The following is a 199,034-nucleotide window of genomic DNA, read 5'->3' on the forward strand; positions in this document are numbered from 1 at the left end:
CTGGGTGGTGCCGGGCTGGGTGGTGCCGGGCTGGGTGGTGCCGGGCTGGGTGGTGCCGGGCTGGGTGGTGCCGGGCTGGGTGGTGCCGGGCTGGGTGGTGCCGGGCTGGGTGGTGCCGGGCTGGGTGGTGCCGGGCTGGGTGCCTAACCACGTCGTGCCTAACCGCGTTGTGCCTGACTGCGTCGTGACTAACCGTGTTGGTAGCTGCCATGTCGTGGCTGGGGCAGGAGCATGGCCGGCCTTGCCGGGGAAGGCGCACGCGGGGGTCTCCGTCGTACGCCTGCCGACGGCGGGAGTAGGTGGTCGTATCCCCCGGGACCTGCCGTGCGAAGCGGTACCGGCGGCGGGCGTGGCGCTGCACACCTGGGCGTGCCCGTCGTCGGGTGGGGGTGGGACGATGGGCGCCATGGCCCGCCTGAACTACGCCGAGCTCAACGACACCATCCGATACACCATGTGGTCGGTCTTCCGGATCGAGCCGGGGCGGTTGCCCGATGACCGGGGGCCCGCGGCCAGCGAGACCGCTGAGTACCTCGACGCCCTGGAGGGTAAGGGGGTCGTGGTGCGGGGGGTGTACGACCTGGCCGGGCTGCGGGCCGACGCGGACTACCTGATCTGGTGGCACGCCGAGGAGGTCGAGCAGTTGCAGGCCGCCTACAGCGGTTTCCGGCGCACCGCCCTCGGGCGGGTGTCGACTCCGGTGTGGAGCCAGGTCGCGCTGCACCGGCCCGCCGAGTTCAACCGGAGTCACGTGCCCGCGTTCCTCGCCGGGGAGGAGGCGCGCAAGTTCATCTGCGTCTACCCCTTCGTCCGGTCCTACGAGTGGTACCTGCTGCCCGACGACGAGCGCCGCAAGATGCTGGCCGACCACGGCAAGGAGGCGCGCGACTACCCGGACGTGCGGGCGAACACCGTGGCCTCCTTCGCGCTGGGCGACTACGAGTGGATCCTCGCCTTCGAGGCCGACGAGCTGCACCGCATCGTCGACCTGATGCGGCACCTGCGGGGGACCGAGGCGCGGCTGCACGTGCGCGAGGAGATCCCGTTCTACACCGGCACCCGGGTGCCCGCCGCCGAGTTGGTCGCGAACCTGCCGTGAGGCTGGTCGGGGACGAGCGGGTCGTCGCCGGGCCCTATCGGGTGGCGCACCTCGCCGCGTCCTGTGTCGGGATGGTGGCGGACGCTGCCGCGGAGTTGTTGCGGGACAGGGGAACCGCGCCCGAGCCGGTGGTGGTCGACGTTCGGCACGCGGTCGAGGCGTTCCGGAGCGAGCGGCACTTGACCGTCGACGAGGCGTCGCCCGGCGAGGTGTGGGGGCCGTTGTCCGGTGACTACCGCGCGGCCGACGGTTGGGTGCGGCTGCACTGCAACTACCCGCACCACGAGGCGGCCGCGGTGGCCGTGCTGGGCGAGGACGTCGCTGCGGCTGTAGCCCGCCTGCCCGCGCTCGCGGTGGTCGAGGACGTGATCGCCGCGGGCGGGGTCGCGTCGTCGTTGCGTTCGCCCGCGGAGTGGGCGGCCCACCCGCAGGGCATCGCCGTGGCCGCTGAACCCCTGGTCGCGGTGGAGCGGGTCGGCGATGGCCCGCGCAAGGTGCTGCCTGCCGCGGACCGGCCGCTGGCGGGTGTGCGGGTGCTCGACCTGACGCACGTGATCGCCGGGCCGGTGTGCGGGCGGACGCTGGCCGCCTACGGCGCGGACGTGCTGCACGTGGGTGCCGCGCACCTGCCCACGGTGCGGCCGCTGGTGATCGACACCGGCTTCGGCAAGCGCAGCGCGCACGTTGACCTGCGGACCGACGGTGGTCGCGCGACGCTGCACGATCTCCTCTCCGACGCCGACGTGATGATCCAGTCCTTCCGGCCGGACTCGTTGGCGGACAAGGGTTTTGGGGTCGCCGACCTGCCGCCGGGCGGGATCCTGGTGAGCCTGTCCGCCTATGGCCACAGTGGACCGTGGCGGGCCCGGCGCGGGTTCGACAGCCTGGTCCAGCTCGCGTCCGGCATCGCCCACCGGGACGAGGTCGACAAGCCGGTCCCGCTGCCCGCGCAGGCCCTCGACCACGGCACCGGTTGGCTCGCCGCGCTGGGTGTGCTCACCGCGCTGCGCAGGCGCGCGACCGAGGGCGGCACGTGGCACGTCCGGGTCTCGCTGGCCCGCACCGCGCACTGGCTGGACTCGCTCGGCCGCGTCGACTCGTCCGAGTCGGCCGCGCCGGTCGAGCAATTTCTATCTGAAGTGGATAGTCCCTTTGGGAGAGTGAAGCACGTGCGCTTCCCGGACACGACAACAACGTGGCGGCACGGGCCGCGAACGCAAGGCGGCGACTCGCCACAGTGGTGGTGAGCCGCCGCCCAGGTGTCAGCGCTGCTTGAGCTGGTAGGCGCGGATGATGGTCTGCTCCACGGAGTTGCCACGCCCGTCCTCGGCCGAGGCCCGCAACGACACCGACGTGGCGCGTGCCGGGTGGTTGAGCACGAGCAGGGAGTGGCCGACCAAGCGGCCCTTCTGCCACGTCTTGCCCTCGTCGTAGGACACGTCCACTGTCAGCTTCCTGGGCTGGGCAGTGGTTCCGTCCTCGAGCTGGAGGCTCACCGGCACCACGTACGCACCGGTCGGCGCCGCGTTGTCGGCGTCGAGGAACGTGTGGAAGCGGATCGCCGCCAGCCGGATGGTCTCCAGCTCCGCCGCGGTGGTCCGGAAGGTCCACGTGCCCGACACCTTGGTGCTCACCTCGAACCGGGGGTCGCGCGCGCCCTCGGTGACCAGGCGGTAGCTGCCTGGCGAGGTCGGGACGGTGAACAGGCCGCGACCGGCGACCGGTGACTCACCGAGCTTCTTGCCATCCCGGTACAGCGCGGTGTGGGCGCTGGTCGTGGCGGAGGCACCCGCGTTGCCCGCGCCGTCTGTCCACAATGGAAGGTCGACCAGCACGGTGTCCCGGAAGCGCTCGACCCACGGGAGACGCGTCTTGGGCAGACCCGGGCCGAAGGTGCCGACGTTCGCGCGCAGCCAGTAGGTCCGACCCGCCGTGGGCCGCAGCGGCTCGGTCAGCCACTGCGCCTCGAGCGCGGGCTCCCCGGTGATCACCGTGTAGCCCACCCACTCCGTGTTCGCCGCCAGCAGGTGCTCGGTGACCTGGTCGCCCGCGGGCCAGCCGATGGTGGGGCCGCCGCCGCGGCCGTCGAGGGCGATCGGGAACTGCGCCCGGACCACCTCGGTGCCCGGCGGGTGCTTCCCGACCGAGGTGTGCATCACGGCCACCTCCCGGCGCGCGACGACTCGGTCGAACCCGCGGGGGGCCGACTTCTCCCGGAAGAACGCCAGGTCGTAGTAGTTGTGCTCGTCGGTGAACGTCGTGGCCAGCGCCCAGAGGAACTCCCGCGCGGACAGCTCGGGGCCGAGGTGCCCGACCCCCAGACCGGCCAGGTTCGGGCCGAGGACGCCGAAGCTCGCCTGGAGGTCCCCGATGGCGAGGTCGAACCCGGTGCGGACGGCCTGCACGGGCACCCTCGGGTCCGGCGGGGTGACCGACACCTTCCCGGTCTGCCTGGCGTCGATCACCACCTCGGCCGACTCGGTGAGCCGGTAGGCCGGGTAGGGGAGCAGCAGCACCTCGCCTGCCGGCCCGAAGTAGGTGTTGTGCAGGATGTAGCGGCCCTTGGGCAGGCGGAACTTCAACAGGCCGCCGGTGTCCGCGGTGCCGCTGAAGGCCCCCTCGCCGTCCACCGGCACCACCAGCGTGTTCCAGTCCTGGGTGGGTTTGCCGTCCGGGTCGAGATAGCGCAGCGTCAGGTCGTAGCTCTCGACCTCCCGGTCGATGGCCACCGGGGTGCGCACGCCCTGGCCGCCGGTGGCCACGACGACGCCGGAGTAGGCACCGTCCACGCCACCGCGGCGGGTGTCGCCGGTGACCCGCACCGACGCGGTGCCGCCCGCGGGCACCGTCACGCGGTTCGCCGAGAGGCTGAACACGGTGGTGGGCTTGTCGTTCGGGTCGGCCGCCTCGACCCTCAGGTCCAGGGTGACCGGCTGGGTGCCCGCGTTGCGGTAGGTCAGGTCCTTGCTGACCAGCACGTCGTCGTCGTGCGGCCACAGCTGGGTGCCCAGGCTCAGCGAGCCGGGCGTGGTGGTGAGCGCCTGGGTCAGCGCCCTGGCCACGTCCACCCGGCCGGAGCCCTGGTCGAACACCCCGGCGCCCGCGGTGGGCTTGGCCGAGGCGGTCAGCACCGCCTTGAGCTGCGCGCCGGTCCACTCCGGGTGCTGTTGGGCCAGCAGTGCCGCGGCGCCCGCGACGTGCGGGGCGGCCATCGACGTGCCGGAGAGCCGGACGTAGCCGGGCTCGACCGGGTCGCCGATCTGGCCTTGCGCGGCCGCGGCCGCCACGATGCCCGAACCGGGCGCGGTGATGTCCGGCTTGACGCCGCCGTCGCCGATCCGGGGGCCGCGGCTGGAGAAGGGGGAGACGGTGTCGTCGCGCTCCACCGAACCCACGGTCAGCGCGGCCTCGGCGCTGCCCGGCGAGCCGATCGTGCGCGCGGCGCCGGAGTTGCCCGCCGAGACGACGAACAGCGTCCCGGTCCGCGCCGAGAGCCGGTTGACCGCCTCCTCGACCGGGTCGACCTCCGGGCCGTCGAGGCCGCCCAGGCTCAGGTTGACCACGTCGGCGCCCTGCTCGGCGGCCCACTCCATGCCCGCGATGATCCAGGACTCGCGGCCGAAGCCCCCGTCGCCGAGGACCTTGCCGTCGAGCAGCTGGACACCGTCGGCGACGCCGCGGTACTTGGCGCCGCCACCCGCGATGATCGAGGCGACGTGCGTGCCGTGGCCCTCGTGGTCGATGGCGTCGGAGTCCTCGGCGAAGGTGCGCTGCTGGGCCACCTTGCCCCGGAGGTCGGGGTGGGTGGTGTCGATGCCGGTGTCGAGCACGGCGACCTTGACGCCCTTGCCGGTCAGGCCCGCCTGCCAGGCCGCGGGGGCGCCGATCGGGGCGGTGCTGCGGTCCAGCAGTGCCGCGCGCTTGCCGTCGAGCCACAGCTTGCCGCCGCCCGCGGTGAGCGCCTTCCAGGAGCCCGCGAGGGACGCCTTGTCGACGCTGAGCGCGCGGGCGCCGACCGAGTTCAGCGCGCGCTCGGACCGCACACCCGCGGCACGGGTCGCCGGGCCGGTCTGGATGAGCGGCAGCTCGCTCGTGCGCTCGTCGTAGCCCGCCTCGGCGAGGGTGGTCACGTCGAAGAGCCGCTCGTCGAGCTTGCCCGCGCGGATCAGCGCGAGCGCGTCGAGCGGGACGATGTGGGTGTGCCCGTCGACGGTCCGGGTCTGGTAGGTGATCCCCTTCCGCTCGGCGGTCGGGAGGATGACGGGCTTGCCGCCCGCCTGGGGCAGCAGGACTCGGTCCCCGGTGATGAGCGTGATGGTGTGGCCCTGGGCGGTTGACTCGGCCCGCGGTGCCGCTTCGGCCCCGGCGTTCGGGGTGGTCGCGGAGAACACCCCCAGGATCAGTGCCGCCGTGATCGTTGCCGCGGTCGTGCGTTTGCGCATGGGACCCCCGGTCTTTGTTTCCCTTGTGGACTGACCGGGGCCGTGCCGTGTGAAATTGATGAAGTTATTCCCCCGGTGCGGGAGAAACTAGCGGTGATCTTGTCGCATCACAATCCGCCGAAGAGTTGACAAGATTGCGCGGAAATCAGACCACGACGGGTCGCTGGACATTCTTCGCCAGTTGGCCCCCACGCGGAACCGAACCGCGATCACCGCATTCGCCCACAGGGGCGATTGTCTTCCCGCACGCGCGTACGGAGATCGCTCACCCGGGCGTTCACCCGATCGACACCCGGATCGCGCCCCCGGACTGTCACCGGTCGGGGTTAGCGTTGGCGCTGCCCGCGAGCGCGGACCCCGCACCCCGGACAGCCACACCGGACATTCCACTTCGCACGGAGGATTCAGACATGGTCACCCGCAACACCTCATGGCCCGTGGGCACCCCCTGCTGGGTCGACCTGGGCACCGACGTCGAGCGGGCCACCCGCTTCTACAGCGGCCTGTTCGGCTGGCGGATCGAGGTCGGCCCACCGGAGTTCGGCGGCTACGCCAACTGCTTCGTCGGCGACGCCCACGTGGCGGGCCTCGGCCCGCTGCAGGAGGGGCAGACCTCGGCGTGGACCACCTATCTGTCCACTGAGGACGCCGGGGCGGACGCCGCCAAGATCACCGCCGCGGGCGGGCAGGTGCTGGTCGAGCCGATGGCCGTCGCCGACCTGGGCACGATGGCCGTCGCGGTGGACCCGACCGGCGGGCTCTTCGGGCTCTGGCAGTCCGGGAAGCACACCGGCACGAACCTGGCCAACGAGCCCGGTTCGCTCACCTGGAACGACCAGAAGAGCTCGGACCTGGCCGCTGCCAAGCAGTTCTACTCCTCGGTCTTCGGCTACGCCTACACCGACCTCGGCGAGGAGTACGCCACCATCCACCTGGCCGAGGGCGAGCCCGAGGTCGGCGGCATCGGCGTCGAGCAGGGCAAGCCCGGCTACTGGACGACCTACTTCCGGGTCGCCGACACCGACGCAGCGATCGAGAAGGTGCGCGACCTCGGCGGGTCGGTCGTCGATGGTCCCTACCCGACCCCGTACGGCAAGCAGGCGCTCGTGACCGACGACCAGGGCGCGCAATTCGTCGTCATCGAGCCGCCCGCGGGCGCCTGATCCACGACCCGGGTGGTGGCACCGCTCCAGGTGTCGCCGCCCGGGTGGGCGTCAGCGGCCGAACCGCCACCACCGGCGGCGGGGCGCGGCCGTCTCGCCCCGCGCGACCAGCCACTCACCGAAGGCGGCGGCGTCCTCGCGGGCGCGTGAGCCGTCTCGGCGCGGGTGCGCGCGGGCGTACTCGTCGAACAGCGGCACGAAGCGGTCCCCGAGGTCCCCGGCCGCCTCCGGGGCGATCTGGGCGACCACCCGCCTGCGCTTGGCCAGCAGGGCGGTGGCCTCGACGTCGAGGGCGCGCTGGTCGAAGCCCGCGGGCGCGGGGCCGCCCGCCAGCAGCGCGCGCAGCAGCTCGGCCTGCTTGTCCGCCAGCCGGTCGCGCGCGGTGTCGCTCACGCGCGCACCACGGCGCGGATGGCGGCCAGCTCGTCGGCCAGCACCGCGTCGGCTGGGTAGCGGTCGTCGCGTTCCAGCAGGACACCCGGCGGCTCGGTGCGCGCGCACAGCTCGGCCAGCAGGTCGAGCACCTCCCGCGGGACCGGGTGGGCGTGCGTGTCGTGGTACACGCCGTCGATCTCGACGCCGCCCGCCACGTGCACGTAGGCGACGCGCTCCAGCGGCAGGCCGTCGAGCAGGTCCACCGGGTCCTGGCCCAGGTTGCGGGCGTTGGCCCACATGTTGGCCACGTCGATGAGCAGCAGGCAGTCGGTGCGCTCGACGAGCTCGGTGAGGAACTGGGCCTCGGTGAGCTCGGCGTCCGGCCACTCCAGCAGCGCCGCGATGTTCTCCAGCGCCAGCGGCACCCCCAGCCCGGCCTGGGTGGTCCGCACGTTCGCGGTCAGCACGTCGAGGGCGTCGCGGGTGCGCGGCACCGGCATCAGGTGCCCGGAGTCGAGCCCACCCGCGCGCACGAAGCAGATGTGGTCGCTGGCCAGCGGCGCGTCGAGCAGCTGGGCCACCGCGGCCAGGTGCTCGACGCGCGCCGGGTCGACCGGGTCGGCGCCGCCGAGGGACAGGGAGACGGCATGGGGGAGGACCGGCAGACCCCGCTCGCGCAGGATCCGCAGGGACTCCGGGAGGTGGTCGTGGTGCAGGTTCTCCGCCACGACCTCCACGAAGTCCACGCCGGGCAGCCGCTCCACGGTCAGGTCGATCTCCGACCGCCAGCCGATGCCCACGCCGAGTCGCTCACCCATGCCGTCATCCTCCCCCTCGACACCCCCTGGGCGTCACCCGCCGCAGCCACCACCCCCGCCGCAGCCACTGCTGCCGCCCCCGTCCCCGCCCCCACCCGCGCACGAGCCACCGCCGGTCACGGCACCGCACCCCGCGCTCGAGCCACCGGGCCCCCCGCCCGCGGCGTAGGCCGCGGGCACCCGGTGGAACTCGAGCGCGGAGGCGATGTCCGCGTCCGGGTAGCTCGCCAGGCCACCGAGGGCCACCATCCCTGCCACGCCCCCGACCAGCGCGTAGTCGGTGATCCTCGGATCGGCGGGCGGCGCCTGGCGCGAGTGCCGCGCCGCCTGCCGTGCCTCGGCGAGCCGCCGGGTGCCCGCGTAGGTCCGCTCGGGCACCGGCGTGCGGAACACCGCGACCAGCAGCACGAGCGTGCCCAGCAGGGCCACCGACAGCCAGCCGACCGGGCGCCCCTGCGACACCCCGTTGACCCACCGCACCAGCCCCACCGCGAACAGCACCGCGATCGGTGCCGCGGACAGCCGTGCCCGGGCGGCCCGGCGGTCGACCAACAACCCCTTGGCGACCAGCGCGTCAGCGGTCGAGGTGACCGCCTGGAGCTGGACGACCCGGTCGACGACCAGGCTCACCGAGCGGTGCTTGTGCCTGCGGGTCTCCGCCAGCACCGCCCGGTCGACCGGGTCGGTGCCCGAGGCGGCCCCCTCGACCGCCTGGACCCGACCGCCCCGGCTCGGCCGCAGCTTGCCCGCGTCCAGCAGCCTGGCCACGGACAGCTCGACGACCCGTCGAGCACCCCCGGCCAGGTACGCCAGCTCCGCCACGGTGAGCTGACCGGTCCCGGTCCGATGCGCCGCGGCGCCGGTCCGGGCCATGATCCGCACGGCGCCCGCGATCAGGATCGCGAACGCCGCGCCGACCAGGTACACCCTCAGGAAATCGGGCCCTGCGATACCCCACGGTTCATTCATCCCGCCCCCTACCCGATTCGGGAGCGGGCCTCCTGAGTGAACGCCCGTTCCCTTTCACATCACCGGGTTCATCCGCTCCGGTGCGCACCATGCTCGGGCCGCTGTGACCGCGGGCACAAGCGCCCTTGAGCTAGATTTAGGGGTTCCGTGGGCAGGATTTAGGCTTCTTGACCTGGACTTGAGGTGTCCGGGACCAGGGCCAGCGAGATCGAGTTGATGCAGTAGCGCTGATCGGTCGGGGTCGGGTAGCCCTCGCCCTCGAACACGTGGCCCAGGTGGCTGTGGCAGCTCGCGCACAGCACCTCGGTGCGCACCATCCCGTGCTCGCGGTCCTCGCGCAGCACGATGCTCTCGCCCGCCAGCGGCGAGAAGAACGACGGCCAGCCGCAGTGCGACTCGAACTTGGTGTCGCTGCGGAACAGCTCCGCCCCGCACGCGCGGCACTGGTAGACCCCGACGGTCTTGGTGTCGGTGTACTCACCCACCCACGCGGGCTCGGTGCCCGCCTGCCGCAGCACCGCGTACTCGCGCGGGTCCAGCTGCGCCCGCCACTCCTGCTCGGACTTGACGACCCGCGCCGACGCTCCGACGACCGGTTTCATACCCACTCGTGCTCTCCTCGCTCCCCAGCTCAGCCGAACAGCACGCCGACGATGAACACCAACGCGTCCCACGCGGCGACCACCACGCCCAACAAGATGAGGGCCGCGAGTATGCCCGCGGTGAGCCGGTGGTGCCCGCCCAGCCGGTTGGCCGACTCGGCGAAGTCGCGGACCTGGCCCAGGTAGCCCTCGACGGTGTAGCTGGGCGCCACCTGCTCGACCCGGTCGAGGTGCTCGGCGAACGCCTTGGCCTCCGGGTCGGCCGGGTCCAGGCCGATCAGGTCGTCGGCGAAGCGGTCCTTGGGTGGCTGGGGGGCCGTCGGGCGCGCGTCGTCGTCAGAGCCCCCGTAGGTCCCAGTCGTGCCCATGACACCACGGTAGCCTGCCCGGCCCCGGAAATGGACCCGCCGGGGGCGTGGATCACGCGCGTGCGGTGGGGCCCGGCCGTAGGCTGGCGCCATGGCACCAGCGGTGGAGATCGAGGTCGGCGGCCGGACCGTGCGAGTGTCCAATCCGGACAAGCCGTACTTCGCCGACCTCGGCTTGGTCAAGCGGCAGATCGTCGAGTACTTCCTGGCCGTGGGCCCGGGCATCCTCGGCGCGCTGCGCGAGCGCCCCACCACCCTCGAGCGCTGGCCGGGCGGGGTGTTCGAGGGCGCCAAGCTCTCCACCCGCGGCGACCACACCGGTGACGCGTTCTACCAGAAGCGGGTCCCCAAGGGCGCCCCCGACTACGTCGAGACCGCGCGCATCACCTTCCCCAGCGGGCGCCCGGCCGACGAGGTGTGCCCGACCGAGCTGGCGGTGGTGGCCTGGGCGGCCAACCTGGGCACGCTCACCTTCCACCCGTGGCCGGTCACCCGAGCCGACGTCGACCACCCCGACCAGCTGCGCGTCGACCTCGACCCGCAGCCCGGCACCGACTTCGCCGACGCGGTCGCGGTGGCGCTGGAGGCCAGGGCCCTGCTCGACTCGCTGGGCATGGCCGCGTTCCCGAAGACCTCCGGCGGCCGCGGCGTGCACCTGTACGTGCCGATCGAGCCGCGCTGGACCTTCGTCGAGGCCCGCCGCGCGCTGATCGCCCTGGGCCGCGAGCTGGAGCGGCGGCTGCCGGACAAGGTGACGGTGAGCTGGTGGAAGGAGGAGCGCGGCAGCCGGATCTTCGTCGACTACAACCAGATGGCCCGCGACCGGACGATCGCCTCGGCGTACTCGGTCCGCCCCACCCCGCGCGCGCAGGTGTCGGCGCCGGTGACCTGGGACGAGCTGCCCGACGTGCGCCCGGAGGACTTCACCGTGCTCACGATGCCCGCCCGCTTCGCCGCCGTCGGCGACCTGCACGCGGGAGTGGCCGAGCGCGCGTACTCGCTGGAACCGCTGATGGAGCTCGTCGAGCGGCACGAGCGCGACGACGACCTGGGCGACCTGCCCTACCCGCCGGACTACCCGAAGATGCCCGGGGAGCCCAAGCGCGTCCAGCCGTCCAAGGCGCGCAACGACTGAGCCGGCCGATCGGCTGAGCACGTCGGTGCTGGAGCGCCACCCGACGTGGACGCTCCACTGTGCCGTGTCAACCCGCCACCGCGCCCGCTCCGGCGCGCCGGAAGCCCCGCACGATACGGGGAATGTCGCTGGTACGCACGAACGTTGCTCCGTCCGGTTGACGCGCGCGGTGGACCTGTCTCGACCCGCGAAAACGTCAGTCCGAGGATTTACACTGCCGGAACGGGAAACAGGGAAGGGGAACCAGCAATGTCGGACACATACCTCGTCCGCTACGTCGGCGGCCCCCTCGACGGCCGGGTGGACACGGTGGACGGCGTGCTCGCCGATCCGCGCTCCACAGTGACCCACGTGCACCTGCACGGTGGCCCCAAGATCGTGCACCACTACGACCTGCAGTACGCCCTCGAGTACGGCTGCGAGTACCGGCTGCGCGAGGACTAGTCGCGCTCCGGCGACGGCCCGCCGATGATCAGCACGCAGAGCGCGCACCGCGGCCCCCCGTCCTCCACACCCGCCAGGTCCGGCGGCGCCGCGTGCGTGCAGGACGCGCGGTAGTGCCGGTGGGCCAGCCGGGACCCGGCCGCCATCGGGAAGGCGTGCAGCACGCCGTCATAGCAGCTGCGCCACCACAGGTACCGAGCGCTCACGGTCGCCAAAGCTAGGTCGAGAGCCCCCGGCGGGCATCCGCAGTCGCCCGAAGGGGTGACTGTCGGTGCCACCCGGCAGACTACGGCCGATCATGATCGGGAGGAGCCACCGATGGCGAAGGCACTGACGGCAGACGACCTCGACCGGTTGCGAGCCGCCCTCGCGGCAGGCAAGCCAACACCGGTCTGGTTCACCGACGAGGCGGTCGGGGTCACCAGCGGCGGCCAGGCGAAGGTGGTCGCCTTCGACGAACCAGCCGAGGGCGACTTCATCCAGGTCCGCCCCACCGGCTCCCGGGACGTGCTGTCCTTCTCCCCGGCCGAGCTGACCGTGGCGAAGCCACCACCCAAGCCGAAGCCCGCGTACGTCCCGGAGCCGGAGCCGGAGCCTGCGGCACCGGAACCCACCGAGCCCGAGGTCGTGGTGGGCATCGAACCCGGAGCCCCGGAACGACCGAAGGCACGCCCCACCCCACGCAGGCGCGAACCGGCCGAGGTGACGGTGACCCTGCACTCGACCCCGGAGGGCGAGTGGACCGTGGATGTTTTGGTGGGCAAGAAACGCACCGTCCGCTGGACCCCAGTCCCAGCGGGCGACATCGCCCGCGCGGCCCGCTCCCTGCCACCGGCGGTCGGCGAGGCCATCGGCGCTTCCCTGGAAGCGTCCAAACAACGCCAACTGAAGCGAGTCGAACAGCTGAAGGCGGAACTGGAAGCCGCGCAACGAGCACTACGCGAACTGGGCTAGAACGAGCGCTGCGAGACCGGGCGAGAACGAGCACGACGAGAACTGGGCGAACGAGCACGAAGAGAACCGAGCTGGAAGCCAAGGCCCGCTGGGGAATCCCGCTCCCGCCACACCGCAACCGGGTCCCAAGCCGCGAAGGGACCTGGGCCCAACCCCAACCGAAGCAAACTCCCGCCCCTCGCTGGAACCGCCGACACCGCAATGGATCGGCGCTCCAACCCAACCGCAGCGGAGAGGCCACCCACGCTGATGCCGCAGCTGAAGGCCGCTGCCGCTGGTACGCAACGCCCGCCAGGAGCGGCGCGGAGTGGCTGCCGCGCTGTTACCGCAGCCGAAGGCCGCCCCGCTGATATGCAACGCCCGCTAGGAGCGGAGAGGCCGCTCCGCTGGTACCGCAGCCGGAAGCCGCCCCCGCTGGTACGCAACGGCCGCTAGGAGCGGAGAGGCTGCCTCGCTGATGCCGCAGCCGGAGGTCGCCCCCGCTGGTACGCAACGGCCGCTAGGAGCGGAGCGGAGAGCCCGCCCCCACCAGCCCGCAGCGGTGAGGCCGACCGCGCTGGTACCGCCGGCCCCGCTACGGATGCTCGATCTAGTGGACTCGCTTCGTGTGGGGGGAGAGCACCGCTAAACTTGCCGGTGGTGGGGAATGCCCTTCACCCGCCCTTTTTTCACCACCGCGGTGCTCTAGGGGCCCCGCGCGAAGTGAGTTCACTAGATCGAGCCCCCGCTCTTACCTGGGCAACGAAGACGGCAACCCCCGACGCACGTCCTCGAGCCCATACTCGCAACTCGCGCAACGAAGACGGCAGCGCTCAAGCGAGTCCTAGACGCAGCCCAGGCAAAGAAGCGGCAGGCAACTCAAGGCGGGCAGACAGTCCCGTCCCGAGGTACCTTCCCCTCCACCAAGAACCCCACCCCAGCATCCGTGGCACAAGACGAGAACCCCAACGCCCCGTGCCCAGCCCCCTGCCACGTCACCAGCGCAGCCGTGACCAACTGGCTGGCCGCGTGCTCAGTCCCGCTCAACGGCGTCACCGGATCGGTCGCGGTTCCCAGCACCACGATCGGCGGCGCCGTCGGGGCCGTGGGCGCGGGTACCGGCTGTGAGGGCACCGGCCACGGGCTGCACACCGCGAGCCACTCCGACACCAGGGCGCCGAAGATCGGGTAGCGGGTGTTCCAGCTCTTGGCCGCGCCGGTCATCGCCTCGGTGGACAGTCGGGACTTGGTGTCGTTGCAGCGGGTCACCAGGGTGACGTCGAAGGTGGCGGGCAGGCCCGCGTGCTCCTGGATGACCGGCGCCACCAGCGCCGCCAGGCCGTCCGGGGTGCCGCCGCGGGCGTCGGCCAGTGCCTTGGACAGCGCGGGCCACGCCTTGCGGTCGCCGAGTCCGGCGTAGACCGCGCGCAGCACGACGCCGGGGTTGAGTTCGATGTCGGTGGCGGTGACCAGCGGCTCAGTGGCTGCCCGGGCCAGCACCTCGGTGAGCGCCTGGCGGGCGTTGGCGCCCAGCTCGCAGGCGCGTTTCGCGCAGTCGTCGGCGAACGCGGCGTAGGTCGCGTCGGCGCCTGCCGCCACGCCTTCCAGGGCTACGGCGGCGTCCTGGTTCGGGTCGGGGAGGCCGTCGAGGACCATCCGGCCCACGGTGCTCGGGTAGCGCTCGGCGTACACCGACAGAACCCGCGAGCCCTCGCCGTGGCCGATCGCGTGCAGTCGGTCGACGCCCAGGGCGATCCGGACCGCCTCGGCGTCGCCCGCGGTGCGCCAGGTGTCGATCGCGGGCAGCCGGGTCTCCAGCGTGATCGAGCACTGCTGGCCCGCGGTGCGCGCCTGGTCGACCAGGCCCTCGACGTCCAGCTCGCGCGGGTCGGTGTCGACGATGGCCGAGCGGACCTCGTCGGGCAGGCAGCGGACCGAGTCCAGGTTGCCGGTGCCGCGCCGGTCGAGGCCGATCAGGGAGAACTTGGTCAGCAGGTCAGCGGGCAGGCTCGCGGCCAGCTGCCCGGCGTAGGCGGTCCCCGGGATCCCGTCGATGTCGTTCACGACGAGGACGGGGATCGGACCGGTACCGATCCGGACCAGCTGGATGGGCACGGTGCCGCGGCCCGGGGTGTACGGGGAGTCCAGCACGCCCCGCACCCGGCCGCAGTCGACCTTGGTGCCCGCCGGGGTGACCACGCGTTCGGCGACCTCGGGGCCGCACGGCGCCCAGCGGATCGCGGAGCTGGTCGGCTCGGTGAGCGGGGGGACCGGGGCGGCGGTGGGCTGGCCGCTGGTCGAGGGAGGCGTGCCACCGTCGTTGACGACGATGCCCGGTCGGGCGGAAGGGCCTGCGGTGCAGGCGGTGAGCAGGGCCAGCGGTACCAGCCAGGTACCGCGTCCGAACCTCACTCTTGCGCCGTCCTCTCGGTGGTTTCCTGGTGAGCTTCGCATGGGTGTTGTGATGACTCGGTGTGTTCTCTTCGTGTTTCTGGTCCCCGTGGGCCCTGTCTCATGAGTTCTCTCGCCTGGGGTCCCATGAGTTCTCTCGCCCGGGGTCCTGTATCCCCTACGCCAAGTGTGACTACGGGCTGAGGTGGTGTGTCAAGGCGGGAAAGATGCCTTGACACACCACCTCAGCCCGTGTTTTGGCTGCGTATGGGATGCAGGGGGCGGGGTGGTCTGCGGGGTGGGGTGTGGGGGGCTGTGCCGGTTGGGGAGGGGGATGGGGATGCCTGTGGAGGTTGGGCCTTGAGGTCTGGGAGGGCGGAGGCTGGGTGGGCGAGTGTGGACAGTGGCTGGGGGGCTGGGTAGGTGGGCAGGTGGGCAGTAGCGGGTGATGGGGGGCGGGGTAAGTGGTGGGGGCGGGGGTAATGCGTGGGGGGAAATCACGTGTGCCGGGTACGGTGCGGCGGTGGTCGTGGTGCGAGTGGATCGGGCGGGGCGGGCGGCTGGGGCCTGGTGGGGTGGGGTGACGGCCGGGGTTCCGCGCATGGTCGGGGCTATCCCGCCGACCGCTCAGGTGTTGATCGGGATCGTCAGCGTGCAGGTTGGGGCGGCGCTGGCGAAGCAACTGTTCTCCACCGCCGGTGCGGCTGGGACGGTGACGTTGCGGTTGGTGTTCGCCGCGCTGATCTTGGTTCTGGTGTGGCGTCCGTCGTTGCGGGTTGATCGGCGGGCGTTGCCGGTGATCCTGGGGTACGGCGTTGTGCTCGGGGTGATGAACCTGTGCTTCTACCTGGCCATCGAGCGGATTCCGCTGGGTATCGCGGTGACCGTGGAGTTCCTGGGGCCGTTGGCGGTCGCGTTGGTGGGGTCCCGCCGGTGGCTCGATGGGCTCTGGGCGTTGCTCGCCGCCGCTGGCGTGGTGTTGTTGTCGCAGTCCGGTGGGTCGGTGTCGGTGGTCGGGCTGCTGTTGGCGTTGGCCGCCGGGGTGTGTTGGGCGGGTTACATCCTGTTGAGCGCGGCCCTCGGCTCGCGGACCTCCGACGGTTCCGGGCTTGCCCTGGCGACCGTGGTGGCGGGCTTGTTGATCACGCCGTTCGGGGTGGTCGGGGCTGGGGTGGACCTGTTGCAGCCCTGGGTTTTGGCGGTGGGGGCCGGGGTGGCGTTGATGTCCTCGGTGATCCCGTACTCGCTGGAGCTCGAGGCCCTGCGGAAGATCCCGCCGAGGGTGTTCGGGGTGTTGATGAGCATGGAGCCCGCTGTTGCCGCGCTCGCGGGGTTGGTGGTGCTCCACGAGGCGTTGCGGCCGTTGCAGTGGGTGGCTATTTGCTGTGTGGTCGCCGCTTCGGCTGGGGCGACGCGGTACGCGAAGCCGCAGCCCTAGCGTGCCTTGACCTCGCCGCGCAGGACGGAGTCCAGGTCGTAGCGGGCCGGTTCCTCCAGCTGCTCGTAGGTGCACGAGGTGGGCTCGCGGTCGGGGCGCCAGCGCTGGAACTGGGCGGTGTGCCGGAATCGGCTCGGGTAGCCGCCCTCGGTGTGCTCGTAGGCGACCTCGACGACGCGTTCCAGGCGGAGGGGGACCCATGGTTGCTCGGTGGTGCGCCAGCGGCTGATGGAGCCGGGCATGCGGGCGATGTCGTGCTCCTTGCTCGCCCACGGGTGCTCGTCGGCGCCGTTGACCATCAGCTCGGCCAGTTCCTCGGCGAGCTCTCGGCGGCGGGCGACGGTGAAGGAGCCGACCACGCCGACGTGGTTGAGGGAGCCGGTGTGGTCGTAGAGGCCGAGCATGAGGGAGCCGATGGCCTCGCCGGGCACCGAGTCCTTGTGCCAGCGCAGGCCCGCGACCACGCAGTCCGCCGTGCGGGAGTGCTTGAACTTGAGCATGGTCCGCTTGTTCGGCGTGTACGGGCCGTCGGCGGGCTTGCCCATCACGCCGTCGAGGCCCGCGCCCTCGAAGATGGTGAACCACTGCCTGGCCAGGTCGGCGTCGGTGGTCGCCGGGGTCAGGTGGACCGAGTCGGTGGTGGTGAGCACGTCCTCCAGCCGCCGCCTGCGGTCGACGCCGGGGGTGTCGAGCAGCAGGTCGTCGCCGAGGGCGAGCAGGTCGAAGGTGATGAACCGGGACGGGGTCTTCTCCGCCAGCATGTTCACCCGGCTCGCGGCGGGGTGGATGCGCTCGGACAGGGCGTCGAAGTCGAGCCTGCCGTCGAGGTCGACGACCAGTTCGCCGTCCACCACCACCCGGTCGGGCAGGGCGTCGAGCAGCGCGGCGGCGGCCTCGGGGAAGTAGCGGTTGAGCGGCTTGCCCGACCGCGACTGCAGCGTCACCTCGGTGCCGTCGCGGAAGACCAGGCAGCGGAAGCCATCCCACTTGGGCTCGAACACCAGGCCGGAGCCGTCCGGGATGGACTTCGCGGGCTTGGCGAGCATCGGTTGGACCGGCGGGGTCAGCGGAAGCGCCACGGACCACATACTGCCTCTTCAGCGCCCTGCGCGCCGGCTTCCGGACGGGATCAGGCGGTCGTCCGGCGGTAGCGCAGCATCAGGTAGTCGGCCTCGGTGAGCACCGACGCCAGCGCCAACCCCACCGGCACCGCCTGGGGGCCGACCGCGATCCGGCCCGCCTTGCCACCCGCGAGCAGTGGTGCCACGGTCAGGCACAGCTGGTCGACCAGGTTCGCCGCGATCATGGCGCCGAACAGCGTCGGGCCGCCCTCGCAGCTCACCCGGCGCAGGCCGCGTTCGGACAGCGCGGCGAGCGCCACCGCCAGGTCCACCTCGGACTCGCCCGCCACGACCACGTCCGCACCCGCCGCGCGCCAGGCGTCGCGGCGGTCGGCTGGGGCGGCCTCGGTGGTGACGATGATCGGTGGCACCCGGGTGTCGGTGATCAGCGGCGCGTCCGGGGGGACCGAGCCGCGCGCGGTGACCACGGCGATCGGGGGGAGCGGCGCGCGGCCGAGGCGGGCCCGGCGGGCGGTGTCCACCTCGTCGGGTCGCACGCCCCGGTAGCCCTCGGCGTTCGCGGTGCCCCAGCCGACGAGCAGCACGTCGGCCAGGTCGCGGCCAAGCGCGAAGATCCGCTTGTCCGCCGGGCTCGACAGGCCCGCCGACACACCGCCGACGGCGGCCGCGCCATCGGCGCTGCTGACGAAGTTGACCTGCACCCACGCCCGGTCGAGGTCGTCCGGGTAGTCGTAGAGGCGTTCCAGCTCGGTGTCGTCCACCACATCGGGTGATGGTTGACCTGGGGAAACGGGGGAGGTGGACCACAGCCTGTGCACGGGTCCATCCCAGCACGCCGCTACGCTGCCGGCATGTCCGCCGCCAGGCTCGTCGACCGCGATCCGGTGATCGGCGCGGAGGAGCTGATCGCCGAGCTCGCCCCGCCGCCGCGGTTCGGCGACGTCCGGTTCGCCACCTACGTCCCCAACCCCGACGAGCCCAGCCAGGCCGCCGCGGTCGCCGCGGGTGAGGGGTTCGCCGCTCGGGTGGGGGACCGGGGCGAGAAGTCGTTCTTCCAGCGGGTATTCGGGGGCGGGAAGCCCGCGGGCAAGTCCGGGCTCTACCTCGACGGCGGGTTCGGGGTCGGCAAGACCCACCTGCTCGCCTCGATCTGGCACGCGGTGCCCGGGTCCAAGGCGTACGGCACGTTCGTCGAGCTGACCAACCTGGTCGGCGCGCTCGGCTTCCGGGAGGCGGTGGCGCGGTTGAGCGGGCACCGCCTGCTGGCCATCGACGAGTTCGAGCTCGACGACCCGGGCGACACCATGCTGGTGACCCGGCTGCTCTCGGAGTTGATCGACGCGGGGGTCTCGGTCGCGGCGACCTCGAACACGCTACCGGACAAGCTGGGCGAGGGGCGGTTCGCCGCCGAGGACTTCCTGCGCGAGATCCAGGCCCTCTCGGCGCGGTTCGACGTGGTGCGGGTGGACGGGCCGGACTACCGGCACCGCGGCCTGCCCGACGCGCCGCCGCCGATGGCCGACGGTGCGCTGGCCGCCAGCGCGGCAGCCGTCCCCGGGTCCACAGTGGACGATTTCGGCGCGCTCTGCGGCCACCTGGCCACGCTGCACCCGTCCCGGTACGGGAAGCTGGTCGACGGCGTGGCCGCGGTGCACCTACGCGGGGTGCGCGCGCTGTCCGGTCAGGACGTGGCGCTGCGCGTGGTGGCCTTCGCCGACCGGCTCTACGACCGGGCGATCCCGGTGGTGGTGTCCGGGGAGCCGGTGTCGGCGCTGTTCACCGACGAGATGCTGCGCGGGGGCTACCGCAAGAAGTACCTCAGGGCGGTCAGCAGGTTGGTGGCGCTGTCCCGGGACGCGGCTTCGCTGCCGGGTGCCCGGGCCTAGGCACCTCGGGTCAGGCCCGCCTGCGGCCGGGTTTGTCGCCGGGGACGCGGTGCTCGTCGATCAGTGCCCAGACCGAGACGCCGGTGCCGGAGTCCGGCTCGCCGCGCTGCCGGGAGCGGGGCGCCGGGTCCCCGGTGTCCGGCTTGGCGCGCAGTTCCTGGCGAATCTGGTCGTAGATGGGTGTGTCGGTCACCGCCATCCTTTCCGTTGGCGCGGGGGCTCTGCCAGGTTACGCACGGTACGCCTGCTGCGCAGTAACGCCGCACGGTGGTCCCGTCGCTACGTTGGGTGAATGGTCCGGGTGAACCGGTCACTCTGCGACAGTGGTGTGCGCGACGGCCGGTTGGCGTGCCGCGCGCGTGCGGCGGGTGCACCGGTCGATCACCGCCGCGACCGTTATCACTGCTCCGACCGCCCACGACAGGGCTCCGAGAGTGTCGCTCAGGTAGTGGTACCGGAGCTCGACGATGGCACTGGCGGCCACCGCGAACAGGACGAAGGAGACACCGGCGGTGGTCACCGTCCGGATGACCCGCCGGCCGGGCGGCGCGTTCGCGGAGATCACCAGTGTGAGCACCGCCATGATCGAGACGAAGGTCGTGGTGTGCCCGCTGGGGTAGGCGAGGTAGTCGTCGTGGGTGCGGCCGAAGAGCGGTTTGAGCAGCCAGGTGTTGACCCCGGCGGCCAGCGCGGGCCCGACCGCGGCCAGCAGCGCGACCTCGGGTCGGCCCCGCACCAGGGCCACCGCGGCGATGACCACCAGCAGGCCGATCATGACCACCGGGTTGGTGGTGAGCGACACCGGCTCGACCACACCGGGCAGCGCGCCGTAGAGCCGGTCGAGGGCGTCGAACGCGGCGGCGTCCCACGGACCCTCCGCCGTCCCGCCGGCCACCGCAACGCCCAGGGCCGCCGTCGCCGCGAAGCACAGCACCGCCACGGCGGTGGCGGGCCTGGTCAGTTCCGGGGGCAGCAGTCGTCGCACACCGCCACTATGCCCACCGGCGCGCGCTCACCGCCCGACTCCACAACCCCTGCACGGACTCTCCACGGCGCGCTCACCGCGCGCGCCGCACCCGGCTCTCGTCCCACACCGGGCGGTCCACCTCGGACACCACGCCGTCTGACCGGAACACCAGGAACCGGTCGAACGAGCGGGCGAACCACCGGTCGTGGGTCACCGCGACGACCGTTCCCTCGAAGGCGTCCAGCGCGTCCTGCAGCGCCTCGGCCGAGTGCAGGTCGAGGTTGTCGGTGGGCTCGTCGAGCAGCAGCAGCGTCGCGCCGGAGAGTTCCAGCAGCACGATCTGGAACCGCGCCTGCTGGCCGCCGGAGAGCGTCTCGAAGCGCTGGTCGCCCGCGGCGGCCAGGCCGTAGCGGCTCAGCACGGCCGCGGCGGACCCGCGGTCCATCCCCGCGCGGTCGCCGTCGCCGTGCCAGAGGATGTCGGCCAAGGAGCGGCCGACCCACTCCGGGTGCTGGTGGGTCTGGGCGAACAGGCCGGGCACCACGCGGGCACCGAGCTTGCACACCCCGGTGTGCGCGACACTGTCCACATCGGACAACAGGCGCAGGAAGTGGCTCTTGCCCGAGCCGTTGGAGCCCAGCACCGCCAGCCGGTCGCCGAAGAAGACCTCGGTGTCGAAAGGCTGCATCAGCCCGGTCAGCTCCAGGCGCTCGCAGGTGATCGCCCGGACACCGGTGCGCCCGCCGGTCAACCGGGGCTGCACGCGCTGCGGGCGCGGCGGCACCGGCGGCGGCCCGATCGCCTCGAACTTGGCCAACCGGGTCTGCGCGGCCCGGTAGCGGCTGGTCATCGCGTCGCTCATGGTGGCGGCCCGCTGCAGGGAGCGGACCAGCTCGCGCAGCTTGGCGTGCTCCTCGTCCCAGCGCCGCTGCTGCTCGGCCACCCGCTCCCAGCGCGCCTCGCGCGCCTCGTTCCAGGTCGCGAAGCCGCCGGGGTGGGTCCAGGCGGTCCCGGCCTCCACGGTGACCACCTGGGTGGCGACCGCGGACAGCAGCTCGCGGTCGTGGCTGATCAGCAGCACCGCCTTGGCCGACTCGGCCAGCCGCTGCTCCAGCCAGCGCTTGCCGGGCACGTCGAGGTAGTTGTCCGGCTCGTCGAGCAGCAGGACCTGCTCCCGCCCGCGCAGCAGCGCCTCGAGCACCAGCCGCTTCTGCTCGCCGCCGGAGAGGGTGCGCACCTCGCGGAAGCGCGCCTTGTCGTAGCCCACCCCCAGCGCGGCCACGGTGACGGTGTCCCAGAGGACCTCGGTGGTGTACCCGCCCGCCTCGTCGTAGTCGCCGAGCGCGGTGGCGTAGCGCAGCTGGGTGGCCTCGTCGTCGGTCTCCATCAGCTGCAGCTCGACCGCGTCCAGCTCGGCCGCCGCGGCCCGCAGCGGCGCGGGTGCCACCGAGAGCAGCAGGTCGCGCACGGAGCGGTCGTCGCGCACGGAGCCGACGAACTGCGGCATCACCGCGAGCCCACCGCGCACGGTGACGCCGCCGTCGGGGGCGGTCAGCTCGCCGGCGATGATCCGCAACAGGGTCGTCTTGCCCGCGCCGTTCTCACCGACCACGGCCACGACCTGCCCGGCCCCGACCTTCAGCCCGGCGTCGCGGAACAGCACCCTGCCGTCGGGCAGGGTGTACGACAGGCCGATCGCTTCGAGGTGTCCCACCCGCAGATGGTCGCGCACCGGACCCGATCGCGGCGAACGCATTCCACCGGCGGCGGCCGGGAGGGGCTGGACAGGAGAGGCTGGACAACGAGGAAACCGCCACCCGTTGGATCCGATAGAACACTGGCATGCGACCGGAAGCCGGCCAAGTCCTGCACTTCTCCGAAGATCCGACGATCACCCGGTTCACTCCGCACCGCGCGGCCACCGCGCGGGAGGCTGAGCCCTATGTCTGGGCGGTGGACGCCGAGCTCGCGCCCGATTACTGGTTCCCGCGCCAATGCCCGCGTGCGTTGGCTTGGGTGGGTGCGTCGACTTCCGCAGCTGATGCCGAGCGCCTGCTCGGGCCGGGTATTCGACCGCGTGCACGCGGTCGAATACGGCTGGCTGGCGGCAATGCGCACGGTGGAGCTCTATGCCTACCGGTTGCCTGCGGCCGCGTGTACCGCGTTCGGCCAACCGGTTCCGCACGCGTTTGTCGCTACCGAGGCCGTCGACCCGATCGGCCCGCCGGAGCGGGTTGGTGACCTGTTCGCGTTGCACGAGGAGGCGGGGATCCAGTTGCGGGTCTACGACAACCTGTGGCCGTTCTGGGACGCGGTCATCGGCAGCACACTGGGGTTCAGCGGGATCCGCCTGCGCCACGCCGCACCGCGCCGGGAGGTGTGACCCGGGCGGCCGAGGCCCTTGCACTCGGCCGCCCAGGGGCTCGGGGGTGTCCCGGTCAGCGCCCGACCACCTCGGCGATGACCTCGACGCCGCGGTCGATCTCGGCCTCGGTGATCACCAGCGGCGGGGCGACCCGCAGGGTGGTGTCGTGGGTCTCCTTGCAGAGCACGCCGCGCGCCATCATCGCCTCGGAGGCGGCGCGACCCTCCGGCCCGCCGGGGGCGATCTCCACGCCCGCCCACAGGCCGCGGCCGCGCACCTCCGCGACGCCACGACCGACCAGCTCCCCCAGCGCGCGGTGCAGGTACGCGCCGAGGGAGGCTGACCGGTCCTGGAACTCGCCGGTGGCCAGCAGCCGGACCACCGCGCGGCCGACCGCGCAGGCGAGCGGGTTGCCGCCGAAGGTGGAGCCGTGCTCCCCCGGCCGGAGCACGCCCAGCACGTCGCCCCGGCCGACCACCGCGGACACCGGCAGGATGCCGCCGCCGAGGGCCTTGCCGAGGGTGTAGAGGTCGGCGCGCACGCCGTCGTGGTCGAGGGCGAACAGCGTGCCGGTGCGGGCCAGCCCGGACTGGATCTCGTCGGCGACCAGCAGCACGTTGTGCTCGTCGCACAGCCTGCGCACCTCGCGCAGGTAACCGGCGGGCGGCACGACCACGCCCGCCTCGCCCTGCACCGGCTCCACCAGGACCGCCGCGGTGCGCGGGGTGATGGCGGACTCGAGGGCCTCGGCGTCGCCGTACTTGACCGTCACGAAGCCCGGGGTGAACGGCCCGAAGTCGGCGCGGGCGGTCTCGTCGGTGGAGAAGGAGACGATCGTGGTGGTGCGGCCGTGGAAGTTCGACCCGGCGACGATGATCTCCGCGGTGTTCTCCGGCACGCCCTTGACCCGGTAGGCCCACTTGCGGGCGACCTTGAGCGCGGACTCGACGGCCTCGGCGCCGGAGTTCATCGGCAGCACGAGGTCGGTGCCGGTCAGCTCGGCCAGCTCGCGGCAGAACAGGCCGAGCTGGTCGTGGTGGAACGCGCGGCTGGTCAGCGTGACCTTGCCGAGCTGCTCGACCGCGGCGGCCACCAGCGCGGGGTGCCGGTGGCCGAAGTTGAGCGCGGAGTAGCCGGCCAGGAAGTCCAGGTAGCGCTTGCCCGCGACGTCGGTGACCCAGGCGCCCTCCGCCTCGGCGATGACGACCGGGAGCGGGTGGTAGTTGTGCGTGCTCCACCGTTCGTCCAGGGCGATGTAGTCGGCGGCGGTGGTGGAGACGGTGGCGGTCATGTCTTCAGGCTATGTCCTGAATCACGTCGGATTCATCCGTCGAGCGTTGCTTTCGGCGCCTATTCATTGCGCCATCGGCCCGTCGCGCGGCCGATCGTTGCGTGGGGGTTTATCCTGCCCCCATGGCGAAGAAGAAGGCCGCCTCGGTGCGGGATTCCCTGAGGGTACGTCCGGGCGCGGGGATCCACCTGTCGCCGCGCGACACACCGGTCGGACCGGCGTCGAAGTCCGACGCGGCCGAGTCGCTGGCCGAGACCGGCACCCGGCTCGCGGCGGTCCAGGAGGCGCTGTGGGCCGAGGGCGTCTTCGGCGGCGGCACCCGGAGCGTGCTGCTGGTGCTGCAGGGGATGGACACCTCCGGCAAGGGCGGCACCATCGACCACGTGTGCGGCCTGGTGAACCCCCAGGGGTTGCGCATCGCCTCGTTCAAGAAGCCCACCCGCGCGGAGCTGCGGCACGACTTCCTGTGGCGGATCCGCAAGCAGGTGCCGCCCCCGGGGTACGTGGGTGTGTTCGACCGCTCCCACTACGAGGACGTGCTGGTGGTGCGGGTCGAGTCGCTCGTGCCGGAGGAGATCTGGTCCGCCCGCTACGACCAGATCAACGACTTCGAGGCCGAACTCGCGGCGGCGGGCACCACGGTGGTGAAGTGCTTCCTGCACATCTCACCGGAGGAGCAGAAGTCGCGCCTCGTCGCCCGGCTCGAAGACCCGCAGAAGCAGTGGAAGTACAACCCGGGCGACATCCAGGCCCGCTCGAAGTGGAGCGCCTACCAGCAGGCCTACGACGCGGCCCTCGCGCGCTGCTCCACGGAAGCGGCGCCGTGGTACGTGATCCCGGCGGACCGCAAGTGGTACCGCAACTGGGCGGTGGCCAACATCCTGCTGGAGACGCTGACCGAGCTGGACCCGCAACTGCCGAAGCCGGACTACGACGTGGCGGCCGAGCTGGCCCGGCTCAACGAAGCCGATCCCCTGAGCTGACACCGCGATCGCGCCCGTGGAGCCACACGAAACCTCGACTTTCTTCCAGCTCCCACCCGCACGAGCCGCACAGTCGCTGCCAACTGCTCGATGGGCTGCTTGGTTGGCGGGGGTTGCTCGATGGGCTGAAGTGGCTTTGTTCGGGGCCCCTAAGAAAAGAGGCGCCGGGGTGAAGCGGGTGGGAAAGGGATCACCCACGCCGGAGCCAGGCTAGCGCCTCTTTTCTCCCCGAACAAAGCCACTTCAGCCCATCGAGCACTTGGCTGGGTAGTGGCCGTTGGTGGGCAGTGGCTTCAGCCCTTCGAGCTAACCTGCGGTCCTTTTGTTCCTGCTTCAGCGAAACTGGGGAATGATCTTGTCGCCGTAGGCGGTCAGGGTTTCGTCCTTCTGGTCGTGCATCAGGTAGACCGCGAACTGGTCGACGCCCAGTTTCTTGAGTTCCATCAATCGATCGACGTGTGCCGATTCCGGTCCCAGTAGGCAGAAGCGGTCCACGATCTCGTCGGGGACGAACTCGGTGGATGGATTGCCCGCTCGGCCGTGGTGGGTGTAGTCGTAGCCGGCCCGGCCCTTGATGTAGTCGGTCAGCTCGTGCGGTACCGGGCCGGATTCGCCGTACCTGGCGACGAGGTCGGCCACGTGGTTGCCCACCATCCCGCCGAACCAGCGCAGTTGGTCGCGTTGGTGGGCCAGGTCGTCTCCCACGTAGGCCGGTGCCGCGACGCAGATCGTGATCGACGTCGGGTCGCGGCCCGCCGCCGTGGCCGCGGTGCGGACCGCGTCGATGGTCCACCGGGCGATGGCCGGGTCGGCCGTTTGCAGGATGAAGCCGTCGGCGTGCTCGCCCACCAATCTGAGGGCGCGGGGGCCGTAGGCGGCCATCCACACCTCCAGCGCGCCGTCGTGCACCCAGGGGATCCGCACGGGCGCGCCGCCGTAGGTGACTTCCCGCCCGCACGCGAGTTCGCGGATGACGTGCATGGATTCCCGCAGCACCGCCAAGTCCGCCGGTGGTTGCCCGATCACCCGTCGTGCGGAGTCGCCGCGGCCGATGCCGCAGACGGTGCGGTTGCCGTACATGTCGTTGAGGGTGGCGAACAGCGACGCGGTGACTGACCAGTCGCGGGTGCTCGGGTTGGTGACCATCGGGCCGACGACCAGGGTGCTGGTCTCGGCGAGGATCCGCGAGTAGATGACGAACGGCTCCTGCCAGAGCACGACCGAGTCGAACGTCCAGCCGTGGCTGAACCCGTGCCGCTCGGCCGCGACCATCAGGCGCACCACTTCGCGTGCGGGTGGGTCGGTTTGCAGCACGACTCCGAAGTCCACGGTCCGCTCCCTAGATCAGGTAGTGCGACAGCCCGCGCGGCAGGAACTCGCCGTGGCCCTCGTGGCCGTGGAACGTGCCGTCGGCGATCACCACCGAGCCCCGGGACAGCACCGTCTCGACCCGGCCGGTGATCTCCATGCCCTCGTAGGCCGAGTAGTCCACATTCATGTGGTGGGTGAGCGCCGAGATCCGCTGCCGCGCGGCCGGGTCGTAGACCACGATGTCGGCGTCGGCGCCCGCCGCGATCACGCCCTTGCGGCCCTGCAGCCCGAACATCCGGGCGGGCGTGGTGGAGCTGACCTCCACCCACCGCTCCAGGCTCAGCTCACCCGCGACGACGCCCTGGTGCAGCAGGTCCATCCGGTGCTCGACACCGGGCATGCCGTTGGGGATCTTGGAGAAGTCCTCGCGCCCCAACGCCTTCTGGTCCTTGAAGCAGAACGGGCAGTGGTCGGTGGAGACGACCGAGAGGTCGTTGGTCCGCAGGCCCCGCCACAGGTCGGCCTGGTGGTCCTTGGTCCGCAGCGGTGGCGAGGCGACGTACTTCGCGCCCTCGAAGTCCGGTTTCGCCATGTCCTCTATGGACAGGTAGAGGTACTGCGGGCAGGTCTCGGCGAACACGTTCTGCCCGGTGTCACGGGCTTGCGCGACGGCGGCGAGCGCCTGCCGGGCGGACAGGTGCACGATGTAGAGCGGCGCGCCGGTGACCCTGGCCAGTTGGATCGCCCGCGCGGTCGCCTCGCCCTCGAGCTCGGGCGGGCGGGTCAGGCCGTGGTAGATCGGGTCGGTGTGACCGGCCGCGAGCGCCTGGGAGACGAGTTCGTCGATCGCGATGCCGTTCTCGGCGTGCATCATCACCAGCGAACCGGTCTCGGTGGCCCGCTGCATGGCGCGCAGGATCTCGCCGTCGGTGGAGTAGAAGACGCCGGGGTAGGCCATGAACATCTTGAAGCTGGTCACCCCCGCGTCGACGCACTGGCGCATCTCCTTGAGCGAGCCGTCGGTCACCTCGGAGATGATCATGTGGAAGCCGTAGTCGACGGCGCAGCGGCGGTCGGCCCTGGCGTGCCACTTGTCCAGTGTGGACAGCAGTGAGGTGCCCCTGGCCTGCACGGCGAAGTCGATGATCGTCGTGGTGCCGCCCCAGGCCGCGGCGGTGGTGCCGGTGGCGAAGGTGTCGTGCGAGGACGTGCCGCCGAAGGGCATCTCCATGTGCGTGTGCGCGTCTACGCCACCGGGGATGACGTACCGGTTGTGCGCCTCGATCACCCGGTCGGCCTCGGTGACCAGCCCGGGGGTGGTGACCGCGGCGACCCGCTCGCCGTCGACGAGGACGTCGCCGAGCAGGGTGCCGGTGGCGTTGACCACCAGACCGCCGCGAATCAGGGTGCGCGTCACGGCCGCGTCAGCGCGTCGTAGGTGTCCGGGCGTCGGTCGCGGTAGAACGCCCACAGGTCGCGCACCTCGGCGAGGGAGTCCATGTCCAGCTCGCGCACCACGACCTCCTCGTCGGTGTCCGACGCGGCCGCGCCGACGAGCTGCCCGCACGGGTCGACGAAGTACGACTGGCCGTAGAAGTCGTTGTCGCCCAGCGGTTCCACGCCGACCCGGTTGATGGTGCCGACGAAGTACTCGTTCGCCACCGCCGCCGCGGGCTGCTCGAGCCGCCACAGGTACTCCGAGAGCCCCCGGCTGGTCGCCGACGGGTTGAACACGATCCGCGCCCCGGCCAGGCCCAGCGCCCGCCAGCCCTCGGGGAAGTGCCGCTCGTAGCAGATGTAGACCCCGATCCGCCCGACCGCGGTGTCGAAGACCGGGTAGCCGAGGTTGCCGGGGCGGAAGTAGAACTTCTCCCAGAAGCCCTTCACCTGCGGGATGTGGTTCTTCCGGTGCTTGCCGAGGTAGCTGCCGTCGGCGTCGATCACGGCGGCGGTGTTGAAGTAGACACCGGGCTGCTCCTGCTCGTACACCGGCACCACGAGCACCACCCCGTGCTCCCGCGCGACCTCGCACATCAACCGCGTGGTCGGGCCGTCCGGCACGGCCTCGGTGTAGGAGTAGTAGTCGGCGTCCTGGACCTGGCAGAAGTAGGGCCCGTAGAACAGCTCCTGCAGGCACACGACCTGGGCACCCTGGCCCGCGGCGGTGCCGACCGCCGCGACCGCGTTCGCGATCATCGAGTCCTTGTCGCCGGTCCAGCGCTGCTGGACCAGTCCGGCCTTCACGATCTCCGGCACGGGCGCTCCTTCCCACTGCCTGCGACTTCCCGCTGCCTGCGACTTCCCGCTGCCTGCTGCTCTCACTGCCTGCTGCTTCTCACCGCTTGCGACTTCGCACCGGCTGCCACTTCGCACTGGCCGGCTACCACCGCGTGTCGTCCTGCGCGGGTGAGCTACCCCCAACAGGTACTCCGTGCCCGGCCCGGCCGCCACCGGATCGGCCGTGCGCCATCACCCGACCGTGCCCGGCCGGATCAGGTATGGTGCTCGGGGTCGGCCCTGCCCCGCGAGGCGGGAGCCGGGGCTCGTCGTCGAGGGGGGTGACCGGCGGATGACCGTCACCATTCGACTGAATGGCCGTGGAACCAATTCGAGTAATTCACCTGAATGGTTTAGTTGGACTCGATCGCGGCTCCATCCGGGTCATTGTGGCGATTTTCGGACGCGCTCAGTAGGCGTTCACCCAACCGGGTCGGCGGAGCGTTCTGCCGCCCGTGTCCAGTATTCGGCGAGTCGGGCCCGGCCCACTGCGCCCAGCGATCCGCGGTGATGGTGGGTGTTCGAACGCATGTCCGAGTCCAGGCGCACCATGGGGGTCGTCCCAGTGTTCTCGCACGGTGACCACCTCACGCGCCACGACCTGGAGTCGATCGCCGATGACCGACACCGCTACGAACTGGTGGACGGGGTCCTCCTGATGAGCCCGTCCCCCCGACCGCTGCACCAGCGGGTGGTGGCCAGGGTCCTGGCCAGGATCACCCCGCTGTGCCCACCGGACTGCGAGGCGCTGCCCGCCCCGGTGGACGTCGTGCTGGCCGAGGACACCGTGATGATCCCGGACGTGCTGATCGGCAGGCGCCGGGACTTCACCGACCGGGCCCTGGTGGGCACCCCGGTCCTGGCGGTCGAGGTGGTCTCCCCGTCCAGCAGGCTGATCGACCGCCACCTCAAACCCGCCCGCCTGGCGGCGGCGGGCTGCCCGCACTACTGGATCATCGACCCGTCCACACCGGACATGACCTGCTTCGACCTGGTGGGGGAGGAGTACGCCCAGGTCGCCACGGCCACCGGCGAAGGCACGATCACCCTGACCGCGCCGTTCCCCATCACGTTCTCCCCGGCCGACCTCGTCTCGGACTACTGACCACGCGCGGAAGCGGCTCGCGTGAGTCCGGAACGACGACGGCCCACGTCACGCGCCCACAACAGGGGATGGCGAATTGGCCCCCTCCACCACGAGCGACGGCACCCCACCCCCGTCGGCGGGAACCGACCACACGTCGTTCACCCCGTCGGACCGCTGCAGCCCGTACCCCACGGTCTGGTCCGACAGCCACACAGCCTGGTCGTCCACGCTCGAGACCTCGGCCAGCGGCACCGAGGTCAGCGAAACGAGATCGAGCACCGAGAGCCGCCACCCCTTCTTCGGGTCCCCCTCGATCGCTGACTTGTAAGCGATCCGGGACCCGTCGGGCGACAACGAAGGGCACTCCATGTTCTCCTTCAACGTCCGCACCGTGCGAGCGGCGAGATCCCCTTCGACCAGGTAGCGCTTCCCTCCGGTGGACAGCGTCGCGTAGAACCGGTTGTCGTCAGCGGCGAACGTGACGCCCCAGTAGTTCACATCGGCGGCGCCGTGCGGCACCCCGTCGACCACGGCCGAGAACTCCTCCAACGACTCCACGACCCGCCCGGTGGACCGGTCCAGGATCCCGGTGCGGGTGGAGAACCCGGTGGTCGCGTAGGAGTGCCCATCGATGAACACGGTCCAGGACACCATCCGGCCACTGGCCGAGATCCGCAGCCGGTTCGGGAACCCGGTCAGCGGCACGGTCTTCTGCTCTTGCAGGGCGGAGTTCATCACCACCAACCGGGTGCCGGTCAACGCGTCCACCGGCACCAGGCAGGCCACCGTGTCCCGCGCCGCGTAGGCGCGGTCGCACTTCCGGTCGGTCAACGACCGGGGCCCGCGGGTGTCGTTCGCCGAGACAGTCGACAGCACCCCGTTCGTCAACACCTGCATGCGTGCCCCGGTCTGCACCGCCGACGCCGCGTCGGCGACCTCGGCCGGGGCCGAGCGGACCACGTAGACCACCGCGACGCCGCCCAGCACCAGGGCGGCGGCCAGGGCGATCAGGATTCGATTGCGCAGCGTCAGCATGGTTCCCCAGTTCGATTGACCCGCCCGAAGACCACCGCGGTGACGGCGATCGCCACGCTGACCGACCCGGCGGCGGCGACCAACGCCGTCGCCGGACTCCACAGCTGCCAGAACAGTCCGAACAGGACAGATGAGCCCAGGTAGGCCAGCGCCTGGCCGGTCTGGATCAGCGCCATCCCGGTCGTGCGCAGCCGCTCGGGCAGCACCCGCCCGGCCAACGCCATCAGCACGCCGTCGGTGGCGGCGTAGAAGACCCCGTAGAGGACCAGGACGACCACGACCAGCGGCAACCCCGCCACCGGGCTGAGCAGGGCCAGGTAGACCAGCGCCAGGGCGCAGTACCCGCCGAGCATCACCCGCGACCGCCCGACGCGGTCGGCCAGGGCGCCCAGCGGCGCGGCCAGCAGCAGGTACACCAGGCTGGTTCCGACGGCCAGCACCGGGAACCAGCCCATGGACAGCTCGCCCCGCCGCTGGAGCAGCAGGTACACGAAGCCGTCGCCCACGGTCACCAGGCCCAGCAGCGTGGCGGCGAGGAGCAGGGCCTTGACGCCGGGGACCCGCAACAACCCGACGGCCGCCCGGGGTGACACCGCCTTGGGCGTGCTGGGCGTCTGCTTGTCCCGCACGAACAGCACCAGCACGACGACGCCGAACGTCGCGATCAGCGCACTGGTGAAGAACACCGCGTCGAAGGCCTGTGACCCGGCGACCGCCAGCACGGCCAAGGCGACCAGCGGACCGGCGAACGCCCCCATGGCGTCCATCGACCGGTGCACGCCGAATGCCCGCCCGAGTTGTTCCTGTGGCGTGGAAAGGGTGATCAACGCGTCGCGCGGGGCGGTGCGCAGGCCCTTGCCCGCGCGATCGGCCGTGATCGCGAATCCCAGCGCGGCCACCGAGTTCCCCGCCGCAATCAAGCCGAGCTTGGCGACCGCGGAGATCCCATAACCCAGTCCCGCAACGGTTTTCCGCCGGTTGGTGCGGTCGGCGACGTAGCCGCCGAGCAGGCGGAGCAACGCGGTGGCGCCGGTGTAGAGGCCGTCGAGCGCGCCGTAGGCCAGCGGGGAGAGGTGCAGACCGATGACCAGGTACAGCGGCAGGACGGCGGTGACCATCTCCGCGGAGATGTCGGTGATCAGGCTGACCGAGCCGAGCGCGACGACGTTCCCCCCGACCATCCACTTGCGACGGTCGATGGCCTCGGCGGCCGGGGGCTTGCTGATGGTCGACAGGTACATCGGGCACCTCCAGGGCGGTGATCCCGTCGGGGTGGTGGTGCGGGCGGGTCCGGCTGGACCCGCCCGCCCCGGGGGAACCGCCTAGTGGCAGGCGTTGGTGCCGCTGTCGGCGTAGGTCTTGCCCGCCTCCGGCACGAACTGCCAGTCGTAGCTGTTGGCGTGCAGGGTGAACTTCAGGACGCCGTGGGTGTTGTTGTTGCGCGCCTCGGAGTTCGCCGCGATGGTGCCGAAGCTGTAGAAGCCCGCGCCGCCCATGCCCGCGACGAAGTGCCGGATGCCGCGCGCGCCGTCGGCCGCGCCGCTGGGGTTCATCGGCGCGAACCGCTCGTACTGGTGGTTGTGGCCGGTGACGATGACCTCGGCGTTGTAGTCGTAGAGCGCCTGCACCAGCGGTCCAGCGGTGGTGTCGGGTGCGTGGTTGGAGCCGGAGGTGAAGCGCGGCTTGTGCCAGTACGCCAGGGTGCACGGCTTGGTGTTGGCCGCCAGGTCGGCGCGCAGCCACTGCTCCTGCGGCGAGCCCGCGGACTTGGTGATCTCGCTGTTGAGCGAGACCACGTGCCAGTTGCCCAGGTCGTAGGAGTAGTAGCCGCGGCCGGACGGACCGGCCTGCGCGCCGAAGTAGGAGTAGTAGCCGGTGGCGCCGGAGGTGTTGTAGTCGTGGTTGCCCGGCGAGGGCTTGGTGCGCGCCTTGTGCCTGCCCCAGGTCGGGTTGTAGTAGGAGTTGAACTCCGCGGTGGTGCCGTTGGTGTAGACGTTGTCGCCGGTGGTGAACACCGTGCCGGGGATGCCGTCGAGCAGGTTGGCCGTGGCGGTGTCGCCGGAACCGGAGTCGGCGATGTCGCCCGCGCCGACCAGCACCGGGTCAGCGGTGGGCTGCGTGGTGGTCGGCGTCGTGGTCGGCTGGGTGGTCGTGGTGGGGGTGTCCGAGGTGATCACCAGCTGCGGCGCGGTGGCCGCGCCGGACTCGCGCGAGTCGTAGTCGGCGCCGTCGCTGTTGGTGGAGGTCACCGCGATGCTGACGGTGCCGTTGCCGGTCACCGCCGAGGTCACGTCCACCTCGTACCAGGCGTTGCGGCTGACCGCGCCGAGCGTGCCGAGGGTGGCGCCGTCGACGGCGGGCTGGTTGGCCCAGGTGGTGCCGGTCTCCGACCAGGTGGTGCTGCTGACGGCCTTGAGGGTGCCGCCCGCCGGGCTGTTGGAGCCGCTCACGTCGTCGGTGTGCAGCCGCAGCCTCGCCCCGGTCACCGGCGCGGTGAGACCGCTGACGGTGAACCGCAGGAAGATCCGCTTGACCGGGGAGTTGTCCACGCCGAGCTGGCCGGAGGTGCCGTAGTTGGTACCGGTGGAGCTGTTGTCGACGTAGGTGTCGGCGACGGGGGTGAACGTGTTCGTCGCGGCGGCGGCCACCGGGGCCGAGCTGACCACGGCGATCACCGTCGCCGCCGCCACGCTCAGCACGCCTGCGACGGCGCCTGCGGCCTTGGCTTTTCGACTGGGCATGTCGAAGCCTTTCCCTGGTTCGTGTGTCCGTTCGGGACCCCTCACCTTTCTTGGGCCGGTCTAACGGTCACCATGACGATCACCGACGGTGGGATGGCCACCGGGTGAACAGTCCGCCGGGTGCTCGACCGCCGGTGCTCACCCGGTCCGGGCGATGGTGATGATCTCCGGCGATCCCGCGGTCAGCGGCGAGCGGTCCCAGTCGCCGAACTGCCGCTCGACGGCGAACCCGGCCGCGGTCAGGGACTCCACCAACGCGGGGTGGTCCAGGAAGCGCAGGGTGCTGGCACTGGTGCGCCGGTCACCGGTGTCCGCGGTGTAGGTGGTGGTGAAGCGCACCAGGTCGCCGTCGGCAGTGGCGTCGTGGCCGACCCGCAACGTGGTGCTCCCGCGGGTCACCTCCCTCGACCGGTCGGGCGTCCACGACTCCCAGGCGCGGGCTCCCGGGTTGCGGGTCTCGAAGGCGAAGCGCCCCCGCGGGCGCAGGGCCCGGTGGATTCCGGCGAGCGCGGTGCGGACCTGGTCGTCGGTGACCAGTTCTTGGAAGGCGTGGCCGGTCATGACCACCAGGTCGAACTCGGCGTCCCAGGTGCTGGTGGTCAGGTCGCCGTGTACCCATTCGACCTCGATGTCGGGGCGCTCACGGGCCACCGCCAGCATCTCCGCGGCCGGGTCGAGTCCGCAAAGCCTGCCGGGGTGCCCGGCCGCCCTGGCCAGGTGGAGCAGTTCGCCGGTTCCGCAGCCGACGTCGAGCACGGCGGGCGCGGCCAGCACCAGCGGGAGGTAGAAGTCGAAGTCCCGGCGGCCCGCGCACAGCGCGTCGTACCAGCGGGCCAGGTCGGGGTCGGTGAACTGCTCGTCCATCCACCCGGCATACCACCTGGGCGTGGCGCGGACCGGGTTCGGCGACCACACTCGGGGGATGTCCGAGATCCCGCTGGTCGACCGACACCGAGCCGTCCTGCCCTCGTGGCTCGCCCTCTACTACGCCGAGCCGATCGAGATCGTCGCCGCCCGGGGCAGGCGGGTGACCGACTCGACCGGTGCCACCTACCTGGACTTCTTCGCGGGCATCCTGACCAACGCGGTCGGCTACGACATCGCCGAGATCAGCGACGCGATCCGCCGGACCGTGGCCACCGGGGTGCTGCACACCTCGACGCTCTACCTGATCCGGGCCCAGGTCGAGCTCGCCGAGAAGATCGCGCGGCTGTCCGGGATCCCGGACGCCAAGGTGTTCTTCACCAACTCCGGCACCGAGGCCAACGAGACCGCGCTGATGTTGACCACCCAGTTCCGCCGCAGCAACCAGGTCTTGGCACTGCGCAACTCCTATCACGGGCGGGCGTTCGGCACGGTCGGCATCTCGGGCAACCGCGGGTGGTCGGCGAGTTCGCTCTCCCCGGTCAAGGTGAGCTACGTGCACGGCGGTTACCGCTACCGCAGCCCGTTCCGCCATCTTGCGGACGACGAGTACATCCGTGCGTGCGCCGAAGACCTGCGTGAGGTCATCGAGACCACCACCTCCGGGGACGTCGCGTGCATGGTGGTCGAGCCGATCCAGGGCATCGGCGGGTTCTGCGTTCCGCCGGACGGGTTGTTCGGCGCGTTCGAGGAGATCCTCGACGAGTACGGCATCCTGCTGGTCTCCGACGAGGTGCAGACCGGCTGGGGCCGCACCGGCGAGCACTTCTGGGGCATCGACGCGCACGGGGTCACCGCCGACCTGCTGACCTTCGCCAAGGGGCTGGGCAACGGGATGGCCATCGGCGGTCTGGTCGGCCGCCCGGACGTGGTGGACTGCCTGACCGCCAACTCGCTCTCGACCTTCGGCGGCAACCCGGTGGCCACCGCGAGCGCCAACGCGACGCTGGACTACCTGCTGGACCACGACCTGCAGGACAACGCGGCCAAGCTCGGCGCCCGGCTCGCCGACGGCCTGCATGAGATCGCCGCGCGGTACCCGGTGGTCGGGGACGTGCGCGGGAAGGGCCTGATGATCGGCATCGAGCTCGTCCACCCCGACGGGTCGCCGAACCCGCGGGCCGCCGTGTTCGTCTTGGAGGAGACCAAGAGGAACGGCCTCCTGGTCGGGAAGGGCGGTCTGCACAACAACGTCATCCGCCTCGCCCCGCCGATGACGCTCACCGACGACGAGGTCGACGAGGCGCTCGGCGCGCTCGCCCGGTCGATCGCCAGGGCCGGGGGCGACTGAGGGCCATCACGCACTGGATCCGCGGCAGACGAGGTGCGGCGCGCGTTGGAGGCGGTCGAGTTCGCGTGCGCGCTCACCTTGCTCGAGGGCGGTTAAGGCGGACAGCCGCCCACCGGCACAAGGTGGCGTCCTATGTGGACTCCGGGACGGGGCGGACCTGGCAGTAGCCGGTCGCGCGCACCGATCGAGGGCGGGTTCTGGTTGGGGCCGAAGCTGTTCGACAATGTCACCACCGACTCGGCGCTCCACACCGACACATGAGGGTGGCCGCGCGGGCTGTCCACGGGCCCGCGCGGCCACCTCCCCCGGGGAACGCCCCGCGCTCAGCTGATCTTGGCGATCACCTGCTTCGCGGTGTCGATCGGGATGCTGAAACCGATCCCGACGCTCCCCGCGGACCCGTCCGCGCTCGACACCGGCGAGTAGATGGCGGAGTTGATGCCGATCACCCGACCGGCGGTGTCGAACAGCGGTCCGCCGGAGTTGCCCTGGTTGATAGAGGCGTCGGTCTGGATGGCCTTGTAGGACACGGTGCTGCCCGCCCCGCCCCGGACCGACCGCGAGTCCGATTCGGACGGGATGTTGACCTCGCGGTCGAGGGCGCTGACGATGCCGGTGGTCACGGTGCCCTGCAGACCGGCGGGCGAGCCCACGGCGATGACCTCGTCGCCGACCCGGACCTGGGACGAGTCGCCCAGCTCGGCGGCGGTGAGCCCGCTGACGCCCTCGGCCTGGACCACGGCGAGGTCGGCACTGGCGTCGGTGCCGACAACCTGAGCGTCGGCGGTCTTGCCGTCGGAGAAGGTGATGGAGATCGTCCGCGCGCCGTCCACGACGTGGTAGTTGGTCAGGATCCGGCCGTCGGCGCTGAGGATCACCCCGGACCCGATCCCCTGGGCGTTGGCGGTCCGCACGTTGACCTGCACGACGCTGGGCATGACCTTGGCGACGATGGCGCTGACGTCGGTCGGCGTGCTCACCGAGGCGGTCTGCGCGGACTGCGTGGTGGTGGCGCTCGCGACCGGGGTGGCGGCCCCGTCGGACCCGATGAGCGCCCCGGCGGCGCCACCGAGCAGCCCGGCGCCGAGCACACCGGCCGCGACCAGGGCGACCGCCCCGCGCCGGATGCGGTTCCTCGGGGGTTCGGAGTGCCCTGGGTAGAACACGGGCGGGACTTGGCCGGTGAACGGCGGCGGGCCCGGGTTGGCGGCGTGCGACGGGTGGGTGAGCAGCGGGAGCGGCTGCTGCGGCTGCTGCGGCTGCTGCGGCTGCTGGGGCTGGGGCTGGGGCTGCTGGGGCTGAGGTCCCGGGTAGGCGTTCATGGGACAACTGTGCGGCCCGTGGTTGAGAGGAACCTGTGTATCACCAAGGGATTGCCCAAGAACGCGGTCGGCGGTCTCCCGGCCACCAGGCAGGTGCGCGACTCCCGGCCCCGGTGGGCGCGGGGGCAGTCGGTTCGGCGCGATAGCGGTCTGCACCGAACGGGCTAACTTCGTGATCCCCTGGTCGTGGCACGCTCGGTCAGCGTCCGCACTGTGAGCCACGTCCTGCCGCGTCCACGTTCCTCCGGCTAGGTTGTCGGCCGTGACCAGTGAGACCTCCTTCCTGCGCCTACAGGCGCGGACCCAGCGCTTCACCCTCGGCTCGCCGCGTGAGTTCAAGATCGCCCCGGATGGCGGTCACCTGCTGTTCCTGCGCTCCGCCTCCGGCGAGGACCGCACCCACCTCCTCTGGCGGCAGGACCTGGCGACCGGCCAGGAGACCCGGCTCGGGGACCCGGCGGTCCTGCTCGGCTGTGCCGAGGAGCTCCCCGCCGAGGAGCGGGCGCGCCGGGAGCGCAGCCGGGAGCAGGGCGGCGGTGTCGTGGGCAACGCGACCGACGCCGCGGCGCGCGTCGCCGCGTTCGCCCTCTCGGGTCGGCTCTTCGTGGCCGACGCGCGGACCGGCGAGTCGCGTGAGCTGGCCACCGCCACCCCGATCGTCGACCCGCGCCCGGACCCGACCGGGGCGCACGTGGCCTACGTCGCCGACAACGCGCTGCGGGTCGTCGCGGTCGACGGGACCGGGGACCGGGCGATCGCGACGCCGGACGGGCCCGACCAGGCCTGGGGGCTCGCCGAGTTCGTCGCGGCCGAGGAGATGGGCCGCGCGCGCGGGTACTGGTGGTCACCGGACGGGACCCGGCTGCTGGTCGCGTTCACCGACAAGGGCGACGTCCAGCGCTGGCACATCGCCGACCCGGCGAACCCGGGCACCGAGCCGCACACCGTGGCCTACCCGGCCGCGGGCACGCCGAACGTGGTCGTCCGACTCGCGGTCATCGGCCTCGACGGCACCCGGGTCGATGTCGACTGGGACGGTGTCGACCTGCCCTACCTGGCGGCGGCGCACTGGTCGGCGGGCGGTCCGCCGCTCATCGCGGTGCAGTCGCGGGAGCAGCGCGCGGTCGAGATCCGGACCGTCGACCCGGACTCCGGGGTCACCGAGGTGCTGCACACCGAGACCGACGACCAGTGGGTCGAGATCTACCCCGGTGTCCCCGCCTGGACCCCGGACGGCCGCCTGGTCCGGATCACCGCCCGCGCCGGGGCGAACCGGCTGGTGGTCGGCGACGTCGAGGTCAGCGGCGACCTGCAGGTCCGCTCGGTGCTCGACGTCGACGACCAGGACGTGCTCTACACCGCCTCGGCCGAGGACCCCACCCAGGTGCACGTGTACGCGGGCGACCGCCGCGTGTCCACTGTGGACGGCGTGCACAGCGCCGCCCGCGCGGGGGACACCGTCGTGCTGACCTCGTGGTCGCTGGACTGGTCCGGTCCGCGCGTGCACGTCCTGCGCGCGGGCGAGGTGGTCGGCGAGGTGGCGAGCCTGGCCGTCGACCCGCCGTCGGTGCCCAACGTCCAGTTGCTCACCGTCGGCAGCCGCGACCTGCGCGTCGCCCTGCTCTACCCGAGCGGCCACGTCCCCGGCAGCGAGAAGCTCCCGGTCCTGCTCGACCCCTACGGCGGCCCGCACGCCCAGCGCGTGCTCGCCACCCGCAACGCCTTCCTCGGGCCGCAGTGGCTCGCCGACCAGGGCTTCGCCGTGCTGGTCGCCGACGGTCGCGGCACCCCGGGGCGCGGGCCGGAGTGGGAGCGCGAGATCCACCTCGACTTCGCCGGGACCACGCTCACCGACCAGGTGGACGCCCTGCGGGCGGTGGCCGCCGAGCACCCCGACCTGGACCTCGACCGGGTCGCCATCCGCGGCTGGTCCTACGGCGGCTACCTCTCGGCCCTGGCCGTGCTGCGCGCCCCCGAGGTGTTCCACGCCGCGATCGCGGGCGCGCCGGTGACCGACTGGCGGCTCTACGACACCCACTACACCGAGCGCTACCTCGGTCACCCGGACGAGCGGCCCGAGGTCTACGAGCGGAACTCGCTGATCGACGACGCCCCCAAGCTCGACCGGCCGCTGCTGATCATCCACGGCCTGGCCGACGACAACGTGGTGGTGGCCCACTCGATCCGGCTCTCCAGCGCGCTGGTGGCCGCGGGCAGGCCGCACGCGCTGCTGCCGCTGCCCGGGGTCACGCACATGACGCCGCAGGAGGACGACGTGGCGGAGAACTTCATGCTGCTGCAGGTCCGCTGGCTCAAGGACGCCCTCGCCCGCTAGGCGGCGACCAGTCCGACCGGCCCGACCCGCTCGACACGCCCGACCCGGTGCCCGCGCGCCGGGTCGGGCGCGTGACCCGCGGGTAGGGTCGCCGGGGGTCGAACCAGGGGAGGGTCGCATGGCGCGGACGGCGAGGTGGGGCATCACGCTGCCGCTGACCGGGGTGCCGCTCGGCGCGCACCGCGACCTGGTGCGCGAGCTGCCCGACCTGGGCTACACCGACGTCTGGACGGCCGAGACCGCGGGCACCGACGCGTTCACCCCGCTGGCCCTGGTCAGCCAGTGGGCGCCCGCGCTGGCGCTGGGCACCGCGATCACCCCGGTCTACACCCGGGGGCCCGCGCTGCTGGCGATGAGCGCGGCCACCATCGCCGAGCTCGCCTCGGGCCGGTTCACCCTGGGGATCGGCACGTCGTCGCCGGTGATCGTCGAGGGGTGGAACGGCGTGCCGTTCACCGAGCCCTACCGGCGCACCCGCGACACCCTGCGGTTCCTGCGCCCGGCGCTGGCCGGGGAGAAGGTCACCGCGGACTACGACACGTTCTCGGTGTCGAGGTTCCGGCTCGAGCGCCCGCCCGAGGTGCCGCCGCGGGTCATGCTCGCCGCACTGCGCCCCGGGATGCTGCGGCTGGCCGCCCGGGAGGCCGACGGCGCGATCACCAACTGGCTCGCCGCCGCCGACGTGCCCACCGTGCGCGCCGAGACCGGGCCGGACCTCGAACTCGTCGCCCGGATCTTCGTCTGCCCGACCACCGACACCGCGGCGGCGCGCGGCCTGGGCAGGCTGCTGATCAGCAGTTACCTCACCGTGCCCGCCTACGCCGAGTTCCACCGGTGGCTCGGCCGCGGCGACGCGCTGGAACCGATGTGGCGGGCCTGGGCCGCGGGCGACCGGGCCGCGGCGAACGCCGCCATCCCCGACCACGTGGTCGACGAGTTGGTGGTGCACGGGTCCCCGGAGTCCTGTCGGGAGCAAGTGCGGTCCTATGTGGACGCGGGACTGACCACCCCGGTGCTGGCCGTGCTGCCCACCGGTGCCGATCCCGCCGAAGGGGTGCGCACCCTGGCGCCGGAGCGGTAGGGCAAGCAAGATCCCTAGGTGTCACCCGGTGGTGGACGGCGGTAACCCGCTATCTTGCTAAGGGTAGGCATGCCTAAGAAGGGTGTTGGATGGCTGGATCGCGCTGGGCTGTGGACTCCTGCGGGGGTACGTCGGGGATGGTCGCCGCGCCGCGCCCCCGGCCGAGGCCGACCGATCCGCGGGTCTTAGGCCCCGCGCAAGGGATTTCGACCCTCGAGGCCCGGAACCCGGCCGCGAGCGGGTGGGTGCGATGACCGCCTCCCAGGTGCCCAGGCCGGTGCCGCTGCTGTCCTCCGACGTCGCGCTCGCCGGCGCGGAGCCGGTCGGCAAGCTGGTCGCCACCGCTCTGGCGGCGATGGCCCAGGGGATCGTGACCAGGGGCGGCCCGCTCCCGGCGGGCGGACCGGACGCCGTGCGCGCCGCGATCGCCGCGATCGAGCCGCTGCCGACCCGGGGGATCGGCGCCGAGGCCGCGATCGCCGAACTGAGCGGGGTGCTCGCGGCGGGCTCGGCCGACCCGGCCGACCCGTGGTGCGCCGCCCACCTGCACTGCCCGCCGCTGGCCGTCTCGGCCGCCGCCGACCTGGTGGCCAGCGTGCTCAACCCGTCGATGGACTCGTGGGACCAGGCGCCCGCCGCGAGCGCGCTGGAGGGCGCGTTCACCGCGCGGCTGGCCCGGCTGTGCTACCCGCGCGCCACCGCGCCGGACGCGCTGATCACCAGTGGTGGCACGGAGTCCAACCTCACCGCCCTGCTGCTCGCCAGGGAGGCGCTGGGGCCGGACGTGGTCGCGGTCTGCGGTCGCAACTCCCACCACAGCATCGCCCGCGCGGGGTGGCTGCTGGGCCTGCCGGAGCCGGTGCCGGTGGCCACCGTGGCCGACCGGATCGACCCCGCCGCGCTGGCCGAGGTGCTGCGCGGGCTGCGCCGCCCGGCTGTGGTCGTCGCCACCGCGGGCACCACGAACACCGGCGCGATCGACCCGCTGGGCGCGGTGGCCGACCTGGCCGCCGAGTCCGGCTCCTGGCTGCACGTCGACGCGGCCTACGGCGGCGCGCTGCTGTTCAGCGACCAGCGGCGCGCGCTGCTCGACGGCCTGGACCGGGCCGACACCATCGCCCTCGACCTGCACAAGCTCGGGTGGCAGCCGATCGCGGCGGGCGTGCTGGCCTGCCGCGAGGCGTCCACTGTGGACAACTTGGCCACCCGCGCGGACTACCTCAACGCCGACGACGACACCGAGGCCGGGCTGCCCGACCTGCTCGGCCGCTCGCTGCGCACCTCCCGCAGGCCCGACGCGTTCAAGATGGCGGTCACCGCCCGCGCGCTCGGTGTGCGGGGGATCGGCGAGCTGGTCGACCGGTGCTGCGAGACGGCCATGCAGGTCGCCCGGGCGGTCGACGGGCATCCCCGCCTGCGCCTGTGGGCGCACCCGACGCTGTCCACGGTCCTGTTGCGCCCCTCGATCGCCGACGAGGTGGGCGGTGCCGAGGGCGACGCGCTGGTGGCCGCGGTGCGCCGCGGCCTGCTCGACGAGGGCACCGCCGTGCTGGGCCGCGCCACGCTGGCGCCGGTCGACGGCGGCGGCGACCGGCTCTGGCTCAAGCTCACCCTGCTGCACCCGCACGCCACCCTGGCCGACTACCTGCCCCTGCTCGACCTCGTCGCGGACCGGGCGGCGCGGTGCTGCTAGACCTCGTCGGGATCGGCATCGGCCCGTTCAACCTGTCGCTGGCGGCGCTCGCCGCGCGGGTGGACGGGCTCGCCGCCCGGTTCCTGGAGCGCGAGCCTGAGTTCCGCTGGCACCCCGGCCTGCTGATCGAGGGCACCACGCTGCAGGTGCCGTTCCTGGCCGACCTGGTCACCCTGGTCGACCCCACGCACCCGCTGTCCTTCCTGGCCTACCTGCGCGACCGCGGCAGGCTCTTCCCGTTCTACTTCGCCGAGCGGTTCCACATCCCGCGCGCCGAGTACGACGACTACTGCCGTTGGGCCGCGCGGCAACTCCCCTCGTGTGTCTTCGACCAAGAGGTGCATGAGGTGCAGTGGTCAGCGGAGGACAACGCGTTTGCGGTAAGAAGCGGGACGGACACACTCTTAGCCCGCAACGTCGTCTTAGGCGTCGGCACCGAGCCGATCGTCCCGGAGCCCTTAGCCGGGTTCGCCTATCACTCAGCTGACTACCTGTCCGTGCGCGACAGGCTCGTCGACCTAGACGATGTAACCGTGGTGGGCTCCGGCCAATCCGGTGCGGAGGTCTTCCTGGACCTCTTGCGCCGGAGAGGGCGAGGACTCCGTTGGATCACCCGAACCCCCGCCTTCGCCCCCATGGAGTATTCGCGGCTCGGTCTTGAGCAGTTCACCCCGGACTACGCGCGCTACTTCCACGGCCTGCCCGAGCCGGTCCGCGACCGGTTGGTCCCCACCCAGTGGCAGCTCTACAAGGGCATCAGCGCCGAGACCATCGCCGAGATCCACGACGAGCTCTACCGGCTCACCATCGGCGGGCAGTGGCCAGAGGTCACCCTCGCCCCCGGCGTCGCCGTGGTCGGCGCCCGGGCCGACGGTGACCGTGTCGAGCTGACCGTGCGGCACGAGCAGCAGCAGGCCACCGCCACCGTGCGCACGAGCGCGGTCGTCTGCGCCACCGGTTACGCCGAGCGCGACCTGGAAGCGCTGGTCGGCCCGCTCGCCGGGCCGCGCGACGACGCCGGGCGGATCACCGTCGACGCGGACTTCCGGGTCGGGCTGCGGCCGGGGATCACCGGGTCGGTGTTCGTGCAGAACGCCGAGCGGCACACCCACGGGGTGGGCGCGCCGGACCTGGGGTTGGCCGCGTGGCGCGCGGCGACCATCCTCAACGCGGTGTGCGGGCGCGCGGTCCACCCACTGCCCGACCGCACCGCGTACACGACGTTCGGGTTGGCACGAGAGCGATGGAGGACCACGTGACGGCCGCATGGCGGGACGCGGGTGCGCTGGTAGTGCACAAGATGCTGGGTGAACTGAGCTACGAGGGACTGCTGCGGCCGACCGCCGAGGGCCCGGACGGGTGGCGGCTGGAGCTGGTCGGCGGCGCCGTCTACCGGTTCGCGGCGCGCCGGGGCGCGTTCGAGTCCTGGTCCGTGCGCCCGGGCAGCGCCACCCGCGACGGCGCCCCCGCCGACGACCCGCGCGAGCTGGTGGTCGACGCGCGCACCGAGCTGGGCCTGACCGGGCTGCGGCTGGCCGACGTGCTCGCCGAGCTCACCGCGACGGTGGCCAACGAGGCGGCCCGGCTGGCGCGCGCGCCGAGTGCCGCCGAGCTGTCCACAATGGACTACGACGAGGCCGACGGGCACCTCACCGGGCACCCCAGGCTGGTCCTGAACAAGGGCCGGGTCGGCTTCTCCGCCCACGACCGGGCCCGCTACGCCCCGGAGGCCGGTGCCGGGTTCGCGCTGCCCTGGCTGGCTGTGCACCGCGACCACGCGTCCTTCCGCTGCGTCGGGGCGCTCTCCGAGGAGCGGCTGCTCACCGCCGAGCTGGGCGCGGCCAAGCTGGCGGCGTTCCGGGCCAAGCTCGACGACCCGGGGCAGTACGTGCTGGTGCCGGTGCACCCCTGGCAGCTCGACGAGGTCGTCGGCACGCTCTACGCCAAGGAGCTGGCGACCGGCGCGGTGGTGCACGTCGGCGAGAGCGCCGACCGGTACCGTCCACACCAGACGGTCCGGACGCTGGCCAACGCCTCGCACCCCACCCGCTACGACGTCAAGACCGCCGTCTCGGTGCGCAACACGCTCGTCTACCGCGGTCTGGCCTCGGCCGCCACCCTCGCCGCGCCCGAGGTGACCACCTGGCTGCGCGCGGTCCACGACGGCGACGAGCTGCTGCGCGACACCTACCGGTTCGACCTGCTCGGCGAGATCGCCAGCGTCTCGGTGAAGCACCCGCTCTTCGGCGCCGTCGAGGAGCTGCCCTACCGGTTCCACGAGACGCTCGGCGCGTTGTGGCGCGAGCCGATCCGCACCCGGTTGGCCGATGGCGAGCGCGCGATCTCCTTCGCCGCCCTGACCTACCGCGGTCCGGACGGCGGCTCGGTGGCCGCGCACCTGGTCGCCGAGTCGGGGATGGCCGTCGAGGACTGGCTGCGCAGGCTGCTCGACATCCTGCTCACCCCGCTGCTGCACTGGCTGCTTGAGCACGGCGTCGGGTTCTGCCCGCACGGCCAGAACCTGATCCTGGTCACCGACGGGCGCGGTGCGCCCAAGCACGTGGCGATCAAGGACTTCGCCCAGGGTGTCGACCTGCTCGACGAGCCGCTGCCGGGCTACGACCTGCTCGGCCCGGCGGCGCGCGCGGACATGCTGCGCTGGCCCGCGCACCTGCTGGCGCAGTCGCTGTTCAGCTCGGTGTTCGCCGGTCAGCTGCGGTTCCTCGCCGAGGTCCTGGACGAGGAGCTCGGCTACCCTAGACCGCGGCTGTGGGCGCTGGTGCGGGAGATCGTGGGCGCCTACCGGGACGCCCACCCCGACACCGCGGCCCGGTTCGACGCGTGCGGGCTGTTCGACCCTGAGGTCGAGCGGGTCTGCCTCAACCGCGAACACCTTGCCGGGCAAGGGTTCGACAAGGTCGACCGGGACGACGAGTTCGACGTCCGCTTCGGCCGCGCGCGCAACCCGTTGGCGGCGCCGGACCCGGATGGTGCCTGGTGACCGGAATCGAATACGGCCGCCCGGTCGGGCCGCGCACCCTGGCCGCCCGCGCCCAGGCCGCGTCCGCGCTGTCCGGCGCGTTGCGCGGCGCGGTCGCCAACGGCACCGTGCGACGGGTGGTGTGCCTGGTGCCCGACCCGCACGCCCGGTTCGCCGCGGTCGAACTGGGCGCGGCGTTCTTCGTGGACACGGTGATGACCGCCGGCTACGGCCTGTGCGCGTACGTCTTCGGCTGGAACCCCGAGCGCGTCGCGGTGAACGCCCCGGCCGTCGACCAGTTCCTCGGCGGTTACGGCGACCTGCGGGTCCGCCCCGACCTGGCGACGCTGGCGCCCGCGGGCCCGGACACCTGGCACGTGGTGTGCGACGTGGAGTGGCCCGACGGCAGGCCGGTGCCGGAGGCGCCGCGCACGACGCTGCGGGACCAGCTGGTGGCCGCCGAGCGGGCCGGGCTGATCCCGTCGGTCGGCATCGAGCACGAGGTCACCTTCACCGCCCCGGACGGCACGCCGCTGACCTCGACCGGACTGGACTACGCGGTCGGCGGCCTGTCGCCGATGTCCGGCCTGCTGTCCGGCGTGAACGCCGCGGTCGACGCGCTCGGCCTGGGCGTGGAGTCGGCCCGGGGCGAGTGCCACCGGGGCCAGTACGAGATCGTGCTGCGCCACCGCGACGCCCTCGCCGCCTGCGACGACGCGATGCTGCACCAGGTCGCGATCCGCCGTGCGGCAGCGGAAAAGGGCGTCCGGGCGGGCTACCTGGCGGCGGAGTCAACGGGCGCGGGGAGTTCGTGCCACGTGCACCTGTCCCTGTCCGATCCCGCCGGCGCGTCGTTGGTCGCCGGTGACCGCCCGAATCAAGTGTCCACTGTGTTCGGTCACTTCCTGGCGGGCGTCCTGCGCGCCGCACCGGACCTGACCGCGATCTGGGCACCGACGTGGAACTCCTACGTCCGCTTGCGCACGGCCCCGTTCTCCCCGCGCACACTGCGCTGGGCCACCGACGACCGCACCGCGGCGGTCCGGCTGGCGGGCCACGGCCAGTCGCTGCGGATGGAGGCCCGGTTCGCCGGCGCGGACGCCCAGCCGCACCTGGTGGTCGCCGCGCTGATCGCCGCCGGACTGTCCGGAGTGGACGAACGACTGGCCCTGCCCGCGGCGAACAAGCTGGTGGGCGAGCTGGCCAGGACCCCGTGGGAGGCGTTGCAGCGCTTGGTCTCCTCGAAGCTGGCGGTGGCCCTGCTCGGCCAGCCGGTGGTCGACCACCGCGCCGCCATGCTCGGCGAGGAGCTCGACGCCGGGCTGGAGGCGGTCAACCCCTGGCACCGCGACCGGGGCGACCTGCGGTCCTGAGTCATCCTGTGGCGGTGCGGCAGATACCCACTACACGACCTAAGCGGGTGTAACACCCATCGCGGGTACCACGACACCTATTCTGCAACATCGTTGAGTGTTGGAGTGGTCAGATGTCGATGTTCCGCTGATTCCGGCTCGAACTCCACAGCGACGCCGCCATGGCGCTGCAGGCACTCGCACGTCCGTCTGGATCGCGTGTCGAAGGTGGTACCACTATGCAGACGCTTCGCGAACTCGCCGATACGAGCGTGCCATCCGCGAAGATTTACGGAAAAGTTGACGCGTCAGTTTCTGCACTTGACCTGTCGCCGTGCCCCCCGGTTGGATATGTGTGGCCCAATCTTCGCGATTGGCAACCTGGACAGGGCGCCCGCGTCTTGCTCGTCGAAGCCGCAGGCGCGGTCGGCAAATCTGCGGCTGCGCTCGCGCTGGCCTCACACTTGTCTTGGCCCTTGGTCAACTCCGCCCGCGCCCAGGTCGGCTCCTACTCGCTTTCCGGTCTCATCTACGATGCGCTAGGACTGGAATCGACCTTCCTGCAGGATCTGATCGCCGGTCGAACTGGCATCGTGATTGATGCACTGGACGAAGCTCATCTAAAGGCCGGAACGACGAACTTCGAGGCATTCGTCGAAAATATTCAGAAGATGTCACCGGGGGGCGACCGCGACCGGCCGAACATTATTCTCTTCTCCCGCCCGGACACCGCGGACCTGGTCAAGCTCATCTTTGAGGAAGGAGGTCAACCTCTGAGCCTCTGCGGTATCGACTTCCTTTCATATGCGCAAGCCTCACCTTTTGTTCGTGCGCACATGGAACGGCAGGCATCGGCACTCCCGAATCGGAAGGAATACAAAGTCGCGCTTGCCTTCGCGGAAGCATCCGAAAAGCTCCTCCGTCTTCGCATGCACGAAGTGGCTAATGCCCTTCTCAATGACTCGAATGTTGATGTCGAGAAGAACTGGCCGCAAATTCGATCTTTTCTGGGTTATGCGCCGGTTTTGACGGTACTTGCGGAGTATATCGCCGTGCCGAACCCACACGCTGATCACGAGCGGGTGGAATTGGCAGGTGTGGGGCATTCGCGGGAAATCCTGCTCGAGATCGTCGACCGAATCCTGAAAAGGGAGCAAGGAAAATTTCGCGACCAAGTTGTCGCGAAACTCATCGCGCACGTTCCCGCAGAGGAGGACTGGCGCTTGCGTGAGTTGGCCTACAGCCCCACTGAGCAGGCAATCCGCTTGATCAGCAAACACCTTGACGTGGACATATCCGTGCACCCACCTGCTTCCTTGCCGAATGCAATTCGTAGCGAGTACGAGCGGCATGCATCTCAATTCATGGCGGATCACCCATTTCTTGCTGGTACGAATGCCGTCAATGGCGTGTTCGCGGACTTCGTCCGGGCAAAGGCGGCGGTCGACCAAGACTGCCGAGTGTCCTTCGAGTCGGACCCCAGCAAGAAGGTGAGCGCTCCAGGATCATTCTTCTACCAGTTCGTTCACGAGTTTGCAAGGCATGACGATTCCAGGCGACCCCAAGTCCAAGAGTACCTCGTGCCGATGTTGCTGGCGTCGCACTCGCAGTCTGTGATGGGCACGGGGGACTGCAATTTTACGTACGGACAGTCAGGTGAAGACGCCTTCCTGTCGTTGGTAGATGGTATCTCTTCGGTGGTCAGCCAGAGCTCGGTCACGTTTGAGATCGTCGAATTGTCGGGACTGTTGCCGATTCATGACACGCTATCGCGCGGAATAGTATACACCGATTCGGGAATTCACATCAAAGGAAAAGACAAGTTTCTGCTCGGCCCGTGCGTGACCATGTACTGTCACGAACTAGTGGTTGATGTGGAGGGCATCTCTGTGGACGGGTCCACCCGTCCACAGGGAGACAACCTCATATTTGCCGATGAAATTGTTGTGACAAACAACGTGACGATTGATGCCCGGAAGCCGCAGGCGCTCCGCATATTTGGCGATCACAACTGGCCGACGTTGCTTGCTTATGTCGAGAAGATGCCGTCTGTCAAGGATGTGATCGGGTATCCGAACTACATGGATCTTCGGGCCATCTTGAAGTACTTTCGCCAAGGGGTTGGTGATTGGCCCAGTGTATTCAATGAGAAGCTCGACCAGCAGGTCATCAAATCCAACGCGCGGCGGATAAAGTATCGAAGCAAGTTGTTGGGTATGGGGGTCTTGCTAACCGAGAACCATCACTACTACCTGCGGACAGACAGGCTCGCAGAGCACGGGCTGAGTCTGGCCAAGGTCCTTGACGGTCAGATCGAGGGCCCGGTGCGCAGATTTCTATCCTTGCTTGAGCAGGAGAACAGTTCTTGAGCGGTGGGCCTGCGGTCCTGCGCGGCCCAGGTCAGGGACGTGGGCTCAGGGTGTGGGTTCCACGGTGGCGAGGCTGCTGGTCTCGTCGCGCACGTAGCCCAGCGCCTGCCGGATCGACACCAGCAGCTCCCCGCACGCCGCCGCCATCGGCGTGTTGGTCTCGCCGCAGCGGAACTGGTCGCCGCGGAACTCGGTGACCAGGCCGCGCAGCGAGTCGACCTCGCGGCCGAACTCGGCGTCGCCCTTGCCCAGGGCGGTCAGCGGGCCGTCGAGGTCGTGCAGGCGTCGCACGTAGTCCTTGCAGGTCCACGGATCCGCGATCGGCTCGGCCGGGCTGCCGCTGTCGATCGCCCGGGTGGCACAGGGTTGCTTGAGGAGGTCGTCGAGCGTGGTGAGCGTGTCCTGCGGGTTCGGTGGTGCGGCCGGGGCTGGGGTGTCGGTCGAGCACCCCGCGACGAGCACGGCGGCCAACCCGGCGAGCACGATCCTGCGCATGCCGCGGACCTTATCGGACCTCAGAAGGTGAGCGCCGGGTCGGTCGCCAGCGCGGTCAGCTGCGCGTCGGTGAGCGGCACGCTCGGCTGGTAGACGGGTTCGGCCACAGGCACGGGCGGTTGGTCGGGGCGCTGGTCGGGCTGGACGAACGGGTCCCAGTTGTGGGCGTAGGCGGTGACGACGGTGCCGTCCTGGCGGAAGTGGGTGACCGCGACGATCTTGTGCAGGCCGTTCGCCTCGGTCCAGCGCTCGGTGGTCAGCTCGCCGCTCGCCGCCGCGGACCGGGTGCACTGGCCGAGGCTGTTGGCGCACACCCACTCCGGGCCGGGGAGACCGACCGCGGGCCTGCCGATGGTGAACGACAGGCCGTAGTGCGCGCCGTCGAGGGTGAAGCCGAGGAACCCCAGGTAGCGCTTGGCCCGCGTGGTCAGCCGGTCCGAGCCCTCGGCCACGAACCAGCTCGGGGTCACGGTGCCCGCCAGGGGCACCACCTCGCCCACGCGGTGGCCGATCGCGCTGCTCCAGCCCCGGGCGAGCCGCTCGACCTCGGCGTAGTCGGTGGTGGCGGGGTGCGCGCCCGCCGGGAGCCACTCCTGCCCGGGTGCGGGCTTGGGCCGCGGCCTGCTCTCCGGCGGGGCGTCGGGGGAGATGTAGTACTCCTCCTCGGTCGGCGGCTCCGCCAGGGTGTGGTCGGCCCGCACGACCAGAGGCAACCCGAACACGAGCGCGCCGACCAGCAGCACGGCCGCGCCCGCTGCCACGGCGATCCGGCGGAGTTCGCTCTTGGCGCCCATGCAGGGGAATTCGCCGCACGGGGCCGGGTGTTACGCGTCCGATCGTGTCGTGTCCACTGTGGACTTCTCGCGGAAGACGATCCAGCGCATGGCGCAGTACATGTACACGCCCTCGCAGGCCCCGGCCAGCACCCGGGCGAGGTGGTAGTCGACGCCGAGGGCGGCCAAGCCGCTCCCGACGCCGAGGATCCAGGCGAGGTAGTTGACCGCCACGACCACCACGTAACGGCCCACCTGCGGGCCGACGTCGGCGTGCGAGCGGAAGTTGAACGCCCGGTTGAGCACGAAGCTGAGCCCGAACGCGCAGACGTACCCGATCGTGATGCTCACCGGCAGCGGCCAGCCCAGGCCGCCGTGCATCAGCGTGAGCAGCGCCAGGTCGACGGCGAAGGTGAACCCGTTGATCACCGCGAACCCCAGCAGGCTCGCGGGCACGATCCTGGACAACCCGAACGGCAACCGCCGCGCCACGGCGGCCATCGCCACCGCGAACCGCTCCCCGCGATCGACCCGCCGCCGCGCGCGGGCCGCACCCCTGACCGACATGCCCCCAGTCTGGCAATCCCAGGTGGACAGCCGCCAACGCGCGGGCAAACGCCTCACCCCAGCTCGCGCGCGTGCAGCAGCGACCGCACGCCCAAGTCCCGCCGCACGTCGTGCCGCTCCAACGAGTCGACCACGACCGCCATGCCCAGCCAGGTGGCACCGGCGCGCGCGACGATGGCCTGGGCGGCGAGCGCCTGGCTGCCGGTGTCGACCCAGTCGTCGACCAGCAGGACCCGGTCGGCGGGGGAGAGCCGGGAGCGGCGGACACCGAGGGTGAGGTGGCGGTCGAGGTAGTCCGGCGGAGTGGTCGCCACCAGCCAGGCATCGCTGTCACCGAGCTGCTCCGGCTCCTTGCGCACCTCGACGAACCCCACCCCGAGGGCAGCGGCGGTTAGCGCGCCGAGCAGCATGCCGCGCGATTGCAGGCCGAGCACGACCGTCGGACGGGGGACCGGGAAGGAGAAGAGGTCACCCAGCGCGGGACCGAGCGCGGCCAGCAGGGCCGGATCGCGCCACCAGCCGGTGACATCGGCCCACCCGGTGTCGTCGGTGCGGTCACCGAGCCATTGGAACGCCTGCCGCAGCTGATCGCGCACAGGATTGAGTCTGCCCTGGTGGGGAAGCGCCACCCCCGCCAACCTCCTGGTACCGCCAACCTCGCTGGTACCGCAGCTGAACCCCGCCCCCACCCCGCCAACCGCAGCGGATAGGCCGACCCCGCTGGTTCATGACAAGATCCCGACCCCGCTGGTCCGCAGCGGATAGGCCGCCCCCCACCAGACCGCAGCGGCAGGCCGACCCCGCTGGTACCGCCGGCCCCGCTACGGATGCTCGATCTAGTGGACTCGCTTCGTGTGGGGGGAGAGCACCGCTAAACTTGCCGTGTGGTGGGGATGCCCTTCACCCGCCCTTTTTTCACCACCGCGGTGCTCTAGGGGCCCCACACGAAGCGAGTTCACTAGATCGAGCCCCCGTCGTTAACTCGGGCAACCCAGAGCCGCAAAACCCACCAGACCGAGCCCACCCTCGCGACCCAAGCAACGAAGACGGCAACACCAAGACGAGCCACCCCAAAGCAGCCACCCAAAAGAGCTCACGATCCGCCGCCATGGCACCCGGAAGGATCACCGCAGACACCGGGCGGGTCTCGATCGGGTCATGCCGGTCTTGTTGATCACACGGCCGCGCCCAGGCGAGGACAATCGCGGGTATGGGTGACCGGGGGAACTTCTTCGACGGCGACGTCGCGGGCGCGGTCGTGCAAGCGCACATGATCAACACCGTGGTCCTGCCCGCGCAGCAAGGGCTGCCAGCAGACGACGTCGTCGCGCGGCGCTACCGAGAGGTGGCGGCGCGCGCGCTCGACCGGTTCGAGTTCTTCGGCGTCGACCCGCGCGGCATCGTGCGCAGGCACCGGTTCGACGCGGGCTACGTCCCGATGACGCTCACCCGCCGCGGTCCTGGCGACGGCGCGACGGTGGGCGCGGGCGCTGTCGCCGACCACGCGTTGGCCGACCACCGGTATGCCCTGGTGCGTGGCGTCGCCGGTTCGGGCAAGAGCACGCTCTTGCGCTGGTTGGGGGTGAAAGCCGCTCTTGCCGCGGACGGCACGGTGCCGTTCGTGGTCGAGCTCGCCCACGGTGGCCCACCCGACCTCACCCGCCAGGTGGGGCAGGCGATCCGCGAGGTGCTGCCCGAGGGCTGGGCCGCCCGGACCTTCCACCAGGGTCGGGTCCTGCTGCTGCTCGACGGCCTCGACGAAGTTCACCCGGATGAGCGATCCCGGGTGGAGGACTGGGTCGAGAGCCTGCTGGAGACCTACCCCGCGACCCGCTGCGTGGTCACCACCCGGCCCTCCGGCCGGGCCGAGCAGTGGTGGGTCGACCGCGGCTTCCAGCGGTTCGACCTGCTGCCGATGAGCAGGCACAACATCGAGCAGTACGTCACCGGCTGGCACGCGGCCGCCGAGTCCGACCAGCCGGACACCGAGGCGGGCCGAGAGGACCGCGAGCGGCTGCGGGTGTGCGGCCGCGCGTTGCTCACCACCTTGTCCAACCGGCCCACGCTGCGCGGCATGAGCGCGAACCCGTTGCTGTGCGGCCTGCTGTGCGCGTTGCACCTCGTGCGCGGGGAGCACCTGCCGGAGAAGCGAAAGCAGGTCTACGACGCGGCCCTCGAGTTGTTGCTGGTCCGCTGGCGGCACATGCGCCGCAGGCAGCGCGGCGACGACACCGCCGAGCCCGCGGTCGAGCCGCCGCTGGGCGACGAGGAACTGCTCAAGCTGTTGCAGCGACTCGCGTACTGGCTGGTCGGCAACCGACAACCGGTCTTCAGCCCGGAGGTCGCGGTCCGCCGCGTCGAATCCGGCATGTACGGCCTGCGCGGCGGCGGTGATCCGGCGCGGGTCTGGCACTACCTCGCCCACCACAGCGGCCTGCTGCGCGAGCTGCCCGACGGTTCGCTGGAGTTCGTGCACCGCACGTTCCTCGACCACCTCGCCGCCAAGGAGGTGGTCGAGGAGGAGAACATCACCATGCTGCTGGAGCGCGCCGAAGAGCCGCACTGGCACGACGTGGTGGTCATGGCGGGCGCGCACGCCCGCCCGGTCGAGCGCACCCGGATCCTCAGCGGCCTGATCGAACGCGGCCGCGGCCGCCCCGACCACCGCGACGCGCTGTTCCTGCTGGCCGCGGCCATCCTGGAGCAGACCACGGTGCTGCCCAGGCAGGAGGCGGGCGCGCCGGACGTCCGGGCACTGGTCGAGCACGCGATGGCCGACCTGATCCCACCCCGCACCACCGCGGCCGCCGACCAGCTCGCCGCCGCGGGCCCGTTCGTCCTGGACCTGCTCCCCGGCCCGTGCGGGCTCGACGACCGCGAGGCCGCACTGGTCGTGCGCGCCGCCGCCCGGATCGCCGCGCAGTGGAACCCGCCGGGGGTGCTGGAGAAGATCCTGCAGTTCACCGCGCGCCCCACCAGCCGGATCCTCAACGAACTGCTGGAGGTCTGGGGCAGGCTCGGCGACTACGAGGGTTACGCCCGCGACGTCCTGAGCGAGATCGACTTCCGCCGGTTCAGGGTCGGCCTCCCGAACGGCAGGCGGATCGAGCACATCGGCCACCTGCGCACGATCACCATGCTGGCACTGCGCGAGAACGCCGCACTGCACCCGATCGCCGACCTGCCCCACCTGCGAAACCTGACCCTGCGCGACAACCAGCGCACAGTGCTGGCACCACTGCGCACCGCCCCGTCGTTGCGCGTGTTGGTCCTGGACCGGTGCTCGGCCTTCCTCGGCAACGCGCCGGTCGACCTGGCGGTGCTGCCAGACCTGCGCAGACTCGTGGTCTCGGGCCTGCGCACCAAGGTCGACCTGTCGGGCCTGGCAGGCAAGACCCTGCACAGCCTCCGGCTCACCGCGGGCCCGCTGGACAACCAGTCGCTGCCCGCAGGCCTGCACGTCCGCCACCTCACCATCGCCGCAGGCGCCCGCCGAGTCAACTTCGAGTCAGTGCTCGGCGTACGGACGCTGATCCTGGACTGGCCACCCGACGCCGAAGATCTGAACCGCATCACCGCCCTACCCGACCTGCGCAGATTGGTGGCACCTGCGGGAGAGCTCCCACTGCCGGAACTCCCGGGCATCGAGGTGCTGCAGCTGCGGATCCGGGTATGACCATCGACGGCAGCCCAGTCGACCTGTACCGACTCTTGCCTGCGGCAGGAGAAGCCGAGATCGTCCACACGGCCATCCGGGCAGGGACGAACGTCCTCGACCTGGGCAGCGGCACGGGCCGCATCGCACGTAGACTGGTCGAGCTGGGACACCCGGTACTGGCGGTAGACGCTTCACCGGACATGCTCGCCGAGACAGGTGTCCCGACTGTGTGCGCCCGCATCGAGGATCTGCGGCTCACCAGGCGGTTCGGGGGAGTCCTGCTGGCCAGCCACCTGATCAACACACCCGACCCTAAAGGCCTACTGGCAACGGTCAGACACCACTTGGCCGATGACGGGCACGCCGTCATCCAGTGGCATCCGCCTAATTGGTTCGACACAGTGGAGAATGGACCTGCTGGGCACGTCGGTCCGGTGAAAATAGCGATGGCAGATATACGGAGAGAGAATGACCGGCTCAGCGCGGTTGTGCACTACCGGGCGGGAAACGAGCACTGGGAACAGCCGTTCACGGCAGTCCGATTATCCGAACAAGACCTGACAAAGACGCTGGCGCACGCAGGATTGACCTTCCAGAACTGGCTCACCAGCGATCAAACCTGGTTCACGGCCACACCCCACTGATTCCCACCCCCCACCCGCCTTCGAACCTCAGCAGAACAGAACCACCACCCACCCCGGCTCACCTCATCCGCCCACCCATAGCAGACAAACCGAGCCCGCTGGTACCAAGGACCTACCCAGACTCGCCCGCCACCACTCACCCATCCGCAGCGGATAGGCCGCCCCCGCTGGTACCAAGGACCTACCCCAGACTCGCCCGCCACCACCCACCCATCCGCAGCGGATAGGCCGCCCCCGCTGGTACCGCCGGCCCCGCTACGGATGCTCGATCTAGTGGACTCGCTTCGTGTGGGGGGAGAGTGCCGCTAAACTTGCCGTGGGTGGGGATGCCCTTACCTGCCCTTTTCTCTCCACCGCGGTGCTCTAGGGGCCCCGCACGAAGCGAGTTCACTAGATCGAGCCCCCTATCTTTCCTCGGGCAGCCCCAGCGATGAGCCACCATCCAGGTCGACCGTAGGTCGGTGTGCGGCACACCGTCCGAGCTGCCCAAGTAAGAGCGGGGCTCGATTGGCTGGACTGCCTTCGCGTGGGGCCCCTAGGCGACCGCGTGGGGACAAAGCGTGGGGAGAAGGGCATCCCCACCACTGAGGCAAGTTTAGCGGTCGCCTCCCCCCACACGAAGGCAGTCCACCCAATCGAGCACAAAAGTAACGGGTGTTGCGTACCAGCGAGGTCGGCATTTAGAGATTTAGGGAAAGGGATTGAAAAAGAAATAGGGTGGTGTTTGCTTCTGGGCTGGGCTGGGCTGGGCTGGGCTGGGCTGGGCTGGGCTGGGCTGGGCTGGGGGTGATGGGTGGCTGGGCCGCTGGTTGGTGTGCACCGTGATGGCGGGAGGCGGGAGGCGGGAGGCGGGAGGCGGGAGGCGGGAGGCGGGAGGCGGAGCGGGGGCGAGAGGTGAGTGGTGGGCGGCTGTGGGGAGTGGTGTCGGTGTGGCTGGTGGTGTGCAGGCACGGCCTGACCTGCAGGTCAGCACCTCGCCGCCACCCAGGCCAAAAACAATCAAGCACGAATGCTTGAAAACGGCCGGCCCGCGTGCGACCGTGGGGAGGTGATCGACCTAGGCGGGCTGCTCGCTGACTTGCGGGCTGAGGGTGACCAGTTGGACTCGTGGGTCGCTGACCTGGGTGCCGACCAGTGGCGTGCGCCGACGCCCGCTGCCGGTTGGAGTGTTGCGCATCAGGTGGCGCATCTGGCCTGGACTGATGAGCGGGCACTGCTTTCCGCCACTGATCCGGACGGGTTCATCGCCGAGACCACTCAGGCGCTGGCCGGTGGTGACCCACAACAGTTCGTCGATAAGGGCGCGGCGGATGGTGCCCAACTGCCGCCTGACGAGTTGCTCGCGCGGTGGCGTGAGTTGCGGGTCGGTCTGGCTGGGGCGCTCGCGGGAGTGCCCGCTGGGGCGAAGTTGCTCTGGTACGGGCCGCCGATGAGTCCGGCCTCGATGGCTACCGCGCGGATCATGGAGACTTGGGCGCACGCGGGTGATGTCGCGGATGCGTTGGGGATCAAGCGAGAACCGACCGAGCGTATCCGCCATGTTGCGCATCTTGGTGTTCGCACTCGGGACTTCGCGTATCTGGTGCGCGCCAAGGCAGTGCCTACCGAGCAGTTCCGGGTCGAGTTGGTTGGGCCGGGTGGCGGTGTGTGGGTGTGGGGACCCGAGGATGCCGCGCAGCGGGTCAGCGGGAGTGCCTGGGACTTCTGCCGGCTGGTGACCCAGCGGGTGCACCGCGATGACACCGATCTGGTGGCCGTGGGCGCGGATGCGGACGAGTGGCTGGGGATCGCGCAGGCGTTCGCCGGGCCGCCGGGGGAAGGGCGCGCGAAGGCATGATCCGGATCGGCAATGCTTCCGGCTTCTACGGTGACCGGTTGTCGGCCGTGCACGAGATGCTCGTCGGTGGCGAGTTGGACGTCCTGACCGGTGACTACCTGGCTGAGTTGACCATGCTCATCCTCGGTCGTCAGCGGCTCAAGGATCCCGCCGGTGGCTACGCCAAGACGTTCCTGCGGCAGCTCGACGAGTCGCTGGCCATTGCTGCCGAGCGGCGGGTCAAGATCGTCACCAATGCCGGTGGGCTCAATCCGGCGGGGCTTGCGGAGGCGGTTCGGGCGTTGGCCGCTGATCGGGGGATCCCGGTCAAGGTGGCCCATGTGGAGGGTGATGACTTGCTCCCGCGCGCAGCGGAGTTGGGTCTGGACGGCGCCTTGACGGCCAATGCTTACCTTGGTGCGTGGGGGATCGCGGCCTGTCTGGATGCGGGAGCGGATGTCGTGGTGACCGGTCGGGTCACCGACGCGTCGCTGGTGGTGGGTCCTGCGGCGGCGCACTTCGGTTGGGGTGTAAGCGATTTCGACGCCCTGGCCGGCGCTACGGTGGCTGGGCACGTGATTGAGTGCGGCACCCAGGCGACCGGGGGCAACTACTCCTTCTTCACCGAGATCGTCGATCTGGACCACGCCGGGTTCCCCATCGCCGAGGTGTTCGCCGACGGCTCGTCGGTGATCACCAAGCACCCCGGTACCGGTGGTGCGGTGACGCGGGAAACCGTTACCGCGCAAATGCTCTACGAGATCCAAGGTCCGGACTACCTCGGGCCGGACGTCACGACCCGGTTCGACTCGGTCGTGCTGGCTGACGACGGGCCTGATCGGGTGCGGATCAGTGGTGTGCGCGGTGGACCGCCGCCGGAGACCGTGAAGGTGTGCGTGAACACGCTCGCCGGGTTCCGCAACAGTGCCACATTTGTCCTCTGTGGACTTGAGGTGGAAGCGAAAGCGGATCTGGTCAAGCGGCAACTGGAGTCGGCAGTCGGCGCCGATGGTCTGACCTGGACACTCGCACGCACCGACCACGTCGACGCCGACACCGAGGAAGCCGCGAGCGCGCTGTTGCATGCGACGATCAAGACCCCGGATCCGGCTCGGGCCAAGGCGTTCTCGCGGGCGACCGTGGAACTCGCGCTCGCCAGCTATCCTGGCTTCACGCTGACCGCGCCACCTGCCGACGGCTCGCCGGTCGGTGTCTACCGGCCGGAGTACGTCCCGCGGGCCGCCGTTGAACACGTGGCGGTGCTCCCGGACGGATCGAGGCGCGGCATTCCCTGGTCCGACGGTGTTCCTGTGCCCAAGCGGTTCGTCGAGGCTACGTCACCGGGCGAGTTCGGGGTGGGTCGGCGGGTTCCGCTGGGCACCGTGCTCGGCGCGCGGTCGGGGGACAAGGGCGGCGACGCGAATCTGGGTGTGTGGGTGCGTCGGCCCGAGGCTTTCCCCTGGCTGCTGGGTTTCCTGACCGTCGACCGGGTGCGCGAGCTGCTGCCGGAGACCGCCGACCTGGACATCGAGCGGCACCCGTTCCCGAACCTGGGCGCGGTCAACTTCGTCGTGCGCGGCCTGCTCGGCCAGGGCGTGGCCGCCGCGACCCGTTTCGACCCGCAGGCCAAGGCGCTCGGTGAGTGGCTGCGCGCGCGGTACGCCGAGGTCCCGGAGGAGTTCTTGTGAACCCGTTCGACACACCCGAGCGGCGGGAGTTGCGGGCGACCGTGCGCGGCTTCATGGCAAGAGAAGTGTTGCCGCACCTGGATTCCTGGGAACGCGACGGCGAACTGCCCCGGTCACTGCACGAGTCGGCGGCCGCCCTCGGCCTGCTGGGTATCGCGTTCCCCGTCTCGGTCGGCGGCGCGGGCGGCGACCTGGTCGACGCGATGGTCGTGGTCGAGGAAATGCACTACGCGGGCGCCTCGGGCGGCCTGATCGCGTCCCTGCTGACCTGCGGGATCGCCCTCCCGCACATCGCCGCGGCGGGCGATCCCGACCAGGTCGACCGGTGGGTGCGGCCCACCCTGGCGGGCACCATGATCGGCTCGCTCGCGATCACCGAACCCGACGGCGGGTCCGATGTCGCGGGCCTGCGCACCACTGCCAAGCGCGACGGCGACGAGTACGTGGTCAACGGCGCGAAGACCTTCATCACCTCGGGGGTGCGCGCGGACTTCGTCACCACCGCCGTCCGCACCGGCGACGCGGGCGCGCACGGGATCTCGTTGCTGGTGGTCGAGCGGGGCACGCCGGGTTTCACCGTCGGCAGACACCTGGAGAAGATGGGCTGGCACTGCTCCGACACCGCCGAACTGTCCTTCGTGGACTGCCGAGTGCCCGCGGCGAACCTGGTCGGCGCGGAGAACTCCGGCTTCATCCAGATCGCCACCAACTTCGTCGCCGAGCGCCTCACCCTCGCCGTCCAGGCCTACGCCGCGGCCCAGCGCGCGCTCGACCTGACCGTCCGCTGGTGCCGCATCCGCGAGACCTTCGGCCGCCCGCTGATCTCCCGCCAGTCCGTGCAGACCACCCTCACCGAGATGGCCCGCAAGGTGGACGTCGCCCGCACCTACACCCGCGACGTCGCCACCCGCCACCTCTCCGGCGAGGACGTCATCGCCCAGGTCTGCTTCGCGAAGAACACCGCGGTCGAGACCGGTGAATGGGTTGCCAGCCAAGCGGTCCAGCTCTTCGGCGGCCTGGGCTACCTGCGTGAGTCCGAAGTGGAGCGCCACTACCGCGACATGCGCATCCTGGGCATCGGCGGCGGCACCACCGAGATCATGACCGGCCTGGCCGCCAAGCGCCTGGGCTTCACCTCGTAGTAGCGCCTAGCTCCAGCTCAGGCCGTAGAAGACGAACGAGTCCAGCTCGGTGGCGGGGAGCGCGCGGATCTCCATCGACGCGTAGATCCCCTCACTGCTGCGGGCGCAGAGCTGGCTGCCCACGTGCAGCTCGCTGAACTCCACCCGGTCGCGCCACCCGCTCACCCCCACGCAGCGGTCGCGGTTGGCCAGGGGGCGGTCGGCGATGATCGCCAGCTTGGCGGCGTCGGCGGTGTAGGTTCCCTTGAGGTCGATGCGCAGGTCGCCGGGCAGTTGCGCGTCGTGGCGCCAGTAGTCGATGTCGACCCAGTTGTAGCGGTACTGCTGCACCAGTTCCACCTGCCGTTCCTGCTGCTTGCCGATCAGTCTCCCGGGGTCTTCCGCGGGTACCTCGGGGGCTCTGGTCGGCGGCTGCGTGGTGGTCGTGGTCTGGCCCGGTGCGCCACTGGTCGACGGGGTGGCCCCGTCGCCGCGGGGGGCGGCGGTTGTGGAGGTCCCGGCGGGGGCGCTGGGGTGTGACGACTGGCCCGGAATGAGCGGGGCCGAGCTGGGAGCGTTGCCGGTCGTGGTCACGGTGGTGGCGCTCGCGGAGGTCGCCCCGGCCTTCGGGACGGTGGCGTGGTCGGCGCCGAGGCCGCTCGCGAGGGACAGGACCCCGACGGCGGCGAGGGCCGCCGGGGTGGCCGCCAAGAGGGCCGTGCGTCTTCGCCTTCGGGGAGCACCGATGTGCACACCGCCGTGGACGGTGTTCGCCTGGAACGCGAATCCGGTTGTCGTGCCGTGCAGTTCGTTGTGGATCGTCTCGGGGTCCTCACCCGATGCCGCCATGGATCAAGGTTGCCCCCGATCGCCGGGACTGTCCAGCGACCAAGAAACAATCAAGCACGAATGCTTGAAAACTGCCGCGACCCGTGCCACGGTTGGCTGGTGACAGTGCTGCGATCGTCGGCCGACCCCGGGGCGGCGGACTTCCAGGCCAACCGCGAGGCGATTCTGGCCAAGCTGGTCGAGCTCGACGCCGAGCACGCCAAGGCGGTCGCCGGTGGCGGTGAGAAGTACGTCAGCAGGCACCGCGGGCGCGGGAAGCTGCTCGCCCGCGAGCGGATCGAGCTGTTGCTCGACCCCGATTCCGCGTTCCTCGAGCTCTCCCCGCTCGCCGCCTGGGGGACCGACTACCAGGTCGGCGGCAGCCTGGTCACCGGCATCGGCGTGGTCGAGGGTGTCGAGTGCCTGGTCAACGCCAGCGACCCGACGGTCAAGGGCGGCGCGATCAACCCCTGGGGCATGCGCAAGGGCTTCCGCGCGGCCGACATCGCCGCGCAGAACCGGTTGCCGACGATCAACCTCGTCGAGTCCGGGGGCGCGGACCTGCCCACCCAGAAGGAGATCTTCATCCCCGGCGGCCGCACGTTCCGCGACCTCACCCGGTCCTCGGCCGCCGGTGTGCCCACGGTCGCGCTGGTGTTCGGCAACTCCACCGCGGGTGGCGCGTACCTGCCCGGCATGTCCGACCACGTGGTGATGGTCAAGGAGCGCGCGAAGGTCTTCCTCGGCGGGCCGCCGCTGGTCAAGATGGCCACCGGCGAGGAATCCGACGACGAGTCGCTCGGCGGTGCGGAGATGCACGCCCGGGTGTCCGGCCTCGCCGACTACCTCGCGGTCGACGAGCGGGACGCCATCCGGCTCGGCAGGCGGATCGTCGCGCGCCTCAACTGGCGCAAGCAGGGCCCGGCGCCCAGCGCCGACTACGGCGAGCCCGTCCACGACCCCGAGGACCTGCTCGGCATCGTGCCCACCGACCTCAAGGTCCCGTTCGACCCGCGCGAGGTCATCGCCCGGGTGGTCGACGGGTCGGACTTCGACGAGTTCAAACCCTTGTACGGCAGCAGTCTGGTCACCGGCTGGGCGCAGATCCACGGCTATCCCGTTGGTGTGCTGGCCAACGCGCGCGGGGTGCTGTTCAGCGAGGAGTCGCAGAAGGCGACCCAGTTCATCCAGCTGGCCAACCAGACCGACACGCCGCTGCTGTTCCTGCACAACACGACCGGCTACATGGTGGGCAAGGAGTACGAGCAGGGCGGGATCATCAAGCACGGCGCCATGATGATCAACGCCGTGTCGAACTCGCGGGTGCCGCACCTGTCCGTCCTCATGGGAGCGTCCTACGGCGCGGGCCACTACGGGATGTGCGGCCGCGCCTACGACCCGCGGTTCCTGTTCGCCTGGCCCAGCGCCAAGTCCGCGGTGATGGGGCCCGCGCAGCTCGCCGGCGTGCTCTCCATCGTCATGCGGCAGGGCGCGGAGAGCCGTGGCCAGGTCTACAACGAGGAGCACGACGCCGCCATGCGCGCGATGGTCGAGGGCCAGATCGAGGCCGAGTCGATGCCGATGTTCCTCTCCGGCATGCTCTACGACGACGGCATCATCGACCCCCGCGACACCCGCACGGTGCTCGGCATCGCCCTGTCCGCCGTCCACTCTGGACCGATCAGCGGCGCCGAGGGCTTCGGCGTCTTCCGGATGTGAGCCCGATGATCCAGTCCCTGCTGGTCGCCAACCGCGGCGAGATCGCCCGCCGGGTGTTCCGCACGGCCCGCGAACTCGGCGTCGCCACCGTCGCGGTCCACTCCGACGCCGACGCGGACTCCCCGCACGTGCGCGAGGCCGACACCGCCGTGCGGCTGCCCGGCAACACCCCTGCGGAGACCTACCTGCGTGCCGACCTGGTCATCGCCGCCGCGATCGCCGCGGGCGCCGACGCCATCCACCCGGGGTACGGGTTCCTCTCCGAGAACGCCGACTTCGCCCGCGCGGTGATCGCGGCGGGGCTGACCTGGGTCGGGCCGTCGGTCGAGGCGATCGCGCGGATGGGGTCGAAGGTCGAGTCCAAGCGGCTGATGGCGGCCGCGGGCGTGCCGGTGCTGTCCGAAGTGGACCCTGTGACCGAGGGCGACCTCCCGGTGCTGGTCAAGGCGTCGGCGGGTGGCGGGGGCCGGGGGATGCGGGTCGTGCGGGATCTCGCGGACTTGGCTGGAGAGCTCGGGGCCGCGCGGTCGGAGGCGGCCTCGGCGTTCGGCGACCCCACGGTGTTCTGCGAGCCCTACCTGGAGACCGGGCGGCACATCGAGGTCCAGGTCATGGCCGACCGGCACGGGGTGGTGTGGGCGGTGGGGGAGCGCGAGTGCTCGATCCAGCGCAGGCACCAGAAAGTCGTGGAGGAGGCACCGTCGCCCCTGGTCGAGCGGACGGAGGGCATGCGGGAGCGGCTGTTCGCCGCCGCCCGTACGGCCGCCGCCGCGATCGGGTACGAGGGCGCGGGTACGGTGGAGTTCCTGGCCGACGAGTCGGGCCGGTTCTACTTCCTAGAGATGAACACCCGCCTGCAGGTCGAGCACCCCGTCACCGAGGCCGTCACCGGCCTCGACCTGGTGCGGCTACAACTGGCCGTCGCGGAGGGCGCCGCGCTGCCCGCGGCGCCGCCGCCGAGCCGCGGGCACGCCATCGAGGTGCGCCTCTACGCCGAGGACCCGGCGCAGGACTGGCGCCCGCAGAGCGGCACCCTGCACCGCTTCGAGATCCCCGGCGTCACCCAGGTCTTCGGCGACGATCGGTCCGGCGACGTCCGGATCAGGCTGGATTCGGGCGTGGAGAACGGCTCCGTGGTCGGGGTGCACTACGACCCGATGCTGGCAAAGGTCATCGCATGGGCGCCGGAGCGCGCGGTCGTCGCGCGGACGCTGGCCCGGGTGCTCGTCCGGGCGCGGATCCACGGTGTGCGGACCAACCGAGACCTGCTGGTCCGGGTACTGCGCCACCCGGCCTTCCTCGCCGGGGACACCGACACGGCGTTCTTCACCCGGCACGGACTCGCGACGCTGGCGGAACCCCTGGGTGACAAGGACTTCGAGCGGCTGGCGGCCCTGGCCGCCGCACTCGCCGACGCGGCGGCGAACCGGGCCGCCGCGACCGTGCAGGGGCGGATCCCGGGCGGCTGGCGCAACGTCGTGTCGCAGTCGCAGGTGAAGGTGTTCGGCGACCACGAGGTCCGCTACCGGGTCACCCGGGACGGCCTCGCCGCCGAGGGCTACGACGGTGTCCGCCTGGTCGAGGCCACGCCCGAGTTGGTGCGGCTGGAGGTGGCCGGCGTGACGCGGACCTACGACGTCGCGACCGCGCCTGGATGGTCCTTTGTGGACGCGGGGACCGCGGCGGTGGCCTTCGCCGTCGCCGACCGGTTCCCGGACCCGGCCACCCAGGTCGCGCCGGGGTCACTGCTCGCGCCGATGCCGGGGACAGTGGTGCGGATCGCCGCTACCCTGGGCGACGCGGTGCGGGCGGGCCAACCCCTGCTGTGGCTGGAGGCGATGAAGATGGAACACCGCGTCGACGCCCCGGCCGACGGGGTGGTCGCCGAGCTGCCGGTCGCCGCCGGGGACCAGGTCGACGTCGGGCGGGTGCTGGCGGTCGTGCGAGTCGAGGAGGGGACATGAGCTTCACCGAGTCCGAGGAGCGCCAGGCGCTGCGGCGCGCGGTCGCCGAGCTGGGGCGCAAGTACGGCCACGAGTACACGCTGAAGGCGGCGCGCTCCGGTGGCCACACCACCGAGCTGTGGAACGAGGCGGGCAAGCTCGGCTACCTCGGGGTCAACGTGCCCGAGGAGTACGGCGGCGGGGGCGGCGGCATCGGCGACCTCGCCGCGGTGTGCGAGGAGCTGGGCGCCACCGGCACCGGTCTGCTGCAGATGGTGGTGTCCCCGGCGATCTGCGCGACGATCATCGCCCGGTTCGGCACCGACGAGCAGAAACACCGCTGGCTGCCTGGTTTCGCCGACGGCACCGTCCGGATGGCCTTCGCCATCACCGAACCGGACGCCGGTTCCAACGCCCACAAGCTGACCACGACCGCGAAGCGTGACGGCGACGGCTGGGTTCTCAACGGCCGCAAGGTCTACATCTCCTGCGTCGATGAGTCGCAGGCGGTGCTCGTGGTCGGGCGCACCGAGGACGCCACGACCGGCAAGCTCAAGCCCGCCCTGTTCATCGTGCCGACCGACGCCCCCGGCTTCGAGTTCCAGCGCATCGAGATGGACGTGGTGTCCCCGGACTACCAGTTCTCCCTGTTCATCGACGACGTCAGGCTCCCGGCCGACGCACTGGTCGGCTCCGAGGACGCGGCGCTCATGCAGCTGTTCGCGGGTCTGAACCCGGAGCGGATCATGGCTTCGGCCTTCGCCGTGGGCATGGGCCGCTTCGCGCTGGACAAGGCGGTCGACTACGCCAAGACGCGCACGGTGTGGAAGGAGCCGATCGGTGCGCACCAGGCGGTGGCGCACCCGTTGGCGCAGGCCAAGATCGAGCTGGAACTGGCCAAGCTGATGACCCAGAAGGCGGCCGCGCTCTACGACGCGGGCGAGGACATGGCCGCGGGCGAGGCCGCGAACATGGCCAAGTACGCCGCCGGTGAGGCCGTGGTCAAGGCGGTCGACGCGGCCGTGCAAACCCACGGCGGCAACGGCTTGGCCAGCGAGTACGGTCTCGGTGCGCTGGTCGCGGCGTCCCGGCTCACCCGGATCGCCCCGGTGAGCCGTGAGATGATCCTGAACTTCGTGGCCCAGTTCAGCCTGGGGCTGCCGAAGTCGTACTAGAGGGGGCTGGTGACGATGGTCGAGGCAGTCCGCGAGCCCCGCCAGGACCGCAGCCGCGCCACCCGGCAGCGGCTGCTCGAGGCGGCCGTCGACTGCCTCGCCGAGGTCGGCTGGACCGGGAGCACGGTGTCCGTGGTCGCCGAACGCGCGGGCGTGTCGCGCGGGGCGACCCAGCACCACTTCCCCACCCGCGAAGACCTGTTCACCGCCGCGATCGAGTACGTGGCATCGGAACGGTTGGCACACATGCGGGCTGAGTTACCGCACTTGCCTTCCGGGCGGGGGCGGACGGAGTCGGTGGTGTCCGCGATCGGGGAGATGTACACGGGGAAGCTGTTCCGGGCGGCGCTGCAGCTGTGGGTGGCGGCGGCATCGGATGAGCTGCTGCGGGCGCAGGTGGTGCCGCTGGAGAGGCACGTCGGCCGTGAGGCGCACCGGTTGACGGTGGAGGCTTTGGGGGCGGATGAGTCGCGGGCTGGGGTGCGGGAGGCGGTTCAGGCCACTTTGGACTTGGCTCGGGGGTTGGGGCTGGCGAACCTGCTGACCGATGACTCTCGGCGGCGGGCGCGGGTGCTCACCGAGTGGGCGGTGACGCTGAAGGCCGCTCTTGGCGGGAGTTGACACGACCGGCTCGGTGGTGCCGGGGAACGGCGGGCGATGACTGGATCGCCGGTGATGTCGCAGGATGTGCGCATGCGCGCGGTGTCCGCCCACTACCCGAACCGTTGCGTGGAGAATGCCGTCTACGCCTGCTTCCGGGACAGAACTCTCCCGTGACTGGCCTCACCTGCGGCGGAGACTGGTCGCCCGAGGGGCGAGGGGTGGGCCGCGGCGACCCACCCCTCGCCGGTTGTTCACCGGGCCACGTAGTCGTCCACTGACACGATCTCATCGCACTGGTCGCGGACCCAGTCGTCGTGGGTGGCGATGACGACGCAGGCACCACCCTGGGCCATGCCCCGCAGCAGCGACACGACGGTGGCCGTATTGCCCTGGTCGAGGGCTCCGGTCGGTTCGTCGGCCAGCACCAGGCTCGGTTCCTTGACCAGCAGGCGGGCGACCGCGACCCGCTGCTGTTCGCCGCCGGAGAGCCTGCTGACCCGCTCGCCCTCCCGGCCTGCGAGTCCCACCCGCTCCAGGGATTCGGACAGCGCCGCGCGAGCGGCACTTCCCCGGCGCTTGCGGGCGCGGAGCGCGATGTCGAGGTTCTGCGCGATGGACGCGTTCTCCACCAGGGCATAGTTCTGGAACAGGTAGCCCAGGTGGTCTCGGCGGAATCGCCGGGCGGCTCCCGAGCGCATCCCGGTCAGCTCGCGCCGGTCGAAGTAGATCTCACCGCCGGTGGGCTTCTCCAACAGTCCCATGCAGTTGAGCAGGGTGGACTTCCCGGATCCGCTGGGGCCGGTCAGGGCCGTCAGCGCTCCGGGTTTCAAGGTCAGGTCGAGGCCGCTCCACAGAGTGCGCTCGCCGTAGGCCATGGTGAGGTCGCGGGTTTCCAACATGGTGATGGTGATGTCTCCGTTTCAGGTCCGAGGCCTCAGGCTTCGCTGGCGCCATCGCGAACCACCCGGCGGTGGGCTCGGATCAGTGCTGCCAGTATGCCGCCGACGGTCAACGTGGCCAGCCCGCCGATCGCGGCCCATTCGGGTGTACCCAGGGTCATCGGCTCGAACGGGGCGGGCATGCCCGCGCGCCGGTACCACTCCAGGTCACTGTTGACCGACCACGCCTGGTACGGCAGCCAGCCGATCAAGACCGCGAGCGCGGCCGCTTCGAAGATCAGCAGGATTCGGTGCACCGCGGCGAACCGCCAGCCGGACACGTGCCGGGCGAAGATCCACTGCGCGTTACGCCGGGCGTGGATCAGCACCGCTCCAACACCGGTAATGAGCAGGACCAGGAGGCCCGCGAGGGCGCTGAACAACGCCAGTCGGAACTGCTGCAGCACGTCGCGGTGCTCGGTGGCGGCCTGGTCGATCACCGGGGTGACGGACACGACGAAGTCGACGAGCGCGGGATCGGCGGCCACCGCGGCCGAGACCACGCGCGGATCGGGGAACAGCACCCGTCCCTGGGAGGCGAAGGCGGTGTAGCTGTGGTCGGAGAGCAGCCCCTGGGCGGAGGGCAGGAAAACCAGGATGGGGTCGGTCGTGAAGGACTGGTCGCCGGAGAAGTTGCCCTGCGACACCGGTCCGACGTCGGTCGCGGTGTAGGTGAAGATCTCCGCACCGGCGGCCATCTCGACCTGGTCGAACGTCACCGCGGTGCCGCGCCGCAGGTTCGGGCTATGGAGAACCTCGGTGACGAGTTCGGCGCGGTGGTCCCACACATCCGGCGGGATGAGGACCGTGGGGCCGCCCGCGTCCCCGGCGGAGAAATCCGCCCCCGTCGACAGACGGACCGGTTGATCGCGAAGGAACCTGTCGTTGACGTAGATCAGGTCCTTTCCGTTGAGCGGGCCGGGGTTCCCGAGGTACTGCCGTCCGGCCAGCAGCGCGTTGCCGCGTTGGTCCTCGCCCCGGAGCCACGCGCCGGTGACCGGGATGATCTTCTCCCGGTCACCGGAGGACCAGACGTTGCCGAAAGCGATCTTGGACGTCTCGCCAAGCCGTTCGTAGGAGGCCAGGGCCGCGCCGCGTCGCTCGACGTCGATTCCCGTCGCGACGGCCTGCTGGGCCAGGGCGACGGTGGCGACGACAGTCACCACTCGCAGGGCATAGGCAACCCCGGACGCCGTACGCCCGGGAAGTTCTCCCTTCACCGCGGCGAGCACGCGCAGCCGCATCAGGAGCAGCAACACCAGGGCATGGGAGGTGATCGCCGCTCCGGTCAGCAGGACGTGCAGGACGACGGCGGTCAGCAGGTACAAACCGATGTCCGCGAGGCCGTTGTACGCGGCCAGCGCGGCCACCGCCACGCCGATGGTCAGCACACCCCCTCCGAACCAGAAGCCGGAGACGGCCCGCACGTCGTTGAGCAGCAGGCTCCCGTAGCCCAGGCCCTGCAGCCGGTTGACACCGTAGGCCCGCGCTCCAACGAGCACGCTCGCCGCGGCGACGGCGACCGACACCAGCACCATCATGCCCAGTGCGAGCACCTGGGCGTCCTGCAGGAACAGGTCCTTGGGGTTGAGGCTCCACCGGTCGAGCACGCGGTTCACCCGCATGCCCTTCGAGGTGAAGAAGTCGGCCAACTGGCCCGCTTTGTCGTAGTCCCCGAACACCACGTAGCTGCCGGTCGGGTCGCGCTCGCCCGCGTCGTCGAAGGGCCGGACGCTGGTCGTCAGCGACCGGGTGAAGTCCGCATAGCCCCCGCGCAGCCATTCGTCCGCGCCCACCGCAGGGTCGCCATCGACGAGGTATATCGTGCGCCCACCCTGCGAGCCGTTGAGGTCGTCTTTCAACCGCCCGACGGTGATCTGGTGTTCGATCGCGAACTGCTTGATCTCGGCGCGCAGTTCACCAGCGGGTCTGCTCTCGTCCCACGCGCCGACGATGATCCCCGCCTGAACCGGGAGCGGGGTGTCCTCGTCCCAGTACACCAGGGTGGTGAACGAGAGGAAACATGCGAATATCCAGTTCGCAATCAGTACGAACTTGAGGCTCTTGGCGGCCAAGTTCTTTCCTGTCCTGTTGAAAAGGACCTGCGGAGAGGGACGCGCGTCCCTCTCCGCAGGTGGCGATCAGATCCCGGCTAGCAGGACCCCGACGTCTGGTCAGCAGCCGCCGTCGTTGTTGTTCCAGTACGAGCTGTCGACCCAGATCGTGTCGCTGGACTGGGCGTAGGACCAGCGGCCCGGGTTGGTCGGGCCGGAATTGACGTACTGCGAGCGTCCACACTGGAGCTGTGGCAGTTCGAGCCGTGGTAGTAGTTCGACCACACGCGGCCGCCACCGGTGCCGTAGTCCCAGGTACCGCCGCCGACGTAGGCGGTGTCCGCCATCGCGATACCTGCACCAGCGGCCGCCATGGCCAGTCCGGCCAGACCCGTGATGACAACCTTCTTCGCGTTCATGTTTCTGTTCCCCATTTCTCGTGCGAGGTTCCGGCTGCCGTCGAAACCAGCAGCCTGATCCGGGCGAGTCGTACAGAAATGAACCTGATGTCGAGTTCGGCGATACCATCCCTGGCTCATCTCCAGTTGCTGATCGGATCCCAGCAGTCTGCCCCGGAAGATTCCCCAGTCTTAGCTTCCCTCGGTACCGGTGTTAGCCAGGGTTGAGGGTAACAGGCAATGGTTCTATCGGGTGAGTTGATCACAACAATTGTTGGGGTGTCACCCGGCCGGTCGCCTTCGACGGGCCTGTCTGGGGGTAAAGAATACCTCATGGCACTTTCTTGCCGGTGCTGCCAAAATGACTCCATCGACCGAACGTGTGGCGAGTATCCGAGTGGCGTGTCCAACGATTATTGGTTCAAAATCCTATCAGCCGTTTGTCTGGGCGGCACGCTGGGTCCCGGTGCGGTAACTACTCAGGTTGTGTTGGGTCGCTCGGGTTGGCGGCCGCCGACCCGAGATGATCTTCGGGTGTCGGGTTCCGAGGGTGTGTCGCTGGAGCGGTTGCTCGCGCGCCTGGAGGAACTGGAGTCTCGTGCGGTGGCTCGGGAGTTGGAGAACGCCGAGTTGCGGGCCGAGAACGCCGAGTTGAAACGCCGGTTGGGGCGGAACTCCCGGAATTCGTCTCTGTCACCGTCGACGGATGGGCCGGAGCGGGCTGTGCCACCGCGGTCCTTGCGGGGTAAGAGTGGCCGTGGGCCAGGGAAACAGCCTGGCGCGCAGGGATTCTCGCTGGAACTGGTGGGTGATCCGGACGAGATCGTCGACCACGTGCCGAATCGATGCCGGGGTTGCGTCGGTGACCTGGACGGCGCCGCGCCGGCGGGTGTGGTGCGCCGTCAGGTCACCGATATCACGCCGGCGGTGGCCACGGTGATCGAACACCGGCTGCATCGGCGTCGTTGTGGTGCGGGCTGGTCACCACCGCGGCGGCCCCGGCCGGTGTCGCGGCGGCGCCGGCCTCGTATGGGCCGAACCTGCGAGCGTGGGTGGTGTACGCGCTGGTGTTCGGGCACATCCCGGTCGCCCGGGTCGTCGAGCTCGTCACCGATCTCTCGGGCGCCCGCCCGTCGGCCGGCTGGGTCTGCCAGGTGTTGCTGGACACCGCATCCGAGGCTACGTCTCCACCGCCCGCAAACACGGCATCAACGCCTTCGAAGCAATCCACACCGCCGTCACCGGAAACCCCTGGACACCAACACCTTCACCAGCCACGTGAATAGTTGCCCCGTGCGAATGCCGCGTCGCGATTGGCGCATAGCGAAGGCTGTGCCCGGGTGTCTGCGTGGCATCCGCACCATTCGGTGACGCGGATCGTCATGGTGTGATCATCGGTGCGGGCACGGCGGTCGGCGGGGTGGAGGTCAACCCCGCCGACGGCGGTGCCGCTAGTCGCGCTGGGCCTTGGCGAAGGTGATCAGCGCGGTGGTGTTGATGGTGAGGGTGGGGCCGGTGGGGTTCTTGCTATCGCGCAGGTGGGTGCGGGTGTGGGAAACCTCGACACAGTTCGAGTTTCCACCCGAACGGCTGGACTTCTTGAACCGCAAGCGTTCCTGCGACATATCAACCTCCGATGAGCACGCGTTCGATCTCTGTTTGAAGCCTATCTTGTGTTGCCCGCTCTGACAGGGCTAGCGCGGTCAGGGCACGCCGGGCGCGAAGGTACTGCGTGGTCTCCTCGTCGAAGAGGAACGTGGAGGATTCGTGGTGTTCGACCAACACGGCTGATCCGACCTGGTCGAAGTCCATGAGGTACCAGCCGAACATGGCAAGGGCTGTGGGTTGCTCGACCAGTCGGATCGAGATTCCGTCGCGGCGCGCCAGCGTAGCGACGTGCCGGAGTTGGGTGGCGAACGCCTCGGGTTCGCACAGTTGGTTCCGCAGCGCGAAGTCTCCGATCAACGCGGTGTAGTCGACCTGTCTGCGATCCAAGAGCCCTTGCCGCTGCCTGCGTGCGCCCAAGCGGGCGTTGAGATCTTTCTCGGGTACTCCCCACTCGCGCATGAGCGCCTCGGCGTAGGCCGGGGTTTGGAGCAACCCTGGGATGATGGATGGGCTCCAGTCGGTCATCCGGATGGCCTCGTGTTCGTAGGCGGCCAGGGCGCCCAGTTCTGTTGGCACGCCCGCTGGTGGTCGGTCCCACCAGCCCAGGGTCGACACCTCCTTGGCCCTGGCCACCAGTTCGGTCCTCCGGTCGGCCGGGACCTGGTAGATCATGGCCAGGCCCATCACCGATTCGGGTGAAATATGGCGTTGGCCGCGTTCCAGTCTGCTCAGGTGGGAGGGGTTCCACTGGATCTCCTCGCAGGTCTGGGCCAGGCTCATCCCGGCGTTTTCCCTGATGGCGCGCAGTTCCGCGCCCAGTGCTCGGTCTCGTGGTGTCCCGGGCTTGTGGTTCCCACCCATCCGGCACGGCTCCTCTCCAGGACTTTCGGTCGCTGCGGGCAACACCCTACGGTCAATTTCGTCCGAGGGGTCAAGCGAACGACATTCTGGGAGACACCGTGAACGAGCGCAATCTGAGGGTCTGCGTGGGCCTCACCGTCGAGGACGACTGCGAGATGAGCTACCGGGTGGACAACGGCGAGCTCATCGACTTCCTCTTCGGAGACCGCTGTGACGGCTTCGAGTTCGCGTTCGAGGGTAGCAGCCTGCGGCGGTTCGTCACCGCGGCGACGGAGGCGTTGCGGATCCTCGACACCGAGTTCACCGAGCCCGCGTTGGAAACCGCGAAGTCCTAAGAGGACCCAGCGATAGGTTCAGGATGAAGTCATCCGAACCGCACTGGTAGGCCGTCCTTCGGGATGGGTAGCGCTGTCTGGTCCCAGCTGACCTCGTAGCCCGGCGGCAGGGACCAGCTGTGCTGCCGCAGCATCTCGTGCAGGAGGGTTTTGATCTCGTACATGCCGAAGTGCAGTCCGATGCACTTGTGCACGCCACCGCCGAAGGGCATCCAGGCGTAGCGGTGGACCTTGTCCTCCCGCCTGCCCTCGGCGAACCGGTCTGGGTCGAAGCGGTGCGGGTCGGGCCAGTACTCGGGGAGGAGGTGGTTGAGCCACGGGGTCAGCGTGACCATGGTCCCCGCGGGCACGAAGTGGCCGAGGACCTCGGTGTCCTTGACCGCCTCGCGGGTCAGGGACGGGACCGGGGTGACCAGTCGGAGCGACTCCTTGATCACGTGGTCGAGGGTGGTCAGCCGGTCCAGCTCCACCGTCCCCAGTGGACCATCGCCGAGCCCGGCCGACTCGGCACGGGCCCGCTCCTGCCACTCGGGGTGCTTGGCCAGGTGGTAGACCGCCGCCGTGGCCGCGACGGTGCTCGTGTCGTGGGCGGCCATCATCAGGAAGATCATGTGGTTGACGACGTCGTCGTCGCTGAACGTGGCGCCGTCGTCCAGGCGGGCGTGCCGCAGGGCGGAGAACAGGTCGGTGCCGTCGCGGCGGTTGTCGAGCTGGGTGCGGAAGTACGCCTCCAGGGTCCGCCGCCCGCGCAGGCCTGCGGCCCACCGGCCGCCCGGGACCGGGTGGCGCACCAGTGCGGTCCCGCCGCGCACGACGTCGACGAACGCGCCGGTGAGGCGGGGGTCGCGCGGGCCGCCCATGAAGACCTCGGCGGCGATGTCGAGGGTCAGCTCCTTGAGGCGCGGGTACACCGCCAGGGTCCCCGACCAGGCCGGCACCTGCCTGCGCGCCACCTCCGCCACCCGCTCGAGGTACCCCTCGATCCGCGGCGCGGTGAACGCCTCCTGCATCAGGCGGCGGTGGAACAGGTGCTCCTCGAAGTCGAGCAGCATCAGCCCGCGCGGGAAGAACGGGCCGAGGAAGTACTCCCACCCCTGCTGCGAGAACGCCTTGTCCTTGTTGGCGAACACCTCTTGCGCGGCGTCCGGCCCCACCGCGGTGACCATCCGGACGCCGAACGCCCGGATCCAGGACACCGCCCCGAACCGGCGGTAGCGCTCCAGCCCGAAGTCGACCCCGCGCCGCAGGATGCCCACGGTGTGGCCGATCACCGGCAGGCCGCCGTCCCCGGGAACGGGCAACAACCCGGGTGGCGGGCTGGCGAACTCGGTCACCGGCCATGGCCGCCCACTGACCCACCTGTCGACCCGGTCCACCACCGTCATGCCGCCCAGTCTCCCACCACCGGTGATCATCTGGCGAGGCCTCGTCCCCTGGACAGTTCAGTGACGAAAGCCGGCCGTCGTGGCCGGAATTCGGGCCGAATTCCGCGATGTTCACCTGTTAAGGGAGTTGAATGCATACCATCGGCTGAATGAATTCTCGTTCGGTGTAATTCAAGCACGCTCCGTGCATTTGCCTTGTTGCTAAGCTGGCTGCTTATCCAGCGCGGCGGACAGAGGTGCGTGATGGGGCAGGAGAACTGGGAACCCGACCCCGCGGCGGCCTTCGCGCGCAGGCTCGGCATCTCCCCGAAGGACCCGGGCAGCGGGCGTGCGGGCGGGGACACGGCCAGCGGCGGCGATGGCGGTTGCCCCGACATCTGGTTGCTCGACAACGGGGATGTCGCCGTGGTGGGGCGGGATCTGACCGAGGTCTACCGCTCCCGGCTGCCGTTCGGGGTGAGCGTCGGGCCCGCGGAGCGGCTGGTCGTGCTGCCGCGCGGCATGGTGGTCGCGGCCAAGGCGGACATCCCGGATGCGTGAGCTGCTCGCCGCCGCCGACGGGGTTCGGTTGCTGGGCGCTGATTACTGGCGTGACTTCGACGAGAACTTCTGGTCCACCGGGCCATCCGGATTCTGGAAGGTCGAGAGGTTGCAGCGGTTCCGGGAGCCCGGCGACGAGAGCTGGGTGGCCTTCGCCGGTGGCGACTGGGAAAAAGCCCTTGCATTGCTGCAAGCGCGCAGGCCGAGCCTGGCCGGATATCGCGACCGGCTCCGCGCCCAGGGCTTCGAGAACCGGCGGGTGCGCGTCGTCGAACCACCGCTCAACGCTTACCTGCAATGGGAGCTGCACCTATTGCTGCTGCGCGACGAGTACGGCGCGCGGACGCGGGTCCTCGACGCTGAGCACGTGCGTCCGCTGGAGTCCGACGGCGTGCTGCCCGAACTCGTCGTCCTCGGCGACGAGGTGGTGTACGAGCTGCTCTACGACCAGGACGGCCTGCAAGAAGGCGGGATCCGCTTCACCCGGCCGGAACTGGTCGCGCGGGCCAGGGAGCTGGTCGCCGGGCTCTACGCCCGGGCCGAGGACATCACGGCGTACTTCCAACGCGAGGTGGCGGTCTTGGAGCCGCCCGTGCGGAGCGGCTGATGGCCGCGGACGAGCACTCCTCCGACGAACACGGCGAGGACCACCACCCCCGCTCGGACGTCTCCGGGGCCGCCAACGACGTCGTGCAGGCGCGCGACATCCATGGCGGAGTGCACCTCCACAACTCGACCGCGCCACCGCGCCCGGTCCCGCGCCAGCTGCCGGGGAACGTCAGCAGCTTCGTCAACCGGTTGGCCGAGCTTCGCAGGCTCGACGCCCTGCTCGACCCCGGCGACAGCCCGGAGCGGGCCGTCGGCGTGTACGTGATCACCGGTACGGCCGGCGTCGGCAAGACCTCCCTCGCGTTGCACTGGGCGCATCGGGTCCGTCACCGCTTCCCCGACGGCCAGCTCTACGTCAACCTGCGCGGCTACGACCCGGGCCCGCCGGTAACCCCGGAGCAGGCCCTCGACCAGTTCCTCCGGGCGCTCGGCGTCCCGCCCGCGAATATCCCCGTGGCGCTCGCCGACCGCTCGGCGCTGTTGCGCTCCTTACTCGCTGAGCGACGAACACTGGTCATCTTGGACAACGCGGCGACCGCGAGTCAGGTTAGGCCCCTGCTGCCCGGGACCTCGGCATGCTTGGTCCTCGTTACCAGTAGGCACCGCTTCTCCGGGCTGGTCGCGCGGGACGGCGCTCAGCGGCTTGTGCTCGACCTGCTGTCCGAGGCCGATGCCGTGGAGCTGCTGCGGACGGTGATGTCCGACTACCGCACCAAGGACGAGACGGTCGACCTTGTCGAGTTGGCGCGGCTGTGCGCCAGGCTTCCGCTCGCGCTGCGCATAGCGGCCGAGCGCGCCAGCAGCAGACCGCTCATGCAGCTTGATGAGCTAATCGGCGACCTCCGCGACGAATCAGCGTTGTGGGACGCACTCGCTGCGGAGCAAGATGACGAAGCTGACGCGGTGCGCAGCGTGTTCGCCTGGTCCTATCGTGCGCTGCCACCGCAGGCTGCGCGGCTGTTCTGCCTGCTGGGGCTGCACCCCGGCCCCGAGTTTGGCATCGCGGCCGCGGCCGCGATGCTTGGTGTCGAGCCTGCGGTCGCTCGGCGACAGTTGGATGCGTTGGTCGGCGCGCACATGATCGAACAACCAGCGTCGGGCCGGTTTCAGTTTCACGACCTGTTGCGCGCCTATGCCGCGCAACAGGCGCAGCAGCAGGAAGACTCCGCCAGCAGGCTGATGGCGGTGGTGCGCGTGCTGCACTTCTACGCGCACACTCTGGCTTCGGCGGTCCTATTATTGGCTCCCCAGGATCGACTGGTGCCCTTGCACGATTTTGCTCGCGACGTGCGTCCGTTAAGTTTTACCGATCGAGGAGTGGCACTCAATTGGTTCATACTGGAGCACGCTAACCTCATCGCTGGGATACGCATCGCGACCGCTCATGAGTTCTTCGAGCTCGCTTGGTGTGTCGCCGCAATGCTGCGAGGGGTTCAGGAGCGCCGGAACACATTTGGTGCATGGTTTGAGACCGCGCGGCTGGGGCTCAAGGCCGCCCGGCGGACGGGACACCGGTACGGTGAAGCCGAGATGTTGGACAGCCTCGGGAAGGCGAACTTGCAATCGCAGCTCCTGGTCGAGTCTTCGGCATGCCACGAAGAGGCGCTGCGAATCCGGCGTGAGATCGGAGATCGGTTCGGCGAGGGAGTGTCCATCAATGCCTTCGGGCTGCTGGCATGGCGGCGAAGGCGACTCTTCGATGCTCGCGACCGCTTCACGGAAGCCATGTTGGTTTTCCGTGAGTTGAGTGAGACCCAGTGGCAGGCAGTAATAGCGACAAACCTGGGCATGACCCAGTACGAGTTGCTTGACGTCACTAGCGCCGTCGGCACACTCATCCGGGCGGCGGCAGCTCACCGTAAATCGGGTAACCGGGCGTACGAGGGCAGCGCTTTGTTCCATTTGTCCATGGCCCAACGGGAGTCTGGCGATCTTGGTAGCGCAATGTCTTCGATCCACGATGCCATGGAGATCGCTGAGCAGGACACTTACCACGCTTGGGGTGCCTTCTGGCTGTTGGAGTTCGCCCAAGTTCAACGGGCTTGTGGTGATCCTGCTGACGCATTGATTTCTTACCAGCGCTCAGCAGCAGTCCAGCGTGGACTCGGCGACCGCAACCGGGAGGCGATGGCGCTGGATGGAACCGGGGAGGCGTACCGGGAACTCGGAAGACCCGACCAAGCGGCGGCGTTTCACCGGATGGCCATCGCATTGTACCGAGAGACCGGGGATAGGTGGGCGCACGCTCAGGCGTTGGCGAACCTGGGGTTTGTGCTGGACGACGACGCGGCGCGGCCGTACCGAGAGGAGGCGGCCCGGCTACTGGTGGACTTTGATGACCCGCGGGCGGTACGGCTCCGTGACAGCCTTGGGTCAGCCGGTCGGTGAGGTGAGGACTGCGACGGCGAGGGCGGTCAGTTCGGCGGGGAGGCCCGGGCGGGTGCTGATGTGGTGGGTGCGCGGCAGGTCGTTCACGATCGTCAGTGCGGCGTGCACGGTCACCCGGGCGGCGGGCTCGGTCAGGGTCGGGGTGATCTCGCGCAGGAGGCGGACCCATTCGGCGACGTAGCCGCGTTGTAGGGCGCGCAGTTCGCGGGCGTCGCGTTCGGGGAGGTTGGCCAGTTCCGTCGTGTAGACGGCGATCAGGTCGTCCGAGCGCAGCACCGTGTCTACATAGGACCGGGACAGTCTGGCCAAGGCGTCCCGCGCGTCCACCGCCGAGGCGAGGGAGTCCTCCAGGCCCAGTCGCAGCCGGTCGGCCATTCGGCGGCTGGCGGCCAGCAGGATGTCGGACTTCGAGCTGAAGTGCCGGTAGATGCTCGGGCCCGCGATCCCGGTGGCCGCTCCGATGTCCTCCATGCTTACCGCGGGGAAACCGCGTTCTCGGAACAGGCGGGTGGCCGCGGACAGCAGCTCCTCCCGGCGCGTCGGCGGCGGAGTCGGCACGCGGCGGACCGTCGAGGTGGTGGGCAGGGGAGCGCGGACGACGGCCTCGCCGAGGCGGGCCAGCAGCTCGATGAACTCGGTGCGGGGCGGGGACGCGTGGTGGTCGCCGACGCTGCCGAACACGCTCAGCGCGGCGAAGCAGAGCAGGTTGGCCTCGCCCGCGTCCAGTTCGGGGCGCAGGGTGCGCAGGCCGGAGAGCCACTGGGTGAGCAGCGCGCCCACCCGCCTGCGGATCTCCTTCTGGTCGCCGGGGTGCAGGTGCCTGCCCTGCCACCGCCACAGCGCGGTCAGCGCGCGCTGCTCGATTGAGACGTCGGCGGCCGCCAGCAGCAGCGGGCGCAGGCCGCGGGCCGGGTCGTCCTCGGTGGCGGCCACCGCGTCGTGGACGCGTTCGGTGAGCTTGTCGATGCCGGTGAGCAGCACGAAGCCGAGCACGTCCTGCTTGTTCTGGAAGTGCCGGTAGAGCGCGGGCCCGGTGATGCCGGCCGCCGCGGCGATCTCGTTGACGCCGACGGCGTGGTAGCCGCGCCGCCCGAACAGCTCGGCGGCGGCGACCGCCAGCTGGGCCTTGCGGTCGCGCGGTCGGCGAACAGGCGCACCGGTCACCGCGCGGCCTCCGTTCGTGAGGTTGGATTTACCACCGTAGGGGACGCATCCCACGTTGACAACCTGCGGATTCGCGGCACTATGTTAATAGGCATTAGCGCCAGTCAGCTCAGGGACCAGCTCAGGAGAGGACCGACGAGCGTGAGTACGGAAGCGTTCATCTACGAGGCGATCCGCACGCCCCGTGGCCGTGGCAAGCAGAACGGCTCGCTGCACGGCGTCAAGCCCATCTCGCTCGTCGTCGGCCTGATCGACGAGCTCAAGGCCCGGCACCCCGACCTGGACCCGGCCACCATCGACGACGTCATCCTGGGCGTGGTCTCCCCGGTCGGCGACCAGGGCTCGGTCCTCCCGCGCAGCGCCGCGATCCTCGCCGGCCTGCCCGACTCGGTCGCCGGCCTGCAGATCGACCGGTTCTGCGCGTCCGGTCTGGAGGCGGTGAACACCGCCGCGGAAAAGGTCCGCTCCGGCTGGAACCAGCTGATCGTCGCGGGTGGTGTCGAGTCGATGTCGCGGGTCCCGATGGGCTCCGACGGCGGCGCGTGGTTCAACGACCCGGAGACCAACTACGACTCCTACTTCGTCCCGCAGGGCGTCAGCGCCGACCTGATCGCCACCATCGAGGGCTTCAGCCGGGCCGACGTCGACGCCTACGCGGTCGAGTCCCAGCGCCGCGCGGCCGCCGCCTGGTCGGCGGGCTACTTCGCCAAGTCCGTGGTCCCGGTGCGCGACCGCAACGGCGTGGTCCTGCTCGACCACGACGAGCACATGCGGCCCGAGTCCACTGTGGAGGGACTGGGTAAGCTCAAGGCCTCGTTCGCCGCGATCGGTGAGATGGGCGGCTTCGACGCGGTGGCACTGCAGAAGTACCACGCCGTGGAGAAGATCGACCACGTGCACACCGCCGCGAACTCCTCGGGCATCGTCGACGGCGCCGCGCTGGTGCTGATCGGCAACGAGGCCGTCGGCAGCGCCGCCGGGCTCACCCCGCGCGCCCGCATCGTCTCCGCCGCGGTCACCGGCGCGGAGCCGACCATCATGCTCACCGGCCCGACCCCGGCCGCCCAGAAGGCGTTGCGGCTGGCCGGTCTCACCCCGGCCGACATCGACGTCTGGGAGCTCAACGAGGCGTTCGCCGCGGTGGTCCTGAAGTTCATGAAGGACCTGGAGATCCCGCACGAGAAGATCAACGTCAACGGCGGCGCGATCGCCATGGGCCACCCGCTCGGCGCGACCGGCGCGATGATCACCGGCACCGTCGTCGACGAGCTCGAGCGCCGCGGCGCCCGGCGCGGTCTGGTCACCCTGTGCATCGGCGGCGGCATGGGCGTCGCGACCATCATCGAGCGAGTCTGAGGCCACGGACACACACATGAGCGAGAACATGATCACCTGGGAGTCCGACGCCGAGGGCATCGTCACGCTGACGATGGACGACCCGAACCAGGGCGCCAACACCATGAACGACCTCTTCCGCACCTCCATCGCGGCGGTGGTCGAGCGGCTGGAGTCCGAAAAGGACTCCATCACCGGGGTCGTGGTCACCTCCGGCAAGAAGACCTTCTTCGCCGGTGGCGACCTCAACCAGCTCATCCAGGCGCGGCCGGAGAACGCCGCGGAGATGACCGCGACCGTCGACGCCATGAAGGACTACCTGCGCCGCCTGGAGACGCTGGGCAAGCCGGTCGTCGCGGCGATCAACGGCGCGGCGCTCGGCGGCGGCTACGAGATCGCGCTGGCCACCCACCACCGGATCGCCCTCGACGCCAAGGGCAGCGAGATCGGCCTGCCCGAGGTGAGCCTGGGCCTGCTGCCCGGCGGTGGCGGCATCTCCCGCACCGTGCGGCTGCTGGGCATCCAGGGCGCGCTGCTCAACGTGCTGCTGCAGGGCCAGCGGCACAAGCCCGCCAAGGCCAAGGAACTCGGTCTGGTCGACGAGCTGGTGTCCACTCCGGACGAACTGGTCGCGGCGGCCAAGGCGTGGGTCAGGGCCAACCCCGAGGCCCAGCAGCCCTGGGACGTCAAGGGTTTCAAGATCCCCGGTGGCACCCCGTCGCACCCGGCGTTCGCGGCGAACCTGCCCGCGTTCCCGGCGAACCTGCGCAAGCAGCTCAAGGGCGCGCCGATGCCCGCCCCGCGCAACATCCTGGCCGCGGCCATCGAGGGCGCGCAGGTCGACATCGACACCGCGACCAAGATCGAGACGCAGTACTTCGTGAACCTGGCGGTGGGTCAGGTCGCGAAGAACATGACCAAGGCGTTCTTCTTCGACCTGCAGGCCATCAACAAGGGCAACAGCCGCCCCGAGGGCCAGCCGAAGTACACCGCGCGGAAGGTGGCCGTGCTCGGCGCGGGCATGATGGGCGCGGGCATCGCCTATTCCAGTGCGCGCGCGGGGATCGAGGTCGTGCTCAAGGACGTTTCCCTTGAGGCGGCGGAGAAGGGCAAGGAGTACTCGGCGAAGATCCTGGCCAAGGCCGTGTCCCGGGGCAAGCTGACCCAGGAGAAGGCCGACGAGGTGCTGGCGCGGATCACCCCGACCGCCTCGCCGCAGGACGTCGCGGGTGTGGACCTGGTCGTGGAGGCGGTGTTCGAGAGCCCGGAGCTGAAGAAGAAGGTCTTCGGCGAGATCGAGGACCTGGTCGCGCCGGACGCGCTGCTGGGCTCGAACACCTCGACGCTGCCGATCACGCTGCTCTCCGAGGGCGTCAAGCGGCAGGAGGACTTCATCGGCCTGCACTTCTTCTCCCCGGTCGACAAGATGCCGCTGCTGGAGATCGTGGTCGGTGACAAGACCAGCGATGTCGCGCTGGCCAAGGCTTTCGACTACGCGCTGCAGATCAAGAAGACGCCGATCGTGGTCAACGACAGCCGCGGCTTCTTCACCAGCCGGGTGATCGGCACGTTCATCAACGAGGCCGTCGCCATGATCGGCGAGGGCATCGCGGCGTCGTCGATCGAGCAGGCGGGCTCGCAGTCTGGCTACCCCGCGCCGCCGCTGCAGCTGCTCGACGAGCTCACCTTCACGCTCCCGCGCAAGATCCGCGACGAGACCCGTGCCGCGATCGAGGCGGCGGGCGGGACCTGGCCCGCGCACCCGTCGGACTCCGTGCTGGACAGGCTGATCGACGAGTTCGACCGCAAGGGGCGCTCGTCGGGTGCGGGCTTCTACGAGTACGACGACGAGGGCAAGCGCACCGGGCTGTGGCCGGGGCTGCGCGACGCCTTCGGTGGCACGGCGGAGATCCCGTTCGTCGACATGCAGGAGCGGATGCTCTTCGCCGAGGCGCTCGAGACGGTGAAGTGCTTCGACGAGGGCGTCCTGCGCACCGTGCCGGACGCCAACATCGGCTCGGTCTTCGGCATCGGCTTCCCGCCCTGGACCGGTGGCGTGATCCAGTACGTCAACGGCTACCCGGGCGGTCTCGCCGGGTTCGTGGCCAGGGCCAACGAGCTGGCCGACCGCTACGGCGACCGGTTCCGCCCGCCCGCCTCGCTGGTGGCGAGGGCGGAGAAGAACGAGATCTTCGAATAGCGCCTGATCGCAAGCGGCCCGCCACTGACCAGTGGCGGGCCGCTCGCGTTTCGCCGCTGGAGTCCGCCGCCCGTGCTTGCCCGCCCCGGTACTCGGTGTTACCGTATAGTGGTACTCGGTACCACCGAGTACCGGGCGGGTCAGGAGGGTGGGGATGGACGATCTGACGGAGATGCTGAAGGGCACGCTCGAGGGGTGCGTGCTCGAGATCATCGGCGGCGAGGAGACCTACGGCTACGCCATCACGCGTCGGCTGAACGAGCTCGGTTTCGTCGACGTCATCGAGGGAACGGTCTACACAATCCTGCTGCGGCTGGAGAAGAACGGGCTCGTCGAGGTGGTGAAACGCCCGTCCGGACTGGGCCCGCCGCGCAAGTTCTACGCGCTCAACGACGCGGGACGCCGGGAGCTCACGACGTTCTGGGCGAAGTGGGAGTACGTCTCATCGCGGATCGACAAGCTGAAGGCGGGGGCGGCATGAGTTTCTGGGAGACAATCACCGGCAGTGACATCACCAGGGAGTCGAAGGCGTTCGAATCCCGGGCCGAGGCGTTGCCCGCAGATTACCGGGTGGCGTGGGAGAAGATCAAGGTCCGGCTTTCCCCGCACTCGGACTTCACCGGTCGAAACCTGATTCCGATCCTCGACGGCGTTCTGGGGCTGCTTGAGGAGACGGCGGCCGAGGGGCAGGAAATCGATGAGGTGCTGGGTGCGGACATCGACGGCTTCTGCGCGGCGTTGGTCGGCGGAGAAGGCGGCCGAACCTATCGCGACCGGTGGCGTGCGCAGTTGAACCGGAACGTCGCACGGAAATTGGACCGGCTGGGAGGGTGACATGGGTATCCAGGACATGATCGAGGGCAAGCGGCAGTGGTGGGCGCACGTGGCCCGGGTCAAGGCGCTCCCCCGGGACTACCAGATCGTCTACAAGGAGATGCAGAAGTACTTCTTCAAGGTCGGGCCGGTCGAACTGGGCGACGGTTCCCTGCTCTCGGGCGTGGTCGACTTCTTCGAGGAGGGCGTGCTGGCGGGCAAAGGCGTGCTGGAACTCATCGGTACCGATGTCGCGGCCTTTTGCGATGAGCTGGTGAAAGACTCGCGCACCTACGCTGACATCTATCAGGACTCCATCAACGGGAAATCCGACACGGCCGAGAATTAGCCGCCAATTGACCGACCACCGATCGGTGGTCGGTCAATGGCCTGCCGTCAGGCGAGCCGCGGCGAAGTGCCTCGCTCGGATGCCCAACCGGACCCAGCCGACTCGATCGACCATCAGGACGACGGCGTCGAGCCGGCTGCCGACCGCCGCGTAGTCGTTCACGTCGCGGATCACTTCCATGTCGGAGTTCAGCACGTAGTCGATCGAGGCGGGTGGTGGGTCCGCGATACCGATGATCGTGACGATCACTCCCCAGGCGTGTTGGCTGGTGACCTCGCAGGTCACGACGTCGCCGACCGCGACCTCCGCCTCTGGCACCGGGGAACCCACCTGCTCTCATCTCCGGCAGGTGGCCGACCGGCCGGTGGCGCCAGGGTAGGTCAGCCCTTCGTCAGCGCTCCAGTGGTGTGTCGAACTCGCTGAGGCGCACCCGGATCCCCGGCGAGCCGAACGGCTCGACGGACACGTCCAGCGCGCGCAGGTAGCCGGTGCCGTCGTCGATGGTGGCCTCCAGGTACTGGCGGTCGGTGCCGCCCAGGGTGACGGTCCCGGTGACGCGGCAGCCGTCCCGTTTGCCCGATCGCAGTTGGCCGGTGACCTGCGCGAGCAGGCGCACGAAGGTGGGCACGCTGCTCAGCAGCGGTTTCTCCTCCTCGTTCGCGGGTCGCCAGACGCCGGGGCGGGTGCCCGCGGCCGGTCCGCTCAGCTCCAGTCTGCCGTCGACCAGCTTGGCCTCGCCCGTCTGCGCGGGTGGTCGCATGGTGTAGTGGGCGTTGCGACCGGTGGCGTCCGTCGTGCCGGTCGCGTTCATGATTCCCGAGACCTGCACCGAGAACCGGTGGCTCACCCCCGCCGTCTTGGTCAGGGCGGTGGTGAGGATCTCGTCCGGTGTCCGGCCCGCGGTTTGCGCTTCGCACGGTGCCGCCGCCTGCCGGGGCGCCAGCACGACCGCGGCCGTCGCCGCCGTGGCCGCCGCGAGCACCACGGCGGCCGCCGTCAGCGCCCAGGTCGGTGGGCGGAGTCGGATCCGGCGGAACCCGTCGCGCAGTTCGGCCGCGGTGGGGCGGGCCGCCGGGTCGGCCGCGGTCGCCGTGCGGAGGAGCCGCAGGAGGCGCGACGGCACGCGGGGCAGGTCGGGCAGGACGGGGCCGGGGGTACCGCCCAGGGCGGCGTACAGGGTCATGCCGAGTTGGTAGACGTCGCCCGCTCGGGACTCCGCCCGCTCGGGCGGGGTGAAGGCGTCGGACGGTGCCTGCTGGGTGAATCCGGCCAGGAGAGGGCGGTCGCCGAGGTCGAGGACCGCCTCGGGGGAGATCGCGCCGTGCACGAGGCCCGCGGTGTGGGTCGCGTCGAGCGCGTTCGCCAAGGCGATGCCGTACGCGCGCAGGTCGCGGGCCGACAGCGGGCCCAGCTCGATCCGGTCGGCCAGCAGCGGTGCCGACTCGACCGCCAGGTACGGGCGCCGGTCCGGGCCGACACCGGCGTCCAGCACGGCCGCGACCGCCGCGCGGTCGGACAACCCGGAGAGCGTGTGCGCCCAACGCCCGAACGCCGCCTCGTCGACCGGTTCGGGACCGGTGGTCCGTACCACCTCGTCGCCGGATCCGAGCACGAGCACCTCGGTCGGGCCGACCCATCCCCGCTCCATGCCAACCCCCTGTCGTCGGGACGAACCCTCGGGATCGAGATCGGTGCGCGCCGGACTTTCGTGTCATCCGCGGGTGGCCCGCGCGTCGCGGCAGGTGTCTACTGATCGGGTGCCCGGCGATCCCCGACTCCGCTTCCTCAACGCCGCCGATCACGCCGACGCGGTCGCGGACCTGTTGTCCTGTTGCGCCTCCCGCCGGTGGGCGGCCGAGGTCGTCGCGCAGCGCCCCTACGCCGACCTGGCCGGGGTCGAGGAGGTCTCGGCCGCCGTGCTGGCCAACCTGGACTGGGACGAGGTGCTGGTGGCCCTCGACGCGCACCCGCGGATCGGGGAGCGGGCGCGGGGCCACTCGCGGGAGGCGGGCTGGTCGCGGGCCGAGCAGTCCGGCGCCACGACCGACGACGAGCGGTTGCGGGCCGACCTCGTGCGCGGCAACGAGATCTACGAGCAGCGCTTCGACCACGTCTTCCTGGTCTGCGCCACCGGACTGTCGGCCGAGGACGTCCGCACCGCGCTGCGCCACCGGCTGGGCAACGACCGGGCCACCGAGCGGGTGGTGGTCCGCGCCGAGCTGACCAAGATCGTCGAACTGCGGCTGCGGAGGTTGGCGGGATGAGCGCGACGCTGTCCACGCACGTGCTCGACACCAGCCGCGGCACCCCGGCGGCCGGGGTCGCGGTGCGCCACGAGGTGCGCCGCGGTGGTCGGTGGCGCCTGGTCGACGAGGCCCGCACCGACGCCGACGGCCGGTTCACCGGCTGGTCGGCCGAGCCGGGGGAGCACCGGCTCGTCTTCGACACCGGCGCCTACCTGGGGCCCGACGCGTTCTACCCGGAGGTCGCGGTGGCCTTCCGGGTGTCGGCGGGGCACTACCACGTCCCGCTGCTGATCAGCCCGTTCGGCTATTCGACCTACCGGGGAAGCTGATGCACCTAGAGCTGGGCGACAACCAGTACGGCAAGGCGGAGACCAGGCTGGTGCGGGTCGACCGCGCGGGGGAGGCGCACCGGGTCACCGACCTGACGGTGACCACCACCCTCGCGGGTGATCTCGCCGCCACCCACCTGACCGGCGACAACAGCGGCGTCCTGCCGACCGACACCCAGAAGAACACCGTCTACGCGTTCGCCCGCGACGGCGTCGGGCAGGTCGAGGCGTTCGCGTTGCGGCTGGCCCGGCACTTCGTCGGGTCCGCGCCGACGATCACCCGCGCGCGGGTGGCGGTCGAGCAGCACCTCTGGGACCGCAACCCGGCCAACGGGCACTCCTTCGTGCGGGCCGCCGGGACGCGCACCGCGACCGCGGTGAGCGCGGAGGGCGGCGAGTGGGTGCTCTCCGGGGTGACCGACCTGACCGTGCTGAACACCACCGGCTCGGAGTTCCACGGCTTCCACCGCGACCGGTTCACCACCCTCGCCGAGACCACCGATCGCGTGCTGGCCACCGCGGTCACCGCCCGCTGGCGCCACCGCGACACCGAGCGCACCGACTGGAAGACCGCGTTCAGCGGCGCCCGCCAACGACTGCTCACCGCCTTCGCCGACACGCACAGCCTGTCGCTGCAGCAAACCCTGCACGCCATGGGCACCCAGGTGCTCGAGGGCGACGAGCACCTGGCCGAGATCCGGCTCTCGCTGCCCAACAAGCACCACTTCCTGGTCGACCTGTCGCCGTTCGAGCTGGACAACCCGGGCGAAGTGTTCTACGCGGCCGACCGGCCGTACGGGTTGATCGAGGGCACGGTGCTCCGCGACGACGCGCCCGATCCCGGATTGGCCTGGTGGTAGTCCGTGGAGTTCCTCCGACCAACCACCCTCGCTGACGCGTTAGCGGCCAAGGCCGAGTACCCGAGCGCGGTGCCGATCGCGGGCGGCACCGACGTGATGGTCGAGCTGAACTTCGACAAGCGCCGCCCGGATGCCTTGCTGGACTTGGGCAACGTCGCTGAACTGTCCACTTGGGACGTTGAGGGCGCGGTGCTGCGGCTCGGCGCGTCGGTGCCGTACGCCCGGATCATCACCGAGCTGAGTGATCGCCTGCCCGGCCTCGCGATGGCGGCGCGGACGGTGGGTTCGCCGCAGATCCGCAACCGGGGGACCGTCGGCGGCAACCTCGGCTCGGCCTCGCCCGCAGGTGACGCGCATCCGTCGCTGTTGGCCGTGGACGCCGTGGTCGAGGTGGCCTCGGCGACGGGCTCGCGACGAGTGCCGATCACGGAGTTCTTCCTGGGCCCCAAGAAGAGCGCGCTCGCGCCGGACGAGCTCGTTGTCGCGGTGCGGGTCCCGGTCGCCACCGGACCGCAGCAGTTCGCGAAGGTCGGCACCCGCAACGCCATGGTGATCGCGGTGTGCTCGTTCGGACTGGCTGTGCACCCGGGGACCACCGCGGTCGGTACCGGGATCGGTTCGGCGGGGCCCACCCCGTTGCGCGCGCCGGAGGCGGAGGCGTTCGCCGCCCAGGAACTCCCTTGGGGGACAAGGGGTTTGTTGTCCGACGCGGTGGCCCGCCGGTTCGGTGAGCTGGTGGCCGCGGCGGCGCGACCGATCGACGACGTGCGGGGCACTGCGGCCTACCGCAGGCACGCCCTCGCCGTGCTGGCCAAGCGCACGCTTGGCTGGGCGTGGGACGAGCACCGGAGGTCCCGATGAGGGTGCGGATCGAGGTCAACGGCGAGCAGCACGTCGCCGACGACGTGTGGGAGGGCGAGAGCCTGCTCTACGTGCTGCGCGAGCGGCTGGGGCTCCCGGGCTCGAAGAACGCCTGCGAGCAGGGCGAATGCGGGTCGTGCACGGTGTACCTCGACGACGTCGCGGTGTGCGCGTGCCTGGTCGCCGCCGGGCAGGCGCACGACCGGCGGGTGCGCACCGTCGAGGGCCTGGCCGACGGTGACCGGCTCGACCCGGTGCAGGAGGCGTACCTGGTCAGCGGGGCGGTGCAGTGCGGGTTCTGCACCCCCGGGCTGATCGTGGCCACCCACGACCTGCTGCGGCGCAACCCGCACCCGTCCGACCCGGAGATCCGCGAGGCGCTCGCCGGGAACCTGTGCCGCTGCACGGGGTACGAGAAGATCCTCGACGCGGTGCGGCTCGCCGCGTCCCGATCGGACGGTGGCTGATGCGCACGGTGATCGAGAACGCCGCGATCGCCACCGTCGACGCGGCCGGGACCGAGTATCCGCTCGGGCACCTCGTGGTCGACGGCGGCGTGATCGAGTCGGTGGGCCCGGGGCCGGCCGACGTCCCCGCCGACCGCCGGGTCGACGGCACCGGCTGCCTGCTGACCCCGGGGCTGGTCAACACCCACCACCACCTCTACCAGTGGGCCACCCGCGGCTACGGCCAGCAGTCGGACCTGTTCCACTGGCTGGTGGAGCTCTACCCGGTGTGGGCGGGGCTGGACGAGTCGATCACCCGCGCGGCGGCCACCGCCGGGCTGCTCCGCCTGGCGCTCACCGGGTGCACCACCGCGGCCGACCACCACTACGTCTTCCCGCGCCACGGCGGCGACCTGCTGGGCGCCACCGTCGAGGCGGCGGCCGAGGTCGGGATCCGGCTGCACGCGGTGCGCGGGTCGATGGACCGGGGCATCAGCGACGGCGGGCTGCCGCCGGACTCCCTCGTGGAGACGACCGAGGCCGCGCTGGCCGGGACGCAAGCCGCCATCGAGCGGTGGCACTCGCCCTCGCCGGACGCGTTCGTCCAGGTCGCCGTGGGTCCGTGCTCGCCCTTCTCGGTGAGCACGCCGCTGCTGACCGGGGCCGCCGAACTCGCCCGTTCGACCGGGGTCCGGCTGCACACCCACCTCGCGGAGACCCTGGAGGAGGAGCAGCAGTGCCAGGGGGAACACGGCCGCACCCCGGTGGAGTACGTCCAGGACCTGGACTGGCTCGGCCCCGACGTGTGGCTGGCGCACGGCGTGCACCTGTCCGACGACGCGGTCAAGACGCTGGGCGCCACCGGCACCGGGGTGGCGCACTGCCCGACGTCCAACGCCCGGCTGGGCACCGGGATCGCCCGGGTGGCCGACCTGCTGGCCGCGGGCGTCCCGGTCGGCCTCGGCGCGGACGGTGCGGCGTCCAATGAGGACGGTGGACTCGGCGGCGAGCTGCGCCAGGCCCTCTACCAGACCAGGATCCGCGGCGGGGCCGCGACGCTGACCGCCCGCGACGTGCTCCGGTTGGCCACCGCGGGCGGTGCCGCCTGCCTGGGCCGCTCGGCCGACCTCGGGTCGCTGGAGCCGGGCAAGCAGGCCGACGTCGCGCTGTGGCGGCTCACCGGGATCGACCACGTCGGCATCGCGGATCCGGTGGCGGCGCTGGTGTTCGCCGCGCTGCCGCCGTTGAAGCTGCTGCTGGTGGGTGGTCGCACGGTGGTCGAGGACGGGCTGGCCACCCAGATCGGGGCCGCCGCCGTCGCCGCGAACCTGGGCGCGGCGGCCAAGTCGCTGGCGCGGAAGGCGGGGCTGCACCGATGACGAGCACCACCACCGATACGAACACCAGCACCGGCATCGGTGCCAGTCCGGTCCGCCCGGACGGCACGCTGAAGGTCAAGGGCGAGTTCGCCTACAGCTCGGACCTGTGGGCCGACGACATGCTCTGGGGCGCCACCCTGCGCAGCCCGCACCCGCACGCCCGGATCCGCGGCGTCGACCTCACCGGCGCGCTCAAGATCGCCGGGGTGTACGCGGTGCTCACCCACGACGACGTCCCCGGGGTCAACCGGTTCGGCCTCGAACACCCGGACCAGCCGGTGCTCGCCGAGGATGTCGTGCGCTACCAGGGGGAACCGGTCGCCGTCGTCGCGGCCGACCACCCGGAGACCGCCCGCCGGGCCGTCGCGGCGATCACCGTCGACTACGAGGTGCTCGACCCGGTCACCGACCCGAACACCGCCGCTGACCGCCCGCCGCTGCACCCCGGCGGCAACGTGGTGCGACACGTCCGGATCCGCAAGGGCGATCCCGGCGCGTCAGCGTCCACTGTGGTCAGTGGTGAGTACACCGTCGGCATGCAGGACCAGGCTTTCCTCGGGCCGGAGTCGGGGATGGCGGTGCCCGCCGAGGACGGTGGTGTCGACCTGTTCGTCGCCACCCAGTGGTTGCACGTCGACCAGAGCCAGGTCGCCGCCGCGCTGGGCCTGCCGCCGGAGAAGGTGCGGATCACCCTGGCCGGGGTCGGTGGCGCGTTCGGCGCTCGCGAGGACCTGTCCATGCAGGTGCACGCCAGCCTGCTCGCGTTGCGCACCAACCGGCCGGTGAAGTTCGTCTACGGCCGCGAGGAGTCCTTCTTCGGGCACGTGCACCGCCACCCCGCCATCCTGCGCTACGAGCACGGCGCCGACGCCGACGGCCGCCTGGTGTACGTCCGCGCCGAGATCCTGCTCGACGGTGGCGCCTACGCCTCCAGCACCAGCGCGGTCGTGGCCAACGCGGCGACCCTCGGCGCCGGGCCCTACGACGTCCCCAACGTCCACATCGACGCCATCGGCCTCTACACCAACAACCCGCCCTGCGGTGCCATGCGCGGATTCGGCGCCGTGCAGGCGTGTTTCGCCTATGAGTCTCAAATGGACAAATTGGCCGCCGCGCTCGACCTGGATCCCGTCGAGCTGCGCGTGCGCAACGCCCTGCGCGAGGGTGCCGCCATGCCCACCGGGCAGATCATCGACTCCGCCGCCCCGGTCGCGGAGCTGCTGCGCCTCGTGCGCGACCGGCCGCTGCCCGCCCCCGCCGCCGACGACCCGCGCGAGCGGCCGGGCGGCGTCGCGAACACCACCCACGGCGAGGGCGTGCGCCGCGGCGTCGGCTACGGCGTGGGCATCAAGAACGTGGGCTTCTCCGAGGGCTTCGACGACTACTCCACCGCCAGTGTGCGGCTGTGGGTCAGCGGCGGTGAGCCGGTGGTGTCCGTACACACCGCGGCGGCCGAGGTCGGGCAGGGGCTGGTGACGCTCCAGGCGCAGATCGCCCGCACCGAGCTGGGTGTGCGGCAGGTGACCGTGCTGCCCGCCGACACCAGCGTCGGCAGCGCCGGGTCCAGTTCGGCCTCCCGGCAGAGCTACGTCACCGGGGGCGCGGTCAAGGCCGCGTGCGAGGCCGTCCGCGCCGAGGTCCTCGACCTGGTCGACGCGCCCGGGGAGCTCTACCTCAACGGCGGCCGGGTGGTCGACTCGGCGGGCGCGACCGTGGCCGAGGTGGCCGACCTGCTCGGCGACCGGGTCGTCGAGCAGACCGTCGAGTGGCGGCACCGGCCCACCGAGCCGATCGACCCGGAGACCGGGCAGGGGCGGGCGCACGTGCAGTACGCGTTCGCCGCGCACCGGGCGGTCGTCGACGTCGACACCGAGTTGGGGCTGGTCCGGGTCGTCGAGCTGGCCTGCGCGCAGGACGTGGGTCGGGCGCTCAACCCGCAGGCAGTCCTCGGCCAGATCCACGGCGGCAGCGCGCAGGGGCTCGGGCTGGCGGTGATGGAGGAGATCCTGGTCGTCGACGGCAAGGTCCGGAACCCGTCGTTCACCGACTACCTGATCCCGACCACCCTGGACACACCCCCGATGGCGGTGGACGTCCTGGAGCTGGCCGACCCGCACGCCCCGTACGGCCTGCGCGGCGTCGGCGAGCCGCCGACGATCTCGGTGACGCCCGCGGTGGTCGCCGCGATCCGCGCCGCCACCGGTGTGGCCCTCACCCGCGTCCCGGTCCGGCCGGAACACCTCGTCCTCGCCGAGAGCCCCCCGCACGCCGACACTCTTGTCGATGACACAGAGTAGAGCGAACTCAGAGTGAGGATGACCCGAATGGACGTGGGGGTTTGTCAGTAATCTGAGCGGCATCGATGGTGAATCAGAGGTGCTGTCCGTGACTGAATCCTCCAGCTGGGTTCCCGAAGGCGTGAATACCGAGCTGCCCAGTGCGGCCCGGGTTTACGACTACCTGCTCGGCGGCGGGCACAACTTCCCGGGCGACCGGGCGCTGGCCGAGGAGCTGGTGCGGCTGCTGCCCGCGCGCGACATGTCCCGGCTCAACCGGGCGTTCCTGCGTCGGGCCGTGCTGCACCTGCTCGACGCGGGCATCACCCAGTTCCTGGACCTCGGCTCCGGCATCCCGACCGTCGGCAACGTCCACGAGATCGCCCTGGCGGCCGACCCCACCGCGCGCGTGGTGTACGTCGACTACGAGCCGGTGGCGGTCGCGCACAGCGAGATGCTGCTGCGCGAGGTCCCCAACGCCGACGTCCTGCGCGCGGACATGCGCGAGCCCGAGAAGATCCTGCGGGCACCGCGGGTGCGCGAGCTGATCGACCTGTCCGCGCCGTTGGGCCTGCTCATGGTCGGTGTCGCCCAGTTCATCCCGGACGACGACGACCCGTGGGCGCTGGTCGCCCGCTACCGCGACGCGCTGGCACCGGGCAGCCACCTCGCGCTGTCCGCGTTCACCTGGGACAACGCGCCCGAGGGGATGGCCGGGGCGGTCGAGGTGTTCCGGCACAGCCAGGACCCGATCTTCCCGCGCACCCACCAGGAGATCCTCCGGCTCTTCGACGGCTTCGAGCTGGTCGAACCGGGACTGGTCTACACGCCGCTGTGGCGACCGGAGCGCGCCGAGGATGTCGGTGATAACGCGGCGCGTTCGAATCTCTATGCGGGTGTCGCACGCAAGACTTAAACGTCACCCATTTGGCGGATGAAATGACCCGGCCAACCTAGTCCGATGGGGTGGCGTCAGGTGCCCATTCGGGTGCAGAGTGGTACTTCAGGACTTCCCTGGCTGTCTTCCCGGGCCGGTGGACTAGCGCACCGACAAAGGACGGTCTTTGGCGTGGACCGCGCTGAGTTGGCCATCAGATGGGCCGCCGCGTTGACCCAGGTCGCCTACGTCGCGCGCGACCGCGACGTGATCGAGCGCGAGCTGGCCGACCTGCTCGGCGCGCTCGTCGCCTGCCTGCGCGCGGACGGCCCGGACGAGGCGACCGGGGTCGGTCGGGCGCTCGCCGAGAGCGGGTTCCACCAGCCGGTGTGCGTGCGGGTCTCGATCGACGTGCTGTCCTCCGGGCTGCCCCGGCTGACCGAAGTGGACGATGCGACCCGACTGCCCGGCGTGCTCGCCGCGCTCGCCGCCGGTTTCGCCGACGCCACCCGGCGGCGGCTCTTCGCCGAGCAGCAGGACCTGCGCGACGCGCTCGTGCACGCCAGGAACACCGTCGAGCGCGACCTGCGGGCCAGCGAAGCCCGGTTCGGCGAGGTGTTCACCACCTCCGCGCTCGGCATGGTCATCTCCGACCTCGGCGGCGGCGTGGCCCGGGCCAACGAGGCGCTGGAGGAGATGCTCGGCTACAAGCCCGGCACGCTCTTCCGCAAGCGCCTCGACGACCTGTTCCACCCGCAGGACCGCGCCTACCTGCGCACCCGCTACGACGAGCTGGCCGACGGCGTCGGCCACCAGCTCGACGAGCGCACCCGGTTCCTGCGCGCCGACGGCGAGACGCAGTGGGTCCGGGTGGCGGTCTCGGTGCTGCGCGACCGGGACGACCTGCCCGACCACCACGTGACGATGGTGCAGGACATCTCCGACCTGCACCTGCTCGAGCACCACATCAGCCACCAGGGCACGCACGACCCGCTCACCGGGCTGCCCAACCGGCAGGCCTTCGTCGGTCGGCTGGAGGAGGCGCTGGGCACCGGGCAGGAGGTGTCGGTGCTGCACCTGGGTCTCGACGACTTCGCCGTGACCAACGACGGCATCGGCCGGGCCGCGGGCGACCACCTGCTGCGCGAGGTCGCGGCCCGGCTGACCCAGCTGCTCGGCGAGCAGCCGGGGATCGTGGCGCGGCTCGCGGGCGACGAGTTCGCGATGATGCTCGAGCACCCGCCGGGTGGGCTCGACGTCGGCGGCGTCGCCACCGAGATCAACGACGTGCTGTCCGAACCGACCTATGTGGACGGCCAGGGCATCGCCGCGTGGGCGACGATCGCGGTGGTCAGCCTGCCGTCGGCGGACACCAAACCGGACGAGCTGCTGCGCGCCACCGATATCGCGCTGCGCAAGCTCAAGCAGCGCGGGCGCAGGCAGTGGTGCGTGGTCGACCCGGTGCAGAACCAGCTCTACCGCGAGCAGTACCGCCTCGCGGCGACGATCCCGGGCGCCTGGGAGAACGGCGAGCTGGGCCTGGAACTGCGGCCGGTCGTCGCGCTGGCGGAGCGGACCGTGGTCGCCACCGAGGCGCTGCTGCGCTGGGAGCACCCGGAGTACGGCGTGCTGGGGCCGCAGCGGTGCGCCGAGCTGCTGCTGGACACCGGGCTCAGTGTCCTGCTGGGACACTGGGTGCTCGGCCAAGCCGCGGCGGCTGTCGAGGGGTCGGCGCTGTACCTGGAGCTCTCGGCCGAGCAGGTCGCGGACCCGGACCTGGTGATGCAGGTCCGGCGGGTGCTGGGCGAGTCCGGCCTCGACGCCGACCGGCTGGAGCTGGGCATGCCAGTCTGCTCACTGTCCATTGGGGATGGTGTGGCCGAGGACAACCTGGGCGTGCTGGTGGACCTCGGGGTCCGTACGGTGCTGACCGACTTCGGGCACACCCGCGGCGACCTGGCCTGCCTGGAGGACTTACCGATCCACTCGGTCCGGATGTCGGGCGCCGTCGTGTCGCGGGTGGTGCGGCCCGATCCGGCGGCGTTGTTCACGCGGTCGGTGGCGGGGCTGGTGCCGATGGTGCGGGAGGTGGGGATCTCGGTGCTGGTGCCGGGGATCTCCACTGAGGAGCAGGCCAAGTGGTGGATGGGGGTTGGGGCTGATCTGGGGACTGGTCCGTTGTTCTCCTGATCGCTTCTCCTTTGCTGGCTCTGGGTGTTGCCGTCGGGGGCTTCTGCTTCCCCTACGCCAAGTGTGACTACGGCCGGTGTGGGCTTGTCAAGGCGGGAAAGATGCCTTGACAAGCCCACACCGGCCGTGTTTGGGGCTGCGTATGGGATGCAGGGGGGAGTGTGGTCAGGGCTCCTGTGGGTGTGCTGGTTCCTGGGGCTGGGGTGGGGGTGCCTTGGGGGTGGCCGCTCGGGGGTGGTGCCGAGGGGGTGGGTGGTGCTGGTGCCGTGGGGTGTTGTGTTGGGTGGCTGCTCAGGTGTGCTGCCTTGGGGTGGCGCTCGACGGTGGCGTGCCTAGGGTCTGGCGGTGCTGGTGCGGTGGGGTGTGGCTTCGGGTGGTGCCCGGGTGTGCTGGTGCGGCGGGATGTTGGTTGGGGTGGCTGCAAAGGGGCCTGGGGGTGGCCGCACGGGGGTGGTGCCGAGGGGGTGGGTAGTGCTGGTGCCGTGAGGTGTTGCGTTGGGTGGCTGCTCGGGGGTGGTGCCTGGGGTTGGCTGCTCGGCGGTGGCGTGTGGAGGGGCTTGGCGGTGCTGGTGCGGTGGCGTGTTGCTTCGGGTGGTGCCGGGTGCTGGGTGCGGCTGTTGGTTGGGTGGCTGCTCGGGCGGCCTAGAGGTGGCCGCTGGGGGGTGGTGCCGAGGGGCGGGTGGTGCTGATGGCGTGAGGTGTTGCGTTGGGCGGCTGCTCAGGGTGGTGCCTGGGGTTGGCTGCTCGGCGGTGGCGTGCCGAGGGGCCGGGTGGTGCTGGTGCGGTGGGGTGGCTGCTTGGGGGTGGTGCCAAGGGAGCCTGGCGGTGCTGGTGCTTCGGGTGTTCGGGTGCTGCCGAGGCGGCCGGGTGTGCTGGTGTGGCGGGATGTTGCTGGGGGCGGTGGGCGGGGGCGCTGTGGTGCTGGACGCGGGTGTGATCTACCTGCGCAGGTGCCGACCCCGACGCCGATGCCGTTGGTGTCCGAGGCGGACTGAGGTGGGCGGGGTGTGCCCGGTCTGGTGCTGAGCGAACTCCGCCGCTGTGCCGCGCCGTGCCGCTGTGCTGCGGGGTGGAGCGGTGCGGCAGGGGCCCGGCAGTGCTGCGGTGGAACTGGCGGAGCGGTGAGGTGGTGCGGCGAGGCAGGGTGCGCAGGCGGCGCGGTGGTGCTGGGGGCTGGGTGGCCGGAGGTCCGCCCTGGTGCGCCTCGTCAGGCTGCTACCGGGGGGACGCGGGCGGTTACCCTGTGTGCTTAGGTGCCGAGCTGCTCAGGCGGCTGCGGGGGCGCCGGTCAGGGCGTCGGTGCCTGCCTGGGTCAGCGTCGCGGGGACTCGTTCGCCGAAGCGGCCCGTGGTGGCGGTGATGAGGCCCTGGTGGGTGAGCTGGTGCGCGGTGAACTGGTCGCAGCAGGAGAAGCCGTCGATGTAGAGGTCGGGTTCGCGGCTGCAGGCGAGTTGGGCTCTGCCCTGGGCGACGGCGCGGAGCATGGCGATGGCGCGGTGGCTCAGGTGCTGGCCGGTGCGTTCATGCGGTTCGACAGTGATGGTCATCTGCGGTTCCCCCCTGGGTCGGGTTCATCTGGTGTTCGTAGCGGTTGCCCTCTTGGATGCTTGGGCCCCTCATCAGGTTGCATCGAAGTGCGACCCCGCTCACGTTACAAAGCGTGACGAGGTCTACAGGGGAAGAGGCGTCGGCGTGTCGCGTGGATACCGGTCAGGCCGAGTCGCGGATTACCAGTTCGGTTGGCAACAGGACCGAGGCCGGTAGTCCGCCCTCGCCCTTCACCTGGGCCAGCAGGCGGGCGGTGGTGGTCCGGCCGAGCTCCTCGACGTCCTGACGGACGGTCGTGAGCCGGGGGGCGGTGGAGGTGGCCAGCACCGAGTCGTCGAAGCCGACCAGGGCGATGTCCTCGGGGACCCGCAGGCCGCGCTCGGCGAGGGTGCGCAGGGCGCCGATCGCGATGATGTCGGCGGCGGCGAACACCGCGTCGGTGTCCGGGTGGGCGTCCAGCAGTGCGGCCATCGCCGCGGCGCCGCCCTCGACGCTGAAGTCGGAGCGGGCGACCCGGTCGGTGCGGCGGTCGGCCTCGGCCATGCCGCGCCGCCAGCCCGCGAGGCGGTCGATGCCCACGGCCATGTCGTCCGGGCCCGCGATGGTCGCGATCCGCTGCCTGCCGGTGCGCAGCAGGTGCCGGGCGGCGGTGAGGCCGCCGGTGAGGTTGTCGGAGTCGACGTAGGGGACGGTCACCTCGGCCAGTGGCCTGCCCACCAGCACCACCGGCAGCCCGGCCGCGACGAGGCGGGCCGGGAGCGGGTCGCGGCCGTGCAGGCTGACGACCACGGCGCCGTCGACGTGGCCGCCGCAGAGGTAGTTCTCCAGGGTCTGGTCGTCCTGCTCCTGGGCCATCAGCAGGACCAGCTGCCTGCGGCTGCCCGCCATCCCGGCGTAGACCCCGCGCAGGATCTTGGCGAAGAACGGGTCGCCGAAGACCCGGTCGCCGTGCTCGGAGACCACCAGCGCGATCGAGTTGGTCCGCCGGGTGACGAGGTTGCGCGCGGCCTGGTTGGGCACGTAGCGCAGGTCGCCGATCGCCTGCTCGACCGCGGCCCGCGCGCGCTTGCTGACCCCGGGCAGATCGTTGATCACCCGCGACACCGTGGACCGCGACACCCCGGCGACCCGCGCCACCTCTTCCAGGGTAGGGGCGACGCGCTCGTCCGGTGGTGTCATCCTCGCTCCGTTCGCAGGGCGGGCCAGTGTAGGGCAGCCGCGCGGGCCCGCGCGAGCACCGATTTCGGCCCGACCATCCACAGTGGAATGGGCGAACTCCGGGCCGGGCGGGCGGTAGAGGCTAAGTGCCCATTCGGACGGTCGCCATCGGTGTTCGCTCAGCGGCACTGATCGTTCGGGCTCCGCGCCCGCGGTTGCCTGACCGCGCGGGACTTCGGGGCCGTGTGGGCACTCCCGGCCGCCGAGGACCGAAACCCCGACCCGTTCGGGTGCGGCACGTTGGTCACCCACAGCGAACCTGTCGAGCTGGACTGGCACCGCTTCCCCACACATGGCTGACCCAGACGCGGAGACACCCCACCGCGGCGGGGTGTTCTGCTTGCCCGGTGCCCGGTGCCCGGTGCCCGGTGCCCGGTGCCCGGTGACTGCTTCTGCCTGCCTGGTGCTGATGGTGCGCCGTGAGGTGGTCCGAGGCGATGCCGGTGCGCCGGGGTGGAGGTGGTCGAGGCCGTGCTGGCCGCCGCGATGCACCGTTGTGGTGAGAGCCTGGCCGACATCGACACCCAGAACGGCGCAGTGGCGCTACACGCTGCCCCGGTGTCTAGTTGTGCTCGGTGCTCGGTGCTCGGTGCTCGGTGCTCGGTGCTGTCGGTCGCTCTGGGCGACTGCTCGGCAGTCGGCTGCGTGGCCAAGCGACGGTGGTTTGGAATCGAGCTGGACCGGCTGACTGCGCCGCGGCGGTCAGTGCCTGCGGTTCTCCGGGCGGTCGGCCAGGCTGTAGAGGATGCGCTGCATGACGTCGTTGTGGTCCTCGGGCAACGGGTCCCGGGCGGCCTCGATGGCGGCGGCGGGCGAGGGCCTGCGCTGGCGGCGGGGCAGGGGGACCGCGGAGGCGTCCATCCCGCCGGGGAGCGGGAGGCTGGCCCACAGCAGGTAGCGCGCGGCGCCCAGTTCAGTGACACCCACTCGTGGACCGTCCGGGACGACCGGAACCCGGACCACCCGGGGCGTCTCGATCTCGATGATCAGCTCCACACCGGTGAGCCGGACCCGGGCGTTGAGCATCCCGGCCGAGCCCTGGTCGACCGCGCCGACCACGGCCTGCGCCAGCTGCCGCGCCACTTCGGCGGCCGCGTCGCGCATCGGGCGCAGCTTCCACTCGGTCAGGGAGAACCGCACGAACATCTCGGTGCACCCGACTGCTGTGGGCAGGGCGACCAGCTGGAGGTCGTCCATCTGTTCGGTCCGGTTGTTCATGGGTGCGTCCTTCCCGGTGCCCGCGCGTGCGCAGATGGTGCCACGTCGCCTATCGGTAGCGGCACCCCAGGTCTTCCCATTAACTATCCGTGTACGTCAGCCCGCGAATCGTCACCCACCGCCGCCAGTGCGCTCACCACAATGGTGTACATCTGGTCCCGTGCGCGCAGTCGACGACAACGGGACCGAACTCAACGCCGAGTTCACCCTCGAATCAGACGGCGACACCATCGCCCTGATCATGGAAAGCAGCGGCGGGAAGAGGTCGGCGGGCAGACCACCCCGCAACCGCGACTACAACCGCGCGCTGGAGTTGCTGCTCCGCCGACTCGGCGGGCTCTCGGCGGTGATCACCGCGGCCATGGTCGAGACCAAGCAGACCACGGACCTGTCCGAGGCCGAGCGCTCCGTGATCGATGCGCCGATGCACCTCACGCCGATGACCGACCCCGAGAAGGCGCGCAAGGACCTGGTCAGGAACCAGGGATTGGTGGGTAAGAAGTCCTACAAGGCCGGAACGAACACCAAGCGGTTCCGCGCTCGGCTTAAGGTGCCTGGCTATGGTCCGGAGGACACGAGCGCACTCGCAGCCGTCCTGGTGGGGCGGGAGTCCGGACACCGGCCGGCCGCGCCCGATGCGCACGAGCTGCTGGACCCGCTCGACGGCGAACACATGTCCACGGTGTCCGGCCACCACTTCACGTTGCGGGTGCGCAGCGGCACTGCCTGGGTGGTGACCGACGACTTCCCCGCAGGGGAGCCGATCCCGCTCGAGTCGGTGCAGGAAGTACTCGACGAGCTGTGGTCTACCGGCTCGATCAAGGTCGACGGACCGGTCGGCACCGCGGGCAGCCTGGTGGGTGCTGTGCTGTTGAGGGTCCCCGAGATCGGGTTCGAGCCCGTTGCGGGCACAGCCAGCCGGTCCCGCCGGGCTGGTGGGCGCCAAGGGGCCAAGACCTTCGCGGTCGTGGACGGCTGGACCCTGGCCAGGTACCGCACCGAGCAGAGCGCGTTGCGCAGCCTCCTCATCGGTGGGGTCGAGGTTGCCGACTGCGCGCTGTGCGGACATTCGTTCCCGGTTGGCATGCTGGTGGCCGCGCACATCAAGAAGCGGTCGGTGTGCACTCCGGAGGAACGCGCGGATCTCAAGAACGTGGCGATGCTGGCCTGTGCCCTGGGGTGCGACCGCCTGTTCGAGGACGGGCACGTCGCGGTGGGGCCCGACGGCGTGATCCTGGTGGCCGAGCCCACCGGGGTGACCGGCAGGCTGGCCGACTTGCTTGCCGAGCTGCGCGGAGGCGCCTGCAGCGCTCACCGGCCGAGCACCGAGCAGTACTTCGCGTGGCACCGGGAGAAGTACTTCAAGGGGTGAAGCACCAGGGCTCCCGCACTCGGTGAGTGCGGGAGCCCGGTGTCAGTGCGGGACTGCTACTTGAGGCCGCCGTCGACGGCTGTCATGAGGGTGCCGGGGTCGCCGGACATCTCCCAGGCCATGACGCCGAGTAGGCGCTTGCTCTTGACCCACGGCAGCTTCTGCTGGATGGACCAGGTGTCGTCGAAGGTCCACCACTGGCCGTTGTTGCCCGTGTAGCAGGAGGTGGCGACCGCGGCCGTGTCGTGGACGACGGTGCAGTTCGGGACGCTGGCCAGCAGGTTCGCGTAGCCCCTGGTGCCCGCCTCCTCGGCGAACTGGCCTGGAGCCGCTCCGGTGGCCGACTGCCACTCGCCCTTCTTGCCGCCGTCGGCGACGCCCTGCCAGCCGCGGCCGTAGAACGCCAGGCCCAGGGTCAGCTTCCTGGGGTTGGCGCCCTTGTCGGTGTAGGCCTTGATGGCCGCCTCCGCGCTGAACTTGGTGTTGTAGGGGTCGTCGGCGTCGGCGTAGAGGTTGCCCTGGTGGCCGGTGCGGTTGGGCTCCCAGGAGTTGTCGCTGCCCGAGCCGTGGAAGTCGTAGCCCTGCACGTTGGCCACGTCCAGGTAGTCGAAGATCTTCGGCACGTCCCAGCCCTGCGCCACCTTGGCCGGGTCGGCCGGGGTGAACGCCTGGATCTCGTAGCGCTTGCCGCTGGTCTTGCTGTAGTCGTCGAGCTGGGTGCGGAACTCCTTGAGCAGGGCGGTCAGGTTGTCCTTGTCGTTGACCGACCAGTGGTTGCCCGCGTGGCCGTCACCGCTGCCCGGCCACTCCCAGTCGATGTCGATGCCGTCGAACAGGCCCGCCGCGGTGCCGGGGCCGCCCGCGCCGCCGTAGGACTTGATGTTGCCCTTGATCCAGGTGTCCACACAGGACGAGACGAACTTCTTCCTGGAGGCGTCCGTGGCGGCCACGTCGGAGAAGTACTTCGAGTACGTCCAGCCGCCCAGGGAGACCAGGACCTTGAGGTTCGGGTACTTGACCTTGAGCTTCTTGAGCTGGTTGAAGTTGCCGCGCAGGGTCTCCCAGCCGGTGTCGCCGACGCCGTCGACCGACTGCGCCGCGGAGAACGGCCGCGAGTAGTCCGCCTCGGAGTCGCCCGAGCCGTCACCCTGGTTGGGGTCCTGCGGGTTGGCGGTGGTGCTCTTGGTGACCCCGGACAGGCAGGTCAGGTTCACCGGGTCGATGTTCTGGAAGGCGTAGAGCAGGTGCGTCAGCTTCGCCGCGGCCCCGGTGGTGACCAGGTTCTTGACGAAGTACTGGCGGCCGTAGATGCCCCACTGCACGAAGTAGCCGATCCGCGCGTAGCCGTCGACGATGTCCTTGGTGGTCACCGAGACCGCGCCGCTCTGCGCGGAGGCGTTGTCGAAGCCGTCGCGCGCGCGGACGGTGAAGCTGTACGAAGTGGACGGTGCGAGACCGCTGACCTTCGCCGTGGTGCCGGTGACCGTGGTCGCGGCCGCGCCGTTGGTGAACACGTCGTAGGCGACCACGCCGGTGTTGTCGGTGGAGGCGTTCCAGGCGAGCGTGACGCTGCCCGCGTCGCTCGCCGTCGAGCGCAGGTTGCCGGGGACAGTCGGCGCCTGCGTGTCGTCGGACGGGTTGTTCGTGGTCACCGACAGCGGCGCGCTCGCCGCCGAGGGCAGACCGTTGGTGTCCTTGGCCTTCACGGTGAACGCGTAGGCGGTGTTGGGCGTCAGGCCCGAGATGCTCGCCGTGGTGTCGGTGACCGTGGTGGACAGGGCTCCGTCACGGTAGACCTCGTAGCTCGCGACCGGCAGGGACCCCGCGGTCGAGGCGTTCCAGGCGAGGGTCACGGTCTTGGTGGTCTTGACCGTGGCGCGCAGGTTCGCCGGCGCCGCGGGCGGGGTGTCCGGCGAGCCGTCGCAGTTGCCGTTGTCGACCCGGCACTGGGTCGGGGTGGCGGCGGCGCTGAGCCGGAAGGACGGGCTGTAGGGGTAGGTCGAGCGCCCCGGCTGCAGGGTGTTGATGTAGTACGCGGGGGTCAGGGTCACCCGGGTGCCTGCCTGGGAGACCGTGGCGTTGGCGTTCGCGGTGGCGGTGACACCGGCGGGGAGCTCGAAGTTGATCGCCCAACCGGTGACCGCGGTGCTCCCGCTGTTGGTGACGGTGTACTCGCCGGAGGTGCCGGTCAGGGTGAGGGTCGCGCGGAGTGCGCCCGCCGCCGAGGCCGGTGAACCGAGGGAGATCGTTGCGGTGACGGCCAGCAGGGCGGTCGCGGCCGCGGTGGACAAACGACGAAGGGTGCGTCTCATGGCGGTGGCTCCAGGGGATGAAGCGGAGATATGCCGAGTGTGGTCTAGACCACAACCGAACCTAGCGGCTCGATCCGGTTAGGTCTAGACCAATGCACCCCCTGGAAATCACCAGTTGGCCACTCTCCAGCCCAGTTCGGCCACCTTTCTTGACTGTTTCTTTGCCTTTGTCGGACATTTGTCTAACTGGTCGAGCCATTCGTCCGCACACTCGGGCACACCGCGCACGCGGCAGGCCCCTGCTGCGCCCACCACCGGCACGTCTCCCGGATGCCGCACTCGGGCAACGCCCCACCCACCGCCACGAAGTCCTCGTGCGCGGCATCCACCGCCCGGCACGCCCCGTCCCAGAACACACACCCGGACTCCACACACGGCGCCGCGAACCGATACCGGCTCTCCAACGGCCCACCACCACGCGCCGCCAACCGCGCCTGGAACTCCGGCGTCACCCTCGGCCCATTCGGCGTGTAGACGACGCGACCACCCGGCCCGAGAATGCCCAGGAGGGTCGCCCCGGGCCCCGCCTGACTGCTCGGACAGGTGTGCCGCTCGCTCACGGCTGCCTGCCGATGAAACCCTCCACCTGCTCGGCCAACTCGTGCGCCCGGGGCCCCGCCAGCAGGTACTTGCCGATCAACTCCCACTTCCGCAACTGCCGCCCGCCGAACTCGAAGTACGGCAGGTCGCGGGCCAGCACCTTCTCCACCGCCCCAGACCCGGCCTCGGCCACCGCCTGCGCGATAGCCGAACGCTGGGCATCGGTCAGGTCGACGCCGTCCACCACGAATTTGAACTCGGTAGCCATCCCCGAACTCCTCTCGTTGTCGTGTGGCCGGTCAGTCGCCGCCAAGCCCACGATCGTGATGCGCCAATCCACAGAACTGCCCTTTGGTGCAGCAGAACCCGCCCCGCCCCCACCTCACGCCACACCAACTCTCACTCCCACCCCACCCACCCCTAACCACCCCGCCCCCATTCCCACCAGGCCCGCCCCCACCAGAACCCCTCCACCCCCCACCAAGCCGCAGCGGATAGGCCGCCCCCGCTGGTACCGCCGGCCCCGCTACGGATGCTCGATCTAGTGGACTCGCTTCGTGTGGGGGGAGAGCACCGCTAAACTCGCCGTGTGGTGGGAATGCCCTTCACCCGCCCTTTTTTCACCACCGCGGTGCTCTAGGGGCCCCACACGAAGCGAGTTCACTAGATCGAGCCCGCTCGAAACCCGGGCAACGAAGACGGCAACCCCCGACGCAGCAAGCACGCACGCGACCAAGCAAGCGAGCACGCACGCGAGCACGCACACAAGCAAGCAGCGAGCACCACACGACCAGGTTTTGTCACCTGCCCCCAGCCCCCCGGCCCAGTACGGTTTCCTGGTACGTCGAGACCAGGGGAGAACGACCATGACGGACAGCGAGATCGAGCTGCCCCCCTACCTGGGTGTGCTCGTGGTGGACACCGAGCGGTACGGCTCCAACCAGGACCAGGGGCAGCAGTACCTGGCCGAGGCCGTGCCCGACGTCCTCGAGGTGGCCTTCGGGCGGGCAGGCCTGTCGTCGGTGTGGCAGGAGCGCCAGTACGACCAGAACACCGGCGATGGGGTCGGGTTCGGGTTCGACCCCCGGCACCTGCCCGCCGTCATCGGCAGGTTGCTGCCGCGGCTGCAGGAGGTGCTGGCCGAGAAGGACGTCCGGATGCGCGAGCGCAGCCGGGGTCTGCGCCTGCGGCTGCGGGCGGCGCTGCACGTCGGCCCGGTCCTGATGCCCGGTGGCGGCCGCGCCCTGGTCACCGCGCACCGCCTGGTCGACACGCCACCCCTGCGCGACGCGCTCACCCGGTCGGACAAGGACCGCACGTTCCTGGCGGTGCTGCTGTCCGACCGCGTCTACGACGACGTGGTCGCCGCGGGCTACGTCTCGGTGTCGACCGCGCCGGTGCCGGTGCGGGCGAAGGAGTACGAGGGCACCGCCCACCTCTACGTCCCGGTCCCGACCGGTGACCTCCTCGGCCACGGCCTGGCCACCCCCGCGGAGGAGGCCCGCCTGCGCGCCACCCCGCCGCCCGCGGCCGCCGCGGTGCACAACGTCATGACCGGCCTGAACACCGGCACCGCGATCCAGGTCGGCCACCTGCACGGCGGTTTGCACAACAACTCCTGACCGGGCGGCGGCCGACTCGCCGGGACCGGTGACACCACGTGGTCGAGTGGTCTCCGTCCGGCGCGGCCGTTGACCGATTTGCTCCACTGTGGACGATTTTCGGTGACCCCCGAACCGGCGGCCCCGACAAGCGGAAATTCCCCTCCCTGCAACGGTGTTCGTCGTCCGTACCGCTGTTCGGCCGAACGTTGTGGAGGTGCGAAACGTCCGCATCCGCGCAGCGATGTAGGTGTCGCCGGCGTGGTCGGCCTTGTCGAACTTTTGGTCGAGGACGGTTCATGGGACTCGTTCGCCCCCGCCGCGCCCTGGTGGCGTTGGCTGCGGTGTTGTCGGTCGTCTTGGTGGCGCTGGGGCTGCCGGGGTACGCCGCCGCGGCCGTGCCCACGTTCGTGCAGCAGGCCAGCGCGCGGGCGATCGCCACGAGCAAGGCCGTGACGCTGCCGGGCAATGTCACCACCGGTGACCGGATCGTCGTGCAGGTCGGGATCTGGAGCAGTGGCAGCGCCACCGCCAAGACCGTCAAGGACGCCGCGAACAACACCTACACCAAGCTGCTCGCCGTCACCGCCTCCGACGGCACCGAGCTGAGCGTGTGGAGCGCGCCGGTCGTCAACGGTGGGGGCACCAAGCCCGCGATCACCGTCACCCCGACGGCCAAGGCCGACATCGGGATCGCGGTGGCCGAGTACTCCGGGGTCTCCCAGGTGGCCGACGCGACCGTCGTCGACCAGAAGTCGCAGGCCACCGGCACCAGCACCGTCGCGGGCGTGGTCACCTCCGGGCCGACCCCGGCCACCACCGCGGGCAACGGTCTGGCGCTGGGCTTCTACGCCGACTCCGGGTTCGGCAAGACCCTCGCCGCGGCCAACGGGTTCACCCAGCGGGTCAACGTGTCGCCGACCTCGGACATGGAGTTCGTGCTCGAGGACAAGGTCGTCGCCGCGGGGGAGCAGCCCGCCGCGGGTGTGACTACTGGCGCGGGCGTGCCGTGGCTGGTGGCCACTGTCGTGCTGCGCGCTGCCGACACCACCGGTGGCGGCGGTCCTACCGCGCCGAGCATCCCGACCGCGGTCACCGCGCAAGCGGGCAACGGCAGCGCCACCGTCACCTGGACTGCGCCGCCCAACGGCGGCAGCGGGATCACCTCTTACACGATCACGCCGTACATCGGCACGACCGCGCAGACCCCCACCATCGTCAACGGCACCCCGCCCGTGCCCGCCGCCGCGGTCTCCGGGCTTACCAATGGAACCGCGTACACCTTCACGGTCAGCGCGGCCAACGCCATCGGCGCGAGCCTGCCCTCGGCGCAGTCGAACGCGGTCACCCCGACCAGTTCGCCGCAGGGGCAGTGGGCGCCCGCCATGGACTGGCCGTTCGTCGCGGTGCACATGGTGGCGCTCAACAACGGCAAGTACCTGCTCTGGGACGGCTGGCACCAGCCGGAGCCGACCTACCTGTGGGACCCGGTCGCCAACACCTTCACCACGATCATCGCGCCGGACAGCATCTTCTGCGCCGCCAACGCGCACCTGCCCGACGGCCGCGTCCTGGTGGTCGGCGGCTACGGCGTGGTCTCCACCGGCGAGCTGGGCATCAAGGACACCACCGTCTTCGACCCGGCCACCAACGCCTGGAGCCGGGCCGCGGACATGCACTACCCGCGCTGGTACCCCAGCGTCACCGAGCTGGCCGACGGCCGGTACGTGACCATCAGCGGCAACACCGCCGACGCCTACACCTGGGCCGAGCACCCCGAGGTCTACGACCCGGGCAACGACACCTGGACGGTCCTGCAGAACGTCGACACCTCCCAGGTGCACGAGGTCGAGTACCCGTTCGCCTACCTCGCGCCCAACGGCAAGGTCTTCACCATGGGCCCGTCGGAGGACGTGTCGTACTGGCTCGACGTGAACAACCAGACCTGGACCCCGGTCGGCGCCAGCGGCGTGGTCAACGGCTCGTCCACGATGTACCGCCCGGGCAAGATCCTCTACAGCGGCGGCTCGGCCACGGTCTCCGACGGCGCGCCCTCCCGCGCGACGACCGCGGTGATCGATCTGACCGCGCCGACCGCGGCCTGGCGGCAGACCGCTCCGATGAACGTCGCGCGCGACTTCCACACCCTCACCACGATGGCCGACGGCAAGGTGCTCGCGGTCGGCGGCGCGCCGTCGAGCGACCAGAGCAAGCTCGCCACCGGCATCCTCGCCGCGGAGATCTGGGACCCGGCGACCGAGCAGTGGACGACCGCGGCGTCGATGGCCGTGCCGCGCCAGTACCACCAGACCGCGCTGCTGATGCCCGACGGCCGCGTGCTGGTCGCAGGCGGTGGCCACCACATCAGCGCGACCGTGCCGGGGCAGTTCTCGGCGCAGATCTACTCCCCGCCGTACCTGTTCAACGGTGCCCGCCCGACGATCAGCTCGGCCCCGCCCTCGACCGCCTACGGGCAGACGATCTCGGTCGGCACCCCGGACGCGGCCTCGGTCAGTGCGGTCAACCTGGTCTCGATGGGCGCGAACACCCACCAGAGCGACATGGACCAGCGGTTCGTGCCGCTGCAGTTCACCAAGGGCGCGGGCACGCTGTCGGTGCAGATGCCCGCGGGGGCCGCGCTCGCGCCGCCCGGTGACTACATGCTGTTCGTGGTCAACGGGGCGGGTGTGCCGTCGGTGGCCAAGACCGTGCGGGTGCTCAAGTCGATCACCGCGCCGTCGGCGCCGTCCAACGTGGCCGCGGTCGCGGGCAACGCCTCGGCGACGGTCAGCTGGTCGGCCCCTGGCGACGGCGGCAGCGCGATCACCGGCTACACCGTCACGCCGTACGTGGGCGGGGTCGCGCAGCCGCCGGTCACCGCGACCGGGACCTCGACCCAGGTCACCGGCCTGGCGAACGGGACCTCCTACTCGTTCAAGGTGACCGCCACCAACGCGATCGGGACCAGCCCGGCGTCCACACCGTCCAATGTGGTCACCCCGTCGGCGACGCCGATCCCGGGCTTCGTGCAGCAGGTGTCCGGCCGCGGGCCCGGCGCCGAGCGCGCGGTGACCACGCCCTCGCCGGTGCAGGTCGGTGACCGGATGGTCGTCCAGGTGGGTGTGTGGAACACCGTCGGCGCCCGGGCGACCGGGGTGCGCGACTCGGCGGGCAACGTCTACACGAAGCTGTCCAGCCAGGTGGCCTCGGACAACACCGAGCAGAGCATCTGGACCGCGCCGATCACCGCGGGCGGCGGCGCGAAGCTGACCGTCACCGCCTCGGCGTCGTCCTCGGCGGACATCGGGGTGGGCGCGGCGGAGTACTCCGGGCTGTCGCTGGCCTCGGGGGCGGGTGCGGCCGACCAGGTCGCCAAGGCCACCGGCAACGGCGCGACGGCCAGTTCCGGGCAGACCGCGGCCACCACCGACGGCAGCCAGCTGGCGGTCGGCTTCTACGTGGACTCGGGCTTCAGCCGGACCCTCACCCCGGGCGCGGGCTTCACGGCCCGGCTGAACGCCTCGCCCGCGGGCGACATGGAGATGCTGATCGAGGACCAGCCCGCGGTGCTGGGGTCGCGGCCGAACGCCACGATCGGCACCGCGGCGAACACGCCGTGGCTGGTCACCACCGTCGTGTTCAAGCACGGCTGATGGTGCGGTCCGCGGGGGACACCCCCGAGTCGGCCGGGGGCGAGCCTGCAGGGGGCTCGCCCCCGGCTGGGGTGGCGGACGACGGCCGGGCCGCGCCGGTTCCCGGCGTGGCTGGGACGGGTGTTTCGGCTGGTGACGCGCCAGCCCCGGGGCGTGCCGCCGACGGCACGTCGGGTTCGGCGCGGGATCTGGTGGGCGCCTCCGGCTCGGCGGGTGCGGGAGTGCCCGCCGCGGCTGGCCCGACCGGTGGCTCGAGGGCCGCGGTGTCCACCGAGCGCTCGGCTGCCGCCACGACTGAGGGCTCGGCGGCCGGGTCGGCCGTCGCCACGAGCGAAGACCTGGCGGGGCAGCCCGCCACCATGACCCAGGGCGCAGCGACCGCGCCCGGCAAGCGCCCGGTCTCCGGGCGCGCCCGGGTGGCGATCGGCGGCGCCATCGTCGCCGCCGTCGCCGCCCAGGTCTGGTTGTTCGGCGGGTCCGAGTCGGGGAACACCCCGGCCGACGCGGTCGCGGGGTACTTCCGCGCCGCGATCGACGAGGACTGCCCGAAGGCCTTCGGCCTGCTGACCGCTCCCGTCCTGAACAGCTACGGCACCGTGGAGCGGCTGTGCGAGCGGGCCAAGGCGGACACCCTGGTGTCCTTCCAGGTCGGCGACAGCCAGACCACGCCCGAGGGCGCCCGGGTCACCGTCACCCTGGTCCGGCCCAACCTGACCCTCGTCGACGCGGTCTCGCTGGTCTCGGTCGACGGCCAGTGGCGCATCTCCTCGTTCGAGGTCGTCTCGTCCGACCGCGGCCACGGACGGCCGTGAACCGCGTGCGGCCCGACACCTCGCCGGAGGCCTCCCTGGACCTCGGAGCCACCAGTCCGCGGGCACCACTGCCGGGTCTGCCGCGCTCGCGACCCGGGTCGGGTGGGATCGCCGGACTCATCGGTCTCGGGGTGGTCACGGCTGGCGTGGTCGCGGTCGGGCTCACCGCGGGTGGGGCACCGCCGTTGCCCGGGTTGCCCGACGCCGGGCCGTTCGTGCGGGCCGCCCTCCCGGGGGTCCGGGTGGTCAGTGAGATCGCGGCTGTCTTCGTTGTCGGTGCTTTGTTGGCCGCGGCGGCACTCATCCCCGCAGGTGGCGACCGGGACCGGGCCACCGGGATCGCGGGTCGGGCGGCGGGCTGGTGGGCGCTGCTGTCGGCGGCGATGGTCGTGCTCACCGTCGCCGACGCGATGGGACAGCCGCTGCCCTCGGCCCTGGCGACCTTGGCCCCGTCGGTTGGGCGGCTGTCGGTGGCGCTGGCCTGGTTGGTCGTGGCGAACGTCGCGGCCCTGGTCTGGATCGGCACTCGGCTCGACCTCAAGCCGCCGCTCCTGCTGGCGGCCTCGCTCGTGGGCGTCGCGCCGGTAGCGCTGACCGGGCACTCGTCGTCCGGTGGTGACCACGACATCGCGAGCGACAGCCTGATGCTGCACGTGGTGGCCGTGTCCGTCTGGGTGGGCGGATTGGTTGCGCTGCTCGTGATCATCCGCAAGCCCTACGCGGCCGCTGCCGCTCGTGTGTTCTCCACCGTCGCCCTGGTCTGCTGGGCCGCGGTGGCGGTGACCGGCGTGGTCAACGCGTCGCTGCGGTTGACTTTCGACGACCTCGGCACGCGCTATGGCGTGCTGATCGTGGCTAAGACCGCTGCCGTGGTCCTCTTGGGATTCTTCGGTTACCTGCACAGGCAACGCACCCTCTCCCGCCTCGCTGAGGGTGCCACCCGTCCCCTTCTTAGGCTGGGTGCCATAGAGGTTCTGCTGATGCTGGCCACTATCGGTCTTGCTGTCGGTCTGAGCCGCACGCCGGGACCGCTGGGTGTGCGCCGTCGGCTCTCGGCGACTGAGATCCTGATCGGCTACCCGCTACCGGATGCTCCCGCGTTGTCCCGGCTGCTCACTGCCTGGCGCCCCGACCTCGTCTTCGGTACCGCTGCCGTGGTCGCGACCCTCTGGTACCTCGACCGGCTGCGCCGCCGTACCGACCCGTGGCCCGTCCGGCGCACTGCCTCTTGGCTCAGCGGTTGTGCCCTGCTTTTCGTGGCCACCTGCGTGCTCGGGGAGTACGAGCCCGCGATGTTCAGCGTGCACATCGTGATGCAAGCCCTGGTAGGCCTAGCTGTTCCGCTCTTGCTCGCGCACGGTAAGCCACTCGCACTTTCCGGTCCGCTCGCGGTCTGGCTACCGCGACCGGGTCTTGCCGCGTCGGCCGTAGTTGCTATCCCGGTCCTCTTGTACGCGTTGGGGTTCTTCGACGGCCTCGCTGGCAAGCACTGGGCACGACTAGCGATTCTGGCGTGCTCTCTTGCCGCCGGTCTTGGCCTCTTCGCGCGCACTCGTCGCGCGCCCCTCTTGGTCGTCGCGGGCGTCTATGCAGCGATCGGACTCTTACTGCTCACCAGGAACGCCGCACTGGGCAAGGGTTTCTACGCCAAGCTCGCCCTGGAGTGGCCGCACGACCTCTTAGCCGATCAGCAGCTCGCAGGATGGTTCGCGGTCGCTGCGGGGGTCGTCTTAGCCGCGTACACCGTTGTCACAAGGCGGCAGGCTTAGCCCGTACGCCATAGAGGGCGACTACGCCGACCACGGTTAACACCGCCAGGGCCAACCCGGAGGCGATCCCGACGACCACCGGTGGTGCCAGGGGCGACACCCCCGTGAGCGACTCGACGCCGACGATCACGGTCAGCGCCGTGTACGCGCCGACGCCCGCCCACACCAGCGCCATCCGACGCCGTGGCGACCACGAGGTCGAGTCGAGCAGCCAGGCCAGCGCGGGCAGCACGAGGATCCCGTGCATCGCCACCGCGTGCAGCGGCTTGAGCGCGCCCGCGGTGGTGTAGGCGATCTGCGGGTCGCCGGTGCGCGCGCTGACCACCCCGCGAGCGATCATGGCCGCGCCGGTCCCCAGCGCCGCCAGCAGTGTGACCAGGCCGAACCGCACCGCGACGCGCATGGTCGGGGAGGTGGTGCGGGTGCCCGCGACCGCCGTGGCGGTGAAGGCCACCGCGGTCAGGATCAGCACGCCGCCACCCGCGGCGAGCGTCATCGAGATCGCGGTGTCCACCGGCGTCTCGAAGTTGAAGTGCGAGGGCACCCCGCGCCACGCCTGCACGCTCACCAGCACGACCTCGCCCACGCTGGCCCCGCCGAAGAGCCCGAGCAGCAGCCGCCGCGGCCCGATCCGGGCGAACGAGGTGGCCCACGCGACCGCCACCAGGGTCAGCCCGAACGAGAGCCCGAACGTCGCCGCCTTGCGCAGCGACAGCGGCCCCTCCCAACTGCCCCCGGTCACCAGCAGCACCAGCACGTTCACCAGTCCCCAGGCGAACAGCACCGCGCCCACCGCGTACGCCGCGCGCTCCACCGCCCTGGCCTCGCGCCAGATCCCCACCAGCCTGTCCATGCCCGGATCATCCACCGGCCGAGCTGAGAAACCCGTCAGCGGAGACTGTCCACAACAGACTTCGGGAACCGGGTGGGAACGACGGTGAACGTGAACGTCAACCTACGATCGGACCCTGGACGCGGCAGGCCGGGGCGTCTTTCGTTGATGGATGCGCAGACTGCTCGCTCTGGCCGCGACCGTGGTGTCCGCCGCCGTGGGGGTGGTCGCCCTGACCCCCGCGCCGCCGTCCGAGGCGGCGCCCGCCAGCGCGGTGGGTACCCGGTTCCTCGGGTCGATCACGCTGGTCACCGGTGACCACGTCACGGTGCGCGAGGTCGGGCAGCGGCTGGTCCCGGCGGTCGACCCGGCGCCCGGTCGCGCGGGGCTGCAGTTCGCCACCTCGGCGGTGAAGGACCAGCTCATGGTCGTCCCGTCGGACGCGTGGGCGGACCTGCAGGCGGGCAGGCTGGACCGGCGGCTCTTCGACGTCGCCGCCCTGCTGCGCGACGGCTATGGCGACGAACACCGCGCCGACCTGCCGCTGATCCTGCCCGCGACCGCCCCGCAGACGGGCTTGGCGCTCACTAGCGTGGCGGCGAAAGCGGTCAGTCTTCGCAAAGAGGACGCAGCGGACTTCTGGGCGGGCCGCGGCACCGCGCTCACCCGCGCCACCGACCGGATCTGGCTGGACGGGATGCGCAAGCCGAGCCTGGACGTGAGCGTGCCGCTGATCGGCGCGCCCACGGCGTGGAAGTCGGGGTGGACCGGCAAGGGGGTCCAGGTCGCGGTGCTCGACACCGGCATCGACGGCACGCACGCCGACCTGCGCAAGCGGATCGCCGCGGCCAAGGACTTCACCGGCGAGGGCGGCGAGACCGCCGACGTCGACGGCCACGGCACGCACGTCGCCTCGACCATCGCGGGCACCGGCGCGGCCTCGAACGGCAAGTACACCGGCGTGGCGCCGGACGCGCGGCTGCTGGTGGGCAAGGTGTGCGGCGGGTACGGGTGTGCCGAGTCGGCGATCCTGGCGGGCATGCAGTGGGCCGTCGAGTCCGGTGCGAAGGTCGTCAACATGAGCCTCGGCGGCACGGACACCGCCGATGTCGATCTGCTGGAAGCGGCGGTCAACCGCCTGTCGGCCAACGCGCTGTTCGTTGTGGCAGCGGGGAATGACGGGTCTTACGGCGCGGAAACCGTGTCCTCGCCAGCCAGTGCCGATGCCGCGTTGGCGGTCGGCGCTTCCGACAAGCAGGACAACCTCGCGGGCTTCTCGGCGCGCGGACCGCGTGTGCACGACGCCGCGCTCAAGCCGGAGATCCTGGCGCCGGGGGTCGACATCACGGCGGCGCGGTCGAAGTACTCGAACCTGGGCAAGAAGCGGGACAAGTACACCTCGCTCAGCGGTACCTCGATGGCCACTCCGCACGTGGCCGGGTCGGCGGCGATCCTCGCCCAGCGGCACCCGAACTGGTCGCCGCTCCAGCTCAAGGCGGCCCTGATGGCCTCCGCCAAGCGGCTCGACGGCCCGGGCGCGTTCGACCAGGGCGCCGGCCGGGTGGACGTGGCGCGGGCGGTCGAGCAGGCGGTGTACGCGCAGCCGAGCGCGGTGTCGGTGGGGCGGCAGGCGTGGCCGCACGCGGACGACCCGGTGATCACCAAGCAACTGTCCTATGTGAACACCAGTGCCCAGCCGCTGCCGTTGCGGCTGACCCTCGCGGGTGATCTCCCCGCCGGGATGTTCCAGCTCTCCGCCGATCAGGTCACGGTGCCCGCGTACGGCGAGGCCCGGGTCGAGCTGACCGTCAACACCGCTGTTCCGGCTGAGGACAAGGCTTTCAGCACCTGGGTGGTCGCCGAGGGCGGTACGCAGAAGATCACCACGCCGGTGGCGGTCGACCGCGAGCCGGAGAGCTACGACCTGACGCTGCGCACCCTGGACCCGAGCGGGGCGCCGTCGGACCGGAACTTCTCGCTGGTCTGGGGCGTGAGCCTGGACCGCTACCGGCCAGTGGCCACTGTGGACGGGAAGGGTGTGCTGCGGGTCCGCAAGGGCACCTACCACGTGGACACGGTCGTGGCCGCGCCGAACGGCGATGGCCAGACGCAGTCGCGCAAGGTCGTGCGGCCGACCGTGCCGGTCTCCGGGGACACCGAGGTGGTGCTGGACTCGGCCGCCGCCAAGCCGATCGCGATCGACTTCGACCGCCCGGGCGTGCGCCCCAGGGCCGTCGGCACCGGCTACGGGCGGCGGCTGCCCTGGGGGACCCTGTACGCGGGCATCCTCGGCGACGACCTCGCCCGCGTCTTCACCGGCTGGGTGGGCGACCCGGTGCCGGACGTGGTGGCCGACGTCGGCGGGGCCTGGTACGTGCCGGACCCCAGCGGCGGCGTGACCGGCGCCCCGGTCACCTACAACCTGGCGTGGTTCCAGACCGGCACCCTGCCCACCGGCTTCACCCGGCACGTGGTCGACGCCGACCTGGCCCGCGTCGACTCGGAGTACCGGCGGCTGGAGAACAACCGCGGCGGCACGAAGCTGTGGCTGGTGGCCGAGCCGATCTTCCAGTCCGGCTCCGGCTACGGGCTGCCGCTCGACCTGCCGACCAAGCGCACCGAGTTCCACAGTGTCGGCAACGGCGACTGGTCGGCGGAGTTCCAGCAGTGGCGCACCACCCGCAAGGGCGTCGTCACCGAGTCGATCACCGGCGGCGAGGTCGTGCGCCAGCAGCCGGGGACGACCTACCGGGAGGATTGGAATACGGCGGTGATCGGCCCGGCCCTCCCGCGCGACGGCCTGGCCACCCGGGTCAACGACCAGATCTCGCTGGGCGTGCCGATGTTCTCCGACCCGTCGGCCGGCCACCTCGGAGCGTCCACAATAGACAAGGCGAGCACGGCGCTCTACCGCGAAGGCGTGAAGGTCGGCGAAACCGACCAGCCCGCGCAGGGCTCGTGGCAGGTCCCGGAGGCATCGGCGTCCTACCGGCTGGAGACCTGGGTGACCCGCAAGGCGCCGATGAGCACGGAGGTCCGCAGCACGTGGACGTTCACCTCGGTCCGCCCGCAACCGCGCGGCGGCAAGGGTGGTGCTTACCTGCCATTGGCTGCGATCCGGTTCGCGCCAGAGGCTTTGGACCCGCGCAACCACGCGAGCAGCAGGCTGGTGCGGATCCCGGTGCTGGTGCAGCGGCAGGACGAAGCCCATGCCGCGCCGGTTGTCGGGCTGACGGTGGAGGCGTCGTTCGACGACGGGCGGACTTGGGCGCCGGCGCCGGTGTCTGAGGGGGTGGCGGTGGTGGAGCATCCTCGGACGGCGAAGTTCGTGTCGTTGCGGGCAGTGGTGCGGGACGCGGTGGGGAATGTGGCTGAGCAGACGGTTATTCGGGCTTATGGGGCTTGAGCTGCTTGGGCTGCCGTCTTCGTTGCCCAGGTAAGAGCAGGGGCTCGATCTAGTGAACTCGCTTCGTGTGGGGCCCCTAGAGCACCGCGGTGGGAAAGAAGGGCGGGTGAAGGGCATTCCCACCACAGGTCGAGTTTAGCGGTGCTCTCCCCCCACACGAAGCGAGTCCACTAGATCGAGCATCCGTAGCGGGCCCGCGGTACCAGCGGGGTCGGCCTATCCGCTGCGGTACCAGGGGAGACGGGACCCTGTCGGGTGCCAGTGGGGTCGGCCTATCCGCTGCGGTTTGGTGGGTGGGGGCGGGCTTGCTGCTGCGGTTGGGTGGGCGGATCCTTTCCTCCGCCTCGCCTGCGCTGCCCCTTCCCCTCCCGCCTCCATCCTTCCGCCACTCTCGGGTCCCTCTCTCGCTGCCTGCCTCACACCCCGATCGCAACCGGATCACAACCCGGGTGCGGTGTGCTCGGGGTTCCAGTCAGCCCTGCTCCTCTGGAGGCCCACCGAATGAACGCGAAGTTCGTCCGACTGTCCCGCAGATCGGCGTTGGCCGCCGGGTTCGTGTTGGCGATCACCGGGATCACCAGTGCTGTCCCGGTGTCCGCTGACCCGGCCGCCGCTCCCGCTGCCGTGGCCAAGCCCGGTGTCGTGCTCGATGCCAACAGCCCCACCGCTGTTCCCGACTCCTATATCGCGGTCCTGGCCGACTCCAACGCCTCCGCCGATGTGGTGAAGCGCCGGTCGGAGGAGACGCGGCAGAAGTACGGCGTGTCGATCACGCAGACCTACTACTCGGCGCTGCGCGGGTTCGCGGTGAAGGCGACCGCTGACCAGGCTGCGCGGTTGGCGACCGATCCGGTGTTCGAGTACGTGACCGCTGACCAGGAGGTCACCACTGACGCGTTGGCCGTGCAGGCGAGTCCGCCGTCGTGGGGGATCAACCGGATCGACGAGCGGTCGTTGCCGCTGGACACCAAGTACCACTACGCGAACACCGCGTCCACGGTGACCGCGTACATCATCGACACCGGGATCCGTTACACTCACCAGGAATTCGGTGGGCGGGCCATCTACGGGATCGACGTGGTGGGTGGCGTCTTCCCGCCTGGGAACGACTGCTACGGGCACGGCACGCACGTCGCGGGCACGGTCGGGGGCAAGACCGTTGGTGTGGCCAAGGACGTGCAGCTGGTCTCGGTGCGGGTGCTCAACTGCTCCGGCTCGGGCACTCTCGCCGGCGTGATCGCCGGGGTTGACTGGGTCACCAACGACACCATCATCAACGGTCGCAAGTCCGTGGCCAACATGAGCCTCGGTGCCGCGGGCGTGTGGCCGACGCTGAACACCGCCGTGGGCAACTCGGTCGCGGCGAACGTGCACTACTCCGTCTCCGCGGGCAACGGGGCCACCCTCGCCTGCAACCAGAGCCCGGCAAGCGCGCCCGCCGCGACGACCGTGGGCTCCACCGAGACCAATGACGCCCGGTCGACCTTCTCCAACTACGGCTCGTGCGTGGACATCTTCGCCCCCGGGCGGCAGATCTACTCGGCGCTGAACACCTCGGACACCGCTTACGGGCTCAAGGACGGCACGTCCATGGCGGCCCCGCACGTGACCGGCACCGCGGCGCTGTGGCGGCACAAGTTCCCGACCAACACCGCGTGGCAGACCGCTGCCGCGCTGACCGACAACGCGACGCCCGGTGTCGTGGGTGGGGCTGGGGCGGGTTCGCCGAACAAGCTGCTGTTCTCCGGGTTCGTCCCGGCGTAAGCACAGTCTACTGTGGATAGAGACACCCCCGTTGGCCGCGCCCGGTCGACGGGGGTGTTCCGCCGCGTCAGTGGATCAGCGCTTGCACGCCCGGGGCGTAGAGGTCAGCGACCTTCTCCACCGGTGCCTTGGCCAGTGGTCCGGTCCGGTCGACCGCCAGCGCGGCACCCAGACCCAGCAGGTGCGCGGCGACCAGCTCGGCGCGCACCGCCTTGTCCTGCCCGCACAGCCGGGCGGCGATGGCCTGCACGACCTGGGTGCGGAACCGCTCGCGCATGAAGGCGCGTTCGTCGCCGGGGCCGATGGCGAACACCACGCGCAGCAGTGGGTCGCTGTTGCTGGCCCGGCGGGACCGCACGAGCACGCAGACCATGTGCCTGCCCAGTTCCGCGTCGGGCGCGTCCAGCAGGGCGGTGGCCGCCTCGGTGAAGTCGGCGACCGTGGTGAACAGGGATTCCTTGCCACCGAAGTGCTTCACGATGAGCGAGGCGCTCACCCCGGCGTCCGCGGCGATCCCGCGCAGGGTCACCGAGGCATAGGGGAGCCGCGCGAACGCCTTGCGCGCGGCCAGCAGGATGGCGTCGCGGCTGGAGTCGGTCACGCGGTGCCGACCGCGAGCACGGGGCTGGGCGCGCGCCGCCTGCCGGGGATGAGCAGGGTCAGGCCGAGCGCGCCAAGGGCGCAGAACCCGGCGATGGCGAACACCGCGAGGTAAGCCTGCAGGGTCGGCGCACTGTGCCCGTCGGCGCTCCGCGCGGTCAGCCCGGACAGCACGATCGCCACGACGGCACTGCACACCGCCTGCCCGATCGAGCGCATCAGCGTGTTGAGGCCGTTGGCGGCCGCGGTCTCGGTCACCGGAACAGCATGCATGATCAGAGCCGGCAGCGCGGAGTAGGCCACCGCCGTACCCGCGGCGACCACGGTGGCACCGAAGACGATCGACACCAGGTCCGTGCTGGTGAACAACCGCACGGCATAGCCGACGGCCATCAGCCCAGCCGCCGCAGCCAGGGTGAAGCGCGGCCCACGAGCAGCCGACAGCCGCGCGGACACCGGCGAGAGCAGCACCATCGCGATGCCGCCGGGCAGCAGGCACAGACCGCTCACCACGATCGAGGCACCCAACCCGTAGCCGGTGGAGGTGGGCTCCTGCACGAGCTGCGCGGTGGCCAGGGAGTTGGCGTAGAAGGAGAACCCGATCAGCAGTGCCGCCAGGTTCGTGAACAGCACGGCAGGGCGAACCGACACCCGCAGGTCGACCAGCGGCGTCCCGGCCCGCAACTGGTGCCACACCCACAACGGCGCCACGACCACGGCGCCGGCCAACAGACCGAGCACCCGGGCGGAACCCCAGCCCCACGCGTTGCCCTTGGAGACCGCCACCAGCAGGCAGACCAGCACCGTGGTGAGACCGAGCGCGCCCACCACGTCGAACCGCCCCCGCGTCCGCACCGGCGACTCGGGAACCACGGTCACCACAGCGAGGGCAACGAGCGAGCCGAGCACGGCGCACGCCCAGAACATGGTGTGCCAGTCATAGTGCTCGACCACCAGGGTGGCCAGCGGAATCCCGAACGCGGCACCGACACCGAGGGTGGCGCTCATCATCGCGATGGCACCGATCACACGCTCGCGCGGGAGCTCGTCACGCAGGATGCTGATCCCCAACGGAACCACCGCGATCGCGACCCCCTGCAGAGCCCGACCCGCGATCAGCACCGGCAACGTGGCCGACACCGCGCACAGGACTGAACCCGCGACCATCGAGGCCAGCGCCATCAACAGCACCCGCCGCTTGCCATACATATCACCCGCCCGCCCGAGCAACGGCGTGGCCACCGCCCCGGCGAGCAGGGTGGCGGTGATCATCCAGCTGACGTCAGTCGGCGAACCACCGGTGAGCGCGGGCAGCTGCGGCAACAACGGCACCACGATGGTCTGCATGACAGCCATCAGCACCCCACACGAAGCCAGCGCGGCCAACGGGGCATTGCCTCGGGTGAACACGTGTTTACCTCCCGACTGGAGTAAACACACGTTCACCCCACCCGATCAAGGCCCGTGTGACCAGTAGCTCATCCCCCACAGCAGAGTGGCCACCCCCCGCTGGTACCGCAGCCGAACGCCGCCCGGCCAGCACACAACGCCCGCTAGGCGCGAAGAGGCCACCCCCACCAGACCGCAGCAGAACCCGGCCCCGCAGAACCCGGCCCCGCAGAACCCAGCCCCGCCGAACCGCAGCGGATAGGCCCGACCAAGCTGGAACGCAACACCCGCTACGGATGCTCGATCTAGTGGACTCGCTTCGTGTGGGGGAGGAGTACCGCTAAACTTGCCGGTGGTGGGGAATGCCCTTCACCCGCCCTTTTTTCGCCACCGCGGTGCTCTAGGGGCCCCACACGAAGCGAGTTCACTAGATCGAGCCCACGCTTGTAACTCGGGCAACGAAGACGGCAACCATCAAGCGAGCCCCCTAGACCGAGCCCCGCTTGCAACCGGGCAACGAAGACGGCAACACCGAGGCCGGCCCCGCCCACGAGGTCGCACCACCGCCGCCCAATAGCCGGAATCCGTCACCAAAACCCCAGTACTTCGGCCGTTCGAGGGAGAAACCCACGAACGCGACCCCCAGACGACCCACGATGGGACCCTGTCCGCACAGGGATCTCTCGACCACGGGATCGGTGGGGCGATGACGTCGAGCCGGTGGCCGCCCACGAGCCTGCTGGGCGGTCTGGACGATCGCGTCCGGCGGGAACTGCTGGCTCTCGGCCGCCCCGTCCGGGTGCGCGACGGCGACCGGTTGCTGCGCGCCGGCGACCCGGCCACGCACGTCTACCTGTTGCTGCTCGGCTGGTTCAAGGTGCACGCCAGTCGCGCGTGCGGGGACGAGGCGTTGATCGCGGTGCGGTCGGGGGGCGACCTGGTCGGGGAGTTGACCGCTTTCGAGGGCGGGCCGCGCGCGGTGTCGGTAAGCGCGGCGGGGCCTGGGGTGGTGCGCCGGATCGAGCGCGAGGACTTCCTTGGCTTCCTCACCGCCCACGGCGTCGCGTTGCGCGCGGTGTTGCGCGCGGTGTCGGTCAAGCACCGGTGGGCCACCCGCAGGCTCACCGAGTTCGCCGGTGAGGCCGCCGACCGCCGGGTGGCCTGCGTGCTGGCCGAGATGGTCGAGAAGGACTCCAGCGCGGGCAACGCGATCGGTGTCCGGTTGAGCCAGTCCGAGCTCGCCGCGCTGGCGGGTACCTCGGTCCCGTCGGTGCAGCGGGTGCTCCGCCAGTTCCGCGACGGCGGCATCGTGGAGACCCGCTACCGCCAGGTCGTGGTGACCGATGTCGACGGGCTCAGCAGACTGGCCGGATTGGACTGTCCATAATAGACCTACGGTAGGTTTCGCAGGGTGCCGTGGATCGCGCCCGCCAGCGCGGTCGCGGCGCGCGCGAGGGTGTACCAGTCCGTGGTGGTGGTCGGCGCGGTGGATTGTTCCTCCTGCCACGCCTGCTGTTTGACCGCCAGGTCGGCGAAGAGCGGTTCGTAGGCCGAGGCCAGCACCGCCCACGTCTGGTTGACCACCGTGCCGGTGGCGGACTCGACCGCGCTCGCCAAGTCCTGCGGGGACGGGAGCGGGATGGGCACGTGCACCGCCGCGCCGGCCCCCTGGGCCACCACGTGGCCGAGCACCGAACCGTCGTCCGACGGCTCGACGCGCAGGCCCAGCGTGTCCGGTGGCCGCCACGGGCGCGCGTCGGGCAGGTGCCTGCGGATCTCGGCGTCGACCCAGTCCGCGTCGGCGGCGATGCCGGTCAGGATGAGGCGTTCGGTCCGTTCGGCCTGCGCGGCGAGCTCCCCGCGCAGGGCCGAGACGAGCCAGTCGACCGGGTCGGCGACCTTGGCCAGGTTGCCCCGCAGCCGCGCCAGCACCGCCGTGCGGTCGGCGCGCAGCGTGTCGCCCACCCGGCCGATCAGGGCCAGCTGGCGCGCGGAGAGCCGCACCCGCACCAGTTCCCAGTCCCGTTCCCGGGCCGAGCGCGGGTCCAACAACTGACCACTGTGGACACGTCGGGCGTCGGCGATCGTCTCGGTCGCGCTGGTGGCCATGGCCGTGCACTGGTCGGCGAGCCGCGCGGCGATCCGCCTGGCCCGCAGCTCGGCCCGCCGGTTGACCGGCGCGGTGTCGGTCAGGAACGACCGGATCGCCACCCTGGAGGCGTCGTCCGGCGCGGACCCGGGGCCGGACAACAGGACCACCGCGCCCATCCGCGCGCCGATGTAGGTCAGCACGTGGCCGCGCTCGGTCACCCCGACGCGGTCCAGCATGGTCACCACGACCGCGACGGAGCTCACGTGCGCGGACACCGCGTCCTCGAGCAGCCGGGACTGGGCGGCCCCCCAGGCGGCGGTCGCGGGGACGACCACCAGCAGCCCGTCGGTGTCGGTCACCGCCTCCAGCGGCGGTCCGGTGGGGTCCCAGTCGGCCTCGACCACCTCGGCCCCGGCCAGCCCCTCCCGGCCCGCGACCCGGTGGATCAGCGTCGACTTGCCCGCCCCCGGCTCGCCCACGACGGTGATCCGCCAGGTGGACCGCTCCAGACCGGCGGCCAACCGCTCGAGGGAGGTGGTGGTCCGGGCCCGCCCGTGGTCGGCGGCCAGGCGCGCCGCGTCCCGCAGCCACCGCGGGGTCATGGTGGTGATCTCGCGGCTCTCGATGGTGCCTGCTCCCTCGTGATCGCTGCCACTGCGCCGACATCATGGGCCGCCCGGCGGGCGCAGATGCCATCAGCCGAGGGGATTGGCCGAACTGCCCGGCATCCGACCGTCCCCGGCGACGGTCCGTGGAGGTCGGGTGTGCCCTGCGTGGTCGCCGCGGGCGGGTCGCCTCGGCCGTCCTGTCCGCGACGACCGGCGGGGGACTGTCCACGACGGCGCCCGGGCGGCGCCTAGCGCTCGGCGGCCAGGATGCCGTTGAGCAGGCCGGGGAACAGCGCGTCGAGGTCCGCCCGGCGCAGGGTGGTCATCCGGGTGGTGCCCGCGGGGACCACGGTGATCACGCCCGCCTCGCGCAGCGTGCGCAAGTGGTGGGTGCGGGTGGACTTGCTGATCGGCAGGTCGATGGAGCCGCAGGCGACGCTGGTGTCCAGCCGGGCCAGCTCGCGGACCATGTGCAGGCGCATCGGGTCGGCCAGGGCGTGCAGCACCGCCTCGATGCGGATCTCCGCTCGGCTGGGGTGCGGTAGGTCGTCGGGCACGGATTCATAGTACGAGATCGCTCGTAGTTCGGCTACTGTCGTACTACGATGACTGTCGTACAACACCCGGTCCGAGGGGGAAGACCCATGTCACCACGCACGTACCTGCTCGCCGCGGGCGCGTTCACCGTGGGCACCAGCGGTTACATCATCTCCGGCGTGCTGCCGCAGGTCAGCCGCGAGCTGCAGGTCTCGTCGTCGGCGGCGGGCCAGCTGGTGACCGCGTTCGCCATCGCCTACGCGATCGCCTCGCCGCTGCTGGCCGCGGCCACCGGCACCTGGGAGCGCAAGCGGCTGCTGGTCGTCGCGCTGCTGGTCAGCGCGCTCGGCAACGCCCTGTCCGCGGTCGCGCCCAGCTACGAGCTGCTGCTCGGCGCCCGGGTGCTCAGCGCGCTGGGGGCCGCGGTGTTCACCCCGGTCGCCACCACGATGGCGACCGTGATCAACCCGCCGGACCACCGCGGCCGGGCGGTGGCCATCGTCTTCGGTGGGCTCACCTTCGCGCTGATCATCGGGGTGCCCGCGGGCAGCCTGCTGGGTGGGCCGATCGGCTACCAGGGGGTGTTCGCGCTGGTCGCCGGGGTCACCCTGCTGGCCGCGGCCGCCGCGGCGCTCTGGCTGCCCACGCTCCCCGCCCCGCCGGTGGTCGGGCTGCGGGAGCGGTTCTCCGTCCTGGCCGACCCCCGGGTGCGGATGGTGCTCGGGATGACCGTGCTGGGCTGCCTGTCCGCGTTCAGCGTCTTCACCTACATCTCGACGCTGCTCGCCAGGACCGCGGACCTGCACGGCACGGCCATCTCGGTGCTGCTGCTCGTCTACGGCGTCGGCGGCGCGCTCGGCAACGCGCTCGGCGGCCGGGTGACCGACCGGTACGGCAGCCGCGGCCCGCTGAAGGTCGTCTGGATCGTCTACGCGGTCGTGCTGGCAACGCTCCCGTTCACCGCGGTGACGTGGCCGACCGCGGCGGTCGCGCTGTTCTTCTGGGGGATGCTCACCTGGTCGGTGAACCCGCCGATCCAGAACTGGCTGATCGAGCTGGCGCCGACCACCACCGGGTTGCTGCTCTCGGTCAACGCCTCGGCGATCTACCTCGGCGTCGGGCTCTCCGGGGTGGTCGGCGGTGTGGTGATCGACTCGCTGGGCATCCTGGCGCTGCCGCCGATCGCCGCCGCGGTGGCGTCACTGTCCTTTGTGCTGCTGATCCTCGCGGGCAGGCCCGCGGCGCCCGCCGAACCCGTACTGGCGCGGGCGAACGGGTAGGGGTCGGCTGGGGGTTTGACCGGGGACGTGGAGCGGGCGGTGCCGACGGCACCGCCCGCTTCGTTGCCACACGGGGGCTTCACACCGTGATGCGGGGGTTACCGCTCCCGTCGCGAGTGTCCACCGCCGGATCGTCGGACCAGCGGCCGCCGTCGGTGAGGTAGCGGAAGGACAGTGTGCTGCCCGCGGGCAGCACCACCGAGGTCGAGCGCTTCCCGTTCGAGCGGCCGCGCAGCGGGTTGCGGCCCGGTGTCCAGCCGTTGAAGCAGCCGACCACGCTGGTCGGTCCGGGTGGGTCGTCGCGGTCGAGGGTGAAGGTGACCCGGACCTTGTCGAAGGGCAGGGCCTTGGTGCTGATCATCCGGCGCGGTTCCTGTCGGTGCGGGGGCCTGGCCAGGGCAGCGTGCCCGCCGATCCCGGATCGCACCAGCGCGCTCACCCGGTCGTGTCGGCGAATCGGACAACGGGAGACGAATACCGGTCCGGTCCGGGGTGTCCGGGAGTCGGCTGACCGACAGCTGTGATTGAGTGGTCAACTGATTGTCGGGATCGGCTCCCAGATATTGGGCCGAACGGCGGCGAATGTGTCCCGAATCTCGGCGGTCGAGGGCTGGGTGTTACCGAGAGTCCGGTTTTCACACTGTTGCCAGTGTGCTGTTAGTGGATTACCGAGACGTTACTTCGATTTTTCATCTGCACGTGCAAGCTACTATCGGGTAGTCTCCGCGAGCGAACGCGAATGAACTTCAGGGCGACCGCCTGAGGTGCCCCTTTGTTTGTACCAAAAGGATTGTTTGATGTCTATTGTGGACTCTTGGGAACGTTCACACCTTTCGTGATAGGCGTCACAGAAACGCCCCGAACCTTTCATCGTTATGTCGCGAATCTCTTTTGTGAATGCGTCGATTCCTCGTTCAAACATGTTCGGCGGGATTTCGCCAAGGGCACTATTACGGGGCTATGGCCTTGGTCTATAGGGGGGCGATTGCTCCATTCGGCGGTAGCTGGTCTGCTCCGTCGCCGGTCAGCATTGTTTATGTCCGACGATTGAGTCGGGCGATCTGCGGGAACCTGAAGTAGCGTGGGGGTCATCCCCCTCGGCGGCATTCATTCCCGATCGCCGCGCTCACCCCCCCACCGCGCCACCGGAACCACCCGTATCGGTGTGCGGTCCCCCGTGTCCCCGTGCCGACCGGCACCCGAATCCAGTGAGGACTCATGGACGTATCCGCCAGAGCCAGGCTCCGCGACCGGTTCACCGAGCTCGTCGGCCTGCACTCGGTCCCCGGAGCGCAGTTGGCCGTCCACCACGACGACCAGACCTGGTCGTGGGCCACCGGGGTCGCCCGGCACGGGGCCGGCACCCCGATGACCGCCGCGGCTGGTGTCCCGGCGGGCTCGATCACCAAGGTGGTCACCGCCACCACCGTCCTGGCGCTGGTCCTCGACGGCGACCTCGACCTCGACGAACCGCTGTGCGAGCAGGTCGGCGGCCTGGGCAGCCTGCCCGACGCCGGTGACATCACCCCGCGCCACCTGCTCAGCCACACCTCCGGCCTGCCCTCGGACACCGCCGAGGTGACCGCGCCCACGCTGCGCAGGCTGCTGCACGAGTCCGGTCCCGCGCTGGCCCCGGTGGCCGCGCCCGGTGCCGCGTTCTCCTACTCCAACGTCGGCTACCTGTTGCTGGGCCACGCGATCGAGTCCGTCACCGGTATGCCCTGGGCCGAGGCGGTCTCGGCGATCGTGCTCGGTCCGCTGGGGATCGACCCGCGCATGGTCGTGGGCCCCGGCAGCTGCCCGGACCTGGTCACCGGCCACACCGTCAACCGCGCGCGGGGGACCGTGCGCCCGGTCGGCCAGTCGATCACGCCGGTCGAGGCGCCCGCGGGAGCGCTCGCGGCCAGTGCCGAGCAGCTGGTCCTGCTGGGCCGCGCGCTGGCAGGCAACGAGGCCAACGACCTGCTGGATCCCGGTTCCCTCAAGGAGATGCGCGGCGCGGTGCCCGACGCCCAGCCCTTCGGCATGGCCGACGGCTGGGGCCTCGGGCTGGCGGTGTTCGGCGCGGGCGACGAGTCGGTGATCGGCCACGACGGCACCGGCGACGGCACCTCGGCCCACCTGCGGATGAACCCCGCCACCGGCACCGTGGTCGCCTTCACCGCCAACGCGGGCTCCGGCTTCGCGGTGTGGCGCGAGCTGGCCGACGAGCTCTCCGGCTTCGGCGTGCCGATCACCGGGTTCGACCCGATGCCGGAAAAGATCGAACTCGCCCCCGTACCCCAGGGCTGTGCGGGTCGTTATGCCAATGGAGAGACCACTTACGAGGTTCTCCACACGGGTTCCACCGGGACCCACGAGCTGCGGCTCACGGTCGACGACGAGCCCTTCGCCGACCTGACCCCGTTGCCCAGGCTGCGTTTCGCCATGCGTGACTGCGACACCGGCGAGACCGACCAGGTCGGTCGGTTCCTCCCGGGTCGCACCGGTGAGCCCGCCTGGCTGCAGGTCGGCGGCAGGCTCGCCCGCAAGGTCGGCTGACCAGCCGTCCAGCCCGGACCGCTCAGCCCCGAACACCCCGCACCGCCGCCACGCGTGTCCCGCCACGCGTTTCCCGACCATGCCCGCGAAAGGTTCGGCCACGCCATGTCCGCCCCCCGCCGCACCACCCTGCTGGACCTCTTCGCCGCCCAGGTGCACCGCGATCCCGACGCCCCCGCGCTGCTCGACGGTGACCGGGTGGTCGACTACGCCGAGCTCGACGCCTGGTCGGACCGGCTCGCGCACCGGCTGGCCGGGCGCGGCGCGGGCCCGGAAACCCTGGTGGCACTGGCTTTGCCCCGTTCGGCGCAGATCGTTGTGGCGCAGTTGGCGGTGCTCAAGGCGGGGGCGGCGTACCTGCCGGTGGACCCGGGCTACCCGGCCGGGCGGATCAGCGCGATGCTCGACGACGCGCGCCCGCTGCTGGTGCTGACCGATCAGTCTGAAGTGGACAGTGCAGTTGGTGATGGCAATGGGGTACCCCGAGAACCCCTACCCCGCCCGCATCCCGAGCAGGCCGCGTATGTGATCTACACCTCCGGCTCGACCGGCAGGCCCAAGGGCGTGGTCGTCGCGCACCGCGGGTTGGCCACGTTCGCGCTGGCCGAGGTCGAGCGGTTCGACGTCCGCCCGGGCGACCGGGTGCTCCAGTTCTCCTCGCCCAGCTTCGACGCCTCGGTGCTGGAGCTGTGCATGGCGTTCGCGGGCGGTGCCGCGCTGGTGGTGCCGCCGCCCGGGCCCCTGTTGGGAGAACAACTGCACGAGGTGCTGCGCGCCAACCGCGTGACGCACGCGCTCATCCCGCCGGTGGCCCTGGCCACCGTGCCCGACTGCGACCTGCCCGACTTCCGGACGCTGGTCGTCGGCGGCGACGCCTGCCCGGCGGACCTGGTCCGCCGCTGGGCGCCCGGCCGCCGGATGATCAACGCCTACGGCCCCACCGAGTCCACCGTGGTCGCCACCTGGAGCGACCCGCTGGCCCCGACCGACACCGCCCCGCCGATCGGCCGGGCCATCGACGGGTCCACCGTGCTGGTGCTCGACGACGACCTGCGCCCGGTGCCCGACGGCGCGCCGGGGGAGCTCTACGTCACCGGGATCGGTGTCGCCCGGGGCTACCTCGACCGGCCCGGCCTTACCGCCCAACGGTTCTTGGCCGCCCCGGACGGCGCGCGGATGTACCGGACCGGCGACGTCGTGCGGGCCCGGCCCGACGGCGACCTGGAGTTCGTCGGCCGCGCCGACCACCAGGTCAAGATCCGCGGCTTCCGGATCGAGCCCGGCGAGATCGAGGCCGTGCTGGCCGAGCACCCGTCGGTCGGCCAGGCCGTGGTGGTCCCGCGCACCGACGCCGGGCTCAAGCGCCTGGTCGCCTACGTCGTGCCGGGCGAGCGCAGGCCGGTGCCGCACGAGCTGCGCGCGGCGCTGGCCGATCGGCTGCCCGCGCACATGGTTCCCGCCGCCATCGTGGTGCTGGAAGCGTTCCCGTTGAGCCCCAACGGGAAGCTGGACCGAACCGCGTTGCCCGCGCCTACCTTCGGGGTCGCCGAGGTCGACCACGTGGGGCCGCGCGACGACCGCGAGCGCGCCGTCGCCGAGATCTGGGCCCAGGTGCTCGGGCTCGACGCGGTCGGCGTCGAGGACGACTTCTTCACCCTCGGCGGCGACTCCATCCTGGCGGTGCGGGCGCAGGCCCGGATCGCCGCGGCGTTCGGCACCCGGCTCTCCGGCCGCGCGGTGTTCGACGCCCGCACCATCGCCGAGCTCGCCAAGCTGTTGCCGGAGAACGCGGTCGCCGACGTCGACATCCCGGTGGTCCCCCGGAACCGTCCGCTGCCGCTCGCGCCTGCCCAGCGGCGGCTGTGGCTCGAGGAGCAGACCGCTGGCGGCCCGGTCAACAACACCGGCTTCGCGGTGCGGCTCACCGGCGCGCTCGACCGGGCCGCGCTCCAGCGCGCGCTCGACCGGCTCGCCGCGCGCCACGACGCCCTGCGCACGACGATCGACGGGGAGTTCCAAGCCCTGTCCGACACTGGTTTACCGCTGCACGACCGTGCCACCGACGACCTCGCCACCGACGACCTCGCCGTGGACGATCTCGACGCCGAGCTGACCGCGCTGGTCGTGGCGCCCTACGACCTCGCCGCCGGACCGCTGACCCGGGTGACCCTGCTGGCGACCGGCCCCGACGAGCACGTGCTGGTCGTGGCCCAGCACCACATCGTCACCGACGGCTGGTCCGCCGCGGTACTGGTGGCCGACCTGACCGCGCTCTACGCCGAGGAGACCGGGGGACCGGTGGCCGAGCTGGCCCCGCAGCCCGTGCAGTACCCGGACTACGCCGCGTGGCAGGTCGAGCAGCCGGTGCCGAGCACCGCGCCGTGGAAGTCCCGTTTGGACGGTCTGCTGCCGCTGGAGCTGCCCACCGACCGGCCCCGGCCGCCGGTGCGAGTCGGCTCGGGCGGTCTGCACCGGCAGGAGTTGCCCGCTGAGCTGGTCGGCAGGCTGACCACGCTGGGCGCCGCGCACGGGGCGACGCTGTTCATGACGCTCACCGCCGCGGTCAAGGTGCTGCTGGCCGCGCACGGCCGGACCCGCGACATCGCGCTCGGCGCGGTGCGGGCGGGCAGGCCGCGGGCGGAGCTCGACACCGTCGCCGGGTTCTTCGTGAACACGCTGGTGCTGCGCTCGGCAGTCGACCCGGCGCTGCCCTTCAGCGACTTCTTGGGCGCGGTCCGGGAAACCGTGCTCGACGCGTTCGACCACGACGACGTGCCGTTCGACCGGGTCGCCGACGAGTTGGGCACCCTGCGCGACCCGAGCCGCACGCCGCTGGTGCAAGCCGTTGTCGCGCTGCAGCAGCCGCTCGTGCGCGTTCCGGCGGCCGGTGGGCTGGACTGGGCCGAGCAGCCGCTGCCCCGGCCCGCCGCCCGGTTCGACCTCGCGGTGGAGTTCTGGCCGACCGGTGGGTCCCAGACCGGTGCCGGGGTGGCGACGGGGCTGGCGATGGTGCTGGAGTACGACACCGCGCTGTTCGACGCCGATCGGATCGCGGGCCTGGCCGCCGAGCTGGACACCCTGCTGACCACCGTCGCCGAGCAGCCCGACCGTCCACTGGGGACGCTCGCGGACCTCGGCGGCGAGGCGCCCGTCCAGCAGCCGAAAGCGCTTGCGGAGCCAAGCTACCTGGCCCCGCGCACCCCGGTCGAGGCGGCCTTGGCGGCTGTGTTCGCCCAGGTGCTCGGCGCGGCCAGGGTGGGTGTGAGGGACAACTTCTTCGCCCTCGGCGGCGACTCGATCCTGAGCATCCAGGTCGTCACGGCCGCTCGGACCGCCGGGCTGGTGCTGACCGCGCGGGACGTGTTCGTGCACCAGACGGTCGCCGCGCTGGCCCCGCACGTGCGGACCGCCGAGGTCGACGCGGTCGAGGAGGGCCCGGTCGAGGGCTCCGTGCCGCTGACCCCGATCCAGCGCTGGTTCTTCGACACCCACGCCGCGCACCCGCACCGGTTCGACCAGTCGGCTGTCGTCGACCTGGGTGCGCCTGTTCAGGAGACCGCGCTGGCCGTTGCCGTCGAGGGGCTCCTCGAGCACCACGACGCACTCCGCATGCGCTTCAGCAAGGCCGCCGACTGGCACCAGGAGAACGCTCCCGTGGGCGTCGCCGGCAGCGTTGGTGAACACGGCCCGATCTTCACCGCCGAGCCGCACGGACCCTCCGCGGTCCGGCTGCGGGCCCACCACCTCGTGGTCGACGGGGTGTCGTGGCGGGTGCTCGGCGAGGACCTCCGCACTGCTTATCGGCAGACCCTCGCGGGCGAGTCGGTGCGGCTTTCACGCCGTACGACGTCGTTCCGCGAGTGGGCGACCCGGCTCGCCGCGCACGCGGTCGACGGTGGGTTCGCCGATGAACTCGTGCACTGGACCTCGGTCAAGCCGGTCGAGGGGAGTGTGCCGCGCGACCGGCGCGGGCCCAACACGACCGCGTCCGAGCGGACCGTCACCGTCGAGCTGACCGAGGACGAGACCGCCGCGCTGCTCCGCGAGGTCCCTCGCGCCTACCGCACTCAGGTCAACGACGTGCTGCTCGCCGCGTTCGGTTCCGCGCTGGGCGCGTGGACCGGGCGTCAGCAGACCGTGGTGCACCTGGAGGGCCACGGCCGGGAGGACCTGTTCGACGGTGTCGACGTCTCCCGCACGGTCGGCTGGTTCACCACGATGTTCCCCGTCGTGCTGGAGTCTACTTCGGACTGGGGCATCGCGCTCAAGACCGCCAAGGAGAACCTGCGCACGCTTCCTCGGCGCGGCATCGGATACGGCGCGCTGCGGTACCTGGCCGGGATCGACCTCGACAGCTCCGCCGAGGTGTCGTTCAACTACCTCGGCCGGTTCGACGACACCACGGGTGCTCTCGACCTCGACGCCCACCCCGACGCGCCGCGCGCGCACGTGCTGGACGTCGTGGGGTTGGTGGAGCGGGACAAGCTCGCGTTGACCGTGTACTACAGCGAGAACCTGCACGACGAGGCCACCGTCACCGCGCTGGCCGAGTCGGTCCGGGCCGCCCTGCTGGCGATCCTGGCCCACTGCGCGGGCGGAGCCCACGGCCGCACGCCGTCGGACTTCCCGCTGGTGGACCTCGATCAGTCCACAGTGGATCGACTGGCCGACCCGAACGTGGTCGACATCCTGCCGCTCACGCCGATGCAGGCGGGCATGGTGTTCCACGGCCTCTCCCAGCCCGGCCAGGGCGCCTACTTCCAGCAGACCGCCTTCGTCCTGGACGGCATCACCGACCTCGACGCGTTCGCCGCTGCCTGGCGACAGGTGGTCGACCGCAGCGCGATCCTGCGGTCTTCGGTGGTCTGGCAAGACGTGCCCGCCCCGGTGTCGCTGGTGCACGAGCGGGTCGACCTGCCGATCACTGTTCTCGACTGGTCCGGCCAGGACCGGGCCGCGAACCTCGACGCCCTGCTGGAGCGCGACCACGCGACCGGCTTCGACCTCGCGTCGCCGCCCCTGATGCGGCTGGCGCTCGCCCGGTTGTCGGCGACCGAGGTGCAGGTGCTGTGGACCTTCCACCACGTGCTGCTCGACGGCTGGAGCATCTTCGGCGTGCTCTCCGATGTCGCCGAGGCGTACGCGGGCCGGCCGCTGCCGGACCGACCGGACTTCGCCGAGTACCACCGCTGGCTGGCCAGCCAGGACGACGCCGTCGCCGAGCAGTACTGGCGTGATGTGCTCGGTGTCGTCGAGGCCCCCACGGCACTGCCGTTCGACCGGCCGCGCGCGTCCGTGGCCCAGGCCACGACGTCCGCCCGCACCGAGATCTCTCTGTCGGAGAAGGAAACTGCGGAGCTGACAGCGTTCGCGAAGGCGCACCGGCTGACGCCGGGCACCGTCGTGCAGGGGGCTTGGGCGCTGCTGCTGGCGCACTACAGCGGCCAGCGGGACGTGTGCTTCGGCGCCACGGTGTCCGGTCGGCCCGCGGACCTCCCGCAGGTGGACGCGATCACTGGGATGTTCGTCAACACCTTGCCGGTCGTCGCCACTGTGGACGGTTCGGCCGCAGTCGCCCAGTGGTTGGGCGGGTTGCAGCGGTCGCAGGTGGAGTCCCGTGCCTACGAGCACACCCCGTTGACCCGGTTGCAGGGCTGGAGCTCGGTGCCCGGTGGGGTGGACCTGTTCGACAGCGCGGTCATCTTCGAGAACTACCCCGCCGATGGTCCGGTGTTGCGCGAGCTGACCGCGGTCGAGAGCACGACGTTCCCGTTGAGCGTCACGGTCTACCCGCGCGAGCGGCTGACCCTGCTGTTCGGCTACGAGCCCGACCTGTTCGACGCCGAGACCGTCGACGCCGTGGCCGCGCACCTGCGGCACCTGCTGGCCGAACTGGTCGCCGACCCGGACCGCCCGGTCTCGGCCATCCCGGCTCTCGCGGGCGCCGACCGTGAGCGCGTGCTGACCGAGTGGAACGACACCGCTGCTGACGTCCCGCACACCACCCTGGTGGCATTGCTGGCCGAGCAGGCCCGGCGGACCCCGGACGCGACCGCGCTGGTGTTCGAGGGCCGGTCGTGGACCTACACCGAGTTCGACGCCGAGACGAACCGGCTCGCACACTGGCTGATCGCCGCGGGGGCCGGGCCGGAGAAGATCATCGGGATCGCGCTGCCCCGCTCGGCCGACCTGGTGCTGGCCCTGGTGGCGGTGCTCAAGTCGGGGGCCGCGTACCTGCCGGTCGATCCCGACCTGCCCGCCGACCGCGCCGAGTTCATGCGCGCGGACGCCGACGCGCTGCTCACGCTCGACCACCTCCCCGAGACCGCCGGGCAGCCGGACACCGCGCCCGAGGTCGTCCTCGACCCGGCCAACGGCGCGTACGTGATCTACACGTCCGGCTCCACCGGGCGCCCCAAGGGCGTCGTGGTGCCGCACTCGGCGATCGTAAACCGTCTGCTGTGGACGCAGGACCGGTTCCGGCTCGGTGCGGACGACCGGGTGCTGCAGAAGACCCCGGCGAGCTTCGACGTGTCGGTCTGGGAATTCTTCTGGCCGCTGGTCACCGGTGCCGCGCTGGTGGTGGCCAAGGCGGGCGGGCACCGAGACCCGGCGTACCTGTCCGAGGTGATCCGCGCCGAGCGGGTGACCACTGTCCACTTCGTCCCCTCGATGCTGCGGGCCTTCCTGCGGCACGCCGACCCGGCGGCCTGCGCGGGGCTGCGGCGGGTGCTGTGCAGCGGTGAGGCGCTGCCCGCCGACCTCGCCGACGAGTTCCACTCCCTGCTCGGCGCCGAGCTGCACAACCTCTACGGCCCAACTGAAGCCGCTGTCGACGTGACCCACTGGGCGTGCGCGCCCGGTGCGGCGGTAGTGCCGATCGGACGGCCGGTGTGGAACACGCGCCTGCACGTCCTGGACGCCGACCTGAACCCTGTGCCGGTCGGCGCCCCGGGTGAGCTGTACCTGTCCGGGGTGCAGCTCGCCCGCGGCTACCTGAACCGCCCGGGGCTCACCGCGGACCGGTTCGTCGCCGACCCGTTCGGGCCTGACGGGAGCCGGATGTACCGCACCGGCGACCTGGTGCGTTGGAACCGGTCGGGCGCGGTCGAGTACCTGGGCCGCACCGACCAGCAGGTCAAGGTCCGCGGCGTGCGGATCGAGCCGGGTGAGGTGGAGGCCGCGCTGGTGGCCCTGCCCGAGGTGGCCGCGGCCGCCGTCATCGCCCGGGACGGCAGGCTGATCGCCTACGCCACACCTTCCACAGTGGATGGTCCGGCGATCAGGGAGGTGCTCGGCAAGTCCCTGCCTGAGCACATGGTTCCCGCCGCCGTGGTCGCGCTTGAAGTGTTGCCGCTGACGCCGTCGGGCAAGCTCGACCGACGTGCGCTGCCGGACCCGGACTTCGGGCCCACCAGCGCGCCCGCCGAACCCGAGACCGGCACCGAGCAGGCCATCGCCGACATCTGGGCGGAGGTGCTGGGCGTGGCGCGGGTCGGCGTCGAGGACAGCTTCTTCGACCTCGGCGGCGACTCGATCCTGAGCCTGCACGTCACCGCCCGCGCCAACGCCGCGTTCGCGGTGGAGCTCACCCCGCGCGACGTGCTGACCGCCCGCACCGTGCGCGCCCTGGCAGGCGTGGTCGAGGACCACATCCTGCGCGAACTCGAAGCCCTCGCGGGCGAGTCCCACTGAGCCCCGGAGGAACACCGTGACCACCTCGAAGCCCCCGAACCAGAGCCGGTTCGACGCCCTGCCCGCCCACCTGCGCGCCAAGCTGGAGGCCCGGCTGGCGGGCAAGGCCGCCCCGGTCGCCGCGGAGACCATCCCGACCGCGCCGCGCACCGGCGCGCTGCCGCTCTCCTCGGCGCAGCAACGGCTCTGGTTCCTCAGCGAGTTCAACCCGGGCGGCAACGACTACAACTCCGGCACCGCGCTGCGGTTCACCGGCGAGCTCGACGCGCCCGCCCTGGTGGCCGGTGTGCGCGAACTGGTGCGCAGGCACGAGTCGCTGCGCACGACCTTCGCCGAGGTCGACGGGCGGCCGGTGCAGCTCGTGCACGCGTCGCTCGACCTTGACGTGCCGCTCGTCGACTGCGTTCCCGACGTGCTCGACGACGTGCTCCAGGCGGAGTTCTCCTGCCCGTTCGACCTGCGCACCGGCCCGCTGCTGCGCGCCCTGCTGCTGCGGCTCGGCGAGCGCGAGCACGTGCTGCTGCTGACCTCGCACCACATCGCCGTCGACGGCTGGTCGCTCGGTGTGCTGACCGAGGAGCTGGCCGACCTCTACGCCGCCAAGGAACTGCCCGCGCCCGCGCTGCACTACGCCGACTTCGCCGTGTGGCAGCAGGAGCGGCTCACCGGACCGCAGATGGAGCGGCACCTGGCCTACTGGCGGGACGCCCTGTGCGGGGTGAGCCAGCTCGACCTGCCCACCGATCGCGCGCGCCCGCCGGTGCGGACCCCGGCGGGTGCCGCGCACCACCTCACGGTGCCCGCGCCGCTCACCGCCCGGCTGACGAACCTGGCGCGGGCCAACGACACCACGCTGTTCACCACGGTGCTCGCCGCCTGCCAGCTGCTGGTCTCCCGCTACAGCGGCCAGGACGACGTCGCCCTGGGCACGGTCACCGCGGGCCGGGGTCGCCCCGAGCTGAACCGGGTCGTCGGCTTCTTCGTCAACACTGTCGTCCTGCGTTCCACAGTGGACAGCACAGCCACGTTCGCGGACTTCCTGCGCACGGTCAACGGCACCGCCCTGGACGCGTTCAGCCACGACGAGGTGCCGTTCGACCGGTTGGTCGAGGCCGTCGGCGCGCCGCGCGACCCGAGCCGCAACCCGCTGTTCGACGTGCTCGTCCTGCTGCAGAACGCCTCGCGGGGGCTGCCGGAGTTCCCCGGCCTGGCCGTCGCGGAGGTCGACCTGCGCCGCTGGGCGGCCAACTTCGACCTGAGCGTCGAGTTCACCGAGCGCGCGGGTCTGCTCGACTGCGTGCTGGAGTACAGCACCGACCTGTTCGACGCGTCCACCGCGGAGCGGATGGCCGGGCACCTGCTGGTGCTGCTGGAGTCGGTCGCCGCCGCGCCGGACCGGCCGATGGCCGAGCTGCCCTGGCTCACCGGGCCCGAGCTGCGCGCGGTCACCGAGGACTGGAACGACACCGCCCTCGACGCCCCGGTGTCGACCTTCCCGGCGGTGTTCGAGGCGCAGGCCCGGGCGACCCCGGACGCGACCGCGCTGGTCTACGGCGCCGAGTCACTGACCTACGCAGAACTGAACACGCGGGCGAACCGATTGGCGCACAAGCTGATCGCCGACGGTGCGCGGCCCGAGCACGTCGTGGCGGTCTCGCTGCCGCGCTCGCTCGAGGCGGTCGTGACCCAGCTCGCCGTGTTCAAGACGGGCGCGGTCTACCTGCCGGTCGACCCGTCGCTGCCCGTGGAACGACAGGCGCACCTCGTCGCGGACTCCGGCGCGTTAATGGTCATCGACAGTCCACTGGCGACTGACGGCTTCCCCGAGGGCGACCCGGACACCTGCCTCCGCCCGGACAACACCGCGTACGTCATCTACACCTCCGGTTCCACCGGCAGGCCCAAGGGCGTCGCCGTGGAGCACCGGGCGCTGGTCAACCTGCTGCACAGCCACCGCGCCGACTTCGCGGGCGGCGACCGGATGCGGGTCGCCCTCTCGGCGGTGTTCTCCTTCGACACCTCGCTCGAGGGCCCGGTCCTGATGGCCGGTGGCCACGAGCTGCACCTGCTCGGCGACGACGTCCGGCTCGACCCGGACGCGCTGGTCGCCTACGTCGTGCGCGAGCGGATCGACTTCCTCGACCTGACCCCGTCCTACCTGCGCAAGCTGCTGCCCGCGGGGCTGCTCGCCGACCCCGCGCACCAGCCCGCCGTGCTGATGCTCGGCGGCGAGGCCCTCGGCGACGACCTCTGGCGCGAGCTGGGCTCCCTGCCCGGGACCGCCGTCCACAACTTCTACGGCCCCACCGAGACCACCGTCGACGCACTGTCCACTGTGGTCAAGGGGGACCGGCCCACGATCGGCCGCCCGCTGCGCAACCTGAGCGCCTACATCCTCGACGCCGACCTGCGCCCGCTGCCCGTCGGCGTCCCCGGTGAGCTGCACATCGCGGGCGCCCAGCTCGCTCGCGGTTACCTCAACCGGGCCGGCCTGACCGCCGACCGGTTCGTGGCCGACCCGTTCGGCCCGGCCGGGAGCCGGATGTACCGCACCGGCGACCTCGCCCGGTGGACCGCCGAGGGCACCGTCGAGTACCTCGGCCGCACCGACGACCAGGTCAAGATCCGCGGCTTCCGGATCGAGCCCGGGGAGATCGAGGCCGCGCTGCTGGTCCGGCCCGGCGTCCGCGAGGCCGCCGTGGTCGCCCGCGAGGACGGCGGGCACCGCAGGCTGGTGGCCTACGTGGTGGCCGACGAGCTCGACCCGGCCGCCCTGCGCGCCGCGCTGAAGTCGACCCTGCCGGACTACATGGTCCCGGCCGCGTTCGTCGCGCTCGACCGGCTCCCGATGACCCGCAACGGCAAGCTCGACCGCGCCGCCCTGCCCGCGCCCGAGGTCCGCGCCGAGGCCGAGGCCGACTACGTGGCCCCGCGCGGCGAGACCGAGACGCTGCTCGCGGCCCTGTGGGCCGAGGCGCTGGGCGCCGAGCGGGTCGGCGCCACGGACAACTTCTTCGCCCTCGGCGGCGACTCGATCCTGAGCATCCAGATCGTCTCGCGCGCCCGCCAGGCCGGGCTCAAGCTGACCTCGCGGGACATCTTCGTCAACCAGAGCATCGCCGAGCTGGCCCTGGTGGTCACCTCGGCCACCGCGCCGGTGGTGGCCGCCGTGCCCGAGGGGCCCGCGCCGCTGACCCCGATCCAGCGCTGGTTCTTCGACACCCACGGCGACCGCGACCACTTCACCATGTCGGTGCTGGTGGACCTCGCCCCCGACGCCGACCACGCCGTCCTGCAGTCGGCGTTGCAGGCGGTCGTCGACCACCACGCCGCCCTGCGCAGCCGCTTCAGCCAGCACGATGGCGAGTGGCGCCAGGAGCCCGTCGAGACGGTGGTCACGCTTGACCGCGTGTCCGATATGGACGCGGTGCGCGCGGAGATCGCCGTGGGCGGGCCGGTTCTGCGTGCCGCTATCACCGAGAGCGGGCAGCTCTTCCTGACCATCCACCACCTCGTCATGGACGGCGTCTCCTGGCGCGTCGTCCTGGGCGACCTGGTCGCCGCCTACGCGAACATCCGCGCCGGGCGGCCCGCCGACCTCGCCCCGGTCGGCACGTCGTTCGCCGAGTGGGCCCACCGGCTGCGCGATCTCGCGCGGTCCGGTGGCCTCGACGCGGACGCCGAACACTGGGCCGCGGTTCCGGATCCGGAGCCGCTGCCCGCGGACCGCGAGGGCGCCAACAGCGCCCGCAGCACGCGTTCGGTCACCGTGCGGATCGATCCCGCCACGACCGGCGCGCTGCTGCACGCGGTGCCCGAGCGGTACCGCACGCAGGTCAACGACGTCCTGCTCAGCGCCCTGGGCCAGGTGCTGACCCGGTGGACCGGCAGGGACACCGCGATGGTCACCCTGGAGGGCCACGGCCGCGAGGAGATCCTCGACGGCGCCGACCTCACCCGCACCGTCGGCTGGTTCACCACCCAGTTCCCGGTCGCGCTGCGCGTTCCGCAGGGCAACTGGGACGAGGTGCTCAAGTCGGTCAAGGAGCAGCTCCGCGCGGTCCCGCGCAACGGCCTGAGCTACGAGGCGCTGCGCTACCTCACCCCGGACAGCCCGCTGGCCGGGAAACCGCTGCCGCAGATCAGCTTCAACTACCACGGCCGGTTCGACACCGAGAGCGCCGACGGCCTGCTCGGCGCCCGGCACGACGCCGGTGCCGAGCTGGACCCGGCCGCGGACCGCGACTTCGTGCTCGACGTGATCGGCCTGGTCGAGGCGGACGAACTCGTGCTGACCTGGGAGTACTCCGAGGCGCTGCACCACGAGGCCACCGTGCGCAGGCTGGCCGAGGCGATGGCTGCCGCGCTCGCCGAGATCGCCCGGCACTGCACCGCGGCGGGCGCGGGCGGCCGGACGCCCTCGGACTTCCCGCTCGCCCGGCTCACGCAGTCCGAAGTGGACACGATCGCGGGCGACGGCTCCGACGTCGAGGACATCTACCCGCTGACCCCGCTGCAGTCGGGCATGGTGTTCCACAGCCTGGTCGACCCGGACAGCGGCGCCTACGTGGACCAGGTCCGCCTGGTGCTCGACGGCGTCACCCAGCCCGACCAGCTCGTCGCCGCCTTCCAGGGCGTGGTCGACCGCACGCCGGTCCTGCGCACCGCCGTGGTGTGGGAGGGCGTGGCCGAGCCGGTCCAGGTGGTCCGCCGCCAGGTGCCGTTGGCCGCTACCGTGCGCGACCTGCGCGGCATGCGGGCGGCCGACCAGGATCGGGCGCTGCTGAACCTGCTCGCCGAGGACCGGGCCACGCCGTTCGCGCTGGCCACCGCGCCGCTGCTGCGGATCTGGGTGGTCCGGCTGACCGAGGACCGGGTCGTGCTGGTCTGGTCGTCGCACCACGTGCTGCTCGACGGCTGGAGCACCGGCCAGGTGTTCGCCGAGGTGTGCGCCCGCTATGCGGACCTCACCGCGGGCCGGGTGCCGTCCGCGCCCGCCCGCAGGCCGTTCCGCGACTACCTGCGCTGGCTGTCCACTCAGGACAACGCCGCCGCCGACGCGCACTGGGCCTCGGTCCTGGGCGGTTTCGCCGAGCCGGTGTCGGTCCCGTGGGACCGCTCGCCCGCCCAAGCGCACCACACCGAGTCCAGCGCGTCCGTGCGCGCCGACCTCGACCGGGCCGGGTCCGACCGGGTCCGGGCCGCCGCCCAGCGCGCCGGGCTCACGGTGAACACCGTGGTCCAGGGCGCCTGGGCACTGCTGCTGGCCCGCTGGGCGGGCACCGACGACGTGGTGTTCGGCAGCACCGTCTCCGGTCGCCCGGCCGAGCTGCCCGGCGTCGAGTCGATGGTCGGCATGTTCATCAACACCGTCCCCACCCGAGTGCGAGTCGACGGCGACCGCCCCGCGGGGGAGTGGCTGCGCGAGATCCAGGCCGGGCAGAGCGAGTCGCGCAACCACGACTTCCTCGCCCTGCCGCGGATCCAGGCGCACGCCGATCTCGAGCCCGGCGCCGCGCTGTTCGACAGCGTGGTGGTGTTCGAGAACTACCCGTTCGAGGACGCCTCGCGCGCTGACGGCCTGCGGGTCGCCGAGGTGCACGCGATCGACACGACGAACCTGCCGCTCACCCTGTCCGCGCACGTCGACGACCGGATCCACCTAGACCTCGGCTACGACCCCGCGCTGCTCGACGCCACCACCGCCGACCGGGTCGCGGGTTGGCTGCACGCGCTGGTCACCGCCATCGCCGACGAGCCCACCCGGGCCCTGGCCGAGCTGCCGTGGACCGCGGCGGCCGACCGCGAGCGCGTGCTGGTCGAGTTCAACGACACCGACCACGTCTTCCCGTTCGAGCCGCTGCCGGTCGTGTTCGAGCAGCAGGCGGCGCGGACCCCGGACGCCACCGCGCTGGTCTTCGGTGACACCGGCCTGACCTTCGCCGAGGTCGACGCCGCGGTGAACCGGTTGGCGCACAAGCTGATCGCCGAGGGCGCGGGCCCGGAGTCGATCGTGGCGCTGACCATGCCGCGCTCGGCCGACACCGTGATCGCGATCCTGGCCGTGGGCAAGGCGGGCGCGGCGTTCCTGCCGGTCGACCCGACCCTGCCCGCCGAGCGCATCGCCTACCTCCTCGAGGACGCCAAGCCGGTGCTGGTGCTGGACGCGGTGGGCGACACCACCGGGTACCCGGCCACCAGCCCGGGGCTTGGGATCCAGCCGCGCCAGGCCGCGTACGTCATCTACACCTCGGGGTCGACGGGTAGGCCCAAGGGCGTGCTGATCGACCACGGCAACCTCGCCAACCTGCACCAGGACCACCGCGTCGACATCACCTCCGCCGAGCGCACGCGGTTCGCGCTGACCGCGACGTTCTCGTTCGACACCTCGCTGGAGGGGCTGCTCTTCCTGGCCGACGGCCACGAGGTGCACGTGATCGGCGAGGACCTGCGGCTCGACCCGGCCGCGTTCGTGGCCTACCTGACCGAGCACCGGGTGGAGGTCGTCGACCTCACCCCCACGCACGCCAACCACCTCGTCGAGGCCGGTCTGCTCGACTCCGGCCTGAAGATGCTCATGCTCGGCGGCGAGGCGCTCTCGGAGAAGCTGTGGCGCGACGCCGCCGCCAAGGGCGTGGTCGCGGTCAACTACTACGGCCCGACCGAGTGCACCGTCGACGCCACGGGCTCGCGGACCGGCGACTGCGAGCGGCCGCTCATCGGTCGGCCGCTGCGCAACCTGCGGGCGTACGTGCTGGACGAGAACCTCGACGTGCTCCCGCCCGGTGTGCCGGGTGAGCTGTACCTGTCCGGCGCGCAGGTCGCGCGCGGGTACCTCGACCGGCCGGGGCTGACCGCGGGCCGGTTCGTGGCGGACCCGTTCGGTCCGGCGGGCACCCGGATGTACCGCACCGGTGACCGGGTGCGGTGGACTGAGGACGGCCTGCTGGACTACCTCGGTCGCGCGGACGACCAGGTCAAGATCCGCGGTTTCCGCATCGAGCCCGGTGAGGTCGCGGCGGTGCTGCGCGAGCAGCCGGGTGTGCGGGACGCGGTCGTGGTCGCGCACAAGGACGCGACCGGTACCCGGCTCGTCGGGTACGTGGTCACCACTGACGGCTCGGAAACCGGGGACTTGCGGGCGCAACTGGCCCGTGAGCTGCCGGACTACCTGGTCCCGGCCGCGGTGATCACCCTGGACGCGCTGCCGCTCAACCCCAGCGGCAAGCTCGACCGCCGCGCCCTGCCCGCCCCCGACTTCGCCGCCACCGCCACGCACGTCGAGCCGCGCACGGCGGCCGAGCGGGCGGTCGCCCAGGCGTGGGCCGAGGTGCTGCGGCTGCCGCGGGTGGGCGCGGAGGACAACTTCTTCGCCCTCGGCGGCGACTCGATCCTCAGCATCCAGGTCGTGTCCCGGCTGCGCGCGGTGTTCGGCACCCAGATCTCGCCGCGGGTGGTGTTCGACCACCCGACCGTCGCCGCGCTGGCCCGGGCCGTCCCGACCGGGGACACCGACACCATCCCGGTCCTCGATCGAGGCGACGGCAGTGATCGGGGCGACCGCGCGCCGCAGTCGTTCGCGCAGCGCCGGCTGTGGTTCCTCGACCAGTTCGAGCCCGAGGACACCGAGTACGTCAGCCCGACCGCGCTGCGGCTCACCGGGCCGCTGGACGTCGACGCCCTCACCCGCGCGCTGACCGCGCTGATCGCCCGGCACGAGTCGCTGCGCACCACCTTCGACGAGGTGGACGGCGAGGCTGTGCAGATCGTCGGGCAGCCTTACCCGGCGCTCCTGTCGCGCTCCGACGACCTGGACGCGGTGCTCGCCGACGAGAGCACCCGGCCGTTCGACCTGCGCCAGGGCCCGCTGCTGCGCACCACGCTGGTCGCGACCGGCCCGGACGAGCACGTGCTGGTGCTGACCCTGCACCACATCGTGACCGACGGCTGGTCCACCGCGGTGCTCACCGACGACCTGGCCGCGCTGTACCGGGCTGAACTGTCCGGTGTGGACGCCGGGCTGCCGGAGATCCCGGTCCGCTACACCGACTTCTCGGTGTGGCAGCGGGAGCAGCCCACCGACACCGCGTTCTGGAAGAGCGCGCTGGCGGGCATCGAGCCGCTGGTGCTGCCCACCGACCGCCCCCGGCAGGCGGTCCGCACGACCTCGGGCGCCAAGCACGAGTTCGAGCTGCCCGCCGAGGTGGCCGCCGCGCTGCGCGAGGTCGGCAGGCGGTCGGACAGCACGCTGTTCGTGACGCTGCTGGCCGCCTGCCAGGTGCTCTTCGCCCGGTACTCCGGTCAGCGCGACATCGCGCTCGGCACGGTAGCCTCCGGTCGCGAGCGGGCCGAGCTGGAGCGGGTCGTCGGCTTCTTCGTCAACACCCTGGTCCTGCGGTCCACTGTGGACCTGAACCGGCCGTTCGCCGAGCTGCTCACCGCGGCCCGGACGACCGCGCTGGAGGCGTTCGGCCACCAGGACGTGCCGTTCGAGCGGGTGGTCGACGCGGTCGCCCCCGAGCGCGACACCAGTCGCAGCCCGCTGTTCGACGTGATGGTGCTGCTGCAGAACACCCCGGACGAGGTCCCGGTGATGGCCGGGCTGACCGTGGCCGAGGTCGACCTGCCGGTCACCACCTCGACCTGCGACCTGACCATCGAGTTCCAGGAGTCGGGCGGCGCGCTGCGCGGCGCGGTCGAGTACAACCCCGACCTGTTCGACGCCGACACCGTCGCCCGCCTCACCCGGCACCTGGCCGCGCTGCTCACCGCCGTGGCCGCCGACCCGGGTGTGGTCGCGGGCGCGGTCGAGCTGTCCGATGTGGACGAGCGGCGCGACCTGCTGGAGGTCTGGCAGGGCACCCGCGAGGTCGACCCGACCCCGGTGCACCGCGTGTTCGCCGACCAGGCGGCCCGGACGCCGGACGCCACGGCCGTGGTCCACGGCGCGGACCGGCGCACCTTCGCCGAGGTCGAGACCGCCGCCAACCGGCTGGCGCACGTGCTGGCCGAGCAGGGGGCCCGGCCGGAGAACCTGGTCGCGCTGGCCTTGCCGCGTTCGGCGGACCTGGTGGTTGCGATCCTCGCGGTGCTCAAGACCGGGGCCGCGTACCTGCCGATCGACACCTCCCTGCCCCGCGAACGCGTCGACTTCCTGCTCGCCGACGCGCATCCCGCCGTCGTGCTGCACGCCCTGCCCGACACCACCGGTCTGCCCTCCGGACCCGTCGAGGTCGAGGCGCACCCGCGGCACCAGGCGTACGTGATCTACACCTCGGGCTCCACCGGGACGCCCAAGGGCGTGGTGGTCGACCACGGCAACCTCGCCGCGCTGTTCGCCCACCAGCGGGCCGAGCTGATCGACCCGCTGGGCGGACCGCTGCGCTACGGCCAGACCTCGGTGTTCTCCTTCGACACCGCGGTCGAGGGCCTGCTGTTCCTGGCCGCGGGCCACGAGCTGCACGTGATCGACGACGACACCCGGCTCGACCCGCACGCCCTGGTCGACTACGCCCGGGCGCACCTCGACGTCCTCGACGTCACCCCCGCGCACGCCCGCCGCCTGGTCGAGGCCGGGCTGCTGGACACCGGGCTGCGCGCCCTCACCCTCGGTGGCGAGGCCATCGACCCGGCGCTGTGGCGGGAGTTGGCCGAGGCGGACCTGGCCGCGTACAACGTCTACGGGCCCACCGAGGTCACCGTGGACGCCACGTGGTCGACGATCGCGGGCACCCACCCGGTGATCGGCCACACGCTCTCGACCACCCGCGCGTACGTGCTGGACGAGGACTTCCGGCTCGCCCCCATCGGTGTCCCCGCCGAGCTGCACCTCGCGGGTCCCCAGGTGTCCCGGGGGTACCTGGGTCGCTCGGGCCTGACCGCCGACCGCTTCGTCGCCGACCCGTTCGGCGCGCCGGGTACGCGGATGTACCGCACCGGTGACCGGGCGCGCAGGCTCGTCGACGGCACGCTGGAGTACCTGGGCCGCACCGACGAGCAGGTCAAGATCCGCGGCCACCGGGTCGAGCCCGGCGAGGTCCGGGCGGCGCTGCTGACCCACCCGGCCGTGCGCGACGCCGCCGTGCTGGCCCGCCCGCACGGCGGCCACCTTCGCCTCGTCGGCTACCTCGTCACGGAGTCCACAGTGGACTTCGCGGCCTACCTGCGCAAGAGCCTGCCGGACTACCTGGTGCCCTCGGCGTTCGTCCGCCTGGACAGCCTGCCGATGACGCCCAACGGCAAGCTCGACACCCGGGCCCTGCCCGAGCCCGCCGCCCCGGCCACCTCCGGGCACGTGCCGCCGCGCCCCGGCGTCGAGACCGAGCTGGCCGCGATCTGGGCCGACGTGCTCGGCCTGGAAACCGTTGGCGCGCAGGACAACTTCTTCGCCCTGGGTGGCGACTCCATCCTGAGCATGCAGGTCGTCTCCAGGGCCCGGCAGGCCGGTCTGGCGCTGACGTCCAAGGACATCTTCGTCCGACAGACCATCGCCGACCTGGCGGTCGGGGTGCGCCCGGCGCAGGTCGCGGTGGCCGAGCCGGTGATCACCGGGCCCGCGCCGCTGACGCCGATCCAGCACTGGTTCTTCGCCACGCACACGCCCGAGCAGCGCGACCACTTCACCATGTCGATGAGCTTCGAGGTCGACCCCGCCGTCGACGCCGACCGGCTGCGCCAGGCCGTGGCGCGCGTGGTCGAGCACCACGCCGCGCTGCGCACCCGGTTCACCGAGACCGCGCACGGCTGGGTCCAGGAGCCGGTGGACGCGGTGTCCACCGACCGGATCTCGATCAGCGACGGCGCGATGGTGCGGGCCGAGCTGACCGGGACCGTGCTGCACCTGGAGATCCACCACCTGGTGGTCGACGCGGTGTCCTGGCGGGTGCTGCTGGCCGACCTGGAGCGCGCCTACAACGGCGAGTTCCTTACCCCGGCACTCCCGTTCGGGCATTGGGCGCACAAGCTCACCGAGCACACCCTGTCCGGCGAGTTCGACGCAGACCTCGCGCACTGGCAGGCGATTCCGGACGTGCCGCCGCTGCCGGTTGACGGCGATGGCGACCGTGACCAGGCCGCGGGTTTCAGCGTGGTGCTGGGTGCGGCGGAGACCGACGCACTGCTGCACCAGGTGCCCGAGGCATACCGGACGCAGGTCAACGACGTGCTGCTCGCCGCGCTCGGCCGGGCGGTCACCGAGTGGACCGGTGCGGACAACGCGCTGGTGACCCTGGAGGGCCACGGGCGTGAGGAGGTTGTCGACGGTGTCGACATCGCCGGCACGGTCGGCTGGTTCACCAGTCAGTTCCCGGTGGCGCTGCCGATCGCGGGCGACTGGGACACCGACCTCAAGGGGGTCAAGGAAAATCTGCGCGCCATCCCGCACCGCGGGTTGAGCTACGAGGCGCTGCGCTACCTCAAGTCCGGCCTTGACGCCGGCCGCGAGCCGGAGATCTGCTTCAACTACCTCGGGCGCTGGGACACCGACGAGACCGGGGGCGGCCTGCTGCGCGACCGCGCGGCTGAGCCCGAGCGCGTCGCACCGGTCATGCCGCGCAGCCACCTGCTCGACGTCACCGGGGCGGTGACCGGTGGCGAGCTGCACCTGGACTGGGAGTACGCGCCCGGGGTGCACACCGAGGCGACCGTGCGGGCACTGGCCGACCGGATGCTGGCCGCGCTCCGCGAGATCATCACCCACTGCGGGTCGCACAGCGGTCGGACGCCGTCGGACTTCCCACTCGCCCGGCTGGACCAGTCCCAGGTGGACACCCTGGTCGGCGCGGGCGCCGAGATCGCCGATCTCTACCCGCTGACCCCGCTCCAGGCGGGCATGCTCTTCCACGGCCTGCTCGACGGTGGGGCCTACGTCAACCAGACCCGGGTGACGCTGCGCGGCGCTGACGCCGAGCGGCTGGGGCAGGCGTGGCAGGAGGTCGTCGACAGCACGCCCGTTCTGCGCAGCCGGGTGGTGTGGCAGGGCGTACCCGAGCCGTTGCAGGTCGTGTACACCGATCTGCCGCCGGTCGTCGAGTACCGCCAGATCACCACGGCCGACGAGACCGCCGGGCTCGACCTCGCCGACGGCCCGCTGCTGCGGGTGATCATCGGCCGCACCGACGACGGCGCGGTCGACCTGCTCTGGATCTCCCACCACCTGCTGCTCGACGGCTGGAGCACCGCCCAGGTCTTCGCCGACGTGCTCGCCCGCTACGCCGGGCAGCCGCTCCCGGCCCGCAGGCCGTTCCGCGACTACCTCGACTGGCTGGCCGCCCAGGACGTCACCGCGGCCGAGCGGCACTGGCGATCCATCCTCAGTGGACTCGATGCCCGCACGCCGCTGCCCTTCGACCACCAGCCGGTCGACTCGCACCGGACCGAGTCCTCGGCGCACGTGCGGGTCAGCCTGCCCGCGGTCGACGTCGGTGCGCACGGCCTGACGCTGAACACCGTCATCCAAGGCGCGTGGGCACTGCTGCTCGCCCGCTACAGCGGCGAGCGCGAGGTCGTGTTCGGCACCACTGTCTCCGGGCGGCCCGCTGACCTGCCCGGGGTCGAGGACATGGTGGGCATGTTCATCAACACCATCCCGACCCGGGTGCGTGTCGACGGCGGTTCCGCGTTGCCGTGGCTGCGCGAACTCCAAGCGGCACAGGCGGACTCGCGCCGGTTCGACTTCGTCTCGCTGGCCCAGGCGCAGGCGTGGAGCGGGCTGCCGACGCTGTTCGACAGCGTCGTCGCCTTCGAGAACTTCCCCGACGGCGCCGAGACCGACGGCGCCCCGGACGTCGAGTCGGTGGACGGGGCCGAGGCCACCACCCTGGCGCTGAGCCTGGCCGCGCACGTCGACGGCGCCGAGCTGCGCGTCGAGCTCGGCTACGACCCGGCGCTGTTCGACCGCGCCACCGCCGAGACTCTCGCCGCCCGGATGCGGGCGCTGGTCGATGCGCTCACCACCGACCCGGAGCAGCCGCTGTCCGCGCTGCCGTGGCTCACCGACGACGAGCGCGCGCTGGTCACCACCGGCTGGAACGACACCGCCGCCGACATCACCCCGGCCGTGTTCACCGAGCTGGTCGCCCGGACGCCGGACGCGCCCGCGGTGGAGCAGGACGGCACGGTGCTGACCTACGCCGAGCTGAACACGGCGGCGAACCGGTTGGCGCACCTGCTGATCGAGCGCGGGGCCGCGCCCGAGCGGGTGGTCGCGTTGCGGCTGCCGCGCTCGCTGGACTTGGTCGTCGCACAGCTCGCGGTGCTCAAGTCCGGAGCCGCGTACCTGCCGGTCGACCCGAACTACCCGGCCGAGCGGATCGCGTTCATGCTCGACGACGCCGCGCCGGTGTTCACTGTGGACACACCGCTGGACGCCTCGGCCTACCCGGCGACTCCGCCTACGGTGCGTGTCTCCGTCGACTCGCCCGCGTACGTGATCTACACGTCCGGGTCGACCGGCGTGCCGAAGGGCGTGGTGGTGACCCACCGCGGCCTGGCCAACTTCGCCGCCGCCGAGGCCGACCGCCTCGACGTGCGACCAGGGGACCGGGTGCTGGCGTTCTCCTCGCCCAGCTTCGACGCCTCGGTGCTGGAGCTGTGCATGGCGCTGCCCGCGGGGGCGACGCTGGTCATCCCGCCGCCCGGCCCGCTCGTCGGCGAGCCGCTGGCGGAGGCGCTTTCCGGCCTGCGGATCACGCACGCGTTGATCCCGCCGGTCGCGCTGGCGACCGTGCCGACCACCGACCTGCCGCACGTGCGGACGCTAGTCGTCGGCGGCGACGCCTGCTCGGCCGACCTGGTCCGCCGGTGGGCGCCGCACGTGCGGTTGGTCAACGCCTACGGCCCCACCGAGTGCACCGTCGTCGCCACGTGGACGACGCCTCTATCCACAATGGATGCTGCGCCGCCAATCGGCGCGCCGCTGCCCAACACCCGGACCTACGTGCTCGACGCCGACCTGGAGCCGGTGCCGCCGGGCGTGCCCGGTGAGCTCTACATCGCCGGTGTCGGCCTGGCGCGGGGTTACCTGCGCAGGCCGGGACTCACCGCGCAGCGGTTCATCGCCAACCCGTTCGACGGCGGGCGGATGTACCGGACCGGCGACGTCGTGCGGTGGAACGCCGACGGCGAGCTGGTGTTCGTCGGGCGGGCCGACGACCAGGTGAAGGTGCGCGGGTTCCGGATCGAGCTCGGCGAGATCGAGTCGGTCATCGGCGCCCGGCCCGGTGTGCGGGCCGTCGCCGTGGTGGTCCGCGAGGACGAGCCCGGACTCAAGCGGCTGGTCGCCTACGTCGTGGGTGAGACCGGCGGCCTGCGCGAAGCGGTCGCCGAGGCGCTGCCGGAGTACATGGTTCCGGCTGCCTTCGTCGCGCTCGACGCGCTTCCGCTGACGGCCAACGGCAAGCTGGACCGCCGGGCGCTGCCCACTCCTGAGTGGACAGACGCGCCCGGCTACGTCGCCCCGCGCACCGACGCGGAGCGGGTAGTTGCCGACGCGTGGGCCGACGTGCTCGGACTGCCGCGTGTCGGTGCCGAGGACAACTTCTTCGCCCTCGGCGGCGACTCGATCCTCAGCATCCGCGTGGTCGCCCGACTACGCACCGCGCTGGGCACAGACGTCTCACCGCGCCTGCTGTTCGACAACCCGACCGTGGCGGGCCTCGCGCTGGCGGTGGGCGGGGCGGCGCTCGCCGAGTCGATCCCGGTGCTGGCCCAGGACGCGGCCGCGCCGCTGTCCTTCGCCCAGCAGCGCCTGTGGTTCCTGCAGGAGTTCGACCCGGGCAGCACCGAGTACGTGACCCCGCTGGCGCTGCGCCTGCGCGGGCCGCTCGACCTGGGTTCGCTGTCGGTGGCGATGACCGCGCTGGTGGCCCGGCACGAGTCGCTGCGGACCACGTTCCACGGCGTCGACGGCCACGGCACGCAGACCGTCCACCCGGCGGGCGAGGTCACCGTGCCGGTGGTCCCGGTCGCCGAGGACGGCCTGGCCGACGCGCTCGCCTCGGCCGCCGCGCAGCCGTTCGACCTCACCACCGGGCCACTGCTGCGGCCGGTCGCGTACCGGATCGCCGAGGACGACCACGTGCTGGCGCTGACCATGCACCACATCGTCACCGACGGCTGGTCGGCGGGCGTGCTGATGGCCGACCTCGCCGAGCTGTACCGGGCCGAGGTCACCGGCTCCGCGCCGGACCTGCCCGTGCTCCCAGTGTCCTATCGTGACTTCGCCGCTTGGCAGCGCGGTCGCACCGAGGTGCTGGCGAGCCAGCTCGAGTACTGGCGGGACACCCTGGCCGGGGTGCCCGCGCTGGAACTCCCGACCGACCGGCCGCGTCCGGCCGTGCACACCACTTCTGGTGCGCACGTGCCGTTCACCGTCTCGGCAGAGGTGGCCGAGCGTCTCCGCGAGATCGCCCGTGCGCAGGACGCGACGCTGTTCGTGGTCCTGGTGGCGGCCTGCCAGACGCTGCTGCACCGGTTCTCCGGGCAGGACGACATCGCCGTCGGCACGGTCGCGGCGGGCCGGGACCACCCCGAGCTGCACGACCTGGTCGGGTTCTTCGTCAACACCCTGGTCCTGCGCTCCACAGTGGACCCGTCGGAGCTGTTCGCGGACTTCCTGGGACGCGTGCGCTCGACCGTGCTGGACGCCTTCGCCAACCAGGACGTGCCCTTCGAGCGGGTGGTCGACGCGGTGGCCCCGGAGCGCGACACCAGCCGCACGCCGCTGTTCCAGGCCATGGTCGCGTTGCAGAACGCGGTCGGCCGCGCGGGTGGGCTGGCCGGGCTGGACACCGAGGACGTGGCGTTCCCGGTGGTCACCGCCGCCTACGACATCACCCTCGAGTTCCACGAGACCGAGGACGGCGGGCTCTCGGCCACGCTGGACTACAACACCGACCTGTTCGACCCGGCCACCGCCGAGCGGCTCGTGTCCGGTTTGGACGTCCTGCTGACCGCGCTCGAGCCGGGTGCGCGACTGGGTGAGCTGCCGGTCACGACCGCCGCCGAGCGGGAGCAGGTGGTGCGGACCTGGAACGACACCGCGGTGCCCACCCCGCAGGTGACCTTGCCGTCGCTGCTGCGTGCGCAGGCCGGCCGGACACCGGACGCGCCCGCGATCATCACCGGCGACGCCGTCCTCTCCTACGCCGAGCTGGACGCCCGCACGGACCGGGTGGCCGCGGCTCTCCGGGCTCGGGGCGCTGGTCCGGAGACCGTGGTCGCGGTGCGGCTGGGCCGGTCCGCCGAGCTGATCGTCGCCGAGCTGGCGGCGGTCAAGGCGGGCGCGGCGTTCCTGCCGGTCGACCCGGCGTACCCGGCGGACCGGATCGCCTACATGATCGAGGACGCCCAGCCGGTCCTGGTGCTCGACGATCCCGCCCTGCCGGAGTCCGACGCGCTTGGCCCGGTCGAGGTGTCGGTCGACAACCCGGCGTACGTGATCTACACGTCCGGGTCGACCGGTCGGCCCAAGGGCGTCGTCGTGACGCACGCCGGTCTGGCGAGCTTCGCGGCCGCCGAGGTCGAGCGGTTCGACGTGCGGGTGGGCGATCGGGTGCTGGCGTTCTCCTCGCCCAGCTTCGACGCCTCCGTGCTGGAGCTGTGCATGGCCTTGGGCGCGGGCGCGGCGATCGTCGTGCCGCCGCCGGGTCCGCTGCTGGGTGAGCAGCTCGGTGATGTGCTTGCCACACAACGGATCTCGCACACGCTGATCCCGCCGGTCGCGCTCGCCACCCTGCCCGCCATCGAGCTGCCGGACCTGCGGACGCTGGTCGTCGGCGGCGACGCCTGCTCGGCCGAGCTGGTCGCGCGCTGGGCGCCGGGTCGCCGGATGATCAACGCGTACGGCCCGACCGAGTCCACTGTGGTCGCCACCTGGAGCGACCCGCTGCTGCCCGGCGGTGTGCCGCCGATCGGGCGGCCGATCCACAACACCCGGGCCTACGTGCTCGACGGTGGCCTGGAGCCGGTGCCGGTGGGTGTGCCCGGTGAGCTCTACGTCGCCGGTGTCGGCCTGGCGCGGGGCTACCTGCGCCGGCCGGGACTGACCGCCGAGCGGTTCATCGCCAACCCGTTCGACGGTGGCCGGATGTACCGGACCGGCGACGTGGTGCGGTGGAACGCCGACGGCGAGCTGGTCTTCGTCGGCCGCGCCGACAACCAGGTCAAGGTCCGCGGGTTCCGGATCGAGCTCGGCGAGGTCGAGTCCGCGCTGCGGGCGCACCCCGCCGTGCGCGACGCCGCCGCGGCCGTGCACACCGACCCGGCCGGGCACAAGCGGCTCGTCGGGTACGTGGCCGGTCCGGATCTGCCGGACAGCGCGGCGCTGCGGGAGTTCCTGACCGAGACGCAGCCGGACCACCTGGTGCCGACGGCGTTCGTGCTGTTGCCCCTGCTTCCCATGTCGCCCAACGGGAAGGTCGATCGCCGGGCGCTGCCCGCGCCCGACCTGACCGCGAGCACGGTGGCCTACGTGGCACCGACGACACCGGTCGAGGAAGCGCTCGCGAAGGTGTGGGCGGACGTGCTCGGGGTCGAGCGCATCGGGTTGGCGGACAACTTCTTCGCTCTCGGCGGTGACTCGATCCTGAGCATCCAGGTCGCCGCGCGGGCCCGGCAGGCCGGCCTGAAGGTGGCGACCAAGGACCTGTTCCTGCACCAGACCATCGGCGAGCTGGCCCCACTGGTGACCACCGTGGACATCTCGGCGGGTCGGGCGGTGGTGACCGGGCCGGTGCCGCTGACACCGATCCAGCACTGGTTCCTCGGCGCCGAGCGGGTCAGCCACGCGCACTTCAACCAGGCGCACCACGTCGAGCTGCTGGCCGAGCCGGACGAGTCCGCGCTGCGGACCGCGTTGGCCGGGCTGCTGGCGCACCACGACGCGCTGCGGATGCGCTACACCCGCGGTGAGTCCGGGTGGACCCAGGAGAACGCGGACGTGGCCGCTGTCGAGGTGCTCGCGGTGTCGGATCTATCCACTGTGGATGAATCGGAGATCGAGCGGATCGCGGACGAGGCGCACGCGGGCTTCGACCTGGCGACCGGGCCGCTGCTCAAGGCGGTGCTCTACCGGTTCGCCGACGGTTCGCCGTCGCGGCTGCTGCTGGTCGCGCACCACCTGGTGGTCGACGGCGTGTCCTGGCGGATCCTGCTCGACGACCTCGACACCGCCTACCACCAGGTGCTGCACGGCAAGGCCATCGACCTGGGCGCGAAGACCACGTCGTTCCAGGAGTGGTCGCGGCGGCTCGGCGCGTTCGTCGCCGAGGGCGGTCTCGACCACGAGCTGGACCACTGGCGCGCGGCCGCGGGCGACGGCGAGCTGCCGGTGGAGGACGTGGACGCCGTCGGTTCCGGCGCGGTGTCGGTCGAGCTGGACGAGGCGGACACCGACGCGCTGCTGCGCGGCGCCCCGACCGCCTACCGGACCCGGATCAACGACGTCCTGCTGGCCGCCCTGGCCTGGTCGCTGGCCCGGTGGACCGGCCGGTCGCGGGTCGCGGTGCACCTGGAGGGCCACGGCCGCGAGGACGTGATCGACGGCGTCGACCTCTCCCGCACGGTTGGATGGTTCACCACCATGTTCCCGGTGGCACTCACCGTGGGGGAGGGCAACTGGCGAACGGTGGTGCGGGACGTGCGCAAGCAGCTGCGGGCGCTGCCCGGCAACGGCTTCGGCTACAGCGCGCTGCGCTACCTCGGCTCACTCGAGGACCACTCGGCCGAGCCGCAGGTGTCCTTCAACTACCTGGGCCAGTTCGACTCCCGGGCGCAGGACGAGTCGGACAGCCTGTTCGGTCCGACGCTCTCGGCGGTCGGGCAGGACCACGACCCGGCGGACCGGGGTGGGCACCTGCTCGACATCGTGGGCGAGGTGAGCGACGGCAAGCTGTCGTTCGCCTGGTACTACCAGGCCGACCGCCTCTCGGCGGCCACGGCCGAGGCGGTCGCGGCGGACTTCGCCGACGCGCTGCGGGCCATCGCGGCGGACTGCGGTGGCAACCGGTGACCAGGGAGACGAGGGTGTCGACGGTGCGGTCGGGTTCCTGCGCGGGGGGTGGCTGGTGAGTCGCGAGGAGGAGGCGAGGCCGGTGCCCATCGGTGCCGAGCGAGGGCCGGTGCGGGTGGCGGTCCCGACGGAGGTCCCCGATTCGGGGGAGCGAGCTGAGGACGTCACCCCGGTCGAGCTGAAGCCGTTGTCCCGCAACCGGAACTACACGCTGCTGTGGGTCGGGCAGGCGTTCGCCGAGGTCGGGTTCAGCGCCTCGATGTTCGCCTTCCCGCTGCTCGTGCTGGCGATCACCGGCTCGGCCGGGGCGGCCGGTCTGGTGCTCGCCGCCGACGCCGTCGCCCAGCTCGCGCTCGGGCTCCCGGCGGGCGCCCTGGTCGACCGCTGGGACCGGCGCCGGGTGATGCTGGCCTGCGAGCTGACCCAGGTCGTCAGCATCGGGTCCCTGGTCGCGGTCCTGGTCCTGGGCACGGCCACCGTGCCGCACATGGTGGCGGTCGCGGTGGTCATGGGCCTGTGCCGGGCGCTGTTCGAACCCGCCGAGGACGCCAGCCTGCCCACGCTGGTGCCCGAGGAGCAGGTGGCCACGGCGGTCGCCATGAACGCCGCCCGCTCGTCCCTGGGCCAGATGGCGGGCAACGCCCTGGGCGGCATCCTCTTCGCGGTCGGGCGCTGGGTGCCCTTCCTGCTGGACGTGGTCACCCACCTGATCGCGTTCATCGCGCTGGCCTTCCTGCGAATGCCGCCCCGCCCGGCCGTGGTGGCGCAGGACGCGCACCTGGGCCGCGAGATCCTGGCGGGCCTGCGCTGGGTCTGGTCCCGGCGCGAGGTGCGGGTGACCGCCGTGTGCGCGATGGCGCTCAACCTGTTCTTCAGCGCGTTCTACCTGGTGGTCATCGTGCTGGCGGACCAGCGCGGGGTACCGTCCGGCGAGATCGGCGTCATGGCGGCCATGCTCGGCGTCGGCGGCATCATCGGCTCCCTGATCGCGCCGTACCTGCACCGCGTGTTGAGCCCGTACCTCTCGATCGTCGGGGTGTTCTGGGCACTGACCCTGCTGGCCCCGATCGCGGTGCTGGTCGACAACGGCTACCTGCTCGGCCTGCTGTTCGCGGGCATGGCCCTGCTCGCCCCCACCGCCAACACCACCATCACCACCCACCAACTCCTGCTCACCCCCGACGACCTGCGCGGCAGGCTCGGCGGCGTGATGGGGGTGGTCGTCGGCGGCGCCGCCGCCCTCGGCCCGGCGCTGGGCGGCCTGCTGGTGGAGGCCGTCTCCGCCCCGACGGCCGTGCTGACCTCGGCGGCCGGGATGGCGGTGGTGACGCTCCTGGTCACCGTCAACCCGACGCTGCGCCGTTACCCGAAGCAAGACCCCGAGAGAAGGGAAGTTCCCGCATGAGGGACGACATCGCCTACCAGGTCCTGGTCAACGACGAGGACCAGTACTCGCTGTGGCCCGCGAGCCGGGAGGTCCCGGCCGGGTGGCGAGCGGAGGGGACGACGGGCACCAAGGACGAGTGCTCGGCGCACGTTGACAAGGTGTGGACGGACATGCGGCCCCGGTCGCTCCGCGAGCACATGGACTCGGTCTAGTCCTCGGCCCCTGTGGTTCTCGGCCCCGCCCCTGTGTTTTTGGGGCGGGGCCTGGTTTTTGTGGCTGACCCACGACAGCACCCGAGACAACGTGCCCAGGTAAGAGCAGGGCCTGTTTTGTGGTCGTGAGGTCGACCCCACGACGACACCCAGGATGAGGTGCCCGAGTAAGAGCGGGGCTCGATTGGTTGGACTGCCTTCGCGTGGGGCCCCTAGGCGACCGCGTGGGGAAAGAGCGTGGGGTGAAGGGCATCCCCACCACAGGTCAAGTTTAGCGGTCGCCTCCCCCCACGCGAAGGCAGTCCAACCAATCGAGCACATCCGTAGCGGGGCCGCCGGTACCAGCGGGTGCGGCTTTAGGGATTTGGGAACAAGCGATCCAAGTCTAGGGATCCAAATCAGGGGTCAAGGGATGGGGAATTGGGGCGTGCGGTTGTTGCGCGACGTGCTCGGTTGCCGCTGTGCCCTGGTTTGAGGCGCTGCCAGGGCTTCCCGAGGTGCGCTAGGACCGTGGTCACGGGAAGATGCCGTTGTTCCTGGCGACTCGGCCGTACCAGTGGCCGCTGCGCTTGACGATGCGGCGCTGGGTGGTGAAATCGACGTGCACGATGCCGAATCTGCGGGTGTAGCCCTCTGCCCACTCGAAGTTGTCGAGCAGTGACCACGCGAAGTACCCGCGCAGGTCGACTCCTGCCGAGAGTGCCGTGTGGGCCGCGCGCACGTGGTCTTCCAAGTACATCCTGCGGGCGAGGTCGTTGACCATCCCGTCGGTTGGGGAGTCCGTGTAGCAAGCGCCGTTCTCGTTGATGTACAAGGGGACTCCCGGGTAGTCGGTGTGCAGCCTGAGCAGTAGCTCGGTCAGGCCCTCGGCGCGGACCTCCCAGCCCAGGTCGGTCACCGGTAGGCCGCGTGGTGGGTGGCCGATGTGTTCGCTGCCCGGCCACTCCGGGTGCGGCAGTCCGTCCCAGGTCGAGGACACGTGGTGGTCGCGGTAGAAGTTCACCCCTAGCAGGTCGACCGGTGCGCTGATGACCTCCAGGTCGCCCGGGCGGATCGGCAGTGCCAGGGGTAGCAGGTCCTCGATTACGTCCGCCGGGTAGTCGCCACGTAGTACCGGGTCGAGGAACAGTCGGTTCTGCAGGCCGTCGATGCGCCGTGCCGCGTCCGGGTCGCCCAGGACCGGGAACAGGTTCAGGGTGATCCCGGCGTGCGCCACCGGTGCGCCCGCGCGGATCACACGCAGGGCGAGGCCGTGGCCCAGCATCAGGTGGTGCACGGCGGCGACTGCCGCGGCCGGGTCGCGTCGGCCGGGTGCGTGGACGCCTGCCGCGTAGCCGAGGAAGGCGGAGCACCACGGCTCGTTCAGCGTTGTCCACAGTGGAACCCGGTCGCCCAGCCGGTGTACTACCGACTCGGCGTAGTCGGCGAAGCGGAAGGCGGTGTCGCGCTCGGCCCAGCCGCCGCGGTCCTCCAGTGCCTGGGGGAGGTCCCAGTGGTAGAGCGTCGCGCACGGCACGATGTCGTTGGCCAGCAACGCGTCCACCAGGCGGTCGTAGAAGTCCAGGCCGTCGCGGGCGAGGGTGCGCGGCCAGGAGACCGAGAACCGGTAGGCGCCCAGGCCGAGTTCGGACATCAGGGCCACGTCCGCGGGCATCCGGTGGTAGTGGTCCGCGCCCGGGTCGCCGGTGTGCCCGCCGACCACCCGGCCCGGTTCGGCGCAGAAGGTGTCCCAGATGGACGGTTGGCGACCGCCTGCGGTGGTGGCGCCCTCCACCTGGAAGGCGGCGGTGGCCGCGCCCCAGAGGAAACCGGGTGGGAACCGGATGGTGTCGTGCCGGGTGGTGGGGAGTGCGGACACGGGCTATCCCTTCACGGCGCCTTGCATGACCCCGGCCACGGTCTGTCGGCCGAGCAGGACGAACACCAGCAGCACCGGCGCGGTGGCCAGCACGGTCCCGGCCAGCACCAGCGGGTAGTCGACGTAGTGGCCCGACTGCAACCGCTCCAGCGCCAGTGGCACGGTCGGGTTGTCCGGGGACAGCGCCACCAGCGGCCAGAGGAAGTCGTTCCAGCTGGTCATGAAGGTGAACATGCCCAGGAACGCCGCGCCGGGGCGCACCGCGGGCAGGCACACGTGCCAGACGAGGCGGATCGTCGAGCAGCCGTCCACCCTGGCCGCGTCGACCAGCTCGGCGGGCAGCGCGCCGAGGGTGTACTGGCGCATCCAGAACACCCCGACCGCGGTGACCAGGTTCGGCGCGATCACCGCCCGCAGCCCGCCCGCCCAGCCGAGCTCGGCCATCGCCAGGTACAGCGGGATGATCCCGAGCTGGGTCGGCACCGCCATGGTGGCCACCACGACCGCGAACAGCCCGTCGCGGCCGGGGAAGCGCAATCGCGCGAAGGCGAACCCGGCCAGGGTGGCGAAGGTGACCGTGCTGACGGTGACCGTTCCGGCCACGATCACGCTGTTGCCCAACGCCTTCCAGAACGGGACGGTGTCGAAGACCCGGGCGGCGTTGGCCAGGAAGTTGCCGCCCGGCAGCAGCGGCGGGACCGGGTCGGTGACCACGCCGGGCTCGTGGCCGGCGACCAGGAACGACCAGTAGAACGGGAAGGCCGAGCCCGCCGCGAACGCGACCAGCAGGCCGCCCGCCCAGTACCTCACCGCCGCTCCCCGGTGTCCGCGATCCGCCGGGTGAGCCGGAAGTTCACCGCCGCGACCGCCACGACCACCAGGAACAGCACCCAGGCGATCGCCGAGGCGTAGCCGAGGTGCTGGTACTCGAACGCCGACTGGTACAGGTAGAGCGCCACGGTCTGGAACTGGTTGGTGGCGCCGCCGCCCGCGCCGGGCAGGGCGTCGAACAGCTTGGGCTCGGTGAACACCTGCAGGCCGCCGATGGTCGAGGTGACCACCACGAACACCAGCGTCGGCCGCAGCAGCGGCAGCGTCACGCCGGTGAACCGGCGCACCGGGCCCGCACCGTCCACAGTGGCCGCCTCGTGCAGCTCGCGCGGGATCGCGCGCAGGGCGGCGAGCACGATCAGCGCGTTGTACCCGGTCCACCGCCAGTTGACCATGGTGGCGATCGCGACGTGGCTCGCCAGCCGGTTCGCCTGCCAGTCGACGCGGTCCAGGCCCAGTGCCGTCAGCACGCCGTTGACCAGGCCGAACCGCGGCCCGAACAGGTTGGCGAAGATGATCCCGATCGCCACCAGCCCGGCCGCCTGGGGCAGCAGCGCGCTGACCCGCCACCCGGTCCCGGTCCGCGTGTCGAGCAGGGCCGCCAACCCGACCGCCAGGACGACCTGCGGGACCGTGGAGAGGGCGAGGATGCTCAGCGTGTTGGCCAGCGCGTTGTAGAACTGGCCGTCGCTGAACAGCAGGACGTAGTTGCCCGCGCCGACGAAGGTCGGGGAGTCCTCGACCAGGTCCCAGTCGAACAGCGAGACGTAGCCGGTGTAGAGCAGTGGCAGCAGCCCGACCAGGCCGAACACCACGAAGAACGGGGCGAGGTAGAGGTAGGGCGAGATCTTGGCATCCCAAGTGGACAGACGAGGCCCGGCCACTAGCGGGCGATCTTCCGCGCACCCTCCACGGCCCGTTGCCACCCCTGCTCCGGGGAGGCGCCCTGCTCCACCGCGGCCAGCGCGGGCGTGGTGGCGTCCTCCTGGATCCGCCCGTCGCCGGGTCCCTTGTACTGCGCCTTGCCGACCTTGCGCGCCTGCGCGGCGAACAGCTCGCCGGTCCGGGCGCCGCCGAAGTAGGGGTTGGTGGTGGCCAGCAGCCGCGGCCAGCGCAGCGCCTCGACCTGGCTGGGGAAGTTGCCGGTCCGGGCGAACGCCTTGACCTGCTGCGCGGGCTCGGTCAGCCAGGCGGCGAGCTCGGCGGCCTCGCGCGGGTGCTTGCTCTGCTTGGGCACCGCCAGGTACGAGCCGCCCCAGTTGCCGCCGCCGCCGGGGAACGCGTCGGTGACCGCCCACTTGCCGGCGTTCTCCGGCCCGGCCTGCGCCTCGATCACCCCGAGCATCCACGACGGACACGTCTTGGTGGCGAACGCCCCGGAGCGGAAGCCGGCGTTCCACTCGGGGGAGAACGCGGGCAGCTTGGCCGTCTGCCCGCGCGTCCCGGCCGCGGTGACCGCGTTCCAGTTGCGCCGGATGGCCGAGTTGGACTCGATGACGAGCGTGTCGTCGGTGCTGAAGAAACCGGTGGGCAACTGGTTGTGCATGGCGTTGAAGATCTGCGCGTCGGAGTCGAACCACGCCTTGCCGGTGCGCGCCACGTAGCTGTCACCCGCGGCGAAGTAGGCGGCCCAGTCGGCGAACAGCGGCTTCACCGCCTCCGGGGTGCTCGGCAGGCCCGCCGCGGCGAACAGGTCGCGGCGGTAGCACATGGCCAGCGGGCCGACATCGGTCCCGTAGCCGACCAGGGTGCCGTCCTTGGCCGTCCCGGCCGCGTACTTCCAGTCCAGCCAGCGCTGCGGCCGCACGTCGGCGGGGCCGATCTCGCGCAGGTCGTTGAACAGCCGGGACTTGCCCAGCGCGTCGGCGAGGTAGCCCTCCTCGATCGCCACCACGTCGGTCAGCCCGGACCCGGTGCCCAGCTTGGTGAACAGCTGCTGGTGGTACGGCCCGCCCTGCCCGGTCCGCTCGTGCCGCACCAGGATGCCGGGGTGCGAGGCCTGGTACTCGGCGATCAGGTCGTCGTAGCCGAACTCGCTGAAGGTGGCGATGCTGATCTCCAGCGGCCCGGGGCCCGCCGCCGCCCCGGTCCCGCACCCGGTCGCGCCGAGCGCGACCAGGACACCGAGGACGACCGTGGTGGACACTCGCGAAAGCAAAGAGACCTCTCAAGTGGATGGTGGGGAGCGGGGACGGGCTCCCACCGGGGGAGCAGGTGAGCACTGTGGCCCTGGTCATCCAGTGGTGTCAAGATCAACTATCGGCGGTGTCGCCGGATCGCTACAGCAGCGCGATGACCAGGTGCACCAGGACCGAGAGGGCGAGCACCGCGATGGTGTAGCGCAAGTGGAGCGACAGCTTGTCCACTGACTTCTCGATCGCCAGCACGTCCGACCGCCAGCGCGCGTCCAGCTCGCTGACCAGTGCCAGCCGCTCGGCGTCGGCGAGCTCGGGCAGCCCGAGCTTGCCCAGCAGGTCGGCGTCGGGCAGCTCGTTCGCGTTTAGCGGGTGCCTGGGCGGTTGCCGCGGGTCCGGAGCCTGACTCGTCCACTGTGCCTGCTCGCGGTAGTCCGGGATCGGCAGGACGGCCGTCGCCCCCGAGTCCTGCCCGTCCGCGAGCTGGCCGTAGGACGGTCGGGGCGGCTCCGGTGCGGCGCCGGTCGTGCCGGTGTGCCCGGCGCCATCCGTTGTGCGCCGCGCCAACTGGAGGCTCGACAGCATCCGCACCCTGGCCCCCCGGTGGGTTTCGCCTGACAACCGGTCGTGGATCTCCCAGGCGTAGCGCACCGGGTCCGCCAGGTAGGTCTCAACCAACCCGGTGGCGATCCCTGCGTACTCGTCCGACACCAACGGCAGCGCGACGTCGATGCGGGACCGCTTTGTCTCCCCGGAGGCCGGGTGCGTTCGGAGGCACCAGAAGCGCGGCGCGCCGACGGTGGCGGGCGACGCCGCCGGGATGCTGTCGGTGGCCTCGTAGGAGGAGTAGGTCCACGGGTAGCGCTCCAGCGCGGTCGAGAGCACCGGCTCGAGGATCTCGCGCACCAGGGTCAGCACCGGCAGCGGGTCCGGGTGGTTGAGCACGGTGTGGTGCAGCCCCGGTCCGACCAGTACGCCCCGCACCACCTGGACCAGCGCCGACCGGTCCCGTCGGGCGTGGTCCTGGGCCGCGCCCAGCCAGTCGGTGCGCAGCTGGTCCCACTGGGTGCTGACCGGCGCGCGCAGCTCACCCACGTCCGAGTTCGGTTGCCAACCGTCCCATTCCGACAGGGAGTGCGCATACCCGGCCAGGTCCCGAGTCCTTCCGACCAGCGCGTGCGAGGGGCCTCGGCCCGGTTCGGCGGCGAACCGCGCGAGCAGCGCGGCCGTGTCGTCGTCGAACTCGAAGTACGAGAACGCCCGGGACGGCACCTGGGACCTGCCGTCGACCGTGCTCGGGGTGAGCCGGTTGTACCGGTCGAGGCGCTCGTTCCAGTCGTCGACCTGCTTGTTGGACAAGCCGGCGGACCAGTTCACCGGGGTGATGCCCTTGGCGCCGAAGCCGAACTGGATCTGCTCGATCTGTCCGCTCCCGGTCATCTGCCCACCCGCCTGGCGTCGCGACCCGGCAGCACGCCCGCCATGGTGAGCAGCGCCAGCAGCGGCGCCAGCACGCGCATCGGCCGGATCCCGGCCGGGAAGTGGCCGTTGGCGACCGCCCCGCCGGTCGCCGAGACGAAGTGCATGGTGCAGCGGTCGAAGTGGCTGTACAGCGCGAGCATGTCGTTGGCGTTCGCGCTGTGCAGCAGCGCGTAGACGTCCTCGGTCTCGGCGAGCAGCTGCCCGGCCGAGACCCGGCCGCCGGGGTCGTGGCGGAGCCAGCGGTCGGCGGGCGGCAGGTAGCGCAACCGGTCGGCTTTCGTCACCGCCACCGCGCACGGCAGCTGCGCACCGCCGTTCGGCAGCCTGCTCAACGCCTCCTGCACGAACTCGTTGGTGGCGTTGGCGCCCAACGAGTTCGACAGCGACCGGTCGGTCTCGAGGTCGTGCTGCTCGGCCGACTCGCGCAGCACGTGCGGGGCGTCCTCGACGAACAGCATGGCGCCCGCGTTGAGCAGGAACCGGGTCTTGCGACCGCGGTCGCGCGGGTCCCGGAAGTCCTCGCCCGCCACGTCGAAGAACACCAGCGGCCGCTCGGTCGACCCGCACTTGACCACCAGCCAGGCCAGGTAGTTGCCCAGCTCGTTCGCCGTGCCCGGCAGCTGGGTGCCCTGCTCGAACGGGTCGAGGTAGTCCCGCTTGAACGTCACGTGCTGGTAGTAGTCGAGCGCGTGGGCCGTCAGGCCGGACTCGATCGCCACGCCCGAGAGCAGCTCCCTGATCATCGCCACGACCAGGTGCGTCTTGCCCGAGCGCGGCCTGCCCACCAGGGCCACCACGAGCGGGTCCGGGTAGTCGGCGTAGGTCACCGGCAGGTAGTGGTTGGGCGCGTCGCCAGACGGGTTCGGGCAGCGGACGTACCAGCGCCGCCGGGCGTCGGCGAGCTTCGCCGGGTTGGCGTGCTCCGGTTGCGGTACCGGGCTGTACTTGCCCTCCCGGATCGAGTACTCCAGCGGCTCGCTCTCGTCCCAGGGGTAGATGTCCAAGCAGGTCGGGCAGGTCACCTTGCGGGCGGGTTCGGTCACCGGTGCGGTCATCATCGCCCTCCGAGGGCCAGGACGAGCACGGCGGCCAGGACCACCGCGCACAGCAGGCCGACGGCGATCAGCCGGGCCGGTCGGGGGCCGCGGGCCGGGGGGACCGGCTGCCCCGCCCGCCGCGGCGGGGCCGGGGTCGGCGGGAGCTTGCGGCCGCGAGCGGCCTGGAAGGCCGCGCGACCGGCGTCGAGGTGGTCGCCCCGCACCGGGGCGGGGACCTCGACGCGACCGAGCTGGACCAGCAGCGCGACCGCGCTCGGGCGCGAACCGTCGGGGGCGAACAGGTCCGGCAGCCGGGAGGCGAGCATCGCGAGCTCGGAGAGGTCCGGCCGGTCCGACTGGGCGGGGACGCCCGCGAACACCTCGTAGAGCACCTTGCCCGCCGCCAGCAGGTCGTGCTGGTCCGAGGCTGGTCCCGGCGCTGTCTGGTCGGGCTGGTGGGGTCGGGGTTCGCCGAAGAGGAGGGCGTGTTCGAACGACACCACCTGGACCGACTTCCCCTCCACGTAGAGCGTGTCCAGCGCCAAGCCGTTGATGCTCACCTCCACCAGGGCCGCGTGCGCGACCGCGTCCAGCACGCTGACCGCGAAGTCGACGTGCGCGGACGGGAACAGCCCGTTGGTCGCGCTCCGCCCGGGCTTGCCGCGCGGCTCCTCGAGCAGGGCCCAGGGCGCGGCGCCGTCCATGTCGTAGCCGACCAGCCGGGGGAACGGCCGCCTGCCGCCCGGGTAGGCGCGGCTGAGCCGGGCCAGCGCGCGGATCTCGTTGTCCAGACCCCGGTGCGCGGCGGCGTCGCCGCCCCGGCGCGGCCTGCGCAGCAGCAGGCCGGTCCCGTCGGTGTCCAGCACCCGCTGGGTGAACAGCGCGCTGCCCGGCAGGTTCACCGCACCGTCCCGCTTGAGCTCCCAGGTCGTGGTGCGGCCGTCGAGGTCGCGCCCGGTGAGCGCGAGTAGGTCGGTCGTCTCGGTCACGGCTGTCCCCGTTCGCCTGCGTCGGTGTGGGTGGGGTGTTCGTGGACCACGCGGCCCGGCGCGAGCGGCACCAGCCGGAGCACGCCGGTGACGTCGGCGTCGGTGGTCAGCACGTCGGCCGTGGCCGCGGCGCCGAGCACGACGCGCTGCACCAGGTCGGGCGCGAAGCGCAGCACGCGCACCCGGGACCAGGTGACGTCGAGGGCGCGGATGTCGCCGGTCTGGCACAGCTGGACCAGGTCGCCGCGGCCGTCGTGGCGCAGCACCCGCCTGGCCGCCTCCGACCGCTGCCACAGCAGCTTGCTCAACGACTCCCGGCGGCCGTCGTCGGTGACCATCGGGGGGACCACGTGCACGCTGTGCGTCTCCAGGAACTGGTGGTACTCGGCCAGATCCGCGTCCGCCGCCTTCGGCAGGCCGGGGTCGGTCGTGAGCGGGGCGGTCGTGCCGATGTCGTGCAGGTACGGGTTGAGGGCGCGCAGCACCAGCGACACCAGGTCCTGGCGCAGCACCCCGGGCAGGTCGCCCACCCCGCCGCGCTGGGCGGGCGGCTCCTGCGGTCCGTCGGCGGCCCGCAGGGTGTAGAGGTCGGCGAGCTCGGCGGTGCCGGAAGCCAGTAGCAGCGCGGCGTCGGAGAGCCGTCTGCGGTGCGCGAGGTACCGGACGTGCCCGGTGACCCGCGCGTTCACCAGGGCGTCGACCCGCTTGACCGCGTGTCGGACCGCGTCCGGCCGCAGCCGCGCGACCCACCCGGTCACCAACCGGTGCCAGGCCGTCGCGACCCCGGCCACGGTGAGCGCTGCGACCGCCGCCAGCACGACCGCGCCCCCGACCGCAGGCAGGACAACCCCCGGGAGGAAGGTCGCCGCGGCGACGCCCAGCGCCGCCGCCGCGCCGACACCGCCGACCGCGAGCACGTCCCGCACCGCGGGGCCGGTGCTGCCGCGCCCGGGGAGCCTGAGCACCACGGTCAGCACCAGGACTGTCCACAACAGACCGATCGTGCCGCCCGCGACGGGCGATCCGGTGAGCCACCCGGTGATCGCGGTCGACACCGCCGCCGCGGCGGCCAGCGCCGCCGCGGGCAGCGGCCACAGCGGCGGCGGGGTCGGTGACCGCAGCTGCGGGGGCAGGCCCGCGCGGATCGTCGCCAGCTCCGCGCGCGCGACCCCGCTGCCCTCGGGCGCGCTCTGGTTGGACAGCCTGCGCAGGTGGATCGACAGGTCGCGCAGGGACCGGCCGCCCTTGAGCTCGTCGCCCACCAGCTCGCGCAGGTCGTCGGCCAGCACGGTGTTCGCCGCCGCGTGCGCCTGCGGTACACCGAGGGCGTGCAGCCGCCGCACCGCGTCGGTCCCGGTGCCGTGCCGGTCGAGCAGGTCGAGCAGCTGCCCGACCTGACCGAGGTGGGCGTCCAGCGCCTGGGCGACCGGCCGCGGGTCGACCCGCGGCCCGCCCAGCAGCAGCGCGGTCGCCCCGCTCGCGGTCGCCGCCGTCGCCGCCAGGGCGTCGACGGCCCGGTGCAGCGCCTCCCGGCCCTGCGCCAGCGGGGAGCCCGGGGTGATCGTGTCCCGCCCCGGTTCGCCCGCCACCGCCGGGTCCGGCGCGCCCGGCCAGGGCCGCTCGGTGGTGCTGTGGTCCACCAGGTCCGCCAGCGCCGCGGTGCGCAGGAACCGCAGCTCGCCGTCGGACACCGCCGAGCGCACCAGCTCCAGACCGGGGCACACCGTCTGGTGCGGAACCTGGCGGACCAGGTCGACGACCTCGTCGAAGACCTGCGGGCTGCGCAGCGCGGTGACCAGGTCGGGCAGCGCCGGGTCGCCGTCGGTGAGCGGTCGCGGCCGGTCGGTCCCGCCCGCCCACCGGCTGCCCCACTCGTCACCGACCCACAGCGTCACCCCCGAGGAGAACGCCGCGGACTGCCGCAGCGCAAGCCCGCCGGTCCCGCCGATCGGCCCGACGGCCACGCAGACGACCGCGTGGACGTGGCTGAGCGAGACCAGCCGTTGGAACCGCTCGTGGTTGCCGAGCAGCGCGTCGGTCCGGTCGAGGACCACCACCCGGTCGACCAGCCCCAGCCGGTGCGCGGTGACCCGGTCGAGCCGGTCGAGGAAGGCCGAGTCCTCGCCGTCCGCGCGGATGTCGAGCACCCGCACCGCGTCCTGGTCGGTCACCGCAGCGCCCACTGGTAGAGCTCGGCGAGGTTCTCCTGGTGGGCGTCCTCGGCGCCGCGGAAGGCCATCCGCAGCGCGCCGTCGAAGGTCTCGGTCCAGAACTCGTGCACCGCCTCGAGCCGCCGCCGCCCGGAGGTGCGGCCCTCGGCCAGCAGCTCGGTCGTCTCGGCGGTCTGCCGCTCGGCCAGCTCCACCAGGGTGCGGAACTCCGGGGCCGGTGGCCGCAGCGCGCCGGTCAGCCCGTCGGGCTGGGTGTCCATCAGCCGGTCGCAGAAGTCCTGGCGGATCTGCTCGCTGTCGGCCAGCACCCAGCGCTCGTACTCGGTGATCAGGCTCGCCCAGCTGGACAGCCTGCCGTACGGGACCAGGTCCAGCGCCATGTTCACCTGGGAGTCGCCGAGGTAGAGGTTGACCGCCTTGGGCGAGTCCAGGTCGCCGGTGCAGTGCAGGTAGCCGTTCCAGGCCGCGCACAGCACGTGGTGCAGGATCCGGGTGCGGTCCTCGCTGGTGGTGGCCAGGTAGCCGAACCGGTACCCGGTGCGCTGGCGCCACTGCAGGAAGTCGTTCTTGCGGTTCTCGGCCACCGCGTCCGCCCAGTGCACCAGCACCTTCTGCACCTCGGGGACCTCGGTGAGCCCCATCGACGAGCGGAACAGCACCACCGCGATCGACTCCGCGTCGATCGGCCGGTACTCGGTGACGGTGTCCACGTCGCGCGGCAGGTTCACCTCCTGGCGCAGGAACTTCTCCAGCTCCTCGTCCCGCTTGCCCGCGGGCGAGGGGTAGGACAGCAGGATCTTGAGCCTGCCCCGGCCGCTGGGCGCGAACCCGCCGGGCACCAGACCGGCCAGCTTCTCCCGGAACTGGGCCAGGTCGTCCTCGTTGACCACGCCCCTGGTGCGCCCGGCCGCCGCGGCCAGCAGGTCGTGCAGCCGGGGCAGCAGCGGCTGGTTGACCTCGTCGGTGTAGCGGAACAGCCGCAGCACCTCGGCCTTGACCATGCCGCGGACCCGGGCCACCGCGCGGGCCGGGCCCTCCTTCGCGCCGAACTCCTGGAACTCGGCGAACACGGTGTTCCAGCCCTGCGGCCCGATGATCGCGTCCACCACCGCGGCCGGGGTCGCGGTCGGGTTCAGCTTGTGCTGCTCGACGTAGACCGCGACCAGCCTGCGCAGCACCGCGGCGTAGAACGAGGGCAGCTGGCCCTGCCGGGGCAGCAGGTAGGACACCCCGACCCGCTGCTCGTAGAGCGCCTTGGCCCGGCGGGCGAACCGGGCGTCCTCGGTCCTGGCGTGCTCCTGGAAGCCCTCCACCAGCGCCACCAGCTCGCGCTCCACCGACCGCAGCTTGCGCTCCCAGCGCGGGGCCTGCTCGTTCCACGCGGCGTTCCACGCCCGCTGCGCGCGCCACTGGTACCACTCCTCCTGGCGCGCCAGCGACGCGCGGACCACCGGGTCGGAGAAGCGGACCTTCTTCCACCAGGCCGACTTGCGGACCTCCGGCGACGGCCCCGCCAGCGCGACCCCTTGCGGCGCGGGCGGTTCGGCGCGCCTGCCCTCCACCATCTTGACCAGACCGGCCTTGCTGACCGGTTCGGTCAGCGTGGACTCGCCGAGGAACACCCGGTGCAACCGGAACGCCCCGACCTCGCCGACCATCATCGTCGCGGCGCGCAGCGGGTTGAACTGGGTGGCCATCTCCGGCACCGTCTGCGCCAGCGTCTGGTCCAGCGCGTGCAGCGCGGCCTCCATGGTGCGCTTGCGGGTGTTGAGCATGGCCAGGATCGCCTCACCGCCGTCGACGGCGTTCGGCGAGGCGACCGGCAGCGGCGCCCGGTGCAGCAGCGGGTCGACGTTGGCGTCCTGGAACGCCCGGAAGACCAGCTCCCGGTTGAGCTCGCCCGCCATCCCGGCCGGGTTGGCCATCTCGGTGACCGCCTCGGCCAGCAGCCGGGAGCTGACGATGTCGGCCAGGTCCTCGACCGGCACGGTCATCGAGGCCACCGCACTGGTGGACACCCCGCGCTTGCCGATGCCGGTGGCCGCGGGCATCCCGCGCTCGCCGGAGCTGTTGATGAAGCTGTCGGCGAAGGACTGGAAGTTGCGGTCGAGGTAGCCGCCGGGCCCGGGTTCGGCGGGCATGTCGGTGCCCACCAACGACAGCAGCAGCGAGACCACCGAGCGGTGCAGGTCGTCGCGGTGCATCCCGGCGGTGAGGCTGAACAGGAACGCGGTCTGCACCGTCGAGGCGCGCAACCGGATCTCGGTGCCGCCGGGGTAGCGCACCGACATCGCGCCGTTGATCCCCCTGCGGTCCAGCGCGGTACCCGCCACCTGCGAGTTCTGGTCGTCGACCAGGGTGAACAGGTCCAGCAGCGAGCGCGCGGCGTTGAGCTCGGCCGGCCGCCCGCCGCCCAGCCCCTCCGCGAAGGCCGAGGGCATCAGCACCAGCGGGAAGATCCGCGCCTTGTACTTCTGGCCCTGCAGCGCGTCGCCGATCAGGTGCAGGTAGTCGAGGAACAACCCGGCGCCGGTGCCGCCCGCGACCGAGAACGCCACGAACACGTCCACCGAGTCGCGCAGCTTGCCGCCCAGCCGGGCCAGCTGGCCGCCGGAGTTGCTGATCTGGCCGATCGCGCCGAGCAGCGAAGCGCGCGCGGGCGCCAACCCGCCGCGGAAGGTCTCGAACAGCGCCGCCCGGCCCACCGTCGGCAGCTGGCCCGCGCCCTTGGCCAGCGGGCCGACCCGGGGCTCGTCCTGCGCGGGCGGCAGCCAGTCCTCGACCGCGGCGGCCGAGCTGAGCCGCAGGCTGCGCGCCACCTCGGGGTAGGTGTCGTACGGCGGCACCAGCTCGCGGACCATCGTGTAGGTGCGCTCGGCGGCGGGCAGGTGCGCCCGGTCGTTGACGACCCGGCTCTCCACGTGGCTGAACTCGTCCTCGGCGAGGTCGGCGTAGACGAACTGCAGGCACCCGGGCAGCTGGTAGTCGAGCATCTGCTCGCCCGGCATCCGCTCGCGCAGCGCGCCGCCGTCGGGCCCGCACAGCTCCTCGCGCAGCCTGCGCTCGAGCTCCGCGCCGATCCGGCACCCCGTGCCACCCAGGCCCACGAACAGCATCGGCTGGTAGATCTGCATGTCATCCTCCTGCCGGGACCGCTGGGGGACCCGGTGGTGTCTCGGTGCTCACAGGTACGGGTCGCGCGGGATCGGCTGGTGCTCGGTCGGCTGGTCGCCGGTGTCCCAGCCGGACCGCGCGGGCTGCGCGCCGTTCACGCCGAACGCCCCGGCCAGGGCGTACTCCGGGTCGACCGTGACCACGATCGTCAGGCCCTCGCCCACCTCGACCTCCTGGTCGATCTGCATCGCCAGGACCGAGCCGTAGGGGGTGCGCAGCCGCAGCCCGGCGCGCGAGCGGGTGAGTGTGTACGCCGTCGGTTCGCCGGGGGCGGCGACGTCGAGCCGGGGCACCGGACCCTGGGTGTCCACAGTGAACTGGAACTGCTTGGACCGGCGCGCCTCGGTGGGCAGGTAAGCGCGTCTCCCCTCGCGCACCGCTTGCACCCGGAGCGCTTGCACCTCTTGGGCGCGCCTGCGTGCGATCAGCCACAGCACCGCGATGAGGACAGCTATCCCGAGGGCAGTGAGGCTTATCAAGCGCAGCAGGGGAAACGGCTCGGGTGGCAGGGCCACCTGGACGGTGTACCGCTTCTCGTGCAACACGATCCCCGGGTCGGTGTCGTCCACGACGCGCACCACCCCCGTCGAGGTCCCGACCGGGGTGTCCGCGCCGAAGACCATCGGGAAGGTGAAGGTGCTGCTGCCCGGGTCGACCTCGCGCACCGCCTGGTCGGCGGGCACGGTCACCTGCGCGGGCCCGTCCGCTCGCACCTGTACGCGCACCCGGGCGCGTTTGCCCGAGGTGTTCGAGACCGACACCTTGGCGCCCCTGGACTCCCCGGGTGCGATCGGGTCGGTGACCACCGGCAGGCTCGTGGTGACCAGCAGCGTCGGCACCCCCGGGGAGACCCGGGCCGTCGCCACCGCGTCGGCGGCGCTGATGCCCAGGCCGGTCACCCGGCCGCGGAAGGTCACCTCGTCGCGCACGCCTGCCGGAATGGTCAGCTGACCGGTGTAGGTGCCGTCGGCCGCGCTGTCGGGCGCCTGGCCGTCGTCGCGCAGCGGGACCGGTTGGGTGGGCACCGAGCCGCCGCTCATCTCGGCGGTGAAGGTGAGGTCCCGCAACAACTCCGGCGTCGCCACCGGTTTGCCGCCGCGCAGGATGACCTGCACCGACAGCGTCACCTGCTGCCCCTGCGCCGGGGACGGCGGGTCGACCAGGATCGAGGTCTGCGCGGCGCCGAGCCAGGTGACCGCGGTGAGCACGTTCTGCGCGGGCACGTCCGCGGGCGAGGTGACCCGCACCTTCCACACCCCCGGTACCGGGTTGCCGATCCGCAGCACCTCGACCGCGCCGTTGTCGCCGCTGACCTGGAACTCGCCGCTCTCGGTCGTCCCGGCCTTGGGCGCCATCCGGCCGCCCGGGTCGGTGTAGTCCACCCGGATCCGGCCGTCGTGCTTGACCACGGTGATCGTCCCGTCGGTGGCGATCGCCGGGATGGTCACCGGCACCTCGATCACCCGGCCCGACCCCAGCTCGCTGCTGTCGATCGGGCCGAGGCCCGCGCACCGGGCCGCGCTGAACGAGCGCAGCAGCGCGGCGGCCACGTCGTTGGAGGAGGAGACCACCGTCGCCGACGGCTTGGGCACGGTCGGACCGCACGAGCCCTGGTAGCCGCCCGCGGCGAACGCCTCCAGCGCCGCCCGGTCGACGTTCCCGAAGCCCAGCGGCCACACCTGCACGCCCTTGTCCCGGGCGGTGACCAGCGTCTGCCGGATCACCTCGCGGGCGGCGTCGTTGCGCTGCGTGGCCGTCTTGCCCACGCCGTAGCGGGGGCTGTCACCGACGTCGAGCACGCCGTCGGTGAGCAGGAACACCAGCTTCGGACCCTCCTCGGGGGTACCGGTGCCCAGGTAGCTCAGCGCCTGCCGCAGGGCCTCGGCGTGGTCGGTGCTCGCGCCCTCGCCCGTGGTCCGCTTGCGCAGCCCGCGCACGCACTGGGCGAGCTGGTCGCGTTCGGCCGCCCCGGCGACGACCAGCGGCGGGCAGACCACGTCCACCGGTGACCGGCTGCCGGAGTCGCTGGCGAAACCGACCACCGAAACGGTCGACCTCGGCGAGAATTCACCCTGGGCGATCAGGCTCGCGGCGTCTTGCTCGCGCACCATGTCCGCGGCGCTGATACTGCCGGACTCGTCGACCAGAATGACGATCTGGGCGGGCCGGAGTTCGATGTCCGGAGTCTGTCCAATCGCTGTTGTCTTTGTCGCTGAATCGGCCACGGCGGTGACACCCGAATGGACCAGTAACGGGCCAGCGAATGACAGCGCGGTCAGCAGAATCGCGACACCGCGGGCAGTGGCTCTCGCCTTCACCTTGCCACTCAACGCATCCTCCACCCTGCCCGGACAGCTCGCCCGCTCGCTCTAACCCCGGTAGTCGACCGGAACGCGGCCACTGTTACCCGCTCGAGGCCGCTACCGCAAGCGTCCACTCAGGCGGCTGGTTTGTGTGCCCGCGGTCGGTCATGTGATGTCCAATCGTAACCGAAGATCGGGGCAACGATTATCGGGAAAGGGTCGATGCTGACGATATGGCAGGTTCTGACACCGCCGGCACGGATATCCGAGCAGTACTCGCGATCCGCGGCGGGACGCGATTTCTCACCGGTTCCGAGGACGGCTCGGTCCGGCTGTGGGCGAGCGAGACCCAGCACCCGCTCGACGCCGCCGACCTCGGTGCCCAGGGCGTGCTCGCGCTCGCCGCGGTCGAGGGTCCGGACGCCAGGGGGCAGGACGCCCGGGGGCAGGGCACAGTCGAGGTGTACGGCGCGGGCGCGTCCGGCCGGGTCTGGCGGTGGGCGCTGACCGGTGACCGCTTCGGCTCGCCGACCGAGCTCACCGACCTCGCCGCGGACAGCCCGGTGCGCGCCCTGGCGGCGACCCCCGAGTGGGTCGCGGCCGCGGGGGAGGACGGCAAGCTCCGGATCGTCTCCGCCGCGGGTGACCCGCGACCGGTCGGGAAGACCGGCTGCGAGGTGGTGCACGCCCTGGCGGTCGGGGCGGACCGGCGCTCGCTGCTCGTGGGCGGCAGCCGGAACGGCCGCGGGATCGCGCAGCTCTGGTCCGTCGGCCAGTCCCGGCCGACCCGCAAGGCGGAGCAGGAGATCCAGGGCTGTGCGGCGGTGCGCGCCGCGGCCGTGGTCGACGGCGACTCGGCGGTGGTCGGCGGGGACGGCGGGGTCCTCGTCCACTGGCTGCCCAGGGCCGGTGCGGTGCACCGGATGCCGCGCGAGCACGGCGGCACGGTGCACGCCGTCGCGCTGATCACCGCGGACTCCTTCATCTCCGGCGGCTCGGACGGCGCGCTGTTCAAGTGGTCCATCGCCGACCGGCGGGTGACCAAGTCGTTGACCACCCGGTTCCCGCACGGGGTGCTCGCCATCGCCGTCGTCGAGGCGGGGCCGGTCATCGTCGCGGGCGGCCGGGACACCGTGCTCGTGCTGCGCGACGACCGCCCGGTCGAGCAGGCGTTCGTCGGCCACACCGGCGCCGTCCGGGCGATCGCGGTGAACGACCGGGGCGACCTGATCGTCACCGGCAGCGCCGACCACACCGCCCGGGTGTGGAACGCCGCCGGTGAGCAGCGCAGCCTCTTCACCGGGCACACCGCCCCCGTCTCCGCGGTGGCGATCTGGCCGGACAACAGCCGCGTCGTCACCGGTGCCGAGGACGGCACCGTGCTGATCTGGGACCGGTACCAGACCGCGGTCCGGCACCGGCTCGACCACGGCGCCAAGGTGTGGGCCATCGCGGTGAGCCCGGACGGCAAGCACGTGCTCTCCGGCGGGAACGACGGCAAGGTGTCCCTGTGGCACGCCGACACCGGGAAGCGGATCGGCGAGCCGTGGTCGGGCCCGCACAAGGCGGTGTCCTCGATCGCGATCTCCGGCACCGGCGAGACCGCCGTGGTCGGCTCCGACGACGGGACCGTCGTCTGCTGGAACCTGCGCGAGCGCGACCGCGACGGCCCGGTCATCCGGGCGGTCCCCGACGGCCAGGTCCGCTCGGTGGCCATCGACCACGCGGGCGCGGTCGTGGCCGTCGGCGGCGAGGACGGCCGGGTCACGGTGTGGCGGGTGGCCGACGGCGGCGCGGTGGGCGCGCCGATCCGCACCGGGCACGGCGACGTGCACAAGGTGCTGTTCTCCCCGTCGGACGGCACCATCGTCTCCTGCGGCGCCAACGGGGTCATCGCCAGGTGGAACCCGCAGACCGGCAGGCGGGTCGGCCAGGCGCACTCGGACTTCGGCGGCGCGGTGGCGGCGATCGCGCTGATGCCCGGCGGCGGCCTGATCGTCGCGGGTGGCGACGGCGGCGAACTGCGGGTGCTCAGCACCACGCCCGACCACCCGCCGCGCACCATCCACAATGGACAGGTTCAGCCCGGGGCGGGCGCGGGCGCCCCGCACCCGGCACTGGTCAGCGACGAGGCCGCGCACGAGGACACCATCGGCAACGAGGCCGACGTGCGGGCGCTGGCCGAGCTGATCGCCGCCCGGCACACCAGGGCCCCGCTCTCGCTCGCCCTGCTGGGCGACTGGGGGTCGGGCAAGTCGAGCCTGGTGATCCAGGTCAAGAAGCGGGTGCACGACCTGGTCGGGAGCACGCCCGAGGAGGCGGCGGACTCGTTCTGGGTGCGCCGGGTGCGCCAGATCCGGTTCAACGCCTGGAACTACAGCGACGACCACCTGTGGGTCGGCCTGGCCGAGCAGCTCTGGCACGGCCTGGGGCAGGACCCCGCCGACGACCCCGACCTGCGCCTGCCCGCGCGGACCCCGGTGCCCGCGGCCAAGGTGCGCGCGCGCCGCCGGGCCGACCACCGCCACACCGTCGAGCTACGCGACAAGGTCGACGAGGAGCTGACCCAGGCGGACGCGGCGGGGCGGTCGCTGGTGCCGATCGTGGCCGAGACCCGGCGGGCCCGGCACCTGCTGCGCGGACTCGCCGCGCTGCGGGGCGAGTACTTCGACCGGGTCGTGAAGAGCCTGCGCGGGTTGCGGTTGCGCCTCGTTGGGACGGTCGCGTTGCTGTTCTGCCTCGCGGGCGCCGCGGCGCTTCTCGGCGCGCGGGCTTTCCCCGGTGTCGCGAGTGGACTGTGGGCTGCCGGGATCGGGGTAGTCGGCCCGATCGGGTCGGTCGTCGCGGTGTGGAACTGGGTGCGCACGCGCAACCAGAAGCTGACCGAGTCCTTGACCAAGGCCAAGGAGGCGCTGAGCTCCGACATCGATGCCAGGGCGGACGAGCTCAGCGCGGACGACCCGGTGTTCCGGTTGGACCAGGTGGTCGCCAAGCTGGTCGAGCCGGACCGCTACAAGCCCTACCGCGGCGTCCCCGGCCACGTGCACCAGGACCTGCGCCAGCTGGCCGACGCCCTGTACAAGATCAGCCGCGAGCGGGAGCCGGACGCCACCCCGGTGCTGGACCGGATCGTGCTCTACATCGACGACCTCGACCGCTGCGCGCCCAGCCGGGTGGTGGAGGTGCTGCACGCGGTCAACCTGCTGATGTCGGTGCCGCTGTTCGTGGTCGTGGTCGCGCTCGACCCGCCGCAGCTGTTCCGCGCCCTGCGCGAGCACCACCGCCGAACGGCGCGGACCAGCCGGGAGCACCGCGACCTGGCGCTGGGCCTGCTGGACAAGATCTTCACCCTCGGCTACGCGGTGCGCCCGGTGGGGAACCGGGCGGAGACCTACCTGCTCAGCCTGGTGGACGACATGGAGCTCGAGCCCGCCGCGGCCCGGACCGAGACCGCCCCGGCGGTGGGCGCGCCGGGCACCCCCGCCGAGCCCGCGGCCTCGCGCCCGGCGTCCGCCCGCCCGGTGCCCGCGGCACCCGCGCCCGTCGCGGCCGCTCGGTCGTGGCGCGTCCCGGACGTCGGCCTGCGGATCACCGAGCCCGAGGTCGCCCTGCTCACCGCGCTGTCCCCGCTGCTGTCCGGGCCCCGCGCCATCAAGCGGCTGATGAACGTCTACCGGCTGATCCTGGTCAGCGAGCACCACCGGCGCGGCGCGTTCCTGGCGGGCGACTACCAGGTCGCCGCGCTGCTCGCCGCCGGTCTGATCCGGGCGCCCGGCGACTACGGCGAGCTGGTGGCGGCCCTGCGCCCCGCCACCGAGTGCGACCACGAGAACGAACTGCACCACGACGTCCGTGACCTGTTCAAGGACCACGACGTCGGTGACGTGATCGAGGCCGCCTCGCCGGCCCCGCTGGCCGTGACCCTGTCCGAGTTCATCGGCGACCGCGGCGACATCCTGACCTGCGCGCACGCGTACCGGTCGTGGTCGGTGCGGATCGCCCGCTACGGCTTCGAATCCTACCGGCACTTCACGGACGCGTAGTGGAGACCCGTCGAGCGGCGATCCCGAGGGCGATGAGCAGCACGCCGTGCACGATCGCGTAGAAGCCGATCAGGAAGGCGATGGCGGCGATCCCGGCGCCCGGGCGGACCAGCACCAGGATGCCGAAGAGGACACCGAGCGCCCCGGACAGCACGACCAGCCAGGCGGCCTTGGTCTCCCGGACGGCCCGGACCCCGAAGACGAGTTGCCCGACGCCGGAGACGATGGCCCAGACGCCGGTGACCACGACCAGCGCCAGCACGGTGATCGCGGGCCAGACCAGGGCGAGCAGGCCGGTGACGATCAGGATGACGGCTTCCCAGACGTGCGGGGCCCGGGTGCCGGGCGCCGACCTCGTGGCGGCGATGGCGGCGACGACACCACCGGCGACGGCGTAGGCGCCGAAGACGATGGCGAGGGTGATGAGGGTCAGGCCGGGGAGGATGACGGCCAGGGCGCCGAAGACGAGGGAGAGGACGCCGCGGGTCAGGGTGAGCCACCAGGGGCCGGTGTAGACGATCATGGGTACCTCTCCTTCGGGTGTGGCTATGGTGGCTGGGGTTTGGCGTCTCTGCTGGGTTTGTCACTCTTTCTGGGGGTTTTCTCTGGGGCCTGCATCCCCTACGCCAAGTGTGACTACGGGCTGGATCCGTTTGTCAAGGCGGGAAAGATGCCTTGACAAACGGATCCAGCCCGTGTTTTGGCTGCGTATGGGATGCAGGGGGCGGGGTGGTCTTCGGGGTGGGGTGAGGCGCGCGGGCTGCGGTTGGTTGGGGGCTGCCGTGGGTTGGGACGTGCGGTGGGTTGAGCTGGGGTGGATTGGGGCTGGGGTGGGTGGGTTGGAGGGATTGGTGGGTGGTGGAGGGACTGGTGGGTGGGTGGACTGGGGTGAGTGGGTGGGTTGCGGCTGGGGTTGGGCTGGTGGCGAGGGGGCTCGGGTTGTGTGTGGACTGGCTCGTGTGGACACGATCAGGTGAGTAGTTCGGTGGCGATCAGGTCGAGCATGACCTCGGAGGGGCCTGCCGCCATGGTGGCGGCGCGGGACTCGGTGTGCGCCCTGGCGATGGGGGAGTCGGCCTGGTAGCCGTGGGAGCCGTGTAGTTGTAGGCACTTGTCGGCGACTCGGCAGGCCAGTTCGGTGGCGTAGAGCTTGGCCATGGAGCACTCGGCTACCGGGAGGTCGCCTCTGGACAGGCGCCAAGCGGCGTCGTAGGTGAGGGTTCGGGCGGCCGCCAGTTCGGTGGCCATGGAGGCCAGGGCGTGGCGGACCACCTGGCTGGTGGCCAGTGGGGTGCCGAAGACGGTGCGGGCGCGGGCGAAGTCCTGGGTGTCGGCGAGGCAGCGTTCGATGCCGCCCAGGGCCAGGGCCGCCGCGACGACTCGTTCGGTCTGCAGGCCGCGCATGAGTTGGTAGAAGCCGGTGTTGGGTTTGCCGAGTACGTTGTCCCTCGGTACTCGGACGTTGGTCAGGTGGATGTCCGCGGTGTCCGCGCAGTGCCAGCCGGGGAGTCGGATCGGTGTGGCTGAGAGTCCGGTGGTGGGTGCGTCCACGACCACCAGGGACAGCCCGGTCGGTCCTCGTTCCGCTTCGCCGGTGCGGGTGGCGACGACGAGGAAGTCGGCGGTGGTGCCGTTGGTGATCATTGTCTTGTGGCCGTCGAGCACCAGCCAGTCGCCGTCGGGGTGGGCTCTGGTGGTCAGGGCGGCCAGGTCGGAGCCCGCGCCCGGTTCGGTGATCGCCAGGGCGCCCACTGACTCGCCCCGGGTCGCCGTGGTCAGGCGTGGTGAGGTTCTTGGTAGGTAGTGGGTGGCCATGTAGGCGTGTACGGCCACTGCCGCGCGGAAGCCGCTGTAGCCGGTTCTTCCGAGTTCCTCGAGGAGTACGAGGGAGTGGAAGAGGTCGTGCTCGGTCGAGGTGGCCAGGCCGAGGAGACCTGCCGTGCCGAGCAGTCGCCAGCCCGATCGCGGGATGTGCCGGGCCCGCTCCCATTCCGGCAGCCGGGGCACGACCTCGGACTCCAGCAACGCCCGTACCCGCCGCCGGAACCGCTCGTGGTCGGGTCCCAGGTGGACAGAGCTCACCGCAGGCCCGCCTCGATGGCGGCGGCCAGGTCTTGGAAGCGGGTGGCCGTGAACACCGTGTCCGGGGCCACCACGTCCTCCCCCAACCGCGCCTCCAACCTCGACACCAGGCGGACCGCTGTGAGCGAGTTGCCGCCCAGGGCGAAGAAGTCCGCGTCCGGGTGGACGGCGTCCGGGCCGAAGAGGTCTGCCCAGATCTCGGCCAGGACCACGGTTCCGGTGGACACCGCGGCGGGTGCGGCGGCGGGGATGTCGGCCAGATCGCGCACCAGGACGACGCGGTCCACGGACAGGTCGGCCGCCAGTGCGCGGGTGGTCGGCCAAGCTACTGGCGCGCGCGGTGGCGCGGGTGTCCGGTGCACCGTCTTGCGGTGCCCGTAGACCGTGTGGCACGGGGTCCCGACCAGTCTCGGGTCGCGGTCGTGCGAGACAGTGAAACCCTTGCCTAGCAACAGGTCTACGATGACCGCGAGCCGTCCGTCCAGGTCGTGCACCTCCACGGCCACCTGGTCCACCAACGCCCAGGTCGCGGCGTCGATGCCTGCCAGCACGTCCCACTCGGCCTTCTCCACGTCGACCTTGAGCAGGTCGACCGCCGACAACCCGTGCCCGGCCAGCAGGTCCGGGACCGTGGTCACCGGGACCCGGCGGACCTCGGCGGCGAGGTGGTCGGCGGCCATCGCGGTAAGGTCCACATCGGACACATCCGGGTCGGTCGCCAGGTAGGCCCGCAGGACCTCGCGGTCGTCGATCGACGCGTGCCGCCCGGACATCACCGTGTTGCGCGGGTACACCGTGAACGCCGTCTCGCCCGCCGACCGTCCCACGGCCGACTCGACCACCGTCACGTCCACCCCGTGCAGCGCCGCGTTGACCGCCACCGCCGAGGCCGCCTCGGTGACCGGCTCCACCGCGATGACCCGTGCGCCGGACAGGCCCGCGAGCAGGCTGAACATCCCGATGTTCGCCCCGATGTCCACCACGACGGCGGCCGCGGGCAGCACGACCCCGTGCCGCAGGTAGGCGTTGCCCACCCAGACTTCCTTGTGCAGGAACTCCGTCTCGCTCCGGTTCACCCCGGCCACCAGGAGGTCCGGGGACGGCTCGTGCCAGGTCAGCCCGTCCGGCAGGTCCGTGGTCACCGCCCGGTGCAGCAGCGGTGCGGTGTCGGGGTTCGGCACGACGTAGGCCGTGCCCGCGCGCACCAGGACCGCCGCCACCGCCGGGTGTTCGGCGCTCATGAGCCGCCCCTGGTCTCGGCGATGAAGTCGGTGGCCAGGGCCAGCCGCCGCGCGTCGGCGTCGAAGGCCGCCAGGTGGTCGCCGTGCGGGAACTCGTGCAGCCGGGCGTGCGCGAGCCGGGCGGCCACGTGCCGCGACCCGTCCGGGTGGGCCGTGTCGTCCTCCGGGCTGGTGACCACGAGCGTCGGTTGGCTGACCGCCGCCAGCAGCGGTCCGCAGTCGGTGGTCATGATCGCCCCGTTCAGCCTGCCGTACCGGTAGAGCAGTTCCGCTGTCGCGTACGGGTAGTACAGGTGGTGGGCGATGTCCGGCCGCAGTGAGTCCACTGTGGATGCCCGGCGGAACACCCGGTGCAGCGCCTCGGCCCTGGCCCGCTCGCGCCCGGCCAGCACCAGCATCGACTGCATGTCCCGCTGGTGCTCGGTCTTCGCCGCCCCGGCCAGCTCGTAGTCGCCGTGCCACAGGCTCAGCGAGGCCACCCTGGGCGAGTGCGCCGCCGCGAGCGCGATCGCCGCGCCGCCGCACAGCCCGACGACGTGCACGCGCTCCAGCACGAACGCCTCCAGCACGGTGAGCAGGTCCGCCGCCTGGGTGGCCAGGTCGTGCCCGCGCGCGTCGAAGCCGTCCTCGTCGTCGAACAGGCCGCGGGTCTCCCAGGTGACCACCCGGTGCCCGGCGGCCAGGTGCGACACCCAGCGCGACACCAGACCGGCGGGCATCCCACAGGCTGAGACCACGGCCACCGCGGGCGCGCCGACCGGGCCCGCCACGTGCGCCCGCAGCGCCGCCCCGTCACCCCCGCGCACCACGACCGGCCCCGGGCCGCGCCGGGCGGCCGCGGCGGCCAGCTCGCCGGGTTGGAACGCGGTCGTCAACGGTGCCCGGGCGAGTCTTCGGGTGATCACCACCTCGGCCGCGCTGAACCCCGCGGTGGAGTCCACCACCAGCACCGCGGGCACGCCGAGCAGCGCGGTCGCCTCGGCCAGGGCAGGCCGGGCGCGCCGGTCGAGTGCCGCCCGCTGCGCCGCGCCCAGGGCGGTCAGCAGCGGGGCGACGTCCGCCACCGCGGCGCACACCTCGTCAGCGGCCTCGCTCACGGGCGTCGGGCCGGGAACGGGTGGCCCAGCGTGGTCTCCCGGGCGATCCGGTTGTGCCCGAACTCGTCCGCGCCGCTGACCAGCACCGAGCCGTAGCGGTCCAGGCTGACCGTGCCGCCGTACTCCTCGATCCGGTCGGTGTCGGGGTACACCCGCACCGAGGTCGGCACGTACCGGCCGGCGAACCCGAGCCGCATCTGCTTGGTCAGGCCCGCGTGCGGGTGCGAGGCGTGCATGAGCGTGGACCAGAAGACGATGAACTGCCCGGCCTCCATCTCCATCGACCGCGCCCGCGACTCGTCGGGCCGCCAGTCCGGGTCGATCTGCAGCTCGCGGTAGTCGTAGCCGAAGAACCCGCGCCGCACGCCCTGCTTCTCGAGGTCGCGGGCGTTGTCCGGGTCGTAGTGCATCCGCTTGGTCTCGTCGTAGAACATCGTCCGGTGCGTGCCGGGGATGAACTGCAGGCAGCCGGTGTCGACCTTGGCGTCGGTGAACGCGGCCCACACGGTGATCGTGCCGCCGAAGTCCGAACCGCCCGGCCAGGCGATCTGCGGGGTGCCCGAGGCGTTGGCGAAGGTGTCCGCCTGGTGCCAGTCGGTGCCCTCGTCACCGGGGTACTTGGGGAAGAACTCGGTCCGCCAGCAGAGCACGTCCGGGCCCAGGATGGAGGCGACCCGGTCGACGATCTGCGGCGCGCAGACGTGCTCGGCGAGGAAGGCGTTGTCCAGGTGCCGGTCGTAGTTGGCGATGTTGGTCGCCGCTGACTTCGCCGCCACGTCCTCGTAGACGGCCGCGCCGCGGTCGAGCAGCCGCACCCGCTCGCGCCGCCACAGCCGGGTCATGTCCTCGCGGTCGTAGAGGGTGAACGGCCCGGCGAAACCCTGGCGGTGGAAGTCGGCCAACTCCTCGGGGGAGAGGGAGTAGGTGCTCATGTCAGCCTTTCGCCGTGGGTGCGGGGGTGCTCGCGCGGTCGAGCTCGGTGGCCAGCGACTCGACGGTGATGCCGTCGACCAGCGCGGCCAGGTCGAGCTCGACCCGGAAGCGGGTGTTGACCCGGTCGACCATCCGCAGCAGGGTCAGCGAGGTGCCGCCGAGGTCGAAGAAGTCCTGGTCCGGGCCGAAGCCGTGCTCGTCGAGCACCTCGGCCCAGATGTCCGCCACCGCCGACTGGGTGGCGCTGAGCCCGTCGTGGGCACCGGCGGCGCGGGTCCGCCGGTCCAGCTTTCCGTTGCGGGTCAACGGGAGTGCCTCGACCGGCAGGTACCTCGACGGCCGCAGGTGCCGGGGGAGCGTGGCGTTCACCCGCGCGGTGACCTCCAGCCGCAGGCGTTCCCACCACCCCGCGTCGGCGGCCGTGCCCGGTGGTGGCACGACGTAGGCGACCAGCCGGACGTCGCCGTCGCCGTGGTCGGCGGTGGTCACCAGGCAGGAGTCCACCTCGGGGTGCGCGGTCAGCACCGCCTCCACCTCGCGCGGTTCGACCCGGAAGCCCCGCACCTTGAGCTGGGCGTCGGCGCGGCCCAGGTAGTGGTACTCGCCGTTCGCGCGGCGCACCAGGTCGCCGGTCCGGTAGGCGCGCTGACCGTCGGGCAGCGCGGTGAAGCGCTCGGCGGTCAGGTCCGGCCGGTTGAGGTAGTCGCGCGCGACACCCGGCCCGGTGATGTAGAGCTCGCCCTCGTCGGCGGAGACGCCGTCGGGGTCCAGGATGTGGAAACCCAGGTCTGGCAGCGGGTTCCCGATCGGGCTGACCCCGGGGGCATCGAGGTCAGCCCGGGCCATCGGGCGGTGGGTGGCGTGCACGGTCACCTCGGTGATGCCGAACATGTTGACCACCAACGGCTCCCGGTCGCCGTGCCGGTCGAACCAGGGCGCCAGCAGCCCGACGTCGAGGCGCTCGCCGCCGAGCACCACGAAGCGCAGCGCGGGCAGCGGCCGGTCGTCGACCGCGGTGAACTGCCGGAACGCCGACGGCGTCTGGCTCAGGATCGTCACCCCCTGCTCGGCCACCAGCGCGTGGAACCGGGCGGGCGCGCGGGAAACCGCGTGCGGGACCAGGACGAGCCTGCCGCCGTGCAGCAGCGCGCCCCAGATCTCCCACACCGAGAAGTCGAACGACGCGGAGTGGAACATGGTCCAGACGTCGTCGGCGGTGAAGCCGAACCACCGGTCGGTCTGCTCGAACAGGCGCACCACCTGCCGGTGCTCCACCCGCACGCCCTTGGGCACCCCGGTGCTGCCCGAGGTGTGGATGACGTAGGCCAGGTCGGTCTCCTGGACCGGCCGCGCGAGCGGGGTGTCCGGCACCGGCTCGAGCGCGTCGACCAGCAGCGCGGGGTGCGCCAGCAGGCCCGCGGTCGCGGTGGTCGCCAGCGCGACCGGCGCGCCGGAGTCGTTGACCAGCAGGTGGATCCGGTCGGTCGGCGCGGCCGGGTCGACCGGCAGGTAGGCGCCGCCCGCCTTGAGGATCCCGAGCAGGCCGACCACCAGGTCCAGCCCGGTGTCGGCGACCAGCGGCACCGCCACGTCCGGTCCGACGCCCGCGTGCCGCAGCGCCGCGGCGACCAGGTCCGCCCTGGCGTGCAGCTCGCGGTGGGTGAGCTCGCCGTCCGGCGCGCTCACCGCGATCCGGTCCGGGTGCGCGCGGGCGCTCGCCTCGGCCAGGCCGGGCAGCGTTCGCCCGGGTGGACCTGCTTGGCGCGCAACGGTTTCACGCGGCAGTGGCACTGGCTCCTCCAGCGGTGGGCACGGCGGGGCGGCCGTGCGGCGGACACGGCTCGGGGGTGTTCGGGAAACCGGGCGGGAGGAGAATCCCTGGCCGCCCAGGGGATTCCGGCGGCGTCGTTCCATGGTGCAATTGGGGTAGCTCTGCGTCAACCGCTGATCGCACTACGCTTCTGGGCACGGTGTCGCGCCGAGGGGTGAGAGGAGTCGAGGACCCATGGTCGACGAGTCGGGGGAGCGAGTCGCCTTTAAGGCCAACCAAAGGTGGTTGTCAGACCCGTTCGGGGGTACCGGATCGCCACGCACGGTGCTGGTAGTGCCCAGTGTTTCCCTCGACAGTGCGGGGCTGGTCAAGATCCCCGGCGTCAACCACTACGAGGAGCGGTTGCTGTTCCTGCTCCAGCTACTCCGCCGCCCACGGACTGAGATCACCTACATCACCAGCGAGGCGATCGCGCCCGAGGTGGTCGACTACGCCTTCGACCTGGTGCCGTCGCTGCCCCGCGCGCACGCCCGCGGCAGGCTCACCCTGCTCGACTGCGCCAGCCGCGAGCCGATCCCGCTCAGCGCCAAGGTGCTGCGCAGGCCGGACCTGCTCGCCCGGCTGCGCGCCGCGGTGCACGACCCGGCCGACGCGGTGCTGGTCACCTACAACTCGACACCGGTCGAGCGCGAGCTCGCCGTCGCGCTGGGCGTGCCGCTCTTCGCCGCCGACCCCGACCTGGCGCCGCTGGGCTCCAAGACCGGTTCGCGCGAGCTGTTCACCGGCGCGGGCGTGCCGGTGGTGGAGGGCCTCGACGGCCTGCGCGACACCGCCGACGTGGTGGCCGCGCTGGCCGAGCTGCGCGGCCGCGACGCGGCGATGGGCACCGCGATGGTGAAGCTCAACGACAGCTTCGGCGCGGGTGGCAACGTGCTGTTCTCCTTCGCGGGCGCACCCTCGACCGGCCTGGCCGACTGGGTGCGCCGGGAGCTCCCGCGCCGGGCGGTGTTCGCCTCGCCGCCGGACACCTGGGAGGACTACCGGGCCAAGCTCGACAGCATGGGCGGGGTGGTCGAGCGGTTCGTCGAGGGGGAGGAGACGGCGTCGCCCTCGGCGCAGGTGATGCTCAGCCCCGACGGCGGCGTGCGGCTGCTCACCACCCACGACCAGGTCCTCGGCGGCGCGGAGAAGCAGATCTTCGTCGGCTGCACGTTCCCGGCGCGCGCGGAGTACCGGATGCAGGTGCAGGAGCTGGCCCTGCGCGCGGGCCGGGCGCTGGCGGCGCGGTCGGTGGTCGGCGTCTGCAGCATCGACTTCGTCTCGGTGCGCACCGGCGGCCAGTGGCACCACCACGGGCTGGAGGTCAACCTGCGGATGGGTGGTGGCACCACGCCGTACTTCCTGCTGCACAGCCTGGTGGAGGGCGACTACGACCCGACGACGGCCCAGTACCGGGCCCCGGACGGCACCCCGGTCGCCTTCTACGCCACCGACCGGCTCTACCAGGACGCGTACCGGGCGCTGGCCCCGGCCGACGTGATCGCGCTGCTGGTGGACGAGGGGTTGCAGTACCGGGTCAGGGACCGGGTCGGGGTGGCCGCGTACATGTTGGGAGCGTTGGAGATCGGTCGCTTCGGGGTGGTCGTGATCGGCCCGGACACCACCTCCGCGCTCGCCGACTACCGGCGGCTGGTGTCCGTTGTGGATGAATGGGCGGCGAGCCGGGCAGCCCGGGTCTAACGGTCCTGTGTAGACGGACAAGCGGGCGTGGACCGATTCGGCCCACGCCCGCCGCGGTGTGTGATCAGATCGAGGTGACCACGAGGGTCGAGGTGTAGCCGGCACCGTTGGTCAGTCCGGGGTTGGCCAGGCAGCTGAGCGCGTTGCCCACGACGGTCGCCTCGAAGACGAACGTGTCACCGGCGAACTTCCCGGCGACCACGTTGCCGGTGTAGAGCACGGCCGACACCCCCGCGAGCAGGGTGGTCGACCTGGTGCCCAGCAGCGTGCTCGTCTGGCCGTTGTTCCAGTTGATGGTCTGGGTGTGGCCGACGCTGGTCACCAGCGGTGCCGTACAGGCCAGGGACGCGATCAGCGCGGTCGTGGTGATGGCGGACTCGAGGGTCGGGTCCGAGAGCGACTGGCAGGTGCCGAAGGTGGTCAGCTCACCGACCAGCGTCGTGCGTTGGGTGGCCAGCAGGAGGCCGGGGTTGTAGACGGCACCGGTCGTGCCGATCGTGCACGCGGCGTCGACCGGCGCGGCACTCGCGGACGGTGCGGAGAGGACGAGGAAGGTGGACAGCAGCGCCGTGAGCACGGCAAGGCGGAGTCTCATGCCCCACACTTAGCGCCGGCCGACCGTCCGACGGCAATCGTAGTCGCTCATTCGCCGCCCCCAATCATCCTGCGGTGGCGAATAATGGTACCGATCGAATGGGAAGGGCGCCCGCCGTCGGCTGTTCGAGTGCGACGGGTGGGCGAAACGGGCGGACCAATTTCCGCTGCGCCGCACCGGTGAACGGCGGCTACCCGGTCGGCCCCCGACAGTCCGGCAAAGACCCCGACCAATGTCGACATTCCACACTGCCGAGGCGCCTCGTTCGAGTGATTATCGTGACCCCGCACACTCTCGGTCGACCAAACCCCGATGATCCACAATGGACGACGGCGACCCACCCGCGTGACCCACACCGCCCCGAACCGGGTGTGAGAAGGCCCCAGCCCGGGTATCCGGCCGAGGCTGCCTCGGAAAGGACCCCCGATGACCCTGGCCACGCCAGTCCGCCTCCCCGCCGCCCGCGGCGAACTCTCAGCGGCCGTGTGCAACGCGCTCAGCGGGTCGACGGGAGCCTTACCCGTCACCGAGGCCGCCCGCGCGGACCCACACGGCGAAGACCTGACGCTCGCGCTCCACCTGCTCTACGAGCTGCACTACCAGGGCTTCCCCGGCGCCGACGACCTGGAGTGGGACCTGGGACTCCTCGGCCTCCGCGCCGCCATGGAACAGCGTTTCCTCGACGCGGTCCGCACCGAGACAGGACACGGCACCGACATCGGCGCCGTCCTGGACGAGCTACTGATCGAGTACGTACCCGGTGACGGTGTGTCACATTACCTACGCGACCACGGCCACTGGGACCAGATGTGCGAATACTTCGTGCACCGCTCCATCTACCACCTCAAGGAAGCCGACCCCCACGCCTGGGTCATCCCCAGACTGCGCGGCAGGTCCAAAGCCGCACTGGTGGCGGTCGAGTTCGACGAGTTCGGCGGTGGACACCCGGAACGAATGCACGCCAAGCTCTACGCCAACCTCCTGGACGAGGCAGGTCTGCGCAGTGACTACCTGCACTACCTGGACATCGTCCCGGCACCGGCAATAGCCTTGGTGAACCTGATGTCACTGTTCGGCCTACACCGCTCACTACGAGGCGCACTGGTCGGCAACCTGACCGCAGCCGAGATCACCACGGCACCGAGCGCCCGACGAATGGTCACCGCACTGAAGCGAATGGGAGCGGGAGCAGCGTGCCAGCACTTCTACGCGGAGCACATCGAAGCGGACTCGGTGCACGAACAGGTCATGCGGATAGACGTGGTCGGTGGACTACTGGAAGATGAGCCGGAACTGGTCGGCGATGTCGTATTCGGAGTACAGGCCACGGAGATGCTGGAAGCCCGCCTGACAACCCACCTCCTGACCAACTGGCGCAACGGCCAATCCTCCCTCCGAGAGCCCCTGACCTAACCCGCGAGCAGGCGCCAAGCAAGCCCTTCAACCCCTCATCTCTCATCTTTCATCTCTAAATCTTTAGTCTCGAAATCTCTAAATGCCGAGCCCGCTGGAACGCAAGACCCGTTACGTTTGTGCTCGATTGGGTGGACTGCCTTCGTGTGGGGGGAGAGCACCGCTAAACTTGCCGTGTGTGGGGATGCCCTTCACCCCACGCTTTTCCCCACCGCGGTGCTCTAGGGGCCCCGCGCGAAGGCAGTCCAGCCAATCGAGCCCCGCTCTTACTCGGGCAGCTCGTGGGGTGTGCCGCACGCCGACCTACGGTCGACCGTCTTCGGCGGGTCATCGCTTGGGTTGCCCGAGGAAAAGACGGGGGGCTCGATCTAGTGAACTCGCTTCGTGTGGGGCCCCTAGAGCACCGCGGTGGAGAGAAAAGGGCAGGGTAAGGGCATCCCCACCCACGGCAAGTTTAGCGGCACTCTCCCCCCACACGAAGCAAGTCCACCAGATCGAGCATCCGTAACGGGACTTGCGTACCAGCGAGGTCGGCCTCACCGCTGCGGTTTGCTGGGGAACGGAACTTGCGTGCCAGCGGGGTCGGCCTCGCCGCTGCGGTTTGCTGGGGGACTGGGCTCTTCTGCGTGCTGGTGGGGTTGGGATCTTGTGGCGTGACAGCGTGGTTGGCCTCACCGCTGCGGTTTGGTGGTGGGAGGAGGCGGCCTTGCCGGTGCGGTTGGATGGTTGGCCGGGTGGGTGAGGGGGCATGGAAAGGACGTGCCGCCCACTACCTTGGGCGACACGTCCTATTCCAGGTTCTCGCTTGCTGTCAGGCTTCGCGCTTTCGTTGTCTGTGTCCGCCGTCGCACAGCGGATAGATCTTGCTTCGCCTGCAAGCACAGATCGCTGTCACGAATCGTTCTGATCGCACGGTCGTGCCATCGGCGCCGGTGACTTCCACCGGGCCCTCTACCAGGACCGGTCCGTCGTCAGTCACGCGGATGTTCGTCATGGTTCCCGGGTACCACGCCTGGAGTCGTTGAAACTCATCGAAACTCAGGGGAACAGTGGACCGTCTGCCGCGCATCGTTGGCCACGGGCTGGGAGTTTCAGGTCGACCAGGTACTTCTCGTACACCCGTTGTGCGCAGGTGACCCCGATCGCGCCGTGTGACCAGACGTCCACTTCCAGCAGGCGGGAGTTGGGCATCAGGTCGTGCAGTGCGTAGGCGCCGCTGATCGGGGTGGACGGGTCGTGGACCGGGTTGGCGATGAGCAGCGGTGCCGAGGTTCGCACGTTCCACGGTCCCCGGAATGCGTCTCGTGCTGAGCCGGGCCAGTTCTGGCAGGTGGAGGTCAGCCAGCTCCACAGTGATCCGAACCCGGGACCGGTGCGGTCCGCGTAGGCCGCCGAGCGGACGCCTGCGCCTCGGTCGGTCGGGTTCACGCTGTCCGCGCAGGCGACGCCGTGGAAGGACGGGGTCATCGGTTCGGCGCCGAGGGTGGGGGCGCCGGGCTTGACCTTGAGGTCGTGCCAGCCGACGCTCGTGGCCCGCTTGGCGGTGGTGTTGAACAGTGCCTGGTAGGTGGACTCAAGGACCTGCATCAGTTGCGGGTACACCTCGAAGATCGTCAGCGCTGAGTGCGTGACGCCTACCGCGTACTGGTAGGTGATCGGGCCCTCGGGTGTCTCCAGTGGTTCGCGCTTGAGCCGTTCGATCACGGCGTCGTACTTCTGTTGTGCGGTCTTGCCCGGCGAGCCGGCGAATGCGCAACGTGCCGTGCCTGCTCGGTCGCATTCGGTGAGAGCAGACTGCAGTGTCTCCCAAGCGCCTGCACCGCTGTTGATGCGGGCGCTCAGGAGGTACCGGCTGTCGTTGCCGCGTCCGGTGGTCCATTGGACCGGGTCGATGACGCCGTCGACGATGAGGGCGCGGATCTTGTCCGGGTACATCGCGGCGTAGGTCGCGCCGAGCATCGAACCGTAGGAGATGCCGTAGTAGGTGAGCTTGCGGTCGCCTACCGCGCGGCGCATGAGGTCCATGTCCCGTGCGGTGTCGGCGGTGGACATGTGGTTGATGATCTCGTTGCCCGTGCGGGCGCACAGACCGCGCACGTAGTCGCCATAGGTCAGCCACGCTCGGATCTCGTCGCGGGACACCGGGAACAAGATCTCCGGCGCCGCCGGGCCCGGCGGGTCGCCCGGGCGCGGGGTGCAGGTGACCGGCGTGCTGCCGCAGCCCTCGGTGACGCAGTTGCGCGTGCCGCCGATGCCCCGGGGGTCGATGCCGACGACGTCGAACCGCGTTCGCGTGCCCGCGCCCAGCACCTCGGCCGCGGTGGGCACGAAGTCGGCGGCCGAGCCGCCGGGGCCGCCGTTGTTGATGAACAGCGTGCCGGTCTTGTGCCGCTGGTCGTCCGCCGGTCGCTTGACCAGCCGCACGGTGATCTTGCGGCCCCGCGGGCGGGTGTAGTCGAGGGGCACCTGGACCCCGGCGCACTGCAGGGCGGTGTCGTCGGGACACTGCCGCCAGTCGATCCTCGGCACCCCGTCCGGTGCCGTCGCCGCCGCGGGTACCGCCCCGGCGACGATCGCGGCCACGGCACCGATGGTGACCGCGGCTGTCATTGGTCTCATGGAGATCCCCTCTGTCGTGGGTATCTCCACTAGAACGTTGATCGGCGTCGGCGGCACTCATGCTCTGGGTTATAAGTTCATCATCCTGTAGGGGCATTGTGCGGACAGCTGACTCGGGGCCGGAGGATCATGGATCGCCCAGGTGGACCGGACTTCGCCGACCGCGTCGCCGAGGTGCTGCACGCGCTGCCCGGCGTCGAGGCGGTGGCGCTGGGCGGGTCGCGGGCGCTGGGCACCCACCGACCGGACAGCGACTGGGACTTCGCCGTCTACTACCGGACCGGCTTCGACCCGGCGTCGCTGCGCGCGACCGGCTGGCCCGGCGAGGTCTCCGACCTGGGCGCCTGGGGCGGCGGCGTGTTCAACGGCGGCGCCTGGCTGCGGGTCGAGGGGCACCGCGTCGACGTGCACTACCGCGACCTCGCCGTGGTGGAGCACGAGCTGGCCGAGTCGGCGCTGGGCCGGTACCGGGTGGAGCCGCTGCTGTTCCACCTCGCCGGGATCCCGTCGTACCTGGTGGTGGCCGAACTGGCGATCAACCGGGTGCTGCGCGGGTCCCTACCCCGCCCGGGGTACCCGCCCACCCTGCGCGCGTCGGCGTCGCGCCAGTGGTGGGAGACGGCACAGCTGGTGCTGGGTTACGCCCGGGACTCCCACGCCCCGCACGGCCGCGCGGCCCAGTGCCACGCCTTGCTGACCCAGGCGACCACCCAGACCGCGCACGCCGTCCTGGCCGCACGCGGCGAGTGGGTGACGAACGAGAAGGGCCTGCTGTCCCGCGCGGGTCTCGACGAGATCGACAACATCCTCGCCACCGCCCCGTCCCCGGTCGCGGCGGCGGACGCGGTCCACGCCCTGTGCGCCACGGCCATGGCCCGGGTGTGACCGGTCGGATCGGCCGCGACCTCGCGGCGCACAATGGCCGGGTGCCAACCAACTGCCCGTGCGGAACGGGCCTGCCCTACCCCGAGTGCTGCGGCCGGGCCCACACCGGCTCGCCCGCCGCCACCGCCGAGGCGCTGATGCGGTCGCGGTACAGCGCGTTCGCCCTCGGCGACCGCGACTACCTGCTGCGGTCCTGGCACCCGGACACGCGTCCGCGCACCCTCCAGCTCGACCGCGACCAGCAGTGGGTTCAGCTGGAGATCGTGCGGACCACCGGCGGCACCCTCCTGCACACCGAGGGCACAGTGGAGTTCCGCGCCCACTACCGCGCCCACGGGCACGCAGGTTTCCAACACGAGCACAGCCACTTCACCAAGCACAACGGCCACTGGCACTACGTCGGCGAAGTACCAGCCTGACCACCGCGCTCCTGCTGCCCGCGGCACACCCGAGACCGAACCAAGATCGTGACGACAGCGGCAGGTATGCGTGTCTCCGGACCCACCGCGCACGTCGGGTCCTTGGCGGCGCCCTCGCACTGGTAGTCACCCAAGCGCGGAACCAGGTCACCTGGCCCTCCGGCAGCCCGCACAGAACCACCGGCAGCTCGGTGCGCCTGCGGTCGGATTCGGACTCGCCGCCGGCGGAAGGTCTCGGTCGCCGACACCCGCGAGGTCGGCGGCGAGGTGGTCGGCGAAGTACTCGGCCCGCTGACCGGCCTGGCCGAGCAGCCGGGTCCTGCGCGAGCAGCAGGCCCAGCACCGGCAGCACGAACGGCGCCCGGGCCAGCGCCGAGCCACCGACCGGGCACCAGGTCCCAGTCTTTCCCGAGCCCCGGCCGATTGCTCGACGTCGTCCCGCATCACGTCAGTTAGTGGTGGGCCCGGGAGCGATCGCTCCCGGGCCCACCGCCACGCTCACTCCACCGGCATCTGCTCCCGCCGGACCCGCTGCAGGTCGGCCACCTCCTCCGGGGTCATCGCCGCGAGCGCCTCCGCCCGTTTGCGCGACAGCTCCGCCAGCTGCTGCGGCGTCAGCGTCGCCATCGCCTCCGCCCGCGCGGCGGCGAGCCGGGTCACCTGGTCCGGTGTCAGTCGTTGCGTCATGGTCGTCATCTCCTCGATCAGCTCGACGAACTCCTCCGCGGACGGCGTGGCCCGGTCGGCCAGCGCGGTGTGCAGGCGCAGCAGCCGCAGGTGCAGGGCGCGCGCCGCGCGGATGCGTTCCTCGGCGACCGCCAGCTGCCTGCGGACCAGTTCCACCGGGTCGGTGGGCTGGTCCAGGGCGGCGCCGATCTCGGCCAGGCTCAGCCCGAACTCGCGCAGCGCCAGGATGTGGTGCAGCCTGCGCACGTCCGCCCCGGTGTAGCCGCGGTGCCCGCCCGCCGTCCGCGCGGACGGCACGAGCAGGCCCAACCGGTCGTAGTAGTGCAGAGCGCGCACCGTCACGCCGGTCCGGCGGGCCAGCTCGCCCACTCGCCACTCGGTCATCCGTGCCTCCCGTCGTCCACAACCGACGGTAGATCCTGACGCGGGGTCGGGTTCAAGCCTTTTCCGCCGACCCCGAGCCCGCGCGCCGGGCGCGGTCCTAGGCCCACGGGTTCCCGAGGTACGGACCGCGCTCGGGCGGTGGCCACCGCGGCGCCCCGTGGATCGCCCCGAGCAGCTCCCGCACGCCGTCGACGCTGATCTCCGAGACCAGGTAGTGCGTGCTCGAGTAGGGCCGCATGAACGACGGGATCTCCTCGACCGACCGGCCCGGCAGCACCACCGGGATGATCCGCCGGGTCTGTGCGGGCAGGTCGCGGGTCAGGTTGTCCAGCAGCAGGGAGGTCTCGAACTGCGCGCCGCGGCCCTCCTCCGGCGGCGCGGCGCCCTCGGCGCGCCGTTTGTAGGCCGGGGAGGCGATCACCAGGATGTAGTCGACCTTGGCGATGTTGTCCATCGCCCACCGCGCCCAGTCCCGGCGCTGGTCGTCGGACCACTGGTCGAGCGTCACCTCGATCCCGGCCGAGCGCATCAGGAACTCGGCGAACTCGCGGACCAGGCTCCGGTGCGGTTCGTCGTCGTGCGAATAGGTGATGAAGACCCGCGGCGCCTGGTCTCCCGGTTCCGCGACCTGCGGTAGATCCTGGGTCATCGGTGTGTCCTCGTCCTCGGTGTGGCCAACGCGGCGATTGAACCCCGGCGGCCCACCCGGGCGGGCGCACTCCGCCGCACTGCCACGGCTTTGTCGTGCTTCTGTCTGGTTCGCACCGAATCGCGCGACCGGGCGGGTCCGGCATCGTGATGGCGTAGGCACGCGATCCGACAGGAGCACGATGACCCAGGTCTTCCTGAGCCACGCACCAGCGGGCGAACCCGCCGTCGAGCTCGTCGAGCGGGCGCTGGTCGCGCGCGGGATCACGGTGTTCCGGGACCGGGGGGACGGGTCGTCCGACCGGTCGCGCCGGGCGCTCGCCGACTCGGTGGTGCTGCTTGCCTTCTACTCAAGGGATTTCCCGGTCCGGCACGCCAACCAGTGGGCGCTCACCCGCGCGATCCTGGCCGCCCGCGCACACGGCGATCCACGTGAGCGGGTGCTGGTCGTCAACCCCGAAGCCGAGGACGACCACCTCGTGCCCGCCGGGTTCACCATCCACGGCCCGCAGGCCGACCTGGTTGACGTGGTCGCCACGAAAGTCGCCGCCACCAAGGGGATTCCCTTCGGTGGCCCGATCGACGGGCTGTTCAACCGGCGAAGGTTCTCTGGCCGCTATCGCGAGTGCTGGTCAATCCACAATGGACTAAATAGTGGCCGGGCCGTTGTGCTGCGAGCGGGTTCAGGGTTGGCCGAGCAGTACGTGTCCCTTTTCGGTGACGCCTATCCCGGTGGCGTCGAGTGGATCGGATTGGCGGGCATGCCCCCCGCCGGATATTTCGCCGCCGCGGTGAGCCGGATCGCTCGCGAGCGGTTCGGACTGGATTTCGCCGATATGGCAACCGAACAGGCGATCGGCACTCTGGCTGATAAGTTCATCGAGTCCGGTCAGGACACTCTCTGGGTGATCGACGACGTACCGGAAGGTCTGGATCCCGAAGTCTTGGAGCAGCTGGTGCCGCGTTCGCCCGCTGTGCGCGCAGTGCTGACAACCCGGTCCCCATCTCCGGGATGGGACATTCCCGTTGTCGATTGCGCCGTCCCGCTCGGCGAATCCGCGGTTGCCGACCGGGTGGCTGCCGTCAGTGCTCCCGCGCGGGTGGTGCTGGCCTTCGCCGCCGTGCTGGCCAGGGCGCCGATCGCCGGTGAGCTGCTGGTGGCGGGGGTGTCGCAGGTGCTGGGCGGCGCGGCGCCGGTGCTCGTGGCCAAGGCGCTGGCGGAGCTCGACGAACTCGACCTGCTGCACCGCGTCGACCGGTCTCCCGGCGGCAGGCAAGCCTGGAAACTCCCCGAGCCGGTGGCCACCGCTGTTCGCCGCACGGTCGACGCGGAGCTGCTCGCGACCCTCGCGGATCGCGCGGCGTCGATCATCTCGGCCGTGCTCACCGACCCACTGGACCTGCACCACCACGCACTCCGGGTTGCCACCCAGGTGGCCGAAACGCTGGGGATGTCCCTGCTCCGCGAGGTCGCGCTTCGACATGAGCGCGGCGGCGACCTCGCGGCAGCCCACGACATCTGGTCGAGCGCACCGCGCGGTGCCACCTCGGTCGAGGATCTCCTGACGGCTTCCCGGGTCGCGATAGCGTTGGGGGACAACGACACTGCCCTCGCCCATGCCTTCGAGGTGATCACCCGCGCCTGCGGGGAGCGAGAGCCGCGCACCGAGTTCCGGGCCCGGTTCCTGGCCGCCGTGGCGTATGACGAGCGCGCCGACTACGCCGCCGCGGACGCGGTGTTCCACGACCACGCCGCGGCCGACAGCCCGCTCCCGGTGTGGCTCGACCCCGACGAGCGCCTGCGGGTCGGCCTCGCCCGGGTGCGCTCGCTCCGCCTGCGCGGCGACTACCGCGCCGCGATCGCGGCGCTCGAAGGGGTGCTGCCCGAGGTGCGCAAGGTCGCCCCGATCCCCGCCTGCACGGGGTTGTGGCCGGTCGCGACTCTCGAGCTCGCCCGACTCCGGCTGCTCACCGGTGCGGTTGTGGAGTCCACAAAGGACGCGGCGAGCGTCGCCAGGGTGTTCGCCGCCGCCGGGCTCCGGCGCCACCGGTTGGCGCGGGAAGCCGTCGCGGTGCGCGCGGAAGCCCTGCTGGCCCGGTCGGCCGACCGGGACCAGGCGGCGAGTCTCCTCCGGCGGGCCACCGCCGACTCCAGCCGCTGGTACGGCCCGGACGACCCGCTGACCCTGGAGCTGCGCGTGCTGTCCGGCCAAGCCCTCCGCCAGGCGTCCCGACCCGCCGACGCGCTGGTGGTCTTGGCCGAGGCGCGGCGCCGGATCAGCGCGGCCGTGGGCGCGGAGCACCCGCTGGCGCTGCGGGCCGGGCAGACGATCGGACTGGCCACCACGGACCTGGCGGACTGGACAGCCGCCGCGGGCGTGTTCGACGAACTGCTGCCCCGCCAGTGCGCCGTGCTCGGCCGCGGCCACCCGGACAGCCAGCTGACCCGCTTCCACCTCGGTGTCTGCCTGATCCGGCTCGACCAACCCGAACGCGCCGAACCGCTGATCCACGAGGCCCGCGCGGTACTGGCCGAACAAACCCCCTGGCGATTGCCCAACCCGCCACCGGATCCGCCGTCGACCGAGCCGGCTGGGCCCCTGGTAGCGGTGGGCGAGCACGGGTAGGCGACCTACCGCCCGGGGCCACCTCCTCGCCGTCGACGTCGCGGCGGCGGGCTCAGTCCAGCGGGGTCCAGCCGATGCCGTAGGACCGGGCCGGGTGCAGGTCGGTGAACACCGCTCGCACCCCGCCCGAGTTGTCGGCGTGCAAGGTCTCCCGGGTGGGGGTCGGGTCGTGGGCCTGCATGGAGAGTTCGCCGTCGATGCGCCAGATCCGGCTCGGCACCCGGTCGCGCGGGAAGTTGACCGTGAGGGTGAAGCGCTCGCAGGCGAACTCGGGGGTGCAGCAGTAGAACGGCGCCATCGTGGGCACCCGGACGCGGAAGAAGAACGCGTGCTCTTCACCGATGGCCAGGGGTACCGGCGGGCGCAGGGTGAACGCCACCCGCTGCGCGGAGACCATCCGGGGCGCGTGCACCTCGCCGCCCGCGATCTCGTCGATGCCCAGCACGCTCAGGTCGACCGGGCCGCCCGCCGGTGCCGGGGCGGCCAGCGACACCGCGTGCTCGACCTCGGTGAGCTCGGCCTGGTGGCTGACCACCCGGCGGGTCTCGAACACCTCGACCTGCGGGCCGCGCAGCAGCACCCGGACCTGCAGTTCCCTGGTGTGCCAGGGGAACTGGCCGGGTAGCGGCGCGGGCTCGTCGACCGCGCAGGCCAGCTCGGCGATCCGGTGGATGACGGCGTCGGCGTAGCGCTGCATGGTGCGGGTGTCCCGTTCGACCACGCGGCCGAGCTGGGCGAGCCGGGTCGTGTACGGGGCGTCGTCGGGGTTGTCCAAGCCGAACACCGCCCGGGCCAGCGGCTGCTTGCTCGCGGGCAGCCGGTCCACCAGGTCGCGCAGCCGGTCGATGATCTTCTGCCGGACGGTGCCCGCCGGGTCCCCGGCGTGCACGCCGCACAGCTCGCGCACCGCCGCGCCCGCCACGCTGGGCACCGCCATCTCCTGCACGCCCAGGCCCCTGCGCAGCGCCTTGAGGTCCGCCGCCAGTTCGTCGATCCGCACGCCCACCCCCTCGACTCCACGCCGGAGTGTACAGACCTCGCCTGTCCGAGTGAGATTCCGCAGTGCTGCGGAAAGAAGGTGAAACAATGGTTTCCCCGTTTTGGAAACCTTGGGCAACGCCAGACTCCTGTCGCCACCGGAATGGCTGTTCCACGATGGACGGGCCGGGGTTACCCGGCCCACCACGTGGAGAGGAGAAAACCGTGCACACCCACTACATCACCATTGTGCTGCTGCTGGCCGGTCTGCTCGGATGAGCGCACTCGCCTGCCCGCGGCCGACCGCGGGCAGGCGGTGCTCGGCAGCGACGAGGAAAAACCGGGAGCCATGACCGATTTCGGAGCGGAACTGCGGCGGCGCAGGCTGGCGGCGCAGCTGTCATTGGACAGTTTCAGGGTGCGGGTGAACTACAGCAAGGGCTATCTCAGCAAGATCGAGAACGGGAAGGTGGTGCCACCGCGCGAGATGGCCCAGCTGTGTGATGACGCGTTGGCCGCAGGCGGCGAGCTGGTCGCCCTGGTGGACGACCAGCCGTCGGCGGGCCCGCACGGCCTGCCGGCGCCGCCGCGGCACTTCGTGGGGCGTGACCGGGAGTTGGGCACGCTGTCCTCGCTGCTGCTCAGCACCGGTGACCTGCGCGTGGGCGTCGTGCACGGTCTCGCCGGAGCGGGCAAGACGGCCCTGGTGCTCACCGCCGCCGCGCTCGCCGAGTACGACTTCCCAGACGGGGCGCTGTTCTTCGACCTGCGCGGCCACACGCCCGGCGCCACCCCGCTCACCCCCGGCGCGGTGGCGCACTCGGCGCTCACGCTGCTCGGCGTACCCGCCGAGCGGATCCCGCCGACCGAGGACGGCCGGACGAACCTGCTGCGCGCCCGCACCCGCGGGCACCGGGTGCTGCTGGTGTTCGACAACGTGGCCGACGCCGCGCAGGTGCGCCCGCTGGTGCCCGCCGAGGACACCTGCCGGGTGCTGATCACCAGCCGGGCCAGGCTGTCCGGGCTGGACGACGCCTGGCAGCTGTCCACCGGGATGCTCGAGCCCGACGACGCCGTCGCCCTCTTCCGCGCCGTCGCGGGCGACCGCGGGCCGGACCAGGACAGCGCGGGGGAGATCGTGCGGCTGTGCGGCCTGCTGCCGCTGGCGGTGCGGATCGCCGCCGCGCGGTTCGCCGACGGCGGCTGGAGCGCGGCCCGCTTCCGCGACCGGCTCGTCGACGAGCGCACCCGGCTGGCCGCGCTCGACGACGGCGAGCGGGCGGTCGCCGCGGCGTTCGCGGTGTCCTACGCGGGTCTGCCCGCCGACCAGCGGCGGCTCTTCGGCCTGCTCGCCCGCCACCCCGGCCCGGTGCTGACCGCCGAGTCCGTGGAGGCGATGGCCGCCCAGCCCCCCGGCGAGTCCGACCGGCTGCTGGCCCGGCTGCACGAGGCCAACCTGCTCACCCTGGGCGAGCACGGCCACGGCATGCACGACCTGGTCCGGCTCTTCGCCGTGCGGCACGCGTTACCCGAGGTGCCCGCCGCCGTGCGGGACGCCGCCGTCGAGCGGCTGGTCGAGCACGCGGTCGCCCAGGTGGCCGCCGCGGACCGGCTGGTCGAGCCCGGCCGCTTCCGCCCGGTCGAGGGCACCGACGAGCACGCCCCGCCGACCAAGGCCGCCGCGGTGGCTTGGCTGCGCGCGCTGTGGCCGACGTTAGTGCGGGTCGTCGACCTGGCGGGCGACCACGGCGTGCACCGCGGTTGCTGGCAACTCGCGTACCTGCTGAGGGGCTTCTTCTTCCGCGACAAGCTCTACGACCCCTGGGTGGCCACGCACGAGCGCGGGCTGGCGGCGGCGCGTGCGCTGGGCGACCACTCGGCCACCGGGATGCTGTTGAACAACCTGGGCATGGCGCACGTCAACGCGGGCGCGGTCAACGCCGCGCTGCACTGCCACGACGCCGCCCACGCCGCCTTCACCGCGGCCGGGGACCAGCGCGGTGCCACCGACGCGCTGTCCAGCCTGGCGTGGGCCCGGCTCTACGGCGGTGAGCCCGCGGCGGCGCTGCGCGATCTCACGACGGTGCTCGCCGAGTACGAGCACACCGGCCGCGAGCGCAACGCCGTGATCACCCACCGCGGCATCGCGCTCGCCCTCACCGCGCTCGGCCGCTTCGAGGAAGCGGCCAAGAGCGCCCAGCACGCGTTCGAGCTTGCCGAACGGGCACTCGACGACGCGCTCGCCGACGACGTGATCATGGCCGTGACCTGCCTGGCCTGGGTGCACTACAACGCGGGCGAGATCGAACTGGCGGCGGGCCGCTACGCCGAGTCGGCGAACCTGGCCGATCTGGCGAGCAACACCGGCGAGTGGGCCCGCGCGCTCACCGGCCAGGGCAACTGCGCCGCCCGGTCGGGCAACCTGGCCGCGGCCCGCGCGTACTGGGGGGCCGCCGCCGGGCTCGGTGTCGTCCTGCACCCGGCCATCTGGGGCGAGTCCCGCGCGCGGGCGGCACTGGGGTGAGCTGGTCCTACGGCCAGCGCAGGCCGTAGGACAGGTAGGGGACCAGGTCGGTGAACGCCACGCCGACCTCGGTCGAGGACCCGACCGGCAGCACCCGGCGCGGGGCGAGGTCGTCCTCCACCTCGCCGTTTGGCACACCGTCGATCACCAGCACCTGGCTCGGCGCGTCCGGGAACACCACGCGCAGCTCGAACCGGTCGCACCGGCCGTGCGGCGTGCACACGTAGTGCGGCCGGGCCTGCCTGCCGCCCGGGACGACCCGCAGCGCGATCTCGTGGTGCTGCCCGGCGGTCAGCGGTTCCGGCAGCCGCACCGTGGTGGCGATCCGGTGCCGGGCCGCCCGGCTGCGCCTGGCCAGCGTGCCGCCGTGGATCAGCTCGACGCCCAGGGTGTCCACATCGGACACAAGGCCGGGCGTCGGGGTGACCGACCAGCCCAGGTCCAGCTCGCGCAGCCCGTCCCGGTCGGCGACGATCCGGCGGAACTCGTAGACCTCGCCGTCCCCGGTCAGCGTCACGGTGGCGCGCAGCTCGGCGGTGTGCCACCCGGGCCGGGGCCGGTCCGCCTGCCGGGTGGTGGCCAGCTGGGCGGCGCACACGATGGCCTCGTCGACCCGCCTGCGCACGGTCCGGACCTCCCGGCCGAGCTGGGCGCCCGCCCACTTGAGCCGTTCCTGGTAGAACTGGAACCGCGCCTGGGGCGCCAGCCCGAAGGCTGCGGTGAAGCAGATCCGCAGGTCGCCGGGCAGCCCGTCGGCCAACCGCCCCAGCGCCTCGACGAGCTTGCGCCGCGTCGCCACGTCGTCGTCGCCCTCGACGATCCCGCCGAGCGCCAGTACCGCGGCCCCCAGCCCGTCAGCGACCCCCGGCGCGTGCACCCCACGTCCCCGGCGAAGTCGCTTGAGCTCGCCGACGAGGACGTCGAGATCGGTCGGCCGCATGCTGTCCTCCCTGCTCACAGCTCCATTCAACCGCTCAGGCGGGCGCGGTGGCCGCCGATGGCCAGAAGGTGTCCGAGCCCTGTCACGGTCTTGTCGTACCCGGCCGCGCGGAAGCACATGTGGACGGCTTCGTGGAGGGCCTTGTCCGCGCCTGCACTGTCGTTGTCGGCCAGCGAAGGAATGCCGCGCGAGGGGCGCTGAGCGGCCGGTGTCGTTGCGAAGCTGTGCCGAGGGACACGGAAGGCAGGACACATGGACGTCATCGTGGTCGGTGCGGGCTCGGCGGGATCTGTGCTGACCCGCAGGTTGGTCGACGCGGGCGCCCGGGTGACGCTGCTCGAAGCAGGCGGTCCCGACACCAACCCCGCCATCCACGACCCGTCCCGCGCGGGAGAGCTCTGGCACGGCCCCGAGGACTGGGACTTTCACACGGTCCCCCAGCCACACGCGGCCAACCGCAGGCTGCACCTGCCCAGGGGCAAGGTCCTCGGCGGCTCGCACGCGCTCAACGCGATGATCTGGGTCCGCGGCGCCCCATCCGACTACGACGGTTGGGGCCTGCCCGGTTGGTCCTGGGCCGACGTCCGCCCGGTCTACGAGCGGATCGAGAAGGACCTGCTGAACGTAGTCCCGAACGAGCCACTGCACCCGATCCAGCAGTCCATGCTGGACGCCGCAGAGCAGATCGGCATCCCGTTCAACCCGAACTACAACGGCGACACCCTCGACGGCATCTCGATCGAACAGATCACCGCCCGGGACGGCCGCAGGCTCAACACCTGGATCGCTTACGGACAGCCGATCCTCGGCCACCCGAACCTGACTGTCCACACGGGAGCGCTGGTCCACCGGTTGCTCCTCGACGGCAACCGCGCCACCGGAGTCCTGGCCACGATCAACGGCACCCCGCACGAACTCCGCGCGGACCAGGTGGTCCTGGCAGCGGGCGCCCTGTCCTCCCCACTCATCCTGCTGCGCAGCGGAATCGGTCCGGCAGAAGAACTGCGCGCACTGGGAATCGACGTGGTGGCCGATGTGCCGGGCGTCGGCAAGAACCTGCACGACCACCTGCTGTCCCCGGTCATCTTCGCAACAGACAAGCGCGAGGTAGAACCCCCACGCGCAGGCCGCTCAGTGACCCAGACGCACTTGTTCTGGCGCAGCAGGCCAGGTTTGCCGGTACCCGACACCCAACCCATCCACTTCAGCGTGCCGATGTACGAACCGTGGATGACCGGCCCGAGCACAGGCTTCTCACTGATGGCGGGCATGGTGACACCACGGAGCAGGGGATCCTTGCGCCTGTCGGGACCAGACGTGAACGACGCACCACTGATCGACCTGGCCGCACTGCAACACCCGGCAGACTTCGCAAGCTTGCTGGCATCGGTGGAGCAGTGCAGACGACTTGGCGCAGCACCAGCGCTGGCGGAGGAATGGGGCGCACGGGAGATCTATCCGGGGCCACAGGAGACTGATATCGAGGAATATGTCCGGAAGACGGCGATCACCTATCACCACCAGGTGGGCACGTGCAAGATGGGAACGGATGAGCTGTCGGTGGTGGACCCGAGCCTGAAGGCACACCAGTTCGACGGCCTGACCATCGCGGACGCTTCAGTCATTCCGACGGTGCCGACAGGCAATACGAACGCACCGGCGGTCCTCATCGGCGAGCAAGCAGCAAAGATCCTCTGCTCAGAATAGCCCTGCCAACCCCGCTGACACCCAACAAGATCCTGTCCCCAGTTGGTACCGCAACGGATAGGTCCACCCCACCCCACCCCACCCCACCCCACCCGCACTCGACTGGGTCCCCCGCCCCCACCCGGCCGCAGCTGTTAGGCCGACCCCGCTGGAAAGCAAAACCCGCTACGAATGCTCGATCTGAGGTGCTTCGAAGTTTCCGGACAGTGAACCAAGGTAGAATTGGGTTCTCTGGAAGGGGACGATGTTGGCGCGGTCGAGGAGGAGTTTCTCTCGGGAGTATCGGGAGGAAGCTGCGAAGTTGGT

139 protein-coding genes and 1 pseudogene are annotated in these 199,034 nt (G+C 71.4%); 70 read left to right on the top strand and 70 right to left on the bottom strand.

Going from position 1 to position 199,034, the window contains the following annotated elements:
• Positions 1–406 precede the first annotated feature (406 nt).
• Together hemQ and QSK30_RS12725 are read left to right on the top strand one after the other, a co-directional pair.
• Positions 407–1,099, top strand: coding sequence for a hydrogen peroxide-dependent heme synthase (gene hemQ / locus QSK30_RS12720; RefSeq protein WP_285502522.1), 693 nt, complete (start codon positions 407–409; stop codon positions 1,097–1,099).
• Positions 1,096–2,346 carry a CoA transferase gene (locus tag QSK30_RS12725; RefSeq protein WP_285502524.1) on the top strand — a complete coding sequence of 417 codons (1,251 nt, stop codon included), beginning with the start codon at positions 1,096–1,098 and terminating at the stop codon, positions 2,344–2,346. The genes hemQ and QSK30_RS12725 overlap by 4 nt, the downstream gene beginning before the upstream one ends.
• Before the next feature lie 15 nt (positions 2,347–2,361).
• Here QSK30_RS12725 and QSK30_RS12730 read toward each other — a convergent pair whose 3' ends face one another.
• Entirely contained in the window at positions 2,362–5,541 is a 3,180-nt protein-coding gene (locus QSK30_RS12730; protein ID WP_285502526.1) for a S8 family serine peptidase, read from the bottom strand.
• 410 nt (positions 5,542–5,951) lie between these two features.
• Here QSK30_RS12730 and QSK30_RS12735 point away from each other — a divergent pair, with 410 nt between their 5' ends.
• Positions 5,952–6,704: a VOC family protein gene (locus QSK30_RS12735; RefSeq protein ID WP_285502528.1), complete on the top strand. Its 753-nt coding sequence runs from the start codon at positions 5,952–5,954 to the stop codon at positions 6,702–6,704.
• Between the two features lie 51 nt (positions 6,705–6,755).
• Here the strand turns inward: QSK30_RS12735 and QSK30_RS12740 are convergent, their stop codons facing one another.
• The 5 genes from QSK30_RS12740 to QSK30_RS12760 all read right to left on the bottom strand — a co-directional run bounded on the left by QSK30_RS12740 (position 6,756) and on the right by QSK30_RS12760 (position 9,836).
• Positions 6,756–7,097, bottom strand: a complete 342-nt coding sequence (locus tag QSK30_RS12740; RefSeq protein WP_285502530.1) for an SCO6045 C-terminal-like domain-containing protein — start codon at positions 7,095–7,097, stop codon at positions 6,756–6,758.
• Complete coding sequence (locus QSK30_RS12745) at positions 7,094–7,897, bottom strand: MbnB/TglH/ChrH family RiPP precursor modification enzyme (RefSeq protein ID WP_285502531.1); 804 nt, start codon at positions 7,895–7,897, stop codon at positions 7,094–7,096. Before QSK30_RS12745 ends, QSK30_RS12740 begins: the two co-directional genes overlap by 4 nt.
• Positions 7,898–7,930: 33 nt before the next feature.
• Positions 7,931–8,866 carry a TIGR04222 domain-containing membrane protein gene (locus QSK30_RS12750; protein ID WP_285502533.1) on the bottom strand — a complete coding sequence of 312 codons (936 nt, stop codon included), beginning with the start codon at positions 8,864–8,866 and terminating at the stop codon, positions 7,931–7,933.
• 158 nt (positions 8,867–9,024) lie between these two features.
• Positions 9,025–9,468: a peptide-methionine (R)-S-oxide reductase MsrB gene (gene msrB / locus QSK30_RS12755; protein ID WP_285502727.1), complete on the bottom strand. Its 444-nt coding sequence runs from the start codon at positions 9,466–9,468 to the stop codon at positions 9,025–9,027.
• 29 nt (positions 9,469–9,497) lie between these two features.
• The gene (locus tag QSK30_RS12760) at positions 9,498–9,836 is read right to left on the bottom strand and encodes a hypothetical protein (RefSeq protein WP_285502535.1); all 339 of its coding nucleotides are present in this window, start codon (positions 9,834–9,836) and stop codon (positions 9,498–9,500) included.
• 91 nt (positions 9,837–9,927) lie between these two features.
• On the opposite strand from QSK30_RS12760, the gene QSK30_RS12765 reads away from it, so the two are divergent.
• Both QSK30_RS12765 and QSK30_RS12770 read left to right on the top strand, forming a co-directional pair.
• Positions 9,928–10,971, top strand: a complete 1,044-nt coding sequence (locus tag QSK30_RS12765) for a DNA polymerase domain-containing protein (RefSeq protein ID WP_285502538.1) — start codon at positions 9,928–9,930, stop codon at positions 10,969–10,971.
• A gap of 249 nt (positions 10,972–11,220) precedes the next feature.
• The gene (locus QSK30_RS12770) at positions 11,221–11,415 is read left to right on the top strand and encodes a DUF8847 domain-containing protein (RefSeq protein WP_285502539.1); all 195 of its coding nucleotides are present in this window, start codon (positions 11,221–11,223) and stop codon (positions 11,413–11,415) included.
• Here the strand turns inward: QSK30_RS12770 and QSK30_RS12775 are convergent.
• Complete coding sequence (locus tag QSK30_RS12775) at positions 11,412–11,621, bottom strand: hypothetical protein (RefSeq protein ID WP_285502541.1); 210 nt, start codon at positions 11,619–11,621, stop codon at positions 11,412–11,414. The two genes, QSK30_RS12770 and QSK30_RS12775, sit on opposite strands and share 4 nt — an antisense overlap.
• A 112-nt stretch (positions 11,622–11,733) precedes the next feature.
• Between QSK30_RS12775 and QSK30_RS12780 the strand changes: the two genes are divergently transcribed.
• Positions 11,734–12,369: a DUF6319 family protein gene (locus QSK30_RS12780; protein WP_285502543.1), complete on the top strand. Its 636-nt coding sequence runs from the start codon at positions 11,734–11,736 to the stop codon at positions 12,367–12,369.
• Between the two features lie 858 nt (positions 12,370–13,227).
• Here the strand turns inward: QSK30_RS12780 and QSK30_RS12785 are convergent.
• Complete coding sequence (locus QSK30_RS12785) at positions 13,228–14,760, bottom strand: alpha/beta hydrolase (protein ID WP_285502545.1); 1,533 nt, start codon at positions 14,758–14,760, stop codon at positions 13,228–13,230.
• 580 nt (positions 14,761–15,340) lie between these two features.
• Between QSK30_RS12785 and QSK30_RS12790 the strand changes: the two genes are divergently transcribed.
• Complete coding sequence (locus tag QSK30_RS12790; protein WP_285502546.1) at positions 15,341–16,177, top strand: EamA family transporter; 837 nt, start codon at positions 15,341–15,343, stop codon at positions 16,175–16,177.
• On the opposite strand, the gene QSK30_RS12795 is transcribed toward QSK30_RS12790, so the two are convergent.
• Together QSK30_RS12795 and QSK30_RS12800 are read right to left on the bottom strand one after the other, a co-directional pair.
• Positions 16,174–17,265, bottom strand: a complete 1,092-nt coding sequence (locus QSK30_RS12795; protein ID WP_285502548.1) for an ATP-dependent DNA ligase — start codon at positions 17,263–17,265, stop codon at positions 16,174–16,176. The genes QSK30_RS12790 and QSK30_RS12795 overlap by 4 nt on opposite strands.
• 41 nt (positions 17,266–17,306) lie before the next feature.
• The gene (locus QSK30_RS12800) at positions 17,307–18,023 is read right to left on the bottom strand and encodes a pyrimidine reductase family protein (RefSeq protein ID WP_285502549.1); all 717 of its coding nucleotides are present in this window, start codon (positions 18,021–18,023) and stop codon (positions 17,307–17,309) included.
• 87 nt (positions 18,024–18,110) lie between these two features.
• Here QSK30_RS12800 and zapE point away from each other — a divergent pair, with 87 nt between their 5' ends.
• A complete protein-coding gene (gene zapE, locus QSK30_RS12805; RefSeq protein ID WP_285502550.1) occupies positions 18,111–19,145 on the top strand; it encodes a cell division protein ZapE in 1,035 nt (344 codons plus the stop codon).
• 10 nt (positions 19,146–19,155) lie between these two features.
• On the opposite strand, the gene QSK30_RS12810 is transcribed toward zapE, so the two are convergent.
• From QSK30_RS12810 to QSK30_RS12820, 3 genes are all read right to left on the bottom strand, one after another.
• Positions 19,156–19,338, bottom strand: coding sequence for a hypothetical protein (locus QSK30_RS12810; protein WP_285502551.1), 183 nt, complete (start codon positions 19,336–19,338; stop codon positions 19,156–19,158).
• 117 nt (positions 19,339–19,455) lie between these two features.
• Complete coding sequence (locus QSK30_RS12815) at positions 19,456–20,130, bottom strand: phosphatase PAP2 family protein (protein WP_285502552.1); 675 nt, start codon at positions 20,128–20,130, stop codon at positions 19,456–19,458.
• A gap of 73 nt (positions 20,131–20,203) precedes the next feature.
• Positions 20,204–21,826 (bottom strand): ATP-binding cassette domain-containing protein, encoded by a 1,623-nt coding sequence (locus tag QSK30_RS12820; protein ID WP_285502553.1) that lies wholly within the window; start codon positions 21,824–21,826, stop codon positions 20,204–20,206.
• 128 nt (positions 21,827–21,954) lie between these two features.
• Here QSK30_RS12820 and QSK30_RS36860 point away from each other — a divergent pair.
• Both QSK30_RS36860 and QSK30_RS12825 read left to right on the top strand, forming a co-directional pair.
• Positions 21,955–22,119, top strand: a pseudogene (locus QSK30_RS36860) (DUF6886 family protein); the annotation flags it as partial.
• A gap of 13 nt (positions 22,120–22,132) precedes the next feature.
• Entirely contained in the window at positions 22,133–22,495 is a 363-nt protein-coding gene (locus QSK30_RS12825; RefSeq protein ID WP_285502554.1) for a DUF6886 family protein, read from the top strand.
• Between the two features lie 55 nt (positions 22,496–22,550).
• On the opposite strand, the gene rocD is transcribed toward QSK30_RS12825, so the two are convergent.
• A complete protein-coding gene (gene rocD, locus QSK30_RS12830) occupies positions 22,551–23,768 on the bottom strand; it encodes an ornithine--oxo-acid transaminase (RefSeq protein ID WP_285502555.1) in 1,218 nt (405 codons plus the stop codon).
• 122 nt (positions 23,769–23,890) lie between these two features.
• On the opposite strand from rocD, the gene QSK30_RS12835 reads away from it, so the two are divergent.
• Positions 23,891–24,751 carry a polyphosphate kinase 2 family protein gene (locus tag QSK30_RS12835; RefSeq protein WP_285502556.1) on the top strand — a complete coding sequence of 287 codons (861 nt, stop codon included), beginning with the start codon at positions 23,891–23,893 and terminating at the stop codon, positions 24,749–24,751.
• A gap of 333 nt (positions 24,752–25,084) precedes the next feature.
• Here the strand turns inward: QSK30_RS12835 and QSK30_RS12840 are convergent, their stop codons facing one another.
• Genes QSK30_RS12840 through QSK30_RS12850 form a run of 3 tightly spaced genes read right to left on the bottom strand, consistent with a single transcriptional unit; the run spans position 25,085 to position 28,318 of the window.
• Positions 25,085–26,080 (bottom strand): TIGR03842 family LLM class F420-dependent oxidoreductase, encoded by a 996-nt coding sequence (locus QSK30_RS12840; RefSeq protein ID WP_285502557.1) that lies wholly within the window; start codon positions 26,078–26,080, stop codon positions 25,085–25,087.
• A gap of 10 nt (positions 26,081–26,090) precedes the next feature.
• Complete coding sequence (gene hydA / locus QSK30_RS12845) at positions 26,091–27,479, bottom strand: dihydropyrimidinase (RefSeq protein ID WP_285502558.1); 1,389 nt, start codon at positions 27,477–27,479, stop codon at positions 26,091–26,093.
• A complete protein-coding gene (locus QSK30_RS12850; RefSeq protein WP_285502559.1) occupies positions 27,476–28,318 on the bottom strand; it encodes a nitrilase-related carbon-nitrogen hydrolase in 843 nt (280 codons plus the stop codon). The genes hydA and QSK30_RS12850 overlap by 4 nt, the downstream gene beginning before the upstream one ends.
• A gap of 550 nt (positions 28,319–28,868) precedes the next feature.
• On the opposite strand from QSK30_RS12850, the gene QSK30_RS12855 reads away from it, so the two are divergent.
• Positions 28,869–29,444, top strand: coding sequence for a Uma2 family endonuclease (locus QSK30_RS12855; protein WP_285502560.1), 576 nt, complete (start codon positions 28,869–28,871; stop codon positions 29,442–29,444).
• Between the two features lie 48 nt (positions 29,445–29,492).
• Here the strand turns inward: QSK30_RS12855 and QSK30_RS12860 are convergent, their stop codons facing one another.
• The 4 genes from QSK30_RS12860 to QSK30_RS12875 all read right to left on the bottom strand — a co-directional run bounded on the left by QSK30_RS12860 (position 29,493) and on the right by QSK30_RS12875 (position 34,066).
• A complete protein-coding gene (locus tag QSK30_RS12860) occupies positions 29,493–30,461 on the bottom strand; it encodes a TolB family protein (RefSeq protein ID WP_285502561.1) in 969 nt (322 codons plus the stop codon).
• Positions 30,455–31,702, bottom strand: a complete 1,248-nt coding sequence (locus QSK30_RS12865; RefSeq protein WP_285502562.1) for an MFS transporter — start codon at positions 31,700–31,702, stop codon at positions 30,455–30,457. The genes QSK30_RS12860 and QSK30_RS12865 overlap by 7 nt, the downstream gene beginning before the upstream one ends.
• Before the next feature lie 81 nt (positions 31,703–31,783).
• Complete coding sequence (locus QSK30_RS12870) at positions 31,784–33,202, bottom strand: CBM96 family carbohydrate-binding protein (RefSeq protein WP_285502563.1); 1,419 nt, start codon at positions 33,200–33,202, stop codon at positions 31,784–31,786.
• 138 nt (positions 33,203–33,340) lie between these two features.
• Positions 33,341–34,066 (bottom strand): class I SAM-dependent methyltransferase, encoded by a 726-nt coding sequence (locus QSK30_RS12875; RefSeq protein ID WP_285502564.1) that lies wholly within the window; start codon positions 34,064–34,066, stop codon positions 33,341–33,343.
• A gap of 58 nt (positions 34,067–34,124) precedes the next feature.
• On the opposite strand from QSK30_RS12875, the gene QSK30_RS12880 reads away from it, so the two are divergent.
• The gene (locus tag QSK30_RS12880) at positions 34,125–35,417 is read left to right on the top strand and encodes an aspartate aminotransferase family protein (protein ID WP_285502565.1); all 1,293 of its coding nucleotides are present in this window, start codon (positions 34,125–34,127) and stop codon (positions 35,415–35,417) included.
• Between the two features lie 323 nt (positions 35,418–35,740).
• Here QSK30_RS12880 and QSK30_RS12885 read toward each other — a convergent pair whose 3' ends face one another.
• Positions 35,741–36,739, bottom strand: coding sequence for a S1C family serine protease (locus QSK30_RS12885; protein ID WP_285502566.1), 999 nt, complete (start codon positions 36,737–36,739; stop codon positions 35,741–35,743).
• A 262-nt stretch (positions 36,740–37,001) separates the two neighbouring features.
• Here QSK30_RS12885 and QSK30_RS12890 point away from each other — a divergent pair, with 262 nt between their 5' ends.
• The 7 genes from QSK30_RS12890 to QSK30_RS12920 all read left to right on the top strand — a co-directional run bounded on the left by QSK30_RS12890 (position 37,002) and on the right by QSK30_RS12920 (position 48,549).
• Positions 37,002–39,074: a S9 family peptidase gene (locus QSK30_RS12890; RefSeq protein ID WP_285502567.1), complete on the top strand. Its 2,073-nt coding sequence runs from the start codon at positions 37,002–37,004 to the stop codon at positions 39,072–39,074.
• 118 nt (positions 39,075–39,192) lie between these two features.
• Positions 39,193–40,155, top strand: coding sequence for an LLM class F420-dependent oxidoreductase (locus tag QSK30_RS12895; RefSeq protein WP_285502568.1), 963 nt, complete (start codon positions 39,193–39,195; stop codon positions 40,153–40,155).
• Between the two features lie 250 nt (positions 40,156–40,405).
• Complete coding sequence (locus QSK30_RS12900) at positions 40,406–41,848, top strand: pyridoxal phosphate-dependent decarboxylase family protein (protein ID WP_285502569.1); 1,443 nt, start codon at positions 40,406–40,408, stop codon at positions 41,846–41,848.
• Positions 41,839–43,107 carry a lysine N(6)-hydroxylase/L-ornithine N(5)-oxygenase family protein gene (locus QSK30_RS12905; protein WP_285502570.1) on the top strand — a complete coding sequence of 423 codons (1,269 nt, stop codon included), beginning with the start codon at positions 41,839–41,841 and terminating at the stop codon, positions 43,105–43,107. The genes QSK30_RS12900 and QSK30_RS12905 overlap by 10 nt, the downstream gene beginning before the upstream one ends.
• Positions 43,092–44,849, top strand: a complete 1,758-nt coding sequence (locus QSK30_RS12910) for an IucA/IucC family protein (RefSeq protein ID WP_285502571.1) — start codon at positions 43,092–43,094, stop codon at positions 44,847–44,849. Before QSK30_RS12905 ends, QSK30_RS12910 begins: the two co-directional genes overlap by 16 nt.
• Positions 44,846–46,201, top strand: a complete 1,356-nt coding sequence (locus tag QSK30_RS12915; RefSeq protein ID WP_285502572.1) for a type I glutamate--ammonia ligase — start codon at positions 44,846–44,848, stop codon at positions 46,199–46,201. The genes QSK30_RS12910 and QSK30_RS12915 overlap by 4 nt, the downstream gene beginning before the upstream one ends.
• Before the next feature lie 218 nt (positions 46,202–46,419).
• On the top strand, positions 46,420–48,549 hold the full coding sequence (locus QSK30_RS12920) for a hypothetical protein (protein WP_285502573.1): 2,130 nt from the start codon (positions 46,420–46,422) through the stop codon (positions 48,547–48,549).
• 45 nt (positions 48,550–48,594) lie between these two features.
• Here the strand turns inward: QSK30_RS12920 and QSK30_RS12925 are convergent, their stop codons facing one another.
• Genes QSK30_RS12925 through QSK30_RS12940 form a run of 4 tightly spaced genes read right to left on the bottom strand, consistent with a single transcriptional unit; the run spans position 48,595 to position 50,980 of the window.
• Complete coding sequence (locus tag QSK30_RS12925; RefSeq protein WP_285502574.1) at positions 48,595–49,044, bottom strand: hypothetical protein; 450 nt, start codon at positions 49,042–49,044, stop codon at positions 48,595–48,597.
• A gap of 20 nt (positions 49,045–49,064) precedes the next feature.
• Positions 49,065–49,838, bottom strand: a complete 774-nt coding sequence (locus QSK30_RS12930) for a hypothetical protein (RefSeq protein ID WP_285502575.1) — start codon at positions 49,836–49,838, stop codon at positions 49,065–49,067.
• A gap of 30 nt (positions 49,839–49,868) precedes the next feature.
• Positions 49,869–50,384 carry a GtrA family protein gene (locus tag QSK30_RS12935; protein ID WP_285502577.1) on the bottom strand — a complete coding sequence of 172 codons (516 nt, stop codon included), beginning with the start codon at positions 50,382–50,384 and terminating at the stop codon, positions 49,869–49,871.
• Positions 50,385–50,437: 53 nt separating this feature from the next.
• The gene (locus QSK30_RS12940; RefSeq protein ID WP_285502578.1) at positions 50,438–50,980 is read right to left on the bottom strand and encodes a phosphoribosyltransferase family protein; all 543 of its coding nucleotides are present in this window, start codon (positions 50,978–50,980) and stop codon (positions 50,438–50,440) included.
• 614 nt (positions 50,981–51,594) lie between these two features.
• Here QSK30_RS12940 and QSK30_RS12945 point away from each other — a divergent pair.
• The 5 genes from QSK30_RS12945 to QSK30_RS12965 all read left to right on the top strand — a co-directional run bounded on the left by QSK30_RS12945 (position 51,595) and on the right by QSK30_RS12965 (position 59,332).
• Positions 51,595–54,060 (top strand): NACHT domain-containing protein, encoded by a 2,466-nt coding sequence (locus QSK30_RS12945; RefSeq protein WP_285502579.1) that lies wholly within the window; start codon positions 51,595–51,597, stop codon positions 54,058–54,060.
• Complete coding sequence (locus QSK30_RS12950) at positions 54,057–54,686, top strand: class I SAM-dependent methyltransferase (protein ID WP_285502580.1); 630 nt, start codon at positions 54,057–54,059, stop codon at positions 54,684–54,686. Before QSK30_RS12945 ends, QSK30_RS12950 begins: the two co-directional genes overlap by 4 nt.
• A 1,048-nt stretch (positions 54,687–55,734) precedes the next feature.
• Entirely contained in the window at positions 55,735–56,523 is a 789-nt protein-coding gene (locus tag QSK30_RS12955) for a TIGR03084 family metal-binding protein (RefSeq protein WP_285502582.1), read from the top strand.
• On the top strand, positions 56,520–58,190 hold the full coding sequence (locus QSK30_RS12960) for an acyclic terpene utilization AtuA family protein (protein WP_285502584.1): 1,671 nt from the start codon (positions 56,520–56,522) through the stop codon (positions 58,188–58,190). Before QSK30_RS12955 ends, QSK30_RS12960 begins: the two co-directional genes overlap by 4 nt.
• Positions 58,187–59,332: an acyl-CoA dehydrogenase family protein gene (locus tag QSK30_RS12965; protein ID WP_285502585.1), complete on the top strand. Its 1,146-nt coding sequence runs from the start codon at positions 58,187–58,189 to the stop codon at positions 59,330–59,332. Before QSK30_RS12960 ends, QSK30_RS12965 begins: the two co-directional genes overlap by 4 nt.
• Before the next feature lie 6 nt (positions 59,333–59,338).
• Here the strand turns inward: QSK30_RS12965 and QSK30_RS12970 are convergent, their stop codons facing one another.
• Positions 59,339–60,160 carry a hypothetical protein gene (locus QSK30_RS12970; protein ID WP_285502587.1) on the bottom strand — a complete coding sequence of 274 codons (822 nt, stop codon included), beginning with the start codon at positions 60,158–60,160 and terminating at the stop codon, positions 59,339–59,341.
• A gap of 99 nt (positions 60,161–60,259) precedes the next feature.
• On the opposite strand from QSK30_RS12970, the gene QSK30_RS12975 reads away from it, so the two are divergent.
• The 4 genes from QSK30_RS12975 to QSK30_RS12990 are packed head-to-tail and all read left to right on the top strand — an operon-like array spanning position 60,260 to position 65,597.
• Positions 60,260–61,858 (top strand): acyl-CoA carboxylase subunit beta, encoded by a 1,599-nt coding sequence (locus QSK30_RS12975; protein ID WP_285502588.1) that lies wholly within the window; start codon positions 60,260–60,262, stop codon positions 61,856–61,858.
• Between the two features lie 5 nt (positions 61,859–61,863).
• Positions 61,864–63,822, top strand: a complete 1,959-nt coding sequence (locus QSK30_RS12980) for an acetyl/propionyl/methylcrotonyl-CoA carboxylase subunit alpha (protein WP_285502589.1) — start codon at positions 61,864–61,866, stop codon at positions 63,820–63,822.
• Positions 63,819–64,976: an acyl-CoA dehydrogenase family protein gene (locus tag QSK30_RS12985; protein WP_285502591.1), complete on the top strand. Its 1,158-nt coding sequence runs from the start codon at positions 63,819–63,821 to the stop codon at positions 64,974–64,976. The genes QSK30_RS12980 and QSK30_RS12985 overlap by 4 nt, the downstream gene beginning before the upstream one ends.
• 15 nt (positions 64,977–64,991) lie before the next feature.
• On the top strand, positions 64,992–65,597 hold the full coding sequence (locus QSK30_RS12990) for a TetR/AcrR family transcriptional regulator (RefSeq protein WP_285502729.1): 606 nt from the start codon (positions 64,992–64,994) through the stop codon (positions 65,595–65,597).
• A gap of 233 nt (positions 65,598–65,830) precedes the next feature.
• Here the strand turns inward: QSK30_RS12990 and QSK30_RS12995 are convergent, their stop codons facing one another.
• The 3 genes from QSK30_RS12995 to QSK30_RS36865 form a co-directional block, all read right to left on the bottom strand.
• On the bottom strand, positions 65,831–66,478 hold the full coding sequence (locus QSK30_RS12995; RefSeq protein ID WP_285502593.1) for an ABC transporter ATP-binding protein: 648 nt from the start codon (positions 66,476–66,478) through the stop codon (positions 65,831–65,833).
• A gap of 35 nt (positions 66,479–66,513) precedes the next feature.
• Positions 66,514–68,592 carry a bacteriocin-associated integral membrane family protein gene (locus QSK30_RS13000; protein ID WP_285502595.1) on the bottom strand — a complete coding sequence of 693 codons (2,079 nt, stop codon included), beginning with the start codon at positions 68,590–68,592 and terminating at the stop codon, positions 66,514–66,516.
• Between the two features lie 77 nt (positions 68,593–68,669).
• On the bottom strand, positions 68,670–69,110 hold the full coding sequence (locus tag QSK30_RS36865; RefSeq protein ID WP_352231569.1) for a lactococcin 972 family bacteriocin: 441 nt from the start codon (positions 69,108–69,110) through the stop codon (positions 68,670–68,672).
• A gap of 192 nt (positions 69,111–69,302) precedes the next feature.
• Here QSK30_RS36865 and QSK30_RS36870 point away from each other — a divergent pair, with 192 nt between their 5' ends.
• A complete protein-coding gene (locus tag QSK30_RS36870) occupies positions 69,303–70,340 on the top strand; it encodes a DUF6444 domain-containing protein (protein WP_352231570.1) in 1,038 nt (345 codons plus the stop codon).
• 80 nt (positions 70,341–70,420) lie between these two features.
• Here QSK30_RS36870 and QSK30_RS13010 read toward each other — a convergent pair whose 3' ends face one another.
• Together QSK30_RS13010 and QSK30_RS13015 are read right to left on the bottom strand one after the other, a co-directional pair.
• A complete protein-coding gene (locus tag QSK30_RS13010) occupies positions 70,421–70,594 on the bottom strand; it encodes a DUF397 domain-containing protein (protein WP_285502598.1) in 174 nt (57 codons plus the stop codon).
• 1 nt (position 70,595) lies between these two features.
• Positions 70,596–71,438 carry a helix-turn-helix domain-containing protein gene (locus QSK30_RS13015; protein ID WP_285502599.1) on the bottom strand — a complete coding sequence of 281 codons (843 nt, stop codon included), beginning with the start codon at positions 71,436–71,438 and terminating at the stop codon, positions 70,596–70,598.
• Between the two features lie 98 nt (positions 71,439–71,536).
• Between QSK30_RS13015 and QSK30_RS13020 the strand changes: the two genes are divergently transcribed.
• Positions 71,537–71,773 carry a hypothetical protein gene (locus QSK30_RS13020; RefSeq protein WP_285502600.1) on the top strand — a complete coding sequence of 79 codons (237 nt, stop codon included), beginning with the start codon at positions 71,537–71,539 and terminating at the stop codon, positions 71,771–71,773.
• A 29-nt stretch (positions 71,774–71,802) separates the two neighbouring features.
• Here QSK30_RS13020 and QSK30_RS13025 read toward each other — a convergent pair whose 3' ends face one another.
• On the bottom strand, positions 71,803–73,158 hold the full coding sequence (locus QSK30_RS13025) for a cytochrome P450 (RefSeq protein WP_285502602.1): 1,356 nt from the start codon (positions 73,156–73,158) through the stop codon (positions 71,803–71,805).
• Between the two features lie 243 nt (positions 73,159–73,401).
• On the opposite strand from QSK30_RS13025, the gene QSK30_RS13030 reads away from it, so the two are divergent.
• The 3 genes from QSK30_RS13030 to QSK30_RS13040 are packed head-to-tail and all read left to right on the top strand — an operon-like array spanning position 73,402 to position 76,695.
• Positions 73,402–73,698, top strand: a complete 297-nt coding sequence (locus tag QSK30_RS13030) for a hypothetical protein (RefSeq protein WP_285502604.1) — start codon at positions 73,402–73,404, stop codon at positions 73,696–73,698.
• A complete protein-coding gene (locus QSK30_RS13035) occupies positions 73,691–74,305 on the top strand; it encodes a DUF6879 family protein (protein ID WP_285502606.1) in 615 nt (204 codons plus the stop codon). The genes QSK30_RS13030 and QSK30_RS13035 overlap by 8 nt, the downstream gene beginning before the upstream one ends.
• On the top strand, positions 74,305–76,695 hold the full coding sequence (locus QSK30_RS13040; RefSeq protein ID WP_285502608.1) for an ATP-binding protein: 2,391 nt from the start codon (positions 74,305–74,307) through the stop codon (positions 76,693–76,695). Before QSK30_RS13035 ends, QSK30_RS13040 begins: the two co-directional genes overlap by 1 nt.
• On the opposite strand, the gene QSK30_RS13045 is transcribed toward QSK30_RS13040, so the two are convergent.
• Entirely contained in the window at positions 76,681–77,859 is a 1,179-nt protein-coding gene (locus tag QSK30_RS13045) for a TetR/AcrR family transcriptional regulator (RefSeq protein ID WP_285502610.1), read from the bottom strand. The two genes, QSK30_RS13040 and QSK30_RS13045, sit on opposite strands and share 15 nt — an antisense overlap.
• A gap of 141 nt (positions 77,860–78,000) precedes the next feature.
• Here QSK30_RS13045 and QSK30_RS13050 point away from each other — a divergent pair, with 141 nt between their 5' ends.
• The 5 genes from QSK30_RS13050 to QSK30_RS13070 all read left to right on the top strand — a co-directional run bounded on the left by QSK30_RS13050 (position 78,001) and on the right by QSK30_RS13070 (position 82,556).
• The gene (locus QSK30_RS13050; RefSeq protein ID WP_285502611.1) at positions 78,001–79,215 is read left to right on the top strand and encodes an acetyl-CoA C-acetyltransferase; all 1,215 of its coding nucleotides are present in this window, start codon (positions 78,001–78,003) and stop codon (positions 79,213–79,215) included.
• Positions 79,216–79,231: 16 nt separating this feature from the next.
• The gene (locus tag QSK30_RS13055; RefSeq protein ID WP_285502613.1) at positions 79,232–81,394 is read left to right on the top strand and encodes a 3-hydroxyacyl-CoA dehydrogenase NAD-binding domain-containing protein; all 2,163 of its coding nucleotides are present in this window, start codon (positions 79,232–79,234) and stop codon (positions 81,392–81,394) included.
• A gap of 154 nt (positions 81,395–81,548) precedes the next feature.
• Positions 81,549–81,875: a PadR family transcriptional regulator gene (locus tag QSK30_RS13060; protein WP_285502615.1), complete on the top strand. Its 327-nt coding sequence runs from the start codon at positions 81,549–81,551 to the stop codon at positions 81,873–81,875.
• The gene (locus QSK30_RS13065) at positions 81,872–82,228 is read left to right on the top strand and encodes a DUF1048 domain-containing protein (RefSeq protein WP_285502616.1); all 357 of its coding nucleotides are present in this window, start codon (positions 81,872–81,874) and stop codon (positions 82,226–82,228) included. The genes QSK30_RS13060 and QSK30_RS13065 overlap by 4 nt, the downstream gene beginning before the upstream one ends.
• 1 nt (position 82,229) lies before the next feature.
• A complete protein-coding gene (locus tag QSK30_RS13070; RefSeq protein ID WP_285502617.1) occupies positions 82,230–82,556 on the top strand; it encodes a DUF1048 domain-containing protein in 327 nt (108 codons plus the stop codon).
• 33 nt (positions 82,557–82,589) lie between these two features.
• On the opposite strand, the gene QSK30_RS13075 is transcribed toward QSK30_RS13070, so the two are convergent.
• Together QSK30_RS13075 and QSK30_RS13080 are read right to left on the bottom strand one after the other, a co-directional pair.
• Positions 82,590–82,874, bottom strand: a complete 285-nt coding sequence (locus QSK30_RS13075) for a hypothetical protein (RefSeq protein WP_285502618.1) — start codon at positions 82,872–82,874, stop codon at positions 82,590–82,592.
• A gap of 73 nt (positions 82,875–82,947) precedes the next feature.
• Positions 82,948–84,204: a hypothetical protein gene (locus QSK30_RS13080; protein ID WP_285502620.1), complete on the bottom strand. Its 1,257-nt coding sequence runs from the start codon at positions 84,202–84,204 to the stop codon at positions 82,948–82,950.
• Between the two features lie 73 nt (positions 84,205–84,277).
• Between QSK30_RS13080 and uraD the strand changes: the two genes are divergently transcribed.
• The 9 genes from uraD to QSK30_RS13125 all read left to right on the top strand — a co-directional run bounded on the left by uraD (position 84,278) and on the right by QSK30_RS13125 (position 94,020).
• Positions 84,278–84,820: a 2-oxo-4-hydroxy-4-carboxy-5-ureidoimidazoline decarboxylase gene (gene uraD, locus QSK30_RS13085; RefSeq protein WP_285502621.1), complete on the top strand. Its 543-nt coding sequence runs from the start codon at positions 84,278–84,280 to the stop codon at positions 84,818–84,820.
• The gene (gene uraH, locus QSK30_RS13090; protein WP_285502622.1) at positions 84,817–85,131 is read left to right on the top strand and encodes a hydroxyisourate hydrolase; all 315 of its coding nucleotides are present in this window, start codon (positions 84,817–84,819) and stop codon (positions 85,129–85,131) included. The genes uraD and uraH overlap by 4 nt, the downstream gene beginning before the upstream one ends.
• Positions 85,131–85,991 (top strand): factor-independent urate hydroxylase, encoded by an 861-nt coding sequence (gene pucL, locus QSK30_RS13095; RefSeq protein ID WP_285502623.1) that lies wholly within the window; start codon positions 85,131–85,133, stop codon positions 85,989–85,991. Before uraH ends, pucL begins: the two co-directional genes overlap by 1 nt.
• A gap of 3 nt (positions 85,992–85,994) precedes the next feature.
• Complete coding sequence (locus QSK30_RS13100; RefSeq protein WP_285502625.1) at positions 85,995–86,852, top strand: FAD binding domain-containing protein; 858 nt, start codon at positions 85,995–85,997, stop codon at positions 86,850–86,852.
• Entirely contained in the window at positions 86,849–87,319 is a 471-nt protein-coding gene (locus tag QSK30_RS13105) for a (2Fe-2S)-binding protein (protein WP_285502626.1), read from the top strand. The genes QSK30_RS13100 and QSK30_RS13105 overlap by 4 nt, the downstream gene beginning before the upstream one ends.
• Positions 87,319–88,677 carry an 8-oxoguanine deaminase gene (locus QSK30_RS13110; RefSeq protein ID WP_285502628.1) on the top strand — a complete coding sequence of 453 codons (1,359 nt, stop codon included), beginning with the start codon at positions 87,319–87,321 and terminating at the stop codon, positions 88,675–88,677. The genes QSK30_RS13105 and QSK30_RS13110 overlap by 1 nt, the downstream gene beginning before the upstream one ends.
• Positions 88,674–90,974, top strand: a complete 2,301-nt coding sequence (gene pucD, locus QSK30_RS13115; protein ID WP_285502630.1) for a xanthine dehydrogenase subunit D — start codon at positions 88,674–88,676, stop codon at positions 90,972–90,974. Before QSK30_RS13110 ends, pucD begins: the two co-directional genes overlap by 4 nt.
• 88 nt (positions 90,975–91,062) lie before the next feature.
• Positions 91,063–91,869, top strand: coding sequence for an SAM-dependent methyltransferase (locus tag QSK30_RS13120; RefSeq protein WP_285502631.1), 807 nt, complete (start codon positions 91,063–91,065; stop codon positions 91,867–91,869).
• A 153-nt stretch (positions 91,870–92,022) separates the two neighbouring features.
• Positions 92,023–94,020 carry a putative bifunctional diguanylate cyclase/phosphodiesterase gene (locus QSK30_RS13125; protein WP_285502632.1) on the top strand — a complete coding sequence of 666 codons (1,998 nt, stop codon included), beginning with the start codon at positions 92,023–92,025 and terminating at the stop codon, positions 94,018–94,020.
• Between the two features lie 1,265 nt (positions 94,021–95,285).
• Here QSK30_RS13125 and QSK30_RS13130 read toward each other — a convergent pair.
• From QSK30_RS13130 to QSK30_RS13140, 3 genes are all read right to left on the bottom strand, one after another.
• The gene (locus QSK30_RS13130) at positions 95,286–95,567 is read right to left on the bottom strand and encodes a hypothetical protein (RefSeq protein WP_285502633.1); all 282 of its coding nucleotides are present in this window, start codon (positions 95,565–95,567) and stop codon (positions 95,286–95,288) included.
• A 163-nt stretch (positions 95,568–95,730) separates the two neighbouring features.
• Positions 95,731–96,747 (bottom strand): LacI family DNA-binding transcriptional regulator, encoded by a 1,017-nt coding sequence (locus QSK30_RS13135; RefSeq protein ID WP_285502634.1) that lies wholly within the window; start codon positions 96,745–96,747, stop codon positions 95,731–95,733.
• Positions 96,748–97,488: 741 nt separating this feature from the next.
• The gene (locus tag QSK30_RS13140) at positions 97,489–98,004 is read right to left on the bottom strand and encodes an ATP-binding protein (protein ID WP_285502635.1); all 516 of its coding nucleotides are present in this window, start codon (positions 98,002–98,004) and stop codon (positions 97,489–97,491) included.
• Positions 98,005–98,164: 160 nt separating this feature from the next.
• On the opposite strand from QSK30_RS13140, the gene QSK30_RS13145 reads away from it, so the two are divergent.
• On the top strand, positions 98,165–99,376 hold the full coding sequence (locus QSK30_RS13145; protein WP_285502636.1) for a hypothetical protein: 1,212 nt from the start codon (positions 98,165–98,167) through the stop codon (positions 99,374–99,376).
• A 56-nt stretch (positions 99,377–99,432) separates the two neighbouring features.
• On the opposite strand, the gene QSK30_RS13150 is transcribed toward QSK30_RS13145, so the two are convergent.
• On the bottom strand, positions 99,433–101,688 hold the full coding sequence (locus QSK30_RS13150) for a glycosyl hydrolase family 18 protein (protein WP_285502638.1): 2,256 nt from the start codon (positions 101,686–101,688) through the stop codon (positions 99,433–99,435).
• A gap of 556 nt (positions 101,689–102,244) precedes the next feature.
• Positions 102,245–102,496 (bottom strand): hypothetical protein, encoded by a 252-nt coding sequence (locus QSK30_RS13155; protein ID WP_285502639.1) that lies wholly within the window; start codon positions 102,494–102,496, stop codon positions 102,245–102,247.
• 598 nt (positions 102,497–103,094) lie between these two features.
• Here QSK30_RS13155 and QSK30_RS13160 point away from each other — a divergent pair.
• From QSK30_RS13160 to QSK30_RS13175, 4 genes are all read left to right on the top strand, one after another.
• On the top strand, positions 103,095–103,850 hold the full coding sequence (locus tag QSK30_RS13160) for a hypothetical protein (RefSeq protein WP_285502641.1): 756 nt from the start codon (positions 103,095–103,097) through the stop codon (positions 103,848–103,850).
• Positions 103,851–104,128: 278 nt separating this feature from the next.
• Positions 104,129–107,482, top strand: a complete 3,354-nt coding sequence (locus QSK30_RS13165; protein WP_285502643.1) for a galactose oxidase-like domain-containing protein — start codon at positions 104,129–104,131, stop codon at positions 107,480–107,482.
• Positions 107,483–107,703: 221 nt separating this feature from the next.
• Positions 107,704–108,294, top strand: coding sequence for a hypothetical protein (locus QSK30_RS13170; RefSeq protein WP_285502644.1), 591 nt, complete (start codon positions 107,704–107,706; stop codon positions 108,292–108,294).
• Complete coding sequence (locus tag QSK30_RS13175) at positions 108,291–110,063, top strand: bifunctional copper resistance protein CopD/cytochrome c oxidase assembly protein (protein ID WP_285502646.1); 1,773 nt, start codon at positions 108,291–108,293, stop codon at positions 110,061–110,063. Before QSK30_RS13170 ends, QSK30_RS13175 begins: the two co-directional genes overlap by 4 nt.
• Here QSK30_RS13175 and QSK30_RS13180 read toward each other — a convergent pair.
• Positions 110,044–110,916 carry a hypothetical protein gene (locus QSK30_RS13180; protein WP_285502648.1) on the bottom strand — a complete coding sequence of 291 codons (873 nt, stop codon included), beginning with the start codon at positions 110,914–110,916 and terminating at the stop codon, positions 110,044–110,046. The genes QSK30_RS13175 and QSK30_RS13180 overlap by 20 nt on opposite strands.
• A gap of 151 nt (positions 110,917–111,067) precedes the next feature.
• Between QSK30_RS13180 and QSK30_RS13185 the strand changes: the two genes are divergently transcribed.
• Both QSK30_RS13185 and QSK30_RS13190 read left to right on the top strand, forming a co-directional pair.
• Positions 111,068–114,301, top strand: coding sequence for a S8 family serine peptidase (locus QSK30_RS13185; RefSeq protein ID WP_285502649.1), 3,234 nt, complete (start codon positions 111,068–111,070; stop codon positions 114,299–114,301).
• Positions 114,302–114,802: 501 nt separating this feature from the next.
• Complete coding sequence (locus QSK30_RS13190; RefSeq protein ID WP_285502650.1) at positions 114,803–116,065, top strand: S8 family peptidase; 1,263 nt, start codon at positions 114,803–114,805, stop codon at positions 116,063–116,065.
• A 67-nt stretch (positions 116,066–116,132) separates the two neighbouring features.
• Here QSK30_RS13190 and QSK30_RS13195 read toward each other — a convergent pair whose 3' ends face one another.
• Together QSK30_RS13195 and QSK30_RS13200 are read right to left on the bottom strand one after the other, a co-directional pair.
• Positions 116,133–116,666 (bottom strand): TetR/AcrR family transcriptional regulator, encoded by a 534-nt coding sequence (locus QSK30_RS13195; protein WP_285502652.1) that lies wholly within the window; start codon positions 116,664–116,666, stop codon positions 116,133–116,135.
• On the bottom strand, positions 116,663–118,111 hold the full coding sequence (locus tag QSK30_RS13200) for an MFS transporter (protein ID WP_352231571.1): 1,449 nt from the start codon (positions 118,109–118,111) through the stop codon (positions 116,663–116,665). Before QSK30_RS13200 ends, QSK30_RS13195 begins: the two co-directional genes overlap by 4 nt.
• 649 nt (positions 118,112–118,760) lie before the next feature.
• On the opposite strand from QSK30_RS13200, the gene QSK30_RS13205 reads away from it, so the two are divergent.
• Entirely contained in the window at positions 118,761–119,441 is a 681-nt protein-coding gene (locus tag QSK30_RS13205) for a Crp/Fnr family transcriptional regulator (RefSeq protein WP_285502656.1), read from the top strand.
• Between the two features lie 5 nt (positions 119,442–119,446).
• Here the strand turns inward: QSK30_RS13205 and QSK30_RS13210 are convergent, their stop codons facing one another.
• Together QSK30_RS13210 and QSK30_RS13215 are read right to left on the bottom strand one after the other, a co-directional pair.
• On the bottom strand, positions 119,447–120,748 hold the full coding sequence (locus QSK30_RS13210) for a P-loop NTPase family protein (RefSeq protein ID WP_285502658.1): 1,302 nt from the start codon (positions 120,746–120,748) through the stop codon (positions 119,447–119,449).
• A 254-nt stretch (positions 120,749–121,002) separates the two neighbouring features.
• A complete protein-coding gene (locus QSK30_RS13215) occupies positions 121,003–121,311 on the bottom strand; it encodes an ArsR/SmtB family transcription factor (RefSeq protein WP_285502660.1) in 309 nt (102 codons plus the stop codon).
• Positions 121,312–121,398: 87 nt separating this feature from the next.
• Here QSK30_RS13215 and QSK30_RS13220 point away from each other — a divergent pair, with 87 nt between their 5' ends.
• Positions 121,399–122,571 carry an MFS transporter gene (locus QSK30_RS13220; RefSeq protein WP_285502663.1) on the top strand — a complete coding sequence of 391 codons (1,173 nt, stop codon included), beginning with the start codon at positions 121,399–121,401 and terminating at the stop codon, positions 122,569–122,571.
• 79 nt (positions 122,572–122,650) lie between these two features.
• Here the strand turns inward: QSK30_RS13220 and QSK30_RS13225 are convergent, their stop codons facing one another.
• Positions 122,651–122,932 carry an early set domain-containing protein gene (locus QSK30_RS13225; RefSeq protein WP_285502665.1) on the bottom strand — a complete coding sequence of 94 codons (282 nt, stop codon included), beginning with the start codon at positions 122,930–122,932 and terminating at the stop codon, positions 122,651–122,653.
• 857 nt (positions 122,933–123,789) lie between these two features.
• Between QSK30_RS13225 and QSK30_RS13230 the strand changes: the two genes are divergently transcribed.
• The 5 genes from QSK30_RS13230 to QSK30_RS13250 all read left to right on the top strand — a co-directional run bounded on the left by QSK30_RS13230 (position 123,790) and on the right by QSK30_RS13250 (position 153,415).
• Positions 123,790–125,112 carry a serine hydrolase domain-containing protein gene (locus QSK30_RS13230; protein WP_285502667.1) on the top strand — a complete coding sequence of 441 codons (1,323 nt, stop codon included), beginning with the start codon at positions 123,790–123,792 and terminating at the stop codon, positions 125,110–125,112.
• A gap of 105 nt (positions 125,113–125,217) precedes the next feature.
• Positions 125,218–132,807, top strand: coding sequence for a non-ribosomal peptide synthetase (locus QSK30_RS13235; protein ID WP_285502669.1), 7,590 nt, complete (start codon positions 125,218–125,220; stop codon positions 132,805–132,807).
• Positions 132,808–132,823: 16 nt separating this feature from the next.
• The gene (locus tag QSK30_RS13240) at positions 132,824–151,816 is read left to right on the top strand and encodes a non-ribosomal peptide synthase/polyketide synthase (protein WP_285502671.1); all 18,993 of its coding nucleotides are present in this window, start codon (positions 132,824–132,826) and stop codon (positions 151,814–151,816) included.
• A gap of 55 nt (positions 151,817–151,871) precedes the next feature.
• Entirely contained in the window at positions 151,872–153,221 is a 1,350-nt protein-coding gene (locus QSK30_RS13245) for an MFS transporter (RefSeq protein ID WP_352231572.1), read from the top strand.
• Positions 153,218–153,415, top strand: a complete 198-nt coding sequence (locus QSK30_RS13250) for an MbtH family protein (protein ID WP_285502673.1) — start codon at positions 153,218–153,220, stop codon at positions 153,413–153,415. Before QSK30_RS13245 ends, QSK30_RS13250 begins: the two co-directional genes overlap by 4 nt.
• Positions 153,416–153,929: 514 nt before the next feature.
• Here the strand turns inward: QSK30_RS13250 and QSK30_RS13255 are convergent.
• From QSK30_RS13255 to QSK30_RS13300, 10 genes are all read right to left on the bottom strand, one after another.
• Positions 153,930–155,273: a GH1 family beta-glucosidase gene (locus tag QSK30_RS13255; protein ID WP_285502674.1), complete on the bottom strand. Its 1,344-nt coding sequence runs from the start codon at positions 155,271–155,273 to the stop codon at positions 153,930–153,932.
• Positions 155,274–155,276: 3 nt separating this feature from the next.
• Positions 155,277–156,083: a carbohydrate ABC transporter permease gene (locus tag QSK30_RS13260; RefSeq protein ID WP_285502676.1), complete on the bottom strand. Its 807-nt coding sequence runs from the start codon at positions 156,081–156,083 to the stop codon at positions 155,277–155,279.
• Entirely contained in the window at positions 156,080–156,988 is a 909-nt protein-coding gene (locus tag QSK30_RS13265; RefSeq protein WP_285502678.1) for a carbohydrate ABC transporter permease, read from the bottom strand. Before QSK30_RS13265 ends, QSK30_RS13260 begins: the two co-directional genes overlap by 4 nt.
• Positions 156,988–158,250, bottom strand: a complete 1,263-nt coding sequence (locus tag QSK30_RS13270) for an ABC transporter substrate-binding protein (protein WP_502871833.1) — start codon at positions 158,248–158,250, stop codon at positions 156,988–156,990. The genes QSK30_RS13265 and QSK30_RS13270 overlap by 1 nt, the downstream gene beginning before the upstream one ends.
• A 133-nt stretch (positions 158,251–158,383) precedes the next feature.
• Complete coding sequence (locus QSK30_RS13275) at positions 158,384–159,679, bottom strand: hypothetical protein (RefSeq protein ID WP_285502680.1); 1,296 nt, start codon at positions 159,677–159,679, stop codon at positions 158,384–158,386.
• A complete protein-coding gene (locus QSK30_RS13280; protein WP_285502682.1) occupies positions 159,676–160,776 on the bottom strand; it encodes a hypothetical protein in 1,101 nt (366 codons plus the stop codon). Before QSK30_RS13280 ends, QSK30_RS13275 begins: the two co-directional genes overlap by 4 nt.
• A complete protein-coding gene (locus QSK30_RS13285; protein WP_285502684.1) occupies positions 160,776–161,747 on the bottom strand; it encodes a hypothetical protein in 972 nt (323 codons plus the stop codon). The genes QSK30_RS13280 and QSK30_RS13285 overlap by 1 nt, the downstream gene beginning before the upstream one ends.
• The gene (locus QSK30_RS13290; RefSeq protein WP_285502686.1) at positions 161,744–163,918 is read right to left on the bottom strand and encodes a hypothetical protein; all 2,175 of its coding nucleotides are present in this window, start codon (positions 163,916–163,918) and stop codon (positions 161,744–161,746) included. Before QSK30_RS13290 ends, QSK30_RS13285 begins: the two co-directional genes overlap by 4 nt.
• On the bottom strand, positions 163,915–167,052 hold the full coding sequence (locus QSK30_RS13295; RefSeq protein ID WP_285502688.1) for a tubulin-like doman-containing protein: 3,138 nt from the start codon (positions 167,050–167,052) through the stop codon (positions 163,915–163,917). The genes QSK30_RS13290 and QSK30_RS13295 overlap by 4 nt, the downstream gene beginning before the upstream one ends.
• A 48-nt stretch (positions 167,053–167,100) precedes the next feature.
• Positions 167,101–169,317, bottom strand: coding sequence for a VWA domain-containing protein (locus QSK30_RS13300; RefSeq protein ID WP_285502690.1), 2,217 nt, complete (start codon positions 169,315–169,317; stop codon positions 167,101–167,103).
• 311 nt (positions 169,318–169,628) lie between these two features.
• On the opposite strand from QSK30_RS13300, the gene QSK30_RS13305 reads away from it, so the two are divergent.
• Complete coding sequence (locus QSK30_RS13305) at positions 169,629–173,438, top strand: P-loop NTPase fold protein (protein ID WP_285502692.1); 3,810 nt, start codon at positions 169,629–169,631, stop codon at positions 173,436–173,438.
• Here QSK30_RS13305 and QSK30_RS13310 read toward each other — a convergent pair.
• The 6 genes from QSK30_RS13310 to QSK30_RS13335 all read right to left on the bottom strand — a co-directional run bounded on the left by QSK30_RS13310 (position 173,425) and on the right by QSK30_RS13335 (position 180,582).
• Positions 173,425–173,961, bottom strand: a complete 537-nt coding sequence (locus tag QSK30_RS13310) for an HdeD family acid-resistance protein (protein WP_285502694.1) — start codon at positions 173,959–173,961, stop codon at positions 173,425–173,427. The two genes, QSK30_RS13305 and QSK30_RS13310, sit on opposite strands and share 14 nt — an antisense overlap.
• A gap of 446 nt (positions 173,962–174,407) precedes the next feature.
• A complete protein-coding gene (locus QSK30_RS13315; protein ID WP_285502695.1) occupies positions 174,408–175,520 on the bottom strand; it encodes an acyl-CoA dehydrogenase family protein in 1,113 nt (370 codons plus the stop codon).
• Positions 175,517–176,761, bottom strand: coding sequence for an FkbM family methyltransferase (locus QSK30_RS13320; protein WP_285502696.1), 1,245 nt, complete (start codon positions 176,759–176,761; stop codon positions 175,517–175,519). Before QSK30_RS13320 ends, QSK30_RS13315 begins: the two co-directional genes overlap by 4 nt.
• A complete protein-coding gene (locus tag QSK30_RS13325) occupies positions 176,758–177,858 on the bottom strand; it encodes an alpha/beta fold hydrolase (RefSeq protein ID WP_285502698.1) in 1,101 nt (366 codons plus the stop codon). Before QSK30_RS13325 ends, QSK30_RS13320 begins: the two co-directional genes overlap by 4 nt.
• Entirely contained in the window at positions 177,855–178,790 is a 936-nt protein-coding gene (locus QSK30_RS13330; RefSeq protein WP_285502700.1) for a chlorinating enzyme, read from the bottom strand. Before QSK30_RS13330 ends, QSK30_RS13325 begins: the two co-directional genes overlap by 4 nt.
• A gap of 1 nt (position 178,791) precedes the next feature.
• Positions 178,792–180,582 carry an amino acid adenylation domain-containing protein gene (locus QSK30_RS13335; protein ID WP_285502702.1) on the bottom strand — a complete coding sequence of 597 codons (1,791 nt, stop codon included), beginning with the start codon at positions 180,580–180,582 and terminating at the stop codon, positions 178,792–178,794.
• Positions 180,583–180,895: 313 nt separating this feature from the next.
• On the opposite strand from QSK30_RS13335, the gene QSK30_RS13340 reads away from it, so the two are divergent.
• A complete protein-coding gene (locus tag QSK30_RS13340) occupies positions 180,896–182,302 on the top strand; it encodes a hypothetical protein (protein WP_285502704.1) in 1,407 nt (468 codons plus the stop codon).
• Positions 182,303–182,366: 64 nt separating this feature from the next.
• On the opposite strand, the gene QSK30_RS13345 is transcribed toward QSK30_RS13340, so the two are convergent.
• Positions 182,367–182,897, bottom strand: a complete 531-nt coding sequence (locus tag QSK30_RS13345) for a hypothetical protein (protein WP_285502706.1) — start codon at positions 182,895–182,897, stop codon at positions 182,367–182,369.
• Between the two features lie 426 nt (positions 182,898–183,323).
• Here QSK30_RS13345 and QSK30_RS13350 point away from each other — a divergent pair, with 426 nt between their 5' ends.
• Positions 183,324–184,310 (top strand): iron-containing redox enzyme family protein, encoded by a 987-nt coding sequence (locus QSK30_RS13350; protein WP_285502707.1) that lies wholly within the window; start codon positions 183,324–183,326, stop codon positions 184,308–184,310.
• 811 nt (positions 184,311–185,121) lie between these two features.
• Here the strand turns inward: QSK30_RS13350 and QSK30_RS13355 are convergent.
• Both QSK30_RS13355 and QSK30_RS13360 read right to left on the bottom strand, forming a co-directional pair.
• Positions 185,122–185,379: a CDGSH iron-sulfur domain-containing protein gene (locus QSK30_RS13355; protein WP_502871834.1), complete on the bottom strand. Its 258-nt coding sequence runs from the start codon at positions 185,377–185,379 to the stop codon at positions 185,122–185,124.
• Positions 185,349–186,929: an alpha/beta fold hydrolase gene (locus QSK30_RS13360; RefSeq protein WP_285502711.1), complete on the bottom strand. Its 1,581-nt coding sequence runs from the start codon at positions 186,927–186,929 to the stop codon at positions 185,349–185,351. Before QSK30_RS13360 ends, QSK30_RS13355 begins: the two co-directional genes overlap by 31 nt.
• 129 nt (positions 186,930–187,058) lie before the next feature.
• On the opposite strand from QSK30_RS13360, the gene QSK30_RS13365 reads away from it, so the two are divergent.
• Together QSK30_RS13365 and QSK30_RS13370 are read left to right on the top strand one after the other, a co-directional pair.
• Positions 187,059–187,814: a nucleotidyltransferase domain-containing protein gene (locus QSK30_RS13365; protein WP_285502713.1), complete on the top strand. Its 756-nt coding sequence runs from the start codon at positions 187,059–187,061 to the stop codon at positions 187,812–187,814.
• Positions 187,815–187,855: 41 nt separating this feature from the next.
• A complete protein-coding gene (locus QSK30_RS13370; protein ID WP_285502715.1) occupies positions 187,856–188,233 on the top strand; it encodes a YchJ family protein in 378 nt (125 codons plus the stop codon).
• Between the two features lie 498 nt (positions 188,234–188,731).
• Here QSK30_RS13370 and QSK30_RS13375 read toward each other — a convergent pair whose 3' ends face one another.
• Positions 188,732–189,304: a MerR family transcriptional regulator gene (locus tag QSK30_RS13375; RefSeq protein ID WP_285502716.1), complete on the bottom strand. Its 573-nt coding sequence runs from the start codon at positions 189,302–189,304 to the stop codon at positions 188,732–188,734.
• Positions 189,305–189,401: 97 nt separating this feature from the next.
• Entirely contained in the window at positions 189,402–189,953 is a 552-nt protein-coding gene (locus QSK30_RS13380) for an SEFIR domain-containing protein (protein WP_285502717.1), read from the bottom strand.
• Positions 189,954–190,134: 181 nt separating this feature from the next.
• Between QSK30_RS13380 and QSK30_RS13385 the strand changes: the two genes are divergently transcribed.
• Entirely contained in the window at positions 190,135–192,579 is a 2,445-nt protein-coding gene (locus QSK30_RS13385) for a tetratricopeptide repeat protein (protein WP_285502718.1), read from the top strand.
• A gap of 52 nt (positions 192,580–192,631) precedes the next feature.
• On the opposite strand, the gene QSK30_RS13390 is transcribed toward QSK30_RS13385, so the two are convergent.
• Entirely contained in the window at positions 192,632–193,579 is a 948-nt protein-coding gene (locus QSK30_RS13390; RefSeq protein WP_285502720.1) for a hypothetical protein, read from the bottom strand.
• 327 nt (positions 193,580–193,906) lie between these two features.
• Here QSK30_RS13390 and QSK30_RS13395 point away from each other — a divergent pair, with 327 nt between their 5' ends.
• Positions 193,907–196,081: an XRE family transcriptional regulator gene (locus tag QSK30_RS13395; protein ID WP_285502722.1), complete on the top strand. Its 2,175-nt coding sequence runs from the start codon at positions 193,907–193,909 to the stop codon at positions 196,079–196,081.
• A 7-nt stretch (positions 196,082–196,088) separates the two neighbouring features.
• On the opposite strand, the gene QSK30_RS13400 is transcribed toward QSK30_RS13395, so the two are convergent.
• Positions 196,089–197,021 (bottom strand): hypothetical protein, encoded by a 933-nt coding sequence (locus tag QSK30_RS13400; protein ID WP_285502724.1) that lies wholly within the window; start codon positions 197,019–197,021, stop codon positions 196,089–196,091.
• 252 nt (positions 197,022–197,273) lie between these two features.
• On the opposite strand from QSK30_RS13400, the gene QSK30_RS13405 reads away from it, so the two are divergent.
• The gene (locus QSK30_RS13405; RefSeq protein ID WP_285502726.1) at positions 197,274–198,728 is read left to right on the top strand and encodes a GMC family oxidoreductase; all 1,455 of its coding nucleotides are present in this window, start codon (positions 197,274–197,276) and stop codon (positions 198,726–198,728) included.
• Positions 198,729–199,034 lie beyond the last annotated feature (306 nt).

This window comes from Actinokineospora sp. NBRC 105648 (genome assembly GCF_030269645.1).
GTDB lineage: Bacteria > Actinomycetota > Actinomycetes > Mycobacteriales > Pseudonocardiaceae > Actinokineospora.

Bases quoted from the DNA above. Each gene is read 5' to 3' on its own strand.
- hemQ (WP_285502522.1), top strand. From the start codon at position 407: ATGGCCCGCCTGAACTACGCCGAGCTCAACGACACCATCCGATACACC.
- QSK30_RS12730 (WP_285502526.1), bottom strand. From the start codon at position 5,541: ATGCGCAAACGCACGACCGCGGCAACGATCACGGCGGCACTGATCCTG.
- QSK30_RS12735 (WP_285502528.1), top strand. From the start codon at position 5,952: ATGGTCACCCGCAACACCTCATGGCCCGTGGGCACCCCCTGCTGGGTC.
- QSK30_RS12745 (WP_285502531.1), bottom strand. From the start codon at position 7,897: ATGGGTGAGCGACTCGGCGTGGGCATCGGCTGGCGGTCGGAGATCGAC.
- QSK30_RS12750 (WP_285502533.1), bottom strand. From the start codon at position 8,866: ATGAATGAACCGTGGGGTATCGCAGGGCCCGATTTCCTGAGGGTGTAC.
- msrB (WP_285502727.1), bottom strand. From the start codon at position 9,468: ATGAAACCGGTCGTCGGAGCGTCGGCGCGGGTCGTCAAGTCCGAGCAG.
- QSK30_RS12760 (WP_285502535.1), bottom strand. From the start codon at position 9,836: ATGGGCACGACTGGGACCTACGGGGGCTCTGACGACGACGCGCGCCCG.
- QSK30_RS12765 (WP_285502538.1), top strand. From the start codon at position 9,928: ATGGCACCAGCGGTGGAGATCGAGGTCGGCGGCCGGACCGTGCGAGTG.
- QSK30_RS12770 (WP_285502539.1), top strand. From the start codon at position 11,221: ATGTCGGACACATACCTCGTCCGCTACGTCGGCGGCCCCCTCGACGGC.
- QSK30_RS12780 (WP_285502543.1), top strand. From the start codon at position 11,734: ATGGCGAAGGCACTGACGGCAGACGACCTCGACCGGTTGCGAGCCGCC.
- QSK30_RS12790 (WP_285502546.1), top strand. From the start codon at position 15,341: ATGGTCGGGGCTATCCCGCCGACCGCTCAGGTGTTGATCGGGATCGTC.
- QSK30_RS12795 (WP_285502548.1), bottom strand. From the start codon at position 17,265: ATGTGGTCCGTGGCGCTTCCGCTGACCCCGCCGGTCCAACCGATGCTC.
- zapE (WP_285502550.1), top strand. From the start codon at position 18,111: ATGTCCGCCGCCAGGCTCGTCGACCGCGATCCGGTGATCGGCGCGGAG.
- rocD (WP_285502555.1), bottom strand. From the start codon at position 23,768: ATGACCGCCACCGTCTCCACCACCGCCGCCGACTACATCGCCCTGGAC.
- QSK30_RS12835 (WP_285502556.1), top strand. From the start codon at position 23,891: ATGGCGAAGAAGAAGGCCGCCTCGGTGCGGGATTCCCTGAGGGTACGT.
- QSK30_RS12855 (WP_285502560.1), top strand. From the start codon at position 28,869: ATGTCCGAGTCCAGGCGCACCATGGGGGTCGTCCCAGTGTTCTCGCAC.
- QSK30_RS12860 (WP_285502561.1), bottom strand. From the start codon at position 30,461: ATGCTGACGCTGCGCAATCGAATCCTGATCGCCCTGGCCGCCGCCCTG.
- QSK30_RS12865 (WP_285502562.1), bottom strand. From the start codon at position 31,702: ATGTACCTGTCGACCATCAGCAAGCCCCCGGCCGCCGAGGCCATCGAC.
- QSK30_RS12870 (WP_285502563.1), bottom strand. From the start codon at position 33,202: ATGCCCAGTCGAAAAGCCAAGGCCGCAGGCGCCGTCGCAGGCGTGCTG.
- QSK30_RS12875 (WP_285502564.1), bottom strand. From the start codon at position 34,066: ATGGACGAGCAGTTCACCGACCCCGACCTGGCCCGCTGGTACGACGCG.
- QSK30_RS12880 (WP_285502565.1), top strand. From the start codon at position 34,125: ATGTCCGAGATCCCGCTGGTCGACCGACACCGAGCCGTCCTGCCCTCG.
- QSK30_RS12885 (WP_285502566.1), bottom strand. From the start codon at position 36,739: ATGAACGCCTACCCGGGACCTCAGCCCCAGCAGCCCCAGCCCCAGCCC.
- QSK30_RS12895 (WP_285502568.1), top strand. From the start codon at position 39,193: ATGGCGCGGACGGCGAGGTGGGGCATCACGCTGCCGCTGACCGGGGTG.
- QSK30_RS12900 (WP_285502569.1), top strand. From the start codon at position 40,406: ATGACCGCCTCCCAGGTGCCCAGGCCGGTGCCGCTGCTGTCCTCCGAC.
- QSK30_RS12910 (WP_285502571.1), top strand. From the start codon at position 43,092: ATGGAGGACCACGTGACGGCCGCATGGCGGGACGCGGGTGCGCTGGTA.
- QSK30_RS12920 (WP_285502573.1), top strand. From the start codon at position 46,420: ATGCAGACGCTTCGCGAACTCGCCGATACGAGCGTGCCATCCGCGAAG.
- QSK30_RS12925 (WP_285502574.1), bottom strand. From the start codon at position 49,044: ATGCGCAGGATCGTGCTCGCCGGGTTGGCCGCCGTGCTCGTCGCGGGG.
- QSK30_RS12930 (WP_285502575.1), bottom strand. From the start codon at position 49,838: ATGGGCGCCAAGAGCGAACTCCGCCGGATCGCCGTGGCAGCGGGCGCG.
- QSK30_RS12935 (WP_285502577.1), bottom strand. From the start codon at position 50,384: ATGTCGGTCAGGGGTGCGGCCCGCGCGCGGCGGCGGGTCGATCGCGGG.
- QSK30_RS12945 (WP_285502579.1), top strand. From the start codon at position 51,595: ATGGGTGACCGGGGGAACTTCTTCGACGGCGACGTCGCGGGCGCGGTC.
- QSK30_RS12950 (WP_285502580.1), top strand. From the start codon at position 54,057: ATGACCATCGACGGCAGCCCAGTCGACCTGTACCGACTCTTGCCTGCG.
- QSK30_RS12960 (WP_285502584.1), top strand. From the start codon at position 56,520: ATGATCCGGATCGGCAATGCTTCCGGCTTCTACGGTGACCGGTTGTCG.
- QSK30_RS12970 (WP_285502587.1), bottom strand. From the start codon at position 60,160: ATGGCGGCATCGGGTGAGGACCCCGAGACGATCCACAACGAACTGCAC.
- QSK30_RS12980 (WP_285502589.1), top strand. From the start codon at position 61,864: ATGATCCAGTCCCTGCTGGTCGCCAACCGCGGCGAGATCGCCCGCCGG.
- QSK30_RS12985 (WP_285502591.1), top strand. From the start codon at position 63,819: ATGAGCTTCACCGAGTCCGAGGAGCGCCAGGCGCTGCGGCGCGCGGTC.
- QSK30_RS12990 (WP_285502729.1), top strand. From the start codon at position 64,992: ATGGTCGAGGCAGTCCGCGAGCCCCGCCAGGACCGCAGCCGCGCCACC.
- QSK30_RS12995 (WP_285502593.1), bottom strand. From the start codon at position 66,478: ATGTTGGAAACCCGCGACCTCACCATGGCCTACGGCGAGCGCACTCTG.
- QSK30_RS36865 (WP_352231569.1), bottom strand. From the start codon at position 69,110: ATGAGCCAGGGATGGTATCGCCGAACTCGACATCAGGTTCATTTCTGT.
- QSK30_RS36870 (WP_352231570.1), top strand. From the start codon at position 69,303: ATGGCACTTTCTTGCCGGTGCTGCCAAAATGACTCCATCGACCGAACG.
- QSK30_RS13010 (WP_285502598.1), bottom strand. From the start codon at position 70,594: ATGTCGCAGGAACGCTTGCGGTTCAAGAAGTCCAGCCGTTCGGGTGGA.
- QSK30_RS13015 (WP_285502599.1), bottom strand. From the start codon at position 71,438: ATGGGTGGGAACCACAAGCCCGGGACACCACGAGACCGAGCACTGGGC.
- QSK30_RS13025 (WP_285502602.1), bottom strand. From the start codon at position 73,158: ATGACGGTGGTGGACCGGGTCGACAGGTGGGTCAGTGGGCGGCCATGG.
- QSK30_RS13030 (WP_285502604.1), top strand. From the start codon at position 73,402: ATGGGGCAGGAGAACTGGGAACCCGACCCCGCGGCGGCCTTCGCGCGC.
- QSK30_RS13035 (WP_285502606.1), top strand. From the start codon at position 73,691: ATGCGTGAGCTGCTCGCCGCCGCCGACGGGGTTCGGTTGCTGGGCGCT.
- QSK30_RS13040 (WP_285502608.1), top strand. From the start codon at position 74,305: ATGGCCGCGGACGAGCACTCCTCCGACGAACACGGCGAGGACCACCAC.
- QSK30_RS13055 (WP_285502613.1), top strand. From the start codon at position 79,232: ATGAGCGAGAACATGATCACCTGGGAGTCCGACGCCGAGGGCATCGTC.
- QSK30_RS13060 (WP_285502615.1), top strand. From the start codon at position 81,549: ATGGACGATCTGACGGAGATGCTGAAGGGCACGCTCGAGGGGTGCGTG.
- QSK30_RS13065 (WP_285502616.1), top strand. From the start codon at position 81,872: ATGAGTTTCTGGGAGACAATCACCGGCAGTGACATCACCAGGGAGTCG.
- QSK30_RS13070 (WP_285502617.1), top strand. From the start codon at position 82,230: ATGGGTATCCAGGACATGATCGAGGGCAAGCGGCAGTGGTGGGCGCAC.
- QSK30_RS13080 (WP_285502620.1), bottom strand. From the start codon at position 84,204: ATGGAGCGGGGATGGGTCGGCCCGACCGAGGTGCTCGTGCTCGGATCC.
- uraH (WP_285502622.1), top strand. From the start codon at position 84,817: ATGAGCGCGACGCTGTCCACGCACGTGCTCGACACCAGCCGCGGCACC.
- pucL (WP_285502623.1), top strand. From the start codon at position 85,131: ATGCACCTAGAGCTGGGCGACAACCAGTACGGCAAGGCGGAGACCAGG.
- QSK30_RS13105 (WP_285502626.1), top strand. From the start codon at position 86,849: ATGAGGGTGCGGATCGAGGTCAACGGCGAGCAGCACGTCGCCGACGAC.
- QSK30_RS13110 (WP_285502628.1), top strand. From the start codon at position 87,319: ATGCGCACGGTGATCGAGAACGCCGCGATCGCCACCGTCGACGCGGCC.
- pucD (WP_285502630.1), top strand. From the start codon at position 88,674: ATGACGAGCACCACCACCGATACGAACACCAGCACCGGCATCGGTGCC.
- QSK30_RS13130 (WP_285502633.1), bottom strand. From the start codon at position 95,567: ATGACCATCACTGTCGAACCGCATGAACGCACCGGCCAGCACCTGAGC.
- QSK30_RS13135 (WP_285502634.1), bottom strand. From the start codon at position 96,747: ATGACACCACCGGACGAGCGCGTCGCCCCTACCCTGGAAGAGGTGGCG.
- QSK30_RS13140 (WP_285502635.1), bottom strand. From the start codon at position 98,004: ATGAACAACCGGACCGAACAGATGGACGACCTCCAGCTGGTCGCCCTG.
- QSK30_RS13150 (WP_285502638.1), bottom strand. From the start codon at position 101,688: ATGAGACGCACCCTTCGTCGTTTGTCCACCGCGGCCGCGACCGCCCTG.
- QSK30_RS13155 (WP_285502639.1), bottom strand. From the start codon at position 102,496: ATGGCTACCGAGTTCAAATTCGTGGTGGACGGCGTCGACCTGACCGAT.
- QSK30_RS13160 (WP_285502641.1), top strand. From the start codon at position 103,095: ATGACGGACAGCGAGATCGAGCTGCCCCCCTACCTGGGTGTGCTCGTG.
- QSK30_RS13165 (WP_285502643.1), top strand. From the start codon at position 104,129: ATGGGACTCGTTCGCCCCCGCCGCGCCCTGGTGGCGTTGGCTGCGGTG.
- QSK30_RS13180 (WP_285502648.1), bottom strand. From the start codon at position 110,916: ATGGACAGGCTGGTGGGGATCTGGCGCGAGGCCAGGGCGGTGGAGCGC.
- QSK30_RS13185 (WP_285502649.1), top strand. From the start codon at position 111,068: ATGCGCAGACTGCTCGCTCTGGCCGCGACCGTGGTGTCCGCCGCCGTG.
- QSK30_RS13190 (WP_285502650.1), top strand. From the start codon at position 114,803: ATGAACGCGAAGTTCGTCCGACTGTCCCGCAGATCGGCGTTGGCCGCC.
- QSK30_RS13205 (WP_285502656.1), top strand. From the start codon at position 118,761: ATGACGTCGAGCCGGTGGCCGCCCACGAGCCTGCTGGGCGGTCTGGAC.
- QSK30_RS13210 (WP_285502658.1), bottom strand. From the start codon at position 120,748: ATGACCCCGCGGTGGCTGCGGGACGCGGCGCGCCTGGCCGCCGACCAC.
- QSK30_RS13220 (WP_285502663.1), top strand. From the start codon at position 121,399: ATGTCACCACGCACGTACCTGCTCGCCGCGGGCGCGTTCACCGTGGGC.
- QSK30_RS13225 (WP_285502665.1), bottom strand. From the start codon at position 122,932: ATGATCAGCACCAAGGCCCTGCCCTTCGACAAGGTCCGGGTCACCTTC.
- QSK30_RS13230 (WP_285502667.1), top strand. From the start codon at position 123,790: ATGGACGTATCCGCCAGAGCCAGGCTCCGCGACCGGTTCACCGAGCTC.
- QSK30_RS13235 (WP_285502669.1), top strand. From the start codon at position 125,218: ATGTCCGCCCCCCGCCGCACCACCCTGCTGGACCTCTTCGCCGCCCAG.
- QSK30_RS13250 (WP_285502673.1), top strand. From the start codon at position 153,218: ATGAGGGACGACATCGCCTACCAGGTCCTGGTCAACGACGAGGACCAG.
- QSK30_RS13275 (WP_285502680.1), bottom strand. From the start codon at position 159,679: ATGACCGGGAGCGGACAGATCGAGCAGATCCAGTTCGGCTTCGGCGCC.
- QSK30_RS13280 (WP_285502682.1), bottom strand. From the start codon at position 160,776: ATGACCGCACCGGTGACCGAACCCGCCCGCAAGGTGACCTGCCCGACC.
- QSK30_RS13295 (WP_285502688.1), bottom strand. From the start codon at position 167,052: ATGCAGATCTACCAGCCGATGCTGTTCGTGGGCCTGGGTGGCACGGGG.
- QSK30_RS13305 (WP_285502692.1), top strand. From the start codon at position 169,629: ATGGCAGGTTCTGACACCGCCGGCACGGATATCCGAGCAGTACTCGCG.
- QSK30_RS13310 (WP_285502694.1), bottom strand. From the start codon at position 173,961: ATGATCGTCTACACCGGCCCCTGGTGGCTCACCCTGACCCGCGGCGTC.
- QSK30_RS13320 (WP_285502696.1), bottom strand. From the start codon at position 176,761: ATGAGCGCCGAACACCCGGCGGTGGCGGCGGTCCTGGTGCGCGCGGGC.
- QSK30_RS13330 (WP_285502700.1), bottom strand. From the start codon at position 178,790: ATGAGCACCTACTCCCTCTCCCCCGAGGAGTTGGCCGACTTCCACCGC.
- QSK30_RS13345 (WP_285502706.1), bottom strand. From the start codon at position 182,897: ATGAGACTCCGCCTTGCCGTGCTCACGGCGCTGCTGTCCACCTTCCTC.
- QSK30_RS13350 (WP_285502707.1), top strand. From the start codon at position 183,324: ATGACCCTGGCCACGCCAGTCCGCCTCCCCGCCGCCCGCGGCGAACTC.
- QSK30_RS13355 (WP_502871834.1), bottom strand. From the start codon at position 185,379: ATGCGCGGCAGACGGTCCACTGTTCCCCTGAGTTTCGATGAGTTTCAA.
- QSK30_RS13360 (WP_285502711.1), bottom strand. From the start codon at position 186,929: ATGAGACCAATGACAGCCGCGGTCACCATCGGTGCCGTGGCCGCGATC.
- QSK30_RS13365 (WP_285502713.1), top strand. From the start codon at position 187,059: ATGGATCGCCCAGGTGGACCGGACTTCGCCGACCGCGTCGCCGAGGTG.
- QSK30_RS13375 (WP_285502716.1), bottom strand. From the start codon at position 189,304: ATGACCGAGTGGCGAGTGGGCGAGCTGGCCCGCCGGACCGGCGTGACG.
- QSK30_RS13380 (WP_285502717.1), bottom strand. From the start codon at position 189,953: ATGACCCAGGATCTACCGCAGGTCGCGGAACCGGGAGACCAGGCGCCG.
- QSK30_RS13385 (WP_285502718.1), top strand. From the start codon at position 190,135: ATGACCCAGGTCTTCCTGAGCCACGCACCAGCGGGCGAACCCGCCGTC.
- QSK30_RS13395 (WP_285502722.1), top strand. From the start codon at position 193,907: ATGACCGATTTCGGAGCGGAACTGCGGCGGCGCAGGCTGGCGGCGCAG.
- QSK30_RS13400 (WP_285502724.1), bottom strand. From the start codon at position 197,021: ATGCGGCCGACCGATCTCGACGTCCTCGTCGGCGAGCTCAAGCGACTT.
- QSK30_RS13405 (WP_285502726.1), top strand. From the start codon at position 197,274: ATGGACGTCATCGTGGTCGGTGCGGGCTCGGCGGGATCTGTGCTGACC.